Genomic DNA, 230,686 nt, shown 5'->3' with positions numbered 1-230,686 from the left:
ACAGATAAACTTGTGTCAATCTCAAATCTAAATCAAAACTCACCGGTGCGATTGCTCATAGCCGATGACCAACGCTTGCTACGGGAGGGTATTGCTTCTTTACTTAGTTTGCAAGCTGGAATTGAAGTGGTCGGAACGGCTGCTAACGGTCAGGAAGCGTTAGAAAAAACCCGATTACTTAATCCCGAAGTTATTTTGATGGATGTTCGGATGCCGATAATGGCTGGGGTAGAGGCTACCGCTCTAATAAAGCGTCAGTTTCCAACTTGCAAGATTTTGATGTTGACTACTTTTGATGATGAGGAATATGTAATCGAAGCTTTGAAGGCAGGAGCTAGCGGCTATTTACTCAAAACCATCCCAGAAGATGATCTTGCACAAGCGGTAATAGCCGCTCACAAAGGAATTTACCAGCTTGACCCGGCAGTTGCGCTAAAAGTTGTGGCTTCACTCGGGAATCCTTCAGCAAGCAGCCGTCTGCAATCACTTGCCTTACAAAGCTCTTCTCCGACTAATGCTGGATTGACCGAACGCGAACTGGAAGTGTTAAAGCTAACCTCTCAGGGACTTTCCAACAGCGAAATTGCTCGCTCTCTTTCCATCAGTGAAGGTACGGTCAAAAACCATATCTCAAGTATCTTATCCCGGTTGGGTTTACGTGACCGCATCCAAGCCATTATCTATGCCCGTGAAAACGGCTTGTTTTAATCTCTGCCATTCCAACTCTGAAGATTACGTTGAATATAATTTAGATACGATGTTGCCAAGTCCTATAGGGGGTTTCATACACATTGGACATTGTTGGCGAATTGAAACTCTAGCCATTTTTATAGTAAGTTTGATACTACAGGTAATACAATAGAAGAAACCTACGAATTGAAATAGCTTTAAGCTCTGAGTTGTAAAGTTAAACAATAGGTGATGTAAGCAGCAAAGTGGCAGGTTTCTGGTGGTCCAATTGCACTTGGATAAACTGGTTGGTGGTTTTAGACGACCAGAAAAAAGTGGTGGGAAAAGCAGATGAAACAAAGTGGGCAAAAGCCGCATGCGTGGTCACTGCTGTTTCTACATTGTCAAAGATAGTTCTGGTGGTTGATTGGTGTATGCTTTGAGGCAAAATTCCACTGATTGCAAGATTATTTAAAATGGGTTGAGCCTGTTCGTTATAGTGAGCAGGCTCAACCCAGATAAAAGAGTTTTTAGAATGAGCGAGGTCAGTCGCTCCAGCCATCCCTAAGAATGACGGCTTACTACTTGCGGTTGCGACACCGCTGCTGAATTTACCTGAACCCCACTGCTGCTACTCGAGGAGGTAGAGCCGTTTGAGTTGGTGACGTAACCGTTAGAGTTCGCGGTATTGTTTATTGAATTGATGACCTGCGTCCCCTCTTTGGCTATCATAAAACCCATAAACAGCACCAATGCACCCACTCCCACAGAACTGATTACCTTTGCAAAAGAATTGCGGCTTACCACATTATACTTTCGGGTTTTGCCTGAGGCTAATTCTACACTTGCTCTTCTCGCCCCTACTGCTTTAGAAGCGACTACCGCTTCTGTCGTAACTTTGCGTTGCTGTGCCCGTTGTCGGTACACCCAAGCGCCGATTGATTGTGCCAGTACCACTCCGGCAGTCAGCGCCATAACTCCAAAGATCAAAAGCGCATTCCGCCCGATATTTACCTGTTGGGTAAAGGTATGAGCTAAAGCCACCACAAACAGCAGATAATTTAAGCGTTGCATAGTTTTCCAATTCTTGCCCTTTAGCTTTTTCAGGAAGAGATTGTTGGAAATAACCAGCAAGAGAAGAATAACCAATGTGCCGATCAGTCCGAAAACACTGCTGATACCGAAAAGATTAAATTTGAAAGCGCCATCAGTGTTAAAGAAAAACCCTAAAAGGCTACTTCCCCAACTAAGCTGAAGGGCGGCAGCGAAAAAGACGTGCGCCAGTGAGGTAATTCCAGCCCAAATACCGACATCTCGACGCAAGTTAATATTCACCGGGTTTTTACGGACTTTAAGCATATTAATTGGGCCGATTAACAAGGTTGCCATAATTAACAACAGCCCGATGTAACCTGTGCCTACCGAGAGAGTTTCCAAGATACTCTGGGCGGGAGAGGCAAAGATGGCAGCGATGAGGCAACCAACGAAGGTAATCCCGGTCATAACCGCGTGGGTTTTGAGGCGGGGATTACTGTTTGCGCTAATATTTTGGATTTTAGATGAAGCTAACATTTAATAATCTCCTAAAAAAGCGACCGGACAAAGGCAAATTGCTAATTCTGATTGGTGAAATCCGGAATGACGGAAATGGATAAAGACATTTCAAAAGAATGATTTATATTGATAATAAGATTCTACAGTGTGGAGATTGGAGGGGGATTGAAACCAAATGAGACTTTTCTCATCTTGTAGGTGGTAAGGAAGGCAATTAAAACTGGTAGTGGCTTTGGGTGCGCCTGAAAAAGCTAGACTTACTTCCATATCTTCGCCTTATCTTCAGGTAATGCCACTGAGTCTTTTGTAACAAGCTGGTTAGCCGGAGTTTTGCATAATATCTTCCGGCAAACAGTGCAACAGGTCTGGAAGCCAGCCATTTTTAGCCAGATCGGCAAAAAAGCCTCATGCCACGAAGCCTGTTAAGGTGGCTCGCGCGAGAATTAGGCAAAATGGCTGCTCTCAGTGAAATAGGCGGGCTTAAAACGGCTTATAATGCGTGGCTATTTTTAAGGCTTCGCAATGGGCTAAATAGCTCTAGTATTTTACAACTGAAAGCAGTAATAGCGACTTATTCGTTCTTTGCTGGAAATATTAGTGGATTTAAGTTTAAGCTGCAGGGACAGGCTTAGAACAAGCTTACTGACCCGGTATCGCAGAAATGTTTTCTGTTATAAAACCTCCATAAATGCTGCGAAAATCCCAGAATATACCAGTTTCTCCCCCGTTTGTACAAGATTTACACTACGAAAGTACCCGGTTTTGCCCCCTCCATTTTAGGCGGTTTGAACTTACAAATGGTTAGCATGCGGTGAATTAACCGTTCATTGTGTACGAAATTACCGGTTCAAAATAATTGTCCTGCTTTGTCTGAGCGTCAAACTAAAAATCGCGCCCCATAGCGCTGGACAGACATTTGCCTAGGATAGCCTGCCCGACCTCCAGCACCAGCAACTGCTTTAGGCTCGCGCTTCTGACCAAAAAGCCACCAATCCCTTGTTTAGCCCACAGAAGCAAAGCGCTAACCTCTCCACTGATTCACATATCCCAGATCCTGCCACTTCAACTAGCGTAACCCTTCCTATTCCTTTGTTCTCCTCGCTGCTGCTAACACACTGTTAATCAGCACATTAGAGAGGGCACTTTGAAACAAGAGTTGAGTAGAGTGGCAAACACTCTCCTAAAGCCGCGCCCACCAGCGCAAGTCGCTGCTTTGCAAAAAGGGGAAGGGTGGGAAAGTGCGTGCGCCGTCAGTCACAGTACAAAAACTGCAAGCCACCGGTTGGGGCGTATTGCCGCAAAGAGTGTGTGAAAAAGTGTGGCGGCAGGGCGAAATAGGCACGTCCGCGCAATGTGCGGGGCAAAAAATTGGTGGAATCAATTTGGATATACTATATCGCTGCCTGCTACGTGTTCCATTAGCTGGCGCATCATTTCCCCAGCTTGGGGGTCGTGCAGAATCTTGAAAGCTACATCGCTGCTATATTGCACTTGGGCGCTAATGCCGATCAAGTGGCGCTCTGGCGAATTTAGATCGAGCAGCTTAGCTTTCTGTGCTAGCATATCCCGGATCACTTGCAGGAAAGCCACGTCCCCGACCTCATCGGAAACGGTTACCTTGAGCGTCCCGAACTGCTGCAGCCTACCGTTAGCCTCACTGCCCGCTTCGCCCGTAGACTCCAGCACTTGCCGGGTTTGGCTGGCGTGCTTCTGCTGCGACCGCTCCCAAGCTGCGTAAGCTTCAGCGATTACATTGTCGATTTCGAGCAGTTGCTTCCGCACCATGGCATCGAAATCCTCTAGATACTTCTGCTGCCACTCGGTGGAGATGCGCCTAATCTCGCGGGAAACGGTGGCTTGCGACACGCCCAGTTCAGCGGCAATGCGAGCTTGCGACCAACCCTTGATGTAAAGCTCACCAATCTTAATCCGATCATGCAAAATATGCCCTTTGGTGCGGTGTGTTTGCCCGTGCCGTGTCAAAACTAGCAACCCCTTTCATTAGAACAAAATATCTTCCGCCAAGTGTAATTATACCTTAATCAAGCAAGTGGTTGCAGGTATCAAGCGCAGGGCAGTTGAAATTCTCCTCACCGAGGAGGAATGCTAGCAGGGGATTAACTCGGAGATCGCTGCGAGGCGTTCAGTTAGTCATGAATTCGTGAATAAGCTGCGTTCTATCTTGCAACGGTTGCAACATAAACCCCGTATTGCCAGCCAACATCAGTAATCTAAATACGCTGGTTACAGCTAACCCACCGCAACGGAAAGAATTTCTCAGGCTAAGATCACATAGATAGCAAACCTGCCGAGAGTAGCAGATCGGTCAATTTCTGCAAATCCCTGACATTTTTCTGAAGAAAATCCCGACAGGTTCTTGGCTCCTTTCGTAAAAGTCGGCAAAATTAAAACAGGCTCTTTCCAAAGCCATTACCAATTCTTTATTGGTTTTGGGGCGTGGAGAGCCTAATTTTATTTTAACCTTTACACGAAAAGAGGGATTTTTATGGAACAAAATAACCCCGAGCCAGCGAACCTGGCACCAGGAGGTTGGCACTGCACCTATTGTGCTGATAACGGTATTATCAAGGCGCCTGTCGCTGTCTCGGTGGGCTGGGATACGTGGACACTGGAAGAGTTGTCCTGGCGGACGGCTCCTTGCCCGCAACAGGGCTGCTTAGCCGCCGTTTCAGAACTAGCGAACTGGCAAACGCAACACCAATGCATTTGTCAGTACGGTTGGCTAACCGTGCAGATCCATAACCGGACGCAGTATATGCCTTGTCCCGATTGCTCGGAAGGGATTATAATCTCTGGGGAGCTCGGCAGGGCGAAGCGGGAGCTCAAATCCCATCTGGCTAACCTAGTGGTGAAGTCCGGTGGGCTGGTAGGGGAACTGACCAAGTTGCGCTTTGAGAATTTCAAAGGCGACTCCTATGCAAGGTCAAATGCTCTGCATGAAGCGCAAAGCGCCTGTAAGAAAGGCGCCTCCTTACTAATCACCGGCGCGAAAGGCGGCGGCAAGACCCATTTAGCTGCGGCGTACTGTAACGGCGCATCTGAAAGCGGGAAAGTAGTGGTGTTCTTAACCATGCCAGCGCTACTTGATTTGCTGGATCGGGCACGAGAGGGGAAGAATCCCCACGAGCTGGTCGAGGAGCAGTTATTGGTTATTCTGTTGCATATCGATGTGCTGGCGTTGGAGGGTTTGGGCACCGAAACCATCAGCGCCTGGTCGCTCAGTCGGCTGTTTAGCCTCTTGAACGGGAGAATTAACCGAGGGATCACGACGCTAGTAACCACCAGTTTCACCATTCCAGAATTGGCACAGCGCGGGTACGATGAGAGAGTGATCGACCGTCTGAAGCGTTATACTCAGATTAATCTTTCCAAGGAGGATATTGCCTGATTTATCTGATTTAATGGCACATAGTTCCCCACCGCAGCGGTGGGGAGCCATAGTTGCTATCCCTGATTTGTAGCCTCTTCTGTCCCAACCCTAGTATAATTATTGTAGGAGGTTAGAATGAGCTACAAGTTGGTCGCAATTGATCTCGATGGCACTTTGCTGGACGAACAAAAAAAGATAAGACCCCGTGTAAAAGATGCAATACAAGCGGCAGTACGGGCAGGTGTGGTGGTAACACTGGCTACCGGAAGGCGGCATTTGGGAGCACGTGCAGTGGCTGATGAACTAGGGTTAGAAGTGCCACTGATTCTATATTGTGGTTCACTTGTTTATGATATTCACTCTAGCAGCGCGCTTTACCACAAACCGCTTCCACCCTCTTTTATAAAGGAAGCAATTGCTATAATTCGCCAATCCGGGTATCAACCTGCCATTTTGCAAAGCCCTTTAAGTGGAGAGCGCATATTCCTCAGCCAAAACTACGAGGATGACCAATTTATGCGGGAATATGCTGACAGCGGTCAACGCCAAGATTTAATAGAGCGGTGTAGCTATGATGAACTGGCCTTTGTAAAGGATGCGCTTACGGTGGTAGGGATTGGACCGAGAGCGGCGATGTCCCGCTTGCTTGGCTCACTGAATAATGGTTTCAAATGCAGCCTTTTCAGCTATCCCTTGCTGAGTAAGAACCTTGCGGATTTTCACGGTTTTGATTTCATCCAGCCGGGTGTGGGGAAAGGGATCGCGTTGGCAGCCTTGGCAGAGCATTATGGCATTGCGCTTTCGGAAACGCTTGCGATTGGAGATAGCCCTAACGATCTGGACATGCTAAAAGCAGCGGGACTTGGAGTAGCGATGGGTAATGCGGCAGCCGAAGTAAAAGCAGTGGCAGGCGCAATTGTCTCTACAAACGAAGAGGACGGCGTTGCGGAAGCACTGGATAGGTATATACTGAAGAAATGAGAGCGCTCCCAAAGCGTTTGGGGGTATCTGCTGCATTAGCTGTGGTTTTGGCGTGTTGCATATCTGAACAGTGATTCACGCCAGTTTAGTTTCGGCGATCTAAATGGAATCTGGTGCAGGCAGGATAATGGTCTCGGTATCTAGCTCATCAGGCTCTGGCATAATAGGGCGCTTTCGGTTGCTCAATCCAGCAAGTTAACTGTATCGCAATATCCTCTATCTAATAGGTAGAAGGTAGAGAGTCCACGCCTCCTTATAAGGCGATTCTCCCTCTGTGATGGAGTTAATTATAGCACATTCCCACGTTACTTTTGACAACCCATCTTGTCATAAGCTATAAATTCCGCTTTTTTACGACTAATTAAACCATCGCCGCAATGATGGGTTATTAAAAGTGATCCGACTACAACACCTGTTCATCCCAAGCCGGCGTAAGTCAAAATATCTTTTATGGCTGTTTGAAAATTACCTTTATCAATTTGGCTCATGTTCGGGTGGAGGGGTATCGCTCCCAGTCCTGGCTTTTTAGAGGAATGCCGGAAGGTTTCACCGGGATAAAGAATGTAGGCGCTGGTTACTATATCCACCACTTGTTTAGAGCCTAGTGGTAGATACCTAATACGCTGTTGATAATCAGCCATTTTGCCATAAGCATCATAAGGATATGTCTTTATGCCATCCTGCACTACAATCCGATACTTAGGATCAAATAATATTACCGCTTCAGCTTCATTTCCACGCCATACTTCTAGAGCAAAATCCGGTGTTAGAAAAGTTCCACTATCTATCCCTATGCCAGGCGTATTATGCAGTCTCAAATACTTTGGCTCATATTTCATTTCTACCTGCAAGCCCTCTTTGACTAGAATAATACTTGAAAAATTGCGAGTAACATCAACCTGAAAACGTCCATCTTCCAGTTCGATGAAAAAGTTATTGCGGGTGATTTGAAAGCCACTATTGACCAGAGAATCGATTAGTGCCTCAGTTATATAAAATATTGCCCACATCTCATATATATCGGCCATTTTACGCAGGGAAAGATCTGTCAGGAATTGCTGAGCATCCAGTCTGATTTTCAACTCAGCACGAAGCTGAAGGTAAAGCCGGAAGAAACGGCTATAGGCAAAGTTTTTTAGCAGTACCTGGGTAGCTTTAATTGCTTGGGTATTATGTTTTACACCATGTAAAAACGGCTCCCCAGACCAGCTAAGGCACCGCTGCTTGAACCCCTCACATTCAGGTAGTATTTCCTTGAGTTTTCGTATCTGCAACTCAAGTTCATCGGTCTTCCATTCCCGCCGTTTGAAAATATTATATTCGTTGGTTAGACGGACTAATTCTTTCTCTGCACTCTCGTGGATGGCATTGAAAAGAGGTACAAGGTGGTAGGACAGAAAACTTTTCAAAAGCTGGTTCTCATAGACATCGCAGGTCAACTCCCAATTCGGTACGTTCCAGATACGAGGGAGTTGTTCCTTGCGACATTTTACTGCCGCTTGTTGAGGTAGTTTTACATACTCTCCTCTGCGGGGCTGAACCTCACCTGAGAAAGATCCCACATGCTGTAGCAACTTTTCGCCATCTTTACGCCCTAATACTTTATATGGATTGCGACGGATTTGCGCCATTACTCCTTCCATCTCCACTACAATTTTCCGCAACAGTTCGTACTGGCGTAAGGCGGAACTCTGTCCTTCGGCTTTCTGCGCCACTGCTTTTTCGGAAGAAGGAGAGCCTACTCTGAACAACAGGTCATAGGATATTGCCGCAATATCTGCCAGCATCTTACGGTATTCATCATACGAGACTTTGCGAGGATAAATTCGTACTCTGGCGATTTGTTCCGGCACGCCGGGTGCTGTTACTTTCAATTCATATAGACCGGCAAATTTATCCGGCTTCCAATACCATAAATTATAATTGGGATTATCTAGCGGACTTTCCCCATCTACAATTGCTACTTCAAGCTCAGCTGGAGCAGAAGTGGTACTGCGGATAGCATGGCGCAGTTCCTCTACCAGGGTAAGCTCTTCATTCTCACTCCGGGGATCGAAAGATACACTCTTACCATTTATTGTAAGCCAGCTATTAGCGCCAGAAGCCGGTATAGCCATCTCGTTTCAACCTTCTTTGCATCTCTTCCAAGCGTTTTTGGGAGCGCGGAAGTTGCTGCTGTTTTGTGAAATTGATCAACTCTTCCAGTAATTTGCGGGTGGTTTCGGTATCGCTGCCTCGAACGCGGGGTAGGATGCGTTGCTTCATCTGCAAATCAAAAGCTACTTTAGCGCCCAGCAAGCCTTTGCTATTAGACAGATATAGCTCAATATCTTTTAACACCCGGTAGCCCAGACCTAAATCAGCTTTATTCAGAATTTTACCAATCTCAATTATCTGGTCGTGGTAAGTTTTGTCGAGTTGACGGGATTGGTAGCTAGACCAGCCTACCGAAGACAAGTCAACTAACTCAGGTAATGCCTTTGGCTCGGGTATTTTATCCAGATCCACCTCGAAGAACTCTATGGTGTTAGCGCGGTCTATCACTTTGTCACTAAGCATTTGGGTGGTCTCGTCCACGTTAATAGTCCCGATAAAGAGCAGGTTAGCCGGAATAGAGACTTGCTGTGACACAGCCAACTTGTCGTGACCATGTTGGGCTACCAACCTTTTCCATGCGCTTTTCCCGATCAAGGGGATAATGCGGTTTTCAGGCTTATCCTCTTCGAGGGCGCTCAGGAACTGTGAGAAATAATGCTCAACATGCGCTAGGTTCATTTCATCCAAGCACATAAAGTAAAGGTTGGTAGGGTCTGCTGCCGCCTGCAATAGAAAATCCACTGCCGGTTCAGTCTCATATTCTCCGGTAAGCGTATTTAGATAGCCTAGCAGATAGCGGTCATCATTCCAACCAGGACGAACTGCCAAACGCAGATAGCGTCCATTCTCCACCGTACTTCCCAGAGCTTGCGCGTAGAGTTGTGCCAGCTTTGATTTGCCTGTGCCGGATAAGCCTGCCAATATCACAAAGGGGCGGGTTTTCAGGCAGATATGATAATTGTAGATGGTTTCTTTATCAAAGTAGTAGCCGCTATTTGTAATATAGCGAACTACATAATCCAACAATAGTGGTTCTTCCATTCGCTTGTTCCCCATGCGCCTCGCTATTTCCTCGTATTTCGCTTGCGTCAAATCCAGCAATTGTTGTTCGAGCGGTTGCCCGATTATTTGCGCTACCTCTGCTTGAGATACTGCCCGGTTGAAATGTTTTTGGGCTTCCACCTCAAGTGACCCTGCATTTATAGCGGTAACTTTAGCTTGCAAGGGAAGAATAGAGCCGTCAGGGCTGGCTAATAGCAGGCTAACTCCCGGTGCAATTGTGAGGGCGGGGTCGGGTTGGTAACCCAGCTTGAAGTTACTGGTGGTAAGATAATATTCCTGTAATTTCGCGCCGTTTCCCAGTTTGTAGATGGCAAAGGCTACCTGTACGGGCGGTTTCGAGTCAATGCTCCGTGCCTCAAGAATTTTCCAATTATCGCTACCCAATTTTATGAAGCGGGTGTTGTCTCTTAAAAGTGCGCTGGCTAGTTCTGTAGCAGTCACTTGCTTGTCTAATAAACCGCGCTCTTTGGCTTTATCCAGAATATCCCGGAGGCTACTGGTTTTGCTCTCCATCTCGTTCAAAATTGTAAAAGCAGCATCATTCATAGCTATTTTTTCTCCTCGCGCTGCCTTGATGATGTTGCTGAAATCTTCATTACTTATTTTGCGGATGGAATGAAAATTGAAAGCTTGTACTAGAGTGCCACCAAGCCATTCAATCTGTTTGCGCAAAGGATTTGCAGCATCTTGCAGATTCAAAGCCTCTGGAAATTCAAATTGCTGGAGTGATAATTTATATTCGACCTCATCCGTTTGTTCAGTCAGTTCCTCGCTCACCTTATTTACCTTTGCCCAAGCAGTAAAGGCGTATTTAGGGCCAGGTCGATATATAATAAGGTAAACAGGCGTTTGCTCTATTTTCTTGATGGCTTCGATTAGTTCCTTCGAGTCCCCGGCAGCTTTTTTTGTAAAAGTGTAACTTTCTCCGTATTTTTGGGATTCAAAATCGGAACCATGAATCACCACAAAAGCAGCACCATCTAAAGGCTGTGGCGGCCATAACTCTAGTCGATTATTAGCCAGCAAACTGGTAATTTTCTGTAGTAGCTCATAATCTTTCGCATTATAGATGATAAACCGGTATATATCAGGATTATCTCCAAAGGTCATTAAGGTTTCCGGTTTGCTCAAGTCTTGTTTTAATAGATTTAGGATTTCTGAGCTTGGCTTGTGTATCTGCACATACAAGCCATTCTTTTTGTTAAATGCAAGGATAAACTGTATTCGTCCTGATATAAGTATGCTGAGTCTCTGACGTGGGCGAGGTTTAAGTGTGATGGTTTCCCCAAAGGTAGTGGTTAACCACTCCGGAAAACCTTTTACAAGCCTTTCTATAAAAGCCGGACCAGTTACTATGCTTTGTTGCCATTCTCGAAGAGATAAAACTGCGCCGTCATCATCTTCCTCCTCTAGCGCATCATCGGGGTTAACCTCTAGTAGCTGGCGCAACTCCTTCAGACTTTCAATCTCTCCATCCAGCTCATGGGTTAAACAGTACAAGAACCAATCCTGTTCCAGAAAATCCTCTGCCCCTAATAGCTGTTTTAGTTTGCGCGATTCTTCTTGAAAAATCGGCAGGGTATTGGTGCGGTATCCCAACAGGCGCATGGTTTCCTGAGAAATGGTGTTATAGATCGCAAATTCATCAGGGTAAAAAACCATCAACAAGCCTGTGGTTATATTCTGACCAAAACCCTTAATTTTCAGGATGCCTTCGGCTTTTTCCAGTGGTGTGAGCGCTCCGGTTGAGAGGAGTATTCGTAAGGCTTGCCCGATATTCTCAGCGCGAGAGTCAGTTCCATCTTCTTGCCTTACCATGGTTGAACCATAAACACGCGCCCCTGAACCCCAGATGTAATTGCCCCTTAGCGTCAATTTGTCGCTCTCAAGCGCTTCTTCAAGTTCGGCTATTCGGGCAGGCTCAAGCGCTTTATTCCCGAAAATTGTCCCCTTGATTGATACATCTCCCAGACGGGTATCATCCTCGAATACCCATACCTCGTGGTTAAAGAAATTAATAACATCCACTCTACCCGAAGTTGCCAAAGCTTGGCGCAGTTGAGCAGCCCGTTTGCGACGTACCTTGATGCGTAGGCTGGTTAAGGGGTCAGCGCGAAATTCTTCAAAGGTTGCTTTTAGTTGCTCTATCAAATCAGCTTCTCCAACGGGCTTTGCCTGTGACGCTTCCGGTTCGACTTTAGTCTCCTCAGTCGCTCTGGAGGCGTTCGCCAATCGCTCAATCAAGCTTTTCCCTGAAGTGTATTCCTCAGTTACAGGAGTTGACGAGACCAACGCTTTAAGCGCAGCCGCCTGCTTCGGTGTCAATTTGAAATTCGTGCCTTGTGGGAATTTTAGAAAGTAAAAACCCTTGAGAATTGGGTCAGCTTGTAGTGCGCTTTTTTTAATACGTTCCGGCAATATTTTCTCGATATGTAAGCGGACGCGCAGTTGTTTTCCCTCAAAACCTGAAATATCTTTGTAAAATGATTCTTCTAATTCATCTTGTTCCATTTCTTGGGGCGAGGAAATAACTGTAGCAATTGCCACTACCCCTGCGTTTGTGCCTGACTCCCATAAATATACCGTGTCCCCGCTATAGATACTACCGGCGTACTGGCGAACTACCCATGTCATTTCGGTTAGCTTTTTCAAAGCACCAACGAGGTCATAAATATCCGGGTTAGACTGGAATAGCCACGTACTATCCTGAGTTTTCTCACTTGCGTTCTGCAACACGGTAAACCCTTTACCATGAAGATACTCAATAGCCTCATCCTCGTCGATAAATGTATATATATCAACTCCCTTAGCCATATTAATTATAGGTCTTACAGGATATAGAAGAGCAACATGCTCAATAAACCACTTATTATTATTTTCAGCTCTTCTCCAATCTTTGTTGTTTCTCAGTTTCTCATCAAATCGGGACATTGCAGCTAATATTTCATTTCTTGATAAGGCAGGAATCATGCGTCAACCCCTCTAAAGTCAGAATAAGAATATATTTAATGATGTAAGATATTGTTAGGCTTTGCCCTGTTCTTCCCCGTCCCATTTCTCCAGCACGAGGCGGCGGGTGCGGTATTCGCCGTATAGCTTGATTTCCTTCTCCTTGAGGACGCGGAAAGTTTCACCGGGGAAGTCTGCCCCGTACACGTCCTGCGGGTCGAGAATGTAGCGCAACTCGTCGCGGGTGAGTCCGTACAGACGAGCGATACGTGCATCCAGTTCGGCACGAATATGGGCGCGACGTTCCTCATTCCAGAGGAAAGGAGGAAGGGGAAACGATGAATTATGAGGGATGAAGGATGAATTTGGGGTTTCCCGTTCATCATTCATAATTCCTCGCCCATCGTTTCCCCTTCCCCGTTCATCGTTCATAATTCTGCATTCATCATTTCTTCTCAACACCCGTTCCCGCCCGGCTGCGTCCAGTTCCTGCCAGACATCCTCGGCGAAAGGCTGCATGTCCCACGCGGTATAGACCAGTTCCAGCACCCGCTCGCTGATGAAAACTACATCCGCCGGGCTGAAGGCTGAAGGTGGAAGGACAGCGAGTTGGTTTAAGTAGCCATATGTTAAATGAATACCACCAACCTTTTGTCGGGTTATATAATCAAGAGAAATGCTATTTATAGTAGATAAGAAACAACAAATCTTAACAATTTCCGTTTTCTCACCAATAAATACTATTGGCATAGTGTGACCTACACCTACCTTAGGTAGAAAACTGAAAATTGCAGTGCGCTCTACAACGCTACTTGTAACATCTCTAAATCCCAATAACCATTCTTTTTTCCATTTATCTTTCAGGCGAGTTTCAACCTCTTTTTTAGCAACCCAATAACGAGGAGTTATTACACAATCCGGGTTTTGCAACTCCTCAGAAGAGAAGTTGCGTACTAAACCTTTGCGTAATTCCTCTTCGCTTATGCCATCATATGTTCCCCAACGATGGGTAAACTGGTGCAGTAACTTGGCTTCATATAATGGCAATAACCCCACCCCCGGCATACTGTGGAATAAATGGCTATCGTTGGACATATCCAACATTCGCAAAAATGAAACGCCCCATGCGTTTTCGCCAGTTCGTTCATTAATAAGCACCGGAACTCGTGAATAGATTTTTTTGGTTAGTTCAGCATCCACTTTTGTTCGGAATATCGGGCAGGTTTTAGTATTTGGATTTATCTTCTCTATTTCTTTTTTAGACAGGATAAAATGTCGGATTGGCTCTTCTATTTCTTCAAAATATCGAATTAAAAATGCAAAATCGGTTGATTCAATTTTTGAAGTAGAGCCGCTAATCGTAAAAGCACAAAACTTGAAAGCATGATGTACATCTGAAAAAATGAATGCCTCATTCTCAAAACCAATAATTCGGGCAAGGCTTTGTTTCTCAATTAAATCGCCAAAGAAAGCTTTGGTGGTATCATCGGTGGCGATTCCAGTTGGCACAATCACTCCGGCGCGTCCATATGGGTGCAACAAGTTACGTGCTTGTTCGGCAAACAGGGCGTAAGTGTTCACATCCCCCACCGCCGTTAGTGGGAAGCGGCATGATGCGCGAATAAAACGGCTCTCTGCTTCTGCTTGGTATTTAGCGGCATCGAATTTTGCCACACGCGCTATTTTTAACTTGTCAGGACTTTCGCGGTATTCCTTAATACGCTTCTCGCGCTCGGCTTTGTTGGCGGCTTTGCTGATATAGGGGTCATCTACCCAGTGTTCCTGCTCCTGTAGCTTGATGCGCTCCCATGGAGGGTTGCCCAGCACCACATCAAAACCGCTTCGGAAGGATGAATTCTGGTTTCCCCGTTCATCATTCATAATTCCTCGTTCATCGTTCCCCCTTCCCCTTCCTCGCTCATCGTTGACCCTTTGGGCAAAAATGTGAGGAAACTCCAGTTCCCAGTGGAAAAAGCGCAACTCCTGCGCCAGTCCGTATGCCCCCTGTATCGCCAGTCCGTGCCGCGTACTCGGCTGGAAAATATCGTTGGTAGTGGGAATACGCAGGTCATCGCTCTTTTCCAGCTTGGTAAAGAAAGCCGCCGTCCACAGGTTGTAGGTGGTCAACTTGTCCCACCACTGCGTACCTTTACCGTGTAGCCGCTCGTATTCCTCTTTCTTGGCGCGTACCTGTGCCACCGCTTCGTCCGGCATTTTCTCCAACCGCAAAGCAAAACCCGCCAGCGTGTCCAGCGTGCCAGTTTCTTTGCTGCGCTCGAACAGACTCGACTGCACCATCTCATGCTTCAGGTAAAGTTCGCGCTCCTGCTTGTTGCGCTTCTTGAACGCGCTTGCCACCGCCTTATTGTCGCCCGTCACCGCCGTATAGGCTTCGTCCGGGATGCCCTGCTTCACCAGCGCATCGCTCGCCCCCACCAGACTATTGCCGCAACGAATATGGCTATCCAAAAACGATAGCGGCATCCCGCTGTTATGCCCTTCCAGCCACAACGCCAGCTTGCACAAATCCACCGCCAGCGGGTTCAAGTCCACCCCATACACACAACGGGTGATGGTATCGCGCACCGCTCGCCGGAACTGCTCCGGGTTGGGCTGGTCTTCGCCGGAACGTACCTGCGCCAGTTCTCGCCCCAACCGCCGCGCCGCCGCCAGCAAAAAGTGACCAGACCCGCACGCCGGGTCGCACACCGTAATGTCCAGAATCGCCTGCTCACGCTTAGCTCGGTCTGCCCCCGCCGACTTCAACCGCTCTTCCAGCACCGGCTCTAACGCGCTCTTGATTAACTCGTGCACCAGTTCCGGACGAGTGTAATATGAGCCGGTGGTCTTGCGCTCAGTCCCCGTCACCAAATCAAACGAAAAACGCTGAATTATGAGCGATGAATTATGCTTTACGGAGGCTGATTTTTCATCGCTCCCCTTTCCCCGTTCATCATTCATAATTCCTAGTTCATAATTCCCAATGACCGGGCGGAAATCCAGCAGACTCTCATAAACGCTGCCCAATTCCTCCACATCCAACGCGCTATAATTCACCCGGCGCAAAGCCTTGGTCTGCGAATCGCGGTAGAGCGAAAGGGCGCGAACGGCTTTCACCAACTGCTCGTTCAGTAGTTGCGTATTCTCCAGATGGGGGGAGGCTTCCGCTCCAAACAAATCGCCGTCCAGCGCAGTAATTCCCAACGCCCCCGCGCCCTGCTCATCCTGCAACAGCCGGAAAGTAGTGAGCAAGCCTAGCCACAAATCGCCGTAACGCCCTCTGCCCACACTCGATTGCTCCACCAACTTCCGCAAACGTGCCACGCTGTAATGCGCCATGTAGAGTTTCAAGCTCTGCTCAGAGCCGCCGATGAGCTTTCTTTCCTCAGCCACCATCAGGAACAACAAGCGATAGACCAGCCGCAAAAGCTCACGATAATAATCAAGGGCAGACAATTTGCCGCTTGCCACCGCCTCGCGCAGGGCAGAATTAGCGGAGTGACGCAGGAAGCCATTCCCCAACTCCCGCAACGCCGTTTCTACGCCATCCCGCAAACCCTCGCGCACTCTACCGCCCGCCTCCAACGCTTGCTGATGATACTGTTCCAACAAGCATTTCGGGGCATCGTCCATCCCTTCGGGCAAGCGGGTGCGGTGCAACAGCCGATAAAACAAAGCAAACTCGCTGAACTTCTCCCCCTCCAGCATCGCCTGTAAATCAAACTCCACAAAGGTCAGACGAGTGGTACGGGAAGAATCGCGCAGCAGTCGCAGTTGTCGCCCGTTGGTAACAATCCCCCACAGATGCTCGGTATTGTTCAGGTATTCCTGCATCAGAGCGTGAGGCGACAGGCGCGGTCTGCCCGATTCAGGGCGTTGGTCTAACGAACGGCGGAAGCCTTCAATATGGATGGGCGGGAAATTCTCGTCCTTCCCGGCGCGGTGGGAAATAGCGTAAGTGTGGTTGTTTACCACGCTGGCAGTGGGCATAAACGTCACGGTATAGCCCAGCGACTCCAAAAGAGGCGTGACCCAATATTGGCGCGTATCGCTGGTGCCGGGGTCTTGCTCTTTCAAGCGCAGCAAGCGTCGCCGGAAAGCCTCCCAATAAGCGCGGGCATCCCCCCAAGCGGTGGCAATCTCATCGGTGAGGCGGCGGCTCTTATCCAGCCCAAAATCGGCGGGTAGCTGCGCCTTCGCCTCCCCCGTCGCAATCTGCTCCAGCAGATCGGCGGGTATCAAATTTCCTTCGGATGTGACACAACTGAAACTCATATATTCCAACCTGTTGTAATGATGAAAGATGAATTATGAATTATGAGTAAAGCAGGATTTCTCACTACTGTCATTTCCTGTGTTTATCCTTTACTGTTTTGACGCTGGCAACAAAGATTGAGATTAGCTGATTAGCTTCTGATAACAATTCGCTTAATCTATTTTCAGGGATAATTTCAGCTTCTACTAACAATTCAACCCAGTAAATTGTTTCTTCTAACTCCTGTAAGCCACCTTCGAGCTTACTAATGAATTCAGCATCTGAACGACTTCGATATGCTTCCGCATAGTGCGCTCCCACCGATGTGCCAGAACGAAGCAACTGTTTGCCAATAACCTGCGCTTCTACCGATTTAGGTAGCGTAGTATATAATTTGATGATTCTGAGCGCGAAAGCTTTAGTGCGCTTCCTCAAATCACTTGCTTCCAAATTCATAATTCATCGCTCATCCTTCATCCTTCATAACCCCCTTAGGAACAGGTAAGTAAACGTAAAGCCCCAGCACATCCAGCGGCAGTTGCGGACGCACCGTGACGCGCCCGGTTCGAGTAGCCTGCCTCACTCGCCGGTGCGACTCGTATAGCGCCCCTGCTTTTTTCTCCGCCTTTGCTTCCAACTCTGTCTTAAGCTCTCTTATCCAGCTTAAAGTCTCACTCAGCCGTTCGCTAATCTCAGAGGCTGCCAAATTTCCGGCAGGTATGGCTTCATCCAGCAACTTACGGGCGGTTTCTTCATTCAACCAACTCAGGTTGCCGGGGCGTCCCTCGAATCCCGCCACCACCAGTTCTTCCGCCAGCATCGGAGTCTTACCGGGAGACTCAATCAAAAGTCGCATCCTCAATAACAAAAGGTTGGTGCGCCGAGTGACATTAGCCGTCCGGATAACCCCACAGCGACTGGCAGGCAAGGGTGGAGTAGCGCCTTCAAGGGCGGTGTCCAGCAAATATTCAGCCAATGCCTCGGTGAGAGGATGCAAACGCCCAATCAAATGCACCCCTTCCGACACAGGTATATCAAAGGTAAGCAACACTTCCGCAGGAGTAGCTGCCCCACGTTTGGGGGCAAAGCTAGCGCCTATTTTCTCCCTCACCGGCAACGGTAGTTGCGAGAACGGCAGTCGCCAGAGGGTGTTTTTGAGGGTAGTACCCTGCTTAACCTGAACCAGTGGCGCATTCAACCGCTCACAGGCGCTCTGCACAAACGTGGCAACCGTCGCAGCATTTCCCAACACCAAATCGGTTTCATACAATTCCTGCGCCACTTCCTCCGGTTTGATAGAGTGTTGGGCGAAGCGGGTACGGCTCTCTTTCTCTCGCTCCACCGCCTTATCCCAACTCTGGTGCAGTTCATCTACGCTGAACCCTTCCGCATCCTCAAAGCTCAACTGACTATCGGTGTCAAACAGGGTAAGCTGCTTTGGACGCGAATCTTCTTTAAAGAGGGAGCGCACTACCGTCTCCACCACACTCTCGCTATCTACCGGCAGCGGTACGGTAATACCCAGACTCTTGTGAATAGTGACCGCCTTTCTGAGCAACACTTTCAGCACTGCCTGATCAATCGGGTTGTCGTCTCCAAACAGCAGCACAGTCCGCACTTCTAGGGAAGGCTGTCCATAGCGATCTACCCGTCCTTCGCGTTGCTCTAAACGGTTAGGATTCCAGGGGAGGTCGTAATGTACTACCGCGTTAAAGCTCTCCTGTAGGTTAATGCCTTCGCTCAAACAATCGGTTGCCACCAGCACCCGGCGCGGGCTTTCCGCCAGTTCGGCTACCCGCTGTTCTCTTTCCTCCTCAGAACTGGCGCCCGTTACCGCAATTACCTGCAAATCCGACCATTGCCTACCAAAGCGTCGCTTTAATTCCCCGGCAAGGTATTCAGCAGTGGCGATGTAACGACAATATACAATCGGTTGGTAGCCGCCCCGGATTAGAGCCGCCACTTCTTGGGCTGCCACTGCCGCTTTTGGGTCGCTATCTCCGTAAAGCCCTTTGGCACGTCGCACAAAAGCCTGCAATTTCTGTTTCTCGCTGCTCCCCATCAGCGGTGCGCCCTCTTCTACCACGGTGGTTGGTTCAAAATCCTGAGTCACTTCTTGTTCGCTCAGGTCTAGCACATACTGGGCAAAGAGCGTGTCTGTGTCTGCCGCTGTTTGTCCTTCTAGCCCCTGCTCCGGTAAACGTCCTAACCGGGCTTTTAGGGTAGCTTCCGCCGCTGCGGGACTGCTCATCACACAGCGTAACAGCGCCAATGCTGCCCAATAACGCACGCGTTGTTTCCAGCCCGACATCCCACCGCCGGTATCCTTCACCAGTTCACGGGCGAAATCGTAGATGTCTTCAAATAATTTGCGGTACTCAGGAGATTTAGCCAGAGAATATGTTACTTCACGCGATTTGCGCTGCGGGAAGGGAGTATCTTCCCCCAACCAGCGCTCCACATCCGCCCGCCGCCGTTGCACAAAATGGCGAGCTAGCGCTTTCCGCTCCGGTTCTGTCAGATGGGTTAAATCCATCTGCCCAAAAGTTTCGTCCAGTTGCTCCAACAGGGAGAGGAAAGCATCCTCCACCCCGCTATGAGGGGTAGCAGTAAGCAGCAGCAGGTGCCGTTCCGGGTTTTTCGCTAATTCACGCATCAGCTCGTGTCGTTGCTGAGTACCGCCGGTACCGCTAGAGCGAGTAGCAGTGTGGGCTTCATCTACAATTACCAGTTCAGGGCAGCTTCGAATGAAGCTATCTCGCTGCCTATCAGATTTCACAAAATCAATGCTGACCACCAGCACCGGGTAATGCTCATACACACTGATATCGCCGGGGGGCAAAGTGCGTTCAAGTTGTGCCAAAGTGCCGGAACGCACCACCACCGCCTCCAAGGCAAATTTCTCGGATAGCTCTCTTTGCCACTGCTCACACAGGTGGGGTGGACACAACACTGCCAATCTTTTGGCATCCCCCCGGTCTAGCAGTTCACGGGCAATTAGTCCCGCTTCGATGGTTTTGCCGATACCGACATCATCGGCAATTAGTAGCCGCACCGGGTCGAGGCGTAACGCCATAAGCAGGGGCACAAGCTGGAAGGGGCGGGGACGCACACTGATCCTGCCCAACGACCGGAAAGGACCAGCGCCACTGCGGAAGGTCAGGCGAGTAGCATCTCGCAAGAGGCGACCGGAAGTATGATCGCCGGTCAGGTTTATGTCCGGTTCGGGGAAGGTAGCCGGTTCAATTTTATCTATGCCCAACGCCTCGGTGATGGGCAAGTATATCCCTATCTGCTCTTTTTCTGACCCACCTAATGGCCGCAGCAGCAACAAGTTATCCGATTCGGAGGGCAGCACTACCCATTCCCGTTCTCGACAGCGTACCAGTGACCCTACTGAATATGCGCTCATGCTATCCCTTCTGTTCTGTGGTTGGCTGAGAGACCGGCTCAAGGATTAGGTAGCCATCTACAGCGTTTTCTGGAGCCGCAGCGGCTATTTGTTTCTCGAATTCCGTGGGTGTAACCTTTAGCGCTCCAAGTAAAGCGTATTGGGTCACATACCCTTCCAAAACTTTATCACGCGTGATTAGCTTATTTAATGAGGGTATTACAAATTTCTTCTCCGCCTCCAGCTTGTCCTGTTCAGGAAACTGCACGGGCAAATTCAGGGATAGCGTAATATTTTGCTTGTAGTACGGGGGCATTTTACTTCGTAAATACTCAAGCCACTCAAAACCTTTTTCTTCTTCTCTGGCAAAATTCAACCAATCAATTACAGTGGTGATCGGTATTTCATTTACAAAATCGCTATGCAAATATCTGGAAGGATCTTTTCCTAATAGATTGTCGGCAATTTTTCTTGCTTCTGTTCTCCAGGTTTTCAGTGTTTTTGCCATTTCCTTTTGGGCTAACTGAAACTCGCCAAGCTCGGCGTAGCAGCGAACATGGGAAAGACTTGCTATACAAAACAATTCCTCATATGCCATGTCACGATGTTCTTCTTCTTCCTGAGCAAGCAATTCCGCATATTGATGTGCCAACCGTGACAAGGTTACCCTGGCATTATTAATAAAGCCAAGGCGATCGGAACCACTAAAATCAGGCAACCTCTCAAGATCTGCCAATGCCGTGCGCAATTTTGCTAATTCCTGTCGTTCTAGAAGTTGTCGGACTGCCTTTACATCATTTTTGATTTCTTCTAGTTTTTTACTCAATTGATCCAATTTATAAGTAAGAACTGCGAAACCCACAGCAGTTACAGCCAGATTCAAGCTGGCCATTGTCATAAGCTGACTTCCGTAGCCCAGCAATAATTGGGTTGCCTGGTTAGCTGAATTGGTATTAGCTAGAAGAGTAGTAAACCCCTTGCTTCCAAGCGGAAGCATATGAGTAAAGCCTGAAGCATAGGTTGAAACATCGCCAGATATAGGAATAAGATGCCGCACGATCTGTCCTGCTCCCTCGAAACCGGGTGCTATCCGCACGGTGCCACCATATAGTTGGTACAAACCCGTTTTAAGACCTTCAATTAGCTCAGGACTTATTGTTCTTTCAAGCAGGTACCCGGCGAATGGTTGCATTTCTCTTGTCTCCCTTAATTTGATAAGAATAATAACGCCCAATTATCCAAGCCAGGTATCCAACTGGGTTAATTGTGACTCTAGGTTATCCGCCTGATTGATAATCAGCACCCTGTAACCTGAATCTTCCAATTCATTCTTTACCACTTTAAGATCAATAGGTGTGTAATCATCGATACAAAACAGGCAAATATAAGCCCCACTGTAATAAAAATCCGGCGTGATACCAACACCATCTAAAATTGGCTGGTACTTGTCAGGTAATTTTCTCCCAGAAGTTTTTAGATGAGCATAAACCTTTGCCGCAAAAGCCCCTAGTTGTTGCCCCTCAAAACTAGTTAAGCTCTGGCTATCAGAATCCTTGGTAGTACCATTTACCAGCTTTAGTAAAAAGTCCCTAACCAGATAGCGGTTGAGTAAGGGGTGATCCGGTTGGTTGGAATACGAGAGCAGACAACGGTAGCAGGCTCTCCCGCAATCCTTGACCTCTTCAGGTTTTTCCTGTCCGGTCAGCGGGTCGAAATGGCAGATTTCCAGCGCGGCTTTTGCCACTTCCGCCAGCGTTTTCTCGTCTTTGACAATCCGGTTTAGTACCCCAACGCCTCCTTCGGCTGCTTCCCAGAATAGGATTTGCCGATGAGTTCGTTCCCCGATGCGCTCGGAAGCTAATTCTTGCTCTTCCACCTGAAAAATAGCCTCAATGCCCCTTTGTAAGGCGTACTGCAAGCTCGCCAGAAAGCTATCTTCGCTGTTATCTTCTGGTTTAACCAACAGCAAATTGCGGGTATCCCTTACCAGCACCCGTACTCCACTTAGCACCTGTTGCTGATCGGTGCCCAGCGCTTCGTCGTCTTCGTCGCCCGGTCTTTTAGCCCAGATACCTCGTTTTAGATCAAGGGTAAAACCCGGTACCGTAGAACGGCGCCAGCGGTGATTGACTCGCCAAAGAGTGGCAGCCGGGGCGTAACACAGGTGGATTAACGCTTCTTCTCCTTCGTCTCGAGCCGTCGCATGTATACTGCGATTACCCGGCGGAAAGCGGTAATGAGTGGTGATGTGGTAGCCCTGCCTGGTTCGTTCTTCTTCTTCGCTGGTGATGCGCTCGATGCGTTGGGTTGCCATTGTGGTCATTTCAAACAGTTTGTCGGTGGTTAGACTATTGCTGCCATCCATTTGGGTGCCGCACTGCTCGCATAGTTCCACGGTAGTGGGGCTGTCATGAAAATAACCGCAACTATTACATAGCTTGGCTGTAATAAGCCGTTGCTGAGCGCTTCCAGCCGGCAGAATGGTGCGGGTTACCCGGTATTTTCGACCCTCATGATAAATTACATTGCGGGGGCCGAATTCGGTCAAAGCCAAAAAGCGCGGTCGAGATAGAAAAGTGCCGCTTTCTTTACCGGTGGAGAGGAAAGCCTGTACCGGCAGGCGCGGGAAGTTATAGCCGGGTAAAAAGCCTTCGCTGGCAAAATATCGGTAAGGGTAGAAATCGGTCTCACCATCTTGCCCGGTGTTGCAAAGCAAGTCTTTCTGTTTGAGGGCTTCACTTTCGCGCCGCTTTGCTTCCTCGATATCGCTATCGGCGGTACGCTGTTGGTAACGCCGATCAATATCTGCTCTGGCTTCCTGTAATTGTCGTTCTGCCGCCGTATAAAGTTCCCGCCAGCGTTCGCAAGCTAGATCAAAGGCTTGTGCCGCAGCGGTAATGACATTCTTTAGCCATTCTTCGGAATACCAGCCTGTTTGTGCCAGATCTTGCTCATCGGTTCTCAAGATGGATTGACAGGTTTTCAGGCATTTTTCCACTTGCTCTGCTTTTAATTCGATGGAAAGGGCTACCTCCGAGCGGAGTGGAAAGTTATTAGTTAGAGCAGCGGTATCCACCACTTCTATCATGGAACGCCCCAATTTTAAACCGGTTACGGCAAGCCAAATGGCGTGTACATGCGCGCTCACCAATTCTTCATTGCCGAGGTCGAGTCGCGGGGGCGCCACTACTCCCGCTACCATACGCTCCGGTCGGCGAAAATAATACTGGTCGTGCCCACTTCCTATAGAGCAGTAGGAGGCCACAAAAGCCGGTTGCCCACTCCGTCCGGCTCGACCGCTACGTTGGGCATAATTGGCCGGTGTTGGCGGTACGTTCCTGAGATGTACCGCATTGAGATTGGAGATGTCTATACCAAGTTCCATGGTGGGGGAACAAAACAAGGCGGCTAGATTACCTTCCCGAAATTTCTGTTCTCGCGCTTCTCTGAGCTTTTGGACAACCTGCCCGGTATGTTCTCGGCCTTCAATTCCCTGTAGCGAGGCGGCAGTTTCCTGATAGAATTTCGCGAAGAAGCGATTGGGATTGGAGTTCCGCTCGTAAGCTAAATTCATCCGTCTGGTGCGGACTGGATCTCGCATTAGTGCATTCCGATCGCCCACTTTCCAGATAAGCGAATCACTGCGCAATTGAACCGCCTTGCCTTCTGCCCCGGCTACTTCTACCAGAAACCCGGTCTTTCGCAGCACTTCTACAAGGCTTTTTGCCAGTATTAGATATTCGGCGGTGTCGAGATTCTTGGTCAGGGTTGGCCACGTGTTGCAAGAGCGCAGATAGCGCCCAAGTGAAGTGTTTGGACCAAAGCTCCGCTCTCCTTGGCCGGAAACTGGCACACCCGGCTGGACAAAGCGAGTGGAAGAGTAGAGGAATTCATTTTCGTCAAAAGTCCATGGTTCCTTTAATGCTATGCGCACCCGCTTTTTGAGCGCTTCCTGATTATCCGGTTCCAGACACTCGGCGCTGATTGCTAATTCCCGCCGCATATAATCTAGTATTGCCCTTACAACTCCCAGGCGTATTTCCGGTGTGGTTTCTGCCAGCACGGCATGCCCTTGCCATAATTTTTCACTCTGGCAGACCTCTTCAAGGCTATCGTAGTCCACCAACAGCAGTCCGCACTGTTCCAGATTGGGCTGGTTTACTCTCCAACCCCGTCTTAAATCCTCATATATGCGGTATTCTATTAGTTCTTGTAGCACTTTCTGGTTGCGGCGGGCCAGTGGACCAATCCCACCCGGACTGGCTTCCACCGCATAGGTTTCTTCGGTTAGTCCAAGTTCTGTGACGACTGCACCGGCTACCTGAGTGTGATCCAACCCTACGGTATTTTTGGTTAGCGCTTTGAAGATGGCCGATCTGAGCAGGGCAACCTCGATAAAGTCGTTAAAGTGTCCGGCCTGCAAGGAAGCGTCTTGGCGATTATCTGTAAAACTCAGCAGTTTTTGAGCGGTTTTGTCAAGGCTACCATCTTGCTGCATTTGCTTGACCGCCGATAAAACCAGCAAGGTCGTAGCGGTGCTGCGCCCTTCACTGCTCAAACGGGATAGCTTTCCGAAGTCGCTGACCTGTCTTTTAGTATAGACTTCTCCACACCGCAAGCACGTCAGGAAGGGGGTTGGCATGAACCAGGAGATTAGGTTTTGCTGATTTTCATTCGCCAGCAGAGTTCCAGCGGTACTCACTTTTAGGCGGCGCGGTTTATAGGCGGCATATTCTTTTTTTAGTTCACGCCCTCGTTTTAGTTCCTTGAACCAGGTTTCGGGTAGCAGGTCAGTATTTTCTTCAGACCATACGCCCGCAGCGTCTACCAGCAAATAGCCGTCTATTACCTCTGTGGTATTTTGTTCATCCCGGGGAAAGGGGGGACGCGGTATAACGGCGCCTTTATCGGTATGATAGGTGCAAAGGTAATATTCTTGCCCACATTCCCGACAGAATACGATCGGGTACAGTAGCTTTTCAGTGTCCTCTCCCGGCGCATAGTGCTGTCCTTCGAGGGTTAGATAGCGTTTGTCTGGCGCTTCGATGGTGGAGTAGATTGCCCCCCCTTGCGAAAAGAATTGGTGCAATTTGAAAGCAAAGCCGGGATTGTTCTCAGGGCTTTTTACCTGACTGCCATAGTTGAATAGCATTTGTAAGCGAGTAGCACAAGTACTTGCTGTTAATCCGGTCAACTCTGCCAACTGCTGGGCGCCTTGCCAGAGGGTAACCGGTTCTCTGCGCCGCAACTTGCCGTCGGCATCCTCTCGCAGACCAAAGGTTTTTTCGATCCAGGTGGCGAGGGGGTTTTGCTTGAGTTCCTCCCAGTTCAAAGAGGGGGACAAGGGGCTGTTGAGGGCTTTAGTTAGTTCTTGGGATGTTGGGTCGGTGGCTTGGGAAATTCCCCACCGCAGGGTTTCATCCACTACATGTTCCAGACTGACTGCAGCCCCGAATATCTTGGTGGCAACCTGGGCTACCGCTCGCGCTCTTTCTGTGCGAGTTTCCCCACTCGACATAGTGGCGCTGGTGCCAATGCATTGTAACTGCTGGTTTCCGCAGCGCTCTCGCAAGCGTCTGACCAAGAGCGCCACATCCGCCCCCTGCCTTCCTCGATAGGTATGCAGTTCATCCAGTACCAGAAATTGCAAAGCGCTACTGGCGCTATCCACAAAGGCGCGTTCTTCTGGTCTGGTAAGCATTAGTTCCAGCATTACATAGTTGGTGAGGAGTATATGTGGGGGGTTTTCTTGGATTGCCCGCTTTTCAGTGTCACTTTCCTGACCGGTGTAACGCTTGTACCTGATCGGGCAGTTATCTGAGCCTAAATTCTTTACAAAGTTATTTAGGGCTTGTTCCTGTGAATTAATAAGGGCGTTCATCGGGTATACGATAATAGCCCTGACTTTGCCCTTTTCCGGCTGGTGCTGGAGTATGTAATTAATTATGGGTATTAGATAGGTGAGACTTTTGCCGGAGCCGGTGCCGGTGGTAACTACGTAGTTATGACCTTGCTCGGCAATTTCTATGGCGGTGCGCTGGTGCTTATATAGACGCAAGGATTTGCCATCAGCCCTGAATAGTCTGCTACAAAGGGGGTGAAGTATATTTTGGCTTACCAACTCTTCGATGGTTCCGGCTGCCTCGTAGGCGGGACTTAGTTGCAGGAGGGGTTCGGGCCAGAGCACTCCTTCGGCCAATTTAGTATCTAAGAATAGTTTTATTCTGTCATCTAAGATATTAAGGAAACTGCTGATGTAATCCGAATAGTTTGCGACAACTTCACCCCGCAACTTGAACGCATCCACACAAGACCACCCTTCCTTGGTAAGTTAAATCTATTAGTGATTAGTATTGTAGTTTTGAGAGGGAAAAGGCTTTGCGAAGCCGGATGAAACGGTTGCTTTTCCGGCGTTGGTAATGTCCCACGCTGCTGTTACTAGAATTAGTCTGAAACGGCTGGGATTTAGCTTAAACATTTATTCCTTGCAGGCTGGAATTATTTTGAAACTAATCTCACTATATTTTACCGACTAGACACACTAAAGTTAAACTGTTTTGGCTACAATTATTATATACAATCCCACAACCACTTTTGGTAAAAAGCAAGTAAAAAACAATATAAGTACGGGGGCGATATTATTAGCCGGTTACCTGCGGAAGGTTAGAGCGCTTATTGCTGGATCAGCGGTTTCAGAAGGTACCGAAATACAAAGGGGAAGATGATCTGGCAAGTGGGCATTTGTCACTTTTTTGCTTGCCCGCTAGAGGTTCATGGTGACTAACATTCGTTAGCTTTAGGCGCTAGACAGAAAATATCTATGGGAAAGATAGGTAAGCTACTGCTTTATTTTGGTCTAAGCCCAAGTGGGATATGAATCTCTTGTGTGTTACAAGAAACTCGTTTGAGCCAGGAATGGCAGAGCGTGATGCTCTGGTAGCGAAGTAGTAGCAACTCCTGCCTTGCTACCAGTTGGAGGTGCAAAATTTGCATAGCTAGGGGTATTAGAAATATTTCCCCGAACCGGAGGGGCAGCTTTCGGCTACCAGAGCGCTGAAAATGTGTCACGCATCCCAACCTTTGCCTCGCAGCTAGAGCGTATGCGGCTCTCAGTAAGGTTCCCGCTTCTTTTTGGAGTGCATCCGGGTCATACTTCTCCCACGCTTTCTCGTCAGAGAATTTCATCTTTTGGTAAAGCTCTGCCGCTGTCAGCTCCGTCTCCACAACCTTTACTGTGGTGGTGCAGACACGATTTGTGATACCTGACAGACTTGTGACCACAGCCACAAGTGTCTGGTATTATTTTTCTCCCCTGCCTCATACGATTGGAAACAGCACTACCTCCCCTTCGGCAGGGGTGCTATTGAAATCGTCTGCCTCCTGTCCCTGTTGTTCGGGTAGTCGCTACTAATGCTTTAGTCATTTCAGTAATCCTTTTTCAATTTTTGGTTTTTCAAGTGCTACAACTAGGAAACTTTCCTGTAAGGGATAATGTTCCCTTACCCCTATTTTGCCGGGTTTGCCGCTGTTTTACAATAGGATATAGAATTCCTATGCAAGGGTTGGCGAACAAGGGGTGGGGTGGTACGAAAAACGTACTACAGGTGGTACAGAATCCGTACCACCTAGGTAAGGGGTGGTACAGAATCCGTACCACCTAGGTAGGGGGTGGTACAGAATCCGTACCACCTAGGTAGGGGGGTGGTACAGAATCCGTACCACCCCCTCGGCACAGGGCAGGTCAGCCCGAAACGCTCCAAAATCCGCAGGGCAGGGCAAAACGCTCCATTTTCATATATTTTTCCTCATTTTCATATAAAATCGACCCATTTTTGCCCTTCAACCTTCTCGCACGACCCGTTTTTGCGCTCTCAAGTCCAGATTCCACCCAGATTCTTGCCATTTCCTCGTTTCGTGCCGGTTCGGCAAGAACCTCCCCGCTGCCCGATCCTCGCCCCAAGCGCCAGATCGTACCATTTTCGCTAAAGTTGCGCAGATTCACACAATATTCACACCAAATTCACACGCCGTTAATGCAAAACCTCATTTTCACCCCATTTTTCTCCATTTTCATATCAAAAACCATCATTTTTCACTCCCTTTCGCTCTCTTGCTCGATTCGCCACTTTTGCGCCCCCACTCCGTTTGGATGAAAAGAGCCAGACCTACTCCAAGGAGCTGAGCTTGTTGTGTAGTCAACACTTTATATATATACATATATATAAAAGTGTCAGCTACCAATTGACAGCGGTCGCGAATTCCGCACTTTGGGCAAAATCTACAGTTATAATCGTAGCTTTATGAATTGCCAATTTCTCAATCGTTTGCAATCGTTCTTGGTTTATTCGGTAGTAGTTAGTCTGGTTACCTCTTGGTCCGAGGCGCGTTAAAGTGAAGTTCAATCCAACCTGTTGCAATACCCGAGAGAGCAATTCAATCGGTTTTTTTGCAAAATCTGCCTTCAGGATTATCTCCAAATTGTGCGTAATTTCGGCTTTGTGAGCAAAACACCAGTCCACAAACTTACCCTTTGCTAGTTCTTCAGTGGATAAAACGACGGCGATATCAAATTCGATCACATCTTGCGTCCATTTTGCTGAGTTGACTAGCCCAGCAGCGGCCAGCACATCGCCCCGCGTCTTATTTGCGGCAGTATAAGCTTTCCAATCAGTAATAAGCTTTTGAGGATCATCGAGCTCTGTTTGACCACGCTTTTGAGGATCATAACGCCTGGTCAGCATCATATAATTGACAAGCGCGGACATGAATTTTCCCTTATTGTCCAGTTCCACCAATTCGGCTGTAACTTCAGCTTTATAAAACTGCTGTATTCTGTAGCGATTAGCTTTAGCCCAGTCAGACATTGTTTTGTAGTTTTTGTTCTTCAGCTTACGAGCTTCTTCGTCCGTCATATCTTCTGCCTTAAGAATTGCGGTTAATTGCTCTACCTTAATTCCTTTCTTAACCTGTTGGCGCAATTTTTTTACGTCCTCCCTTTCAGGGTGCGGGAGGGCATCGCTGATTTTATGACCTTCTTTTTCAGCCTGATTATAAAAATTAGCCTCAAGGTTATTGTGGCTGGCATTTTCGGCTACCCAAATGTTCGTCAACAGCTTGATAAAAGCCAGCTCTTGCTCGCTATTTAATACGCCACTGGTAAACATCTGGAATATTTCGCTCTTTCCATAGGCTGCTAAAGCTTTGGTAACTAGTCCTTTCTCGATAACCTTACAGTCAGTTGGTGTGTAGCGCTTACCCGGTTGTATCCAGCATTTTATAACCTTAGCCTTGCGATTACGCGCGGCATGTTGCAACAAGTCTTTATGATTTGTGCTACCCCATGAACCGAGTACAAAGGTTTCTTCAAAGTGTTCAAAGTTAAAGTCTATGCCAGTGCCTAAGCTGGGCGAGGCTATTAGCACATTATACATGAGCAAGTTCTTAGCGGGGTCTTTTAGAATATTACGGGTGGATTCGTCACTACTTTCCAACGATGTAACTTTTAGAACTACAGGCTTCTTATCCAGTTTTTCAGATATCATCAGCACCATATAATCAGCTTCTGTTCTGCTGTTTGTGGCTACATAACAATATTTACCCAGCTTGATAGACTCCAACAGAGCAGCCTCTATACTTGGTCGATCAGGATAACGTACTATCGGCGCGGCATCAGTGTGTACGTATCTATTCTCGATAACTTCGATGTTTTCGACGCCAAACAACTGTGAAAAAAATTCAAAAGTAATCGGACTGAGGTCGGAATCAAGGCAGATTATGTGCTCAGCCTTTTTAAGAAGGGCACAAAACATTTCAAAAACCTGCTTACGATTATTCTTGATGGTATTCCCGGCAAAGTGTCTAAGAATCTGCTCAATTTCATCTAGTAGGATAAAATCACTTTCAGCAGCCTTTAGAAGGTGAATAAGCGAATCGACGCAGATAGCAAGCCGCCTTTGTTCACTCAAGCCGCGTTTATCCACATCGTATCTATCATCCTTATTACTCTTAAAATCCTGATAATTAACCAGTCCCCACCGTTTCGCTACCTGCTTTAGTAGTAATTGTCGGTGTCCAAGGGCAAGAAATGAAGTCTCAGCAGCAGCGCCTCGGATTAAGCGCCCGATCATCTCAGTTTTGCCGGTATTTTTAGGGCTTTTTATCAGGGTAACTTTCTTAGTGGGTGTAATATCAGGCAAATAGCGCTCATTGATGATTTTATCCCGGCGCAAGGCTGGCATATCCAATAATTCAGGCACATAATAGGGATGTGCCTCCCCATCATTCAGCGCGGTATCTATAGTGCGGTGAGTGTGATCTTCCCCCAACTTTCCTTCAGGCCAATTCGCTACTGCGTCGCGTAAGGCGGCGCGAGCCTCGTTGTAATTGATTTCACCCCCTCCAACTAATCGTCCAATCAGATAACACACCCCGTTAAGGGTGTGCCAATAGTCTTTTCGAACTTCTACCAATTGATTGAAAGTATGGCTTAGCACTTCAATTCCGTAATGAGTCGAGGGTGTATTATCAGAACGGGCGCTAGCTTGAGGGTAGTCTGCCGCGCTGGAAGCTCTGATGCGGGCTATTGCCGCTTCACCGGGTTTGGCTTTTTCCCATTGCCCTATCAGTTTGGTGAGTTCCTTGTCCTGCAAAATTACCGACTTAGTTTCGATAACTCCTCCTTTGCACCCGTAAAAAAGTCTTACGGCATCTTTGCATGCTTGGTCGGCAGCTTGCCCGAAAGCAAACATAAGCGCGGTAACAGCCTCACGCCAATAGTCTTTATTGGTAATAGGTGTTTCTAGCACAAATAGCGCCCGTAAGCGTGGGTTATCTGGCTTATAGGAGGGTGTCCGGTAAACGATTGCAGCATTTAACTTAATAAGTTGGTGATTTAGTATTTCAGCTTCATTTGCAGCGTGGTCGAAGTCGATTTGAATAATTTGACCGCAAACAAAGTTATTCTGAAGCCGATGCATTTTGCACTTGTGCGGGGAACCATCTTTATTTACTTTCTTACTGCACTGCTCGCCCCCGGTGTGTTGGGTTGACAGGGTGTAGCCGGCGTTGATGTAGTTCTCTACTTGCTTAAGGGTTAGTTCAACATTCTCAAAGTGGAAAGTGAGCTGATTACGGGTATCTTGTTGCTTCCTGGTTAGCTCATTCCATTTCTTTGAAGAATCACCAAAGTCAGGTTTATCACCCGGCGCGGCTATAATGGTTTTGCACACACTTAGCTTAATTGTGGTTGGAATTTTCATTTATGCCTCCCCACAAGCACGCCCAGCTTTTCAGTTTTCAGAAGTAAATGCCAAGGAGTTATCAGATTGGTTTCTTCCGGTTCTCTGGTCTGAGCGTTTCGTATAAATCGAAACAGTCCAACCATTTCCTGGTGCTGGATGTAAATTGCGCCCTTGCGCGCACAGTGTGCTAGGGGGTTATAGTTTTTTGGTATCATTTAGAATCTCTCTTAAAACTAATAGTTAATTAAACTCTACTGGTTTTAAGCGGTTCCTACAGTGGGAGAAGTATTTACTCAAGATTTGAGTAATGGTATAATTATTCTGTAAGTTCCGCATTCGTTATTCACCCGCGCGGTGATGTTTAGCAAAATCCCACAGCCGGGACCTTTTTGCTTAAAATAGGACAAATGGAACGGATTTACAGATAATAGGTTATCTAACATGTCTGTTAGACTCTTGTAGTATTGGGCTACAACATGGTACCCTATACAAAGGGAACAAGCACATCTTTTTTAAGTGCTGTGTAATCCTGAGTATAGCTCCCGCTTGCTCGGTATCCGTTCCATGAACCGGTATTACTCTGGTCAGTAATACCGGTCTCGATTCCAGAACAATTTTATGTTATTAAACTCCTACAAAATATAAAAACAAAAAAACCAGACTATCGCTTGTCTGGTTCCTACAATTATGCGTAAAACTCAGACACATCAAATCGTTTTTGATATGTCCAGACCCACATCAGTGCATTGACGGCAGTTTTACGAACTATTCTTTTATTTCTCGCCATACCCCGCTACGTGTCTAATAAATAGTACACGCTTATCTGGTTGCAGAGCTTCCAAACCATATACTTTACATCCTTTTATATGGTGCTAGGTGAGCTACTAATAGCAACTCAGCTAATCTTTGGAAATATTTTACAGAACATAAACCCGAAATGCAAGCATTTTCTGTGACTTATCAGGGCTTTTCAGAGAATAATATTTTTTACAATTGGTGAACTTCAGCCTCTTGCTAAACTGTAAAGTTTCAGAACTGGTAGCAAGCTCAAATTGTTAAACACTGAAAAGCCCTGGTGACTTATACACATATTTGGATATTAAGGCTATGATAGGCATATAGCAAACGTTAATTAGCCGCATTCCTTTCCCACAATAACATCACGGTACTTTTCTGATATCTTTATGACTTTTCCAAGAAAACGAAAAGTGAGGCGAACGGGCTGAGCTTGCTTTCATTAGTATCAGCTAATTGAGAAGTGCGAGTCTCTGGATTGTGAATAACTAAGTTCCGGTTTTTAGAGACTAGCGTACTATTAGCTTGTTACGGGATAGTGGGTTGGATTTGCTTTATTTTAACAGGTCAAAGGTGTGGTCAATTTCCGCCTTGGGGAAAAAGCAATGGGGATTTTTAGAAAATGATCAACGGTAATTACAACTGGGAATCTCAAAAAACCGCTCCCATAGAGTTGGTGGCGCTTTCGGGATGTTTAACCAAGGCGACCTGCGACCCCCCCAAGTGCTTTTTATGATGCGCCTGCGCAGACCCTACCCTCCCAGATTTGCGGGTAGCCTCCCTCAAAATTCGCGTGGGACATGACCGTCCAGCGCGCAGCAATTTTTTTGAGAGCGAGTTTTGTGGGTGTAGCACTCTGGCGTAATATAGCTGAGTTGGAAGCAATCCATGTTTAGTGGCAATCAAACTCTTGACAGGCGTATTCCTAAATGATAAATTAAAATAGCGCAGAATATAGAACAAATTAGCGCGTGGCGCGCAGATGTTTGCACCATCGGCACACCACTGATCCCGTCCTGATCAGACCAGGATAGGACTGTCGGAAATTTTACCACATGTTTCGTAAAGTGCGGAACATAATCCCCCTTCCTCGACAGCTATCCTAAAAATAGTACAAGTCTCTGAGTGAGCTCCTCAGCTTTTGTGGCTAAGGTGTATTTTCTCGTGACTTTCGCTATCCTGGGATCACAGCTACTTTTTCTGTTTCTGCCAGTTTTGTGAGCCGACCCTCTGCATGCTAGTTCCTGCCGGCGCTGCCATTCGGAGGGTGGGTTCCCTGCCTTCTTCTTAATATCAAACCCAGTTGTGATTTATTTCACTATCGTTTATCTTTACTAAGGAGTGAATCCTATGCCTGACAAAATCCCAGAACCGATCTCCATACCGGGTAATGTTTTTAGATCCGCAGCCGAGAGCCACGAAGAGAACCTGATTAGCGCCATCGAAGAGCTACAGTCGGATAGCGTTCACCAGCCTGCCGATGATTCGTTTGCGTGGTTACTTGAAGCAGCCTCCTCTAATAAGCTGTTTCGGCAATTGGCTGACGAGCTCAAGGTTATTTTCAACGGTGAACCTCGCTTTCAGGAACTATTTTACGGAACCGTAACAGGATTTCGGCAGGTTTTGGAGGGGGCAGCACAGCGCCGCCATGGCGAGGGGACGGGACTTGCTACGATTGATGAAGGGAGGGCGGCACAATGATAGCAAAGAATCATCCCTTCGCCGGTATCAGGCGGGTAAACCCCTGGGGGGGCGAGTTCTGGTACGCCAGGGAGGTAGCCCCGCTGCTGGATTACTCCAGCTTTGGTGACTTCTGGAGTGTGATCAAAAAAGCTGAGCGAGACTGCCGAAATTGTCTGGTCGAGCCAAGCTTCCATTTTTGGCATATCAAGGAACGGGTGGGCGCGCTGGGGCATAAAAGGCACTGGCAGCGGGATGTGCGGTTGTCCGCTTTGGGTTTGCGATCGGTGGTGATGGCGGCAGATTTATCTAAACCGGTGGTGTCGTTGTCGCAGGGTTACTATTGGGCTGCTCAGTTGCAAGAGAGTGCTGACCGGAACAAACAGGCTAGAGGTGAGGCTGTGGGGGAGAGTTTTGGGAGAGTGGATTTCAGGGGTGTGGTTGGATTCAACCCTCTCCGACGACTCCTGGAAGAACCGCCGGCAAGCCCAGAAGAGCTGGAAAGTTTTGGCAGTACTTATGTTATGTTAAGTAAGCTATACAATGGGATATTGTTCAACCGCCCTGAAGTCGGCAAAACCGAAATGCCAACGGATAGTGGGTTTCAAAAGGCTGAGATGGAGCGAAGGGCGCCGGTCTTTATTGACCCACTCCTCCTGTAATTGAAGTGGGGTGACGAGTTTATCGATTTAGCGCGATAGGAGCGGTTTACTCTCCATTTCGGGAGGAGCGTGAACCGCTCTTTTTATTAATCTTATTTTAAGTTTTGCCGGATAAGGAGCTGTTTCTTAACCTAATTTAACCAATTAATAGTACATTCGTACTATTTCCTGCACGATTGGGCTAAATGCTACATTTTTGTAGCTTTGGAATTTGAAGGTGCGGTACAAGTCGGTATGATGATGTCAGTAATAGCACATGTGTTCGTGTAGCTGTTGGGGCTAAAAGGGCAGCTACATCAGGTATGTGACGGTATGTAACGGTTAAGAGTTCTCTTACTAGGTGTCGTTATCCGCGCCCCTTCTCACCGCACCTTTACGATGGGCGTTTGTAGGGGTCAGGCTTTTATTTAAGGGAGGTGTATTGTATGCGCGGCACGGCTGCAGAGACTTTTGGCGCAAGGCGCTTGCCTGAATTTGCGGGTTTACCCTTGTTTCTCTCGGCAGTAGCGGCGGGGTTTCCCAGTCCAGCCGAAGATTATGTCGATACCCTGCTGGATTTGAACCGCCTCTTGATTAAAAATCCCGCCGCTACTTTTTTTATGCGGGTGAGCGGCGAGTCCATGCTGGGGGCGGGGATTCATCCCCACGATGTGCTGGTGGTGGATCGCTCACTCAAGCCCCGTGATGGCAGCGTGGTGGTAGCAGTGCTGGACGGCGAGTTTACGGTCAAGCGCTTGCGGAAACGGCAGGGGGGTTATGTGCTGGAGGCGGAGAATGCCCTATTCCCCCCGCTGGTGGTCACGGGCGAGATGACGCTGGAAATTTGGGGGGTGGTTACGGCGGTAGTGCACGATTTGTAGGGGGAGTGCTGCAAACCTTTCCGTTAAGCGTTAAGTTAAGAGGCTGGAAATGGGTTTTATACGGAGTTTACTTATCTTTACTTTGCGGTCTCTAAAAATGGAGGAAGTGAGATATGAATCCGGCGCTGGCGTTGGTGGATTGCAACAATTTCTATGTTTCGGCAGAGCGAGTATTTCAGCCCCGCCTGGAAGGTAAGCCGGTGGTGGTGTTGTCAAATAACGATGGCAATATCGTGGCACGCTCGAACGAAGCCAAGAAGTTGGGTTTGAAAATGGGCGAACCCTATTTCAAGCGCAAGGCGTTTTTGGAGGAGCAGGGGGTGGCAGTATTTTCCTCGAATTACACGTGCTACGCCGATATGTCGGCGCGGGTGATGGAGACGCTGCAAGGCTTTGGAACCGAGCTTGAGATTTATTCGATTGATGAGGCTTTTATGCGTTTGCCGGAGATGTCGGCAGCACAACGGCTGGACTTTTGCCGAGAGGTGCGGGCACAAGTGAAACGCTGTACCGGGATTCCGGTGAGTGTGGGGGTAGCTCGTACCAAAACGCTGGCGAAGCTTGCCAACGAACGCGCTAAGAAAGATCCTTGGTTCGAGGGCGTGCTGGATATTTCGGAGTGGGGCGAGGAGGAGTTGGATAAGTTGCTGGCAGCAACGGAGGTGGAGGATATTTGGGGTGTTGGCAGCCAGTGGGCAACCTTGTTGCGTCATTACGGCTATTGCAGCGCATTTGACCTGAAGTATGCGCCGGAACGCTGGGTGGGAAAGCAGCTTTCGGTGTTGGCAGCGCGCACCGTGTTGGAGTTGCGAGGGGTGGGGTGTATTCCGCTGGAATTGGCGGTGTCGCCCAAGAAAGCGCTGGTGTCGTCGCGCTCATTCGGGCAAGCGGTGGAGAGTGTGGGGGAATTAAAGGAGGCGGTTTCAAGCTACACGGCAAGGTTAGGGGAGAAGTTGCGGCGGCAGGGGTCGGCGGCAAGCGTGTTGCAGGTGTTTGTGCGCACCAGCCCTTTTCGAGTGGATGAGCCACAATACGCCGGGCATATTACGCTGCCGTTGCCACAACCCACCAATTATACGCCTGCGCTGACGCATTATGCTTGCATAGGGCTGGAAAAGATTTATAGGGCGGGGTATCGCTACCACAAAGCGGGGGTGCTGGTGACGGGTTTGTCGCAGCAGGGGGTGCAGTTGAGCTATTTCGGGGAAGGGGTGGGGCAAATCGAGCAGCAGGGACGGTTGATGGAGACGGTGGATAGCCTGAACCGGCGTTACGGGCGGAATACGCTACGGCTGGGGTCTGCCGGGATAGGGCAGGAATGGCAAATGAAGCGGGGGCGGGTTTCTCCGCCTTACACCACCAGTTGGGAGGATTTGCCCACAGCCTGGGCGCTTACTTGAGGTGCACGCTATGATTAAACCAGACTGCCAATACTGAAGACCCAATATTGGGGTAATAATTCAGGGTTTTGAATGCAACTGCTCGCTTTTTACCGCATAGCTTGTGGGATACCTACACCAAGGTCGAACTTGGATGACCGATGCTACCAACGGGTAGAGGAGAAGGACAGTTGGGTAAACTCGGCTGTTCCTTTTTAGTTTTGGATCAGGTGTTCTGAAAAGAAAATATATCGGAGAATTAGAAAAAGCCGGGGATTAGCCCGACTTTTTCCAAAACCGTACTAGGGATATAACCCTTTGTGAGGGAAGCGCCCATCCGGTAATCTTTTCAAAAGAGAAGCGTCCTATCTACTGATAGGTGAGCTTGGGCAATCTTCTGAAAAGCCATACCATGCCATACCATACCTTGCCCCGCCATGCCTTGCCATGTAGAACCATTGTACTGAAATGAGCTCTGTTTGTCAAGAGGTTTTCACCTTATTTTATTAGTTAATAAGATCACAAATCGTGTAAATAGTAGTCGGGTGAATTAATGTTTAGCGGTTAAGCCCAAATTCAAAGATTGGGGTGAGCTGCTCTGAGCGCTATACCAGCTTGTGCTGGATGGCGTAACGCGCTGCCTCGGTGCGGGAGGTCACTTCCAACTTCCCATAGATCGAGCTGACGTGCGAGTTCACCGTGTGGATGCTCAATACCAGCTTTTCCGCTATCTGCGCGTTGGTCATTCCCTCCACTACCAGTTTCAGCACTTCCAGTTCCCGTTCGCTCAACCCCGCCAAAGGCGCTTTCGCTGAATTTGACCCTATTTCTGAGGCTAGCGGACTTGCCGATATTTGTCCCTGCTCCAGCGCTACTGCCCTGAAATACTCGCTATAGAGTTGGCAGCGTGGTACTACCAGCCGTCCCTCCCGCTTCACCAAGCCCGCCCCTCTCAACCTGAAATATACCCGCTCGTCCGGGCACTGCTGCTTTTGCAACACCTGCCGCATTCCTTCCACCAGTTCCTCCCGCTCATACAAGCGGAAAAGGTGGTTTCGGAGATGGTCGCCAAAGGGTCCCTGTTCTTGGGTAGCCCGGCTGAATAACTCCTGCGCCGTAATCCTGCCGCTGGCTACCAGATACAACCCCCGCCTTACCAAGTAAGGATGCCCTCCCAGCAAAGTTATCAGTTTAGCCAGTTCTTCGGGGGAAAGGGGCGCTTGGTAGCGTCGGTTCAGTTCGGCAACTTGCTCCCCACTGAAATCCGCCAGTTCAATCACCTCCCCCACGTTAAAAGGCGATTGGTTTAGGTCTTCGATCAATTGGTACGGTTCGGTGGAGGTGACCAGCACCAGGTCGAGTTGCTGCCACAGCGATTGGCTCTGCCGACTGTTGTGCCAACTCCTGAGCATTCCAAAAAAGTCGGAGCGGAAGGGGGTGTCAAAGATGCGATCCACTTCGTCCATCGCCAGCACCAGCGGTCCCTCGATGGTTTTGAGCAGGTAACGCTGCATGTAGCGGGTGGTGCGCTGGCTGTTGCCCAAGGGAGTTTCCCAGTATTCGGTTACTTTGCTGGCAAGCTCCAGTTCATCGGTGAGCCAGTCGCAGAACTGGCGAAAGAAGAGGTCAGGGTTGGTGAGAGCCGGTTTGTCGATAAGTTGAAAATCCAGTAGTGCCACCTGTTTTTTCTGTTTAAGGGCTTCCTCCCTCACTCTGAGCAGCAGCGAGCTTTTACCCATTTGGCGAGGGGCTTTGATGGTGATGGTGACCCCCTGCTGCCGGATGGTCTCAAGCGCGATGGGGTCGGATTGGCGCTCAATATAGAAGTGGGATTGGGTACTCATAGTGCCTTCCGGCTTTTCTAAGGGCAAAAGTTGCGCCAACGGTACCGGCTCAGAGTAGGGTTCAGCGTGGAGGGGCGTATCGGCTTTCTTTGCTATTCCTGGCAAGGGGGTAGTTTCGGCAGTTTCTTCCTCGCTTTTGAGCCTGTCCAGTCCCTTTTGTAGTTCTGAAAGCACCTCTTCGGCTTGTTGGTAGCGTTTTTCAGGTTCATTATCCAGCAGTTTGGTGAGCAGGCTGTCCAGCCAAATAGGAATGGCAGGGGTTAGCTGGCTGGGGGGTAGCTTTTTGATTTTGCTGTACAATTTGCCCACCAGCATTTCATAGAGCAGCAAGCCGAGCGAGTAGAGGTCGGAGGCAGGGGTAAGGTAGCCACTGCTGCCTCGCTGTTCGGGGGACATGTAGGGTTGAGAACCGGGATGAGGCGCAACTATATCGGATTCTCGCTTGCTCTCATGTCCGATTTGAGCAACCCCGAAATCGGCAATAACCGCCTGCCCGTTGGCTCTGAGTAAAACATTGGCGGGTTTGAGGTCGCGATGGACTATGTCGGCAGGGTGGCGATGGATCTCGGCTAAAGCCCGGCAGAGGTCGAGGGTGATAGCACAGGCTCTTTCAATTGAAAGCTTGCCCTCTTTTTTGAGCAGGTCGGAGAGGGAGCCGCCTTCAAAGTATTCCATAAGCAGGTAATAGTGTTGGGCTTCGTCTTGCTCTAGCCCAAAGACGGTAATAATATTGGGGTTGGCGGTAAAGTAACTGCTGATAGCGGCTTCTCGCTCAAAGCGTGCCAAGTATTCCTCGAAAGTGCCAGGGAGTTGCTGGCTAAAGTTAGCGCGGTTATGGCGCAAGGTTTTGATGGCTACCGCTCTTTTGAGTTTGAGGTCGGTGGCGAGATAGACCGAGCCAAGCCCGCCACTGCCGATTTCACCCTCGATCCGATATTTTCCGGCGATTATAGCGCCGGTTTGAAATTGCTGGCTCATATTCTTCCCCTCAAGCTCTTTCTTGTTTTCTACTCCAGCGGGATACTGGGTTGAGCGGTAAAACAGCGGCAGTCGTTATCCCGAATTGGTTTTTTTCATCGGGGGTGAGGGAACGAGTGACGGTCTTTTTAGCCTGTTCCAGCACTTGGGTAAAAGGGCTGCAAATTTCGCAAGGTCGGATAATGACCGTAGAATCTTCGCTGGCAGTTAGGATGTTTTTCCCATCCGGGCTGAAGCTGGCATCTCTTATCGGTCCACTGTGTCCCAACAATACTGCCAACTCTTTTCCTGAAGTTGTATCCCAGATGCGGGCGGTGGCATCTATGCTGGCGGTGATTATAAACTTGCTGTCAGGGCTGAAACGGGCGGTGTATAACGGGGCGGTATGACCTTTCAGAATTTGAAGCTGCTTGCCACTGCTGGCATCCCAAATACGGGCGGTATTATCTGCGCTAGAGGTGACTACCAACTTCCCATTTGGGCTGAAGGCAGCGAGGGTGACGACATCAGCATGTCCCTGCAAGGTAACCAGTTGTTTGCCGCTAGCTACTTCCCAGATGATGGCGGTTTTATCATAACTTCCCGTTACAAGTCGCTGCCCATCGGGGCTAAAGCCGTCATTTCCGGACATACCCACTAGATTTGTATGCCCTTCTAGGGTACGCACCAACTTTCCGGTAGCGCTATCCCACAATCTCACTACCCCATCACTCCCTCCGGTGGCAATCAGTTTACTGTCCGGGCTGAAAATTGCGCCGATATAGGTTGGGACAAAGGGAACATAGCCATAACCATAGCCATAGTACAAATCGAAACTTCGCCATACCTCATCGCTTACCACCCAGACCGGGTCCTCAGCTTGATCAATGGGTGTGTTTAATTTCAGAATAGCCTTAAAAGCTGCACAGGTATAGAGACGCTTGATGGGTTTGGTAAAGCCGGTGGTTACTTTCATTTCCTTACCACTGGCGCTGTCCCACAATCGAAGGGTTTTGTCTAACCCTCCGGTATAAATCCTGCTCCCGTCCGGCTTGAAAAATACGGCGGTAACTGCTCCGCTATGCCCCCTCAGCGCCATTTGTTCTGTACCACTGGCGGCATCCCACACTCTGGCAGTGCCATCCTCGCTGGCAGTGGCAATCCGTTTGCCATCCTCGCTTACCGCAAGACTGGTTATCCCCCCGGTGTGACCACTGAGTACCAACAGTTCTTTGCCGCTTGCTACTTCCCAAATTCGCGCTGTTTTGTCGGCGCTTCCTGAAATAACGGTCTGACTGTCCGGGCTGAAGGCTACACTGCTGATCTCAGCCGTATGTCCCCGGATAACCCGCACTTCTTGCCAGTTTGTTGTATCCCACAGACGTAGGGTTTTATCCTCTCCGGCGGTGACCACATATTTTCCATCGGGACTGAACTCAATTCCCGTGACTGCCCCGCTATGCCCTTTCAAAACCGCCACCTCTTTGCCCGTAGCCACTTCCCAAATGCGTGCGGTTTGATCCTTGCTGGCTGAACCCAAAAGCTTATAATCGGGGCTGAAAGCCATTCCGGTTATTTCAGCCTGATGCCCTTTCAAGCCCCCCTGCAATATCGAATCTTTTTCCATATCCCGAATTTCAATTGTCAGGTCTTTCCTTACAGCCGCGTAAATAAGGCCATTCTTGGTAAGCGCATAATCGGTGTAAGCAGCGCCGTCCAGAAAACCCAGTTCTTTCCCGGTTGAAATATCCCAAATCCTTGTCGAATGGTCGTTAAAACCTTCTGAAGTAACAGCCAATTTGCCATCCGGACTGAGTGCAGAGGGGTAGAACTGGAGCGTTAGGAAACTATGGGTTAAAAATCCTTGAAGGGTTAGAAGTTGTTTGCCGGTGGCGCTATCGAACAAACGGGGTGGGTTATTATTTGCTACCGTAAATACGGTTTTACCATCCGGGCTATAACTGGCGCTTAATAAACGATCGGTATTGGGGTTTAAGATCAAGCGTTTCTGTGAAAGTGCCTGCCAGTCCCACAATCGGGCAGTGCCATCGCTGCTGGTGGAAGCCAGCCATTTCCCGTCTGGGCTAAAACTAAAACCCCCATGATTTGGCGCCCCCGCTACCGTTCCGGCGTGCCCTTTTAACACCGTCACCTCCTTACCGCTAACATAATCCCACACCCGGATGGTCGCATCATCCCCGGCGCTAACTGCCAGTTTTTCATCCGGACTTAGAATCACATCCTCAATTGCTGAGGTATGGTTCTGAAAGGTAAGCAGTTCTTTGCCGCTTTCGGTCTCCCACACTTTAACGGTTTTATCGCTGCTGGCGGTTAAAACCTGTTTTCCATCCGGGGTAAATACGGCATTATTCACAAAGCCATTATGTTTTAGGGTAGCGACATACTTTCCGGTGGTGGTATCTAGGATTTTAGCAGTAAAATCTGTGCTGGTTAGAATCAGCCAGCGGCTATCCGGGCTGAAAATTGTGCTTGTTATGGCTATGCTCTTAAACCCTGTTCTTATATGGTAAGGTTCTTTCGGGGGGATAGTGCCACTGGTAAGATCCCACAGATATAAAAGGCTTCCGCCTGCTACAGCCAACCATTTTCCGTTCGGGCTGAACACCGGGTTGTAGATACTAGCTTCATCAAACTGTTCCCATAACACTTTTCCGCCAATAGGGTCGAGTATTCGAACGGCGCGATTACCCGGTCCCTCCGCCAGCATTTTGCCATCGGGGCTAAAAGCCATCTGGCTGAAAGAGCATTGGCAAGTTATTACGTCGCCCAACTGCTTCCCGCTGCCCGCTTCATAAAAGATGGTATTGCCTTCGGCATCGGCGGTAGCGATCATACTACTATCAGGGCTAAATACGGCAATGTTTACCGCACCGAACTTCCCGCCTAAAGCCATAACTTCTTTGTTAGCGCCGACCTCGTACACTCTGGCATAGCCGTCATTTCCGACTACCACCAGGCGCTTTCCATCCGGGCTGAATGAGGCGCTGTTCGTTACGGTAGCGGGGCTGCGCAGGGCAATATTCGGGGTGTAATTTGCCAGAGCTTGCCGCAAAGCCGCTTCCACCTGTCCTCCACTATCTTCCAGTTTGCCATCTTGAATACGCTGGGCGGCTTCTATCGACAATAATAGCGCCAGTTCTGGGTCGGTCTGAGTTTGAGAGCGAAAAGCCAGCGCTTGCGCTTCTGACCCACGCAGTAAGCGATCCGACTGGTTTCGGGCTGTTTCAGCCTCAACCCTTCTGGTTTCAGCGGTATTGCGCTGGTTATTGGCTTCATCCGCCTGTTTACTCGCCTCTCCTTGCTGGATAAAGGCGTAGATTGCCAACCCTCCCAGCACCAACGCCAATGCCAACGAAGCGGCTATCAGCCGGAATGCCTGCCTCAACCGCTTCGCCCAATTGATCGGCAGATGTTCTTTTATCCAGCGCTCGTCGAACACTGTCCGATAAATACTATTCCGTACCTTTAACGCCCGCCCCTCCCGCTTTACCAGCCCAGATAATTTCAACTGGGTCTTTGATAGGGATTGCTCCTGATCTAGCACCACCTTGCGCTCTTGCCGAATTTCTCGGTAGGTCAGTAGCACCTCTTCGGCATTCTCCGAACGTCTGGTCAGCATATCTCGCACAAATTGCAGGTTGTTGTCCTGTTCGCTCTTCTCCCCGAAGAAGGTGTTCGTCACCAGTTCATCCAGCTTTGCCTCAGTCCAATTTATTTCCCACTGTTGTTCGGTAACAACCCGGCACAACCGCTGAGTCAGGTACGGGTGTCCTCCCGTCCATTTCAGGATCCAGCGCAATAGCTCCGGGGCAGAATCGGTCGGTACGTTCAAACCTTGCGCCAAGGGCAGCGCTTCTTCAAAGCTGAAGTCGGTCATATCCAACCGCTGCCCGATGTTAAAGGGGGTACGGGCGGGGTCACGGATTAGGTCACCGGGGGTAGCTACGCCCACCAGCACGAAGGTCAGACGCTGGAACTCTGGCAAGCGCACTCTGGCTTGATAGAAGTAGCGAAGGCTGGCGAAAAAGTCGTCGGTGAAGGTCAGGCTGAGGGTGGTATCAATCTCATCTACGAAGATTACTATTGGGGTAGCGACTTCCCGTAGCAGCACTTCTTCAAAGAAACGGGTGAGGCGTTGGGTGATACCCAAATCAGCATGCGCCTTCCACCACTGCACCGCCGAGGTGTCCAGCATTAGCTGATCTTCGATAATCGCCAACAGACCCAGATACCAAGCTTCGGCAGTCACCTGTGTACCCAGTTGGGTCAGGTCGATTATGACCGTTTTGACCCTTTCCTCAGAAAGCCGTTGGGAGGTGCGCATCATTAGGCTGGATTTACCGATCTGGCGGGGGGCGAGGATATACGCAAACTGACCTGCACGGCATAATTCCAGCAGTTCTTCATCCGCCTTGCGGGTTACATACAAGCGTTTATCCGCTTCGACGGTGCCACCGACGGTGTAAATATTTCTGGGGTGCATATTATTCTCCAAAGGGTATAGCAGCTACATTTGTTCAATTATATTGGGAAATTGGTTTAAAGTTCAATAGCTAAACTTAAAAAAGGAGTGAATAATATCCACTCCTTTTCACTATTTGTTAGGCAGCAAGGGCATTGCGGTGATTGGCTGACCTTGAAATGGATATTTCGGGCAGATAGTTCAGGGGGCGAAGGGTTAGTGCGAAATCAAAGGCGAAATTATTAGTTGCAAGCGGGTTTAAGGTTAGCTGCTTACCGTCAAATGTCCATTTAAACTTTCCGGTATTTCCGTTACTTTCAAAGGTTAGCTGATCGGCGGTAAGTGAATATTTCCCGCTGGCTTTTAACGAATTGGATTGGGTCAGGGTAAATTCTTCTGCGCGGTTTAGGTTTAAGACCCATTCTCCGGCATAGTTTTCGGAGTTGTAATCATTGTGGGCATCGTGTCGGGTAACTGTAACCGAATAGCTACCTGCCGGAAGAGCTGAGATTTGTTGTAAGCTAGCTATAGATTTGTTATCTGAGTGAACTCCGTTCAGTAAGCTCACCAGTAGAAAGAAAGAGGCGCTGAGAATTACTTTAAACATTTTGGGTTCATCCTTTCATCGATTAATTTAAGTGTTATAGTTTGTAAGGGGCTGCTTATTTAGGCTGTCGCGCCAACTTGTTACCTACTCCAAAGAACCAGCGCCTTTTCCTAAGCGGGCTTTCATTCGCGTTCTTTTCCTGCTTGGATTCTTGGACACATTCTCTGGCGATTCGATCCTGCGCTGCTTCCATCCGGTAGGAAGCCTGGTGCTGTTTTGCCATTTCAAGGGTATAAGGTGAATAAGGGTTCATTGTTTTTCTCCTTTTCTGTCTGATTACTAATTGCTGTATTTGTTTGTTTCGGGTGAATTACCACTGATAGTAGTTTAGAAAGAATCAGGGGGAGTTACATCGCTAATTCTAGTGATCGCGTTAGTGATTAGGAGTAGTTAGTTTTAGCTACCGGTCATTAGGTGCTGAGGATAAGAGGCGCGGGCACTTGCCCAGAAATAATTATGGAGCTGGGGTTTTAGTTAGTTTTTGAGGTTAGCGCTCTGTCACTAATAAGCCTTGCTTGCATTTGGTGTGTTTCCAAATAACGACAATCAGCGTAGCAGGAAGTTACCTCCCCGCTATTCCAACGCAGGTTTCATTTCTCGAAATTATAGGAATTGCTATGCGGTTTGTAGCAGAGAATGTATAGTGCCGAAATAAATATTGCTATGCACAGTTGGCGGTATCGTGCCGGGTATATACGCAAAACCACTTGGATTACGTGGTGGTAGCTGAAAACTTTGAAGCAGAGATGGCACAAAGCATAAAGGGTTTGCGAATTAACTATCAACCCCGGCTTTGCGTCACTTTATCGCCGAATTCGAATGACGGGACTGAATTTGACCGTTTGGTGGAAGAAAAGCAGGTCGCCAGTTTGTAAAAATCGGCTGTTTCCCAACAGTTTTACCGAGCCGTCCCACCTGCGGTTGGCAAATCGCTGCCACAAGGTGGAGACCGGCTTGTCGCAGCAGGGGAGCTGTTTCGGGGAGGACGTGGTGCAAATCGAACAGTAGACGCGGTTGATGGAAGCAGCTGCAGTCTAGAAAATGATAAAGCCATGAGTGTAATTCTGGGGTTTGGAATCCAACAACCCCAGAATACCACGTATTTGAAGTTGAGCCGTTTCGTAGAATATAGCCGGATACTTCCTCAACCTGCTCATCAGTTATCAGGATTCCCGCCGTGTTAGCCGGGCTATAAGTTGCAAGTCATACCACGTTTCCCTACATTACTAAAACCGCGAATTGACGTTCACTACTCCTTAAAGTATAGGTATAATCAAGGGCAGGGAGTGGAGAAAAAGGTAGCGGTTCATCTGCCCAGCTAAATCGCTTGTTTGGAAAGCCTGATTTCTTGAAAATCAAACCGCTAAATAACACTTGGGTGTAGTTCATATAATTTCTCTGGACAATATATAAATAAAGCAACGCCGGCTCTGATCGGCTCTTTATCCTACCCAAATTCTAAGGAGGTCTAATATGCAGAAACCGGGGATAAGTAGTAACTCTGGGGTATTTTCTGATAGTGCGGGGCTTTTACGAAATGACCGCATTCTTCCTGAAACACGGGTGCTGGCGGCTTTCATCGTGCCTTTTCTTTTGGTAGCTTTTGTGCTGCTATACCTTTTTCCTAATGATACCGATACCTTATTTGCTTGGACTATCAAACCAGCTATGACCCCGCTTATTATGGGGGCAGGTTATATATCTGGAAGCTATTTCTTTAGCCGGGTCTTTTTTGCAAAACGCTGGCATACCATCCATCTTGGTTTCCTGCCGATAACGGCTTTCACTATCTTTATGGCAATTGCTTCCTTCCTGCACCTCGACCGCTTCCATCAGGGTCACATCTCTTTCTTTGCCTGGCTGGGTTTGTATATAATCACCCCATTCCTCGTTCCGCTGGTCTGGTGGCGCAATAGCCGAACTGACCCCCGTCAGCGGGGATTGGGTGAATTGATGTTACCGCTGGTAATTCGCTATATTCTTGGATTGGCAGGGCTAATCCAGTTCAGTATTGCCCTGGTTCTCCTGATTTCACCGGACTTTATGATCAGCCTATGGCCCTGGAAGCTTACCCAGTTGACTGCCCAAGTTATCGGGGGCTGGTTTGCCTTACCGAGCGTGGTGGCTATGTTAATGGCGCTTGATGGGCGTTGGAGCGCTATCCGGATCACGCTTCACAGCCAACTTATTGGTCTCGGTCTGATGTTGGTAGGAGTAATGAGAAGTTGGGCAGACTTCGATCAGAGTAATGCCATGACATGGGTTTTTGTAGTGGGTATTTCTCTGATGTTTGTCGCCCTACTGAGCTTGGACTTTTTTATGGAGAGCGGAAAGTCTAGAGGAAAGGTCGCCTAGAAAAGTCTTAGGTTGGTGCTTTCATCGGCAGATGTAGAAAGGAAAGAAGCTATGACCAGCATTTTTGTAACCGGTGGTTCAGGTTTTATTGGCTCGGCTTTTGTCCCCAGAGCGGTTGCGGCGGGTTATACGGTCAGAGTTCTAACGCGCTCTGAAAAATCTAGGGCACGCATACAAGCGGTTGGGGCAGTCCCGGTCAGCGGAGATGTTCTTCAATCCGGGGATTGGCAAGGGGAGGCAGCCCAAGCAGATTTTGTAGTCCACCTAGCGCAACCTGAAGCTTTTGGGGCTAGGGTGACACTAAAGCGCGCTCAGAACTATCGGGAACAGCGATTGCGGATGGATGAGTTGCTGTTTTCCTCGCTGAATCCGGTAACTGTACGTCGGATTATTTATGTAGCGGGAACCAGCTATTATGGGGATCAGGGATCGGCACTGGTAAATGAAGCTACCAGACCAAACCCAAAAGGTTTCGGTCCTTTTATCGCGCCTGCTATCGAGCGCCTGTCTATTTATCTGGAACAAGGGCTACCTATCGTGGAAGCCTATCCCGGCTGGGTGTATGGAGCGGGGTCATGGTTTTTGGAATATAATCTGGCGCCTCTGAAAGCCAGAAAAAAGGTTCCTCGCCTGACCGGACCCATAAAAATGGCTTCCCCTGTTCATGTTGAGGATGTGGGACGCGCCCTGCTCCACTTACTTGAAAAAGGAACCGTCGCAAAACGTTATTTTATTGTGGATGACCAACCGGTTCGGGTAAATCGCTTGCCCGAATTAGCCGCCCAAGCTCTTGGAGTTCCATTGCGGTTTCGGACGGTGCCTGAGTTTATTTCCAAACTTATACTTGGACCGATTGTAACCGAATCTCTCACTACCGAATTCCGGCTTTCCAATGCACGCTTGAAGGAGACAGGTTTTGAATTTGAATTTCCAACGGTTGAAAAAGGTATCCCGGAGGTGGTAGCACACTGGCTAAAGAAAAGATGAGAGCTGTTTAAGCAGGGCGAATTTAGTTACACCGCTGGAACAGAGGACAAGTAATAGATCATATTTAATTATATTATGTAAAGTGACTTGGGTTATTGTCGGAATAACCAAGTATCTGTGGGTTTACAGCCTCAAATTCTGTTAGTCCGAATTAGCGAGGAGAGGCGCTTACCTAGTTTTGCCTCTCCCCAGCTTTTTAGAAATGGTCTCACAAATACTTCTTACAGCACCAGTTGAATAATTCTAGCCGTCCCTCCCTGCCCACTCAACCCTTCTAACTGCTGCCCTTTTCTGGCTCTGGGTAGGGTCGGTAGGGTGGAACTGGGTAGGGTCAGGCTCCCACTCTCGGTGACTACCAGCAGGGTCACTTCCCCTCTGGCAAGCCAAGTAGCGGCTATGCTGTCTCCCCCGACCAGTCCGGTGGTTACCACTCCTCCGGTTGCCCGCCCTTTTGCCGGGTATTCCGCTAAACCTGTTTTCTTGAGGATGTTCTGGGCGCTGAGTGTCACCAGAAAGGCGCGCCCCTCGTCTCCTCCCGACCAGTGGTGGGCGCTTACTATCCGCGCCTCTTTGTCCAGCGCCATGGCGACCTGCCCCAGCCCGATGCGACCTTGCGGGTTGAGCTTGTCGTCCCCAAAGCGCAGGGTCTGCCCGGTGTCGGTAGTTAGGAGGTATTCGCCCTGTCCGTTACTAAGCATGACGGAGATAATTTCGTCTCCCTCTGCCAGTTTCAAACTGCTCAATCCCGCCCCGTTCACACTGCGGTATTCGCTTATCGGGCTCTTTTTTACTTTGCCCAGTGCGGTAATCTCTACCAGATACAAGGCAGCAGCTCCCTCTCCAAAGGCTGATCCCGGCACTGCCAAGAGTTGCACCACCCGTTCTCCTGCCTCAAGTTTTAGGTGACGGGCGAGGCTCTCACTTTTCCCGCTGCGGGTGGTTAGCGTCAGTTTCTCCACCGGTAGGCTGAAGATCCGTCCTTTGTTGCTGCCTGCTAAGACGAATGCCTCCGGCGCTACGGCACACAAGCCGATTAAGCCTTCATCACTTTTGTGAGCTTTGCTTTTTGTTCCGAATTGGTCAGGGCTGGTGGCTTTGAGGGTGCCGTCTAGGTACAGGGCGAGGGTCAGCGGTTCCCGCACTTGCGCCTGCGCTACTTCCGCCACTACGTCAGGGTTGGCAAGTTTAGCCTCATCGATGACGGTGCGCCGCCCATCCCCGAACTTTTTCTCGGTTTCGCGTAGCTCTTGCTGAAGGAGGCTGATGCATTTGAGGCGGGAGGAGAGTAGTTCTTCGTGATGCTCTATTTTGCCGATCAATTCGGTTCTTTCCGCCTGATACCGTCCGGCATCAGGGCGAGTTACTTGTGACAGGCTCATATTGGCGATTACTTCCGCTTGTTCTTCGCTCAGTTTGTATTTGTGCTGGAGGGTGAGTTTAGCCTGGGCTTTGCCCTCGGCTTCTTGGAAGATTCTGACGAGTTGTTGGGCGTGGGTGGCGCCGATGATGAGGGCTTCCACGGTCGAGAGGCGCACCCGGTATTGGTTGAGTTCAAAGGTGAGTCTTCTTTCCAGCACTTCCAGTTGGTGGTGTAGCCAGTAGCTCAGGAGTTCTACCATGCCCACTTGCTTGGGGATGGTGGCAGGGGCTTGACGGTGGCTTTTGGGGGCGAACAGGAAGTAGAGTTGGGCGCTGACCGCTATCTGCAAGAGGGTGTGTCGATACAGGCTTTCCAAGACGATTGCCGGATTTGCCTCCCGCTTCAGTTCCAGCACGATTCTGGTACGTTCTTCATTGGTTTCGTCCAGTGGGGGTTCTGCCACCAGTCCCTCGGTGCCCGCTTTGCGGTCGTTGATAGAGTCTATGATGGAGGCGATGACTTTATCCCGCCCAATGGGAGGTAAGCCGGTGATGACCAAGGCTTTTTTGGTGGGGGTGAGTTGTTCTTGCACTACGCTGGCACGAATGATGAAGCGTCCTCGCCCTGTTTCGAGGTATTCGCGCACTCCTCCCCCTGAGAGCATTACTCTGCCCCCTTCGGGGAAGTCAGGTCCGGGCAGGTAGTTCATTAGCTGTTCGGTCGAAAAGCTGTGCCCTTCTAGCACTCCCGCCTCGAGCATGGCGATACACACCCGCAGGCTTTCCCCCAGGTTGTGAGGGGGGACGGTGGTGGAGATGCCCACTGCGATGCCGTCAATTGAGTTGACGCAGGGGGGGATGTGTCCGGGCAGGTACAAGGGTTCGACCACTTTGGGGTCTTCTTTGTAGGTGGTGAGGAGGGGGACGGTTTCTTTTTTGAGGTCTTCGGATAGGAGCGCCTCTGCCAGTGGGGTGAGGCGGGCTTCGGTGTAGCGATAGGCTGCTGCGGGGCTTCCGTCACTTGCTCCCCAGTTGCCCTGTCCGTCTATGAGGGGGTAACGCAGGCTGAAGGCTTGCGCCATGCGGCTCATGGCATCGTACACGGAGCTATCTCCATGCGGGTGGCGGTCTCCCAAGACTTTCCCCACGATTTCGGCGCTTTTGCGATGGGGTCCGGAGGATAGGTAGCGTCCTTCGAAGAGGGTGTAAAGGATGCGGCGTTGAACTGGTTTGAGTCCGTCACGGGCATCTGGTAACGCCCGGTCTTGCACGACGTATAAGCCGTACTGTCCGTAGTTTTGCCCGAATATTTCGTGAAATTCTATCGGTTTGACCGGTCCGGTCTGATTAAAGTCAAAGGCGGTTTGTTTTGCCACGGTTATGCTACCCCCTTCGCACTTTTGGCTTTGTCTGAGGCAGTTGCTAGGTTGGTGGGCTCAGGTGAGGTTTTAGCTTTGCTGGTAGTAGTAGGCTGTGTAGGCTGTACCAGCGTTGAGGGTTCTTTCTTTAGGTTTGTTGGTTCAGGCGAGTTTTTAGCTTTGCCGACAGTAGCCGCTTCAGCCGAGGGTTTGCCCGAAGTGGTAGGCACTTTAGCCGCGGTTGAAGGCTGTGTAGGCTGTGACAGCGTAGCCTGTACCAGCGTTGATGATTCTTTCTTTAGGTTTGTTGGTTCAGGTGAGTTTCTAGCCGCTTCAGCCGAGTTTTTAGCTTTGCCAATAGTAGCCGTTTCAGCCGAGCTTTTAGCTTTGCTGGCAGTGGTAGGCATTGTTGGCGCCAGCCAACCTCCTCCAAATTGTTCCAGAAACTCTCGCCGCACTCCCGCATCTTTGCTTTCCATCAATTGATGTACCAACTTGCTGGCTAAATCCGCCTCTTCGATGGTCACTCTGAGTAGGGTGCGCTTAGTCGGGTCAAGGGTGGTTTCCCTGAGTTCGCGTGGGTTCATTTCCCCCAGTCCTTTGAACCGTTTGAATGCCAGTCCAATGCCATCCCGGTGCTGTCTGAGCCACAGGTCTTTGGCGGCATCATCCAACAGCCAGATGTCCTGCTTTTTGTAGGTGACTTTGTAGAGGGGGGGTTGGGCGATGTAGATGTGCCCCTGCCGGATGAGTTCCGGTAACATTTCGTGAAAGAAGGTCAGGAGTAGGCATTGGATGTGCAGCCCGTCCACATCGGCATCGCTCATTATTATTATTTTGTGGAATGCCAACTTCGTGAGGTCGAAGCTGCTGCCAAAGCCGGTGCCCAGTACGTTTAGCAGGGTCAGGATTTCTTGGTTGCTCACGATTGTGCTGAGTTTTGCCCCCGCTACGTTCAAGGGTTTGCCCCGCAGTTTTAGGATGGCTTGGGTTTTGGCATCGCGCCCCTGTACCGCGCTGCCCCCCGCGCTGTCTCCCTCCACGATCAGGATTTCGCTCTCTGCTGGGCTTTTACTGGCACAGCGCACAAATTTGTCGGAGATGGCTTTGTCGATGAGTAGCCCACCCTTGTCTCTGGCAGCCGCCCGCGCCAGTTCCTCATAATGCAGCGCTTCTTCCCGGGCTTTCTGTGAAGCTTCGATGCGTTTGAGCCAGGCGTTGCCCTGTTTGGGATTGGCGCTAAACCAGTCCGCTAGTCCCTGCCCTATCACGCTGCGGGTTATGCCCTCCACTTCTGCCGAACTTAGCCGATCTTTGGTTTGGCTCTGGAACTGGGGTCGTGCCAGCTTTATGGCGATGGTTACGTACAAGCCCTGCTGAATTACTTCCGGTTTGAAGCTGATCGGTTGGCTTTTGGAGGGGGTTTTGCCGTTCTTGGCTTTGCTCTTGGTTGCCACTTTGCTTTTTGTAGCGGTGCCGGCGCTAGGGCTAATGCCGTTGGCAGACTGATCATTCACTACCCTGGTTAACGCTGCTTTGAAGCCGCTTTCGTGGGTGCCACCGTCTCTAGTTCGGATGGAGTTGGCATAGCTGTGGATGGTGGTCTGGTAGCTTTCGGCGCTTATGAGCAGGGCAGCGCTCACCTGTACTCCCTCCCGTTCCCCCTCGATGAGGATGGGTTGGGGGAATAGGGCGCGCGCTTCTGCCCCTTCCAGTTCTTTGAGCAGGTCAGTGACGTAACCGCCCAGCCCGTTCTGAGAATAGAATTCCTGCACTTTCGGGCTGTCTTCGCCCTCTTGGTGTAAGGACAGGATTATTTTCAGTCCGGGGTTGAGGTAGGCGGCGGGTTTGATCCGGCTCACCAAGAGTTCTAGGTCGTAGTGGGAACCAGTGTCAAAGAGTTTGAGGTCTGCTTTCCAGCGGAAACGGGTGCCGTGTTTGGCTTTATCGCATTTCTCTAGTTTGTGGGGCTGGGGTTCTCCGTGCTTGAAGGTCTGTCTAAAGTGCTGCCCGTTTCGCCAAGAGTCCAGTTCCAGCACTTCGGCAAAGGCGTTGATGGCGGTGGTACCTACTCCGTGCAAGCCGCCGCTACTGGCGTAGGCGCTGGTCTGTTTGGAATTGTCGAACTTGCCTCCGGCGTGAATAGTCGAGACGATGATGGTGGCAGCGGGTAGCATCTGTCCTTTGTGTTCTTTAAGCTCAAAGGGGATACCGCGCCCTTCGTCCTCGACTGTTACCCAGCCAGTGTGCAGGTCTAGGCTGAGGGTGATGCAAGTGCCGTAACCAGCGACGGCTTCATCCACCGAGTTGGCAAAGGCTTCGTATATGAGGTGGACTAGCCCGTGAGAGCCGGTACTGCCGATATACATTCCGGGATTGCGGCGGATTGCCTCTACCCCTTCAAGGACTTCTATGTTTTCGGCGCTATAGTTTTGCGACATTCCGGTTATTTTTCCTTATTTCCTCAAGCGAAATAGAATTAATGTTTGTAGTGCTACTGATAATATACCAGATTTCCCAGTTTTTAGCCTTCTCTGCTTCAATTTCTCATACCAGCGTGGTATTGGCAATGGATGGCAGTACGGTTGGTCAAGATTGTATGGCTTTAATGGTGAATGTAGTCTACCAGGAACGGGCTTTACGCCTCGGCTATCTGGTGGTAAGGGGCAAAAGGGTCATCTGACCGAACAATATCATATAGTTTGGTGTGGCTGGACGATGAACGTACTAGTTTTGGTGGTCTAGACCTGACCTTTATTGAGGACAGCCTGTTTCCAGGAGAGTCGTCCATAATTCTACCGAACAAAATATAGGGCTTTATGCTAAGATAGAATTCAAGCAAGAATAAAAGGATCTAAATATGCAGCAACCTGATCGACAATCTTATACTGTAGAAGAATACCTTTGGGAAGAGCAGCGTTCCAAGGTTAAGCGTGACTTCTTGAATGGGCAGGTTTATGCTTTGGCAGGCGGGAGTTTGGAGCATAGTTTGATCGCGGTCAATCTTGTCTCTGTGCTTCACACTCAACTCAGAGGAAGTGGCTGCCAGGTCTTTAACAGTGACTTGAAAATAGCCATCCCCGGAAATCCACGCTCTAAAGGACGCAAGCGTAGCGAAGGTGATGAGTTTGTTACCTACCCTGACGCGGGGATAATCTGTGGACAGCCAGAGTATTACAAAGGTGACCGTTTTACCATCGCCAATCCTGTGGCGTTGTTTGAAATTTTGAGTCCTTCCACCCGCATTTATGACCGGAACACCAAGGCAGAGGAGTATAAGAAGATTCCGGGTCTAAATTACTATGTAATAATAGATTCTGAAGAGGTCAGGGTGGAATGTAGGCAGCGGGTAGCGGGGAACGCCTGGATGGAGTTAACCCCATTAGAGTTATTAGAAGACAAGCTAAAGCTGGTTTTTGCCAAAGAAATTGAGATAAGTCTTGCCAGTCTGTACGAGGGTATTACCTTCGAAGAGGATGAAGTATAGCAGGGAAACAGTCAACACCGAGTTGATAACAACCACCTCCAGAAATTTATCCCGCACCTCAATAATGCTGAAAGTATTCCTACAAGATTAGTCAATGCTTATAGTAATCTAACCCGAAAGAGCGTGGCATACTGCACTTTAAACTTAGGCGTTGTTGTCGTTGCTCCTAACGACAAGTTGTGCCGAGTAGAATCATTCTTATGCATGGTTTTCTGAAAGAGAATGCAGATTTATGTCAACTAAAGCTTATATTCAAATTGCGGTACAATGAGGGTATATAGGTGTTTTTGGCAGTCACAGTTCCAGCAATTGTTTCACTTTTTGTTCTACCTAACCTAAATATCTTGTTCTAGGTCGCTCCAGTTCTGCCCCAAAGGTGATATGTTGGCGAACTAAAAGAAGAAGTCTTTGTTAGAATGACGGGAAGAAAAAGCAATACCCCGTAACAAAAAGGAGTAGCATATGTCCCTCCAGCCTCAAAAAATAGAAACAATTCCAGCCGAAACAATTAGAGTAGCTAAAGCGGCCTTTCCCAAGGGGAATTTCTGTCTGAAATTGCGGGATGAAATGGGTTCTCTCTACCAGGATGAGCAGTTTCTTAAGTTATTTTCAAATGAAGGACAACTAGCCTTAGCCCCCTGGCGCCTAGCCCTTATCACAGTATTGCAATTTGTGGAAGGCCTATCTGATCGACAGGAGGCTGAGATGGGACGCAGCCGGATAGATTGGAAATATTTATTTGCTTACAAAAAGGTATTAGTGTTCTAATATTTTGGATTCAAAGTAGAACAAAATAGAGGTATCGAATGAAGCAATCTCTTGTTTATGTAGCGTTAGTTATCCGAGACTATGATGAAGCAATTGATTTTTATACCAAAAAATTGCATTTTACCTTAGCTGAGGACACCTACTTACCGGAGGAAAATAAAAGATGGGTCCTGATTGCTCCGTCAGGGTCAACTGGGACTAAGATTCTTCTGGCGCGGGCATCCAAACCAGAACAAGTACCATTTATCGGTAATCAGACAGGTGGAAGGGTCTTCCTCTTTCTCAATACTGACGACTTTTGGAGGGATTACACCGAGATGGTTTCCCTGGGTATTAAATTTGTGAGGAGTCCCAAAGATGCCCCATATGGTACAGTTGCGGTATTTGAAGATTTATACGGTAATCTATGGGACTTAGTTCAATTGAAAAATTGAAAAGCGCTCATCTTACTCTGAGCGTTTCTTAAAACCCAATCAAGGGGAAGCTTTAGTCAGCCTTTTGAGTGCTAATTGGATCATCGCCATCTAAGTGTTCGCTTCGATATTTACTGATAACCGGTCGTATTCTTTGGCTAATGTTCGGTTTCGCCCAAGCCAGCTGTGTGTACCGGATAATAGCATGGATCAGAATAGCATTTACATGCTTCAAGCCAGAAACGCCCCGGATAATCTGTTTGTTATGCAGCGAGTTAATCAAGCTTCTACAAATTGACCGCTCGCATTGCCGTTTCGGGATAGCGCGTCCCTGCTCCTACTCCCGGCTTGAATACGTTTTCAAGAAGCGCTACTTCAGCTTCGGTTAACTTCACCTGTATTGCACCCATATTTTCTTCCAGATATTTTTGTCGCTTGGTTCCCGGAATCGGTATTATGTCAAGTCCCTTCGCCAGTAACCATGCCAGCGCTACTTGTGAAGCTTTTGCTCCTTTTTCTTCCGCCAGCTTTTCTACCGCCGCTACCAATTCCAGATTCTTTTGGAAATTTTCTCCCTGAAACCGCGGCTGGTGGCGGCGGTAATCTCCCTCTTCGAAATCTTCAGGACGTTTGTAATTTCCGGTCAATAAGCCACGTCCTAGCGGACTATAGGCTACAAAACCTATTCCAAGCTCCCTGCAGGTTGGTAGTATCTCTGCTTCTACATCTCTAGCCCATAAGGAATACTCGGTTTGCAAAGCGGTGAGGGGGTGAATGGCGTAAGCCCTACGAATGGTTGAGGCTGAAGCTTCCGAGAGTCCCAGATAACGCACTTTACCTTCTTTTACCAGTTCTGCCATCGCCCCAACTGTTTCTTCGATTGGAGTTTTGGGATCAACTCTGTGCTGGTAGTATAAATCTATATACTCTACCCCCAACCGTTGTAGGCTGGCTTCACAGGCACTGCGGACATATTCTGGTCGTCCGTTTACTCCTAAAAAGGCGCCATCGGCAGCACGCTGGTTCCCGAATTTGGTAGCGAGAAATACCTTGCTGCGCTGTCCCTTTATGGCTTTACCCACCAGTTCTTCATTTCGACCCACCCCGTACATATCGGCGGTATCAAAGAAGTTAAGACCCTGATCAAGGGCATATTGGAGGGTTGCCAGCGACTCTTGATCATCCCGGCTACCGTAGAAATCTGACATTCCCATACAGCCCAGACCAAGTGCAGAGACCAGTGGACCTGTTTTTCCCAATTGACGCATTTCCATAAGCTTTTATACCTTTAGTTTTTTATACAAGTTTGGAGAACTTGCCCTTTTTAAGAGAAGCCCGGTTTGGAGGCTTCTTAAAGCCAGAAATAACAATAACTCTTTGAAAGTTGGTTTGTCAAAGAGAAAAGGAAGCCAAAATAATGTTACTGCTTAACCCAGAATTGTGGCAAGTGGTGGTACTGGACGGTTTTAGATTGAACTTCTCTACCAGAGATGATTCGAAGGTGGACAGACTTGGCTCAAGATAGCTGTTCTTGACTTCAAATGAACTTGCCCCGGATAGAAAGCCTTCTTGAAGTGGATCGAATCTTACCCTATACTGGAAAATAGAACTCAGGCTATTATCAATCGAACCGTGGGGGGTTCGGTGATAGAAAAATAAACTCTGCATCCCGGCCAGATGTGAGGAAGAAGTTAATATGAAGCACAAATCGTTGCCGCAGCATAGCATCCTTTTCCCCCCGACTTTCCTTTGGATTTTTCTTCTATTATCAATCTTATTATTTATTGTTCTGTCCCTGGAATCGGCAAATAATCTAAAGGCGCAGGTGATAGAGCCTCGTTACTACGACATGGGTACACCGATTTTCAGGGATTTATGGGTAGACCCGGTCAACGGGAACGACTCAGCCCTAGGAGATTCGCGGGCACAACCTTTACGAACCTTGGCTGAGGCGTGGGCTCGTATACCATCCGGTACTCTTCTGAGTGGCTCAGGCTACCGAATAACCTTGGTGCCGGGTGATTATCCCGAGAGCGCACTCCCCTCTTCCGGCTGGATGGAATCGCGTTATGGCACCTACCAGTTCCCCATTTTGATCCAATCTGCCGATGGTCCCGGCACAACCCGATTGCATGGTTACCTGAATATCTTCGATACCCGCTACCTTTACCTGAGCGGTCTTGATTTTGTGACCGACCTGAACTACGGAGGCGGGAGCAATGTGGTTCATATCGAGCAGGGTGATCACATCCTGATTCGAAATTCAAAGCTAGACGGCTTTGATGGAAGCGTCTCCCAGCCCCAGGAAACCCTGAAAGTAAACCAGAGCCACTATATTTATGTCGAAGACAGCGACATCAGCGGAGCTTTCTGGTTTGCCCTAGATTTTGTGGGGGTTCAGAACGGTCATATCCAGGGCAATCGGCTGCACCGTACCGACAATGATTGCGTGGTACTAAAGGGGGGGAGCGCCTATCTCAGAATTGAAGGCAACCGGATTTATGATTGTGGGAATATCGGATTTTCTGCCGGACAGGGAACCGGTTTTGAGTTTATGGTATCGCCCTGGCTGCATTACGAAGCTTACGATATGAAGTTTATCAATAACCTGGTTTACGATGTCCAGAACGCGGGTATGGCTGTAAGGGGAGGCTACAACATCTTACTGGCAAACAACACCCTGTATACGGTGGGTATTGCCTCGGGAGGCGCAGCGTTGCTACTGGTTGCCCCAGGGAGCAGAAGCTGTGATGGGGATTCTGCCGCTTGCCAATCCCGAAATAGCGCGGGAGGATGGGGACCTGCCAGCCAGAGCGAGGGCGGAGAATGGATTCCCGACCGCAATGTGTTTGTTTACAATAATATATTCTACAATCCGACCCCTGTTCAGACTGTCTATACCCATTTATCTATTTTTGGAGCGGTGGTTCCACCTGTAGGCACCAATATACCCAACCCGGCGCAATCCGATACTAACCTGAAAATCCAGGGTAACCTAATATGGAATGGACCGACAGACCATCCTCTGGGAGTGGAAGAATCGGATCAGGGCTGCCAGCCGACCAACCCTACATGCAACCAAACTCAATTGCTGCGCGATAATGCTGTCAACACGATCGAGCCTCAACTGGTTGCCCCCTCCAGCAATGATTTCCATCCGGTAGTGGGAGGCAATATTTTCGGAGCCAGTTCTTTCAGTATTTCTGATTTTCTAGGGGGTGATCGACCTACAACCCCACTTGCCCCGGTGGGAAACCTCACCAACAGCGTAATCTGGGATTTCGATGGACAGACCAGAACGGCACTCGGTCTTATCGGGGCTTATGCCTACTCCACGTCAAACTCGCCCCATGAGGAGGCTGCGCTAACGGTTTGGTCTATCTCCAGCAGTCAGATTGAGCTTTCGTGGCACGCCTTTGGAAGCCAGGTTTCCGGCTATATAATAGAACGTAGCCTAAATGGTACTTCGGGGTGGACTCAAACCGGCTCAGAAGTAGACCCCGGAATTGGAAGATTAGTCGACTCTGGTTTAGATTCTGTTACCGAATATTTTTATCGGGTAAAAGCGTTACCGATTGGAGGTCTTTCCAGCTATTCCAACCTAGCAGCTGCCACCACCACTCTCATCAAGGTTTCGCAGAGCAGTGACAATGGTCAAGGTAACGTTACGGAAAGCCTCTCCTGGGCATTCGGTCAGAGCGCGCCGGGTCGAACCATCTATTTTGCGTTGAATCCAGCTAATACAATCGAGGTAACAGGCGCTTTGCCGATGCTACCCGCCGGTAACAACCAGGCGGGTGTAACCAGAATGATAACTCTTCTGGGGGCATGTGGCAGCAGTAGTGTCGTACTGAAAGGAAAAGACTTGCCTGGTAATACTTCAGGGCTACTGCTGGGCGGTTTCGACAACCTGATCGGTCTGACTGTAGGAAATTTCCCAGGAGTGCAGGTGCAATCAATTCTCGGCAAAACCAATAATCATTTTCAATGTGTGATAATCAAAAAAACTATGTAGCAACGCAGGCAGGGTCAAATATTTGGAATAAGAGCAGATTTGGCTGGGTGGCTAAACTTTAGGAATGGCAGCCAAAAAAAAGGACCTTCTATTAGCGCGACTTATATTTGAACAAAAAAGAGCTTAGACTATTGCTAAGTTCACAAAAGCTAATAGGCTGATGGTAACGGGAGAACCCAGGTCTCGACTTACGGCTTCTTAACTGGATAACCAGGTAGAAGGACGCCTTGCAAAGACTGCTCCCCGACCATCAGTGCTAGCAGTTTGTCGGGGAAAGCCTTATTTTGGTGTAGACACTACCACTAATAGTAAAATCCCATCGGCTTTTGTCTATATGTGGTAGGCATTTCGATTAACTGCTAGTAGGGGTACTTACAATGTTTAACACGAAAGCGACGCTAAGGAAATAAATCACAAAGTTTTTAACAAAAAGAGACGTTAAGCCTTTCGGGGCTAAAGAACCTCACCTCCTGTGCTCGTGCTGCCCGGTTGATGTCGCTCAAACTCCTCTACAAAAGCCCTGTCCAACGCTGTATTAGCGATTTGTCTAACTACTTCGCGCAGTTCATCATCTCCTGCTGCAGGTCTCCCAAACTTGAGGAAAAACCATTCTTCTAAAAAACTCCGTCGCCACTTGGACAAAAATAACTCTAACCGCAAATCCTCTCCTAGTTTGGTGGTTCCGGCGAATTTCAGACACCTACCAGAAATAGCGGCAGAGGAAGAGCAAATCCTCCAAATTTAGTTTATTACTTTGCTCTTCTTGATTGCTTGTCCTCTTCCTCTATGTTAAACTTCTCCGAACAATTGGTTTATAATTTCCGTACAATCTGATGTGGAGAAGACCCAGTTTTTATGCAATGCCCTCATTGTTATTCGCATGCCATTTCTAATCGCTCCAGGTTAACCAAACACGGTTACCCTACCTTTTTTGTAATTTTTGCCGTCGAACTTTCACCGAAAGAACCAATTCACCCTTCAACAGAACTCAAGCCAAAAACGAGACAATCCTCGAAGTAGTACTCTACCGATTGCGGTTCAAGCTCAGTTTCCAGGATCTGACCGAAATATTTCTGCTTAAAGGCTTTCGCTTCTCAAAAGAGACTTTCCGGCATTGGCAGGAGAAATATGCTCCTCTAATTACCAGCGAGCTAAAGCAATCTCGAAAAGGTAAAGCCACCCTTCGCTGGAAAGCCGATGAAACACTTATAAAAGTAGGTTCAAAATATTATTATTTGTACCGAGCCATCGACAGTAACGGAAAGTTGGTGGAGGTAAAACTTTCAGAGGTTAGGAATATCGAGGCAACTACTTCTTTTTTCGAGCAGGCGGTGGCTACAGTGGGCTTCAAGCCTACTCAAGTCACCAGCGACAAAGAAGTGACCTACCCCAAAGCGATCGAAAAAGCACTGGGTAGTGGAGTGTGTAGAATACGGGAAGGAAAGGGGTGATTATATACAAACCCAGCCAGGCAAAGAAAGAGATGTGACCCTGATGGAAGCGGTCGAGGTGCAGGAAGGAAGCAATTGCCATAAAGATAGTGAAAGCCGTTATCGGCAGGAAACCCAGATGGGTGGTATGCCAGCGTTTTGCAAAAAAGACCCGGCTAAAGAAATAGCTTCCAGATATATAACCTGCCCCCATGATATATAATGGCGTAGCAAATCCGGACAATCGGTGAGGATTAAGGAAGGTGTATACTAAAAACTATGACTACACCCAGAAAGAAATACTCGCCGACTTTTAAGGCTCAAATTGTCCAGGAACTCCTCAAAGAGGAGCAAACTCTAACCCAGATTGCTTCGAAACATGGGGTTCATCCCACCCAGTTGAGACGCTGGCGCGAAGCAGCATTAACGGCGATGCCTGCTAATTTTGCAGATGAAGCCCAGTTTCAGAAGCATCTGGCAGCCATCAATGAGCAACACGACAAAGAAAAAGAAAAACTTTACGCTGAAATCGGTAAGCTAACTATCCAGCTTAACTGGCTGAAAAAAAAAGTTGAAAGTGTCGGTATCTCGACCGAACCGTCTGAGCCTGGTCGAACGGGAAGAAAGTGAATTGGCCCTTTCCACTCAGGCCCACTTGCTACAAGTGGCACGGTCGAGCCTTTATTACCAGAAAACTGAACCTGGCGATTTTGAAATCGAGCTCAAGCGACGTATTGACCTGATCTATACCGACTATCCTTTTTACGGTTCACGGCGCATTACCTGTCAGCTCGGCCAGACTGGCTTTGCGGTTAATCGCCGGACAGTCCAGCGTTATATGCGAGAAATGGGCCTGGAAGCCATTGCTCCCGGACCAAATTTATCGAAGCGTAATCACGAGCATAAGGTTTATCCGTACCTGTTACGCAACATTGAAGCCAGCTATGCCAATCACGTTTGGGGCATTGACATAACCTATTTGCCGTTGCGTAAGAGTTGGGCCTACCTGGTTGCGATCATTGATTGGTACAGCCGCTATGTTGTAAGTTGGGAAGTAAGCGAAACTTTAGAACAACCTTTTGTGACACGGGCGGTTGAGCGAGCTTTGAATAGAGCTCAACCTGTGATTTTTAATAGCGATCAGGGCAGTCACTTTACCAGCCCGCACTACACCCGGTTGGTAGAAGCAGCCGGCAGCAAGGTCAGCATGGACGGTAAAGGTCGGGCCTTAGATAATATTTTCACCGAAAGGCTTTGGCGTTCAGCAAAGTGGGAAAATGTTTATTTAGCCGATTACGCAAATACCGCTGAAGCTACTGTTGGGTTAGGCGAATATTTCGATTTCTATAATAATCGCCGACCGCATCAGTCGCTGGATTACCAGACTCCAAGTAGGGTTTACTTCGGTTAAAAACACTGACAAAGGGAATGACGACTTCGACCTTATTCAATTAGTAAGGAGCTAACGACCTTAAACTATCTTAACCGATTGTCTTGACAAGGTAACCCACCATAATAAGCGGGGTCATAGTTGGTTTGATAGTCCAAGCAAATAAGGTATCGGTATCATTGGGGAAAAGGTATAGCAGCACAAAAGCTACCAAAAGAAAAGGCACGATGAAAGCCGCCAGCACCCGTGTTTCAGGAAGAATGCGGTCATCTCTTAAAGGTTCCGCACTACCAGAAAATACCCCAGAGTTACTACTTATCCCGGTTTCTGCATATTAGACCTCCTTAGAATTTGGGTAGGATAAAGAACCGGTCAGAACCGGCGTTGCTTTATTTATATTCTGTCCAGAGAAATTATATGAACTACACCCAAGTGTTATTTAGCGGTTTGATCTTCAAGAAATCAGAATTTCCAAACAAGCGATTTAGCTGGGCAGATGAACCGCTAACTTTTTCTCCACTCCCTGCCCTTGATTATACCTATACTTTAAGAAGTAGTGAACGTCAATTCGCGGTTTTAGTAATGTAAGGAAACGTGGCATGACTTGCAACTTATAGCCCGGCTAACACGGGGGGAATCCTGATAACTGATGAGCAGGTTGAGGAAATATCCGGCTATATTCTACCAAACCGGTTCAACTTCAAACACGTGGTATTCTGGGGTTGTTGGATTCCAAACCCCAGAATTACACTCAGGGCTTTATCATTTTCTAGGCTGCCACTGCCTCTATCTCAGCTTCTTCATTAGCTTCTATGGTAATTTCAGGTAGCCAGTTCAGAAATCCTGGCAACCACCAGTTCCAATCTCCCAACAATTTCATCAGCGCCGGAAGGAGTAAACAGCGCACCAGCGTTGCATCTACAAACACTGCCACAGCCAAACCTAAACCCAACTGTCGAATAGCTGGATCACTGATTCCTAAGTAGAAATCCCCGAACACGACTAACATTATCAAGGCTGCCCCTGTGATTGTTCCGCTGGTCGTGCTAATCGCGTTTGCTACTGCTTCCACCGTAGCTTGCCCTTTATCCCGCAATTCCTTTACTCTGGTCAAAATGAACAAATGGTAGTCCATACTAAGACCGAAGATAATGGTGAAAATGAATACCGGCAGCCAGAACATCAGCACTCCGGTGGTTTTTGCACCCAGATTTCCATCCTGAAAGACCCACACCACCGCTCCGTAAGCTGCTCCGGTTGAGAGCAGGTTCAGGATGATGGCTTTAGTGGCAATAACCAACGAGCGAAACACCAGCAGTAGTACCAGAAAGCTCAACCCCAATACAAAGAACCATACTACCGGGTTAGTAAAATAGCTCGATAGATCCATACCATACGGGGTACTGCCGGTTACATACGCATTGACCCCTTGTAAATCCTTGAAGTAGAGCGGCACGATTTCCTTACGCAATTTGTTCACCAAATCGAAGTTAGCCTGATCATTCAGCCCACCCGCTTGATAGAAAGAAAGCATTAGCACGTTTCCGTCTGTTGAGGGAATTCTCTGGACAGGTCCACTCAAGCCCGGCAACCGCAAGGCTGCCGCTTCAAACTGTTGGATGGCTGCAAGGGTTTCAGGCTGTTTTGCCTTTGTGACCACTACCTGCAACTTTAATTCGGTGCCTTGTGGCCACTTCTCGTTCATCAAATTTGTAGCTTGCACCCCTTCGAGGGTTTCTTCGCTGGATTTAACTTCACCAATTCGCAAGTGCAACAGGGGTGTAGCTAGGATTAACAGCAGCGCGGCTGCAACCAGCGTGGTAAGAATCGGTAATTGCATCACCGCGCGTACCACTTTGCTCCAGAGGCTTTTACCTTCCACTCTATCTCGCCCGAAGTAGGGAAGGCGCCCCCAATTGATACCGTTGCCTAAAATGGAGAGAATAGCAGGCAAGAAGGTGAAGCTACCCAGCACCGACACCAGCACCACGGCGATCATACCGATTGCCATCGAAGTAAGTTGCCCGCCTAAGATGAACAAGCCAGAAATCGAGACTGCCACCAATAGTCCGCTAAAGAAAACCGCCCGCCCGGCAGTAGCGCAGGCTGCTTCGATAGCGGTCAGTTTATCTGAACCCTTTCGGCGTTCAGTGCGATAGCGGCTAATCACAAAGAGGGAGTAATCCACTGCTACTGCCAAACCCATAATTACCACTAAGATAATGGCAGTGGTAATTTGGGTCTCACCGCTGACCTTCCCATAGAAAGTAACAACTCCCACCGCTCCGATGATAGAGGTAATAGCCAGAACCAGTGGTACTATAGCAATCACTACTGCCCCAAAGACCACCAGCAAAATCAAGAAAGTCGGAATCAAGGTAATGAACATGGAACGGTTCATACTCTCATTGGCGGCGCTTGAATTAGAAAGCGCGTTCAAAGTGTTATTCGAGAGCAGGATTTTATAGCCGGGATAATCCTTTTTCAGGTCTTCCAGTTTTGGGTGGAAAATTTTCATACGATCCCAGAAAACTTGGGTGGTATTGTCGCCCGGAATGCGGGCGTAGATACGAACAGTAGTATTGTCGGTAGAAATCAGCCCGCTTTCCGGAGGAGCTTTGTAAGGATTGGCCACCCTAGAAAAGAAAGGTCTGGTAGCCCCGCTGTCCGTATAAGAATAGCCGGTAAGCGTGTCGGCCATTTTAGTAACGACTTCTTGAAAAGCCGGGTCAGTGGCTTTAAGGGTTGTACTGTTTACAATGAGAAAGAAGTCTTCGCCCAGATCGGTCTGACCACCGTCAGCCTTTAGCGCGTTATAGGCTTTGACAAATTCTAGGTCACTACCGGCATTATCTTGTTTGGCAACATTAGAGGCGGGAACAACATATGCGCCTCCAAACAGGCTCACTATCAGGACGAACCAAAGACCGAAGACCAACCAGCGATGCCGGGCACTCCAACCAGCAATCCTGACAGTAATCGGTTTGTTCTTAAACTGTTTTTGCATTTTCTCCGGTACTGAATGCAAGGGCATTTCTTCTGACTCCTTTCTACATAAATTCTCAGAAACCTTTTTTATTTTTACTCTTCAGCTTTATTCTGTTCCAACCTTATAACAGAAAGGATCGTCAGGTTAAGATCGTGAATTTTTACGAAAATACTATGTAGCGCCGCCTGATCTTTTACCTGACCTCTTAATACCGTAATATTGTTTTCCTCATTGGTAAGGTACATTTTATCGAACCACTCTGACCAATTCGGATCTAGATTGCCTACTAATTTAATTTCGTAGAACTCCGCCGCTCCCACGTTTATCACCTTTTCCCTCTAAACTGCCCTTGGTGCGCTGCATTTCCATGGATAATTAGCAAAAAGCGCAAAAACCTTTGCCTTATAAATTATTTAGATTGCAGCTTTATGGTAATCACAGTCGTGGGGTAGTTGCACTACTCAAATTGAGGTATCACATGGGGTATTTTTAAGAAGATGATAAGAGAGGTGTTAAAGAAGATGAAGTTCGCGCGCGAGTGCAACTGCCTGAATGCGGCTATGCACATCCAACTTCTCATAAATATTCTTTAAATGTTTTCTTACGGTCGCAACCGATATTACAAGTTTTCTGGCAATATCGTCGGTACTGACTCCTGCCGCAACTAACCGCAATACTTCCAGTTCCCTTGTGCTTAGCGCTTCAGCTTTAATGGGCGCAAATGTGGTAGAAGGTTGAAAGCGTAATTGTTCGGGGAGAGGCTCTACCGAATTAATTCCTAACGCTAAATCGAGCAGATTTATATAATCAGCTCTCACCATAAAAAACTGCCTCTTTCGTAGTTCTAGCAGAAGGGGTCGAACTGCTATACCTTCATCGACAAAGCTGCGTACATAAGGACTTGACTCACCCAGAATCAGCGCCTGCTCTAAAATATCACAGGCTTGGGGAGTCTTACCTTGAGCTTGGAGGTTGCGAGCTTGTAGTGTCAATATTTCTAGCATACTGCCCATTCTATGCTGCAACCGAGCTTCGGGAAGCAAACGCTCTAGCAGGAGCGCGGCGTTTTCATTGTCCCCACGTGCTATGTAGAGTCGGGCAAGCAGGCAAAATTGTGGTTCCTCTTGAAATTCTTTCAAGGAAGCGCTATTTACTTTGCTTTCAAGTTCTTCTGTTTTTGCCCAATTTTCTGCTTCCTCGAGTCTTCCTTCCATAATCCACAGTTTTACTCTGGTTGCTACCACTTCTGGAAAGTATAAGCGTGCAATTGGATAGGTTTTGGTAAGCTTTTCAGCCTCATCCAAAGTGGCATAAGCCGCTTGTCGTCGTTCAAGCGCCCAATTTATGCGAGCTAGAATTATTAACGCTCGTGCCAAAGGGTCGGCTGCCTTGCTTTGTTTCTCCAGTCTGGTAGCCCTTTCAGCATAGTTGAGCGCCTCCTCCAGCCTATTTCTCTCATAAGCGAGACTAGCCAATCTGGTATAAGTTACAGTATTGACCCGTAGCAGTTCATTATGCTTCCGAACTTGTTGGAGAGACTCCCGTAAAAGTTCCTCTGTTTTCTGGAACTGCCCTTCCATAAAGAACAATTCCCCCAGAAAACTGGTACTTGCCACCAGAATGTAATAGTTACTAATCTCTTGACTAAGCTTTTTTACCTCGGTTATTTTCTCTCTGGCTAACGGGAGTTCACCCCTGTAATAGTGGCAAATACCCAGATTTAACAGAAGCGCCGACTTTAAGAAAGTTTCCTCCTCCCGCTCTATTAGTTGGTTAGAAAGCGCAATAGCTTCAGCATAATCTCCCTTTAGCCTAATCAGATGAGTTTCCAGCACCGCTGCGTGTTTTTGCAAAAGCGGTTTCCACTGCTGGCTATCATTTTCTCTTTCTAACAGCGCTATAGCTTGTTCCAGCCTTTTTTTACTTATATCGCCAAACCCTTCTGTCAGTAGTACCCAAGCTTCGGAAATTATTTGGCGTGGATTGGCGAAATGCAGTTCTTGGGGTAGAGAATTTATCCAGCTTCTTAAGGTTACCAGTTCGCCCCGTTCGATCATTTGGGTGGAAACCTCTTCCACTAATCTGGCAGCAGAAGCATATTGTTTTGCCGCCAGCGCGTAATTTACCGCCTCCCCTATCATTCCGGTTTGCTCGCACCATTCCGCCGCCAGTTTAGCCAGTTCTTCGCGCCGACCGGGCTTTAAGCGCCGGAGCCGGCTAAGTAACAAATCCGCAAAAAGTTGATGGTAGCGAAACCAGTGACCCTCAGAGTCTAACGGTACGATGAAGGGGTTGAGTTGCTCTAACTTCTCAAGTAGCGTTTCGCTATCTTCTCGCCCAGTGACAGCCTTAACCAGTGGGGAGCAAAACCGCTCTAGGATAGCTGTTTCCAGCAGGAAATTTTGCAGTTCCGGTTCTTGGCGGGCTAGTACCTCTTCCAAAAGATAATCCAGCAAATAGCGTTGACTTGAGGTAAAGGATTGGAGAAAATCTGGAATATCCGCACGCCCTTTGAGTGATAACGCCACCAGTTGTAGACCCGCCACCCAGCCTTCCACTCTGGTTTCGACCGCTTTTAGCTGCTCAGGGGTTAGTGTGATACCGAGGTTTTGTTCGAAAAAGGTGTTGACCTCTGCCGGTAAAAATCTCAGTTCCTCTGCCCTAAGTTCAAGGATTTGCACTTGTGACCTAAAACGTGAAAGCAGAAGGGGAGGATCTAAGCGAGTAATAATGACAAGATGTAGCTGCTGCGGCACAAATTCCAACAAGAAATTTACGCCGCGCTGAATTTCCGGGTTAGTTATTAGATGGTAATCATCCAGAACCAAAATGAAATCATTTTCTAGAGTTGCGAGGCTGTTAATGAGTTCGGTTAGAACTTCAATTAGTGGCGGTGGTTGGGAAGAAAGCAGTAGAGTAAGCGCTTGTTTTCCTACCTCTGCCTTCCACCCTTGCAGGGCGGTAATAAAATAGCGCCAGAACCTCACCAGATCGTTATCATTCTCATCCAGAGAAAGCCAAGCCAACGGCAGGTTGGTTTTGGTACGCCATTCATTAATGAGGGTAGTTTTGCCGAATCCGGCGGGGGCACAGATTAAAGTCAAACGGTAGTGGGAAATCTGGGCTAATTGTTTGGTGAGACGAGGGCGCAAAACCAACCCCGCTCTCAGGGTTGGTGCGTAGAACTTAGTGCTTAGAAGATTGGAAAGGGATTCATTCACGACAAACCGCTTCTGAAAAGAATTTCAATATAATAAGGGTTGCGATAAATTTGCAAGTGATTACTCCCCATACCTTGAGTACATGTGGCGGGGCATCTAGGGGCAAACCCACAGCTTGTAATCCCAAGCTTTTGATGTTTAAGGCAGCATTTTGCTACCTCACATAAAATAGGTTCAGGGAAAAGAGGTGATTGGCAATGCGGTAAACTTTCAATCTAAAAGCAGAAAGGTTTACTAATACCCATACAGGGCACAGGTGAGTGACAATCACCAGCGTTATAGTGCCATAAAAGCTGGATTGCTGCAATTCTTTGAGAAAGCCCACAGCGACAAGGTGAGCTTTTTGATGGTGGTGTCGTCCCCTACTGCGCCACTCTGAACTATAAAACCTCTGTGTCACCCGGTAGGCTCAGCAAGTCAGACAAAACCCGCTGCTATTCTCCCATCTTTGCTATCGGTTCAGGCTGCGCTAAACGCAATCTCACCGGTTTCTTTGACGGTAGCGAACCAACCGCCCAAGACGTTGTTGTGATGATTGATTATCTGGGCAGCAGTGAGGTAAAAGGTATCAAAGGTGCTATGTGCGTCTTTGACCAGAGTTATCTTGTAGCCCCGGCTAAAAGCCTGCCGAGTAGTGGTATCTACACAGAATTCTGTTTGCATCCCTGCTATCACCAAGTGCTTGATGCCCAAGCCTTCTAACTCTAGTTGCAGGGTGGTTTCGTAAAAAGAGTCGGGGGTCTTTTTGTGGACAACGGCTTCACCGGGGCGAGGGGCAATCGCCGGGTGAATTTGCCAGCCCTCATTTTCATGCCACAGTGGTTCTTCGGGGCTACTGTCGCTGTGCTGAATAAAGATTACCGGAACTCCGGCAGACCGGGCTTTCTCAATCAGGATGGATAGGTTAGCAAGTAAGGCCTCCCCTTGGTAGGGTGGATAAGCCGGGTCAGAGAACATTCCTACTTGGACATCAATTACCAGCAAGGCGGTGTCTGTTTTCATGAAGTTATCTCCTTTTCGCTTGATACTAGACTAATCAAATATTTGTTCTAGTGTATAATATCCTTTCACAATTATACTCACGAATTTGATAACTGGCTGTCCACGACACCGTGGGCGAAATTGGTCACTGGCTTAGCCATCCCTTCTGACGTAGCAGTCCATTTCCAAACAAGGTGTGCCACTGTTTTCAGGATGCCACTCGAAGCGGGCACGCTCGAAATATTGCACTACGTAGTTATTGCCGTCATCCGGGTTGACCTCGTAAAATTCCTCGCTGATGGGATAGCCGTATATCGAAAGCCCTCCGTTTGCTTCCCAGTATGCCTTGAAGCTGTTGCGCAGATTGTGCCCAGTTTCGGGGAAATATACCGCGCCGGGGTAGTATAGATTATCAAAGTGATTGAACGCGCCATGTCCAGCAGTTCGCTTAGCCTCGCTCATTTGCACGCCCACCAAAAGAGCGAGAACAGCATCACTGCCAGCATCCCCACATAAATAGCCCTGCCCTTTGCCATAGCTTTAACCTGCCTTTTGCATCGGAACATCAATATTAATCTGTTATACAAAACGAGCAGATACGTGGCGAGTTTCGTAATAGTTCGTTGATTTGAATGATGTGCTATAGACTTAACAACACCGTATCTGATCTTGATTACGCACATTATCTCGGAGACTGCTGCCACCATAGTGAGTCTGGGAGTAAGCGCGGCTATCCCGCTCCTCCGCCAGTAACCAGTTGCGGAAATCGCCCACCGTCAAATGACTAACGGTGGCGAAGGCGATTTTATCATGATTAATGGTTATGTAAAGTTGCTGTGGCAGTTAGGCGCTTGTTTGAGAATTTAGGCTGTTTTCAGAGATGCGGGTAAATCAAGATGGGTTTTAGCGACCAAAGATTTAGATAGCTGTCCGATTTATCAATTCTTTTGAACTTAATTGACTTGCCTTGTCAGTTTCTCCTTTTGCTAATCCCTTCATTAATCCCCTCACAGAACCTTTTGATGAGGGGATTAGCAAGCGTAATTAATAAAAGGGCTGTCAAATAGACAACCTTTTCTTTTTCCAACGATTAGCCCAGAATTGTGGCAAGATCGGCTTGCGGGGTACTGGTCGGTTTTAGATCGAACTTCTCTACCAGTACGTTTAGTACGTTTGCTGATACAAATGCGGGCAGACTTGGTCCCAGATAGATATTCTTGATTCTAAGCGCCAGAAGGGTCAGCAAAATGCTTACGGCTTTTTGCTCGAACCAGGAGAGTACCAACGTCAACGGTAAGTCGTTTACCCCACACTCAAAAGCGGTTGCCAGCGCAAGGGCTACCTGTATCGCCGAGTATGCGTCATTGCACTGCCCCATATCTAGGATTCTGGGTAGCCCACCGATTTCCCCGATATTCAATTCATTGAACCTGAATTTACCACAAACAAGCGTCAAGATTATGCTGTCTTGCGGCGCTTTCTTAACAAAGTTGGTATAGTAGTTCCTGCCCGGCTTTGCCCCATCACATCTACCCACCAAGAAAAAATGTTTGATTCCCCCACTCTTTACCGCCTCTATCTGTGGGTATAGATATTGATACCTTTTCCTTCGGTATCCTCAAGTAGTTGCTTTAGGTCGTGCAGGTCGTGCCCGGTTACAAATCGAAAAGTGGATTACTTTGTGGTAAAAAGTATCAAAGGGAAAATTAGTAAATATCTGCTTGAGTTACAGCGGAGAAGCGGCATTTGCACTTTTATGCTGCCTCTGAAACGAGGAGAACTGGCTGATTTTTTGAATGTTTCACGTCCAACGCTATCACGAGAATTCTGCAAGTTGCGTGATGAGGGCATTATCGATTCCATAAAGATTCGGTGCGTATAAATGATATTGAAGCTTTGAAAAGAATGCTGGAATAACAAGGGTTTTCACTGAATATTGGTCGAGAAGGGACAACGGTATCACAAATGGCTCTATCCATAGCATCATTGTCCATCGTCCCAAATCGTAACCATTCACGAAGGTTGTCATGCTGACCGTAAGCGAAGTAGACCGAAATGTCAATCCTTCATATCTTTTTCCAGTGCCGCCAGATGCTCCCTTAGTAGCTGAATTTCCTGCCGCAACTTCTTTTTTTCCTCGATAGGAGCAACGCTATACCCTTTTCCGAGAGCCTCCAAAGTTTGATGGAATTTCTGCCAATCACGAGGACGGTATTTCCAGATAGTTTTCTCTGTTATGTTAGTTTGTGCTTTCTGTAACAAATGCGTATTTTTTACGCGCTTTTCCAGCATGCGCATACGCTGATCAACATAGCTGGGACTTTTATTAACAAGCTTAGCAATATCCCGGTTTGAAAGGTTATATTCTACTCCTAAAAACCTGAAATAGCGGGCTTCATCCAGTGGATCAAGATCCTGTCGTTGCAAATTCTCGATAGCTGCAACAGTACGAGCCTCTTTTTCAGTATAATCTCTGACTATTGCCGGAATGTGAGACAACCCGGCTTGCCCGGCAGCGCCAACCCGCCGATTACCCGCTACCAACAAATATTTACCGGGTTGCTCTGGTGAAGGTCTTACTATTATGGGTTGCAGAATTCCACGTTCCTTTACATCAGCCACCAGTTGTTCATCTTCGACAGGCGCAGGAATCTTACGAGGTTGATCGGGGTTTGGTAAGATTAATTCCAAACGAAGTATTTCAAGTTCTTCAGTTTCCTTCAATTCAGAGTTATCCGTGAGTTTTTGGATATCTCCAGCACGTGCCCTGAGATTGGCAAAAAAATCCGTGCCGGTAGTATTCTTCTTTGACACTTCAATGACTCTCCTGCTCTAAACGATTTATAAGCTCTTCGGCAAATGCATTATATTGCTGGCTAGCTGGGTGTTTCGGTTCCCAAACCTGAATTGGACCACGCCGCGGTATATTGGAAAGGGCTGTGAAATTTCCTATACGGGTATCAAATACCAGATCTCCTAATATTTCACGTACATTATTTTCCACTTCACGTGAAACACCGGTGCGAGGATCATACATAGTTAGCAAAACTCCGCTAATACGCAAAGTGCGGTTAATTTTCTGTACCAATTCTACAACATCTATAAAAGCTTGGAGACCCATAATAGAGAGTAACTGGCACTGAACCGGCATTACAACCCTGTCAGAGGCAGCCAGCACATTTACAGTAAGCAAACCCAATGAAGGGGGGCTATCGGTAAGAACGTAATCATAGCCAAGTCCTTCCAGTTCCTGAAATTTTTCTGCCAACACTTGTTCCCTCTGAAAAGCAGACACCAGTTCAACCTCAGCAGAAGCCAACACTATACTGGAAGGAATTAAGTCAAAATCCCATTGGGTTTTGACGATGGCATTTGATGCTTTCAATGAACCTTTTTTAAACAGATCATAAATATTAAGGTTGAAAGATCTTGGGTCAAGCAAACATGAAGAGGTTAGATTAGCTTGTGGGTCGGAATCAACCAGAAGCACCCGCTTGCCAAGTTTCGCCAATGCATAGCCAGTAGAAATGGTGCTGGTGGTTTTACCAACCCCTCCTTTCTGTAATCCAAACGCTATCTTGATCATAAAACTCCTTTTATATATGGAAACTATTTTTCTACCTATGCCCAGCATTCAGGCTATAGCCGACTAAGAATCCGTGTCATACCAACCAAATTACGTCTGCTCTTACTACTCAAAACATGTAGCGTCTAGACCTTTTTTGACCGGTAGTCCTGAGAGTACCTTGTGCTACCAATGCTTCCAGATCCCGATAGGCTGTTCTATCCGAAGCTCCCACAAGTTCCCGATACTGACCGTTGGTTATATAACCGTTTTTATGGATATATTGCAACGCCAATTCTTGTCGCTGTTTTTGAAGACCACTGGTTACAGAATCACTTTCAGCAGCCTTTTCTTTTTGGGTCAAGGGAGTTCTCATTTCCTCAGCTTGTGTATTGGCTTCCTTATAGAAAGTCACAATAAACTCTCCCTGTTCTCGAAATTCTGGTGGACGGCGTCCTAACTGTCGCATTTCATCCAGCATAAATGGGATACCACTGCCCATCCGATCCATATAACTACCCGGTAAATTCCTGAGTATTCCGGTTATAACAGGGTTTCGGAGTTTAGAACCTGCCCGACCCTCTCTCAAATCCTCAATGTTAAGACCCGGCATAAGCAATCCAGGATTGCGAAACTCAATCCGGTCAGAATAGAAAAATATGCGGACATTCTCACCTTTGAGGCTGTAATCCCGGTGTACCAATGCATTTACTGTTGCCTCTCGCAGAACTTCTAGAGGATATTCCGGCTCATCTATACGACTAAAACCTTTCACGCGAGCCGGTACAGCAATATTACGTTCAAACCAAGTACCAACCTGGTCAATCAGATCGCTGATAGGACCCTGAAAAACACGTCGATCAGAAAAGCGTTTGAGACCAGAATTATCTCTAAAAAGAGCGCACACTACCTCTGATTGTAACAGGAATTCCTGCGGGTTATCAGCAAAGAGCAACAGCCCAGCGTTAGTGGGGCGTAGCACTTCTTTTCCCTTCGCATCACTAGTTACCGTAAGACATTCAAGATTAACCAAGATATCTTCCATCGAAGAAGGGCGAAAGACTCCCCTGTTCCTGCTAGGACGGTGGTTCAGATATAGATCGATAATATCTCTATTCAGGTGAGAAAGAGTTGCTCGGTGCACAGGTTGAGTTTCCCAGTCAAGAACTCCTCTATGGTAAAGATAGCGCTGAATCTCTGATACTACCATAGGGGTGGTATGAGTGCCTTTTCTAATCCAACAAACACCTCCAGATTGATACAACGTGCCATCATTAGGCGGTATATGGGCTACCACTAATTGTCGATCATTTATGAGTACAGTCTGGGGTAGCGGTGGATTCAGATGTACTTGAGGGTGGCATAGACGGGCAGCGTACAGGATTTGGTCAATTGTATCGGAGACGTTCTTGACTCCGACTACCCCCCAGTTCTTATCCTGTACTCCTATAATCAGATAACCTCCTGAAATCGAATTGGCAAAGCCGCAAATACGTTCAGCCATTTCATTCGCACGAGGAGGAGCTATCTTAAACTCAACCCTGTCACTTTCGCCTTCCTTCAGAATAGATTCTATATCCAACATATTTGAAGTCCGTCTTTCCACCATTATCCGCCACGATATCCGCCATAATGGCGGAATAATCCTATATTTGACTTATTTTACTCTATAATTACCCTTTGTGCATAATGAAATGTGATGTCTTTTTATAATTTAAATCTTCCTTTAAGAAGCCAAAATAGCGATTTTTTATCCAAAATCAGCTTTTTCAGACTGATTCTAATAAACATAAAAAGCTTTCTTCAACTATACCCCCTAAATGTCGGCATTACACAGAGATATAGTATTTGGTGTTGTATTATATCCAGAACCTGTTAGTAACAAATTTTCCAGAGCTTTACCGAGAACTTGACCCTGCGCGCTATTTAAATCTTCCCGACCCACAAAGACTGGTAGGTATCTTCCAGTTTCGGAACAATATCTTAACCTTCCACTATCCAAAATGGAAAGCGGGAATTCGCCACTAAGGGCAAGAGTGCGGCGAAGATTCTGCCAGAGGATTTGCGCTTCCTCTTCGTTCGTATTAGGGATAGTTTCCTCACCTGAAGTTGTTCCAGTCAGGTAAGCATATTTTCCAGTCAGATATTTAGAGAAATCGAGAGGAGTTTGTGACGCTGAAGGTGGACTTTTGCGCTGTTTCGGGCGTGTACTGACCGGCTTGTTGACCGGTTCCGCATTTCTCAAAATCATGAAGCGGATAAACCCAATCGGATTGTGGATATATTTTTCTTGGCTGGTTTCTATTAACAATTTGACATAACTTATGTCGCGATTGTTCTGACGAATTACCCGGGCTAGTTCCTGTGCCATTACAAGACTGATGCCAGCAGAAATCAGAAGAGTTGATATTTGTTTGTCATTTTGAGTATTTTCAGCTAGTGTGACTTTAGAAGCTATCCCTGTATCGGTATCTGGAATTGTTTCAGATACTGAGTTTTTTTCACACACATGATTTAAATCATGTTCATGTAAATTGTCGGAACTATTCTTCCTCTCTCTCCGGAAGTTCTCTTCCACTTCTCTACCTGCTTTCCAAAGAGGTATATACAAATTGGAAGTTCCTGCGCGATGAATTATTTCTACCAGATTAGCTTCCAGGAGCTCGACTAAAAGGGTTCTCACTCGTCGCTCAGTAAGCTTCATATCGATAGCAAGCCGGGATTGGGAAGGGTAGGCACAGTTATCCACTCCAGAGTAGGAGAGGAGTATCATATACAGTTTCAGAGCAGCTGGGCTGATTTCGGATTCCCTAATCAGTTCGAGTGGTATCTGTACAAACTGTCCTGTTCTTTTTGGAACAGTCAAATTCGGGCTATAATTGTATGCAAGCGTATTTTTGGGCATAAAAAATCCTCCTTAGCTCTTGACATGGAGAATCTCTTATGCTATCCTTTAAATGTAAAAGGAAAATAAAAGTCCTCCCTGTGAGGGCTATGCATTTGTTTGAAGATCCCCACGGCTTTGGACGGCGAGAGGGGATTTTCTTGTTTTATATGATTGTTTTGTTTCGGTATCTAGCCGCTACTGATTCTCTCTTTTTTCACATCTTGTTATTGTTTAGCTTCTTTTCTTAAAGAAGTTGTGTTATTTTGATGAATATTCAGTCTTTGAATACGGTCAAAGACATGTGCAAAAGTACAAGAACACAAATACAAGATAGTTGTTGCGAACAACTGTACTCTGCATGAGTCTAATTGTAAGGTGAATCTTGAGTTTGTCAAGACATGCGAGAAAATTCCTACATATCCCAAAAGTACAACATATCCCCTTCAGGTTAACTTTTTCGCTTTAGCCCCTTACATCAAACTGATACTTCCCTCCTGACGAAAAACCCTCCTACTGTGGCGGATAAAAGCCAGCATGGCGGATTTCTCTCTAAATAATCCGCTACGTTCCAGATTGGAGATAGAACGGCTTCGACTGAAATATCATAAAACAGCGTGAAAAATTCAAGAGTCTGGAAAAAAGAAAACTGGCGCAACTAAATAACTACGGAAGTAGCTCTGTTACCTTGAATAACAAGGACACCAATTTATTTTGGTTCATCCGAATCTGTTACTCAAATGCGCCGAAAGCAGCGTATATCCAATTTGGTAAGTAGCAGAAACTAGCAAAGTCGCAATTACCACCAACCAGCCATACTCAATAAATCCTCAATTAAAGGTTCCAAATTGGTTTAACAAGTGTAATTTTTTCTATTCTTTGATTTTTATTTATCTTAATTTCAACTTTAATGTGGTATTAATTCTTTTTAGTAAAACCTGATTATAACAGTATGTTATTCTTCCGATTTCCAGTTTCCAGCGAATCCTTTGACGTTTAGATAAACCAAAGGGCAAGCAGTGTTGGCACAACTTGCCCAGACGAGTAATGTTCTAATTGAGAAAGGACACTACTCGTATGAACCTTAACACACTTAAAGAATTTCGGCACGAAATCTATGACTGCTTTGAATACGCCAGTGACGCATTGTTTAATCTGGCGGATGCCCTTATGACAGAAAGCCAGGCTCAATCGGTACTGGAACTGACCCTTTCGCCCAATTTTGAGCGAAAATGGCCCAGTTTGTATGAGGCTTTGCAAATGGGTCAAGTTAACCAAACTCGCTTCGAGCAAACCATGGTGCGCTACGCCCCTCATCCCTTCGATGGTGAAAGATTGGTACTGGCAGTGGATGCTACCAATATCGAGCGACCCTTTAGCACTACATCTGCAGATCGTGGCTGGCTTTACAAACACAATCTGCCCAATTGTGATAAGCCCGTGACCGTGGGTTGGCAATTCTCGACCGTGGTGGTGGTGCCGGCTCAAACCAGTAGCCATACATACATTGTCTCCAACCGCAGGATCAAAACCAGTCAAACACCAGCAGAGGTAGCCAGCCAGCAACTGAGCGAATTGCGCCCATATTTTGCTGAAAGACCGCTCAATCTGGGAGACCGGTACTACCCCACCAAAGCATTTATTCAAAATAGCAGTAAGGACTATGACTTGCTGCTGCGGCTCAAGTCTAACCGAGTATTCTATCGAAAAGTGGTGAGAGATGAGCAGAAACGAGGTCGCGGCGCTCCCGCTAAACACGGTGCTCGTTTCCAATGTAATGATCCCAATACGCACGGTTTGCCGCAGCGAGTGTGGGTTGGGACGGACGAAAATGGACACAAACTGGTAGTAAGCGCATGGACTGAGCTGCATTTGAGGGAAGCACCTGAACTGGCACTGAGCATAATCCGAATACAGCGTGAGGCAGCCAGTGGTAAAACCCATGACCCTCTGGAAAGTTGGTATGTGTGGTCGGGTCAAACTGAGCTTGACCTGACGCAAGTCTGGTCGTATTACAAGAGGCGTTACTCGATAGAACACGGCTATCGTTTTGACAAACAAGATTTGTTGTGGGAAAAACCACGCTTGCGCTATCCGAGCCAGTTTGAGTTGTGGACGGCGATAGTCAGTTTGGTACACGACGAATTGCAAATCGCTCAAGGCTTGGGCTTGGAAGTGTTGCGACCTTGGGAAAATAGTCAACGACAGCCAAGCCCTCAGCAAATTCGACGAGGCTTGTCCGGAATAATTGTGCAGTTGGGCAGTCCGGCCAAAGCCAGCAAAGTGCGAGGAAATGGGAAGGGTCGAGCGGTTGGCACCAAAGTAAGACCGGCTACCCGCTATAAGGTGGTCAAAAAGGGGTTTTCTACCTCTAATTTGACGAATATTCGCTGTTAAATTTGCTGGTAACTGGCTACAAACTGTCATTCTTTTGTAAGTTCCGATACGGGTTTCTATTTCCTATAGCCCCGTTTATCTAAACGTCAAGAATCCTATTAACAATATGTTTAAAGATATTGACTGATCTTAATTATCGTTAAGTCACGCCTCTTTCCAAATATTTAGCTCAAGTTGCCAATATCTTAAAGCTGTATCCTTGAACAAGGGGGTTTAAAAATGCGGCTGAAAAATATCGGGTTCTTGATAACCCTTTCCCTTTTACTTCAATTAGCTACCCACAACTTGGCTAATGCCGCTCCGGATTTTGGGAACTCAAAGTTCAAACAATTCTGGGAATATAGTGACAAATTGGTAGATGAGGTTCCTGATGCGGGCCGCGGTTATACGTGGGGACCAAACAATTTTAGTATTCGCCAGGAGATTTACCTAGAAATCGCAGGAGGCAAACGACAGGTACAATATTTTGACAAGAGCCGGATGGAATTGTCGGCCGATGGCACCTATGTAACCAATGGTCTTCTGACCAAAGAGCTAGTTACCGGGCTTCGGCAGGATGGTAACACCCTATTTGTCCAATTGAGTCCAAGCCAAACACAGGTTGCAGGCGATGATAATGGCGATGGCAGTAATGGCAGCGCACCAGTTTATGCCAGTTTTAAAGAGATTGTAACCACCCGTCCGGGGCAAAATACTGCTCTCAACCTAATCGGTCAAGTAGCTAATCTGTCGATAAATAAAGCCGGACAGGTTACCACTTTGTCCAATCCTCCCGCACAACTCAGTATAGGTCAGTACGATACCATTCTGGGTCATAATATCCCCCAAGTTTTTTTGGATTACCAAAACATTCAAGGTTTAACTTGGAATGGTTCCAACTTTGTTAAAGACAAAGTGTATACAGATAACCCCGTGGCAAATGTTTTTGGCTACCCTATCTCCGAAGCCTACTGGACTAAAGCAATAGTAGCTGGGCAGGAAAAAGATGTATTAGTCCAGATGTTCGAACGCCGTGTACTAACTTATACTCCTTCGAATCCTGACCCTTTCAAAGTTGAGATGGGCAATATTGGACAGCATTATTTCAAGTGGCGCTATAGTTTGAGTTCAGAGAATTTGACTTCCACTGCTTGGAACGCTTTCAAAATTAATAATTACCGGGATGCCTATCAAATAGCTTTGGAATGTGTCAACAGGTTTGAGGAAGAGGCGCTTCGATTACAAGATGGCTATGTAAAAAGTGGCAAATCGCTTCCCCCCACCGGCGTTGTAGATGAAGCCACCAAGAAGTCTATCTTTGAGCAAGGACCTGTAAACGATGTAGGTACAGCTTACTTCATTATGGGTCAATCGGCGGAAAAGCTGAACGATTCTGAAAAAGCCGCAGCTGCATACAAAGGTGCGCAAAAGTTCACTTATGCACGCACATATGATACTAGAGGTTGGTTCTGGTCACCTGCAATCGCCGCTACATATGGCACTAGCACATCCGAACAATTGACGGTGGCAGCTTGGAAAGCGCTAGCGGATAAAAACTATTATGAAGCTTATCAAAAAGCGCAGGTATGTGTAATCAAGTTTGAGAGTGAAGCTATTCGAATACAGGAGGGCTATAGCAATAGTGGGAAACCGCTTCCACCGGTGGGAGCAGTGGATGAAACTACCAAGAAAGCCATTTTTGCACAAGGCGTTTTAAATGATGTGGGCGCTTCCTATTTCATTATGGGTCAAGCTTCCGAGAGTTTGGGCGATAAAACCAAAGCTATAGAAGCCTACAAAGGAGCTCAGAAATTCCCCTATGCACGGGTATGGGATACGCAGGGTTGGTTCTGGTCTCCCTCACAGGCAGCTACCGAGCGGCTTTCCAAAATTGCCTAGAGAGAGTTGCTGGTAATTCCAACCAGCTTTAGCAGTAAGGAGATGACCTTTGAAAAGTCTATCAATATAAATTTTCTTTATCAGGTAAGCTACCCATAAATTAACTGACTAAAACCTTTTTAACTCAGTAAGAAAGAACCAAATATGCCAAATGAATCTAACTCGCAGCCCGATTCTACGGAAAATGGATCTAAACAGCAACCCCCCAGAAGCTTTTTTGAGTGGCTTTCCAAATTAGGCCCGTTAATGACCTTTTCTTTACTGTTATTAATTGTGGTTGCAATGTTAGCTATAGTAATTATAACTAACACTATGGGTGGGTCTTTTAAACTATGGCTTGTGGAGATCAATGGACCAAAAGTCACCTCTGCACCAAATACCTCTTTATCTATTCCAACCACTACTTCCTTAAAATCGAACTGCGATTACGAGGGCAGCAATGACGTTGAGACAATCTCAAAGGTTATTAATGCCGAGAGTGAAGCCGCAATGACCGATAATAAGGATACAGCCGAACCTATTTTGAATAAGATTTTTAAAGCCAGTTCGACTAACCCGGTAATTCTTGACGGGGGAAAATCAGATACTGATAAATGGAGCATTCCGAAAGATCGGTATATCGGGCTTTTCGAAGCCTTTCATAATATCACAACTTTTCATTATCAAATTGAACCTGCCCCTAGCACAAAATTAAAAGGTCAGATGGTAGTAGGAGATATAGCACAGTTTACTAGTGGCAGCATTTTTTGTTACACCACTGCAAGTAACCCAAATGAAACCTGTGAGAATAATCACTCCAGAAAAAATGGACAAATCGGCTCAACTGGCTCAGAACACTGGACCCTAGAAAGAAATGCAACAGGCTGCTGGTTTATAACCAGTTTTGTTTATAACGCCAGCAAAATACCTTTCCAATAGGCGCATTTTTTTATGATGGGATAGCTTGCTTTCAGAAAGAAATTAATAATGGGAGACCTAGTAAAAGCATGGGTGGTCCAAAAATCCTTTTGGCTGATCAGTTCGAGTATTTTAGCGCTGCTTGGTCTAACCTTTTTCCTTAACACTGACGCAGCCTCTTCTCAATTAGGTCAACTTGTGTCGGTGCTACCGGATAAGCTGACTTTTAGCGGGCATGTGATCAACCGTGCAAACGCAGGGGGAGCCTGTGCGGCTTCTTGGCTTGCTAGTATGCCAGAAGGAAGTATTATTCTAGGCGCTAATCCCAATTCCTGTAATCCGTCAGACTGGAATGGTGGTACTGCCAGTGGTGAAATTATCTTGCCAGATGTTTACGCACCCACTGTCTATGTAATGACTCTCTCCTGGCCCGATAAAGAGAGCAAAGGGCTTCACTCTCCTTATAAAAACCGAGAAGCCGATATATATTTTGATGGGCAACTCCTGTGGAGTAAACGTACCGTTGAACCGATTATAGCCAACGAGTATTATGCTGCAGCACATGAACCGATAAAAACCACCGTAGTGGTTAAGCAATCCGGCAAGCATAGCCTTCGTATTACTGTTCCGGCAAATACCGCCTGGGATTTAGCTAGTATTACTTTTACTGCATATGCTTATCCTAAATCTGTTCGGGGAATTGGTTATAGTCCCTTCCGGGATTGCCAATACCCCGGTGGAATGGAATTACCAACCTCTAAAAATATTGAAGAAGACCTGTACCGCCTTATAAATACCAGCAATGCTATTCGCACTTATGCCTCGACCGGAATCAATCAAAAAGTTCCAGCAATTGCTAACTCATTAGGTCTTCCGGTTTATGCGGGCGCTTGGATAGATCAAAAACCTAACGATGATACTGAAGTTCAAGCACTGATAAATTTAGCTAAAACCAATAAACTTGCCGGAGTTATTGTCGGGAATGAATTTTATCTAAGAAATAACGCTAAGGGTGAAAAGAAAGATGAAATAAATTATTTGCTGCAATATATTAATCAGGTCAAGCAGGCTCTAAAAGGTCTTGGTATTCCGCTTATGACCGCAGAAATCGAAAGTATCCAATTTGATTTCAAAGACATCAACGATTTTAACCCGCAAATTAATTCACTCTACCGTCCCATCTTAGATCAGGTGGATATGGTAATGGTACACATCTACCCCTTCTGGACCAGTTTGCCAATTGACGGCGCTGCCGAATTTACAGTGAAACGCTACAAAGCCATCCAGCAGTTGATTGAACACGAGTATCCCGGACAGAATAAACGAGTGGTCATCGGTGAAACGGGATGGCCTTCCAGTGGAGAACCACAAGATAAAGCGGTACCGAGTCCGGAAAATCAGCGCAGGTTTATGCTGGAATTTATGACTCTAGCGGAACAAGCCGGAGTGGATTACATGTATTTTGACACTTTCGACGAACTCTGGAAGGTAGAGGAACCGGGCAGGGTCGGTCAAAACTGGGGTTACAGCTATACAGATCGCTCTGCAAAACATCCTTTTTGGGGTATTCTGCTTCCTGCTGGCGAACTTGGTTATTCAGCTATAACTGCACCGCCACCTGTCAGTTTTCTGAACAAAAACACAAACCTAGCTATATCAAATCAGCTAGCGACTGCCAAGAACAAACCTCTTAATATTTATACTGAATGGCTGGCAGAAACTGCCACCTTCATACCTTCCGGTTATATGGGTGATATTGATAGTATCAATATGTATAGTTGTGACCGCAGCGACCCGCACAGTGGCGAAATGGCAGTTCGGGCAAGCTTTAACCCTGATGGTATGCTGGGTTGGGCTGGAGTCTACTGGCAAAATCCGGAAAATAACTGGGGCACTCTGAAAGGTGGGGTTGACCTCAGTTGGGCTAACAAGGTTACTTTCTGGGCTAAAGGAGCTATAGGAGGTGAGAAAGTTCAGTTTTTTGCCGGAGGGATTGGGAGCGATGCAGACCCTTATAATGATTCTCTACGGCAGCCTCGTACCACCGGTTTCATTGAACTTACAAATACTTGGCAGCAATATACCATTGAGTTGCAGAATGCCGATTTAAGCCGAGTGGTTGGCGGTTTTGGCTGGACTACCAATAAATGTGCCAGTCCACAGGGCGCTACTTTTTTCCTTGACGATATTAAATATGAGTATGACCCGGCTGTTTCAATGATTTTACCACCACCGAACGTTTTCTCAATTTATACCGATAGCAATGCTCGTGAAAACCACTTCTATGCGTCCGGTTGGATGGGCGATGGCGCTACACCCGGACAGCTTTCATTTAGTGAATGCTCAACTAATAATTCGTATCGAGGACTTACTTCGATTAAAGTAAGCTATACCCCCGGAAAGTTGGGCTGGAGTGGTATTTACTGGCAGGAACCGGCTGATAATTGGGGAGACACAAACGGTGGGTATGATTTGTCTAAAGCCACACGTCTGTCATTTTGGGCTAGAAGCGATACTCCGGGCGCTAAAATTACGGTGCTGGTGGGAGGAATTGGCTACCAGACCACTGACATGGGTGAAACCGATTGCAGTAAACCGATAAAACCACACCCAGATTCACTTTGCCCACCAATAAAGCAGGAAGTGTCATTATCCTCCAATTGGCAAAAATATACTGTCGATGTTGAGTTTTCCAATCGAGATATGTATAAGCTCATCGGCGGTTTTGGCTGGACTGCGAATCAACCCATAACTTTTTATCTGGATGATATTATTTATGAGTTAAAAACTTCAAACCAGCTGATACTGCCGGAAAATGTAAATTGTTTTAGTGAAACAGCCTATTGTACGAGTGGTGGCATCCGCAGTTACTGGGAGCAAAATGGGGGGTTGCCCGTGTTCGGTTTCCCGGTAACTACCACCCATTTTGAAACTAATTCAGATACCAAGCTGAGCTATGTAACCCAATGGTTTGAACGCAATAGATTTGAATATCACCCTGAAAACCAATCCCCCTACGATATATTGCTGGGTCGTTTGGGGGATGAACAGTTAAAAATAAAAAGGATTGACTGGCAGAAAGAGCCCAAAGATAGTGGACCTCAAAATAATTGCATCTGGTTCGTAGAAACCCACCTAAATGTCTGTGATCAGGTAGCAGGTATGGGCTTCAAATCATATTGGCAATCACATGGGTTGGAATTTGACGGGAAACCCGGCGCAAGTTATCAAGAAAGTCTGGCACTTTTCGGATATCCGCTAACACAACCCAAGGTTGAAATAAACTCTAGTGGAGATAAAGTATTGACCCAGTGGTTTGAACGTGCCCGCTTTGAATGGCATCCTGACAAACCTGCTCAGTTCAAAGTACTGTTGGGTCTGTTGGGCAATGAGTCTACTAGGCAAGCAAAAAATTAACTGTTAAGTCAGGAAGCCTTGATAGAGAGCCATACTACAATCACAATTTAGGTAGACTTTATTCCACTACCCATGCTCTTTACAAGTGGCAAAAAACACCCTCAAAAATAGCAAAGGTCAGAAGAGTAATCATTGCCCTAACCAATCTTTGCTTCTCAGCAAGCTATTACCCAGCAATCCTAAAAGGACTTCGTAACCAGTATTTTTCAATTCCGGGTGATATTCAAAGCGTGCCCGCTCGAAATACTGAACGGTATAGAAGTTACCGTCATCCGGGTTCTTTTCGCTAAATTCTTCTGAAATTGGGTAACCGTATAGCCCTAGCCCGCCGTTTTGCTCCCAATAGCGCTTGAAACCAAAAGCCAGATAATGTCCGGTCTGCGGGAAATAGGTTATTTCCGAACTGTCTGGTGACCCAACCTTTCGCTCAAACGGCACTTCGTTTCGCTGGACAGTTAACTGTTTACCCAGCAAACCCAGCAACACTTCGTAATTTGAACCGGCAAATTCAGGGTGGTATTCAAAACGAGCACGTTCAAAATATTGCACTGTGAAAATTTTACCATCCTCCGGATTGAACTCGCGCATAGCTTCAGTACGTGGGAATCCAAATTGGGCTAACCCGCCGTTACTTACCCAATACCGCCAAAACAGTGGTGATATATTGTGACCCGTTTCGGGGTAATAATTCGGGGCTGCTCCATTGTTATCCACTCTAGCAGTCAGGGTCTGCTCCACCTGTGGTAATTCCATTTTGTATATCTGGCGGTCTTTAATAGCCAACAGCGTAGTAGGCGCATATGGGCTGATAACTGCTCCATCAAGTCCAAAATAGGGTAGATCAATCGAAGGTAATTCCTGCCAGGTACTGCCACCGTCCGGGGAATAATGGATATAAACCGTTCCCTTTACCCCGTTACTCTCGTAAGTGCTAATAACTCGCTGCATAACAAACAAATTATCCGGGGCGTTTCTGGCTTGCAGCATGTAAATGCTATTCTGATCCATGCTATTATCCGGCACAAACGCTGGCAATTTAACAGGGTTCCAACTATTTCCGCCATCGCGTGATAGGCTCATCTGCCTCGAAGAAAGCCTAACCACCGCGGTATTGGTGCGGGCAAACCAAAGTTCGTCGTAATGACCTCGTGCGCCAAGTTCCTTAAAAGTGTGCCCTCCATCAATTGAAAGCTGGTAAACAGTGCGGGTTCCGGTTGGAGTTGAGCCTGAACGTACCGCCATTATCAGCCAACTGGAAGGGGTAGCCTGTCCCGGCAGCATTTGGAGCATAGGAATATAGTTGGTGTAACCGCTGATGGAACTGCTATAGGTTTTTTCCCAAGTTATCCCGGTATCCTTCGAAGCATAAAGACTATAATTGAAAGGTTCAGGATAAGCCACATCCTGAGCCGGGTCGCCGTTTTCCTTGACCATAATATATACAACTTTGCCATCCTGAACGGTAGTTGCCACCGATTTTACCCGACCGGCAAACTGAGCGCCTCTTTCCAGTGCATTTTTACCACCATTCGGACTGTAAAATAGCCGACGATCTTTTAAGCCATAAACCTGCTGAGTGCCATCACCGGGAATTGCGGAAGGCACGAAGGTGAGAGGAAATTCATCATTAAGCGAATTGATACTCCAGGCGGTTTGTTGCTGGTTATCGATGTTGAATTGCAAACCGCTATCTTCGTTGCACAGGGTAAGATTGCGTTCGCTGAAGCGGATTAATTTCCCGGTGCGGTAGTTGAGGGAAGAGGTGCCGGTGGGGTTGCCACCGGTTAGCAAGACAGTGTTGGGCTGGTTGCCCTGAAAACAAAGCAGACTAGTCTGCCCCTCTGGTAAATAAACCCCAGTGGCTTGCCAATCTGGCCCGCTTACTTGCAAAATAGCAGCGGCGGACAGCGGAGTGGCTAGAAGCGGGAATATAGCTATAATTATCATCAGCGCAATTACTTTTTGATACTTTTTAACACCCATTGTCAGGTCTCCTTTACCTTTGGGGCAGAACTGGAGCGACCTAGAACAAGAAATTTAGGTTGGGTAGAACAAAAAGTGAAACAATTGCTGGAACTGTGACTGCCAAAAACACCTATATACCCTCATTGTACCGCAATTTGAATATAAGCTTTAGTTGACATAAATCTGCATTCTCTTTCAGAAAACCATGCATAAGAATGATTCTACTCGGCACAACTTGTCGTTAGGAGCAACGACAACAACGCCTAAGTTTAAAGTGCAGCATGCCACGCTCTTTCGGGTTAGATTACTATAAGCATTGACTAATCTTGTAGGAATACTTTCAGCATTATTGAGGTGCGGGATAAATTTCTGGAGGTGGTTGTTATCAACTCGGTGTTGACTGTTTCCCTGCTATACTTCATCCTCTTCGAAGGTAATACCCTCGTACAGACTGGCAAGACTTATCTCAATTTCTTTGGCAAAAACCAGCTTTAGCTTGTCTTCTAATAACTCTAATGGGGTTAACTCCATCCAGGCGTTCCCCGCTACCCGCTGCCTACATTCCACCCTGACCTCTTCAGAATCTATTATTACATAGTAATTTAGACCCGGAATCTTCTTATACTCCTCTGCCTTGGTGTTCCGGTCATAAATGCGGGTGGAAGGACTCAGAATTTCAAACAACGCCACAGGATTGGCGATGGTAAAACGGTCACCTTTGTAATACTCTGGCTGTCCACAGATTATCCCCGCGTCAGGGTAGGTAACAAACTCATCACCTTCGCTACGCTTGCGTCCTTTAGAGCGTGGATTTCCGGGGATGGCTATTTTCAAGTCACTGTTAAAGACCTGGCAGCCACTTCCTCTGAGTTGAGTGTGAAGCACAGAGACAAGATTGACCGCGATCAAACTATGCTCCAAATGAAATGACCCAGTTTGTCAAGACAAAAATAAAAGCTTGGTTAAGGAGTGATACAGTCCTTTCTATAGAACTAATAATGTTAAATAGCTAGTAACTCTTTTTAGCTCTTTAACATAATTACTGGTGTCACGGTATTGAAATAAACCTGAGCCGGTGTCTGATATTTCAAAGCCTGATGAGGTCGAGTATTATTGTAGAAATCGAAATACTCACCAATCCCTAGCTTTGCTTCTTTGGGGTTCTCAAATTGTGCTAAATAAACACACTCATATTTTAAGGAACGCCAGAGCCTTTCGGTGAAAACATTATCTAGTGCTCGCCCACGTCCATCCATACTTAACTTTACACCTGCGCCCAATATCAAAGCAGTGTATTTAGGACTGGTAAAATGACTACCTTGGTCACTGTTAAAGATCTCCGGTTTTATCTTCGCCAACGCTCGCTCGGTAGTTCTAAGCACAAAATCGATTTCCAAAGTATCAGATAATTCCCAACTTACCACATATCTGCTGTACCAGTCGATGACAGCCACCAGATAAAGCCAACCGTGTTTGAGCTTGATATATGTGATGTCGGTACCGAATACCTGAGCGGGTCTGGTTATAGCCAGGTTCCTTAAGAGATAGGGATATACCCGCTGCTTTTGATCTCGTTTCGAAAGATTAGGACCAGGATAGATTGCTTCTAGCCCCATCTCCCGCATATAGTTTTGCACCGTTTTGCGGTTGAGGTGCTTGCCTTCCCGCAGTAATTGTTGATGAATTCGCCGATATCCATAAAAAGGGTAAACGGTGTAAATCTCATCAATTCGGTGTTTGAGCTCAATTTCTCGTTCGGTTGGTGCTACTGAGCGGTAGTACAAACTGGAACGGCTAATTCCTAGCAACTCACTTTGTTTTGAGAGTGAAAGTTCAGCTTTTTGGGTTTCGATTAGGCTTAATCTGACCGACCTGGGCAAAGCCTGCTTCACTTTTTTTCCTAACCACCTGAGCGGTGTAGTCAGGCGACCTATTTCGGCGTAAAGTTGTTCTTTTTCTTGTTCGTACTGTGCGGTCAGCAGCGCGATTTGCTTCTGAGTACGCTCATCAAAGGATTGTGGCAGACCTTTTAGAGCCAGTTGTTTCCATTTAGTGAGCATATTCGGATGAATACCATATTCAGAAGCTATCTGGGTAACGGTTTTATTACCTTCCAGCACTTCTTGCACTCTTTGAGACTTAAATGTGGGTGAATACTTTTTTCTAGGTGTTGTCATGTTTTTAAGTATACACCTTACCAAACCCTTTTTAGTTGTTCAGTTCTTCTGGTTCATTATAATGCTCGCCCAGTTTTGCATCGGGGCCGTCCAGTCCGCCGTGATGTTGCGGTAAGCCAGGTAAAGCAGCTTTTTGGCTGCTTCTTTAGTTAGAAAAGCTCCCTTCGTCTTGATCACCTTGCGCAACTGGCGGTGGTACCCCTCGACGCTGTTCGTTGTGTAGATTAAGCGCCGGATTTCAGGCGTATAGTCGAAATAAGTCGACAATTCGCTCCAACCGCTGACCCAACTGCGCACTGCCACCGCATACTTCTTGTCCCATTTCTCGCTGAGAGCCAAAAGATTAGCCTCAGCTTCTTCTCGGGTGGCTGCTTTGTAGACAAGTTTGAGGTCGGCCATAAACGGTTTTTGGTCCTTGCTGACCACATACCGCAAGCTGGCCCGGATCTGGTGAATGATGCAGCGCTGAACCTCGGTGTAGGGAAAGACAGCAGCAATCGCCTCGCTAAATCCGTCCACGCAGGCAATGAAAATCTCTCTTACTCCTCGGACCTTGACTTCTCCTAACACACTCAGCCAGAATTTGGCTCCTTCGCCGGTGCCTTCCCCAATCCAGTGACCTAAAATGTCGCGCCGTCCTTCCAGGTCTACTCCCAGGGCATTGTACACAGCCACATTTTCGACCTTACCTTCTCGCCGCAGCTTGATGAAAATGGCATCCAGGTAGATGATGGTATGGTAGCTGCCAAAGGCCGGTTCTGCCATTCTTCCACCAGAGGTCACACCTTGTCGGTGATGGTGCTAATGGTCGCTGCACTGACATCCATGCCCTACATCTCGACCAGGCTCTCCTGGATGTCACGAGTGGAAAGACCCCTGGCATAGCAGCCCAAAATCTTCTCTTCGAGCTCGTTGGTATTGTGAGCGTACTTTTTAAGAAGCTTCGGTTCGATCTCCCCGTTACGGTCTCTGGGCACGGCTATTTCGGTTTCACCGGCGCTGGAGCGGTTGATTTTGCCGTTGCGCGAGTTGCCACTGTTTCGACCTGCCGCTTCGTATTTGTCGTAGCCGAGGTGGTCGGTGAGTTCAGCTTCCAACAATTTTTCGAGGGTATGGCCGAAAACCCGGCAAAGGATGCCTTCTTTGCCGAAGAAATCGTCCATACTTTTGGCACTGCCCAACTGTTGTTGGATTAACTCCATGGGTGGTAAGGATGCCTGAATAATCTCCTGTACACACACTAATGTACACCTTCTAGCCGGTAAGCCCCTTGACCAAGTTTTAGCCCAAATCGCTTCATGACTTTGTGAATATTTTATGCATTTCTTGAGTTTATTCTTTACTGTGCCTCTGAATTCATACAAATTTTTGGGTGTTTGCCGCAGGCTATCAAAGCTGGTAAAATCAAGGTTACTTTGCTCAAGAAACCGGGTTGTTCTACAAGCGTTATTATCTAATGTAAGCAATCTGTCGGTAATTGTATAAGGAGTACCTGTTTTTGTTAAACCGCTTCAGTAAGGCAACCAATCCCTCCATTCTCAAAGCAATGGCTGAGCCGGATACTAATATTCCATCAAGTTACCCGCCGCGTTATAACCCGCGCCCCGGCAATATATTCAATAAAGCTCAACGTACTATAATCAATCGGTACTCTTTAATCCTACTTTTCCTTTCAATATTTGCCTTTAGTATTGCATACCAAGTACGCCCCACTATTTTTGTCAACTTGGGAGGAGGTTATGATCTCCCCTATCTTGATAATTTTGCCGGAGAAGTTCGCCCTAATAAAATCACAAATCAGACTGAGGATACCACCGATACTCCACGTGGGGAGATTCCGGTTACAACAAATGACCCCGGAATTGTTTTCAGTGCCGCAGGTAAACCACTTCCTGAACCTATCAAAGATGATTATCGCTGGACAAAGCCTCGCAGCATAGTATTACTGCCGGGCGTAGGGGCGTATCCCGGCAACCTTACATTATATGCGGCTGCTTCACCACTTTACCCGCACGGACAGAAGGTAGCGGTGTTACTCAACGGGCAGGATTTTACCACCTTTGAGGTAAAGCCCGGCGTACCACAACGATTCGAGTATAAATACGAAGCAACCCGGTTTCAAGGCGGTAATATGGCAGTCGAATTGCGTGTTACCCCCATCGGGACAACCGACCCAAACATTTACTCCGATTCTAAAAGCTATTACCGGGATGGTATGAAGCTTTACGGCTTATGGCTAGAGCCGGAGGGGGGCAACATCGCCTTGCCCGACCCTAAAACCACTGTGCTTTTGACCGTTGCAAGTATGTTCTTTTTCTGGTTGCTGGCATATAGCGGTGTAAAACACTCCATTGCGTTTGGAATTTCAACAGTTTTCGTGTTGACATTAGCAATTGTCCTTGCGATATGGCGGCTGGAATTGGCGATTTTCACAACCCGCCTGACGTTGGTGTTGGTAGCTACCGGGTTGGCGTTGCTGGTCTTTGATTTGTTATTACCACGCCTTTTTCAACGCTGGAATTTGCCTTTACCCGGCTATGTCTGGACAACATTGCTGATAATTTTTGTGGCTGGCATGGTGCTACGGGGAGGGGGAACACTCTACCCCCAAACTCTGATAATTGACCAACGCTGGCATCTAAACGTAATTAACCGGATTCTGGATGAGCCGGGTGGTATCGCCTACGAGTATTCCAATAAATCTGATAGTTTGGTTCCGGGGCAATGGAATTCAAGCGCTATTATCCCCTACTCGCCGTTTACCCATTTTTATCTTGCGCCTTTCGCGGCATTACCAATCGAGCGAGAAGTTACCGTTAACCTAATAAGCATTTTCCTCGACTCATCGCGTGTATTCATTATATATGCGCTTGGCGTGGCATTGGGCGCTACCATCAACGGTGCGCTGGCGGGAGCAGCCTTATACCTGATATTACCTAGTACCTACCTACTGAATAGCTGGGGGAACTGGCCTACCACTATCAGTTTATGGCTGGCAGTGCTTTATTTGACAGTTGCGTTGGTAAATTATGAAAGGTTGAAGCGTCCAAGAATATGGATTGGGCTAACGCTTTTACTGATAATTACCAACCTAGCCTACAGCGTTACGATGATATTTATGGGTATGGTGCTTTATGGTTGGGCGACGGGCTTATTCTTCTTTTCCGGGCGCAAAGATAAGCAAGCTCGCGAAAACGGCAAGCTGCTTTTTCTATCTGCGACGGTTGCCGCCATTGGGGCAGTTGCCATCTATTATTGGCAATTTATAGGCGATATTATTCCCACTTTGAACAGCTTTGGACAGGATTTTAATCAAGGCAAAGGGCTAGGCTTGGGCGAGCGGAGCTTTTTTGAATATCTATCGGTTTATCTAGGCAATCTCTCTACCACCTACGGGGTAATCGCTGTGCTAGTTTTGGGGTTAATAGGGGCAATTTCCCTATCAAAAATGGGGAAGGGTATGACCTCAAAGGCAGCGCGATACTGGTTTGTGTGGGTGATGGTAGCAAACTATCTGTTGTGGAGCATTGCTCAGTGGAAAATTGATATGGTGGACAAGCAAGTCTGGTTTATTGCACCTTTAGCTTTAGCTTTATCCGGGCAAGTTATTGTCAGTATTTGGTCGAATCTTGAAACAATTGTCAGAATTGGCAACCAAACAGTTTGGAAGTTGGTAGGCAAAATAACGGTTAGTGCTTTAATAATATGGATGAGTTATTCCGCATTTTCTTTGTGGATATACCGGATTTTCTTTGCAAGACATTAATCACGAAAGAATAATAGCTTGAACCTTTTTTTCGCCCCAGATAAAGTTGTATGTCCTGAGTTTACCCTTCGCTCTTATGACGCAGGGGATGGTACTTTGTTAAAAAATGCCCAAGACTCCTCCTACGAACATTTGAAAAAATATATGCCGTGGGCGCAACCTGAAATAAGTGCAAATGAAGCTGAAAATAATGTTAGGAAGTTTCGCGCCCGTTATTTGCTAAATGAAGATTTCTACATCGGCATTTTTAGCCCGGATGGGAAGAAATTACTAGGCGGCACTGGATTTCACCTCCGAAATCGTCCAATAACCGAGAATGTTGCTGAAATAGGGATGTGGATTAGCGAAGATTGTGCCGGACAGGGTTTGGGCACAAAAGTTTTGATTGAAATGCTGAGATGGGGCTTTAGTGAGTGGCAGTGGGTGAGGCTATTCTGGCGGTGCAGCAGCGAAAATATTGCCAGCGCTACTGTTGCGCGTAAAGGTGGAATGATACAGGAAGCGCAATTGAGAAATGACCATATTTCTCATCTGGATGGATCGAGAACTGATATGCTCTACTTCAGCGCACTGAAAGGGGAATGGCAAGCTTAATGCAGGTAGTTAATCGCCTTAAAAGTACCCTAGATAACCCTTTCATCTTCAACGCCCTGCAATTTGCAATCGCGGGAACACAAAATAAAACTCGGCGGCTGATTCGCGAAGGCTTGCAACTCAAAGCAGGGGAACGTTTGCTAGATGTTTGCTGTGGCACAGGCGAATTCGCCGATGTGGCACTCAACGAATATATCGGAATCGATATTAATCCAAAATATATTGAGTATGCCGAACAGCGTTTCGGTAAAGGGAACGGACATCCTGAACGCGCTTTTGTTGCACAGGATATTACCGGGTATGAATTCAGCCGCACCTATGGGACTTTCCCTAAAGCCATGCTGATAAATAGTATGCATCACCTAAGCGATGCTGAAAATCTGGCTGTACTGGAAGGTATCGCGCGGGTTACTACCGAGCGTTTCGTAATAGTGGATATGGATCCCACCCCCTCAAACCCCCTCAGCCGTTTTCTGGCAAAACAAGATCGAGGGCAATTTATCCGACCTCTTGCCGAGCAAATAGCACTTGCCGAGAAATTTTTCGAGGTGGAAAGGGGCGGGGAATATTACTCAGGCTTGTGTGGGCAAACGATAATTGTGTGTAAAGTTAGGAGTTAGAAGTGCAGCAAGAGGAACTGGATTTAAGCATTATCATAGCCTGTTATAACGAGCATGTAGTGCTACGAGATAGCGTTACAGAACTGGTGGACGTACTAAATGGTACACGTTATCATAATTCTTATGAACTCATTTTCGTTGATGACGTAAGCAAAGATGATACTGTAGAAATTATCCTCGAATTAATAGCAAAGTACCCAACAACGCGAATGGTGCTGATCCAACATCAGAAAAATACAGGGCGCGGACGCACCGTTACCGATGGTATTCAAGCGGCAAGAGGGCGTATGGTGGGTTTTCTGGATATTGACCTAGAAACTCCTGCGCATTACATCCCGGCAGCTTTGCTTGAAATTGAGCGTGGTGCAGATGTGTGTACAGCAGAACGGGTTTATAAATTTATGTGGCGCACTTTTTACCGACAGGTTTTGAGTGTTGGCTACCATTTACTTGAATCTAAGTTGCTCAAATTGCATCTGAAAGATACCGAAGTTGGTTTCAAATTTTTCAAGCGCGAAAGTATATTGCCGGTGCTTAACCGCTGTCATGATCCGGGTTGGTTCTGGGATACCGAAATAATGTACCGCAGTTTCTTTGCCGGACTACACATTACTGAAATTCCAACCCTTTTTATCAAACGTTATGATAAAAAAAGCACCGTTCGAATATTTCATGACTCAATAGAATATTTCGGTAAACTTATGCACTTCCAACACGAAATTAAAAAGATGCGGGCTGAATATGAGATCAAAAAGCTAGAACGACAGGTCGAACGACAAGTCGAACGGCAGACCGAAGAAGTAACCAACTAACCAACCCAAAAAAATAACTCAAGTGCTTTTAACCACCCTGCCAATATTTGTAAGGGCGGTTTTCATAAACTCTATTGTTCCTCTAACATAATACAACTGCCTTAATCTTATCCCTTTACGTATAATAGAAAGCGAGAAGCAAGGTTTTGTTCAAAAACCGTTTAAAATAGAAAATATAAAGGAGCAATAATATATGATGCCCGGAGGAGTAAATCCTTTTGATAAATTCACCGAGAAGGCGCAAGAAGTGCTAATGACTAGTTATCAGCTTTTGGCTGAGCAGCACCATAGCCAACTTGATGTAGAGCATATCCTTTTGGCGATGCTACAACAAAAAGATGGCATTACGCCCCAAATTCTAGAAAAACTCGGCGCGGATATAAATTTAATTAAACGCTCAGTTCAGGATGAACTAGATGTTACTCCTAAAATTCAAGGGCAAACTGGCTTTCAGGGAATTCAGGTAAGCATGTATATTACCCCGCGACTGCAACGCCTTTTTGTTAATGCCGAGCAGGAACGCGAACGAATGAAAGATGATTTTATCAGCACCGAACATATTCTATTGGCAGTCGTTTCCGACCCAACTGATAAAGCCGCCAAAATCCTGAAACGTTTTATGGTAGATCGAGAGAGTATTTATCAAGCTCTACAAGAGGTGCGCGGAAATCAGCGCGTCACAGACCCGCAAGCGGAAAGCAAATATCAGATTCTGGCAAAATACAGCGTGGATTTGTCACGGTTAGCCCGCGAAAACAAGCTCGACCCTGTTATTGGGCGTGAAGAAGAAATACGCCGGGTGATGCAAGTTTTAAGCCGCCGAACTAAGAATAACCCGGTGCTAATCGGCGAACCGGGCGTAGGTAAAACCGCCATTGCCGAAGGATTGGCGCAAAAAATCGTTAGTGGTGATGTACCCGATAACCTGAAGGATAAGCGGGTGGTAGCCCTTGATATGCCGGGTCTGGTGGCTGGCTCAAAATTCAGAGGTGAGTTTGAAGAGCGTCTCAAGGCAGTAATTGAAGAGGTGAGACGGGCGCAGGGTGAGGTAATCGTTTTCATTGACGAACTACACACTGTTGTTGGTGCAGGCGGCGCAGAAGGGGCAATAGATGCCAGCAATATGCTAAAGCCGCCTTTGGCGCGTGGTGAATTGCAGGTGGTGGGTGCTACTACTTTGGACGAGTACCGCAAGCACATTGAGAAAGATGCCGCTTTAGAGCGCCGTTTCGCGCCGGTGTTAATCGGTGAACCGAGTGTCGAGGATACTATTGAAATGCTGCGCGGTTTGCGCCCTAAATACGAATTGCATCATAATCTGAAAATAACCGATGAGGCATTGGTTGCCGCCGCCGAACTAAGCGAACGTTACGTTACCGATCGTTTCTTGCCTGACAAAGCGATTGATTTGGTGGACGAAGCCGCTTCAAAAGTGCGAATCGATATGTTTAGCCAACCGCCCGAATTGAAACAAATGGATGCGCGCCTCAAACAATTAAACGATGATATGGAATTGGCAGTTCAGAAACAGGATTATGAACGAGCCGCCCGTATGAAATACGAGATTAGCGCTTTAAAACAAGAATTTGAGGGGAAACGCAACACATGGTTCGCCGAGAAAAAAATTGACGATGTGGTAGATGAGGAAGATATAGCAGAAGTCGTCAGTAAATCTACCGGCATTCCGGTTAGCCGGATGCTTGAAGGCGAAATGAAAAAACTGTTATTGATGGAAGAACGCTTACATGAGCGTGTAATCGGTCAGGATGAGGCAATCGTAGCGGTTAGCGATGCAATCCGCCGCGCCCGTAGCGGGTTAAGAGACCCAAACCGACCGATTGGCTCGTTTATTTTTCTCGGACCTACCGGGGTAGGTAAAACCGAATTGGTAAAGGCGCTGGCTGAGTTCATGTTCGATAGCGAAGATGCAATGGTTCGCATTGACATGAGCGAATATGGCGAAAAGCACACAGTAAGCCGCTTAATCGGTTCACCTCCCGGCTATGTTGGGTACGATGAAGGCGGACAACTGACCGAAGCGGTACGCCGCCGTCCATACCAGATTGTTCTTTTCGATGAAATCGAGAAAGCGCATCATGAAGTATTCAATACTTTGCTCCAATTGCTGGATGATGGGCGTTTAACCGATGGGCATGGTCGCACAGTGGACTTCAAGCACACGATTGTGATTTTGACCTCAAATGTTGGCACAGACCATATCAAGCAACGAGCGCTAGGTTTTACTGTGGGGGCAAATCGTCAAGAATCCGAGGATGCCGCCGCAGATCAAAAGATGCGCGAGCAAGTGATGTCAGACCTGCGCGAACAATTCAGACCGGAGTTTCTGAACCGGATTGATGAAATCATCATCTTCAGCCACTTGAACCAAGAGCAAATCAAGAAAATCGTGCGGTTGATGATGAAAGATGTAGTCAAGCGGCTAGAATCGCAAGGGATGAAGTTGGTGCTTACCGAAGCTGCCCTCGATTTCTTCGCTAAAGAAGGCTATGACCGGGTTTACGGAGCGCGCCCATTGCGCCGAGTCATTCAGCGCAAGCTTGAAAATGTACTTAGTAGAATGTTACTTGATGGCAAATTCAAGCAGGGCGATACAATTCAGGTGGAGCTTAACCCTGAAGCGCTGACTGAGTTGAGATTTACAATAGTAGAACAAGCTCAATCGGTAGAATCCCCACAGGTGGAAGGTGAAATAATCGAGCAAACCGCCGGGGCGTTGCCCGGTGCTTCTAACTAAGGGTTTTGTATTTGATCAAGAGGTTCGGCACTAGCCGAACTTCTTTTAATTTTATACATTGCGAATAGCCAGCAAAGACTAATACTGGACTTAACCGATAGCGTCCGCTAAAATGACAAGGTAATTCAGACTCGATGAGGAAGGGGTAAATCATGACCACAGTTAAAGCTGCTTTTAATCGGTTAAGCAGCATATTACTTTTATTAATTATTTTATCTATCAGTCTAGTAGCTTGTGGAGAGAGTGCTTCACCCACCGCAGACCAAATCTCAACTACAAACACAGTCAGTGGAATAACATCTACACCCGTATCAGTAGCAAATACAACCACAGCCTTTACCACGAATACTACTACTGCCACAGGTAGTATTATACCTACCACCACCAAAGCCCCCATAGTTTACATAACTATTCCGGTTTCTAACGATGCAAGGCAAAGTCTTGAAAAGGTGGCGGATGATGCCGTTAAAGTGCGGGGCTTGAACTTTACCGCCAAAATAACCACCAATTTCATGACTCCGGATGCTATCGGCAAATATGCAGAAGATTCCTTAAAACGGGAGCTAACTCTTCAAGAAATTAGCGATTATGAAAAGTCTTTGCTAGTCTTTGGTTTTACCAAACCCGGTTTTGATTATGTTAAAAGCTATACCGCGCTGCTTGAAGGTAATGTTGCAGGATTTTATGACTATGAGATAAAGAAATTATTTGTAAATGTAGCTGACCCCAATAAGGGTGCAAGCCCGCTCACTCGTTGGATAGCAGAGCATGAGTTAACCCATGCGCTTCAAGATCAGAATTTTGGAATTGAAAAGGTACGACCGCAACGAATACCCACCGATAAAAACTGGAGTGACGATAAGGATTTAGCCGTGTTATCTCTTATTGAAGGAGATGCTGTTCAATCACAATTTCTCTGGACATTGGGTAAGTATCTGAGCCAGCAGGAAATAACGCAATTGGTCAAAGATTCACAGGATGCAGCTAATAAAGCCTCGCAAGTTGTGAACCAAATGCCTCCAATACTATTGGTATCGCAAACTTTCCCATATGAGGAGGGCTGGACTTTTGTACAAAATCTCTACAAGCAGGGTGGTTGGGATGCGGTAAACAAGGCATGGACAGAGTATCCGCCAGTTTCTTCCAGTCAAATCCTAAATTTCGATAAATATAAGAATCGAGTTGAGCCGATAAAGGTAGATTTGAGCGACCTTACTCCCGTTCTCGGCGCTGGTTGGCGTTCAGTAGATTTGAACACTATGGGCGAATATACTACCCGTGTATGGCTCAAGGGGCAAGTGTCGAATGACGAAGCCACTAAAGCTGCAAGCGGGTGGGCAGGAGACCGCTATCAGGTGCTTGAAAAAGACGGTAACCTAGGTTACGTTTGGCGTAGTAAGTGGGATAATGATGCGGAAGCCAAACAATTTTTCGACTCAGCGCTCCGTTATATTACTCCCACCTATAATTTGCAGGGGGCAGGGGGCAACGGCACCAAGCGGGTCTGGCAAAACGCAGAGCAAGATGTTCAGCTTATTCAGAAAGGCACTGAAGTGCTGGTGCTAGTAATGCCAAAAGGCGATGCGGCTGCAAAAATTATTTCAACACTGGGTTTCTAATTTTCAGCCAACATAAGGCAAAATATCTTATTGAATATAACCAATAAAACACTACCGCTTGGTAATACAGGCGGTTTTTTTCCTAGGAATTAGAAGTTTATGGAATCTGAAGTAACTATGCGAAATATTGTGAAACAATAATACTATTGGAAATGTCTTTAATTAAATAGCTACTTTTGTGTGTTCTACCCGGAAAGAGTAACCTAATGCCTTCAAATACAAATGAAAAGCGCATATACAAAAAAGCAGCGACAGTAAGGATTGCGATGTGGAGTGCGCGACATCGCTGGCTTACCGTTACGCTTTGGATGATATTTACAATTGGGCTGTTCATAATCAGTCTTGTGAGTGGCGGCACAAAAACATCGGATGGGAGCAATCCTACCAGCGGAAGTTATAGCAAAACCGAATCGTATCAGGCAGGACAGGTTTATAATGCTGGAGTTGCAAACAACGCCCCACCCTCATCCGACTCCTATATTGTCATTACCCATCCAAGCTTGAAAACTACTGACCCACAGTTTAAAGAAATGGTAAGCAAAGTGGTTCAGGGCTTACAGGCAATTACTTACTCAGAAAATGGTGCAAACAAACCGTCTTTTGCAAATGTAATCAACCCCTACGAGGTTCCAGCAACTGCCGGATTAATTGCGCCGGATGGTAGCGCCTTGCGGATTGTAGCAACAACGCTAGGCACCAGCAAGGAACGCTCGATAAAATTAGAGCCGCTAAAAAGTGCGTTAGTGAGTTTGAAAGCTCAAAGCGGAGATTTCAAAATAAGCGTGCTTAATTACAATTGGCTGAATGATGACATAAACCGGATAGTTAGCGAGGATTTGGACGGTTCGCTGAAAATCACAATGCCGTTGACATTCGGCATTTTATTGCTTGCATTTGGGGCGTTAGCGGCTGCTTTTGTGCCTCTAATTCTAGCGATAACTGCTTTGCTGGCAGCATTCGGTTTTCTTGGGCTTTACAGCCAATTTGTAACTCCGGTTAGCCAATATGCCACCCAATTAATTGTGCTAATCGGGCTGGCAGTAGCGGTAGATTACTCGCTCTTTATGCTTACACGCTTCCGAGCAGAACGCCGCAACGGGCGCGACAAAATGACTGCAATTGAGATTACGAGTAGTACCGCCGGACGAGCCGTTTTCTTCAGCGGCATAACGGTGGCAATTTCCATTGCCGGATTATACTTGTTAGATGATGACCTATTCCGCTCGATGGCAACCGGAACCATTGCAGTGGTATTGCTCTCTATCATCGGTAGCCTCACTTTCCTTCCTGCCACGCTCTCGATAATGGGTAACGGTATCAATTGGGGGCGCATCCCCTATTTCGGGCGAGAAAGAGAAGAAGGCAGCGGTTTCTGGAGTCCGCTTGTTGGCGGAGTAATGCGCCGACCTTTTATAGCTGCTTTTGTCACAACCTTATTATTGCTGTTTATTGCTTTCCCGGTATTGAACTTGCGAATGGGTTTGGTGGGGGTGGAGAGCTTCCCAAACAGCATTGAGGGGGTTGCAACCATCAACCTGATGAATCAGAAATGGCCACAAGGGACTACCCTTAAAATGAATGTGGTAGTTACGGGGGCAAACAACCCAGATGTTAAAGTGGCTATGGATAAATTCCGCGAAGCCGGGTTGAAAACGGCAGGGTTGAGCGAACCGTCCGCTATTACTATCTCTCAAAACGGTACTGCCGGGCGCATCACGTTTACTATGGGTGGAGGCGAAAATGATCAGGCAAATATCGATCTGGTCAAAAAAGTGCGGAAAGAACTCGTCCCGGCTTATTTTTCAAATCTAGGGATACAAGCCTTTGTCTCAGGCGATACAGCACAGGTAGTGGATATAGTTAAAATCTATACCGATGCAATGCCACTGGTTTTTGCGTTTGTATTGGGCTTGAGCTTCCTGCTGCTCTTAATAGCCTTCCATTCATTGGTAATCCCCGTCACAGCCATTATTCTAAACCTTCTATCTACCAGCGCTGCTTACGGTGCGATGGTATTGGTATTTCAGGAGGGCTGGTTTGATCAACAAATCGGGATTAAAACAACCGGTGTAATCGAAAGTTGGGTTCCGGTATTTATCTTCACAATCCTGTTCGGCTTGAGCATGGATTACCACCTCTTTATTCTTACGCGCATAAAAGAAACGAAGGATAAAGGGGCAAATTCAAACGAGGCAGTTGCAAAGGGTATAAGCGCCACCAGTGGGGTAATCACCAGCGCTGCCGCAATAATGGTGATGGTTTTCGCGGTGTTTGTAACATTGCAATTGGTAATCATCAAACAGGTTGGGCTTGGTTTGGCGGTTGCAGTCTTTGTAGATGCAACTCTAATCAGAAGTTTGCTATTGCCCGCTACGATGCGTCTTCTCGGTAAGTGGAATTGGTACATTCCAAAGTTTTTGGATTGGATTCCACAAGTTACCATTGAAGGCGAGCCGGAAGATGCTTCTGACAAAGAAAAAAAGCACAAAGTAGCCGTTTGATTGAGCAATAATAAGAACCGCGGGCAGGAACACGAGTCGGACAAAATGAGTCGGTAAACCTTGCCTTAACTCATTTTTTGACGTTTAGATAAACCAAAGGGCAAGCAGTGTTGGCACAACTTGCCCAGACGAGTAATGTTCTAATTGAGAAAGGACACTACTCGTATGAACCTTAACACACTTAAAGAATTTCGGCACGAAATCTATGACTGCTTTGAATACGCCAGTGACGCATTGTTTAATCTGGCGGATGCCCTTATGACAGAAAGCCAGGCTCAATCGGTACTGGAACTGACCCTTTCGCCCAATTTTGAGCGAAAATGGCCCAGTTTGTATGAGGCTTTGCAAATGGGTCAAGTTAACCAAACTCGCTTCGAGCAAACCATGGTGCGCTACGCCCCTCATCCCTTCGATGGTGAAAGATTGGTACTGGCAGTGGATGCTACCAATATCGAGCGACCCTTTAGCACTACATCTGCAGATCGTGGCTGGCTTTACAAACACAATCTGCCCAATTGTGATAAGCCCGTGACCGTGGGTTGGCAATTCTCGACCGTGGTGGTGGTGCCGGCTCAAACCAGTAGCCATACATACATTGTCTCCAACCGCAGGATCAAAACCAGTCAAACACCAGCAGAGGTAGCCAGCCAGCAACTGAGCGAATTGCGCCCATATTTTGCTGAAAGACCGCTCAATCTGGGAGACCGGTACTACCCCACCAAAGCATTTATTCAAAATAGCAGTAAGGACTATGACTTGCTGCTGCGGCTCAAGTCTAACCGAGTATTCTATCGAAAAGTGGTGAGAGATGAGCAGAAACGAGGTCGCGGCGCTCCCGCTAAACACGGTGCTCGTTTCCAATGTAATGATCCCAATACGCACGGTTTGCCGCAGCGAGTGTGGGTTGGGACGGACGAAAATGGACACAAACTGGTAGTAAGCGCATGGACTGAGCTGCATTTGAGGGAAGCACCTGAACTGGCACTGAGCATAATCCGAATACAGCGTGAGGCAGCCAGTGGTAAAACCCATGACCCTCTGGAAAGTTGGTATGTGTGGTCGGGTCAAACTGAGCTTGACCTGACGCAAGTCTGGTCGTATTACAAGAGGCGTTACTCGATAGAACACGGCTATCGTTTTGACAAACAAGATTTGTTGTGGGAAAAACCACGCTTGCGCTATCCGAGCCAGTTTGAGTTGTGGACGGCGATAGTCAGTTTGGTACACGACGAATTGCAAATCGCTCAAGGCTTGGGCTTGGAAGTGTTGCGACCTTGGGAAAATAGTCAACGACAGCCAAGCCCTCAGCAAATTCGACGAGGCTTGTCCGGAATAATTGTGCAGTTGGGCAGTCCGGCCAAAGCCAGCAAAGTGCGAGGAAATGGGAAGGGTCGAGCGGTTGGCACCAAAGTAAGACCGGCTACCCGCTATAAGGTGGTCAAAAAGGGGTTTTCTACCTCTAATTTGACGAATATTCGCTGTTAAATTTGCTGGTAACTGGCTACAAACTGTCATTCTTTTGTAAGTTCCGATACGGGTTTCTATTTCCTATAGCCCCGTTTATCTAAACGTCAACATTTTTGAATTCAAATCGTCTTTTTAGACTCAGTAAGTTCTTAGAGATAGGTCAGAAAAGCGATAATGAATAGAGTATATGATTTTATAATTTCAACACTGGGAGGGTTCGAAGTAATTCGTGACCGTTTAGTTCACCCGAATAAGCCACAAGCTTAAAATACCTGCATCATTTTAGGGCACGCTAAAACTGGACTGTACCCAAGCCCAAGGTAGTCAAGCTAAGTTATAGCAAGGCTTGAAATTATCTAGCTTGGCGCACTTCTGAGCGAGCTTCTTCCTTGATAAGCTGCAAATACTCTGCCTGCCCCAGTGCCTGCCCAATTAATCCCTTTATGCCTAACCGCTTTATCACTTTATCCTTTTGCCATACCACAAACTCCCGCTCTTCAGCCGCTACCTCCAGATTTACATACTTCCCTACCCACTCCTGCCCCAAATAGTAACTGCGTTTATCTACCTGGACTGCCCCGTTACTCTGCACCTTGCGCACAAAACGGCGTTTGTCTACCGCCAGGAGCCAGCGCAGCAGCGGCAAGGTTGGTAGTGCCGATAGAGTGGGAAAGGCTACTCTGGGCGGCTTGTTTTTACAACTCAATCCCTGATGCGGTCTTTCCCAGTTGTAATGCTCTTTGAAAGCTTTGGTAACCTCGTTCACTTCCGCCAAGTTCTGAGGCTGATACACTTTAAGACACTCCTCCCCATAAGCACGGTGGTAGTGTTCAACCAACAGTTGATAACAATTGTGTACAAGAGTAAGCGAAAATACCAGGATTGTGAAGTGGTAGTTACGAATTACTCCGAACAATCTCTGGTGTTGAAATTATAAAATCATACACACTTGGATTACGGTTTTCTCCCCGCTCAGTACCGCCTGAACTATTTTTAGCTTAAACTCGGAATTAAAGCTTTTTCCCTGCATTTTTCCAGTCCTTTCTCAAACTAAGCTGCTTCTATTCTACCCATTTCTTCTTAGTTTGTGGTCTGGTATTCCGGGGTTCACTCCAGTTTTGACCGCTTATGAGCTTGCCCCAAAATAGCGGGTTTGCGCGAATTTCCAGAAGCGGTGGGAGATAAAAAGTAGCCCTCCCGCCAGTACCAACGCCCATAACGCCGATTCCCACCCAAGCCTGTTCAGCAACAAATCCGCCGGAGTTGCCGCTACTACTCCAAAGGGTATTACAAAAGTGAGAATAGTTTTCGCAAAGCCCCCAAACATATCGGGATGGTATCGCCCCAAGTCAAACAGGTTGAAGAAGAACTCGGCGAAATCCATCTTGACCCACCAAATACAGGGTATTGTCATGATAAACCAAGTGGAATAGGCAATTATTACCCCGCATAGCACGAAAACCGGATATAAGAGCCAGCGCCACCAATCGACACTCAAATTGCCGCCGCTGATTCCCACAAATATCAGCACTATACCGGGGATGCCCTGCATCATTTCACCGAATGACACCATACGGGTGCTAACGAAAAATTGATTGTTTATCGGTTTCAGCAGGATAAAATCAAGTTGCCCCTTGCGGATATACTCCGGTAGTTCAAACACATTCTTGAAGAATAGAGTGAACACCAGCGATGATACCACCATATATGAGCCTACCAACACCAGATATTGGTTAACCGACCAGCCGTTTAGGTTTTTGGTTTGGCTGAATATAGCCCCTACGAAGATCAGCGAGAACATGGGGAAACACAGTATAACGAGACAACTTGCCACGAAGTTGCCCCGCGCTTCCATTTCTCGCATCAGGTTAATGCGCACAAAAGAACTATACAACTTTACATAACGCTTAATAACACGCATTTATTTTATCCCTCGTAAACTTCAAAGCCTTGGATAGCTTTCCGCCACATCCATTTGAAAAATAGGGCTGCTATGACAAGCCACACCACCTGTACGGCAAGCCCTTGCACGAGTTGTTCCGCCGAAATGCCTAGAAAGATTCGGGCAGGCAAGCTGTAGATGTAGGCGAAGGGTAGCCATTGTAAAATATCGCCAATACCACCGGGCATTAGCGCGAGTGGAACCATAGTGCCACCCAACGCCCCTGAACCAAAGCCGTATAGCGCGAAAAAGCCTTCCGGTTGGTTCTGCCAAACTGTCAGTAATCCCAACGAGGCGGTAATGAAGAAGTTCAACACGTATGCCAGCATAAAAGAAAGCAGCACTAGCGCCCATGTCCAACCATTTTCAGGCAATTTGAAATTTTCGCCTAGAAAAACAGCGGCAAGGACAAATACCGGAATCGTGATTATGGTACTCCATGTGCGTCCGCCTACCTCGAACCAGAAGGTTTTAGCCGGGTAGGACATTGGGCGCAACAACCCGGTAGCCATTCGTCCTTCGCGGATTTCAAACATGATAGTCCACTGATATTGCGCGATGCGCCAGCCCAGAAAGCCTGCCACCAAATAATAGGTAGTGATATACTTTACTGCTTGTGGGTCATTACGACTGTTGAAAATCGTTGTCCACAAGTAGATACCCACCATCACTGGAAGCAAAGCCAGCATAGAATAGAATAGGACGTTCCAGCGATATTCCATGCGTTCCTGAAACGCCACTTTGCAGAGAGTCCAGTAGCGCCGGAATACAAAACGCCAACGCCCCGGTGTTAATGGTTCTATTTTTTTATTAACCAGCACGCTTGTCTTCCTTTCAGGCTATTGCTGCCAGTTGGTCTCTTGGTTGGGCGGTTTCCATAATCTTTTCGCTTTCGTTATGACTGGTATCGGTGAAAAGATCATGGATAATATCGTCAAGCTGTGGCTCTTCTATGGATAAATCCGCTACCGGGAAACGGTTGAATAGGGCGCTGGCACGCTCTGCCACTGAATTTCGAGGTACTTGTATCCGAATGACCCCACTTTCATTTGAGATAACCTGCCCGATTGGGGCTAGTTCGGCAGATTCAACCACTTTCATGAAAGATACCACTAGCAACTTGTTAGGGGCATACTTTTCGGTAAGGGCATCGAGGCTACCTTCATAAACGGGTCTTCCGAAGTTGATGACCAACGCACGTTTAGCCAACGCCGCTACATCTTCCATATAGTGGCTGGTTAGCAAAATCGTTGCGCCATGCTCACGGTTATAATCCTTGATAAAGTTGCGAATCTTTTTCTGCATCACCACATCCAGCCCGATAGTTGGCTCGTCCAGCAGCAATACTTTAGGGCGATGCAACAAAGCCGCCACCATTTCGCATTTCATTCTCTCGCCCAAACTGAGCTTGCGCACTGCGGTATTTAGTATTTTGCTGAGGTCAAGCAATTCGACCAACTCATCCAGCCGTTTGCGGTACGCCTCGTTCGGCACTTCGTAAATATCGCGTTGTAGGTTAAAGCTTTCGATTGCCGGTAAGTCCCACCAAAGCTGGTTGCGTTGTCCCATTACCAGCGAAACCTGTTTCAGGAAGGCATACTCGCGTTTCCATGGGCGATAACCCAAAACCTGTGCCTCGCCGCTGGTGGGGTGCAATAAGCCGCTCAACATTTTTAGCGTGGTAGTCTTGCCCGCGCCGTTTGGTCCGAGGAACGCTACAATTTCGCCTTCTTCAATTTTAAAATTAAGGTCGTAAGCGGCTTTCTTCTCGGTATATTCTCGCTTGAACAGACCGATTACCGAACCTTTCAAACCCTCTCGCTTTTTATAAGTTCGGAAAATGCGAGTTAAATCCTGTGTCTCTATAATTGTTTTCATTTACTGAAAATCCTCCTTATATTTACAAAAGTATAGCGGGGATATATTTAGCCTTCCTGTATCTGCAAAATTTGAAATATGTGCTTGATAGACAGGCGCAAAGAATCCATCGCAGCGATTGATTAAATTTCGCTGTTTGAAGGGTGAAGCTCTTCTCTGCCTGATTTTGGTATAAATTAGTGGCTTGAAAGAAAAGTGCGTCAGCTTGATGGGGTTTCCACTGTTAAGCGTGCAAACTAAAATACAATATAAAATTCGGTTTGCCTGATAACCTAGAAACCGGCTTATGCCTTCGAGCAGCGATAACTAATCGCGATACTCTGGAAAAAGTGGCAAAGCTCTCATCAACTGCACTCCTTTATCATGAGGTGATTGTCCAAGTAAAACCGCGCAAATACTTGCTTAGATGGATTTACTATATGAGTATAGCAAAGCCCCCAAACTCTGTCAACTGTCCAAAAGACCTAAATTATTTAATGCTGAGAGAAGGGCGAGATAACCGCAATGCTGCCCCTTGTGTCACAATCGCCGCCAGCGTTGCGACTAAAAAGGCGGCGAGTATGCCCCAATTTTGGATAGCCAGTATCACTACCAAGAAAAATACGGCGCATGCGAAAGAGCTTACCAACACGCCGCGCAATACCAGCAAGGTAGCTTCCTGACTCTGAAAACGTTGGGTAAAGATGGCGAAGATGGTAGCATATACGGGCAAGGGCGATAACAACCCGCTAAGTTGCGAGCCTAAAGCGGGAGCGGCAGTGGTAAGGGTCAGCACCAACCCGGTGGCTATTAGCATACGGGCGGCTATTTCCCATGCGGGCGCTTTTGCTTCTACTACTGCGCCTTTTGGCTTTGGTAAGATAAGCAGTCCTATTATTATGGCAGTGTTGACGCTTACAAAGGCGAGGGGATAGGGTACATTAATCTGTTCAAAACATAAAGTGGCGATAAAAAATAAGCCCCAACCACTCAGCCAGCAGGCAAGCCAACTCCATCGGAAAGATAGCCAACTATAAGCCACGCAAAATAGCGTTTGTGAAATTAGTCCAAACAAAATACCTTGCGCTACTTTAGCGGCAAAGGTTGTGCCTTGCTCATATGCCAGAAACAAGGTAACAGGGGCGGAAGTGAGCGGTAATCCTATCAGCCAGCCACTCACCCTTGAACCCCACTTCCGTCCTGCCAAGCTGATAAAGCCTACCAGTAGCGGGGTTAGAACCAATTTAAGCGCAATCAATTGCCTATCATCCCCGCTAACCTTTAATTTGCAGGCTTGCCGTAAACCGTGACGTTAATTCCGGTGAAATCCCCCTTCCATAGCTCGTTTCCGGCGCATTGTAGCAGCAATCTTTTCCATAGTACTGCCTGATTGAATACCTCAAGGTCGGAGGAGAGGAATTTAAAGACGGCGCTGGAAGCTACCACCACCAGCTTTTTGCGGGGGCGGGATAACGCCACGTTTAGTCGGTTGGGATTGAGTAGGAAATCGGCTTCGGCGCGCACATAATCCGGGTCGGAAGCGGTGGCAGAAACGATAATGACTTCGCGCTCGCCTCCTTGAAAACGTTCCACCGTATCAATGGCATTACAGGCTGCCAAATCTGGGAAATGGTCGCGCAATAAAGATTTCTGAGCGCGGTGCGGCACTACTACCCCGATTCCATCAGCGCCGTCCAGTTCGAGATTGCTCAGGCAATAATCCACTATTGGGGCGATAAGCTCAACCTCAAGCGGGTTTGCTTGCTGTGAGACTTTCTCATCATGGACTATCACTATAACCGGATAAGCCGGATTCATAACCGCTCTAAGATAAGGTTCTAGCTTTACGTCCTCCGCATAATCCGGTAACAACTGTTCACGCCGCGAATGGAACAGGATGCCATCCTGCCGATAGATATGCTCGTGCAGAAATTCGGCATGGACGCGATGCAGCCGGAAACTTTCCTCCAACGCCACACGCGGGAATTTCTGGTCTATTAGGTATTGGAAAACCGAACGGTAGGGCTGATTGGCGATTGCGCTAATACGCTCTTCATCTTCCCAGCTATGCAGCAGAATTGGCGACATTTGGCGATGGTCGCCCACCACTATCGCTTGCCCTTGCGGATGTAGCCATGCCGTTGCCAGTAAGGCTTGGGGTAGGTTCATCTGGCTGGCTTCGTCCAGTATAACCAAGTCAAAGGGTTTGTCCGTCCACATTGCCTCGCCGTTTTTACCGCCAGTCTTTTGCTTGAGCAATTTGTAAAGACCGCCAGGAGTGCCGCCTACCACCAACGTAGGCGCATTGAAAATCCTGAAAAGCTCTTTGCGGTTCTCCCACGGATCAAGGGCGTGCACCCCTGTTAACGACATACTTTCTTCAGGGTCGCCCGTTTTGTAGAGCTTCAGGTTTTCAGTCCATTCCCAACCGTATTTACGGCGCAACTTCTCGAGCTTATCGGCGATACTTCCTAGCACGATATTAACGGCATTATGCGTTTGGCAGGAAACGGCTATCCGCATAGTACCGCCCGTTGCCAGCGCGGCATAGATACGCGCCAAGGCTGCCCAACCTAGCGTATGGCTCTTGCCTGTTCCGGGCGGTCCTTGCACCAGAAAGAGCTTATCTTGCAGGTGTCCGGCTATAACTTCGCGTTGGTTGTCGGTGGGGGCGTGCTTGCCTTCTACTTCAGCTACATATCCCGCAAATGCTTCCGCTTTCTCTTGCGCCATACTTGCGCGTAAATTGCGTTCGGGGGTACAGGTTTGCGCGATTAGGTGATAAAAGGGGTTTTGCTCGGCATTGCGACAGGCTTCCAGCAATTTGTCACCGTTCAAATCATCCACCATTTCATCAACCGTGTAATATTCGCCCGGTTCAGGCATCAGTTTGGTAGCATGTGAGTAGCGAAAAGGTGGGTCTTGCTTGCCATTATTTGAGAATGACATATCCAGCAATTTCAAAAACAGATTATCGCTCTCTAAGCTGTTTACAATACACAATCTGCCGCGCACCAACTCCCACGGTTGTGCGTCTTTCTCCAGCGTATTTAGTGCCACAAAACCGCCCTGTTTTATTTTGTTGAATTGCATTAGCAAAACAGGGTCGAGCGGTAAGCCGCTAAAGTCCACCTTGAACTGTACGATTACCGAGGGTTTGCCGTGATACTCTTCGTCATAAATGTTTACGCAACGGGCGAGAAGGGCGCGTCCTTGCTGCGCTCTTTTCAAAATCGGTTGGCTGAATAACTCCAAAGATTCTTGTAGTCCGGCGTAATGCTCGATAAACAAAAATTCTTCCAACACCCTGCGGAAAGGGGGCGGCGAGGCGATATATGCGCCCAATTGCAGCAGATTAAGCGGTTCTTTTTTTATGTAAGCGTTTTTGAATTTGAAATTGTTTTCGATATACGCCAACGCTTCCAGCCGTTTTGCCTGAAAAGCGCGTATAACTTCCGGGCTAGCGTGGGAAAAGCGCGAAATACGCCCACGTTGCTGCGAAGTTTTGAAATTCTCCGCTTTTAAAATGCCCCAAGCGCTATAAGCGTATTCCAGCGGAATAGAAGAATAGAAACGCGCCGAAGATTCAATGGTGCGCTTGTTTTCGCGCCGCCATAGGTAATCGAACATCCCTTGCTCGAAAAGGCGATAGTATTGCGCCTTCTCGCCATCATCCCACTTAAAACCAAGCTGTGAAGCCACCGCTTGCATGGTATGCCCGGTTGAGGGTAAATTCTGCCGCTCTTTAACCTCATCATACACAAAAGAAACCGCCGATTGTTTGAGGGCAGGAGAATCGGTTAGTAGGTTATAGAGGGTGGGTATCGAAGCGAACACCTCCAGATGGCGGCGCAAGGCTTCCAGCAGCGCTTTCTGGTCGTGGCGATTGTACAGGTACAGATGTATAGGCGCGTTGGTAGCGTCATCAGCCAGCGAAACCGCCGCTTTGAAGATACCGCCAATCCAATTTACCAGCAATTCCCGCTCGCTTTGTTCGTCCGGCACGCCCGGAGTCATCTGCACAATCGTTTCTTGCCCCTTTGATCCTTTTACCAATGCCCCTGCCAGATAAATCCGGTCTTCCAGATAATCGGTTTGTGCGTCCAGAAAGACTTTTATCAAATCGGGGAACTGCTTTTCATCGGGCAGGATGCTGCGCCCTGAGTCAAGAAAATAGGAGAGGGAACGTGGCGCATGTTCAGGGTCGAGACGGCGTAGCACCCGCGCCGAACGCTGTACCATCCGGTCGAGTTTTGCGCCAATCATCCAAGAATCGGACAGCTTTTTGACCAACGCTTCTTTACCCGGTGTGGTAGCAAGTTTGCGTTCGGGCGGCGGGGCGTTTTCATCGCGTTTCAGGTCGGGGATTTGCTTGAGCTCCGCAAGGTCATTCACGCTGCGGATTCCGTTTTCCACCAACACTCGTTTTTCCGCGCTCTCTAGGAACGGCACCAACGCCACATCTTTGCGTTCATCGCTATCCACGAAGCAGATGGGGTTAAACAAGCAGCCATCGCATTTTTGGTCAAGATAATAATGCAATTGGTCGAGCGGATTCTGGTCAACTCGCGCCAATGCCGACTCTTCGCCCTCGGTAAGTTGGTCAATTGCGCCGAAATAGGGCGCTAAATCAAAGCGTGGGGCGGTTTCGGGGTCGTTCAACGCGCCGTCCGGGTTGCGCCGCACCACTGTTCCGGCATAATCAACCACCGACAATCCGGCTTGTTCTGCCATCTGCTTGAGCAGCATCACATAAACCGCCACTTGCAAGCGGTGATTAACCTTATCCTTGCGGGTGGATTTCACATCGCCCACCAGCAAATCTAGCGCGCCATTCGCCTCGCGTTTCACCCGAATGAGGTCGGCATTGCCTTCAAAGCGCCAGCCGTTCAAGGTTTCGGACAGGTGCGCTTGATAAAGATAGGTAATCCCTACTGGGACATTCTGGATAGCTTCTACCGTGGCGCGGCGTTCCTGATTCGTCAAATCCAAAACTCTATAGCCGAGCGTCTTGAGGCTGTCGATTACTTGCGATTCAATCCGGTCGCCCAATTCAGACATGAGGGGACTGATTGGCTGCAAAGCCAGCCTCAAACCGCTTTGGGAAAGGCGTTTGGCAAGGGCTTCGGTTTCGCCTTTGTACAGGTAAAAGCGCAGATAGCGATCGCAGCTATCCAAGCTCAGGTATTGTGCCAGTCCGGTGGGGGCAAGGGTCAGGCGGCGACCTTTAGAGTCTAGGTCGGATTTGCGCTCTGAAGACAAAATTGCATACCTCGATAGTGTTTACGAAGCGGTGTGTTAAAAAATGCCCGGTGGTAAACCGAGCATTACTGATGCTATTCTAGCAGAAAATCTTACTCTTGAGACGGGTTGCTTTCTTCTTCATCCTGAAGATGGATTCTGGAATATCCATAATTGTTACCCTTGTACTCAAGCGTATTGCCATAATCAAAGGCTGTAATAGTTTCGGTATTATTATAATCAATAACACCGCGTAAGGTTTGGTCTGTTGTAGAAAACCTAAACGGGCCCGTGAATTTAAATGGCTGATTATTATTAAAGGACACTTTCAAATACATCGGCAATCACCTCCACAAAATACCTTCTCACTATTTATATACCCTAGTTTTTAAAATATGTCCAGCCCTGCGAAGTTTGTACCAGATTTATTCTGATATTGAGGTCAGGCATACGGGTTGCTAAAATTTTACCCTTGACCCGGTTCTCGCTGCGACAACGGATACTTTCCATTGTGGATAGCAAAAGCTCGTAATCCACCGGCAACACATCCTGAACAGTGATTGTTTGCAAGATGTGTTGTAACGCGGCATTAGCAAGGCTTGGCGGCAGATTTAGCGGCACAAACACCTGTGGGGTGGGCGCTAGTAGGATTTCAGCGGAACGGCTGTTTAAAACGATTTCTAGTGGGTTAAAGGCTGTATCGCATAACATTTCTGCTTGAAAATTTTCCCAGATTTCCCACATCAAATGGTCAATCTCATCAGACGGTTTCTTAACCGGAAGCCCTACCTTTTCAGCATCGGTGCGTCCGAGCGGGTAGCCGTGATGATGATACGACAGGCTGAGCGTTTCGGTGATGGCTTTGGCTTTGCTGTTATCTTTCATGTGCAAGCTGAGCAACTTTTCGCCCAATGCCAGCGATAGTTGGGTGCTGCGCTTGGCTATGCCGATGGGTATTGGACCGGTTTCGGCGCAGAGCATCTCAAAAGCTCTGGTCATCTGCTCTTGATCACTTATCCCCACATCTTGGCGCACAAAGTTGAAATAATTGCGCAAATCCTCTGCACCGTAATTGATGCTGTCAATATTGCCATCGCCGCTTTTGCGGATAACGGTCAGTTGGGGGTCAACCGGACCAAGATTGGAGTAAGGATGCATTATAATTTCATCCGCTCCCATCGCCAACAAGGTTGCCGCACTGTAAGCGACATAGGGTATTAGCACCGCTATTTTTTCAAAGCGTTCTCGCAATAGGCTGATTATACGGGCAGCCGCAATAGCGTCACCACCATTGCTGATGACTAAAAAATCAACGGCGGTTTCCTTCAGTGGAATAAGATTGATTTGTTTTATAAGCTCAGAGATAGCATCTCCGGCGATGTAGGCGTTTACATTGGGTCGGATGCTGGTAACGTAGGTAATGAGTGGGCGCGAACGGGCTTGCTCAATTTTGTGGTAAATCTCCAGGCGCTCAGTGTACCCCATTGGACACCTCCTGACTTTAAGAAACAATAATATATAGCCCTATATTAATTATAACTCTAAAACAGGGTTACGCTTGTTAAAGTTTATATCTGCCGGCTACTTTTGGAAGGCTGCTAGATTCTGGTTTATCTGCTTAAGATGGACTACGTCATGCCCTGCCCACTTTTCCAGCCATTTCTCCGCGCTGAATTGCCCGTATTCAGGCTGAATGCCTTCCCGAATCCAATCAGACTCTCGCATCATCTGGATTATGCCGAGACTCGCCCTTCTTTGTATTGAGAAATCTTCCAGCAATTCTTCCAACTTATCGCGGCTGGTATTGCGATGGAGATACCATTTCTTTTCATCGTGTGGTACGAGATTGGGTAAATCTTCTCTTACAATTCGCACAAGGCGTAAGCGCATTACATACATTTCATCATCTACCAGATGCGCCAGAATTTCGCGAATACTCCAACTATCCGTTTCGGGCTTGAAATCGAGCGCGTTATCCTCTAAACCGCTTACCAGCTTAACAAGTGCGGAGGTGGTTTGCTCAAGCTGCGTGATTAGCTTTTCCCTTGCTATAGCCATTTAATTCTCCTTAAATTTTTCAACTTCCGGTAGCTATAAATCCAAGCGCATTTTATCCCTGACCCTTGACGCTGGCAAATCTCGCAGGAATTTGCAAGCCGCGCAGCTTTGCACTAATCTTTCTTTACCAAAGTTACGAAAGGAGAGAAATTGTGGAATATTTACGAACCCCTGATGAAAGATTTGAAAATCTGCCCGGCTACCCCTTCGCCCCCCATTATGTAGAGGTGGGAGGCTTGCGGATGCACTATGTGGCGGAGGGCGCACCTGAAGCCGAAACCGTTTTACTGCTGCACGGTGAGCCATCGTGGAGTTATCTTTATCGAAAGATGATACCGCTTTTTGTTGAGGCGGGCTATCGCGTGATTGCGCCGGATTTAATCGGCTTTGGGCGTTCCGACAAACCAACAGAACGCGCCGATTATACTTACCAACGCCATGTGGATTGGGTTAAAAGCCTGATCGAGCAACTTGATTTGAAAAATATTACGCTGGTGGGGCAGGATTGGGGCGGGCTAATCGGGTTGCGCGTGGCAGCAGAAGAAGAAAAACGCTTTGCCCGGATTGTAACCGCTAATACTTTTCTCCCTACCGGAGATGAACCGCCTAACGAAGCTTTTTTGCGCTGGCGGCGTTTTTCTCAGGAAGCGCCGACTTTTGATGCGGGAAGAGTAGTCAAAGGGGCATGCGCTACCGCTTTGACCACTGAGGTAATTCAAGCCTACAATGCGCCGTTTCCCGATGAGCGTTATCAAGCCGGGGCGCGCCAATTCCCGGCGTTAGTTCCGATTACGCCCGATGACCCTGCCAGCATGCCGAATCGTAAAGCTTGGGAAGTGCTAGAAAAGTGGGACAAGCCTTTTTTGACTGCCTTCGGGGACTCTGACCCGATTACGCGCGGAGGTGACCGCTATTTTCAGAAGAAAGTGCCGGGCGCACAAAATCAACCGCACATTACCCTAAGCGAGGCTGCTCATTTCCTGCAAGAAGATAAGGGCGAGGAATTGGCGCAGGTGATAATTGCTTTCATGCGGGGGAGTCAGGCGAATTAACTAAACTTCCGGTATGTGGTACTATTTATCCATGCCGATAAATGTATCAGTTTTAATCCTCAACTGGAACGGGCGCGACTACCTTGAGCCGTGTCTTAATGCGCTGCGTGGGCAAACTTACCGAGCTTTTGAAGTCATTCTAGTCGAAAATGGTTCGGTGGACGGCTCGGCGGCGTTGGTGCGTGAGAAATTCGGGGAGTGGCTGGCAGAAGGCACGTTAAAGCTGGTGGAATTGGCGCAAAACACAGGTTTTTCGGGTGGCAATCTGGAAGGCTTGAAGCATGTCGACCCCGAAGCGCGTTATATTGCCACTCTGAATAATGATACCGAAGCCGACCAATGCTGGCTGGAAACGCTGGTTAACAGCCTTGAAAACCGCTCGGACGAATGGGCGGCGGTTTGTGGCGCGATGCTGTTCGCCTCTGATAGCGCCCGAATCGCCAGCGCGGGAATCGAAGTGAGAAAAAACGGCTTAGCGTTGGATGGGCGCGGTGGGGAATTGTGGAAGCCCGGCGCAGAAGAAGAAATTTTTGGAGTGTGCGCGGGGGCGGCGTTATATCGTCGGAAAGCTATCGAGGAAACAGGCTTTTTTGACCCGGCTTTCTTTGCCTATCTAGAAGATGCCGATTTAGCGTGGCGTTTGCGTTTGCGGGGCTATCGCAGCCTGTATGTGCCGGATGCGAAGGTGATACATCTGTATAGCGGGACAGGCGGGCAGGGTTCGCCCTTCAAGAGCTTTCAGCTTGGGCGCAACCGCTTGTGGGTTATTCTTAAGGATATGCCCGGCGCGTTGCTGTTGCGTTACTTGCCGCTCATCCTCTTTTACGATTTGGCGGCTGTGCTATATACGCTGCTATTTCGGCGCGATATTCACGCTCTGCGGGGAAGATTGGCGGCATTACATCCGCACCACTTGAAACGCCTCCGGCAACAACGGCGCGAAATTCAGCAGAATCGGCGCGTTAGTATTGCTGAGCTACGACGTTGGCTGGCTTCTTCCGGCTTTGGCAACAATCTTGCTTTGCAGCGAACAATGGACGAATTGGCAATAGCTATCCCCGGTAAACCAAAATGAGCAAGCTACAGCCGAGAACATACCTAATTGCTTTCGGGGGTGCGCTTACAGTGGCGCTGCTATTTCTCCTGTGGGCGTATCTTGCCACTCCTTTCGGTTTCCCGCTCGATGATGCTTGGATTCATCAGGTGTTTGCGCGCAACCTGTTTTTGCATGGCGAGTTCAGCTATAACCCCGGCGAACTTGCCTCCGGTTCTACTGCGCCGCTTTGGACGCTGCTATTGGTTCCGAGCTACCTGTTTAACGACACCTACATGATTTGGGCGTATTTACTTGGCATAGCTTGTCTGGCGTTGACTGCGTTGGAGGTGTACCGGGTATATGGCTTGCTGTTCGGAAAGGGACAGGATTTTGCCGCGCTGGTCGCCCTGATTTTTACCGTGTTTGAATGGCGATTGGGTTGGGCGAGCGTAAGCGGCATGGAAACGCTATTATTTGCGTGGCTCTCGATGTTGGTGTTGCGCCTCTCACTCTCGAACGCTCCTGTTTTTTGGACGGGTCTGGCGGGGGGCTTGCTAACCCTTACGCGCCCGGAAGGAATCGTGTTGGCGGGTTTGGTTGGACTCGAAGCGGGACGCAGAATCTTCGCAAACCGTTCAGTGCAAGGCAAGCCCTTAATCGTTTTATCCAAAACATGGGGTTTGATGGGTTTGGGCTTATTATTGCCGTTGCTGCCCTACGCCCTGTTTAATTACAGCGTGAGCGGTTCGGTGCTGCCCAATACCTTTTCTGCCAAAACCGCTTTTTACACTTCCGACCATAATTTGCTGAATGCGCTGGCATATCTGCTAAACGCTGTTGTGGAAATTTGTCTCAGGGGGGGCGCAATCGCGCTATTTCCCGGCTTTGTCTGGCTGATAGCGCGTAGGTCAGTACGTTTTAATTGGCTACCGCTGGTGTGGGCGAGCGCATTATTGCTGCTTTATGCTTGGCGGTTGCCGGTAGTTTACCATCACGCCCGTTACCTGATGCCTTTGATTCCGATCTTTATCCTATACGGGGTGAAGGGCAGCGGACAATTGTTACAAGCGTTGCGCGACTCGCGCTTTTTCAGGCTGGCGCGTTTGTTGCCGGGATTGGCGGCGTTGCTGGTATTTATAAGCCTTTTGACCGGGGCAGAAACCTACCGCTTTGACGTAAAATATATCAACGATGAGCAAGTGCGGGTGGGCAAATGGCTGCACGATAACACTCCCACCGGGGCGATAGTGGCAACCCATGATATTGGGGCAATCGGTTACTTTAGCGGACGGCGCATTGTGGATACAGCCGGGTTGGTTACGCCCGCCTACATCCCGATTGTGCTAAACCAGTCTGAAATCTTGAAGCGAGTGCGCGCCGATGGGGTAAATTATTTTGCCATGCTGCCCACATGGTATCCTAGCCTGAACGACCTTCTGGAACTGGAAGGGCGCAAAGTATTCCAGCCGCAGGAAACTTACCTTGAGAAGTTCGACCAGAAAAATATGGCTGTATTCAAACTGAAGGATTGAAAACGTGAACTACCAGCAAGCTCTGGATTATCTTTATAGCTTCATCAACTACGAGAAAAGCGGAATGCCTGCCGCTAATCCTGCCGCTTACAACCTTGAACGGATTGCCTATTTGTTGGAATTGCTTGGTAATCCCCAAGCCAATTATCCTTCTATTATGATTGCCGGAACCAAAGGGAAGGGTTCAACGGCGGTATTGTGCGCTTCGGCTTTGCAAGAGGCAGGCTACCGGGTGGGGCTGTATAGCCAACCGCACTTGCACACTTACCGCGAGCGAATCCGGGTGGATGGCGCGTTAATCAGTCGCGAGGAAGTGGTGACGCTGGTAGAACGTCTCAAGCCTTACGTGGAGCAAACGCTGGAGGCAGAAGCGAGCATCGGGCGGATTACTACCTACGAGCTTGGCACTGCGCTTGCCTTGCAGCATTTCGCGGATGGGGGAGTAGATATTGCGGTTCTGGAAGTGGGCTTGGGGGGTAGGCTGGATGCGGTAAATGTGGTTACGCCGCTGCTTTCGGTGATTAGCTCAATTTCCTACGACCATGTTGAAGTGTTGGGCGACACCCTTGCTAAAATCGCGGCTGAGAAAGCGGGTATCATCAAGCCGGGGGGATTAGTAATCAGCGCAGCGCAACCGCCCGAAGCAATGGCAGTAATCGAGAGTATCAGCCGGGAACAAGGCGCAAAGCTGTATCGGGTAGGCGAAGATTTTACGTTCAATGCTACTGATTCAGTTGACATAACTAGTGAGCGAATAAAGCCTGTAGAGCCTATTATTCTGTCAGCGCCCGCTAATAATGCTCAAATAGAGGTGCGTTTGTTACTGCGGGGGGCGCATCAATACGCCAACGCTGCGCTGGCATTTGGCGCATTATTGTTGCAAGCGCAAAGCCCAAAGGGGTTGCGGATTACTACAGGCGCGATAAAAGCCGGATTTGAGAAAACCCACTGGGAAGCGCGTCTTGAAGTTCTACAAGATATGTCCAATAAGCCGCTGGTCATAGCAGATGGGGCGCATAACGCCGAAAGCGCAGCGCGTTTGCGGGAGGCGTTGGCAAGTACTTTCAACTTTGAAAAGCTGGTATTTGTGGTCGGCAGTTCATCCGACAAGGATATAGAAGGAGTTTTTCGGGAATTGCGCCGTTTTACTGCTCCGGTGAGCTTTATCCTGACCCGCTCACGGCATCCGCGTGCGGCTGTGCCTACTATGCTAAGAGACAGGGGTTTTAGTGATAATCCTCAAGCACCGGAATTGGTACAAAACATAGCAATGGCGCTTGAGGAGGCGCATAAACTCGCCGGAAAGAACGACCTGATTTGCGTTACCGGGTCGCTTTTTGTGGCAGCAGAAGCGCGGGAATATTACGGATTGGCGTTGGAAAGTGACGGTTCGCCCGATTAAGGGTCAACTCTTTCCCGAAACCACATCTTCGATTATTATCTCTTCCACCTGTGTTAGGTGGTGATGGCTTTCACTTTTAAGCGGGTTTGGCGCGGAGGCTTCGACTTTTAAATCTGCTCTTAGCGCCTTAATTTCTGCCAGCAAATCTTCCTCTCGCTCGCGTTGCTTTATCATGTCCAGTTCAATGCGCTTGACACGAAAGAGCGAATCTTCTATCAAGCGGCGATTGCGACTGATGAGGTCTGCCAGCAAGCCGATCATTATCAGCACTACCCCTAGCATTACACTCACTCCGCCAAGTATGACCGACTGGATAAAACGCGCCCCAATGTTGCGTTCAATTATTGTCAGTAGCAGGAAGCGAAATATATAAAAACCGCCGACCAGAAAGAAAGGGATGCTGATATAGAAAAAAGCTTTGAGCGGTTCGTGCATAGCATAAATCCGCACTATAGTTGCGCCCATGCGCTTTACATAGCCCCAAACGCTCTTAACCAGCCTTGAATCTCTGGTTTTAGGGTTGGTAAAAATGGGGATGCTACCGATAGCCAGATTGCGCTTGCTGGCTTGGAAAATAGTCTCAACGGTATAGGTGTAATTGGTGATAACATTTAAAGTTAGGGCAGTTTCACGGCTCATAGCGCGAAAGCCACTAACTGCATCGGTAACTTTTGAGCCACTGAAAATGCTGACGGTATAGCTGCCTACTTTTTGCAGGAATTTCTTGATGGGCGAAAAATGCTCAATGTTCTGAGTTTGGCGATCGGCTATAACCAAATCCAATTGCTTGAGTAGAATAGGGCGAATCAGGTCTGGAATAGATTCGGAGGGATACTGGTTATCGGCATCAGTATTAACAATAATATCCGCACCCATCGCCAGCGCAGTATTCAAGCCCGTCTGAAAGGCGACGGCAAGCCCCCGATTGCGGGTATGGTGGGCGATTTGCAAGGGGAAATTATTATCAATAGCCCATTGGCGCGCTACCGCGGCGGTGCGATCGGTAGAGCCATCATCAATAATGAGCAACTCAATAGAATCAATTCCCTCGATCTGCTTTGGTATGGTAGAAAGGGTGACAGGGAGTTGCTCTTCTTCGTTAAAGCAAGGAATCTGTATTACAAGTTTCATTTAAATCCGTTTGCAGGATAAATCAAATTTCATTTGATATAATTAACGAGTAACCATCCGGTCTGGTTGCAAAGACAACCAGGCTATAGCGCATTCTAAACCTGAAACAATCAACGGTCAAGTTTGTTGACAAGCTTAGATCAGGCTGATATAATAACCCCTGCAATTGAGCAATGCCCGGTGCAAAAGCGAGCGATCCAACCGCAAAGCAATCGTGGCTCCGCGATGCGGCGAGGTAGCTCAGTGGTAGAGCAGGGGACTCATAAGCCCTTGGTCGAGAGTTCAAATCTCTCCCTCGCCATAAACAAAAAATAGGCAATCGGCAACAATACCGACGCGGGGTGGAGCAGTGGCAGCTCGTTGGGCTCATAACCCAAAGGTCGTAGGTTCGAATCCTGCCCCCGCAACCATAAAGAATGTTGTCGATTTATGTCTTACACGGGCGATTAGCTCAGTTGGTTAGAGCGCAGCGTTGACATCGCTGAGGTCACTGGTTCGAGACCAGTATCGCCCACTTTGTGCGACTCGTTGGTTTGAACGTAGGGGTGTAGCTCAGCTGGTAGAGCAGCCGTCTCCAAAACGGCCGGTCGGGGGTTCGAATCCTCTCGCCCCTGCCTAACACGAAACCCTCAGTCTAAAGAGTACAGGGGTGACGTAGCCAAGTGGTAAGGCAGAGGTCTGCAAAACCTTTATCCGGCGGTTCGAATCCGCCCGTCACCTTCACAATTAAATACAGGGCTTATTTATTTGGGCGCATAGCTCAGTTGGTTAGAGCACATTCCTGATAAGAATGAGGTCACTGGTTCGAGACCAGTTGCGCCCACCATATTAAAAAAGCCCAACTGCGGAAGTGGTGGAATTGGCAGACACACAGTCTTGAGGGGGCTGCGCCGTAAGGCGTGAGGGTTCAAATCCCTCCTTCCGCATCATAATTTCCCTGCGCAAGTGGCGGAACGGCAGACGCGCTACATTCAGGGTGTAGTGCCCGTACGGGCGTGAGGGTTCAAATCCCTCCTTGCGCATCCTTCAATCTGGCGCATTCGTCTAGCGGCCTAGGACGCATCCCTCTCAAGGATGAGACCACGGGTTCGAATCCCGTATGCGCTATCTAAAGTTAGAACCTCCCCCACTGGGAGGTTTTTATTTTCCTCGTTCCCTTAAAAATTACAACTTCAACCTACCACTACCTTATATACACCTTTATTGACCGATATTTTCACTAAACATTGTTAAACTTGTAACAGAGTAGTACATGACAATGACGTCTGTTAGTAAGGTACATAAGGAGGTTTCTCATGTTTACTAAAATTCTGGTGCCACTGGATGGTTCACCGCTGGCAGAAAAAGCCTTACCCTGTGCTATTAAATTAGCCAACATTTATAAAGCGCAACTAATATTGTTACGTGTCGCCGAACTTCCAGCTTTTACCACCGATACCTCTGAACATGAGCTTTACGCTGTAAAAACCGCCGAAGAATACCTTGAAAATATTAAACAGAATATTTGTGACTCCGCGCTGGATTTGTGCGCTAACTCAGGGCGAGTTACAGCGCTGGCAGTTTACGGAGAGCATGATAAAGACCTTATTGATTTGATTGCGCGTGAGAAAGCCGATTTGGTGGTTATGACTACCCACGGTCGAACCGGACTGGCGCGAGTGGTAGTTGGTAGTATGGCAAACCGCGTACTGAGAAATTGCAATGTTCCGATGGTGTTAATTCGTCCTGATTCGGTGGATACTTCCGAGCTTATTAGCGAATTGATGTTAGAACCTTCCAGTATTCAAGATGGCATTAAGCATTTGGTTGTGACATTGGATGGCACGCATGAATCCGAATCGGTATTGCCCGCTGCTATTCATTTTGCGGAAGAAACGGGCGCTGAAATCCAGCTTGTGCAAGTGATTAATCCAATTATACCCGTGGAATATGGCGCGCCTATTTCGTCATATAGCTTCGATTTGGATAAAGACCTAGAAGAACGCCGCGATGCCGGGCTTGATTATCTCAACAAATTGCAACTGAAAATTGAAGGGCAGGGCGTGAAATGTCGCTCGGTTGTCTTTGTCGGTAATCCCGCTTTTGAGATCATTAACTATTCCAATCATTGCCATGCTTCGATCATAATGATGGCAACGCATGCGCGCGGCAGATGGGGTCAGTTCATGATGGGTAGCGTGGCGGATGAAGTTGTTCGGAAAACGCACCTGCCGGTTATGCTGGTGCATACCTATCCTCACGTTAAATCCAATAAGGAAGAAGAAGCCGGTAAATTGGTCGGTACTATTTAAGTTGCTCGCTTTTATTGCGCTATAAAAAGACGAGTGGTCTGGTAATAACTTGCCAGACCACTTATTAATTATTGAGGATGCTACTTTATAAAGTATATCCGGCGAGTTGCATACCCCACCGTATCAATAATTTCCCCAGTTTTTTTCGCATAGGATTAATTTCAGCATCAGTATTAGCGCTGCTGTTTTTAGCCAGTTGGTACAGACGCATATTATGTGCTTCGTTGTGATAAGCGTTACATCTATAATCTATTTCAGCTTTTACAATGTCGGGATTTATCGAAAACATTTCAGACCTCCCATTTTATTACTTCAGATGAACCTTCTTGCTCAATGCAAGCACACTTTGAAACTAGAAGGTATGGGGCCATGCAAATATAACGAGTAGCATTAGCATAATTATGATAAAGGTAGAAGCCCATACACACATTCCAAATATTTTTAGCCTATCCATGCTATTACCTTTGGATAAAATCAAATTATTCCTGTTTGGTTTCTTCAGAACTTACCGGATAAAAAGCCAATGTCAAAGTAAATTGTTGTTTGTTACTGTCCTGTTCTTTAGTTTCTTTATCAGTAATATTCCAGTCTGCCAAAAGCTCATTCAATTTGCCGATAAATTCCTTCGCCTCAGTGTCCGACATTGCACGGTTTATGCGTCTCAAAGTCAATTTGTGGGCATCGGCATTATCGGCATCGGCTGTTATTAGCCCTTTTTCAACACTTTCTTTAATTTCCTCGCGGGTAATATCGAATACGGTTGATAATGCCAAATCTATACCCTCTTTTGAGCCGCCTTTAGAGAAATCGAAAAGCGAACGGTCGAGGCGAAAAAAATATGCGCTGGCTTGATATTGCTTTTCAACGATGCCCGATACCAAGCGAGTACCTACCACTTTTACCAGCCCATGTTCTTCCATCATATTGAGATGGTAATAAAGCTTGGTCACGGGGATTTTTAGATTTGCCGAAATTTGCTTGGCAGTAATCGGCACATCGCATACCTTTTCCAATATGCGCTGTCGCATTGGATCTGCCAGAACTTTCAAGGTCTCGATATCGGAAATGACGAGTTCTGCTTCTGGAGTGTATTTTGTTTGATTATTTTCTGACATTTAATAATTCTTTATCATTCAAATAAATTAGAGCATCTAAAATAATTTTAGCAGGCATCCGGGCAATTGTCAATATATTGCAAGAAACGTTTTTAGGGCAACTCCGGGAGGCTTCCACCTGTATCTCCTGTCAAACGCTCTATCATTAGAGAAATTTAATTCGATTAATTGGTCAGTATGCGCTAAAATATAAATTCAACATTTATCACAAATTAATCTATTAATATTAGGTAAAAAATTTAAGAGTATTTATTATTGATATAATTGATGTGAATGGGTAATATGTGGAAAAAAATAGCAGGTGGAGCCGTAGCAGGGGTCGCCCTATTCGGAGCAAGTTCACTGGGCGCTGCTAATTATCTCGTTTCAAAGATAGTAGCGCCAACCGCGCTAAACCAAGCCGAGAAATATAACTTTACCCCTTACGAGCTAGATTCCGAATACGAAGAAGTGCTATTTCCTACTGCGAATGGCAGACTTTTGTCGGGCTGGTATTTGCCTCACTTTGGAGAAAGCCGCGTAATCATTACGGTGCATGGGCACAGAGGCAGAAAAGAGGACATGCTTGGTATAAGCACTTTTCTTTGGAAAGCCGGGTTTAACGTGCTGATGTTTGATTGTCGCGGTCATGGTCTAGAACGCCGAAGCGATGAAATTATAACTCTAGGGCATGGCGAATTGGAAGATTTTCTGGCGGCAGTAGCCTTTGTTCGAACCCGTTTTGCCGAAGAAGGTTCGAGAAAGCCAATAATTGGGGCATTAGGCGGCTCGTTAGGGGCAGCAGTGGTGTTGGTTGGTGCGTCAAAAGACCCTGATATACAGGCAGTTTGGGCAGATAGCAGCTTTGCCAGCCGTCAAGAGGTTATAGCGCATAACTGGACGGCTACTTCTCACTTGCCGGAACGCCCGGTTATGGATTTAGCTAACCTCATGTTTAAATTTCGCACCGGGAAAGCTCTAGTTGATTTTTCACCGCTGGCGGAAATCAGCAAAATGGTGCCGCGCCCTATATTTTTTATGCATGCTCTAGATGATGCTACAACCCCTGTCAGCCATGTTCATCGCCTTTATGCGGCTGCTCTGGGTCCTAAGGAATTATGGCTTGAAGATGGCATAGGGCATTGTGGAATCTATTTCAAATACCGTAAAGAATACAGGCAACGTGCTATTGAATTCTTTAAAACGTGGTTGTTATAATATTAACGAATAACTTTATAATATGTATCTTGCATTAAACGGACTAAAATTCCGAGGGTATCTTGATGACAATCGGCAAGGGGGCGGAGCCAGTTACTACTTACTCAACCAATTCTGATAACTTTGAAGAACTATACTGTCAATTACTTGACATAAATCAGCAACAAAGCATGTTGCTCGATATGAGCCGGGAATTGAGCGCCAACCTTTCCCTTGAGGAGGTTATTAGCCAGCTTCTTAAGTACGCCCAACGTTTTTTTAACACCGATGGTATCCGAATCGGAGTCGCTCCTGAGCTAAATATAGATTATGCGAGTTTGGAACAGAATCAACTTTTGTTTGAACTAGCTCCAGAATCCCGCTTTATCAATGATGGAGTGGGCTTGATAGCGCAGGCTTACCATAGCGGCGAAATTTGTTATACCAAAGATTATATTAATGAGCCGGATATTTCGCATCATATAAAGCTGGATGTCCTCGCAAAAAAATTGAACGTGGTCGCTTCTCTGGTTGCTCCTATCAAGCTGAATGACAAAGTTGTTTCTGTGCTATGGCTCAGTAAAAATTCCGTTTACGAGTGGAAGCCGGAAGAAATTGAGCGAGTCGCCCGTTTTTCCGCTACTGCCAGCGCTGTACTTGGTAATGCAAAGCTATATCACGATTTATACAATTCCAGATTACAACTTCAGCGCCGTAATCGCGAACTTGAAGAGCGTAATTTGGATTTCGAAACTCTTCAGGATTTCAACAAACGTTTGCGAGGACCACTTGAGTTAAAACCTACGGCGGAACGGGCTTTGAACCTTGTTTTGGAAATGATTAAAGCTAATGCTGGGGCTGTCTATCTGGTTCGCGACAACGACCCTCAGCAATTGGAATTGCTGGTATCGACTCATCGCTATGATAGCAACATCAAGTTAAGCAAGATAGAGTGGGAAAAAGCGATTCTGCCCGCTGATATACTCTTTTCCAAAGTTTCAACTAGCAGAAAAAGCAAATTGGTAAATGACCTGAGCAAAATTTGGAGAAAATATGCTACCGGGGAACCGCGCCCAAGTTGGCGCTCTGCTATTGTCATACCATTATTTGATGGCAAAGCCCCGATTGGGGTAATGGGGCTGATTGGAGTTAATCCTAATCAGTTCAATGAAGACCAACTCAACTTTTGCGAGATGGCGGGAAATCAGATAGCCGCCGCAATAGTGCGGGTCTCTCACATTGAAATCCAGAAGGAACAGGAGAAATTGGCATCGGTGCTGGCGTTGGCGCGAACCGCCGCCCATGAGATAAACCAACCCCTTACGATTTTGCAAGGTGAACTTGAGCTTATTGGTATAACCAGAAAACACCCCTCAGAAGAAACAATGCAGTGCATGCTAAAAGCCATTCGCGAGATAAGCCAGCGAATCAGAGCATATCAGCAGATAATGGAAATTAATATGGTGGAATCCGCGCCCGGTATCAATACGCTGGAGACGAGTCGCTAACGAAGAATAAAAGGCTGCGGTGGCAAGGACGACTCACCAAAAACTGTTTACCCCCTAGAATTTTAAGGAGAATGTCATACAGAAACTACTCATTAAAAAGTCAAGCTTGCAGTTGACTGTGTCCGCTATTCAACAAGCGGAAAAGGAATTGGGGGTTCAATTTCCTGATTCTTATTGCGCTTTCTTATTGGAGCATAATGGTGGGCATCCCCTGCAAAGTAGTTTTCCGCTTACAGAGGAGCTATTAACTCCACGAGGTTCTATTCATTGGTTCTTTTGTATTGACAAGAGTAGCGTATATGATATTAGAAAAAAAATGAGAACTTATGAGGATAGAGTCCCCTCAAATTTTCTAACAATAGCAGCTGATCCGGGAGGAAATTTGATATGTATTTCCTTTAAGGGAGTCGATGCCGGAAAAGTATATTATTGGGATCATGAAGGGGAACTGGATAAGAGCAGCGTGGATAGTTACGAAAATGTCTATCTTATCGCTAATACTTTTGAAGAATTTATCAATTCATTAACAGAAGAAGACTTACTGGAGACGAGTCGCTAACGAAGAATAAAAGAAATGGCGGCAAGGGGTTTTAAACCCCTTGTCTGAAGCGAAAAACCAGCTAATTCTTTAGATCAAGCCGCTCGAAGGCTACATCAATATATTTCAAGTGATAGGCATAATCGAAAACGCCCTGTATCTCCTCATCTGAAAGTCGGGTAGTGATTTCAGGGTCACTTCTTAGATTCTCGATAAAGCTGCCGCGTTCCCTCCAAGCTTTCATAGCATGCTTTTGCACCAGTTTGTAAGCTTCTTGTCTGCCAAGCCCTTTCTCTACCAGTTTAAGCAATACCTGTTGCGAAAAGGTTAACCCGCCGCTACTCTCAAGGTTGTAGAGCATTTGCTGAGGGAATACTACCAGTTTGCCGATAATCTCGGTCATTTCTGCCAGCGCGTAATCCAGCAAAATGCAGGCATCGGGGAAGATAACCCGCTCGGTAGAACTGTGACTGATGTCGCGTTCGTGCCAGAGCGCCACATTTTCCAAAGCAGTGATGGCGTGCCCTCGCAACATACGGGCAAATCCGGCAATTCGCTCAGAGCGGTGCGGGTTGCGTTTGTGGGGCATAGCCGAACTACCTTGCTGTTTTTCGTGGAAGGGTTCTTCCACTTCGCGCACTTCGGTACGTTGCAGGTGGCGAATTTCGGTTGAGAATTTCTCAAGCGATGCCCCGATTAACGCCAGAGTAGTAATAAAATCGGCATGTCGGTCACGTTGCAAGGTTTGGGTGGAAACCGCCGCGGTGGACAGCCCTAGCAATTTGCATACATCCGCTTCAATATCCGGTGGTATATTGGCGTGCGTACCAACTGCGCCCGAAAGTTTGCCTACCGCCATAGTATCGCAAGCCGCATCAAGGCGTTCGAGGTGGCGGCGCATCTCATCTACCCATATCGCCAGTTTATAGCCAAAGGTGGTCGGTTCGGCGTGCATGCCGTGAGTGCGCCCAATCATTATGGTATTGCGATGCTCAAGGGCGCGTCGGGTGATTGCTTCGGTAAGCTCAACTACATCCTGCCGTAATAATGCGCCAGCCTCTTTTACTTGTAATGATAGGGCTGTATCCACTACATCGGTGCTGGTCAGTCCAAGATGTATAAAGCGGGCAGCTTCCCCGACTGTTTCGCCAGTAGCGCGCAAGAAAGCTATGACATCATGATCGGTTTCTTTTTCAATTTCCAGCATACGCTCCAAGCTAACGGTTGCTTTGCGAATAGCAGTTATATCTTCTTCGGGAATCACTCCCCGCACTGCCCATGCTTCACACACAGCAATTTCAACTTCAAGCCACTTATTAATTCGGTTTTGCTCAGACCAGATACGTCCCATTTCGGGGCGTGTATAACGTTCAATCATCTCTCATCCCCTTTATTAGCTTCCCAGCGGTGAGGAGGCTGGAACACACCTTTGCCGGGTGTATGCCCGATTACGTGAAATGCGCTAATCCGGCTTGTGTACACATAAGAGCGGTTCCAGTTCTGCTCAAAAATACCCACATCCAAATAATAATGACCTTCTAAGAGTGGTAATTCACTAAAAGTCAGTGTAATACTACCATCAGTTGCTATATCCCCTACAGAAACATTGTCCGCTTCTGTAGAAGTTTCATATAGTTTGATTCCATCTTCTCGATAAAGCCCTACCAAAAAGTTAGGTTCTGCAATCAGTCCGTTTGGGCTGTATTCAATATGCACATTCAGCGGGTCGCTAGGCGAAATAGCATCTATCGGTTGGCGCTGCTCATTCGAAAGCCATACCCGCTTAAGCTCTATTTCCGATACACCCTCCCGAAATTGTGCTACAGGACCAGAACCTACTACGGCTACCTTTTCCGGTGCCACGGTGGCAGTGAAAGCCCGATTCTTATAACTTTCTACTACTTCGGCAGACCTGCCATGCTCACGAATACGCCCGTTTTCAAGCCAAAGTACCTGATCGCACAGCGTTTCAATCTGATCCATTGAGTGCGATACCAGTATAATTGTTTTTCCGGTTTCTTTCATTTTGAGCATGCGTTCAAGGCACTTCTTTTTGAAACGCAAATCGCCCACCGCCAGCACTTCATCCACCACAATCAAATCTGGATCAATACAAATGGCAGCAGAAAAAGCCAATCTCAGCCACATACCGCTGGAATAGGTGCGAACAGGCACATCAATAAAATCCGAAATCTCGCTGAATTCCACTATTTCAGGTAAGCGTTTCAGGGCATCCTTCCGGGTTAGCCCTGAAAGCATCAAGATAGTCATAACATTTTCGCGCCCGGTAAACTCAGGGCTAAAACCTGACCCCAGTTCTAGTAGGCTGGCAAGGTTTCCACGCCGTTTTACCGAACCTTTGGTGGGTCGCCCCAGTCCGCAAATCATTCTCAGGAGGGTGCTTTTGCCCGCGCCGTTATTGCCGATAATACCAAGCGTAGCGCCTCTTTTTACGGTCAGGTCGATTCCCTGCAAAGCCCAGTATTCTTCAGTCTTGGTTCTACCTCGCAGGCGCACCAGCAAGTCTTTCAACCCGCTGTTTCCTTCTTTGCGGGTGTAGCACTTTTTAAGACCCACTATTTCGATGACATTTTGCGGATCCATATTTAAAGTTCATCCACAAAGTTATGCTTCAATCGACTAAAAATCAGGTATCCGATCAATAACATCAAAATGGATACCACACTGACAATACCTAAATTCATAACATCGGGTATCTCGGCATTTACGAATATATTGCGATACATATCAAGAATCAGCGCCATAGGGTTAATATTGAAGACCCATTCATACCCGCGTTTTGTATCGCCAACCCGATAAAACACGGGCGTTACATAAAACCAGATAACTATTACCGCTGAAACGAGATGACCAATATCACGATAATAGACGTTAAGCGCGGAGATGATAAGGGAGAGTCCAAACGTGAACATGAATTGAATCAGCAGGATAAGGGGCAAAAAGAGGTAATTCCAGCCCGGATATAGCCCATCTAAGAGTAATAGACCTAACAGTATTGGGAGCGCCAGCAGATAGCTAACCATGTTACTGGCGACATTCACGGCAACCAGTATTTCCGTGTTAAATTCGGGGCGGCGTACTAATTCACGGTTAAATGTTATGGTATAAGCTGCCATATTGATGCTGCTGCTAAACCAGTTCCAGGCGAGTAAACCACAAAAAACATAAGCGGAGTAATGTTTGATATTTAGCGGTACGACCTGTTGAAAGACAAAGCTAAAAACTACCAGCGTAAGCAGCGGGTTAAGTAACGACCATAAAATACCGAGTATGCTGCGGCGATAATGAATTTTTACCTGTCGCAGGGTAAGGTCGGTAAGAAGATCCCGGTAGTGAATTATACGGTACATAGCGTTAGAAACAAAAAAGCAGGGACGCACTTATATCGTCCCCGCGTAGCATTTTCTTATCTGGCAGCCGCGCTTGTAGTTCTTATATTCTTACGACCCAAGAACCGCCCTATGTCGTTTTTCTCCCACGAAACTAGGAACATACTGGCGTTAAAAATCGAAGAGTAAGTGACACTGATCATACCAATCATCAAAGCCAGCACAAACGTCCGAATACTGGGACCACCAAAAAGGTAAAGAGCAATGAGCGGGAAAATGATGGTCAGGTTTGTGTTAATCGAACGTGCAAGAGTTTGCCACAAACTGTAATTAACCACACTGTCCATCGATTCACCGGGATTGCGCAATTCGTTTTCCCGAATCCGGTCAAACACCACGATTGTGTCATGGTTTGAGAAACCTACCACCGTCAGTAAGGCAGTGATAAAGAGCGAGTCAATTTCTACCCGGAAAAATGCGCCGAGCACTGCAAAGATTCCGATTACCAGCAAAACGTTGTACACCATTGCACCCACTGTTGAGGCGGCATACCGCAATGGTTTTTTTACATTTCGGAAGCTCCACGCCAGATAAGCCAAGGTTGCCAGTGAAATCAAGGCGATTGCTAAGAAGGTGCGCACCCCGATTTCGCTTGCTACCACCGAGCCTACCGTTAGAATACTGGTACGACCGGGTATGTAATTATTAGGATAAGCGGTTTTAAGGGCATTATCTAACAGGTTGCGTTCATCGGTATTACCGGAAATTTCACTGGTACGTAGGATTATCAAGCCGGTATCGCTTGGGGTAGCAATGGCTGTAAAAGCCTGACCGTCTCGTTGCGTCAGCAATTTATTTTCTGCCTCGCTACGCGGTTGCTTGTTGCGAAGTTGGCTTAAATAATCGTTTTCGGCGGTTACAATAACTTTTTCAACTTCGGCGCTGGTAGGGGTATTAGTAAAATAGAGATCCCATGTAGAACCCCCTGTGAAGTCTATCCCGAAGCGCAAACCGCCTAACAGGATGGCTATAAGCCCCGGTAGCACCAACGCGAGAGATAAGAGGTAAAACCAACCACGCTTATTTACAAGATTAGGCATTTCTTCTTTCCGTGAGAGTTTATTTTGTCAGACTATCAGCCATTAAACGGGATAAATTATACCACGCTTCAACACCTGCGCCAAACTTTAAGGACTTTTCCACACATTTAATTTGGTGACACTAGTCGGGGAATGATTCTAGGAGGTTTGCCGTGCACAATTACAGTCATTCCGTATTCTGAGAAGTCATATACTGCGCGCCAATCCTCTACTCTTACACAGCCATGCGAAACAGGTCCGAGCCTACTATCTACCACATTACCATTATTATTATAGAGGAAGGAGTGAAAGCCGTTAGCGCGTTCAGGATCGAACCCAATAAAACCATAAATCCACAGCATAGAGTAGTTATAATCGTACCAGAATGTGTCAGAGCGGCTATAAATGGTGTAAGTACCCGGCACAGTGGCGTAAAAGTCGGTAGCTGTGCCCGGTTCACCTTCACCCCATGCACTTGGCAAAGCCTTGACCAATTCCCGACCGTTCAATAAACGAGTTGTGCCGTCTGTCAGGTTTAGGTCTATCCATTTACCCTCAACGGGTGGCGTAGCTACCAATCCCTGCGTTACAATATCTTCAACAGGAGTCGGTTCGGTAGTAGTTAAAGGGGTAGGCGCAGAATTTAGCTCAGGCGTTGGCGTGGTTTCAGGTGTCGCGAGCGCAATTGTGGTTGGTGTGGCTTCAGGAGTCGGTGGTTGAGTTTCAGGGCTATCAGTAGTTGTGGAAACAACAAGCGTAGGTTTCAGCAATACGGGTGTAGTAGCTGAAACCTGCGTACTAGGTGCAAGTGCGCGACTTTCATTAACTTGTATCCAACCCAGAAAAATCACACCGCCCAGAACCAGAAGTCCTGTAAACAGAGAGAAAACTAATTTCTTCATCAACTCTATCTGGCTTCTATGGTTCCACCGCTAGGTAATTCCAACTGACCAAAGTTTTCAGGTCTGAGATCGTGCCCAACTTTACAATTACGTCCGATTTTAACGCCTTCCGGCAGATGCGCCCGACTTCCGATTACAGTGATGCCGGTATGTAGGTTGCGAGGTTCCAGCTTATTTTGCGTATTATCTTCGCCGTAGCCTATCAAACTGTTTGCGCCTATAACCGCTTCGCTGTCCACAATTACGTGATCAAGCACCGAGTTTTTACCGATAACGGCATCACCCATGATAACCGAATCGCGTACTACTGCCCCTTCTTCTACGATTACGCCGGGAGAAAGCACGCTATGAATTACTGTGCCGCGTACCTGACAACCATGTGAAATCAGGCTGCGTTCTAAATGCGCTTTGGAGCTAACGATAGCGGGGGGGCGTTCTTGACTGCGCGTGTAAATAACCCAATCCCGCTCATATAGATCTAAGCGTGGTGGCGACTCTAGCAATTCCATATGCGCTTCCCAGTAAGATTGGACTGTCCCAACATCGCGCCAGTAATCCTTAAAGGCATAAGCCATAACCCGATTGCCATTATCGAGCATTAACGGAATAATGTTGCGACCAAAATCGTGCTGGCTGTTCGGGTCACCCGCATCACGGTTAAGCACCGAAATCAACACTTCTTTGTTGAAGATATAAATACCCATTGACGCGAGGTTACTGCGTGGGCGGCGCGGCTTTTCTTCGAAATCTTCAACCTCGCCCTTTTTGTTTACGGAGATGATGCCGTAACGGCTTGCGCTTTCTGCTGGCACTTCAATAACGGCGATGGTAGCATCTGCTTTGTTTTCCAGATGAAAATTGAGCATCTTGCTATAATCCATTTTGTAAATATGGTCGCCTGCCAGTATCAATACATTATCGCTATTTTCTTCCAGTAATTCTTCAATGTTCTGGTAAACCGCATCGGCAGTTCCTTTGTCCCAACCGCCCTCTTTCCTTCCGAGATAGGGTGATACAATTCGCACGCCACCGTGTTGGCGGTCAAGGTCCCAAGGTTTACCATTGCCGATATGTTCATTAAGGGAAAGAGGGCGGTATTGAGTCAGAAGCATAATATCGTCAAGCCCAGAATTAACGCAATTACTTAAAGTAAAATCAATTATCCTGAATTTCCCGGCGAACGGCAACGACGGTAAGGCACTCTTTTCAGTAAATACGCTCAGGCGTTCACTTTTGCCACCCGCAAGTATTATCGCCATTACCTCACTATTTGGCTTACTCATCCCAACTTGCCCTCCAAAATATTTATAAATGAACGGAAATTATTATTGATACAGGCAAACCACGTATTTGAACGCAGTTAAACTCACAATTACCTTATTATAAAGGGTAATCGGATAAATGTAAAAGAGTTTCAACCTCAATTCTTTGAGGAAGGGCTGAAAGGTAGGAAGGCTATTTTTATTCCTTTTAACTTTGGGTTTGTGAGGGCCATAGCTGACTATAGCGTTCGTGTAATACCTTCCAGAAATCTGTGGCTTCATCGTTGGTAAATAGCTCAAGTTCAACCGAAAAACCAAGCGCATCGAATGCGCCTTTAACCATAACCGTTTGGATTTCTCTGATCGAATTGTACTGGTATTCGGTGGGGAGATTCATGTTAATGGACATAAGCTCGGAATAGGTTATTTCTGCCGCGCGTCTTAATTTTTCCTCGATCAATTCTTGGGCTTTTTGTTTAAGATTATTGTTTATCATATGGGGTATTTTAGCCTATAGTCTTGTCGGTTGGCAACTCTATAAAAAAGGCGAGAGCGTGGGTATAACGCTCTCGCTAGAGTGACATAGGGTAAAACTAGTTGTGGAAAAGGTAAAGCGGAACCATGGCGGCTCCGTTTTTTCAGATATTTCTAAATTAGGCGACTGAACCTTGTAACTTTGCTAACTCATGACTATAGGTTTTGTCTTCCAAGTAAACCTTTGTCGGATTAGCAGCTTTTCTGCTAACTAAATCGAGCAATATAGCAAAGAACTCTGGAACACTATTGGCGTTGACTGAAAGAATTAATTCTTTATCTTCATCAGACAAATAGATAGGTTGCTCTCCGTAACGAAGTGCATAATTTCTATTGTACATATCGAGTGCACTAAGACGATTCTGGAGGAAATCTCTTTCCAACTTCCGATCAAGTATTATTGCCCCGGCTAGCTTATCAAGTTGCTGAATTGAAAACACTGACGACACCTCTTTCACTATAAAGAGAGCTATACCGAGTGTCCCAGAACCGCTACATTACGGCAGAAAGGTCTTTTGTGGTAAGAAGTTTATACGCCCCATGGATTTGTACCACCGCACGGATTGATAATATGTGCGAAACCCGTGAATGATGCTATAAAAGTTAAAATCTTAAGAGTAGAAAGACCTTTTTCTGAAGACACAAAATTAATTAGCTTGCGCATAACCCAGACTCCCTTTCAACTAAATTTCCCATTTACATCAAGAAGTCACTTTTAGTATCTATATGATATAAACGGACTCTTAGCAAAAACTTAGCATCGAATCAGGATATTGCTATAGGAAATTGCTAATAGCTATTAGGTAGTTGCGCTATGAGGAGCTTAGGGCTTACTAAGATTTAAGTCAGGCTAATTTAGGCAACAATGCCCTGACCTCAGGGGAAGGCTCAATGTCGATTTCTTTCATAATGCGGCGGCACTCTTCATAATAATGCTGGGCTTCTTTCTTATGTCCCAATGCCAAATGGCAATTGATTAAGCCCACATATGTCTCTTCGCGGTATTCATCTCTTAGCAGATAACGTCTCCAGATTAAAATCGCTTGGCTGAATTGACGTTGTTTCTCGTAAGTTTTGGCAAGAAGAGCCGATCCTTCCAGATATGTTCTTAAAAGCTCCTGACGACGCGGTACAGTCCAATCACTGTATATCTGATCCAAGTAATCCCGCTTGTATAGATCGAGTGCGGTTGCCAGTTGTTCGAGTGCTAGTTCTTGCGGTTTGGCTAAAGCCGCCTTGACAGCCTTTTCCATTTCCAGCGCGTCACACCAGATTTCACCGCTCAAGGTATAACTTTGGCTGGAGAATTTAATATCTACGGGTTTAATTAAGCGGCGTAGGTTGCTCAAGGTGAAATGGAAATTATTAGCCGCCGCATTGTGCTCAACATCGGGCCATATCTTCTCGAAAATTTCTTCTCTGGTTGATTTGCCCTGTTCCAGCAAGAAGAAGAATAGTTCTTTGGCTTTGCTAATGCGCCAATGTTCAATTTCGGCTTCCGCCGTCCAAACCCTACCTCCATCCAACGCTCTTACTTCCAGTTGGAAGCGACTCCCGGCTATACGGCTACTGTAACGATTTTGGCTGGAATCCTGATTAGGGCGCAACAGGGTAAGCTTGGGAGTGCCTTGATACTCAAGCGGCGGTGCAGAAGGTGGGGGCGTAAATTCATTTTCAAATTGGGCTATTACTGTGCCATCAAAAGCAGCGGTATCAACGCCAGCGTTTTCATTAAGAATCGCGTTTTGACGATAGCCCTTGCGCAGCAGAAATTCATGCAGGTTGTTGCTGGCTCTTTTTTTTGCCGCATATTCCAATAAGGCAGAGGCTCGTATTAGGTCAAAGGGTTGGTATGGTTCGAAACCGATATTTGGTACCAGTTCAAGGCTTTCTTCTAGAAGCCCTACCGCTCGTTTGAATTCGGACATTGAAAAGTAAACAATCGCTTGGTATAGGCGGCAGCGGCATATCCAATCCAGCCACTTGTATTCCTTGAAAACTTTCGCCGCCTGCTCCAAAGCCGTCAAAGCCTTTTTATAGTTGCGGTTTTCCAAATCTAGCAAACTGCTAACAGTCTCCAGCATTGCGCCGAAATTATTCAGGGCATATTCTTGGTTAAGCTCTTTACCCTGTATTAAAAGTTCTCGTGCCTCAACTCGATTTCCTTGCAGCATACTGTTAAACGCCATCATAGCGAGGGTTTCAAGCTCAAGATTGTGAAGACCAATTTGCTGACTTAGCTTAAGTGCCGAGTTATATTGTTCCCGCGCATTTATATGCTTCCCGATAAAATTACTTATATTACCTTGCTGATAAATTACAAAAGTTTTTAGATAATGACTGCCCAGTTGTTCAGTTAGTTCATAGGTCAGTTTTAGCTGTTCGGTAGCCTCCCGATAGTTTCCTCGCAATATCTGACAATTTGCCAGACCAAATCGACAATAGGCTTCTTGGTTCTGGTTGCCCACTTCTGCAAAATATTTCAAAGCTCTTTCAAAGTAAATCCCTGCTCGTATCAAGCGTCCCATTTCCTTATACACGGTTGCTAGGTAAATATCACTTTGCATAACCCGGTATTTTAGTTCTAATTGTTCGAATAGTTCCTGACCTTTCTTAAAAGAATTTTCAGCTTGTTCAGCCTGACCGGAATCGGTTTTAACTATCCCTGCGGTGGTGTATATTAGCGCTTGCGCATAGATTTTTTCCCGACTCAAGCCCCTACCAGCAACAAATGCCGAGGCTCTTTCAATCAGGCGTGCCCCCTCCTCAACCATTCCCATACGTGAATAACCGAGAGCGCGTAGCGCCAAGCACATTGCTGCCCCTTCGACAGATCCATTTTCAAGGTGTTGCTTTTCTATTTTCTCGGTTAATCTTATAGCAGCCTCGCTCTGCCCTTTTTCAAACAAAATTCTGGCATATGTAAAGGCAAGTTCCGGTATAGACTCCACCGCTTCTTGCGGGATTAGCCCGATTAGTTCGGTCAAGCGGTTGATAAGCCCTGACTCATAGAGCGGAGTAGCCAGTCCGGCTACTATTTCCGCTGCCTTTCGCCCTTCATTTATAGTAAGGTAATTTTGCACACCTTCTATATAATATTCTGAACGCAAAGCCAGTTCAGCCGCTTTTAGGTTACATGCTCGCCATACTTCTTTCTTATTAGCAAGACGCGACTGTAGAAAACGCTTAAAGAGCGAGTGATACTTATAATAAAAAGTATCGGGTTTGCTGAAGTCACTAGAAGGAACTTCGGCTACCACTTCCACGAAGAGCTTGCGCTTGTCCAGTTTTTCTAATATTCGCTCACTATCCTGTAAACCGGTAAGCTCGTTGCATAGTTCAGGACTTAAAAGGTGTAGGCAAGAAGTCTGAAGAAGAAAATCCTCTATATCAGGGGGCTGGTCAGCTAGAACCACATCTCCCAAATATTCAAACAGAGCCGAACTGTCCAGATAGCCCTGACCATAGGGACCACTTAGTCTATCGAGACGACTTAATGATGATTTCCGACCTGCTAAAGCGAGGATAACGGCGGTGACCCAACCTTCGGAATATTCCACCAACTTGTCCACCATCTCGGAGTCTTTAATCTTGTACACATCAACCAGCAAATCAGCAATTTCCTGACGTGTAAAGCTTAACTCGGCTGCTCCTATACCTTTTATCAGGCGTTTGGCGTATAAATAAGCCAGCGGTAAATGGTCTGGTACACTTCTGGTGGAAACAATCAGTTTGAGATGTTCAGGTAACTTGAGCGCCAGAAATCGCATAAAGGTTCCAACCAACTCACTTTCAGCGTACTGATAATCATCAAGTACCATCACAGAAATCTTGTTATCAACCGAAATTTGGGTTGCCAATTCTTCTGCAAACTGATTTGCCAGTCGTTGGAGATTATTTTCCTGCTCTAGGCTTCGCCCAGATTCGATTTGTGCTAAAAGCGCATCAAACTGAATACCAAATTCAGGAAAGGCTACTTTAACTGCTTGCACTAGATAGCGGAAAAATCTTAGGGGGTCTCTATCGCCTTCATCGAGGGAATACCAAATTAACCGCGCTGTGGTTTGTGCGACAAAATCGGCAAGGAGGGCTGTTTTACCATAACCTGATCCAGCCGAGATTAAGAGCAAACGATAAGAATCAAAGTCGTTGATTTCATCAATCAAACGCTGGCGGCTGACTAACCCTCGTGCTTTAGGTGCTGTAATCTTTGCAATAAAAATTGCTTTATCCACTCCAGCTAAAAATAATTATTCATCTAACTATTAATCAATTATAATTCTAAAATTTTAGGGTTACAACATGGTAGAGTATTATTATTATGCTATTTTACAACACTATTGTTACAAAACATACAAATTCATCTATATAAACTGAACCAAAATCTAAAATTCTTACTAGAAAATGGTTGAATAAAGATTATTGTTTTTAGGCTTTAAGTTGTTTACCAATTCAAAATAAAGCTAGGTGTCCTAATATTTCTAAAGTTATAATACAAAAAATGGAGGCTTTGCGACACTTAAATCTCAATAAATAATGCAAGAATTTCAATTTTTGAGGAAATGAATGAAATTATCACCTTGCTAATTTCTACTGTCCTAGAAACCGCAACGCTTCCAGCACTTGCTCTTCAAGCGATAATTCTTGCCCTGCTGGTAATGCGTTCAATGCGGTTTGTATCTCTGCGGGGGTGTAACCTAAACCGCCTAACGCTTCTACCAGTTGTCGTCGTTCCAATACGGTGGGATTTGCTTCCACCTTCCGGCTTGTTTTTGCCGTTTGCACATCTACCAACTTCCCTTTTAACTCAAGAATGATTCGGGCAGCGGTTTTGGGTCCGATACCGGATACTTTCTTTAAAAAATCTACGTTACTCTGCGCAATAGCCAGATGGGTTGCACCCACATCCGCTGTTCCTATCAAGTTAAGCGCGGCGCGTGGTCCTACGCCTGACACGCTCAATAACATTTCAAATAATTCCTGCTGCTCAGTGGTTTTGAAACCGTAAAGAGCAAGCTGATCTTCGCGCACGTAAAAATGGGTAAACAGCTTTACCTCTCGCCCAATTTCGCCTAGTTCGTCTAGCACTGAGGTAGGTACAAACACTCTCAGGCTAACTCCGCCTACATTGATAAGCACCGAGTCGGTTCCCATTTGCTCTAACTGACCACGTACTGCTGCAATCATTCTCCTTTTTCCTCCAGACCCAGCAAACGTGCTGCATTCCCACCCAATATCTGCTCTAATTCAATTTCGTTTAACATTGCTTCCCCTCGCACTCTTTCCAGCAAACGTGCCTGTCCAAGTAGGGGATAATCGCTTGCCCATAGGATTTTATGTGCCCCTGCCAGATCGCACACTGCTCTGAAAATGCCAAAGCGGTATAAATAAGTGGTAGCGGCTGTATCATAGTACAGGTTGGAAAGGGCTTTGGCTATTTCGGGCATTAATTCGTAAAAGGGTAGCCCACCTCCCCAATGCGCTGCAATGATATTACATTCCGGGTGATGTTGTGCTAAAGCCAGAATTTTATCCGGGGTGGTTTTGCCCTTGCCGGGGTAAAGATGCCCCAATGGCTCACTGGCATGTAGCATTATGACTCCCTTATATTTGGCGGTTAATGCTGCCAAATCGCGGAATAAAGCAGGTTCGGTAAGGTCAAAGCCTTGCCCGTCGGCGGTTAGTTCACCCAAACCACGTAACCCGGCTAAATAGCAGCGTTCCGCTTCGTAAAGCGCCTTATCCCCCTCTAGCGGTTGTATCGCTGCCAACCCTACCAGTTTATCCGGGAAAGCCTTTATTGCTTCAATAATATGATCATTTGAGGCGGCGCAAAGTGTGCCATCAGCGAAGGCATAGCCGGTAACCACCGCTCTAGCTATTCCGGCACGCTCCATTTCCTGTACCAGTTCAGCCGCGGTTACCATTTTGGCTTTTGGCGAAGCGTAACATTCCCGAAAACGCTCATCACGTTCGGTTAGCTCGTTTCGGCGGTCTATCAAATCTTTTGAAAAAATGTGGGTATGGGAGTCAATAATCATGGGAAGGATTATTTGGGCGGTAAATCCTCGATAATATCAAGGCGATTTACTTTATTGGGGTTTTTACGATTGCCCTCATTTGGGCTACTAGCTTGATGAGTACGGCGGCGTTGTTCAATGAGTCGCTCAATAAAACGTAGCATATCTTCTTCACGCCCTTCCGCAATATCCACCCAAAATTTGAAGGTGCGCTCTACTTCCTGTTCAAGAAACTGCCCAAATGTAAGGGTAAAAGGACGGGTTAGAGTTGTGCCGAGTTTGCGGCTGGTTTCACCACCGAACCGTAAAAGTTGGCTGAGCATACCGCTAGGTAAAAATCGCTGCTCTCTTTCGCGCTCAAGTAGAAGCTGGCTAAAGATTACGGTGGTAATATCCTCATCCGTATCGTTATCCACTACCTGAACTTCTTCGCCCGATACCACCAGTTTGGCTACTCCATCCAGAGTAATATAGGTTCGAGTCTCGGTATCGTAAAGTTTTCGGTTGTTATAGCGTTTGATTACTCGCATAAAATTAATGTCTACGTCGTTCAACCAAGTTATCGTTTTCGTCATAGCGTTCTTCAAAGATTTCACCGCCCGGTTGGTCATTTTCCATATACAACCGGAAAGTATCATTCGAGTTTGCGTAGTCCATATTATCGCGTAGTACCTGCAAGATAATCTTTAGGTCATCTTTTGAACCTTCTATATTTACAATGACTTTCATTTTTCAATCCTATTTATTAAAAAATACACCGTAAACGTTATCTTTAATAGCTTGTAGGCACTCTTCCAAATGTCCAGTTACTTCGAGATCTTGCCACTTTTTGTTATCTCGATAATAAGCTAGGATATAAAGGCTATGCCCATCATCTAGGGGGCTGATACGCGCCCATGGCGCATAATAGCCCTGCCATTGCTTTGATCCATGCGGAACTACGTATTCGTACATTGTCAGCACTCCACGGCGATCTTCTGCCAGAATGCTTTCCCATTTTGGGGCTGAACCTATGAATTCCTGCGCACGTTTAAGTAATTCACTAATTCCTACTATCCGCATAAGTAAGCATAGCACGAAGCTAGGCTTATATCAACCGGAAGGAGAGTTGGTTTGACCTACGCGCCTACTGTGACTTCCACGAGAAACGTAGAATTTTGTGTTTTTCCACGAGAAGCGTAGAAAAAGGACGAATTTAACTTTAAATCTAGAAAAACCAGTTAAATTTTACAACCGCAATAGTTTAATCAACTCTTTTCTATAATACACAATAAATGTACCGATTACTTCGTCTTTCTATCCCTACCTCGGAAAACACAAATGCCTCTTTTGAAGTCTTTTCAATCTGGTGGATTTAAATCAATTCGTTTAGCTTGATGTTAGGTATTTCATCTCTTTTTTCTTACCAAAAATAACGTCTCTTTCTTTACAATACCACTCTTCAACTCCTTTTCATAGTAGGGCATCCGCCGATTGTAATTGGGTTCATCAGCAGCTGGAGCAATAAACACAATCTTCTAATAGTTAGCCGCAATGCGAAGGGCAACCGCTAGCCTGATTAAAAAGCTTATATTGCTTTAAACAGAGGGGTCAAAAGCAGAGATGAGCGGATTAGTTACCGTCCAATAATTTTTTAGCAGCCAAAAATGTCTCGGCTTTACTGATTCAGTCTTTTGACGAGGCACTTAAGAATCCCAAGACACGCTAAATAGCCGTAAGCCTCTGAGGAGACGACTATACTGGTAATATCTCAAATAAAGGTCTTTGGATTTACTTGCAAACTAACTATGAGTAAATCCAAGCAAGAACGGCTATGGCAATAATTCTTGCCCGAGAAACCCTGACTCAGGTGAGTTGGTGACCTAATCGCTGATAACTTTTCGGCAAATAAACATTTGTAGGCAAGCACCTATGGCTGGTGATCTAATTGATAACAATTCCACCATCCTTTCGACTCTCGGTTGATATTATGCCTCGCTTCGTGCTATGCTTTGAGCTAATCGATGCCAGTTCCTTCGTTTTTCAAAGCTAACGGAATTACAAAGGACATTTTGCAGGTATCCTCGAGAGATACCACTAAAACTGTCATTTATAACCCAATTCAAAGATATTTCTCTGAATTTGAAACACAATCGGCTATTGTTTACATTTCTGTAGCTACAGCCTCTTGCGTCGTCCCTGATAGAAGTGAAAGAGATAGAACCATCTCAATCTTCTGCGAAATAACTTCAATTGAAGCTATTTGCTACACAGTTCGCTCCGAACTGATTTCAACTAAAGTGCGGGCAGTTCTCAGCTTTCGATAAAGGTGTACCACACCTTCTCTGCTATAACAAAGGTAGTAGCTTTTCTCAATCGCATTTGCTGCTAACTTAACAGGGGGTTTTATCTTGATACACTTTTTGCCAGCTTCTTCCGCTTTGCAAACAGAATATTTGATGAATCTACCCCGTCAACCCGCCGCTTGTATCGCCTTAGGTAACTTCTTTCTTTAAGTATTGTGATTGTGCAAATGGAGTGAACCCTGGAATACCAGACCACAAACTAAGAAGAAATGGGTAGAATAGAAGGAGCTTAGTTTGAGAAAGGACTGGAAAAATGCAGGGAAGAAGCTTTAATCCCGAGTTTAAGCTAAAAATAGTGAGAGCAGTACTGAGCGGGGAGAAAACCGTAATCCAAGTGTGCCGAGAGCATAATCTGAGTGAGAGCCTGATCCATAACTGGAAGAAATTATACCGGGAAAAGGGAGAAGTCGCCTTCACAACTGCTACCCAATCCCGTACTACCCCTGCTACCACTGAGCAGCAGGAGATAACCGCTCTCAGGCAGCGGGTAGCAGAACTGGAACGGCTGGCTGGTCAGCAGGCTCTTGAAATTTCTATCTTAAAAAAAGTCTCGGAGATGCTGAATACCTCAGCGTCGCCCAACGGTGTGAAATGATCGGTGGGTTATACCGGCTCAGCCAAAAGCAAGGACTGGGCTATTCTCTGAGGAAATTATGTCACCTGTTTAGGGTCAATCGGGCTTGGTATTACCAACGCCAAAATAAGGTGGAAAAAGCCAACCCGGAGGAGGAAAGCCTGAAGCAACGGGTGGAGCAAATACTAGGTACTTACAGCGGCTATGGCTATCGGCGCGTAACCAAAGCCTTACAGAAGGGTGGGGAAAAGATCAACCACAAGCGAGTGAGGCGCTTGCTGAAGAAATGGGGTTTAAGCTGGAAACGGTGGAAAAGGAGAAAACCACTGACCAGTGTCAATGATCCTAAAGCTGCCAGAGAGGCAAATCGGTTGGTGACGGCTAAACAAGCTGGGGAGATCAACGCCCCGAATCGGGCTTGGGTAGGGGATGTGTTGTTCGTAGCCACCAAAAAAGAGGAAGGTTACCTAGCAACTTTATTGGATGGGTTCAGCCGGAAAGTGGTGGGTTGGGCAGTGAGCCGTCACAACGATACTCAGTTGACCCTGCGAGCCTTGCAGATGGCGATAGCGCGGAGGCAACCAGAAGCAGGTTTGATCCATCACACCGACAAGGGTTCGAACTACACCAGCCGAGAATATGGTGAGCAGTTAACCGCAATCGGGGCGGTAGTAAGCCATAGCCAACCGGGGCGACCACAGCAGAACGGGATGGCGGAGAGCTTTAACAAGACTGTTAGTTACGAGAAACTCTATTTAGAGGAATTTCAGAATTTGGCAGAGGTAGCAGTGGGGTTGGAAGATTGGCTAGAACGGATTTATAATGAAGGTCGCTTACATTCGTCTTTGGGTTACTTAGCCCCAGTAGAATTTGAACATAATTGGTTGGCTCAAAAGCGGCTAGAAAGTGGTCTGGTCATATAGGGGGCATTCCATCCCTCCGATAAAGTTGAGCAAGCCGGACAAGCTGGTTGCGCTTGGATACTAGCGGCACTCAAAACAGGTGGCCGGTCACATAATTAAAGCTTGAAATGGTAAAACAAGTCTGACCCTTTTTCTAAGAATCTAATCTAGGGCAAATTTCCTTATTGAGTGAATATGGGGTTCAAAGAGGGCGTATATCTCACTTCAGCTATTGTCATTACTCAGAAAAGTTGTTTCAGATAAAATGCAGTTCTCTTTAGAGTCTAATACCAGGGTCAAGAACAGGGTATATTAAATCAATTAGCAGGTTGCACATTACGATACCTATTGCTGACACAAGCACTGTACCCATAATAAGAGGAATATCCAGATTGCCTGTAGCTAAAACTCGTATTAGTCATTTTGCTAGATTGGCGGCTTAGTTTTGGTTTGCCAACAGTCACTATGTAACTTTTCATGTGACACCTTTAAGCATGAAAATGGATTTTAGGGGTTCTAATTAATAGATAGTGTAGCGGCTCTATGTTATTCTAAAAAGGTAGAGTTGGGCGAGAGGTCGTTAATGGATAATGGTGCTGCTAGCCTGGACAACAGTCGGACCGGAATGCCTTTGAGCACCTTTAATTGTTGCCAATGCTTTGGTTAAACAGAAGCAGTTGAGCACGCATAGCAGAGTTCTTTTTACTGGGCATTCAACCAACCCTACTTAACGAGTAACTATATCTAACTTAGTAAGTGAGGTAAATATGCTGGTGCTTCATCCCTCTTGTGCTGGTCTGGATGTTCATAAAAAGAGCGTAGTAGCCTGTTGCCTTAAGCTGGAAGCAGATGGTACCCAGCTTCAAAAAACTCGAACCTTCGGCACTACTACGATTGAGCTTCTGGAACTGTTGGATTGGTTCTCACAAGAGGAAGTTACGATTGTAGCGATGGAAAGTACCGGAGAATATTGGAAACCAGTGCATAATATTTTGGAGGGTCAACTTGAGATATTACTGGTTAATGCTCAGCACGTTAAACACGTCCCTGGTCGCAAAACCGACGTTCTAGACGCGCAATGGTTGGCAGAATTACTTCAGCACGGTCTCTTACGAGCTAGTTTTATTCCACCACGTGCTCAACGTGATCTGAGGGATTTGACCCGGCAGCGCAGCAATCTGGTCAGGGAACGTGCCAGTGTGATCAATCGTCTACAAAAGGTTCTGGAAGCGGCCAACCTAAAACTGGCTAGTGTAGTTTCAGATATTAGGGGAGTATCCGCCAGGCAAATGCTAGAAGCTATCATCGCTGGTGAAACCGACCCACAAAAACTGGCGGAACTGGCACGTGGTAGAATGCGTGCCAAACGAGCTGAATTAGCTAAAGCTCTGAAAGGCCAGGTTCGAGATCAACACTGTTTCCTACTCACCCAGCATTTAGCCCATCTTGATTTCCTGGATGAGCAAGTTGAGATTTTCAGTTCTGAGATTGAACGACAATTGAAAGAGGGTCCGTCGGTTAATTTGGTCAGTCCTGACCCTGCTACTAAAATAGGTCAAGCTCTTGAAAGTAGTCAGAATAATTTCACTCCAGACCCCAGCACCCCAGCTACCGCTGTAGCTACGTTGAATTGGGAAGAAGCAGTGGCTTTATTAGATACTATTCCTGGAATTGACCGTAAAGTAGCCCAACTGCTTATCGCTGAAATAGGTATTGATATGAGCCGTTTTCCCTCAGCCGCACATCTGGCTAGTTGGGCTGGAGTGGCACCGGGCAATAATCGGAGTGCCGGAAAACAATTGCCGGGACGTATATCTTCTGGAGATCGACCAGTACGAAAGGGTTTAATTCAAGCTTCTCACGCTGCTGCAAAAAGTAAGAAAAGTTATCTGGGAGCACTCTACACCAAGCTAGCGGGCAGACGGGGTAAACGCCGAGCAATTATTGCAGTAGCGCATTCCATTCTGGTAAGTGTGTATTATATGTTTATTCGAAAAGAAGAGTACAAAGAGCTTGGCTATGATTACTTGGACGAACGCAAACGTGGCACTATTACTAATCGGTTAATTCGGCGGTTAGAGCGGTTGGGTTATCAGGTTAATCTTAAAAACCCTGAACCCAAATTAGCTTGATCATTTTTCTGACCGCTTTCTCTATTTGGTTAGGGGGAAACCGGATTTTCATAGCAGCATCATATTGTGTGGTAGCTTTTCAGAACCGAGCTTCTCTTGAGGCTACAGATTTGATTAAAAGCATTAGTCCGCCACTATTACCACATAAAGTGCGATGAACCTAGGAAACGTATCAGTACAAAAAGTGGGGGCTAGGCAAAGATGAAAAAATTGATATAATCAAGCGGTGCTTGAAGAATATTACCCGACTAAAATTCAAGATGAATATGCCCGTGTTAGCATCGTCTGGAAATGAGACCTTGGCTACACTAGTTTAACAGTATTATTTTTTTGCCACTTTACCCCCCACTTTTTGAACTGATACAATTCTTCGTATCCGCTCAGTTTTTCGTGGTAAAAGTGGTTTAGACCCTTGTAATTGATCTTATTTCCATTTAAAAACCTCGAATTGCCCCAGATTTTTGAAACGATACAAGTTAATTACTATCTGAGACCGAATTCTGAGATAAGGAGACCAGTAAATGACACAGGCGGCACAACTGGAACGTCTATATATCAACGGCAAGTGGCAGAATACCGGCAAAACATTTGCCATCTATAATCCTGCCACCGGAGAGTTATTAGCTGAAGTAGCGGACGGTGGCAAAGAAGAAGCTCAGGCTGCTATCGAAGCAGCAGAGGCAGCGTTTGGAAGTTGGCGTAAGGTTAAAGCCGAAGAACGCGCCGAATTGCTGGAAAAAGCGGCTGCCTTGATGAGAGAGCGGGTAGATCAGTTAGCGCGTGTGTTGACGCTAGAAAATGGCAAACCACTGGCAGAGTCTAGAGGAGAGGTCACGATAGCAGCACGCTTTCTAAAGTGGAACGCGGAAGAAGCACGGAGAGTGTATGGTCGCATCGTTCCAAGCGATCCACACAGGCGTGTGTTGGTAATCAAGCAACCTGTCGGGGTAGTAGCTGCGATAACTCCTTGGAACTTCCCCTCCAGCATGATTACCCGCAAACTTGGTCCGGCATTGGCGGCAGGTTGTACTGTTGTATTGCGCCCCGCCGAACAAACCCCTTTAAGCGCCATTGAGATATTCAAAATATTTGATGAGGTGGGCTTTCCTAAAGGGGTGGTTAACCTTGTGACAGGCTTGCGTGCCGCTGAAGTAGCTAAGGTTTGGATGGATAGTCCTCTGGTACGCAAGATTACTTTTACAGGCTCAACCGAAGTGGGCAAACTTTTAATCAGCCAGTCCGCCAAAACTGTTAAGCGGGTTTCAATGGAATTGGGCGGGCATGCCCCATTTATAGTATTTGAAGATGCTGACCTAGATAAAGCTGCCGAAGGGGTGGTACTGTCCAAGTTCCGCAACGCCGGACAGACCTGCATTTGCACCAACCGTTTATATGTCCAGCGCAACATAGCCGAGAAATTCGAACAAAAAGTGGTGGAACTCACCCTCCGTTTGCGAATCGGTAACGGGCTTGAACAAGGCGTTCAGGTTGGACCGTTGATTGATTCGAGGTCACTTTCAAAAGTCGAAGAACAGATAGCTGACGCGCTTTTAAAAGGTGGTGTGCTTCTGGCAGGCGGCAAACGCGCCGTTGGTGAAGAATTTTCGCATGGCACTTTCTATGAGCCGACTGTAATCAGCAACGCTTCTCGCGAAATGCAAATTACCCATGAAGAAACATTTGGTCCGGTTTTGCCGATATATCGCTTCGATACCGAAGAGGAAGCCACCGCGGCTGCCAACGATGTGGAATACGGTCTGGCAGCCTATGTATTCACCCGTGATATGGGGCGAATCTTCCGGGTAGCAGAGGGTTTAGATTACGGCATTGTAGGCGTAAATGATCCGATGCCTGTCTCTCCTGAAATCCCCTTCGGGGGCTTCAAGGAAAGCGGACTTTCCAGCGAAAACGGTCTGGAAGGGATACAGGCTTATCTCGAAACCAAAGCAGTTTCGATTGGAATCTAGGTGAAAAGAAGGAACTCTAATTTTCAGATTTATAGGGGACAATTCCTTTCTTACAACCGCCTGAGCACACCATAAATTTCTTGACAACATATATAAAGTAAGTTAGGATACCTTAGAAGGGGTACTACAATAGTAGTACCTGTTTTTATTTTTGCATGCAGTTATCTGACCTGTGTTGGAAAAAGAATCGGAATAGTAAATCAGCATATAAATCGCAAATAGTTCTAGCTGGAGGAAATTTAATGTCGTTTCAAGAAACGCCCGCCCCTTCGTTAAATAAAATGGAACGAATTAAAAAGGAGAAAAATCCTTTTGAGGTATGGGCTGATATAGAGCGTTACGCCGAAACCGGCTTTGAATCCATTCAGCCCGATGATTTTGATCGGTTCAAATGGTACGGTCTTTATACACAACGCCCTCAAGTAGATGGTTATTTTATGTTGCGGGTTAAAATCCCGAACGGAGACCTTACGAGCCAACAACTAAAAGTTATTGCTGCTTTATCCGAGAAGTATGGTCGCGGGCTTGCCGATATTACTGATCGACAGAATGTGCAGTATCACTGGTTACGCATTGAAGCAATTTCCCCCATTGATAAAGCTCTGGCTGAAGTGGGACTCTCTCTCAAAGGTTCATGCGGTGATACGGTTCGTAATATTATTGGCTCCCCTTTGGCAGATTGTGAACAAGGCGAACTAATCGATTCGTGGGCAATCGTACAGGAAGTGAACGCCGCTCTGTGTGGCAAAGATGAATTCAGTGACTTACCGCGAAAGTTTAAAATTTCCATTAGCGGAAGTGCCGACCACTGGGTGCAGCATGAGATAAACGACATAGGATTAGTCGGTATTAAGCATCCGGTTACGGGAGAAGTTGGCTTCGATGTATGGGTTGGCGGCGGACTTGGGGCGCAACCACATTTGGGGAAGCGCATAAAAGCTTTTATACGCCCGGAACAGGTGGTGGAGGTTTGCTATCAAATTGCCACTATATTTCGAGACTTCGGGTATAGACGCAACCGCAAGCATGCTCGCCTGAAATATCTGGTGGCGGATTGGGGCGCAGAAAAATTCCGGCAGGTTTTGGAAGAGCGATTGGGTTATGCCCTCATTGACAATCCCGATTATGAAGCTGTTACCGATAAATATCGCGATTATGTGGGGGTTACACCTCAGAAACAGCCCGGCTTGTTTGCAGTTGGGTTGGCGACTTTGCGCGGTCGCGTGAATGCAGCGCAGTTGCAGAGGGTAGCCGAGTTAGCCGAACAATATGCGGATGGACATATCAGAACTACCAGTTTGCAAAATCTGGTAATACTGAATGTGCCGGAAGCGAATGTTGCAGCACTCAGAGAGGAAGTTCGGAATATTGACCTTCCCAGCGAAGAGAAAAACTATTTTAGACGAGGCGCGATGGCTTGCACTGGCATTCAATTTTGTAAGGAAGCAGTTGCCGAAACCAAAGACATCACCGCTGAAATAGTTAGCTACTTGCAAGAGCAATTTCCGGATTGGAATGAACCGCTAAGTATCAACACCAGCGGTTGCCCCAATTCATGCACTCGCTACCAGATAGCCGATATTGGGTTACTCGGTTCAAAAGTACGGCAAGACGGCAGCGATAAAGGCGAGAAAGAGGAAGTTTACCAGATATATCTGGGTGGGCAATTGGGCGCAGGGATGCGGCTAGGGCATCACCTGAAAAGGCGTGTGCCGGTAGCAGAGCTAAAAACTTATCTTGAAGGGCTGTTGCGCCGTTACCTTGAAACCCGTCTGGAAGACGAAAATTTCAGTGGATTCATTCATCGCCACAACCTAGAGGAGTTAGAAAGCTGGTAGATTCCACCAATAGCGACTTTCACGAAGTGAGAACTCCTTACCCGATACTTCTCACTTCTACTTTTTTTAACAATCGTAGCGTGCTGGTGGTGGGCGGAGGTCAGGTAGCTGAACGTCGGATAAAAAGCCTTTTGGATTCTGGAGCCTCTATCCAACTGATAGCGCCTGAAATTACAAAGGATTTGGAACAACTGGTCAACCGGAGTTCCCTGAAATGGCATAAACAAAGCTGGCAAAGTGGAACTTTACATAAATACCCTGATGCTTTGGTGGTACTGGCTGCCACGAATCGGACGGACGTTAACCGAGAAATAGCGCAGGAAGCAAAAGCAGCAGGGCGACTTGTAAATCTGGCAGATGACCCCGCCGGTTCCGACTTTATTCTCCCGGCAGTTCTCCATTCCGGTGAAATCACCATAACCATATCCACTTTTTCTGAGTCTGCCACTCCGGTTCTAAGTGCGCACCTCAGAGAAAAGCTGGCGCAAATAATTGGTCCTGAATATGGGCGTTTATCCGCTTTGTTAAAGGAATTACGCCCCTATGTGAAAGCGACAGTCGAACCTACGTTGCGCCCGTTGCTGTGGCGACAGATGGTTGGATCCTCCGCGCTCGACTTGCTAAAAGAAAACAAAGAAGCGGAAGCACGCAGCTTATTAGAAGCTATTTTTCTAGAGTTTACCGGAAGGACTTCAAATGGCGCTTGATTTTTATTCTAATTTCTCTATCAAGCCTGAATCGACTGATACCGGGTGGGTTTACCTAATCGGGGCAGGTCCTGGAGACCCCGGCTTGATTACAGTGAAAGGACTGGAAATCTTACGGAGGGCTGATGCCATTGTATATGATTATCTGGTTAACCCTGTACTTCTGGAAGAGGTAAAGCCCGGTGCACAATTATTTTATATGGGTAAAAAAGCCGGACAACCTAGCGCCAGCCAGAGCAAGATAAACCACCTTTTGGTCCAACTCGCTCAGGAGGGTAAAATAGTTGCTCGCTTAAAAGGTGGCGACCCGTTTGTATTTGGGCGCGGGGGTGAAGAAGCCGAAGCTTTGGCGGCTGCCGAGATAAAGTATGAGGTTGTACCGGGTATCTCTAGCGCTATTGCTGTACCGGCTTATGCCGGTATCCCGATTACTCACCGCACATATTCCAGCACTTTCACCGTGATAACCGGACATGAGGAAGCAAATCGCCCTATGGACGATAGCCATATTAATTGGCGTGCCCTTGCGCAAATCGGCGGAACGCTGGTTTTTCTCATGGGATTAGGACGGTTGTCCGACATTGCAACGCGGTTGGTAGAGGCGGGACTATCTGCTCAAACTCCGGCAGCAGCAATAGAGTGGGGTACAACCGAACGCCAACGCAACGTTACCGGAACTCTACAAGATTTGCCGGAACTGGTGAAGAACGCTGAAATTAAATCTCCTGCTGTTATCGTGATAGGGCAAGTGGTAAGTCTGAGTGAACGGTTGCAGTGGTTTGACCATGCATTACTGGTGGCTGGACAATTGCAGTAAACTTTATATGGAAGATAATTTTAAGATTGCAGTTTTAATTGTTGGACATGGTAGCAAGCAGGCAGGCGCGAATAGCGCCATGTATAATGTGGCTGAATCATTAAAAGCTGGCGGCGGATATATTATTGTGGAATGTGCCTTTCTGGAGATAAACGAACCAAGCATTCCGGTAGGATTGGATATTTGTCGAGAGGCTGGCGCTGGTAGAATAGTAGTTATCCCCTATTTTCTGCTCCCCGGCAGGCACGTTCTTAAAGATATTCCGTTGCTCATAGCAGATTGGAGTAAGGCGAATCCTTCTATACAGATTATTATCGGCGACTATCTTGGTTTTAGCCCCGCTCTGGTGGAAATAGTAAAACAAAATGTCAAGGGTGCCGCGTTTCGTTTTGAGTAAAAATTTACAATCCGCCGCATTTACATTTTCTATTGGGTTTTGTAATCCCCGTGGGGGTTGAACAGGTATATGGCTGACTATTCTAATATTCCAAAAGATCAGCGCAAGCTCAAATCTTCGCTAAACGAGGAACTACCCAAAACCTCTGAATGCGACATTGTCGAAAACCTTATAATCGGGCAATCAGGCGGGCCAAGCGCTGTCATTAACGCCTCTCTGGCGGGAGTTATCCTTGAGTTGCGAGAGCGCAAGTTCGCTGGTAAGGTTCTCGGTATGCAAGGTGGAATCGAGCAATATTTGGCGGGGCAACCACCGCTTGATTTGTCACAATATAACGATGAGCAGTTACACCGTCTGGCACATACTGCCGCTGCTGCATTAGGCTCATGCCGAGTAAGGTTGGTCGAAAAGGATTATGATCGCCTTTTCAGCCTTTTTGAGCAGCATCAGATTAGATACTTCATCTATATCGGTGGCAACGGCTCAATGAATACCTCACTCCGTCTTGAGCAAGAAGCCAAAAAGCGTGGGTATAATCTAAAGTGTATTGGTATTCCAAAAACCATAGATAATGATTTATACGGTACCGATCACGCTCCCGGTTTCCCTAGCGCCGCCCGTTGGCTTGTTATCCATACTATTGATAGTGGTCTGGATTTGTTGTCTATGCGCGGCTTTGACCATGTAAAAATAATCGAAGTGATGGGAAGGCATGCCGGGTGGTTGGCTGCTGCTACCCTTCTGGCACGCTCAGAAATCAGCGACCCGCCCCATATAGTGCTTGTTCCTGAATTGCCTTTTGATGAGAAAGTGTTTCTTCAGAAAGTAGCCGAAGTTTACGAACAGGTTGGTTGCGTGTTGGTGGTGGCTTCGGAAGGCTTAAGGAATAAAGAGGGGAAATTTCTAGCAGAGCTACAAGCAGGCATTGCGATAGGGCGGGATGTAAACGGGCAGGCTTTATTAAGCATCGGGGAAGGGGTTAGTGGTTATTTGACCAATCTGGTAATCAAGGAATTGGGCTTGAAGGCACGCTACGATAAACCCGGCACTTTGCAACGGAGCGCAGCGTGCCGTTCATCTATCGACCTTGAGGAAGCTCTATCGCTAGGGCGTGCCTCCGCCAAATACCTACTTGAAGGGATGAGCGGAGTTATGCCCGCTTTGAAAAGAATTTCAAATGACCCTTATAAATATGCGATTGAGCCGATAAGCCTGTCTGAAATTACAGGTAGGGAACGAGTAATTACATCTGAATTTTTCAAGAATCAGGAACTTGATGAAGCAAAGATTAAAGAGTATCTGGCGCCGCTAATAGTGCCTAAGCCAGAAATACCGTTTAGATTTCACTAAGCAATCTCAAGGAGACAATGCATGAAAATTGGGCTGGCAGGGCTTGGACGTATCCAATTTGATATTGAAGAAGCAAGCCGACTGTATAAACAGATAGCCAATTTTTTGAATGAAACTTTTCCGCAAGCAGAAATAGTTACAGGCGCGGAGCTTGCCACTACGCCTGAACAAGCCATAAATATAGCCCATCAATTGAAAAGCGCCGGAGTTGACGCGCTGGTATTGCACTTGGCAACTTTCACCGACTCCTCCTTGATTACGGCTTTATTTACCGAACTGGATGTACCCACTATCTTGTGGGCTATGCCAGAACCGAGCATAGGGGATGCTACGCGACTCCGCTTGAACTCATTGTGCGGGGTAAATCTGGCAGCCTATACCCTAACCTCATCAGGGCGCAAATATCGCTATGTGTACGGTCTGCCGGGCGAGGTTGAAGTTAAAACTGAACTATCTCGCAATATTGGGGCGCTTTCCCTTGATCGTACTTTACGGAGCTTAAAGCTTGGAGTAATAGGTAGCCGCCCACCCGGTTTCTTTCCAAGCGGTTATGATGAACTGAAATTGTGGAAAGAAATCGGACCCCACATTCAGCTATACAACCTGAATCAGATATTTGGCGCAGCGGGTGAAATCCCCCCCGATACCACCGAAGAAGTACGGAGTATGTTGCAGAGTTGCCTTAACGGTTTGCATGAGTTACCCGATCAGGTGGTTTGCACCGCTGCCAATACCTATCAAGCATTGACCGAGTTAGCCACTAAAGAGGGGCTAGGGGCGCTGGCGGTTAAGTGCTGGCCCGAATTTTTTGTAGAACATCAGGCGGCGGCATGCGGGGTGCTGGCAGCTTTAAGTGAAAACGGTATAACGGCAGCATGCGAGGCGGATGTGCATGGCGCGGTAACAATGAAAGCCCTGAGCTTGCTCTCAGGTGCGCCAACTTTCTTGGCTGACCTCGTTTCAATGGATCGCCAGAAGGATAGCATTGTTTTGTGGCATTGTGGTAATGCGGCTTTCTCGCTGTCTGCCAACCCCAAAGAACGTAAAGCCGGGGTTCACAGCAATCGCAAGGTAGGCGTAACCGCGATGTTCCCGCTTAAACCAGGCAGAGTTACACTGGCTCGGCTAAGTTATAGTCAGGGAAAATATCGCCTACTGGTGCTGGAAGGAGAAGCGCTGGATTCACCACTTCTATTTATGGGCAATACTGCGGAAGTAAGACCTGATGTAGGCGGGAAAAAGCTGTTAGACACCATCGTTTACGGTGGATACGAACATCATATGGTTATGGCATACGGACATTATGCCGATAGTTTGTCAGCTTGGGGCGAATTACTCGGAATTGAAGTGGTCAGGTTATAAAATTGACAATATTCCTAAGCAGAAATCACAAGTAAGAATTATACATGACTAACTTGACAAATATAATCAAGTTATGCTAATTTAGCGTTAATATAAACTTTAACGGCTGTAGTATGTGCGCTATCCACGCTTTGCAATCCTACTGTACCGTTTCGCGATGTAATTATTCACCCCTAAAAGGGGGGAAAGAGGAATTTATAGGGACATCCCTAACCCCAAGCGGGGAGTTCTTTCTGTACCCATTTTTGTTAATTTTGTGTCCGGGCTGAGTAGTTGCGAAATTTTATTAGACAAGCTGTGAGAATTTGCAGGGTAAAGGAAACAGAATGCAGTTAGAATTGAAACCAAACCGCAAACCATTCCGCAAGTATGCCGGTATTACCGGCTTTTATTTAGGTGTGGCATTTATTGTGGTCGCGGCAACCGTTCCATTTCTGTGGCTGATTATTACCTCTTTCAAAACCTCAGACCGGGTATTTAAGAAGCCACCCGATTTGTTACCGTCTCCTCCAACCTTCGATAGCTATATAAATGTTTTTCAAGGTCGCAATTTTGGACAAAATATCTGGAATAGCTTCGTGGCGGCGTCATTAACAACACTCGGTTGCCTATTAATCGGCACATTCGCGGGCTACGTCATGGGACGGATAAATTTTCCGGGCAGGCGCTTCTTACTTGGTGTGGTGCTGGCGGTTTCGATGTTTCCGGGTATCGCTATAATCGGTCCCTTGTATCTGCTTTTCAGCGATTTGAAACTGATTAACCAGATACCGGCGTTGGTGTTGCCTTATGTTACCTTTAATCTTCCGCTTACGGTCTGGTTGCTGGCGGCATTTTTCCGCGATTTACCCGGTGAGCTTGAAGAAGCGGCAGAGGTGGATGGTGCGCATCCTTTTACCGCTTTCTACCGGGTGATGTTACCTCTCGCAGTGCCGGGAATTGTAACGGCGGCAATCCTGATTTTTATCAACGCTTGGAATGACTTCTTATTTGCCAATACCTTTATGAATAAGGATAGCACTTTTACCGCTCCTGTGGCAATTTCGCAATTTACCGGTGTTACCGAATCGAGCGAACCGTGGGATCAAATCAGCGCGGGGGCGGTTATTGTCACAATTCCTTTGGTACTTTTAGTGCTGCTATTCCAACGGCGAATTATATCCGGTTTGACCAGCGGTGCAGTAAAAGGCTAACGCAAACATACAACTATTTGACCTACTCTGGATTGGGTAATTATATGACAAGCTCAAGCGAATCTTTGAGAGTGTGTGTACTAGGTGCTGGCGATATGGGTGTCCGGCATCTAAGGGGCTGGCAAAACTCAGGTTGCGAAGTGGTAGCGGTTGTGGATGGAATCCCTGAGCGTTTGCAGGAGGCGGGCGAAAAATATGGAGTTAAAGGGCTTTATAGTGATTATGAGAACGCTATCCGTGAAACCAAGCCTGCGGTGGTTTCGGTGTGCTTGCCGACTTCCTTTCACACCCATGCCGCCATCTTTGCGCTGGAACATGGGGCGCACGTACTTTGCGAAAAACCCGTTGCGCTTACTGTTGAAGAAGCAGAATTGATGAAAGCCACCGCCCAAAGAAAAGGGTTGGTATTGGCAATCGGCTTTATGCTGCGCTATTCCCCCGCTATTGACCGTCTCAAACACTGGATTAGTGAAGGCTACATCGGCAGACCCATAATGGTTACTTCCGAAAACATCATGGAAGTTCGACCAAAATTGGTGATGCACGCTAAAAATATCAACGGGGGTCCTGTTATTGATTTCTGGTGCCACCACTTCGATTTATGGAGCTATTTATTTGAAAGTGAGCCGGAAAGTCTGGGTGGATACGGCGCTATCTTCGGGGCAGACAAACTTGCTGGCGAGAATCTGGGTGAATTGGCAATAGACACAGCAGCGGTAAATATCAAATATCGCTCCGGTGATATAGCGCAATTTTCTACCAGTTGGGGCTTGCCTATAGTTTTCAAAACTCATCATCTGGATCGAGATTGTTTTATCGGACCAAAAGGCTACATCATCGGAGATATTCGTGGAACGCTTACGCTGATTACCGAAGATGGGAAAACCGATACCGTTTCAAACACGGGGTTGGACTGGTGGGGACATGAAGTAAACGTTCTTGCCGATATTTTACGAGGTAGTGAACAGCCCTATATCGGAATTGATGAGGGTATCGCTGCTTTGAAGGTTTCGTTGGCAGCCTTGGAAGCAATTGAAAAAAGTCAGACCATCCGGTTATAAAGGATTAATTCAGTGAAAATCGGGTTTATCAACGCCTGTTTATCCGAGCTAACTTTCGAGGAGCAACTCAAATGGGCACATGCCAACGGCTTTGGCTATATTGAAATCCATACTGCCCCACGCACCCTGAAAGTTAACTTAAAGAAGATTGCTGCCGATAAGGGCGAGGCGCACCGTTTTAAAGAACTTTTAGCAGAATATGAGCTGACCGTTTCTAGCTTTCTGCTAGGCGGGCATCATTTACACCCTGATAAAGAGCGGCGTATCGCCAGTCAACAACATCTCAAGGATATGATTCTGGCGGCTGAAGCGCTTGATGTACCCTATGTGACTACCTTCATTGGGCGCGACCATCGCCTGACGGTAAAAGATAATTATGAACTGGTTAAGCAAAACTGGCTCGAACTGATGCGCTTTGCCGAGGCGCACGGTCGCAAAATTGCAATTGAAAACTGCCCGATGCTGGAAGAATGGCCCGGCGGTTACAATATTGCCTTTTCGCCTGAAAACTGGGAGGAGATATTTAACCTAATTCCCTCCGATTCGCTTGGACTGAACTTCGACCCCTCTCATCTGGCATGGCTAGGAATAGATTATATTGCCGCTCTTAAAAATTTCGCCTCAAAAGTGTTTCTTACTCAGGCGAAAGATACCGAGGTTATGCAGGATAAGCTCAATCAGAAAGGTATTCTAGGTGAAGGGTGGTGGCGCTACCGCTTACCCGGTTTAGGACAAGTGGATTGGGGAAAATTCATTAATACCCTGTATGAACTTGGTTACGATGGTCCGGTCACAATTGAACATGAAGACCCGGTTTGGGAAGGCTCTTTGGATAAGATACAGCGTGGTTTGGCGTTTAGCCATAAATATCTGAGCCAGTTTCTGGTTTAAATGACCCTTCGCATAGGCGCTAAAACTTGAAGGAAAAAATCAATGGCAGTTACAGGTAAACAGATAAAAACAGACTATATTATCAATTCGCGCCCATGGTGGAAGTTCAGCCAGCGCCAGAGCATGGCTTATCTGATGGTTTTACCGAGCATACTGGTTATAGTGCTGGTGGTATTCCTCCCGATTAGTCAGACAATCTGGTTAAGCCTGAATGATTATGATAAACGCATCCAACAACAGCCTGATTTTATCGGTTTGCAAAACTATATAGACTCTTTTACCAAAGAGAGTTTGCGTACCCGCTTGCTGGATGCTTTTGGTTTTACCACTGGCTTTGCGCTTATCTCGGTCGGTTTGGAATTTGTATTCGGGATGGGCGTAGCGTTGGTGCTTAATCAGCAATTTCGGGGACGCGCACTGGTGCGGGCAGTGGTGCTTATTCCATGGAGTCTAACTACTGTCGTAGTGGCGCGTATGTGGGGCTTAATCTACAACAGCGAATATGGCGTACTCAATTCTATTTTGAAAAGTCTGGGATTAATTGACAAGGATATACTGTGGACTGCCAACAAAGGAATTACCTTTTGGGCTGTTACATTCGCGGATGTCTGGAAGTCAACTCCCTTCGTAGCCTTGATTTTACTTTCCGGTTTACAACTTATCTCAGGTGACCTTTACGAAGCAGCAAGAGTAGATGGCGCAACTTGGTTGCAAAGCTTCTGGCACATCACCTTGCCGGGATTGCGCCCTACTATTTTGGTTGCGCTTCTCTTCCGCACCATTGATGCTTCTCGCATTTTCGATATGGTCTTTGTTTTGACGGAAGGTGGTTTCGGTACTGAGTCGCTTAATTACTACACCTATCAGGAACTCTTTCGCAAACAAAATTTTGGTTTTGGTTCTAGTCTCGCAGTAATTACCTTTTGCTACATTATGATCATCGCGATTATCTACATAAAAGTATTGGGTAATCGAGAGGATCAGCAACGCTAACTTATTCGGTTTCATGTAAAGCGCAGTATTGCGTTCAAAAAATGAGGAGAGATTTTTATGGAAGATATTAACAAAAATGGACACATTATTAGCCGCCGCAAGATGGTGCGCTTGCTAGGATTGAGCGCTGCCAGCGCTGCTATTCTGGCAGCTTGCGGTGACAGTACCGCCACACCTGCTCCGGCTAATACTACTGCTGCCGCTACCACCGCAGCAGGTGGGCAAGCGACTACAGCCGCCACTACAAAAGTAGCAACTACTGCCGCTGCTACTACACAGTCAGCAACTACCGCAGCTGCGCAGAATGTTACGGGAAAAGTGACGCTGGCTACGCTCAAGGGTAGTACCGGAACACCTAAAAAGATTGCTGATACATTTAACGCCAAGAATACCGGGGTAAGCATAGAGTATCAGGAATTCCCTAATGATAGCGCCGCTATGCACGACAAGTTTGTAACGGTTTTGGGCGCAAAAGATGGCACATACGATGTAATTGCTACCGATATGCCTTGGGCACCTGAGTTTGCGGCTGCCGGTTATATTGCCCCGCTCGACAGTTTTGTAACTCCCGATTTCCGCAAGAACTTTTTTGAAGGTTCGCTTTCCGGCGCAACCTTTAAAGAGAAACTTTACGGTATTCCGTGGTATCAAAATATCGGGGTTCTATTCTACCGCAAGGATATTCTGGACAAAGCAGGTTTGCAACCCCCTAACACCTTTGTTGAATTGGTAGATACCGCAACAAAATTGCAAACCGCCGATATATATGGCTATGTGTGCGCCGGCTTCAAAAACGAAGGCTTGAGCGCAATGTGGCTGGAAGTGTTGTGGGGCTTCGGTGGAGAATATTGGGATCCGGCGACTAACAAAGTGCTGGTAGATAGTCCTGAAGCGGAAGCCAGCTTGCAATGGCTTGTAGATGCAATTTTCACCAACAAAATCATCCCTGAAAAGATGATTACGTTCAAGGGACCCGATATCCAGAACGTCTTTATTCAAGGTAACGCCGTGTTTGCCCGTGGTTTTGCCGATTTGTCCGGTGCTGCAATCGGTGCAGACTCCAAGGTAAAAGGTTTGTGGGGCGCTAAGCCGGTACTGGCAGCACAGGGTAAACAGGCTTCCGGTTGTATCGGAAACTGGAACTTGGCAGTGAGTGCCAGCAGCAAAAACCCGGCAGCAGCTTGGAAAGCGGTCGAGTATTTGTCCAGCTTAGAAGCGCAGAAAGCCCATGTGTTGGGCGCGGGGGCTTTCCCTGCCCTTAAAGCTGCCTTCGATGATAAGGAAATTCAGGCGCTCAACCCGGCAATAGCGATTCTACCAGCCGCTTTTGCAAATGGCAAGCCTCGCCCGGTGACTCCGGCTTACCCTCAGATTTCCGCCGAAGTAATACAGGATCAGGTCAGCAAGGTGCTGAGCAAGCAGACCACTCCCAAAGAAGCAGTTAAAGCTATGAAATCCAAGACTGAGGATATTCTGGCAAAGTTCAAATAGGTCAACCTGTTACTTCTCCCCCTGCGAATGGGGGAGAAGCTTAAAGGAGCTTGAATGTATCGCGTCAAATTACTCTCTTGGAACGCACCTTCTTCCCTACCGTCACTAAGTTGGTTGCGAGAAAAGGGGGTTGAAGTTGTGGTGGATCCGGGTTATCCCGGCATCTCCGAAGAAGACTTGATTCGTAAAGTAGAAGGGTTCGACGGTGTTATGTGTGGGGTCGAACCTTTCACCCGCAAAGTTATATTCAGCTTGCCGCAATTAAAATCTATTGCTCGCACCGGAGTCGGCTTTGATGCAATTGACCTCGAAGCTGCCGAGGAAAAGAACGTAATTGTTACCACTACTCCCGGCGCAAACAAACATGCCGTTGCCGATCACACTATTGCTTTTATGATTATGCTGGCACATCGCTTCCCCGAAAACACAAAAGTTGTTTCAGAAGGTAAATGGGTTCGCATGGTAGGTAAGGACGTTTATGCCAAAACACTTGGTATAATTGGGGTAGGAAACATCGGTAAGGAAGTAGCGAAACGCGCTGTCGGTTTCGGTATGAAGTTATTGGGTTTTGATATAGTTTTTGATAACGATTTTGCTAATAGAGTTGGTCTTACTTATGTAAAGTTAGATGAGTTGTTAAGCCATAGCGATTTCATTACTCTGCATGTTCCACATTACGATTTGACACATCATATAGTTGGCGAAAATGAATTGGCGCTTGCCAAACCAGAAGCATATTTGATTAATACCGCACGCGGCGGAGTAGTGGATGAAATCGCCTTACACCGGGCGTTGATTGAAAAGCGGCTTACCGGGGCAGCCTTGGATGTAATGGAAAATGAGCCTGATTTCAATAGCCCGTTGATGGCGTTGGAAAATGTCATTTGGACACCACATGTTGCCGGAATCACTACCGAATCGCGCCTTGCCTGCCTTGAGGTGGCTTGCCACAACAGTTGGGCAGTTTTAAGCGGACAGGGTGAGTATTATCAGGTTAAACCCGGCTCTATTGGCTGAAAACTAAACAGAATGGCAGGGTAATTAACCTTGCCGGAGGAAATATAAATGAGCGAAACCGAAGAGAAAACTCCAACAAATAGCGCAGTACAAAATCTGGAGTGTACCTATTGTGGGAAAACCTATAACGGGGCTGAATTGCACAATACCTGCCCTGCCTGTGGCAAGGTGCTGTATTACCGCTATGACGTGCAAGCAGTAAAAGAAAGGCTGAAACGTGAGCTATTGCCCGGTCGAGTTGCCAGTATGTGGCGCTACAAAGAAGCTCTTCCGGTGCTATGGGAAGAAAATATCATTACCTTTGGGGAGGGTTGGACACCACTTCTGGAAGCGCCGCGACTCGGCAAAAAGCTTGGCATGAAAAATTTATTAATCAAGGATGAAGGGCAGAACCCGACAGGTAGTTTCAAAGCACGTGGTCTGGGTATGGCAGTTTCTAAAGCCAGAGAATTGGGCGCAAAGGCAGTCAGTATTCCCAGTGCTGGCAATGCGGGTGGGGCGGTTGCCGCTTACGCTGCACGCGCGGGAATAGCAGCGGCAGTGATGATGCCGGTAGATGCGCCGATTATCAATAAAAATGAAACAGCCGTAACTGGCGCACAAACTTGGTTAGTGCAGGGTCTTATAAACGATGCAGGACGAATCTTGAAAGCCAACGGCGAACGTAAAGGTTGGTTTGATTTATCCACTTTGAAAGAGCCTTATCGGGTCGAGGGTAAAAAGACGCTTGGTTACGAGATTGCCGAACAGCTTGACTGGGAACTTCCCGATGTTATTATCTACCCTACCGGGGGCGGAACTGGTCTTGTGGGCATGTGGAAAGCCTTTGATGAAATGGAGCAGTTGGGCTGGATTGGTTCAAAACGCCCACGCATGGTGGTGGCGCAAGCTACCGGATGCGCTCCTATTGTACGCGCTTTTGAAGAAGGGGCTGAGTTTGCACGTCCTTGGGAAAACGCCCAGACTAATAGCAGCGGTATTCGTGTGCCTGTCGCTATTGCCGATTACCTGATGCTGAGGGCGGTGCGAGGAAGTAACGGAACTGCCCTTGCAGTTACAGATGAAGAGATGATGGATGCTACGAAGGAAATCGCTTCACTCGAAGGCTTGTTCCCCGCTCCAGAAGGTGCGGCTACGCTGGCAGTATTACGTCATTTGCTGGCGCAAGGCTGGGTATCGCCCGAAGAGCGCGTAGTGTTATTCAATACTGGCATGGGTCAGAAATACCCTGAATTCATGAGTTTTGATATTCCGGTAGTACCTGCTGATACCCAATTTCTGGATTAGTGGCAAACAGGAAGTTATGCCAGTTTAGTTTCGGCGATCTTAAGTGAAACGAACATTAGAAGAATAGGCACAAAGTAAGGGGCATTGGTTCTGGCGAATTTCAGACAAGAGAACAAATATTCCTTCAGGCGTTATACGAAACAATAAATCAGGGTTCGCCGAAAGTAACGCTTTCTGCTGAGTTTCGCTGTAGAGTAGCTTTTCTTCAATTCTTTTGTGTTCGGTAATGTCGTGCCCGACACTTTGACATTCGATAAAGCGACCACTTTTATCAAATATAGCCCGGTTTGTCCATTCAATCCAGCGTGGCTTTTGACCAGGTAGGCTATCTTGATATACTAATTTTGCAAGGGGACTATTAACCGTTAAGGCTTTGACATGGGCGATTGCCCGCTCTCGATACTCTGCCGGAATTTTATCCAGAATATTACTACCCAATAGAGCTTCAATAGGCTGCTTGTACCATTCGCTGTAGGGACGGTTGACAAAGGTCAGTCGAAAATCGGCATCATAACGACAGATAAGCTCTGTCTGATAGGCGACAATGCTCGATTCGAGTACGCTTTCCGATTCTTTTGTTAAGTGCCACTTTTCAAGCGCTTGTCTGACAAATTCTATAAGACGAGGGTATTCCGCCTTTTCAACGAACCCGCTTGCCCCCAGACGCATCATATCTACTGCGTCCTGCATCGTTGCCCCTTCTGAAACAAGGATAATTGGGGTGGTGGGTTGAGAGTGTTTGACTAGCTTAATCACATCGACCGAGCTTAGCGTAGCTAACACAAAATTGCACAAAACTAAGTCCCACTCGCGCTCTTTGAGAGCTATTTCAAGCTCAAGGGCAGTTAGGATAAGGCAATACTCGAAATTGATTTTCGCAGAATCTCTGAGTAATTCAACCAAGTAGTCAACATCGGACGGGGAATCAGTGATAAGGAGAATATTGTTTTTTTCGGGTTCTACAACCTTTGAATGGCGCATGGTCATACCTTTTGAAAACCTAGCAAATTTGTATTACGACTAAACAGATATTTGTATGTCCTACTTACAATTATAATTCCTAGGGGAATACTTCCGGCTGGAAAAAGTATAAGGCTAGGAGAAGCTGCAAATGGTACCGAAAAATGTGGAGATACGGCTGCCAACAGAATGGGAATGGGCGGCGCAAGGGGGGGAGCGGAGGCGCGGGAGTATCCATGCGGTACGTGTCAGGCTGGCTATGCCAATACTAAAGAAGCTGGCTTTGAGCCGGGCGGTTGGGGTAGGGCTGTAACCACATGGGGCGGCGAAATGCGGGGCAATGGACATGAGAGGGAATGGTGCTTGAGCAAGCGCGATATTCGAATGGTTAAAGTGCAACAAAAGGTTTCAGGTTGTTTTCGCAGTCAGGCGGGTGCCAGTTACTTTTGTCGGATTAGAGGCTATCTTTCCACCATGAAAAAGCAGGGCCAAAACTTGTTGGTTGCGCTCCTTAACTCTTTTTGTGGACAACCGCTTCTTCCCAAATTTCTGGTCTGAACTGTTACAATGAAAAAACGCTAATTACTTCGTACCCAGTCATTGTCAGTTGTTTCACTTCAGATCGTTGGTACGATCACTTTCTGTTTATCAAGCTGAGAATAACTTGAAGATAGGTTTAGGAAGTTGCCAATGGTGTAGCAACTTTAACAGGCAGGGCTACTAGCACTGTGGTTCCCTGCTCTAGAACGCTAGTCAACGTAATAGTACCACTGTGCTGCTGCACAACCCAACGAGCGATGGGTAGCCCAAGTCCAGTGCCGCCAGGGTCTCGACCTCTGGCAGGGTCGGCTCGATAAAAGCGCTCAAAAACATGAGCGAGTTCTTGTTCGGCAATACCCACCCCGTTATCTCTAACTGTCAAGTTTGCTTGCCCCTCTAAGTTTTCTAAACTTAGGATAACCGCGCCACTTTCAGGAGTATATTTAAGGGCGTTGTCCAAGAGTATTAGAACAAGCTGTTTTAAGCGGTCACGGTCTCCTTCAAGCTGAACTGGTTCCAATTCTTCAAGCGTAAGGCTGTGCCCATACGCCAACTTCCGGGCTTCCTTAAATGCTTCCAATACTACTTCATCCAAATCAACCGTACCATGGCGCACCTGGGAGCCGGAATCAGCCCTAGCCAACACCAATAAGTCCGCTACCAGTCGAGTCAGTCTTTCTGTTTCGCGCTCCGCTTCTGAGAAGGCTTCTTCCCTTTCCTCTTCCGACATATACCGCTGTCGTCGGAGTAACTCAAGGTTTCCTTGTATAGCAGTAAGCGGCGCACGCAATTCATGAGAAGCATCTGAGACAAAGCGCTGCTGTGCCTGATAAGCCCCTTCCAGGTTTTGGAGCATTTCATTAAAAGTATCAGCCAACCTACCAAGTTCATCGGTGGTCAGTGGCACTTCCAGCCGATGCGAAAAATCTCGGGAATGAGAGATGGTCTGGGCAGCCTGAATCATTTTCGAGACCGGCTGGAGTGCTCTACCGGCGAGTAGCCTTGCCCCAATGAGAGCAGCGCTAACACCCAGTAAGCCTACAAACAGCAAAATCAACCGAAAGGTTTGCATAGAAGCGTCTAGTTTACCCAAAGAAGTGACTGTCTCGATATAACTGGTAGAGTCTTCCAGTGGTAACACATATACCCTCCAGCGTTGGTTGGGTGTGGAAATAAGACCAAAACCGCCATGTTGGGAAAGGGAACCCGATAACGATGGGGCTAGCCCGGCTACTGGATCGAAAGCAGCACCCGCAGGGGAGGCTAAAACCTTGATTGGGCTAAGGGTGGGGAATAGTTCAGCGTCGGGTGAACTTAACTCCACTTTGCCTTCAAGATTATATAATAGCAGTCCTACCCCTGTGCCATCTGCACCGCCCAGAGGATGATCGAAATTCATCGAGTCAGCAGCGGCATGCTCGGCATTGGCTACGAGCAGTCGGTCAAGCTCATCGTAATGACCGCGTGCATGCAGAGAGTAAGCCACCAGCCCGACCAATATCACTACAACCGCGCATATCCCGGCACAGTAGAGCGCCAACCTCAACCGTATTGACAAGGCTTACTCCTCCTTCAAGATGTAACCAGCGCCGCGAACGGTGTGGATCAAGCGCGGTTCCGATTTTTCTTCTAGCTTTTGGCGAAGTTGCATCACATATACTTCGACTACATTGGCGTTACCTCCGAAGTCATAGCCCCAGACCTTATCCAATAAAACATCTTTGGAAAGTACCTGGCGGGGATGTTCCAGAAATAATTGCAACAATTTGAACTCCAGTCCGGTAAGGGCTATCTGGCGTTTACTACGGTGAACTTGATGCTCGTTCGCATCCAGCACCAGATCGGCGAACTTCAATAGCACGGATTTTTCTGGATGATGGCGACGTAGCAACACCCTTACTCTAGCCAGCAAAATCTCAAAGGTGAAGGGTTTTACTACATAATCGTCCGCGCCAGACTCAAAACCTTGTACCTGATCTACAGTTGCATCTTTAGCGGTCAAGAGAATTACGGGGAGTTTTGGGTAGCTGGCTTTTAACCGCTTTAAGACTTCCAGCCCACCAATACCGGGCATCATCATATCGAGTATTACCAAGTCGGGGGTTTCTTCCTTGGCGCTTGTTAACCCCGCTTCTCCTCTTGCCGCCGTAGCCACAGAAAAACCTTCGTAGGAAAAACCTCGTCTGAGTAGGCTGGTAACGGCGGGATCATCATCTATTACAAGCAAATGTTCCATACTAATTAAAACTCGATTACCTAGATTGTCTATCAATAGGTCAAAGATGATTATAAGAACAGCATCTTCGCTATAATCTAAAAGTTCCCGGTGAACAAGTCAGTTAAAGCTGGTAAATATCTAGTCAACGAAATTAGAGCTACCATGAAAATAGACTTAAGTATGTATGCGAGGAATGCAATAACCGGATTCCACTTTTTCCTTTACAAATCCTCAGCTAATCATCAGGTTTTATGCGCTGAAAGGCTTTATGCTAATTTTGAAATATTTGAAATTTATTCCCGATTAGAGCAACTTCCCGAAATTCCCGGAAGGAACATAAGCGTAAAAATTATGAGCAAGCGTAGAAAAAACTCCCAGAAAACTGTTTCAGCCTTAAAAGCAAACCACGTTACTGCTACTGGCGTGGGCGTGGTAAAGCAGGCTCGAATTTCAACTCCTCAACCAGTTGTGCAAGATCAGCCTAAGCCGATTCCCTATGGGCTGCTGGGTTTTCTGGCAACCTTATGTGTCGGTCTTTTACTGATTCCTTCGGCGCTAAACATCGGGAATGTCACCGATTTTACCGGAGCAGGCAGCCTGTTGATTGTGTTCCTCACAGGACTGACCACCGGAGGGCTTAGTTGCATGGCAGTACAGGGTGGATTATTAGCCACGCTAATCGCCCGACGCGAAGAGTCTCGCCAGAGCCTTGCTACTGGGCAAGGGAATCAGGCGCTGCCAATCATAGTGTTTCTTGGAGCCAAACTGTTGGTCTATACCCTGCTGGGATTACTGCTGGGCTGGTCGGGTTCATTGTTTACCATTACCACCACCGATCAGGGCGTGATCAATTTATTCGTGGGGCTTTTTATGCTGGCAACCGCCCTGAACCTATTACAGGTTCACCCCATCTTTCGTTATTTCGCCATCCAACCGCCCCGGCGCGCGCTAAAGTATCTCAGGCGGTATAGCAAAAGTGAGGATTATTTTGCCCCCGCCTTTCTTGGTTTCCTGACTATCCTGATTCCTTGTGGCACTACTATTGCAATGGAAGCGTTAGCCATCGGCACAGGCAATCCACTCTCCGGCGCACTTATAATGGGCGGCTTTGTGCTGGGTACCTCCCCGCTCTTTTTTACATTGGGCTATTTTGCCACCCGGCTAGGCGCACTAATGCATGCTCGTTTCATGAAAATTGCCGCTTTCTCCTTGATTTTACTCTCAATAATTTCCCTCAACACCTCCCTCAATCTGTTGGACTTTCCGGTAAGCCTAAATACGATAGCCAACGCTTTCTCAGATACTTCAGAGGGAGGTGTTGCTACTGCTGTTTTACCCGCGACCTCTCCCGGCACAGGAAGTATTGATGCACAGGAAGTTACCATAAAAGTCACCAGCAGCGCCTACCTTCCCGGTAATGTCCAGGTTAAAAGCGGTCAACCCATCCGGCTTAACCTGATCACCCAGAATACGCAAGGCTGTGTTCGCTCCTTTACCCTGAACAAATTTGGCATTCGGAAGGTGTTGCCTACCACCGGACAAACGGTAGTTGAGATACCGGCGCAACAGCCCGGCACCATTCGATACACCTGTAGTATGGGAATGTACTCCGGCACTATCACGGTAGTTTAAGATTAAGAAAGTTGTGTATATGGCTAAGAAGCTATTTCAAATCGAAGGGATGCACTGTGCCAGTTGCGCCCTACTCATTGACGAGGAGTTGGAGGAACTATCTGGCATTCGCCGTGCCAGAACCAGCTATGCTCGCCAGCAGGCGGAGGTGGAATACGATGAACAGCAAGTGAATGAGCAGAAAATAATAGCCACCATCTCCGGGGTGGGTTATAAAGTCAGCGCGGTAAAGACTGCCTGATAAAGCAAGGGAACGGCGCTGAAAAGATCAGCGAAGTGCTTAATGTACTAAAACATTACACCAAATCCTGAAGCAGATTTGGGTAATCCCAACAACGAAAGGAATCATGAGATGGCTCAAGCAATTGACCCGGTATGCAAAATGAGCGTGGATACCGAAACTGCGAAGTTTAAATCCGAATACAATGATACCCCTTACTACTTCTGCGCCCCCGGTTGCAAAAAGTCTTTCGATAAAGAGCCAGAAAAATATCTGAGCGAAACTCAGCCTGAGCAGACCGGACACTAAGGTTTCAGCACTGATTTTCAATAAATAGTAGAGCGGGCAACCGGAATAGCAGCTATGTTTGCTATGTCCTAAATTAGAGTCACCTTGCTTTCCGGTTAGTCATGCCATTTTAGGAAGTGGAAAATAATGTCTCAAACAATTGATCAAAATACAATAAATGAGATTAATGCTAATACGCCGACGGCAACCATAACCCTTGAGCTAGAGGGTATGACCTGTGCCAGTTGTGTTATGCGAATTGAGAAAAAACTTAAAAAAGTTGTAGGTGTGCTGGAAGCCAACGTCAACCTTGCCACCGAAAAGGGTACTGTCTCTTTTGATCCGGCACTTGCCAACGTGGAAGGATTGGTTAAGGCAGTTGAAGCCGCCGGGTATAAAGCTACCCCTCTGGAAGTCGAGGAACCGAGAATAGTAGCAGCACCGCTTGTAACCACCCTTTCAACTCAACTTGAGAAGGAATCGGGCGTACTCACCGCCGAGCTTGAAATTGAGGGCATGACATGTGCCAGTTGTGTTACCCGTATCGAACGGAAAGTAAAAAAGGTGGAGGGGGTATCTGCCGCTAATGTTAACCTTGCCACCGAACGCGGCACTTTTACTTTTGAACCTGACAAGACTAATCTGGCTGAAATCATCGGGGCAATTGAAGCGGCAGGGTATAAGGCACAACCTTATGGGCTTGAAGCCGACTCGCCTGAAAAAAGGGTTATGGCTCAAACGACCACCGTGACCGAGCCTGTGGCAACCCCTGAAGCTGAGCCAGACCGTACCACCGTTAGGCGGCAGAAAGAAATAATCCGTCGTCGCAACCTGCTGATTCTGGGTTTCGCGCTCACCATCCCGGTTTTTGTAATCAATATGCTCGGGATGAGCTGGTTTAGCGATCTGAGAATAAGAGATTGGCTGCTATTTGCACTGACTACGCCAGTCTGGGCTATTGTCGGCTGGGAATTTCACCGGGGTGCATTGAAAACCGCCCGCCACTTCTTGGCTAATATGGACACTTTGATTTCGATGGGTTCCACCGCTGCCTATCTCTACAGTGTTTGGTTGCTTGTTTTGGGGAATAGTTATGCCCCCGCTGGTGAGATGTCCACCGGTCCCACCGAAGGAGATGCGATTACCTACTTTGAGACTTCTGCCCTGATTATTACCCTGATCTACCTGGGCAAATTTCTGGAAGTGGTCGCCAAAGGGCGTACCAGCGAAGCGATTAAGAAATTGATGGGTTTACAGCCCAGAACTGCCCGCGTTCTCAGAAATGGAGTGGAGCAGGACATTCCCATCTCTCAGGTAGTGCCCCAAGATTTACTGATTGTGCGCCCCGGTGAGAAAATCCCGACCGACGGCGTGGTGGAGTCTGGACAAAGCGCGGTGGACGAAAGTATGGTCACGGGCGAGAGCCTGCCGGTTGAAAAAGAAACGGGTAATCCGGTGATCGGTGCAACCGTAAATCAGAACGGTTTGCTAAGAGTTAGAGCCACTCGCGTGGGCAAAGAAACCGTCCTGTCGCAGATAATCCGGTTGGTAGAGCAGGCGCAAGGCTCAAAAGCCCCCGTGCAGCGGTTAGCCGATACCATTAGCGGTATCTTTGTGCCGGTAATCATCGGGATTGCCTTGCTGAGTTTTGTGGGCTGGCTCTTAACCGGTCATTCCTTTCAGGAAGCGCTTTTACCGGCAGTTGCGGTACTGGTGGTAGCCTGCCCTTGCGCTTTGGGGTTAGCCACTCCCACCGCCATTATAGTAGGCACTGGAGTCGGCGCGGAACAAGGCATTCTTATTAAAGGGGGCGAAAGCCTGGAGCGTGCCAGAAGTATCAAAGCCATCCTTCTGGATAAAACCGGAACCCTTACGAGGGGCAAACCCGAAATCACTGAGGTGGGCAGCCTGAGTGGGCTGGATGAAACCGCCGTTTTGAAGTTTGCCGTGCTGGTAGAAAAAGCCAGCGAACACCCGTTGGGAGAAGCAATAGTAAAAGGAGCCAGAAACCGGGGCTTATATCTGGACGACCCGCAGGAGCAACCTCAGAAATTCCAGAGCTATACCGGTGCAGGCATCAGCGGGGAAGTAGTGGGACGTAAGGTGCTGGTCGGTACTCGCCGTTTGATGTCACAAAACCAAATTACAATCTCTGCTAAAGCCGAAGAACAAATGGTTCGGCTGGAAGGAGAGGGCAAAACCGTAATGCTGGTGGCGGTGGAAGAGGAACTGGTCGGGTTAGTGGCAGTAGCCGATACCAATAAAACCGGGCAGCGCCGCCGCGATCGCCGAACTTATAGCGCTGGGTATCGAGCCGGTGATGATGACCGGGGATAACCGCCGCACCGCCGAAGCGATAGCCCGTCAAGCCGGAATCAGTCGAGTGCTGGCAGAGGTTCGCCCTGAAGAAAAAGCTGCTATGGTTAAAAAGCTTCAGGCAGAGGGCAAAACTGTAGCGATGGTGGGGGACGGTATTAACGATGCCCCCGCACTGGCGCAAGCGGATGTGGGGATGGCGATTGGTATCGGCACCGATATTGCTATGGAAGCGGCAGATATAACTCTGATGCATGGCGATGTGCGAGCGGCGGCTACTGCCATCAGGCTCTCCAAAGCTACAATGCACAAGATCAAGCAGAACCTTTTCTGGGCATTCTTTTATAACGTGCTGCTGGTGCCGCTGGCAATCCTGGGGATAATTAACCCAATTTTAGCTGCTGGAGCAATGGCTATCAGCAGCGTATCGGTGGTTTCGAATTCGTTACTATTAAATCGTTTCAAGGGTAAGCAAGTCTGACCTGTCCCGCCTTGTAATTTATGCCGGGTAATTACCTAGTTGCCCGGTAAACATTTTGGTAATAAACGACGTAACAGTTCAGGCGAGTAGGTAGGGAAGGGAAGGATGACCAGCAAAAGAGTTAAGGAGCGCAACCAACAAGTTTTGACCATGCTTTTTCATGGTGGGGGTTTTGCATAACCCCCCGATATGGTGCACTTCTGCCACAAACCAGTTAATGTTGTGTTTCAAAATACCTTAGAAGTTGTGATACTAGCATTATGAGACAACATTTGAGACGGGTCACTCAGAAAGCACACTTTTTGAGATCTAAATGCTAGGGCGAGAAGCCTGTATAACCACTCCATGAACCACTACATCACGCAGACGATTATCTATTTATTCTAGACGATGCGGTAAAGCGCAGTACTCTAGTCCCGACCTTACTTTATTTTAGACGAGCACCCAACGAAATCTTAGTGTATCATCTTTACCCTACCAATTTTGGATGCAAGGCGCTGTCTGATGAAGCTGACTGCAACCGTTTCGGGGGGTTATGCAAAACCCCCCTAATTCTGGTGGTTTTATAATAATTGTTTAGCCTTTTCGAGGATATCTTTTCGGATGATTGTGTCAAGATTTATATCGCCGGCATAGCTTAGAACTCCGCGTTCCCGGTAATAAGCCTCTTGTGCGCGCACCGAGCTTATATCAAAAGAACCATCATAGCTAGGCGATGGTTGGGGAATTTTGCCCAATATTTCACCCGGAATTTTGGTGTATTTTTCCACTATTTTTTGAATCTGGGGATTTTGAAAACCACCCGCATTCAATTCATTAGAGGCTTTGATATAGGCAGCTACAAACTTGACTACTGCATCAGGGTTCTTATTTAAAAAGTCGGTGTTAAAAGCTAAAGAGCTTATCTCCGTTCCGGCAGCATGTCCGTCACTCAAGGTCACAGCGATTCCATCTGCCTCCAACTGAGTGGAAGTCGGTTCCCCAGCATAAGCCGCCACTACACTACCGCTTTTCAGGGCTGCTGCAACCTGGGGAAATGGGATATTGACTAGGTTAACATCTTTTATGCTTAATCCGGCGTTTTTTAGAGCAAGGTAAACTGAATATTCAGCGAAGGCGCTAGGACCGGGGATAGCTACATTTTTGCCTTTCAAATCCGCTACGGTTTTTACCTGACCGGAGTCATAGGCACTCTTGGCAACCAAGAGACGTGCGTTAGTTTTTCCTGTCTTAGGCACCTTTTGATAGGGGGCAGCGATGGTTATATTTGACCCCTTTTGAGCAGCATTGAAAAACGAAGCCGCCCAACTAGTACCACCCCCACTGGCTTGACCTGTCGCAAGGAGTGAAATTATCTCGGAAGAGTTATTGACGTTTACAATTTCTACACTAAGGTTGTAAGCATCAAAATAACCCTTATCTATAGCCACATATAAAGGACTATCGCCAGTAAGGGAAGCGAATAAAATCTTTGTTTTGTCGCCGGAAGCGGCTTTTGTAGCCGCCGCAGTAGTAGCAACTGCCGCAGTTGTGGCAGCGGATGTAGTGGTGCCGGAAGCTACACTAGTTTTTGCAGCAGTAGAAGCTGCGGCAGTGGTGGATACGGTAGTGGCGGTTGAATCACCGCAGGCTACCAGTAGCAATCCTGTCAAAATCAGGACTACGAGTAATAAAGGGTTTGCACGGAAACTTTTCCCCGACCTGCTGAACTTTTCCAAAACCTGAACCTTTCTCTTATGTCTCAATATTCCAGTGTAAAGGTGGACACACAAAGCCACCTTGGCAAATCTTAGAGCTACCGCTCTTTGTTACTCCTCTTACAATGACTGTAAAGCTTTTTGAATAATATCCTTCCGAATGAGCGATTCAAGATCTAAATCTCCGGTATAGCTTAGAACGCCACGTTCTCGGAAATAAGCTTCTTGCGCTCGCACCGTATTAATATTTATCACATCATTGTTACTGTGTACCGAAAGCGCTATTTTGCTCAGCAAAGCACCGGGTGCCTTGGTGTATTTCTCCACTATTTTCTGTACTTCTGGGTCTTTCCAGCCACCTGCATCCAGTTCTCTTAAGGTCTTGATGTACACAGACAGGAACCGGGTCACTGCCTCGGTGTTTTTGTTTAAGAAGTCGGTATTAAATACCATAAAAGTTAATTCGGTTCCCCCGGCATGCCCATCAACTAAGGTTACAGCAGTGCCATCGGCTTCTAACTGGGTTGAAACAGGTTCTGAAGCAAAGGAGGCTACTACACTTCCTGTTTTAAAGGCAGCAGCCTGTTGGGGAAAGGGAATATTGACCAGTTCCACATCTTTAATACTAAGTCCGCCTGTTTTAAGCGCTAGGTTAACTGAATATTCAGCAAAGGCACCGGGACCGGGAATCGCTACTTTTTTGCCCTTGAGGTCAGCCACAGTTTTAACCTGACCGGAATCATAGGCAGCTTTGGAGACAATAATACGGGCAGGGGTTCGTCCCGAATCTGGTATCCTTCCTAAAGAACCAAGTATCGAAACAGTTGACTTGTTTTTTGCAGCGTTGAAAAATGCCGCAGCCCATGTTGCAACTCCTCCGCTGGCTTGCCCAGTTGCTACGAGTGGAATAAGATCGGAGGTGCCATTAGTCAAAGCTATCTCAACCTCTAAATTATTAGCAGCAAAATAACCCTTCTCTATGCCTAAGTATATCGGTGCAGTTTCAGCGGTAGCTTGGCAAGCATAGATTATCTTGGTTTTTGCACCACTGCTGGTGGCTGCCACAGTGGTAGTGCTAGAGGCAGCGGCTGTGGTGGTGGTGCCAGACGCTACAGTAGTTTTTGCGGCAGTAGAAGCGGCTGTGGTAGTGGATACAGTAGTAGCGGTTGAATCACCGCAGGCTACCAGTAGCAATCCTGTCAAAATCAGGACTACGAGTAGTAAAGATCTTAAAGCATAATTTCTTTCCTGTGTGTGGCTTTCTTTCATAAACTTAATCTCCCGTAATAATGCTGAGTAACTTGATTTAAAATATCCACATTGAAGTTGGTGGATTATAAGTGTAATTTTTACAAATTGTCAAGAGCCTATTTTTAGATATTTGATATACTCGGCTGGTAATTCTCTTAAAGTAATATCAATCAGGGCGTTTTTAGTTCTAGCAAGGTCACAAATCTTGATTCGATTGCATTCTGGTCAGAAGTAAATAACCGTGTCCACACATAAAGCTTTTCGCATTAGAAGTCAATTTTAGAAACTGGCGAAATTGATACTTGACAATGTCGCTTATGTATATTATCATTTGGCTATCCTCACCAATGATGGTCAGGGAAAACTTAATTGAACATTGACATACCCTGACAATATTCACAGCTCTACCTTTTTTAGTTTCAACACTAAGGTTTAATCTACATAAATTCCAAGTAAATAAATGACAAATTACCCTAATTTGTAGGGACTGACTGGTCAACCAGAGGTTCGTTTTCATGATTCACTTATGAATCAAAAGAAACGAGCCTTTTTGATTTTTACGGCTTATATCAATTAGTCTTGTGTCGTTTTATTTAAGTATGCACAAGAACAACCAGATATAGGTTTACTTTATTGTGCTTAAAAACAAGAAGGGTTGAGAAATGAGCAGAATTGAACAAGTTTTCGACTCGATACCGGCTGAAAAATCAACAACGATAAAATTGCCAGACTGGAAAATTAAAGTCGAAAACCTGAGTAAATCCTTTTTTTCTCGCAATGTACATGTAAGCGCTATCGAGAATGCTAACCTCGAAATTGGTGATGGTGAATTTTATTGTCTGGTAGGGCCGTCTGGATGTGGGAAAACTACCTTGCTACGCATTATTAGCGGGCTAGAAAAGAAAACAGAAGGACAGTTACACATCCGTACTCAAACTGCCAATCAGAACGGAGAAGAAAGAGTTAAAAACCGACCTTTGAACTCAATGGTTTTCCAAGAACAATCAGTTTTTCCTTGGATGAATGTTCGAGATAACATTTCGTTTGGTCTCAAAGCGCAAGGTTACCCACGCGCTATCCGGTACAAAATTGCAGAAAAGTATATTGAAAAACTCGGTTTGCGCGGTTTTGGAAAAGCCTTACCGTATCAACTTTCCGGTGGAATGAAGCAAAGGGTTTCGGTTGCCCGTGCTTTTGCTACCGACCCCGATATTTTGCTGATGGACGAACCATTCGGCGCTTTGGACGAACAAACCAAAATGTTATTACAGGAGGAGTTGCTAAAAATTTGGGAAGAAACCCGCAAGACCGTTATCTTTGTAACCCATAGTATAGATGAAGCCATCATACTGGCAGATAAAATTGTAGTAATGAGCGCAAGACCTGGAAGAATCTTGAAAATTATTCCTGTTAATTTCCCACGACCTCGTCAGATTGAAGCCATGCGAGCTGATCCTCACTTTGGGGAGATATTCAGCGAAGTTTGGGGGCTATTGCGTAGCGAGGTTATAAAGGCTCAAAAGAGATAGGGGAAAAGCTTATGGAACATGAGTTGTTAAATATAGCTGCAAAAAACTTTACAGTAGCCCAGCCAATATCGGCTAGCAGCATCATTCTTAATTATGAATCTGAAAAGAAGAAAAGCTTTCAATTCCGACAGTTTTTCATCAAGGTTGTTTCGGTTGCTACACCTTTGTTATTGCTAGGTGTCTGGGAAATATTGAGTAATCTGAAAATTATTGACGTGCGTTTCTTTCCGGCTCCTTCCGCCATATTCAGTAAGCTTTGGGATCTGTTCCAATCTGGCGAAATATGGGATCATCTGTGGGCTAGTATCGGAAGAACGGTTTACGGTTATATCTGGGGTGTAGTGCCGGGTGTAATAATCGGTATTGTGATGGGTATCTCACCTATAGTCCGAGCAGCAATACAGCCCTTAGTGGATGCTACCTTTCCAATTCCCAAGATTGCAATCTTCCCACTTTTCTTAATCATATTTGGCATAGGCGATGGTTCAAAAATAGCGATTATCGCCGTAGCAGTTTTCTATATAGTTTTGATTAACACTGTTTCAGGGGTAGCCAATATTCCGTCAATCTATATTGATGTGGGGCAGAACTACCGGGCAAGTCGCTGGCTATTTTTCAGAGACATCGCCCTTCCCGGAGCATTACCGTTTATTTTCGCCGGCTTAAAGCTGGCTATGGGTATCGCCTTAATAGTTCTGGTATCTGCTGAGTTTGTAGGGGCTAGGTCGGGTTTAGGCTACCTAGTTTGGAGTTCATGGTCAGTTCTGCTTGTAGAAGATATGTATGCAGGTCTGCTGATCATAGCCGTTCTTGGACTCTTATCCACTTATGCCTTGAATTATATCGAACGGGTGGTTATACCGTGGAAACGCTAGAAAGACAGATTGAAGGAGTAGTTATGACCGATTTAGCCCAAGTTATTTTTTCTGGGAAATTTGATCAACAAGCCAACCTTGTAGCAAAAGTGGCTACGCACCCATGCTATAGCGGGGAGGCTCATAATAAATTCGGCAGAATTCATGTGCCGGTAGCTAAAAAATGCAATATCCAGTGTGGTTATTGCGTTCGCAAGTTTGATTGCCCAAATGAAAACCGACCCGGCGTTACTACCAAAGTGATTTCGCCAGATGTGGCAATGTCCACCATAGGAGAAGCCTTAGCGCTTGAACCGAGGCTTAAAGTTTTAGGTATTGCCGGTCCCGGTGACCCGTTGGCTAACGCTGCAACCATTGAGACTCTAGTGAAAACAAAGGAACTCTTTCCTGATCTAATCCTTTGTACCTCAACCAATGGGCTGATGTTGCCCGAAAAAATTGAAGAATTAGATAGAGCGGGTGTAATTGCTTTAACCATCACGATTAATGCGGTAGATCCCGAAATAGGCGGAAAAATTTACACCCACGTTCGGTACAAGGGTAAAACCTATAAAGACCGGGAAGCCTTCGAAATCTTGAGCAGAAATCAGCTCGAAGGTCTGCGGGAAGCAGTTAAAAGAGGCATGGTAGTTAAAGTCAATTCGGTTTTAATTCCGGGAGTAAACGATCGACATCTGCCTAGGGTTGCCCGCGTTGTAAAAGAATTGGGAGCGCATGTGATGAATATCATGCCTCTTATTCCACAAGGTAAATTCAAAGATACCCTCCCCCCGACTCCTGAAGAATTAAACAGAGTAAGGGATCAATGTGATCGCATTCTCAAGCAATTCCGAAATTGTAACCAGTGCCGAGCGGATGCCATAGGCGTACCGGGCGAAGAAGGTTGTGGTTCAGTTACTACCACGAAAAAGTGCGAGGCAAAGTTCTTGAAACAACAGCCTGCCCCTACTTTAGAAATAAGAAGGGAAGGAAACAATTTCCTAGGGGAATAAATTCCCCTGAATAAAGCGCCTGTATTTAGATGCATATAATGGAAGCAAGTCGGGTTACAGCCTCAGAGAAATAAGCACAAAACCAGCTTCTCACCTTTTAGTAAGGCAAATCCTTATAGCAATTAAGCTATAGGGTGAGGTTGTTATAAGTTTTGTTATGGAATTTATTCACCATAAATGTGTATAACCCGGTTAGGGTTTTTAGTAGCATTAGACCAAGGAGTAATATGGCTAAGAAAATTAAGCAGATTGCTATTTATGGCAAAGGTGGGATTGGTAAGTCAACCACCACCTCAAACATCAGTGCGGCGCTTTCAACGTTCGGTTATAAAGTGATGCAGTTTGGTTGCGACCCAAAGGCAGATTCTACGAACACCTTGAGGGGCGGAAACTATATACCCACTATCCTAGATACGCTTCGGGAGAAGCTCAAGGTAAAAACAAACGAAGTAGTTTATGAGGGTTTCAACGGGGTATATTGCGTAGAAGCTGGTGGTCCTGCGCCGGGTGTCGGATGTGCCGGTCGCGGTATCATAACCGCTGTGGAACTAATGAAGCAATTAAACGTTTTCAAGGAACTCGATATAGACATCGTTATTTATGATGTCTTGGGTGACGTGGTTTGCGGCGGTTTTGCAGTTCCTATTCGCGAAGGAATCGCTGAACATGTCTTTACGGTTTCCTCAGCAGATTTTATGGCAGTATATGCCGCTAACAACCTGTTTAAGGGTATCCAAAAATACTCCAATTCTGGCGGGGGGCTGTTGGGAGGTGTCATAGCTAATTCCATTAATGTGGGCTATTCGAAAGAGATTATAGACGATTTTGTAAGCAGAACCAGCACCCAAGTTGTCGAATATGTCCCACGTTCCGTGACGGTAACCCAAAGCGAATTGCAGGGTAAAACTACAATAGAAGCCGCCCCTAAATCTGCTCAGGCGGATGTTTATCGCAGTTTGGCTTCTAAAATATATAACCATACTGAATCGAAAGTGCCTACTCCTTTGGATACTAAGGAACTACGCGAGTGGGCTTCAAAATGGGGGGATCAGTTGTTAGCAATTGAAGCCGGCGAGGTTCGCAGCGTGGCTGCTAGTATCTAATTGCTTTTAATAAGAAAGCCTTATCAATTATTTAAGCAGGAAGGCAGGTATTTTAATGTCACACTTTCAAGAAGAAAAGCTGGACCTGAACGCCAAGACCAGCCCCAAAAGAGAAGATCGTTTGGGTACAATTAAGAACTATGCAGGTACCCTCAGCAGCCTAGTTGATGACTATAAATCCGGTAAAGCGCTTGAGTGGCGCAATCGTACTTTCGAGCAATCGGGCGGATGCCTCTTAACTCAGACAGTAATGCGGCTTGTCACTATCCGAGATAGCGTTCTTATCGTCCATGGTCCTGTGGGCTGTTCTCAGGGGACAAACGGCTATCGGGAAATGTTCCGATCCGTTCCTTTGTCATTAGGCAGACCGCAGGATTTCGAACTTGCGGTGTTAAGCAGCAACTTGTCAGAGAGTGACATTGTTTTTGGCGGTGAGAAAAAGCTCAGGCAAGCTATTCTTGAAGCAAACGAGCGGTATAACCCGAAATCTATCATAATTGCCACTTCTTGCGCTTCCGGCGTGATGGGTGATGATATTGAAGGAGTGGTGGATTCCGTTCAACCAGAAATTGCGGCTCGTCTGGTACCCGTACATTGCGAAGGCTTCCGGTCTAAGATCAATCAGACTGCCTTTGATGCTTCCTCGCATGCCATCGTTAAATATCTGGTTAAACCTCCTCGAAGGAAACAAGAGGATTTGGTCAATATAATTGCTCCTTTCAGTGTTACTTGGGCAGACAGGGTAGAAATCAATCGGCTATTTGCTAAAGTCGGGCTGCGAGCCAATTATGTACCGGATTTCGCGACCACCGAAGAGCTTGAAACTATGTCTGAAGCGGCAGTAACCGCTCCAACCTGCGCCTCTTATGGTGAATACCTACAGAAAGCTTTGTTCGAAAAATTTGGAGTGCCCTATTTCCGCGAGCCGGGTCCTCTAGGTTTACAAAATTCGGCGGATTGGTTCAGGGAAATTGCAAAACATACAGGCAAGGAAAAAGAAATTGAAGCGCTAATTGAGGAGGAAATTTCCATAGTTACTCCCCAATTGGAAGATCTGAAGAAGAGCCTGAAGAAGAGCTTGAACGGTAAAGATGCTAGTATTTTTGTGGCAGCAGGACAGTTAAGGATTGCATTCATACCGCGCCTAGCCGCAGAATTGGGCATTAAGGTTGCCGCAATAAGCTCTCGCGAGATTGACCCGTATATCATTGAGGATTTGGAAAAGGTTCATAATGAATTGGGCGATTTTGAAGTCCATTCTTCGGATGAACAACCCTTTGAACACAGTCATATGCTGAACCGTTTAAAACCGGATCTTTATACGGGCTGCCCATTTATGGGGGTTTACAAAAGAGAAGGCAGCCAAGTAAGGAACCATTCCTTCCGCTCTGATTTCTCCATCCCTGCCAACCAGTTTGTGTTCCGGGGTATTTTGAACTATGGCTATATCGTACAGCGCGCCCTTCAAAACCAATCCCTGACTAGGACACTCCATGCCAAGACTCCAAGTCCCTACAAGAGTTGGTGGTATGAGCAACCCGATGCCTTGGCATATTCAAAAGCATTAGAGGTATAAGGAGAGTTGTAAATAATGGCTAATCTTTCATTGGTTAGAGAAGAAGAACCAGCCGACCAGGCCACCGATCAGAGATGTCTGGAATCTCCCAAATATACCTGTTCTTTGGGTGGCGCTCTGGCAGTCATTACCAATATAAATCGAATAATACCTATCATTCATGCCGGGGCAGGTTGCGGGCAAAACCAACTCCTCTCTTTCAGAATGGCTGCCGCGCTGCAAGGCATCGGTTATATCAGCGGGGTTAACGCCCCCTCCACCAACATGTCTGAAAATGAAGTGGTTTTTGGTGGTGAAAGCAGACTGAGAGATCAGCTGAGAGGCACACTAGACCTTATTGACGGAGATGCCTATTTTGTAGTAGCCGGGTGTATTGCCAGCATGATCGGTGATGATATTGATTCGGTTGCTAGAGAATTCGCAGAGGAAGCCACTCCGGTGTTAGCCGTTAATGCCAGCGGTTTCTCAGGAAATTCCAATACCGGGTATGAACTGGTCTTTGAGACCTTTATTCGGAAATTGGTCAAACCCAAGCCAAAGGTAAAAGGCTTGGTTAATATTTTTGGAATCGTCCCCTATCAGGATATATTTTGGCGCGGCAACCTGCGGGCTATCAAAGAAACTCTGAACAAACTCGGTCTAAAGGTGAATCAGTTTATTGGGGATGCCAGCGGGTTAGATGGTATAAAAAACATTTCAGCCGCAGAACTGAGCATCGTAATCTCGCCATGGGTTGGTGTAAAGACCGCCCAACTCATCGAGGAAAAATTTGATATACCCTATATCACTTTTCCTTTTCTGCCTTCAGGTCCAATTGATACGAGTGATTTTGTAAGAAAGGTTGCTCAAAAGCTAAAGATTCCGAAGGCGAAATATGAGAAGCTGATTGCTGCTGAGGAAGCCGAAGCTTACAACGACCTAAATATAGCCGGGGATAGCTGCGCCCAGTTTGGACCTGCTTTACCCTTTAACATAGTAGCAGGCGCATCAACTGCGGTAGGTATAACCCGCTATCTAACAAGGTTAGCGGGCTTTACTGCAACTCAGGTCATAATAAATGATGATCCACCTGAAGAAGTCCGGGATGAGATAATTAAAAACCTTGAAAACCTCGGTGGTCTACAACCGAAGGTGGTTTTTGAGGTAGATTCTTGGAAAATACGGCAATATCTGAAAAAATCAAATTACAGACTGTTGCTGGCAACTTCTCAGGAGCGTTATTTGGCAGAAGCTGAAGGGAAAATCTTCCTAAACGTCAGTTTCCCGGCAAATAGTCGCTTGGTGGTGCGGGAAACCTATGCCGGTTATGGTGGCGGTGTAGCGGTGATTGAACATGTGTTGAGCAAGTTTATCGTGCCCTAAATATCGGGTTTTAATCGGTAGCGCGCATAAAAAAGGGGGATTTTCTAGGGTTATTGTCCCGATGGGCAGTCCCTTAGAAAATCCCACTCCCTTTCTAAATCGGAACCAATCAAGCTAACGGTTAGCTACTTCCAGAGAGTTAAATATTTTCTTAACATCAATTTGCTACCGTACACAATTAGAAATCCTCTAAAAGAAAAGGGATAAAGGCGACTGGTAAGGGTAAATGTTCATTCAAAAAATGCTCAAGCAGGTTCAAACCTAAATTGAACAGGCTCAAATCCAGTCGTTCGGTGCGATGAATGACCCGGTTCCAGCCTTCAGCTAAAGCTATCGTACCCAGATGTACAATCCAAAGATAAGCCAGACAAGCCGCTAACAATAACCTTTCTAGCCGTTTAGGGTCATCCAAATGGCTCTTGTCCAGCCGAAACCCTCGGCTCTTGCTATCGGAAAAGAAGGTTTCAATCCTAAACCTCTTTTTGTAGTACCGGATTGCTTCCTGGGCTAGAGCCAAATTACTCACCAGATAAAGTGGCTCACGGTAAGGCTTTTGCCAGACCGCTATGACCAGTACTGGTCCGTACTCGTGTTTGCTGAATGCTACGCCGCTCTGACTCACTACCTGACCAGGCTGAACCCCTAACTTACTGATGGCATAATGAGCTTGTTCATCCAACCAGACCTGGCTATTTTTAGCAGTACGACAGACATACTGCCAACCGTAATAATCTAACCGTCTTAACAAACGACAGCCATCGAATTCACCATCACCCAAAAAGACTACTTGGCTACCAGACGGAACCAACGAGTGAACTTGCTTTAACAATCTGATGTGCAAAGCTTGAGCTAAATGTCCCTTTTTAGCCTTAACCACCAACCAACCCAAAGGTAAAGCCCGCCCCTGATATACTACACTGATTACTAAGCCCATTCCACCAGCACCAACCTGACTGCCATCTATCACCAGTACCAGTGGACAATGACACAGGCTACTCAGCAATTGTTTGGCGAAAGGAGCATACACCACTTTTTGGTTAAAGTTATCATTTTTGAGCAATCGGCGCATTCGGATGATGCGGCTTTCCCGTTTAGTTTTATCTGGCACTTTGGCGGCGATATTAGGCAACGCACTATGCCGACTACCTACAATCCCACTGATCACCATCGCTAGAATTGTTAAATATTGTAATTCGCGCCCCTGCGCTTGTGGGTGGAGTTGCAACAATTGCTGTTTTATGGCACGATGTCGGCGAAGGTTGTCACTCATTTTGGTATCCTTTTGCTTTCTACTTTGGTCGGTAAGAAAACTACAGTTTACCACTCTGCCTCAACCTTCTCCTCCTTTTCCTCTCCTTTATATCTGTACGGTAGCAAAAACATCAATAGAATAATTTTAAGTGAGGTTGCTTTGTCAAAAGTTGCAGTAGGCAGTAAGGATGGCGTTAATATCACCGAGCATTTTGGTAAAGCTCAAGAGTTCCTGATTTACGAGGTAAATCAAACAGGTGATTACCAGCTTCTGGAAACAAGAAGAAACGATTTCCATAGCTTAGATAAACATACTAACAGAGTAAATATTCTTGCGGAACTGTTGTCCGATGTAGATGTTGTTCTGGTAAGCCAAATAGGACCGGAAGCTGTAAGCATTTTACAGGAAAAGGGCATAAAAGCGATACCCTTATCCGTATCCATTGATAAAGCTTTAAAAGGTTACGCTAAAAGAGGGAAGCTGCTTGAAAATCCGTTTCCTTTTTCAATAACCCAATCTCAACACGGGCATGGGCATCACCGAAATAAACCTGATGGTGGTTGTTCTTAAAATATTATGCCAAGTAAAGCCCGATATTTTCGGGCTCATCGCCAACAAACCGAAATATCTATTAGCCTGCTAATGCCTGATCCAGATCGGCAATAATATCATCCACCGTTTCCAGTCCAACTGACAGGCGGATAAAATCAGGCGTAACGCCGGTTGCTCTTTGCTCTTCCTCACTCAATTGTTGGTGGGTAGTAGAAGCGGGATGGATAACTAGTGACTTGGCATCACCCACATTAGCCAACAAACTGAACAATTTGAGCTTATCAATAAAAGCTCGTCCGGTTGCCTGGCCCCCCTTTATGCCAAACCCTATTATCGCCCCGAAAAGATTGCGGGTGTGATACTTCCAAGCAACCTTGTACGAAGGATGGCTTTCCAGTCCGGGGTAATTTACCCAGCTAACTTGAGGATGGGTTTCGAGGAATTGGGCTACCTTTAGAGCGTTGACGCTATGCCGTTCCATTCTAAGCGGCAGTGTTTCCAACCCTTGCAAAAACAGGAAGCTATTAAAAGGGCTTAAAGAAGGACCAAGATCACGCAAAAGCTGGATGCGGGCTTTCAATATGTAATGTGGTCCATCTAAATCTACAATTCGGATGCCATGGTAGCTATTATCCGGCTCGGTAAAACCCGGAAATTTGCCGTTAGCCCAATCAAATTTCCCGCTATCAATTATCAACCCACCAATGCTAGTACCATGCCCCCCGATAAACTTGGTGGCAGAATGCACCACAATGTCTGCGCCCCATTCAATTGGGTTAATCAAGAATGGGCTAGGCAGGGTGTTATCAATTACCAACGGGATACCGTTAGCATGGGCTATCTTGGCAACCACCTCAATATCCAAAGTATCCAACCGGGGATTGCCCAGTGTCTCGGCATAAATCGCCTTGGTGTTGGGTTTTATAGCTGCCTGAAAATTTTCTGGATTAGTTGGGTCTACAAAAGTGGTGGTTATACCAAGTTTGGGCAGGGTGTGATGAAATAAATTATAAGTCCCGCCATAAAGGCTGGTAGCGGAAACAATATGGTCACCGGCATTAGCGATATTAATCAACGCCAGAAATTCTGCCGCTTGTCCGCTCGCTACCGCCAAAGCGCCTGCGCCGCCTTCCAGCAAAGCTACTCTTTCTTCCAGCACGGTGGTGGTGGGGTTTATTATCCGGGTATAGGTGTTGCCGACCTCCTTGAGCGCGAAAAGGTTGGCGGCATGGGTGGTATCGTTGAAAACAAAGGAGGTTGATTGGTAGATTGGGACGGCACGCGCCCCGGTAGCAGAGTCGGCTTTCTGACCTCCATGTAAAGCTTGGGTTTCAAACCCTAATTGATGCTCGGTTTCATTGCTCATAGTGATAAAATCCCTTCTAAATTTATAGCCGGACGAACGCCAAGCATCGCTCTGGCGAGCCAGCACAGGTTTAAGCTTTTCTAAGACCTTCGCCGATAAAATTAAAACCAAGCACCGTTATCATAATCATGAACCCCGGCGCTAGAGCGTACCAAGGTGCATTAAAGAGATAGGACTGGGCTTCAAACAGCATCCGACCCCAACTGGGAGTGGGTGGTTGGATGCCCAGCCCTAGGTAACTCAAACTGGATTCTGCCAGAATCGCATTGGATAGCCCGATAATCACCCCTGTAAGTAACTGAGGGTAAATATTCGGGAGGAGATGTATGAACATAATCCGAAAAGGGGAAGCCCCGATGCCCAGCGCGCTCAACACAAACTCACGGTTCTTAAATTGCAAAGCGCCACTTCTGACAATCCGGGTATAACTGGGTATAAACAAAATGCCCAGCGCTACTATGATGGTGTAATCACCGCGATCTAGCACCGTTACCATCACTAACGCCAGCAGAATGCCGGGAAACGAGGTCATCGCGTCAATCAGTCGCATTATTACCTCATCAATCGCCCCGCCAATATAACCGGCTACTAGACCAAGCACTATCCCAGAAAAAGCGCCGATGGTAACGGTGCTAATTGCCACCAGCAGAGTGAACCGTGTACCAATCATTACTCGGCTGAAGTTATCCCGCCCAAAGTTATCAGTGCCAAAAAAATGGCTAAAGGATGGTGGAGAAAATCGTTGCAAGGTATTCATGATATAAGGGTCATAGGGAGTATAAAACTGACCGACCAGCACCAGTAAAACTATAAACCCGGTCAGCGCAAATCCTATTTTAAAATCAAAATCCAGCTTGCCAAGCATCTATCTCACCCTTATTCGGGGGTCTATTGCTTGTAGTAGAACATCCACTAGGAAATTTACAAAAACCACAATAAAAGCAATATAGACCACTAGGGTTTGGATTAGAGGAAAATCACGGAACGAAATAGATGAAATTAAAAGCCGTCCGATGCCGGGTAAGCTGAACACCTGCTCAATTATTATGCTGCCGGAAAAAATCTCGGCGATAATCATTCCCAACAGGGTGATTACCGGCGGCAGGGCGTTCTTGAGCACATGGTGGGAAATCACTTTATTATCAGAAACCCCCTTGCTATAGGCGGTTCTGACATAGTCGGCCGTTAACTGATTAATCACCGCAGTTCTTAAAAATTTCACCAGAATGGCAATATTCGGCAAGGCTATCACCAGTGCTGGAAATAGCAAATAGCCGATAAAACCGACAAAATTCTCGTTATAATCCACATAATTGCCAGGAGTAAAGAATTTAAGCTGTAAGCCGAAAACCCAGATAAAAAGCACCCCTAAAAAGAAATTTGGCACTGCCAGATTTAGCATTGAAACTGAGTTCAATACCTTATCAATAGCCATATTGCGTTTTCTGGCGCAATAAATTCCCACCGGAATTGCGATAATAACTATCAGGAAGATTGCCAGCAATGCTAACGAGATGGTGGTGGGCAATCGCCCTTCGATTAAACTCTTTACGGGGAGTGAATATTTGATAGAATTTCCAAAATTCCCCTGCACCAAACCCATTAGCCATTCCACATATCTGACGGGCATTGGACGGTCAAGACCAAGTTGGCTTCTGAGCATATCCGCTCGTTGCGGAGTTGTTTCGGTACCAAGAATCAAAATTACCGGGTCGCCCGGTATGAGGTTAAAGGCTGTAAAAGTTAAAATTGAAACCAGAAACAGTGTTAAAAAAAGCGTTACTATCCTTCGACTGAGATATTTAATCATAATTCAGTTAGCCAGTGTTCTTTTGTATAAACCACCGGATCGCCTGTTACACGACCCGGTAGGCTCTTAAAATAGAATTAACCTTTGTAGTAAATCGTGGAAGCATCGAACACATATAACGGGTAGGGCGTAAAACCGCTAAGCCCATTTTTCAGTGCAGTAAAGGTGGCAATGTCCTGAATGAAAACATTGGGGGCATCTTTCGACACCAGTTGCTGAAGTTGCTTGAACAGTTCGATGCGATTGGACTGGGCAGATTCTGCCACTGCCTTAGCATAAAGGGTGTCATAGTCGGCGCTCTTATAGTTAAAGAAGTTGCCAGAAGCGGTGGATACATAACGAGCCAAGAAACTTTGAGGGGAGAGATTAGCGCCGTCTACCGAAATGATAGTAGCCTCATACTGTCGATCGGTATAAACTTTGCTAATCCATGTCGGGAAATCCACCTGTTTAATCTGGGCAGTAACCCCTACGGTTTTCAGTTGGTTGACAATCACCTGAGCGGTATCAACATGCACTTGATAGTTTGATGGCACTGTGATGGTAAAACTGAACCCGTTGGTATAACCGGCTTCGCTTAAAAGCTGTTTGGCTTTATCAATGTTCTTCTTGTAGGCATCGGTCAGACTAGCATCAAAGTATGCCTTGAGACCGGGTATTACGGGCGTACCCACGCGAGTGCCTTTACCAAAGTTTACAGTGCTGATAATCTCGTCCGGGTCAACCACGTAGCTTAGTGCGAGGCGGACTTTTTGATTATCGAACGGCTTCACTGCATTGTTAAAGTTAAGCTGCTGAACGGCATTGGAATTAGCCTGATTGATGGAGAAATTGCTGCCAAGTTGCTTGGAAGTGTTACTGTCCACAATCGCCCCATCCACGCTGCCGGACTGCAAATCGAGCAACAGCGCGTTGGTATCAGATTTCAGCTTAAAGGTAACTTTATCCAAGTAGGGTAAATCTTTTTGCCAGTAGCTGGTATTCTTTTTCAAGACCAACGCCTGCTGGGGAGTGAAGGAGTCAAACGCAAAGGGACCTGTGCCAATTGGGTGGGTATTTTGATCCTTGTAATCTTTGGGTACAATCGCCACCGTCAGGTAAGGTAGGAAATCGGTATCAGCTTTTTTCAGGCTGATTTTTACGGTAGTGGGGTCAACTACTTCCACCGTCTGGATATTATCCAGCCCGGCAATTTTAAGACCTGCGGCAGTATCCAACGAATATTTTACATCGTCGGCGGTTACGGCATTACCGTTGTGAAACTTGATACCGCTTCTAACTTTGAAGGTATAGGTCAGTGCGTCCGTTGAAATTGTGGGCAAACTTCCCGCCACCGCCGGTTGCAGATTACCGTCTCCGTCAGGTTTTACCAACCCCTCAAAAAGGTTAAACAGCACTTCGCGGGTATCGGCGCTGGTGGCTTGATATGGGTCAAGATGGTCGGGTTCAGTGGTCAGACCAAAGATAAACGAACCGCCCGGTTTAATGCCAGTTTTGGCAGCAGCGGTAGTAGTAGCCACAGCCGTGGTGGTTGCTGCCGCAGTAGTAGCGCTTGCCACGGTAGTGGCTGCCGTAGTGGTAGCAGCGGCAGTAGTGGCAGCGGCGGTTGTAGTGCTGGCAACAGTCGTGGTAGCGACGGTGGTTGCCGGGCTGGTGGTAGCGGTAGAATCACCGCAGGCTGCTAACGGCAAGGCAGCCAGTAGAAGGATCAATAAATAGACCAGCAACAACCTTTTGTTCTTTTTTACCATAAAATAAGCTCCTCCAACATTTAACAATTTGAAATTCGCGGTTAGTTCCGGATATTTCCCATAAATTATCGACACAATATTTCCGTTTTAAGGGGCAGCGTTGTATAAAAAAAGTTCGCCCATTGCGACTATAAATGTCGTAGTGAGCGAACCTCCGGTTGACCAGTCAGTTCCAAAGCAAAACCAGCAAATTGCTGATAAGCACATAACAATAAAAGAATATATGTTGCCCAAAATTAACAGCGTTATTTCCGGCAGTTTTGTTAAGCTAGGCTAATGTTAAAATACTTTATTAAGATTGTCAAGTATATGATTTGTAAAAATTACCACATAGCTGATTTGTACTCAAAAGACGGGAAATTATTGGCTGTTAATGAGAATTTGGAGGTTTTGTGGCGTGATTTTAACCAAATTTTAACTTGACAATCTTTACAGATTAGCTTAACTTTATCTTATCAGATTCGACATAATCGAACTTCCCGATGGAAATTCAAGAGAAGTATGAATCGGTAAAATCTCATAAAATCCCTAAATGAACTGACCGATCAACCGAAGGTTCGCTCACTACGATTGGTAAAGTCGCGGGCGATTTTTTATTCATATCAGATCAGAACTCCTTCGAAAAGTGAGCCGTCTGAATATCCGGAATGGGCTAATGACCGACACACCAACAACTTTATTTGCTGAAAACAACAGCAAGATAGCGCAACATCCCTGTTATAGCAGTGAAGCCCATTTTAAGTTTGGGCGCATTCATGTTCCGGTAGCAAAAAAATGCAATATTCAGTGTGGCTACTGCGTCCGAAAATACGACTGCCCCAATGAAAATCGTCCGGGGGTCACTACCCGCGTGGTCAGTCCGCATGAAGCAATTGCCACCATCCGGGCGGCGGTAGAAGCAGAACCGCGTTTAAAAGTTTTGGGTATTGCAGGACCGGGCGAACCCCTTGCCAACGCTGCAACCCTTGAAACCCTTAATTTGGTTAAAAACCAATTCCCGGATTTGGTCAAATGCGCCTCAACTAACGGACTGGCGCTACCCGAAACCATCGAGGAACTGGATAAAGCGGGGGTCATTGCCCTGACCATTACCATCAACGCAGTTGACCCGGATATAGGAGGGCAGATTTACCCCTTTGTTCGCTTTAAGGGTGTTACTTACCGGGATCGAGAGGCTTTCGAGGTTTTGAGCAGAAACCAATTGGAAGGGCTGCGTGCTGCGGCTGACCGGGGGATGGTGGTTAAGGTTAACTCGGTGCTAATACCGGGGATTAACGACAAGCATCTGGTAAAAGTGGCGCGAGTGGTTAAGGATTTGGGGGCGCATGTGATGAATATCATGCCATTGATTTCTCAAGGTAAGTTTAAAGATATTCTACCACCCTCTCCGGAAGAGCTTAACCGAGTGCGAGACGAATGCGATGGCATATTACGGCAGTTCCGCAACTGTAACCAGTGTCGGGCTGATGCGATTGGGGTACCCGGTGAAGAAGGCTGTTCTGCCGCACCGGTCGCCAATAACTGCTCTGCCAAATTTTTAAAAGAGCCTTCGCTTATCAACGTGGAGTTGCTCAGAAAAAAACCAGCGCCAGCTTCGGGTAATTAATTTCGGGTAATCAGTATGGGAGATTGAATTTATGGGCTTAAAAATAGCAGTTGCCAGTTGGGACGGAGAGCATATCACCCAGCATTTCGGGCGTGCCGAGCAATTTTTAATTTATGAGATTGAGAACGGTGACTATAAGTGTGTAGAAACGCGCCTGAACCAACCGGGATGCAACGGGCGAAAACACGAGGTAAGTCTGCTGGAACAATCGGCTGAATTGCTGTCGGATTGTGCGGTGGTGTTGGTGAGTCGAATTGGACCCGGAGCAAAGGCGATGCTGGATGCCTATGGGATTTTAGCGATGGAGTCTCCGGTTTTTGTTGATGAGGCGCTTAGCCGCCTGATCAGCTCCAAATATTTTAATAATTTAATCAGTGGAGAAACCCTGAATGTCAAAGAAGATTAAACAGATTGCAATTTACGGTAAAGGCGGTATCGGAAAATCCACCACTACCTCAAATATCAGCGCAGCTCTTTCTACTATGGGCTACAAGGTGATGCAGTTTGGCTGTGACCCCAAGAGCGATTCTACCAATACCCTGCGCGGCGGGCAATACATTCCAACTGTGCTAGATACATTGCGAGAACGTAACAAAGTAAAAGCAAGTGAAGTGGTATTTGAGGGCTTCAACGGGATTTATTGCGTGGAAGCGGGTGGACCAGCGCCGGGGGTAGGTTGCGCCGGGCGTGGAATTATCACCGCCGTCGAACTGATGAAACAGCAAAAGGTTTTTGAGGAACTCGATCTGGATATTATAATCTACGATGTGCTGGGCGACGTGGTGTGCGGGGGGTTCGCCGTACCTATTCGGGAAGGCATTGCTCAACATGTCTTTACCGTATCTTCTGCGGATTTTATGGCAGTTTACGCCGCCAATAATCTGTTCAAGGGCATCAAAAAATATTCAAACGCGGGTGGCGCGCTGCTAGGCGGCGTTATCGCCAATTCCATCAATGCCCTTTATTCAAAGGAAATAATTGACGATTTTGTGAAACTGACCAATACACAGGTGGTCGAATATGTTCCCCGTTCGGTAACGGTGACGCAGAGCGAGTTGCAAGGAAAAACCACCATCGAAGCCGCCCCTAAATCGGCTCAGGCTGAGGTCTATCGTAGCTTGGCTAACAAAATCTACAATCATACCGAGTCAAAAGTGCCGACTCCGCTGGAAACGCAAGAGTTGCGAGAGTGGGCTTCAAAATGGGCTGATCATTTGTTGGCGCTTGAAAGCGGTGAGGTTCGTGGCGTGGCTGCCGGAGTCTGAGGAAGCCCCGATTGGAATGAGGATAAAGGCTAAAAATGAGTGCAATCAATTTAAATGCTTCCGAAGTACAAATCCGGGAAACCCGCCTAGGCTCAATAACCGGGTATCAGGGTTCTGCGGCGGAACTGGTGCGGTGTTCCCGCGAGGGTACGCTTCAAGACAGTTCCAGAAGTTTCAGTCAGTGCATGGGCTGTAGCTCCTCTACCGCTTTCTGCCAGCTTTCGATGATTCAAGATGCGGCGATGATTAACCATGCCCCGGTGGGCTGCGCCGGAGATTTCCCGAATTTCAGCTTTGTAAATCGGGTGGGTCAGGCTGAAAGGAAACTACCTCAAACGCTAGGTCGGTATTACAGCACTAACCTTGAGGAGAGAGATACTGTTTTTGGCGGTGTCCAGAAATTGGAAGAAACCATCCGGGAAGTTTTCAGCAGAACGCACCCTAAAGCTATTTTTGTCACTACCTCTTGCGCCTCCGGCATCATCGGAGATGATGTTGATGGTACCGCCAATGATTTATCGGAAGAACTGGGCATTCCGGTAGTAGCTTGCCATTGCGAAGGTTTTAAAACCAAAGTCTGGTCAACCGGCTTTGATGCAGCTTTCCATGCTATCGTCCGAAAAGTTGTAAAGCCGCCTCGCCAAAAAACCAATAAAGTTAACATCATCAACTTCTTTGGCAGCCATGTGTTTGACAAACTCTTGCACCAATTGGGTTATGAGGCTCAATATATTGTGCCCTACACCACTGTGAGCCAACTTGAGTATCTGTCAGAGGCGGCTGCTACCATCCAAATTTGCCCCACTTTGGGAACTTATATGGGCGCTGCCCTTGAGCAAGTCTATGGTGTGCCGGAAGTAAAAGCCCCTCCTGCTTTTGGTATTGCCGGAACCGACCTCTGGATGAGAGAGTTGGGTCGGGTGCTGGACCGTCAAGCAGAGATTGAAGAAATAATTAAGAGCGAACATGAGCGAGTATTGCCGGAACTGGCGGCATATCGGGAAAAGTTGGCTGGAAAGACCGCCTATTTGACGGCGGGGGCGGCGCATGGTCACGCCATTATTGCGCTGCTAAGGGAGTTGGGGCTTACCGTAAAAGGCGCTGCTATTTTCCACCATGACCCTATCTACGATAATGGCGAAGCCCTTTCCGATACTCTCGGACTGGCAGTAGAAAACTATGGAGATATTCCAGCCTATAACGTCTGTAACAAACAGACCTATGAATTGGTGAATATCTTGAATCGGTTAAAGCCAGATTTGCTGGTGGCTCGGCATGGCGGGATGGTCATCTGGGGAGCGAAGTTAGGGATACCAACCTTTTTAATGGAAGACGAGCAGTTCGGTTTTGGTTATCAGGGGGTCTTGAACTATGCCGAAAAAATTCTGGACATCTTAGATAATCAAGAGTTCACCACCAATCTCGCCAAACATAGCACCATTCCTTACACCCGCTGGTGGTTGGAACAAGACCCATTTACTTTTCTCGGAGAAAACTTAAGTGTCAACTCTTATTGAGCAGCCAAGATATTCCTGCGCGTTGGGCGCAACCCAATCAGTAATCGCCATTAAAAGAGCCATGCCCATCCTGCATTCCGGTCCGGGCTGCGGAACCAAAATAAACTCCATCATTGGTCAGGTAAAGGGCTATGGTGGAGCCAACTCAATGCCCTGTACCAATACCAGTGAAGCGGAGGTGGTTTTTGGTGGGGAAGAAAAATTAAAAGGTGTCATAGAAGGAGCATTCAAGGTAATTGATGCCGATCTTTTCGTGGTGCTAACCGGCTGCACCTCGGATATTGTAGGAGATGACATTGGAAGTGTGACCGGGGTTTTTCAGGCACAAGACGAACCGGTGGTATTCGCTGAAACTGGCGGCTTTAAAAGCAACAACTATGTCAGCCATGATAAAGTGGTCATCGCTATTATTGATCAGTATGTAGATAAATTTGCCAATGACAAAACTACCCTAAAAGGGCTGGTCAATGTTTTTGTAACTCCGCCCTATCAAGACCCTTACTGGGACGGTAATCTCGAAGAAATAAAAAGATTGCTTGAAGGTATCGGACTAACGGCAAATGTGCTTTTTGGCTCTGCTTCTTCCGGTTTGGAGGAATGGAAAACTATCCCCCGCGCTGAGTTTAATATTGTAGTGAGTGCGTGGTCTGGGTTGGCTGTTGCCGAACATCTGGAAAGAAAATACGGAACGCCCTTTTTCCATTTCCCTTACTTGCCGATTGGCGGGGCGGAAACCACTAAATTTCTCAATGGAGTGAGCGAGTTTGCCAACCTTGAACCCGCGAGAACCGCTGCCTTTATCCAAAAAGAGGAAAAAAGATTCTACGCCCATTTTGAACGCTTGGCAGAATTTTTGCTGGAATTTAAATACGGTATTCCGCGCCGATTCTATACCCTGTTGGACGCTTCCTACGCCCTAGGGATTGCGCGTTACCTGCTCAATGAGTTGGGGATAATACCGGCTAAGCAATATATTGTGGATAACACCCCGGAGGAATATCAGGAAGCGATAAAAGCGCAGTTTGCCCGAATATCCGATTTCAGATCCGCCGAGGTAGCTTTTTCGGTGGACGGTGGCGCTATTCAGGAGGAAATACGGCGAGACGATCATAAAAACAGGGCGCTCATCCTCGGTAGCTCATGGGAAAGCAAGTTGGCGCAGGATATTGGAGCCGATTTGCTGGTTTTAAGTGTGCCGATTACCTACCGACTGGTTTTAACTTGTGGATATGCTGGCTACAACGGCGGGCTGAGGCTGGCTGAAGATATTTACGACCGGGTGTTGGAAACCTATCGCTAAGTGAAAAATGTACCATAGTCACTCCGGGTAACCGGGGGTGAATTTTTTTGACCGATTTATTAGTATTGCGGTTCAACCGCTAGATGACTTGAGGAGTAAAAATGGGAAATTCAAAATGGACAGCTTTGCCGATTCTAGATATATCGCGACTGGAGGCAGGCGCTGCCGAAAAAGAAGCTTTTCTGGCGGAACTTCGCCACACCGCCCACGATCTCGGGTTTTTCTACCTGACCGGACATGGCGTTGACCCAGAGTTAATTCGCCGGGTACTTACCTTATCCCGCCAGTTTTTTAATCTGCCGGAAGAAGAAAAGTTGGCGATTGAGATGGCTAACTCGCCTCATTTCCGGGGCTATACCCGCTTGGGCTGGGAGCGCACTCGCGGTCAACGCGATTGGCGGGAACAGATTGACATTGGGGATGAGCGACCTGCGTTACCAAGGGATACTGGATTACCAGCTTGGTATCGGTTGCAAGGACCTAACCAATGGCCTCAATCGCTGCCTGAACTTCGGGAAGTTATCCTCGAATATAAATCTGCTGTCGCGGGTGTAGCTCTCCGGGTTATCCGAGCTTTTTCGGCTGCGTTAGGGCAATCCGAAACGGTATTTGACTCGATTTTTACGCCTGATGGGGTACAACTTCTCAAACTTATCCGTTATCCGGGACGTGAAGCAACCGATAGTGATCAGGGAGTAGGCGCACACAAAGACGGTGGTTTTGTCACGGTTCTGCTACAGGATGTCGAAGAAGGGCTTCAGGTTGAATATGAAGGTAACTGGATTGATGCCCCACCGATACCCGGAACTTTTGTGATCAATATCGGGGAGGTGCTGGAACTGGCTACCAATGGCTATTTACGGGCTAATGTCCACCGGGTTAATACGCCACGGCAGGGTATTGACCGTCTTTCGGTAGCTTTCTTTTTTGGAGCGAAGCTGGATGCCACCGTTCCACTACTTAAACTACCGCCCGAATTAGCGGAAGGCGTACGCGGCTTGACGGTTGACCCGCTCAATCCCCTTTTCTACGAAGTAGGTAAAAACAATCTTAAGGGTCGACTCCGCTCACACCCCGATGTAGCCCGCCGCCACTACGCCGACCTGTTAGAGCAGGAGGCTAGCGAGAACCTCGCAAGCAGTTATTGATAATAATGAATGACGCTGCCGATCAGGTTGAATCTGCCTCGGCAGTAGTCAGTTTATAAGCCCTACCGGAGATAAATCAACATGACGGTTGAGTTTTTTCATGAAGCCAACGATGGGCAGTCGCTTTTTGTAAAAAGCTGGAATCTGGAGAAACACACGATCAAAGGCATCATTCAAATTGCTCACGGCTTGGGAGAAACTGCCGATTATTATACTGAGTTCGCGGAAAAGGCGAACGCGGAAGGCTTTGCCGTTTATGTTGCCGAAGCTCGTGGGCATGGTAGAACCGCCGGAGATGTTAAGTTGCCCGACTATAAAGGCGGTGACATTGGAGAGGGAGGCTTTGGGCAACTTCGCGATGACCTCTATGCTGTTACCAAGTTTATAAGGGCAGAATACCCGGAGGCTCCGCTTTTTTTGTTGGGGCATAGCATGGGTTCGGTAGTGGCACGCCTGTATTCATTTGCATATGGTAAGGAAATACGGGGCTTAATCCTTACTGGTGCTTATTCAGCCTCGAAAAATATTGATGAATTGGTAACTCTGGTGGAAAAAGAAATCAAAAAGAACGGCTTGAAAACCCCCTGCAAAGAAACTTTTGAAGCCCTATTTTATGGGCTTAATCAGCAGTTTGAGCCTGCTACAACTGCGCTTGATTGGATTACCAGTGATAAGGAGATGGTCGAATATTCGTTAAAACTGCCCTATACTTATATCCTGTTTAACAACCAGTTTTACCTGTACTACCTGTTGGCAGTTAAAGAGGTGGAAGCGGTGGGTAATATACGCAAAATCCCGCCAACCCTGCCTATCTTTTTGTTGAGTGGCGATAAGGATAGTGCTACCGATAACGGCAAGCGAACCATCGACCAGTTTGAGAAATATAAAGCTGTTGGTCTCGAAGATATTCAGCTAAAGTTATATGACAATAAAAGGCACAGTCTTCTAAGAGAAGTGAATCGGGGCGAAGTGACTGCCGATATCTTGGATTGGATTACAACCCGCTTATAACAACAATCATTTAAACCAAACAACAGCTTTCATCTATCCAATTTAGTTGTCGTGAGTAGTGGTGTGATTCGAGCAAATTTCATTGCCTATTAAGTTGTTCTCGATGGCTGGCAGAATATTTTTCTTAGAAAGCTCTTTAGGTGGTTCTTTAGCAGGGCGTGGGTATTCAATTTCATAATCGGCAAATTGAGTATAAGCAACGTCCTCGAACATATCGTGCATAATTATCTTGCGTCTTCCTCGCATAATTTATATCCTTCTGGTGTATGGCTTTATCAATAGAGAGAGTGTATATAGTTGTGGGTTGTCACTTACCAATTATTCTCATCCAACAACTCTAGGTTCGGAATACTCCAGCCTTCAGACCTAAGTTGGGGTACTTACAATGTTTAACACGAAAGCGACGCTAGTGAAAAGCATCACAGAGCTAGAGATTTTGAGTTCAAATTGCTCTAATCACCAGATCTGGTACGTAAAGGACGGAGATTATCCAGGCTAAATCCCTGTTTCAACTTCCAAATGTAATCCCCAGTCAGATTTATGTGATGCCAGCCGAGGGGTGAAAGATGTTTTAACTTTTCAGCACTGAGGTCTTCCCCCCGTTGCCTTAAAGCTTCAACCGCTTTTTCGAGATAAAGAGTATTCCAGGTCACAATAGCGGCACTTAAAAGAGTGAGACCACTTGCCCGATTAAGCTGATCCTGGTAGTTACGTTCGCGGACTTCCCCTAACCGATGGTAAAAGAGGGTTCTGGCTAAACTGTTTCGCGATTCTCCTTTGTTCAAAGTACCTTGAGTGCCATGTTGCAGCGCTTCATCTTTAATCCACTCAATCGTAAAAAGCGTTTTTTCCAGTCTCCCTAACTCACGCAGAGCCTGAGCCAACCGATGTTGCCGGGGATAAGCGGCCAATTTTCCCAGGATAAGGGAGGCGGTAACTGTACCCTTCTTGATTGAAGTGAACAACCTGAGGAGTTCTTCCCAGTTTTCGCCAATGAGTTTTGAGCTAATCTTGTCACCGATTAGATCTGAAATAGCCGGATAACTACTGGCAGTCCCGATACAGTACAAACGTTTATCGCCAATATCTTGGATGCGCGGTTGAAACTTAAAGCCCAGTAACGAAGCCGCCCCAAAGATCTGGTCGGTATAGCCGTGAGTATCGGTATGATGGGTCTCAATTTCAAGCTCGCTCTCGTGATATAGCAAACCGTTAATCATAAAGGGGGCTTGTCTGGCAGTGGTACTAATAACCTGGATGTAATAAGGAGCATATTGATCACTGCTATGGGTGTAAAACATAATTCCCGGCTCAAAACCATATTTCAGATTTATTTTATTTCCGGCTTCCTTAACCCCACCAACCGGGAACCGCTGCCCATCCGAGGAACTGCTTTTTCCCTGACCAAAGTTGGCGGCAAAGGGGAGTTTGTGTTGAAAGTTCACCAGTTCAGCTAGGGCTTTACGATAAGTTTCACCCCGAATATGCCAATCTGCGACCCAGGCTAACTGTCGATAACTCAGTCCGGCACTGGCATCCGCCATCTTATCTAGGTCCAAATTAAGACCATCAGCCAGAATAGCCGCCAGTAAAGCAAGCTTATCGGGAGCGGTTTGACCGGTTTGCTGGTGGGTAAAGTGACGGCTAAAACCCGTCAATTCATCCATTTCTACCAAAAGATCGGTTATTCGCACTCGCGGCAGTAACCCATAAACTAATTTTTTCAGCTTTTCCAGAGCTTCTGGCTCTTCTTCCTTAATCATTTTCCCCAAATGGAACTCACCATTTTCCAGCGTAACTTTGGGTAGCTGTCCATTCTTGATCAAGCTATGTAATTTCCATAGCTTATCGTGCAGTAGGACGGTGCGCTCACTCATATAAGCTACAAAATCGGTTTCGATCGGTAATGGTACCTTTTTAGCCTCACGCAGCTTTAGCCATTCTGGTAGTGGTAACAGGTAATCGCTAAAGTTTCGAAACTGTAGGCTACTTTCTATCCAGATATCGCCATTTTTGAGGGCATCTCTCAAGCTGGCCAGGGCGCAAAACTCATAATAATGCCGATCAATACTACCGTCTGACTTAAAAACATACTCTTGCCAGCGGGGTTTAACAAATGCGGTAGGCGCATCGGCTGGGATCTTTCCACCCTTTTGTTCGTTCAATTCTTTGAGTAATTTCAAAGCCTCTGAAAGAGATTTACCGGCATTATTGGAAGCCGCTTTGAACTCAAAAGTCTCCAGCAACTTTTTGGAATATTGTCTTACCCAACTATAGTGATTATTCATCAGGTCCAAGTAATCAAAATCTTCGGGGCGGGCCAGTTCTTCGGCTTCCACCACACTAAGAATAAAAGTCGTCCAATCGATTATTTTCTCCACAGCTTCATAAGGGTCAGCCTCATCCTGCCGGGCGATAATCAAGGCTTTGCCTACTTTGGCATAAAGCGTAACCTTTTCGTTCAGGACTTTACCATTATTCTGCCAAGTCAGTTCGTGTTTGTGTTTACTTTTAGTAACAAATCAGCCAGGGTCAGTTGACGAGGCTGGTAGACTAAAATAATGACACCTGCGCAAGAACTAGAACAACTTAGAATAGAAAATACCCAATTGCGAGAACAACTGACTTCACGGGATGCCTTGGTTACCCAACTGATAGAGCGAATTCAAACCCTTGAAGCCCGGCTCTCTCAAGATAGCCATAATTCATCAAAACCACCCTCTTCCGACGGGTTTAAGCGCTCGCCCAAAAAACGCAGCTTGCGTAAATCCACCGGTAAGAAACCGGGTGGTCAACCTGGTCACGAGGGTCAGGCTCTTAAACAAAGCGAAAACCCAGATGCAGTGATTGCGCATCTGCCCACCACCTGTGAAAAGTGCCAGACTGACTTAACCAAAGAAGCAGCGCTACCTCACTTCGAGCCTCGTCAGGTTTTTGAGCTGCCTACTCAACTCAAACTGCACGTCACCGAACACCGCACTTACAGCAAAAAGTGTCCTACTTGTCAGACTGTTACCAAAGCCAAATTCCCGCAGTCCGTCAAGAATTGGGTGCAATACGGACCTGGGTTTCGGGCTCTGGCAGTTTACCTGATCACTTATCAACTGCTGCCTTATGCCCGGGTGTGCGAGCTACTTAATGAAATCTACAGCGAAAGTCTTTCACCCGGCAGTTTGGTCAATATGATAGCGGAGTGCTACGAGCAATTGGCTGAGCCAGAAAAAACCATCAAGACAGCGCTTACCCAGGCCAAAGTGTTACATTGCGATGAAACCGGGTTGTATGTAGAAGGCAAGCGCCACTGGCTGCACGTAGCCAGCACCCTTTACTTAACCCACTATGCTCACCATTTACGGCGTGGTAGTAAAGCCACGGACGAGATTGGGATTTTACCGACTTTCCAGGGAGTAGCGATCCACGATGGTTGGTCTAACTATCTGCGCTATGCCTGTACCCACGGTCTGTGTAACGCCCATCATCTCAGGGAACTTGCTTTTGTCCACGAACAACTCAAGCAGGCGTGGGCGGCTGAGTTCACCACCCTTCTTGTGGACTTGAAAGAAGAAGTGGAAGTCGCCAGGGCTAGGTCTGAAACCAGTTTAAGCAGTGCACGGTTAGCGTATTTCGAAGAGCGCTACCAGCAATTGATCGCACAGGGTCTGGCAGCTAATTCTCCCCCAGAGGGTGGTTGGCCTTGTGGAAAACGGGGCAAGCCCCGGCAGAGCAAGCCTAAGAACTTACTGGATCGGCTGGATAAACAGCGTCATCAAGTGCTGCTATTTGCCTACCGTTTTGACGTTGTAGAATACGGGAAGGAAAGGAAAAGGATTCCGGGATAAAAATGCCGTTTTGGGTTTCTCTTAGAAGACCAATTTTGTAGAATAGTTGTTCTAGCAACACTATTGGCAAGAAGGGTGAGAAGAGAGGAGCTACGAGAAGGAGATGTTAGAAGTTATGGCCAGAAGCGCAATAAAGTACCACCGGAAACGAGGGGACAACTACAACGTAATTGCGGGCAAAGTGCAACATGATGCCCGTACCGTAAAAAGAGTGCTAAATGAACCTAGCGACAAGGTACAAACCCGCCCCAATCGTGAAAGTAGTGTGGCAGTCTTCAAAGAACAGATTGAAGGCTGGCTAGAACAAAAACTACAAGTGAAAAGAATGCTGGAACTAGCGTGGGAAGATCCCAAACAGCCCTACTGTGGCAGACCCACCGCCTTCTATGACTATGTGCGCAAGCTCAAAAAAGCCAGAGAGAACCAGGCTCATCAGGTACAGATACGTTTTGAGGGCTTACCTGGAGAGTTTTTGCAAATAGACTGGGGTGAAATTCGGGGAGTGCTGTTCAGTAAACAAGATAGTGTACCCCAAACCTTCTACTTTTTCTGTGCCCGGCTGAAATACTCGCGTTTTATGTATGTGAGCTTTCAGAAAGATATGGCCGAAGAAACGCTGGTGCGCTGCCTGGTGGAAGCCCTCAACCGGATGGGGGGAGTACCGTGGGTAATTACCACGGATAATATGAAGACGGTGGTACTGAGGCGAGATGAAAAGAACCAACCAGTGTGGCATCCGGTGTGGCAGAAACTGGCACTAGAATTCGAGTTTCACCCGGAAGCCTGTGCCCCGGCCAGCGGAAACCAGAAAGGTGCCGTAGAAAATTTGGTAAAGTATACCAAAAACAATTTTCTAGCTGGTCGTACATTCTACGATGCGGCGGATCTGGTAAGGCAGTTGGAAGAATGGTTAGGGGTAGTGAATTACGAGCGTACATGCGCAGCGACCGGGGAAATTCCGGGTAGCTTACTGGAAATAGAGCGTAAACACTTCAGCCCATTGCCTGCTAGTGCCCGGGATTACGGTTTATTTACCAGCCTGGTGGTAAACCGGGAAGGGGTAGTCATTTTTGAGACCAACAAATATAGCGTACCGGCGGAACTAATGGGACAAACCCTGACAGCCCGGATACATCGGGAATGGCTGAAGTTATGGCGGGGTACGGAACTGGTGGCACAGCACCCCCGTTGTTATTCCCGAAACCGCCGCTTAGTAATACCGGAACATTACACCCAAGCTTTTGAGATCAAACCCAGAGCCAGAACCATGGTGTGGCGGGATTGGTTGTTAAATTTAGGACCGCAAGTGTACCAGTATGTGGCGGTAATCTGTCGACGGCAAAGAGCCACCATGAGTGAACAAATCCACCAACTATACGCGCTGGCCCAGCAGGTAGGGCTGGAAGAATTCCAGGCGGCGGTGGAATTGGCAACGGAACAACAGCTTTACGGGGCGGAATATCTCAAGGGTTTATTACTCAAGCCAGCGGGTTCAGGCAGTAATGCCGCTACCCTCAAGCCCACTCAACCAGCGGTGGAACGGCTACTCAGTGAATACGAACCACTGGTGGCCAACCGTTTTTCGGCCATACCTGAGGAAAATGAAATAGAAAGGGCGGTGGGATGAATAGTCTGGAACATAAACTCACCAGCCTAAAACTGGGCAGGGTAAAACAGGTATACAGCGATTGGATTGAACGGGCACGCGAAACCGGAATGGATTACGGGGAGTTTTTAGAAGAATTGTTAAGCGAAGAGTTGCTATCTCGTCAGGAGAACCAACTCAAAAAGCGTTTGCACTCAGCCAGTTTCCCTTTTGAAGCCAGCCTGGAACAATTCGATTTCAGTCGCCACCCGGAACTGAAGCGCAGCGTGATTTTACGCTATTTCGACAGCAGTTTTGTAGAAAAAGCTGGGAATTTACTCCTAATCGGGGCAAGTGGGCTTGGGAAAACCCATCTTTCGATTGCAGCCGGAATTAAGATGGTGCAGTTGGGTTACACCGTAAAGTTCATTACGGCTCAACAACTGGCGAACCAAGTGATTGCGGCTAGCACTCGCCAGGAAATAGCCAGGATTTTAGAGCCGCTTTTGAAATGTCAGGTGTTGGTATTAGACGAACTGGGCTATTTACCGATGGACGCACGTGTAGGTCCGGCCTTATATGAGCTGATCAGCGGACGTTACCTCAGAGGTGCTACGATCATTACCAGTAACAAAAGCCTTTCTAACTGGGGCGAACTGATCGAGGGTGGTGATACTGCCTTGATGGTGGCGATTATTGACCGTTTATTGCATCACGGAGAAGTTTTTTATTTAAGAGGTAGCAGTTACCGCACTTTAGGAAAGGAGAGTTACGGCTTAGAGCGTCGGCAACTTCCACCAGAAGAAAAGAAACCGGAAGCGGGAACTGGTTCTTAAAGATTTCAAGAGGCTAAGATTATTTCAGCCTAATAAGAGCTGGTTGAGCGCAAAAGCTTGGCTTTTGTGCGAACGCCAGCGTGCGACAGGCCACTGCCTGGAGCTTTTTCTTAAAAAAGTGGGTTAAATTCAGATGCATTTTTAGCCCGGAATATTAGGTCTTGACAACCGCAATCTACAGACGTGCCTTTTGATAACAATTTAGCCGAGCGTGATATTCGGATGGTTAAAGTGCAACAAAAGGTTTCAGGTTGTTTTCGCAGCCAGGAAGGTGCCAGCTTCTTTTGTAGAATAAGAGGCTACCTTTCCACCATGAAAAAGCAAGGTGAAAACTTGTTGGTTGCGCTCCTTGACACTTTTTGTGGGCAACCTCCCCTTCCCAAGCTTTTGGTCTGAACTGTTACGAACTAATAATGTTAAATAGCTAGTAACTCTTTTTAGCTCTTTAACATAATTACTGGTGTCACGGTATTGAAATAAACCTGAGCCGGTGTCTGATATTTCAAAGCCTGATGAGGTCGAGTATTATTGTAGAAATCGAAATACTCACCAATCCCTAGCTTTGCTTCTTTGGGGTTCTCAAATTGTGCTAAATAAACACACTCATATTTTAAGGAACGCCAGAGCCTTTCGGTGAAAACATTATCTAGTGCTCGCCCACGTCCATCCATACTTAACTTTACACCTGCGCCCAATATCAAAGCAGTGTATTTAGGACTGGTAAAATGACTACCTTGGTCACTGTTAAAGATCTCCGGTTTTATCTTCGCCAACGCTCGCTCGGTAGTTCTAAGCACAAAATCGATTTCCAAAGTATCAGATAATTCCCAACTTACCACATATCTGCTGTACCAGTCGATGACAGCCACCAGATAAAGCCAACCGTGTTTGAGCTTGATATATGTGATGTCGGTACCGAATACCTGAGCGGGTCTGGTTATAGCCAGGTTCCTTAAGAGATAGGGATATACCCGCTGCTTTTGATCTCGTTTCGAAAGATTAGGACCAGGATAGATTGCTTCTAGCCCCATCTCCCGCATATAGTTTTGCACCGTTTTGCGGTTGAGGTGCTTGCCTTCCCGCAGTAATTGTTGATGAATTCGCCGATATCCATAAAAAGGGTAAACGGTGTAAATCTCATCAATTCGGTGTTTGAGCTCAATTTCTCGTTCGGTTGGTGCTACTGAGCGGTAGTACAAACTGGAACGGCTAATTCCTAGCAACTCACTTTGTTTTGAGAGTGAAAGTTCAGCTTTTTGGGTTTCGATTAGGCTTAATCTGACCGACCTGGGCAAAGCCTGCTTCACTTTTTTTTCCTAACCACCTGAGCGGTGTAGTCAGGCGACCTATTTCGGCGTAAAGTTGTTCTTTTTCTTGTTCGTACTGTGCGGTCAGCAGCGCGATTTGCTTCTGAGTACGCTCATCAAAGGATTGTGGCAGACCTTTTAGAGCCAGTTGTTTCCATTTAGTGAGCATATTCGGATGAATACCATATTCAGAAGCTATCTGGGTAACGGTTTTATTACCTTCCAGCACTTCTTGCACTCTTTGAGACTTAAATGTGGGTGAATACTTTTTTCTAGGTGTTGTCATGTTTTTAAGTATACACCTTACCAAACCCTTTTTAGTTGTTCAGTTCTTCTGGTTCATTATAGTTAGCTAGCCCTATATGAGTGCTATCTATCAGGTACACTCCTCTAAAAGGTTCAAACAGTTCCAACCACAAACCTTCTCGCTGCTGCCACACTTGTAGCGCTTCTTCGAATAGCAAGCGTAAAAACTCCACTGTCACTGAGGTTAAGCGTTGGCTCAACCCCGAGCGGGTGACATTTACACCGAATTGTTGGGCTATTTGGCTCAATTGGTTAAGGCTGGCGCCGGGCTGGCTCATAAAGCCTGTTACCAACACCAGTGCCAAAATTGTCCCTGTGATTTTCGAGCTGCGTTTGTTCACTCCTTGCTCGTTCGCTAGTGCTTTGGCTCGTTCCCCAAATATTTTTTGCAAAGCTCCAACTATTTCGTCTATACTAGGCATGTGAGTTTCCTTTGGTTTTGTAGTAAGAGTTGAAGAGTCTTACATCTTACCAGAGGAACTCACCTCTTTCTATTTGTGATTCTCTTAACTATACGCTTATGGGGCATTCCACTTAAGGAACCTGGCTATAACCAGACCCGCTCAGGTATTCGGTACCGACATCACATATATCAAGCTCAAACACGGTTGGCTTTATCTGGTGGCTGTCATCGACTGGTACAGCAGATATGTGGTAAGTTGGGAATTATCTGATACTCTGGAAATCGATTTTGTGCTTAGAACTACCGAGCGAGCGTTGGCGAAGATAAAACCGGAGATCTTTAACAGTGACCAAGGTAGTCATTTTACCAGTCCTAAATACACTGCTTTGATATTGGGCGCAGGTGTAAAGTTAAGTATGGATGGACGTGGGCGAGCACTAGATAATGTTTTCACCGAAAGGCTCTGGCGTTCCTTAAAATATGAGTGTGTTTATTTAGCACAATTTGAGAACCCCAAAGAAGCAAAGCTAGGGATTGGTGAGTATTTCGATTTCTACAATAATACTCGACCTCATCAGGCTTTGAAATATCAGACACCGGCTCAGGTTTATTTCAATACCGTGACACCAGTAATTATGTTAAAGAGCTAAAAAGAGTTACTAGCTATTTAACATTATTAGTTCTATAGAAAGGACTGTATCACTCCTTAACCAAGCTTTTATTTTTGTCTTGACAAACTGGGTCATTTCACTTCGAGCCAACTGAAGCGCGGCGCATCCTGGACAAAGTGCGGTTTACTTATACACCTAAACATGGCAGTTGGCTGAATATGGCCGAGATTGAGATTAGCGTATTTGAGCGAACCTGTTTGTCGCGCCGGTTGTCTAGCCGTGCCGAACTGGAGCAAGAAGTCGCAGCACTCGAAGCTGAACGCAACGCTGCCCACGCCACTATTAGTTGGCAATTCAGTTGTGAAGATGCTCGCGCCAAATTGCATCGGCTCTATCCTAAACTTGCTCAAGTTAATGAACCATTATTACTGTAAAGACTTATTGCACAGTCTACTGAGTAATTACATTATTTTATTAAAATTAGCCACCCTCCAATATTATTCCTGACATATACCCGTAATGTCAGATATATAAACCTATAAATACTTGACAATGTAAGGAAATTATACGCCCGCACTGACGCATTATGCTTGCATGGGGCTGGAAAAGATTTATAGGGCGGGGGGTATCGCTATCATAAGGCGGGAGTGCTGGTGACGGGCTTGTCGCAGCAGGGGGTGCAACTGAGCTATTTCGGGGAAGGAGTAGCGCAAATCGAGCAGCAGGGGCGGTTGATGGTGACGGTGGATAGCCTGAACCGGCGTTACGGACGGAATACGCTACGGCTGGCGTCTGCCGGGATAGGGCAGGAATGGCAGATGAAACGGGGGCGGGTTTCTCCGCCTTACACCACCAGTTGGGAGGATTTGCCGGTAGCCTGGGCGCTTACTTGAGGTGCGCGCTATGATTAAACCAGACTGCCACCCGCTCAAATACTGAAGACCCAATATTAGGGTAATAATTCAGGGTTTTGAATGCAAATGCTCGCTTTTTACCGCATAGCTTGGGGGATACCAGTATTACACCACAAGGTCGAACTTGGATGACCGATGCTACTAACGGGTAGAGGAAGAGGACAGTTGGGTAAACTCGGCTGTTCCTTTTTAGTTTTGGTCAGGTGTTCTGAAGGGAAAATATATCGGAGAATTAGAAAAAGCCGGGGATTAGCCCGACTTTTTCCAAAACCGTACTAGGGATATAACCCTTTGTGAGGGAAGCGCCCATCCGGTAATCTTTTCAAAAGAGAAGCGTCCTATCTACTGATAGGTGAACTTGGGCAATCTTCTGAAAAACCATACCTTGCCCTGTCATGCCTTGCCATGTAGAACCATTGTACTGAAATGAGCTCTGGTTGTCAAGAGGTTTTCACCTTATTTTAATAGTTAATAAGATCACAAATCGTGTAAAATAGAGAGCGGGTGAATTATTGTTTAGCGATTGGATGTGGTACAGCCTTTCTCAAGGCGTTGGGAAAGAATAGGTCAGGGTATATTCAGGCTATTTGCAAGAGGTTGGCATATTTCAATATAACAACAATTTGCGTAACAGGAAGTTACCTCCATCGCTATTCCAACGCAGTTTTCATTTCTCGAAATTGTAGGAATTGCTATGCGTTTTGTGGCAGAGAATGTATAGTGCCGAAATAAAGATTGCTATGCACAGTTGGCGGTATCGCGCCGGGTATATACGCAAAACCACTTGGATTATGTGGTGGTAGCTGAAAACTTTGAAGCAGAGATGGCACAAAGCATAAAGGGTTTGCGGATTATCTAACAACCCCTGGCTTTGCCTCACCTTACCACCGAATTCGAGTGACGGGACTGAATTTGACCGTTTGGTGGGAGAAAAGCAGATCGCCGGCTTGTAAAAATCGGCTGTTTCCCACATTTTTACCTATATCCTCATCAGCATTTACCGAAAATAGCACATTAGAGGCTGACAAAATTGGTTTAAGTACAGTTTTTCGGCAATTGGTAGTGAAGACATAGGTAAAATATGGTGTCAACGCATTTGAGATCCCTACTCAGCGGTTGGCAAATGGACGTACATTGTCTGAATGCCTACACGTCCCGGTCCCACAAAGCGGTTCATAAACAGGTTAAACCCGCCTAGAAACCCGGTCGATAATCGTTGCGAAACGGTGGTCATCTGCACGCTGGCATCCTTGTACAAAAACCCGCCCGGTTCAACATCAATCGCTTCGCCGGGGCGCAACATTACTTCGTACACATTCCCGTAGCCATGCAACAACAGTAACCCCGGTTGTTGAGGTGCAACGAAACGGTCTATCCAGAAGCCTGTGCCACCAAATAGGATATTAGCTACACCTTTAACCCGGAAAAAGCTGTAATCAATGGAACTGGTCGCTGCCAGAAACTGATGCTCCCGTACATGCAGTTCTTCGCCGGGACGGATATGGATCGGGATAATTTCGCCCGCATCATCTCGGCTGAAGGCAATCGAACCCGGTCCGGTGGCTTGAGTTACAAAGATTTGCATCCCTGCCATCATCCGTTTAAGGGCACCTTTTAAGGGCTTGATGTCGATATTTACCTGTGGGTGTTTCCAAAGCAGGATATGATGCTCAAAATAAACCGCATCGCCCGGAGAAAGAGCCACCTCTACTTGCGGCACAATGTTACCGGCTATTCGCACGAGGGTATTGCCCACCCTTGTTTCGCGCATATCCACGCCGTTGGACTGAGTGCCGTTTGTCCATCCCGCATCCTGATGACGGTACATTTGATAACCGAAAGGGTCGGGCGCGCCTCCCTGTGGTGGGTAACCACCCGGTGAATCTAGATAATCTCCGCCACAGCGGCAAAAGCTCGTATCTAGTGGTTGTAAACGCCCACAAGCCGGGCAATTCTTCAGGTCTGCGGTTGTAAAAAGCATTTTTATTCCTTTCCGGCAAATCATTAAAATTAGATTAATAAGAGAGCTTATTATAAATCGCAGGGTTGAAACCTACAATCCGCAATGGCTATAGCCCCTTGCTTTAGTTGATAGCTAAAATTGTTTTCGCGAAAACAATTTCATGATCTTGATGTCAGGTATTGACAATTTGAGCGATTTTATGGTAAAACTAATAGAAATCACTCAAATTCTATATATCGCACAGGAGAATATGTTTTGAATAGCGGGAAATTGCTTAAGACCGCCGAAGTAGCCGAAAGGTTAGGGGTGGATACCGGAACAGTAGCGCGCTACATCCGCGAGGGGATTCTGCCTGCCACCGCTACAGCTGGTGGTCATTACAGGGTCAGCGATGCCGATTTGACGGCGTTTATCGCCAGCGCGGGGCGTGCCAAAACCGAGGGGGCAATTATAATCGCCCTTGCCAATCAAAAGGGTGGAGTGGGCAAGACCACTGCCACCGCCAATCTGGGCGTGCTTTTATGGCAGATGAACTTGAAGGTTTTGCTGGTCGATCTCGATCCACAAGGGCATCTCACCTTCACGCTGGGACATGACCCCGATACGCTCCCGCTCACCATTTACGATGCGATGGCGGGCGAACGCGAATTCGATATAACAAAGGTTATTCTAAAAACCTCTTTCGGGCCCGACCTCGCCCCCAACAATATTGTCGCCTCAAACTCAGACCGCGAGTTATCCAGCAAGCCTACATGGGGTACACGCCTTTCGAATGTGCTGAAAAAGGTTCGTCAGAATTACGACTATATTTTGCTGGACAGCGGACCGAGCTTGAACAGCCTGACAGTGAATGCGCTGTATGCAGCCGACTATGTGGTGATTCCAACCCAACTGGAAATGCTCTCGGTAAAAGGCTTGCAACTTCTATTAGAAAGGATTGACGAGGCACGCGCCGAAGCCAATCCGCGTTTGCAAATCGCCGGAGCGGTGGCAATGATGGTGCAGCAGAATAACGCGGCGCGCACCATGGGCGAGGCTTTGCGGCAAGCATTGGGACAACGCGGTATCCGCTCTTTCAATACGGTGGTCAAACGCAGCGTGCAGTTTGCGGAAGCAGCGAACCAACGCACAGTGGTGGCTGCCATCTCGCCCCGCAGTGAGCAGACCGAAACTTTCCGGCAATTGCTGAACGAAATTTTACAGGTAGTGGGCGGCAACGGGCTGGACAAAATTGAGATGCTCGATTCAGGGCGCAAGGAACGTGGAGAGGAAGCATAATTCATGGCGCGTAAGCAAAAAGCAATCTCGCTGGATTTTCTCAGCCGGGGCAGCGAAATCAAATCCGGTATGTTTGAGGCGGCTTCCAACGAAATTGAGCAGGCGCAAGCGGTTGAAATCGAGCGTTTGCTGGATAATCCCTATCAGCCCCGCCTGACTGTCAACCCCGATGCGCTGGAAGAACTGGTGAGCGTTATACAGTCGCAGGGGTTTTTAGGTGCGTTGGTGGCGCGTCCGCATCCCGAACGGGCAGGCTATTTCCAGCTTGCGGCAGGACATCGGCGGCGCGAAGCCTCCCGAAAAGCAAACCTGAAAAGAATCCCGGTGGTGATAAAAGAGTTGCTGGATGAGGAGATGGTCGCGATCGCCATAACTGAGAACATTCAGCGCGAAGACCTGACCCCTCTAGAAGAAGGGCGCATCTTTGCAGTGATGAGCGAAAAGCTCGGCTTTACCCACGAGCAGATAGCCCGCGCCATCGGCAAAGCCAGAGGCTACGTGGAAAACAGGTTGCGCCTGATCCGCGCCCCCGAGGATGTGCAAGCGTTGGCGCAGGCAAAGCCTGATTCGCTCAGGGCGGTATCAACGCTGGTGAAAATCGAGGATGAGGGGCAACGCTCCGACCTAATCGAGGGCTTGCTACAGGGCAAACTCACCGCCGACGATATTACCGCCATCCGGCGCGAAAGTTCGCCTCCTCGCCGCTTGCGCGAGAAAAGAGAGCCGCTTCAACCGAATATTAAAGGACTTCAAACGGCGGTGCGCGGTCTGCACCAGTACACCGAGAAGCTGGCGCAACGTGAAACAATCGGGGCAGAGGAGCGCGAGGCTTTGCAAGAGCTTTTCAAGCTGGTAGAATCGCTGCGAGCACACTTCGAAAACGGCAAGTAATTGTTTTCGCGAAAACAATTTCAATGAACCGTAATCATTTTGATTACGGTTGGAGGCATAGATTATGGGTAAGGACATAGAAAACTTTGGGGTGGTTATCAGGCGCATTTGGCATCGCAACGAGTGGTTTTATAGCGTGGTGGATGTGGTGGGCGTGTTGGCAGACTCCGGTAACCCGCGCCAATACTGGTCTAATCTCAAAAAGCGCATAAAAGACGAGGGTTTTAACGAAGCGATGACGCAACTGGAGCCACTACGCCTTAAATCTACTGATGGCAAGTTGCGTGAAACCGATTGCGCCAGTCGCGAAACCGTTTTGCGCCTTATCCAGTCCATACCCTCGCCCAAAGCCGAACCTTTCAAGCTATGGCTGGCAAAAGTTGGTAACGAGCGTTATTCAGAGCTGGAATATCCGGAACTGGCACTCAAACGCGTGCGCGATAACTACCGTCGCAAAGGCTACAGCGATGAGTGGATTGAGCAACGCGTGCGGGCAGATATGGTACGCAACGAGTTGACTGACGAATGGAAGTTTCGAGGCGCGCAAGGCACTCAATTCGCTATTCTGACAGACCTGATAAATGACGGCACTTTTGAAATGACGGTACAGGTGCATAAAAATTACAAGGCGCTACCCGAACGCGCCAACCTGCGCGACCACATGAGTCCTATCGAACTGGCTTTGATTTCACTGGGGGAAGCCACCGCAGTTACCCTGCACCGGGATCGTGATAGCATGGGCTTTAACGCTTTGAAGCAGGATACCGAAGAAGCGGGGCAAGCGGCAGGCGAAGCGCGCAAAACCATCGAGAAAAAGCTGGGTCGCCCGGCTGTCAGTCGCGAAAACTATCTGCGCCAGCCCGAAAACCCTGAACGCCGCCAACTCTCTTTCTTTGATGAGGATGAGGGGAAATAGCTGTAATTGTTTTCGCGAAAACAATTACAATAAACCGTAATCAATAGTTTGTCAAGACATGAGATTCGTGTCCAGTCCACTTATCCCGCCGGACCCAACTTATCCCAAATACCTAAAAGCTACACCACTTGCTTAATTAACACTAACTTGACATAACATATGATAAGGCACTACATTGCAGCCTATATTGTTACACTAATCAGCCTTTTGGGTTTAATGGTAACTTGGTGGAGGTAAAACTTTCAGAGGTCAAGAACAACTGAGGTTATTTCGGCTTCCTTCAAGCCTACGCTTGGCATAAGGACCACCTTAGCAAGGTTTACCAATGGTTGCCAAAGTTTCCCAGAAAGATGCTAATAGGAGAGTAATTTCCAACGCAGGTTTTAGTAATTAAGAAGCGGGGGTAGAACTATTTGTTCGTCTGTTTGAAAATCATCGAAACCTTCTCTTCATAAGCCCATTGCCCTTTGCTATCTCGTATCCAGCCTATGGTCGATCCTGTTTTCCTAAATAAATCCCTACCGATTCAGTCTGTATAGCTTGCTACTCCGGGAGGGTAAAGCCCTCCCGGTCTATTAGATATTACCAGTCGAAATAAATCACAGGACGACGATTTCGACGGCGACGACGCAATGGCCACAGCAGTAGTCCCAGAATTCTTTTTATCAGGCTGAGCACTGCCAACACTACCGTAATAACCACTAACAGCAGTAACCAACCAATAGGACTATCGAATAATGGTTTTAAGGCTTCCACGATACGGGGCATGTTCTCAATAATCCGGGAGATGATTTCCATATCAAGCCTCTTTCTATGTTATAAGGGTTAGAGAGGCGGCTCAGTGCTCGCCCCGGCAATGCTTATTCCCACTGGTTGGATGACTTTGGTTACGCTCCTATCTTAGGGTAGTTGCACAAAAAATAGGTCGATTGGAGATAAAAATATCCACCGCTTTTATCGGCGACGGAAAGTGTCGGTAAAAGTTTGAATATTGAAGAACAAAACGCTTTCAGTTTGCTACAGCGCTGGAGAAACGGCGGCACCGCCTCTTTCAGCCAAAGCGCTGCCGTCGCCTTCTTCCACCTAGGCTATGCTGAAGAGGTAGCCTAAAACCTCTTCGGGAATATCTCAGGCTGAAAAGTCACGGTTAATTTCCTCCAAAGCTCTGGCGAAATTCTTAAAATCGTTTTCAATTTGTAACAATTCAGCCAGGGTCAGTTGACGAGGCTGGTAGACTAATAAAATGACATTAGAAGAGCAATTAGCCCAACTTCAAAACGATTACGCCCAACTTGAAGCTAAAGCCGCTTCACAGGCAGCTTTGATTGCCCAACTGATAGAACGTATTCAAACCCTTGAAGCCCGGCTCTCTCAAGATAGCCATAATTCTTCCAAACCGCCTTCTTCCGACGGGTTTAAGCGCTCGCCCAAAAAACGCAGCTTGCGCAAATCCAGCGGTAAGAAACCGGGTGGTCAACCTGGTCACGAGGGTCAGGCTCTTAAACAAAGCGAAAACCCGGATACAGTGATTGCGCATCTGCCCACCACCTGTGAAAAGTGCCAGACTGACTTAACCAAAGAAGCAGCGCTACCTCACTTCGAGCCTCGTCAGGTTTTTGAGCTGCCTACTCAACTCAAACTGCACGTCACCGAACACCGCACTTACAGCAAAAAGTGTCCTACTTGTCAGACTGTTACCAAAGCCAAATTCCCGCAGTCCGTCAAGAATTGGGTGCAATACGGACCTGGGTTTCGGGCTCTGGCAGTTTACCTGATCACTTATCAACTGCTGCCTTATGCCCGGGTGTGCGAGCTACTTAATGAAATCTACAGCGAAAGTCTTTCACCCGGCAGTTTGGTCAATATGATAGCGGAGTGCTACGAGCAATTGGCTGAGCCAGAAAAAACCATCAAGACAGCGCTTACCCAGGTCAAAGTGTTACATTGCGATGAAACCGGGTTGTACGTAGAAGGCAAGCGCCACTGGTTGCACGTAGCCAGCACACCACATTTAACCCACTATGCTCACCATTTACGGCGAGGTAGTAAAGCCACAGACGAGATTGGGATTTTACCGGCTTTCCAGGGCGCAGCGATCCACGATGGTTGGTCTAACTATCTGCGCTATGCCTGTACCCACGGTCTGTGTAACGCCCATCATCTCAGGGAACTTGCTTTTGTCTACGAACAACTCAAGCAGGCGTGGGCGGCTGAGTTCACCACCCTTCTTGTGGACTTGAAAGAAGAAGTGGAAGTCGCCAGGGCTAGGTCTGAAACCAGTTTAAGCAGTGCACGGTTAGCGCATTTCGAAGAGCGCTACCAGCAATTGATCGCACAGGGTCTGGCAGCTAATCCTCCTCCCCAGGGTGGTTGGCCTTGTGGAAAACGGGGCAAGCCCCGGCAGAGCAAGCCTAAGAACTTACTGGATCGGCTGGATAAACAGCGTCATCAAGTGCTGCTGTTTGCCTACCGTTTTGATGTGCCTTTTGATAACAATCTGGCCGAGCGTGATATTCGGATGGTTAAAGTGCAACAAAAGGTTTCAGGTTGTTTTCGCAGCCAGGAAGGTGCCAGCTTCTTTTGTCGGATAAGAGGCTACCTTTCCACCATGAAAAAGCAAGGTGAAAACTTGTTGGTTGCGCTCCTTGACACTTTTTGTGGGCAACCTCCCCTTCCCAAGCTTTTGGTCTGAACTGTTACTTCAATTTTACTGAAATCGAGATAATTACTTCCTGCCGAGAAAATGAAGCTATCAATCCGCCGGTTCCAATCATGAACAGTTGCTATCAACAGTAAAAGCTTCTGGTTTTCGAGCTCAAGCTGATTCTTAAGGTTGAGTTGAGCGTGCTGACGACCTTCCAAGTCTTTAAGTCGGTGCGCCAGACCTAAAACCAAAGTAGTAGCATCGGCAGCGCAGCGGGTTAAATGTGTGGTTATAGAACTGGCGGTGCCATACTGACCTGCCAGTTTTGACCCCTTTTTAATATCCTCCAGTTCCCTAGCCATAATAGCCAGCGACCCTTTGATAAGCCAGCGGTCAGAAAGACTTGCTACCAATTCCCTTGCATTACCGGTAGGTTCAACCACTTGGCATTTTTGGGATTTCAGAAACCCGGTTAGGTAAAGGTAGGACAGGGTTCCGGGTATAAGGAAGCCGATCAGAAAGAAATTAGCCAATACCCATTCCATAAAATTGCCTCTCAGCCTGTAAGTGATATTGAAAAACCGCCATGTAGATCCGACCGTGTTAAATTTGGTTACGGTATTATCTTAGGGTAGTCTTACAAAAATCAGTTTATTTACAGCTAAAAAAAATCCGTTGCGGTATATTGCAACGGAAAGTGTCGGTAAAAATTTGAATTTAGAAGGGCACAACTATTTCATATTGAGTCAGATAGGAGAGGCAGGGCAACTTGCCACATTCGGCAAGCTGTGTCCGTTCCGTACAGTGCAGGGAAATTAGCCGGTCGGTTCAGCACCTTTGCTACCTTGCGTCAGCCCGCTATTCTCTAGCCCATTTGCTCGTATTGTCCATGATCTTTATTAGGAAAGTGTGTCAGCGAATCAGAGATCAAAGGGCGCGAAAGGTGATGACAACACCAACCGAAAACCAAAATTGTTGTTACCGACGTTCGGAATGAAGCGGTAGCGGTATGCACAGGATGCAAGATCAGGATCGTAGTTGTAAGACCCGCCCCGCAACACTCGCCTCTTTCCGCTTTCGTCCACTGCCGTTTGCTTCGGATTATCGTACTTGTTCTGGCACCATTCCCACAGGTTGCCGCTCAAGTCCAGCGCCCCGCTTTCCGCCGCCCCCTGCGGGTACATTCCCACTGCTGTTACTCGGTTCAAACCCGCTTCATCTGTATTGGCGTAGCCCACTTGCCACTCACCCCACGGGTATAGCCGTTTCTGACTGCCCCCTTGCGCCGCCCACTGCCATTCCCACTCCGTTGGCAACCGTACCTGCGCGTTATTGCCCACTATTAACTGCTTACCTCCACCGTCCGAATTCGGAAATTGCCAGCCCTGCATTTGCCGATTCAACCACCGCCCGAAGGCTACCGCCTGATACCACGATATTCTGTCTCGCGGCATGCTCACCCCCTTTTGATTTTGCTCGTTCAGCTTTTGCGGTTGGTATTCTTTCGGAAAGCCCTGCCACCACTCCCAGTTGAAGTAGCCGTCTGCCGCTTGCACAAACGCTTCATACTGAGCATAGGTTACCTGATACTGCGCGATGTAGAAGGGTTGCACCTCGAAGGTCTGTTTCTCAATTCCCACCCTGCCGCCCGGCGCAACTGCCAACCATGCAATGTCGGGGAGTCCATTCTCGCGCAAGCCTACCCCGCGCCGGGTATCGCCGATTTCGCTCAAGCGGTCCCCGATTTGCATACGGCGGGCGGTGTTTGTACTGGGCGATGCGATTTCCCGCAGCATCATTTCCCGCTCTATTTCAGGTTCGGGTGTGGCAGTTTTTGGCTCAACCACTTTTATTGCGGGCGCCGGTGGCGCTTCAACCCGCACCTTTTGTACCGGTTCAACCTTTTTAGCCATAACCTTAGGTGGCGGTGTAATAAGCTCGGTTTGTAGAATTTTCGGTGCTGATCCTAGTCCTACTCTCAAGTCTTTAATTACCTCCTCCGCTTGGCTGTAGCGCAACTCCGGATCCTTTTCCAAAAGCTTGCCCACCGCCTTATCCAGCCAAACGGATATTGCCGGGTTCTCCAGACTGGGCGGCAATCGCCTGAATTTGGCGAACAACCTGCCGGTTAACATCTCGTACAGCACTGCCCCCAACGAATACAGATCAGAGGCGGGGGTGAGATAATCCCTGCTCTCTTTCTGTTCCGGCGACATGTAGGGCGGAGTGCCGGGGTGACGATGTCGCTCTCCCACGATAGTCAGCTTGCTCTCGTGCCCCAGTTGGGCTATCCCGAAATCAGCCAGCACCGCCTGCCCCTTCACCCGTAGCAAGATATTGTTAGGTTTAATATCCCGGTGGACAATATCCGCCGGGTGGTTATGCACATCTGCCAGCGCATTACACAATTCGAGGGTAATAGCGCAAGCCCTTTCCACCGATAACCTTCCCTCCCGCTGGAGCAAATCATCTAGTGAACCGCCCTCAATATATTCCAATGCCAGAAAGTAATCCCCGGCTTCATCTTTTTCCAAGCTGTAAACCGTAATAAGATTGGGATTGGCGGTGAAAAACCCGCTGACCTTAGCCTCTCGTTTGAAGCGTTCCAAATAGTGGTCAAAAGCGCCGGAACCGTACTGATTATCCATACTGGTCTCGCCAAACAGCAGGGTTTTGAGCGCCACCGGACGACCTAGAGCAAGGTCGGTGGCTTTCCAAACCAAACCGAAACCGCCCCTGCCGATTTCTTGCTCAACCCGGTACTTATTGAGAATAACCGTCCCCGGAGAAATGAGACCTCCCATCAAAAGACCCCCTCAGTCGCAAAAATAAGCTGCCACGCTTTATCTCAAAATCTACCGGTGTACGTTGTTGTTAATATTACCGGATGGCTTAATAACCTTCAAGCCAACTCAATTTACCTACCCTTTAACCTTAACTTGCCAAATAATTCAATTCCCCTTGCGGCACAACCGCAACTGCCCATTGCGCTTCTCCAATCGCCCAATACCCCGCCGTTCCATCTCGTTTAGCAAGTGGTGCGCCCGTCCCGCACCCACCTTCAAACCCTCTCCAAGCTCAGCGGCGCTAAAACTGCGCTCCCCCTTTAGCCAATTCAACCACTCCCCGTTATCTTGCTCCAACCAGCGAATAGCGCGCTGCACCAATTCCTCAGCCACCTCCGGTCTGAACAAATCCAGTAGCGACTGGTAAAGAGGATCGCCCGCATACAAGCACTCTGGATCACTCTCCTCGCTCACCTTGACCAAACATAAAGTCTGGTGAGGGCTGGTATAACGCAGCCACTCCTGCGCTTCTGCCTCCCACTCTCCCCCTGCCAGCGCCACCACCGTAAAAATATGCGCCAAATGCTGCCCCGCCAAACGCTTGCCCTCATTCAGCGCTTCCTCAATCCCGGTGGCGCTACCCTCAAACAGCAACGACACCAGCAGTCCCAACCCCTCCCCACTGTGCTTACCCGGTGACACCAACTCCAACTTTGAGCCGAAGCGACGACGAGAAAAAGCCCCTACTTTAAGACGGGCATTCTCCCGCAAAGGATGTTGCAGCGTCCCCGCTTCTGCCAACTTCTTATCCAACCGCGCGAAGAAAAGCGTAGCGGCTCGTTCCTGCTCAGTGGATAGCGTACCATCCAGACGGGTGGGCAACCCTGACGCTACTACTACCGGATTGGCGGGGGCATGCTCCTGACACCACAAACGTCCCTCCTCCCGGTACTTCTCCCGACAATTAGTGCAGATTTGTTTTGGGCAGAACTCCTCGGACTGGCAACTACCCGCCAGCAACTTAACCGAAAAGCGACGGTGACACCTACCGCAAGTGAAATAGCTTAGTGGCTGGGAAACAGGTTGGTGCAGCAGACAATAACGCTGTCCGGAGCGCCAACACAACAGACAAAGCGCCGCTCCGCATATCCCACAACGCCCTTCCGCCGCTACCTTCTCCAAATTAGCGTTACAACGTCCGCAACTATCTGCACTTTCAGCCATCGCTTTTCCCCCTCCCCCTGCTAATTATCCTTCTTTGGCAGCCCGGTTATCTGCTCGGTATCCGAATTTGAGGTCAAAGGCTCTACCTTTCCGAGTTTAACCACCCTCACTACCAGCGCCGTAATATTGTCGTGCCCTCCCGCCTTATTGGCGGCATCCACCAACATGCCACTGGCGCTCTGGGCATCCGGACTGCTCGTAACCAACTGCACTATCTCCTCATCACTCAATTCCCGGTAAACCCCATCGGTGCATAACACCAGCCAATCGCCCTCTTCCAAATCTTCTTCAAAGAAATCCGGCTTAATTGTCTCAGCCTTGCCCACCGCTCTGGTAATAACATGACTGTAAGGGGAGAAAGGCGCTTCTGAGATAGAAATCAGTCCTTGCTCCAGTCGCTCGTTCACCAGAGAATGATCCTTGGTCAAGCGATTAAGTCCCCCCTTCCGCAACAGCAGCAGGCGACTATCCCCGACTGAACCAATATACACTCGATTGTGGGCACAATAGGCGGCAACCAGCGTAGTAGCCATCCCCCTAACCTCAAGCTCAGCCTCGCCCCGTACCCTAAGCGCCTGATGTGCCGCCTCGAAAGAAAGTTGCAGACAGGCAGCCGGTTTGATTTCAGCCATCAGCTCGGAGAAGCGTTCAAAGAAAGACTCCACTGCCAAATGGCTGGCAACCGCGCCCCCTCTATTACCGCCCACCCCATCGGCTACCACAAAGAGATAGCCCGGTTCCCACAGCCACCTCCCTTCGCCTGCCTTGAAATAGTCCTGGTTCTCCTCGCGTAACTGCCCTTTATCTGTACAACCGGCATACTCAAGTAGCAACCGGTTATTCTCCTTAGTTTGATCATTCGACATAACGAATGCCGATCCTTTCATTGTGAAAAAACATAACAGAGCCACTGCCCTGCCTCATCATTTTAGCTTGAAAAGGGGAAAGTAAGGGAAAGTGTCACTAAAAATCTTTTCTACAGGGGCTGACTAAGGCACCGCCTTTGAAAAAAAGCGACACTTTTGGCGAAGCAAAACGACAGAAAAACGTCTTAACCCAAAAGCCCTCGGAAAGGCAAGAATGTTGCAAAATGAAGACGTAAGCAAGCAATCAGACAATCAAAGTCAGCAAGGAGCAAAGTAATGCAAAGGCTAATCGAACTAATGGGAAAAATCCCCGAAATATATGGGGCGATGTTGTCCCAACCGATGGGTTGGTTCGTACTGCTGGTGGCAATCACCTTCGGGTTGGCGGTGATGAGCTTGTTGGAGCGCATCTGGGGCGGGCTTAAAAAGCTGTATCTCAGCTACAAGCAGCGCAAGCAGTCAGCACCCGTCAAAGCTTACGATTGGCCCTATCCGGGCAGTGAAATACCCTCTGACGCTAAAGAGTGATAAGCAAGAGTAGTACGAGGGGGCAGCAACCACAAGCTTGCTGTTCCTTGCAGTACCCGTAGCGCTGGGGTGATTGCTGCCTCAATCATTATCAATCCCCGAGAGATCTATATAACGCCTATTGAGTTTTTTCATTACGATAACTGTAACCATCTGACGGTTTTCATCTAAATCCACCCTTCTTATCTTCAAATCCGGCTAGGTTTTTTTCAGAGTGTATAATTATCAATACTCCAACGCAGCAACAGATCGATTCCACATGTCAGCCAAAGGTTTATATATTCGATACTTCAGTAGCTTTAAGTAAATCTGAGCTATAAACTTTATGAAATAGGACCTCTATATGACCCCTCATAAGGAGCTTGGTATTCTGCAAGGCTCTCGAAAACTCCCCAATCTTGCATATAGCAAACAGGTTTTACCGGGTATTGGTTCCAGTGACGACCTGTAGTACCATTACCATCAAAACTGGTTAAAACTAGTACATTAGCAGGAATTGTATTCCCTTTAAGAAATCCTTTCCTTGTCCCATTGATATAGTTATCTACTTTATCGATACAGGTTTGTACTTCTAGTCTTGTTGTGCGAGGGTTTTGGCTAGGGAGGAGTGTAGTGTCTATCCAACTCCGTGGCACAGTAGATGGCGGTATCGCAGTGGGAGTAGGTGGAATTGGAGTTTCCACAGCAGAAGAAGACTTGCTACCTTTGATTTGCTTACCCAACAAGCCCAGCAGGATGTCAAAGGGTTTCTGGTTTTCAGGGTGATATTCAAAACGGGCACGCTCAAACCACTGCATCATGAAAGTTTTGCCGGATTCTGGGTCTAACTCTTTGCGTTCTTCACTTATTGGATACCCAAAGCGTTCCAACCCCCCGTTATCTTGCCAGTATTTGAGGAACCCAAACCGCAGATTATGACCAGTCTCGGTGAAATACCACTGTTGGTCTTTGGAAAAGGTGGGGTCATACAGTTGGGTAGCTTTCTGGAAATCAGGTTCAGTAGTCAACTTGGTGCGATTAATTTCTTTGCCCAACAGACCGGTGAGCACCTCAAATTTAGTGCCAGCATTCTCAGGATGCAGTTCAAGGCGATGCCGCTCAAACCACTGGGTAAGGAAGGTCTTGCCAGTTTCAGGGTCGGTCTCCATTTGAGCGTCGGTGATGGGGTAGCCGTAAGTGGGGAGACCTCCGTTACTGTTCCAGTAATCCAAGAACTTGCCGCTGACGGTATGCTTGGTTTCAGGGAAGAACCGACTGCCTTCGGCTGCCAGTATTGAATTAGATGCGATTAGGAGCAGAAACAGCAAAAACGTCAAGCTACTGCCCCACCGAATATAGTACGTATTGTGCTTCATTGTTTCTTCCCTCCTAAATCAAAGCCACACCTGTATCAGTGCAGTGTGTTAATTTATCAATATTACAATGTGAGTTCAAATTTCTTTCTTACATACCACCTAAATTGATTTTACCCAAAAAGGTAAAGCTGAGATTATCCTTTACCCATATAGAACTCATATTAATAGTTACCTTCCTCATCCCGGTGTGGGTGTCGGCGGGGCTCCTCCGTATCCCGGTGTGGGTGTCGGTGGCGTTCCTCCGTATCCCGGTGTGGGTGTCGGTAACCCCACTGGTATTGAAGCGGTAGTTGCCTTTGAAGTTGGTGCTATTGTTAATACAATAATAGGGACGGGTGTCGGTAACTTAGGTGGAATAGCGGTAGATGTTGGCTCTGGTGCTATTGTTGGAGCCGCTACTGTAGTAATTGGTAATGTGGTGATAGCACTTGTAACGGACAGCATGGCAGTTGCCTTGGTAAGCAAAGTAGGCGTAGCACTATCAATCAGAGTTTGAGTTACGGGAAAAGTGGTTGCTTTAGAAGTTGGCGTAGGGGTAGCGTTTCCCGCGTTTGAGTTCAGCGCCTGCATAGTCATTATCCCAGCTACTATAAGCAGGCTCACTACTGTTACCCCCAACCATCCCGAGAGTATTCGCCTGCGAGTGGGAAGTACCACCTGATATTGCTCGCTAGGAGTAATAGGTTCAGTCCGATCTGGCAGAGGGGGAAATTTATCAGGCACAAGTGCTTTCCTGAAAGCGGTTGCAAAAGCTCCTGCTGTTTGGTAGCGGTTACGCGGTTCTTTCGCCAAAACCTTATCAATAACTGTTTGTAATCCAGATGGTAGCCCGAGTTTGTAAAGTTTAAGCTGGGGAATTGTTGCTTTCGTACGTGCATTTTCCAACTCTCCGTAACTGCGCCCTTCATTTCTGCTACCAAAGGGCAACTTCCCGGTTAGCAACTGAAAGGCAATTACTCCCAAACTGTATATGTCCGTTGCTTTCCCCACTCGCTTGGCATCAAAAAATTGCTCAGGTGCCATATACTCTGGTGTACCTAATTTGATATTGGAGGGTGTCAACTCGTAATTCTCATCATGAGCAATCCCGAAGTCAGCTATTTTGATAGTGTATTGACTATCTAATAGCAGATTGCTCGGTTTTAAATCTCGATGAATATAGCCTTCTTTATGGGCATAATCCAAACCAGCGGCAATTTGCTCTAAATATCCAGCTATTTCATAAGTAGATAAATTCTTGCTTATTCTGCTTGAAAGATCACCATTTTCTGCATATTCCATTACTAGAAAAGGTAATTTTTGCCACTTCCGCTCGTCTATTACTTTCTTGGTGACACTATTTTTCTCCTGAATAGTTGCGCTGAATTCTCCACAATCACTAGCTTTAATAATATGAGGATTGCGGGCAAGATGTGCCAGGATTTTCATTTCCTGTTCAAAGCGATTTTGTTCTCTTGGACCGGGATTAATAAGGAACTTGATAGCATATTTTATTGTTGCCAAGTTTTTGTTTTGATGATGTGCCAACCACACTTCACCCCCTCCACCTCTGCCCAACCGTTCTTCAAGGATGTATTTATCAATTTGATAGCCCGTTTGCAGTTCTTTTACAACGGTGTATGTGTTACTCATGCTTTTTATTCAACTCCAAATCCTGCTTGACAAAAGCAAAGGTTCTCCCATTCGGGGATAAATAGCAAAACATCTTAGCAATTTCCTCTGTAGCAATAGCTATCATAGTGGTACCAAATATCTGGACCAAATATAATTTGAAAGCCCCTCTTATCAGCATTAACCTGACAAAGTTTATCGCCAATGTGAATTGTCGAATCATATACATAACCATGTTTACCGACTGGTCTTTGTAATGTACCAACTTCTTTATCGTTAATAGTCAAACTGGTGCCACTTGATGAGGAAAACCACACTTTATCTGCATTAAACATTGCTACCCCACACCCGTTCGGGTTTTCTTCTACACGAATTCGTTGGATTTTAAAATAATATGTATCAAGCTGAACTTGAGTGTAAGTAGCCATTCCATCGGAAGAAACTCCTCGAGCAAATATGCCAGAGCCAGCGGAAATAATCTCTTGTGGACGTAAGGGTCCCACGATAAATGTGGGAAGCGGCGTTACAGTCGGAGGTACTGCTGATGGATTAGGAGTTGGAGTTTCCACAGCAATAGAATTGCTACCTTTGATTTGCTTACCCAACAAGCCCAGCAGGATGTCATAGGGTTTCTGGTTTTCAGGGTGATATTCAAAACGGGCGCGCTCAAACCACTGCATCATGAAAGGTTTACCGGTCTCCGGGTCTAACTCTCTGCGATATTCACTTATTGGGTAGCCAAAGCGTTCCAACCCCCCGTTATCTTGCCAGTATTTGAGAAAACCAAATCCCAGATTATGTCCAGTCTCGGTGAAATACCACTGCTGGTCTTTGGAAAAAGCGGGGTCATACAGTTGGGTAGCTTTCTGGAAACCCGGTTCAGTAGCTAACTTGGTGCGATTAATTTCTTTGCCCAACAGACCGGTGAGCACTTCGAATTTGGTGCCGGCATTCTCAGGATGTAGCTCAAGCCTGTGTCGTTCAAACCATTGGGTTAGGAAAGTCTTGCCGGTTTCAGGATCAGTCTCCATCTGAGCGTCAGTGATAGGGTAGCCGAAAGTGGGTAGCCCACCGTTATTGTTCCAATACTCGAGGAACTTACCGCTGACGGTATGCTTGGTTTCAGGGAAGAACTGACTGCCCTCGGCTGCCAGCGTTGAATTAGAAATGACCATACTCAGGCTCAGTGTTAGCAAAAGCATCAAGCTACTACCCCACCGAATATAGTACGTATTGTGCTTCATCGTTTCTTCTCACTTTTTCCTATGCACGCTACCGTAGTAAATATAAAAAGTTTGGTCTGGAAACTTACGGAATACTTGAAACCAACTCTACATTTTTGATTCGAATTGAACGCAATTTACTACAAAACTGTAAAGCTAAACTACTGTGAATTCCCTCTAGTTTGCACCCAAAAATTAAGGATTTTGGCAAGTTTTATATAACCATAAAGTAGCATTATTTCCACCAAGTACCGAATCATTAGGACCATATTTAAGGCCATCTTTGTCAACACTTATTACAGGGTATTGAACAATATAATTTGCCGGAAGTTTTTTTACTATAGCTGAAGTTGCATAGTCAGGAAGACAATACCAATTACCCGTACCAAAAATTGTATTAAGCTGGGATTGGATAGGAGTTTGTGCAACGGAGGCTGGCACAGGTGGCGGCAGGTAGGGGCACTCACTTTTTGGTAATATTCGTTGTAGAAAAGCGGTTGCTCCTGCAGTTGTAACAGTTGTGTCTCCTTCTTTATAACTTCCAGTCCACATATCTATGTAACTTAAAGGGGCGCGAACTTTAAAACCAGCTTCAAGTCTTCGCACCCCTACTCCATTTAATCTATCGGGAAAACAAAACCAGTTACCTGCTCCAAATAAAGTGTCCAAGTCGGATTTGTTTAGATTAGGTTGCGGTGTAACAGTTCCCACAGCAGAAGAAGACTTACTACTTTTGATTTGTTTGCCTAACAAGCCCAGCAGGATGTCAAAGGGTTTCTGGTTTTCAGGGTGATATTCAAAACGGGCGCGCTCAAACCACTGCATCATGAAAGTTTTACCGGTCTCCGGATCTACCTCTCTATGCTCCTCAGAAATGGGATACCCAAAGCGTTCCAACCCCCCGTTATCTTGCCAGTATTTGAGGAACCCAAACCGCAGATTATGACTAGTCTCGGTGAAAAACCACTGCTGATCTTTGGAAAAGGTGGGGTCATACAGTTGGGTAGCTTTCTGGAAATCTGGGTCAGTAGCCAACTTGGTGCGATTAATTTCTTTGCCCAACAGACCGGTGAGCACTTCGAATTTAGTGCCGGCATTCTCAGGATGTAGCTCAAGCCTGTGTCGTTCAAACCATTGGGTTAGGAAAGTCTTGCCGGTTTCAGGATCAGTCTCCATCTGAGCGTCAGTGATGGGGTAACCGTAGGTGGCTAGCCCCCCGTTACTGTTCCAGTAATCCAAGAACTTGCCGCTGACGGTATGCCCGGTCTGGGGGAAATACTGGCTTTCCTCTGCTGCTAACGTTGAATTAGCTGTGATTGCGATTAGGAGCAGAAACAGCAAAAGCGTCAAGCTACTGCTCCACCGAATATAGTTTGTATTGTGCTTCATCGTTTCTTCTCACTTTTTCCTATGCACGCTACCGTAGTAAATATAAAAAGTTTGGTCTGGAACTTGCGGAATACTTGAACCCAATTCTATATTCTTGAGTCGAGTTGAATGTAATTTACCTGCAAACTCCAAAACCCCAATACCGTTTTTGAAAAACGAATTAATTGTTAAAGTTGAGAGTATTGCAATCAAAGAACTATGCCAACTCGTTTTGTTAGGATAAGTATTTTGCTGTTATTGCTAACAAATGAATACAAGGGTTTATCGATCCTGCTTCAGTGAAAGATTCATCTAGAACTTGGATCGTTGTTATCGTAGCGCTATTGTATTCGGCAGGGATTTCTATTGTAAGAATGTCCATTCCACCGACATTTCCTACTGAGTCAACTCCTCTCCAACCCTCACGTACTGTGGGGGATGAAATTGTATTTACAGCTTCTGGGTTATTTCGTGACCAATCCCTTATGTTCATCCCTAATACTAATGGTACTAAAACATTCTTGCCACTAGAGAAATTAAGAGAAATTGATCCTATTTTTTTACCCTCATATATTTTCAAAGCCCATCCTGCCTGTAAAAGAACAAAAATGCTTTGTGCGCGTGTAATATTTGCTTCAACTGTAATCAAAGTTGGATAATTAGGGTGATCTGAATTTTGAGTAGCTACTGACCAACCTGTTTCAAAGGGAATATTTAACATTGAATGCACGCCAGGCGGAAGCCCGAGATTTGTCTCAGGCGAGGAGAACTGCGAATTAGATTGGAGAGAAATAATTTTCGTAGAATTGCTACCTTTGATTTGCTTCCCCAGCAAGCCCAGCAGGATGTCATAAGGTTTCTGGTTTTCAGGGTGATATTCAAAACGGGCGCGCTCAAACCACTGCATCATAAAAGTTTTACCGGTCTCCGGGTCTAACTCTCTGCGATATTCACTTATTGGATAGCCAAAACGCTCCAACCCCCCGTTATCTTGCCAGTATTTGAGAAAACCAAATCCCAGATTATGTCCAGTCTCGGTGAAATACCACTGCTGGTCTTTGGAAAAAGCGGGGTCATACAGTTGGGTAGCTTTCTGGAAACCCGGTTCAGTAGTCAACTTGGTGCGATTAATTTCTTTGCCCAGCAGCCCTGCCAGCACCTCGTATTTTGTGCCCGCGTTTTCAGGGTGCAACTCAAGCCTGTGCCGTTCAAACCACTGGGTGAGGAAGGTTTTGCCTGTCTCAGGGTCGGTCTCCATCTGCGCATCCGTGATGGGGTAGCCATAGGTGGCTAGCCCACCGTTATTGTTCCAATAATCCAGAAATTTCCCGCTTACAGTATGCCCGGTCTCAGGGAAGAACCGGCTGCTCTCGGCTGCCAGCGTTGAAGTTAAGGGGCTATACGCAATACTCAGAACCAATACTAAAACCGTCAATATGCCAAATCCCCTCAACCTTCTTCGCATATTCATAACTCTCCTCCTGCTTTGTAGCAACCGAAATTTCACCATGTTTCATAACCAACGAACAAATCCCAAAAAGCCATTTATATGGCAATAACTTCAGAAATGGTTAGCGATCAATATCGGATTTCCAGACCACCCCTTCTATTGAAGCCAGTTTGTCTACTTGGATTAAAACGTAGCGCCGGGGCGAATTGCCTCTGCGCTCGTCCTCAAATATGATATCAGTTTGCTGCATCCCTCAACATTATGCTTTTATCTCCATCCCCGGAGGCAAGGAATTTGCCGTCTGGACTGAAGGCTACTGAATTTACTCCATTAGAATGACCCTTAAAGGTGTTGATTAGGTTGCCGCTAGTCACATCCCACAACTTGATTGAGTTATCTTCACTACCGGAAACCAGAGTTTTACTGTCAGGGCTAAAGGCTACCGAAGTGACACTGCCCGTATGACTCTTAAGGGTGTTAATTAGGTTGCCCGAAGTGGCATTCCACAACTTGATGGAGTTATCCCCACTCCCAGAGGCAAGAGTTTTGCCGTCGGGGCTGAAGGCTACCGAACTGACATAGAAAGAATGCCCGGAGAGTGTGTTGAGTTCCTGCCCTGTATTCACATCCCAGAGCTTGATGGAGTTATCCCCACTCCCGGAGGCGAGAGATTTGCCGTCGGGGCTGAAGGCTACCGATAGGACAAGGGAAGAATGCCCTGTAAGAGTGGAAAGTTGCTTGCCGGAAGCGACATTCCATAGTTTGATGCTGGCATCCCCACTCCCGGAGGCGAGAGATTTGCCGTCGGGGCTGAAGGCTATCGAATAGACAGAGCCAGAATGTCCGGAGAGAGTGCGGAGTTCCTTACCGGAAGTGGTATCCCACAGCTTGATGGAGTTTTCTGGATACCCACTTCCGGAGGCGAGAGTTTTGCCGTCGGGGCTGAAGGCTACCGAATTGACAGAGGAAGAATGCCCGCTGAGGGTGCGCAGTTCCTTACCCGTGGCGGCATCCCACAGCTTGATGGTGGCATCTTTACTTCCAGATGCAAGCATCTTACTATCAGGGCTGAAGGCTACTGAATTGACACCATCCGTATGCCCCGTCAACGTATTAAGTATCTTAAAAGAAGCGCTTGGAGCAATTGGCGCGGTTGTTGGGGCAGCCGTTTTGATGGTAGGGCTGGGAGCAACAGTGGTAGGGGTGGGACTAGGAAGCGAAGTAGCCGTGGAGTTTGGAATTGGGGTAGGAGTAGCAACAGCGGTGGTAGCAATAATTGTAGCTGCCGCCGTTGTAGTGGTAGGAACAATTGTGGTAGCAAAAGTAGCGGGTAGTGTAGCAGTTACCCCAGAAATTGGCGTAGGAGTAACCTTTTCACCGCCTATGTTCAGCGCTATCAAGGCTGCAATCACTATTACCACAAACAAACCACCTGCCACCAACCAGCCTAGTGTCTTTCTGAAAACATTCCTGTCTTCTTTTGGGGAAGGAGAACTCGTTCTTGAATTGGAAGGATAAGCAGGGGTGTTGCTGATACTGGGAGTTAAGAGTTGGGTGGGTTCAACCTGACGTAAAATCTCTTCCGGAGTGATTCTTCCCTGCCGCGCCCGCTCCAAATGCTGGAGCATCAACCCCGCGTCGTTGTAGCGAGCTTGTGGATTCTCCTGCAATGCCTTTATTATAATTGCATCTAGCGCAGGGGTAATGGATGGGTTAAGTTTGCTTGGCGGCAATATCTGCCTTTTTTTGAAAATCTGCCCGGTTGCCATCTCATATATAATCAAACCGAGCGCGTACAAATCTGAGGCAGGGGTCAGGTAATCGGTTGTTTTGGCTTGCTCCGGCGACATGTAAACAGGAGTTCCGGGGTGTGGATTGCCAGATTTAGTACGTAATGACTCGTGACCTATCTGGGCAATACCAAAATCGGTGATCTTAGCTTGCCCTTGCTTGGTCAGTAAAATATTCTCCGGTTTCAAATCCCGGTGTACTACATCAAGATGATGATTATGAATTGCCTGCAATCCATTGCAAATCTGACTAGCGACCCGATATATCAGCTCAAGCGGTAAAAGCTTTCCTTGCTGGGCTTCCAGCAAACCACGCAGAGAACCGTTATCTACATACTGTAATACGAGATAATCCGAACTACCCTCTGTACCCAATTCGTAAACAATCACAACATTAGGATTATTTTCAAAAGCGCGGGTGATACGTGCTTCCTTTTCAAAACGCTCACGAAAAATGGGATAATCTGCCGGGTTTTTCAAGTTTTTTGGTGCCAGTTCCTTTATTGCCACTGCTCCCAAGGCAGAGTCAGCCAAATAAACCGCGCCATAACCGCCCTGCCCTATTTTCCTAATTATCTTGTACTTACCTAGAATCAGTTCACCCGGTTGTCGTTCCGCCATAATTGCTTCGCAAGCCTCCTTATATTTAGCCCTCAACCCGACTGCGCCAGTGTCCCAACTTGTCCAGATAAGCGGGGCTGGCTCCCGGTTTTACCTTCGCCACAATCTCCTCGAAATCCTCCGAAGTAGCCGGTCTCACCTTCAGGGTGTACTGCTCCACCGCCGCTTTGCCCTTGTCCACCGCACTCGACAGCCCCGGGTTCATCTCCCGAATAATCTGACCGGTCACCCTCCCGCAGAACTGTTCAATCTCCCTGCCGCTAAACCCCTCCAACTTCCCCCCAATCTCCCGATAACTCACTCCCCCTGCCAGCGGGAAACCCGCCAAATGAATCCTCAGAATCTCCTCCCGTGCTGCCAAGTCGGGCAAGGGCACATAAATCTTGCGCTCGAAGCGGCTCAGGATCGCCTCGTCCATCAGCCAAGGCACATTTGTAGCGCCAATTGTCACCACGAAAGGCGCTCCCTCCCCCTGTTGCGAAAGCCCCTGTAACTCCACCAACAGCGTGGAGAGAATGCGCCGCTCTGCCCCGCTTTCATCCCCACCCCGACTAGGGGTGAGCGATTCCAACTCATCGATGAATACCACTGCCGGAGCCATCTCCCGCGCCACCGTGTACAACTCGGTAATCAGCTTGGAAGATTCCCCAAAGAACTTGGACAGCAGCGCGCTAACCCTCACATTGAAGAAAGTAGCTTCTAGGCTGGAAGAGGTAGCGGCTGCCAAGCGGGATTTGCCGGTGCCGGGAGGACCGTAGAACAGAAAGTTGCGCCAACCCCTCAGCTTTACCCCCACCGGGCGTTTAGCCAGCGCCAGACCATACGCCAACTTAATCTCCTGCTTGGTCTCTTCCAAACCCCCAATATCATCCCAACCGATCTGACTGCGCTCAATCAGGCTCAGAATAGTGGTGCGAAGCTCGTTACTGCCCTCTGCTCCCCCCTTATTCTCTTCTTCGGGTAGGGCAGCCACCCCGGGCTTGCGTTTAGCCAGCGTTTCGGCATAGCTTTGGTACTGCTGGGCAGTCTTCAGCCGCTCCGCCTTGACTGCCTCAGTGCCAAACTTCGCATAGTTAAGATAGTGGGAATGGCACTCCCGGTACGCTACTGCCGCTCTGGGGAAATCCCCGGCTGCTTCCAGCTTCTTAGCCCGCTCCAAAGCCTTCTGGAACAAACCAAAATGCTGCCCGCTCAGATCTACCGGCATACTCTTTCTCCTTGTTCAGTTTCTGGAATGTACCGACTACTCGGTTTCCCGCTGCGACTGGGTGCGCGGCTTTTCTCGCAGCGTCTCAACTTGTTGCTGCCTTCTCGCATTCTCCTGCCGCTCCTGATCGAACTGCTTGAGCAGATCCAGATCATCTCCGCTCAGCTCATCCAACGGATTGGAGGGGGCATTTTGCATTGCCTCATTCAGTTGCAGCCGCTTCTGCCGCTCCAACTCGGATAGCGCCTGTCGGTCATCGAGCGCCTGTCGCATCTGCTCCTGATCGAAGGGAGACTTGATCGCCTCAGTTTGTTTCTGGAGTAGCACCATCTCCATCTGCGAAATATAGGAGCGCACCGTGTTGAGGGCATTGTGCAGGGTGGCGATCTGGCTATCCAACGCCTTGAAATCCTGCACCACCTGCACCCGTTGCCGGTCGGTCAGATTGCGGGCAGGATCGGTCATCAGACTGTGAAAATAGCTCTTCTTACGCTCCAGCGCCGCAATCTGGTCGTTGAGGCGGATCACCTCCAGCGAATTCTTCTCTTTCTCTTTGGTGAGCTGCTTGAGGCTCAGCTTTTGCAGCGCGTCGCGGTTGAGAAATTTATCCAGCAGACCCATCGGTAATCTCCTCTCCGCCCTAATAATCCTTATCCTGATCCTTGCGTTTGAGAATCTGGTTGGCTTCCTGATAATAATCTTCCAGCCCGGAAGCATCCCCCGCCTCCTTGACGGCACGGGCAGCGTCCATCTGGCGCACTATCTCCAGCACATCCTCTTCCTCGTTACTGTAACTGTCGAGGCTGAGACCGGTATTCTCCATCCGCTTGATCACCCCATCGAGCTTATCGAAATTGAACTCACCCTCGGCGGTAATCTGGGCGATCTGGTTGTAGAGTTCGGTTTCCCCCAACTTCTTGAGAATGTCTGAGACCACCGAGCGGCTCATTCCCGCCTGACGCTCCTTGAACTGGATCAGCCCGTTGATGAAGCGGATCTGGTGGGAGGTGAACTTGAGCATGCCATCCTGATTATTGATATCCGCATCGAGTTGCTTCATCTTGCGGGCAGCGATGACCTTGAGTTGCTGGCTGGAGGCATCGGCGCCTTCCTTGAAAGCCTGCTGTTTTTGCTTGTCGAGGTCTTTGATCTTGGTCACGGTGCGCTTTTCGTCCTGTTCGAGCTTAATTTTGGCGAGGCGGAGGTCATCGAGGGCGACCTTGTCGAGGGACTTGCCTTTGAGCAGGGACTTGAAGTTATCGGCGATATTCAT

179 protein-coding genes, 9 tRNA genes and 9 pseudogenes are annotated in these 230,686 nt (G+C 47.1%); 99 read left to right on the top strand and 98 right to left on the bottom strand.

Translation table 11 applies throughout. The features are described from left to right. The first annotated feature begins 12 nt into the window (after positions 1–12). On the top strand, positions 13–708 hold the full coding sequence (locus tag OZ401_RS24065) for a response regulator (RefSeq protein WP_341471881.1): 696 nt from the start codon (positions 13–15) through the stop codon (positions 706–708). Positions 709–907: 199 nt separating this feature from the next. Here the strand turns inward: OZ401_RS24065 and OZ401_RS24060 are convergent, their stop codons facing one another. The 5 genes from OZ401_RS24060 to OZ401_RS24040 form a co-directional block, all read right to left on the bottom strand. Next, positions 908–1,231 carry a hypothetical protein gene (locus OZ401_RS24060; protein ID WP_341471880.1) on the bottom strand — a complete coding sequence of 108 codons (324 nt, stop codon included), beginning with the start codon at positions 1,229–1,231 and terminating at the stop codon, positions 908–910. Positions 1,232–1,233: 2 nt separating this feature from the next. Then, complete coding sequence (locus tag OZ401_RS24055; RefSeq protein ID WP_341471879.1) at positions 1,234–2,241, bottom strand: ferric reductase-like transmembrane domain-containing protein; 1,008 nt, start codon at positions 2,239–2,241, stop codon at positions 1,234–1,236. Between the two features lie 864 nt (positions 2,242–3,105). Then, positions 3,106–3,240 (bottom strand): hypothetical protein, encoded by a 135-nt coding sequence (locus OZ401_RS24050; RefSeq protein ID WP_341471878.1) that lies wholly within the window; start codon positions 3,238–3,240, stop codon positions 3,106–3,108. Between the two features lie 163 nt (positions 3,241–3,403). After that, positions 3,404–3,604, bottom strand: coding sequence for a hypothetical protein (locus OZ401_RS24045; protein ID WP_341471877.1), 201 nt, complete (start codon positions 3,602–3,604; stop codon positions 3,404–3,406). After that, on the bottom strand, positions 3,601–4,206 hold the full coding sequence (locus OZ401_RS24040) for a helix-turn-helix domain-containing protein (RefSeq protein ID WP_341471876.1): 606 nt from the start codon (positions 4,204–4,206) through the stop codon (positions 3,601–3,603). The genes OZ401_RS24045 and OZ401_RS24040 overlap by 4 nt, the downstream gene beginning before the upstream one ends. A gap of 883 nt (positions 4,207–5,089) precedes the next feature. On the opposite strand from OZ401_RS24040, the gene OZ401_RS24035 reads away from it, so the two are divergent. Further along, entirely contained in the window at positions 5,090–5,632 is a 543-nt protein-coding gene (locus tag OZ401_RS24035; protein WP_341471875.1) for an ATP-binding protein, read from the top strand. 117 nt (positions 5,633–5,749) lie between these two features. After that, entirely contained in the window at positions 5,750–6,595 is an 846-nt protein-coding gene (locus tag OZ401_RS24030) for a Cof-type HAD-IIB family hydrolase (RefSeq protein ID WP_341471874.1), read from the top strand. A 416-nt stretch (positions 6,596–7,011) separates the two neighbouring features. On the opposite strand, the gene OZ401_RS24025 is transcribed toward OZ401_RS24030, so the two are convergent. The 12 genes from OZ401_RS24025 to OZ401_RS23970 form a co-directional block, all read right to left on the bottom strand. Next, entirely contained in the window at positions 7,012–8,712 is a 1,701-nt protein-coding gene (locus OZ401_RS24025; RefSeq protein WP_341471873.1) for a DUF2357 domain-containing protein, read from the bottom strand. After that, the gene (locus tag OZ401_RS24020) at positions 8,687–12,568 is read right to left on the bottom strand and encodes an EVE domain-containing protein (RefSeq protein ID WP_341471872.1); all 3,882 of its coding nucleotides are present in this window, start codon (positions 12,566–12,568) and stop codon (positions 8,687–8,689) included. The genes OZ401_RS24025 and OZ401_RS24020 overlap by 26 nt, the downstream gene beginning before the upstream one ends. A gap of 210 nt (positions 12,569–12,778) precedes the next feature. Beyond that, on the bottom strand, positions 12,779–16,978 hold the full coding sequence (locus OZ401_RS24015; RefSeq protein WP_341471871.1) for an Eco57I restriction-modification methylase domain-containing protein: 4,200 nt from the start codon (positions 16,976–16,978) through the stop codon (positions 12,779–12,781). A 70-nt stretch (positions 16,979–17,048) separates the two neighbouring features. Then, positions 17,049–17,414 (bottom strand): four helix bundle protein, encoded by a 366-nt coding sequence (locus tag OZ401_RS24010; RefSeq protein ID WP_341471870.1) that lies wholly within the window; start codon positions 17,412–17,414, stop codon positions 17,049–17,051. Positions 17,415–17,424: 10 nt separating this feature from the next. Continuing rightward, positions 17,425–20,370 carry a helicase-related protein gene (locus tag OZ401_RS24005; RefSeq protein ID WP_341471869.1) on the bottom strand — a complete coding sequence of 982 codons (2,946 nt, stop codon included), beginning with the start codon at positions 20,368–20,370 and terminating at the stop codon, positions 17,425–17,427. A 1-nt stretch (position 20,371) separates the two neighbouring features. After that, the gene (locus OZ401_RS24000) at positions 20,372–21,541 is read right to left on the bottom strand and encodes a hypothetical protein (RefSeq protein ID WP_341471868.1); all 1,170 of its coding nucleotides are present in this window, start codon (positions 21,539–21,541) and stop codon (positions 20,372–20,374) included. A gap of 42 nt (positions 21,542–21,583) precedes the next feature. Beyond that, complete coding sequence (locus OZ401_RS23995; protein ID WP_341471867.1) at positions 21,584–26,656, bottom strand: DEAD/DEAH box helicase; 5,073 nt, start codon at positions 26,654–26,656, stop codon at positions 21,584–21,586. A gap of 33 nt (positions 26,657–26,689) precedes the next feature. Continuing rightward, positions 26,690–26,827: a hypothetical protein gene (locus OZ401_RS23990; protein ID WP_341471866.1), complete on the bottom strand. Its 138-nt coding sequence runs from the start codon at positions 26,825–26,827 to the stop codon at positions 26,690–26,692. 368 nt (positions 26,828–27,195) lie between these two features. Continuing rightward, positions 27,196–27,636, bottom strand: a complete 441-nt coding sequence (locus OZ401_RS23985; protein ID WP_341471865.1) for a hypothetical protein — start codon at positions 27,634–27,636, stop codon at positions 27,196–27,198. A 454-nt stretch (positions 27,637–28,090) separates the two neighbouring features. Beyond that, positions 28,091–28,351, bottom strand: a complete 261-nt coding sequence (locus tag OZ401_RS23980) for a hypothetical protein (RefSeq protein ID WP_341471864.1) — start codon at positions 28,349–28,351, stop codon at positions 28,091–28,093. 232 nt (positions 28,352–28,583) lie between these two features. Continuing rightward, positions 28,584–31,607, bottom strand: coding sequence for a plasmid replication protein, CyRepA1 family (locus tag OZ401_RS23975; RefSeq protein WP_341471863.1), 3,024 nt, complete (start codon positions 31,605–31,607; stop codon positions 28,584–28,586). After that, on the bottom strand, positions 31,604–31,804 hold the full coding sequence (locus tag OZ401_RS23970) for a hypothetical protein (RefSeq protein ID WP_341471862.1): 201 nt from the start codon (positions 31,802–31,804) through the stop codon (positions 31,604–31,606). The genes OZ401_RS23975 and OZ401_RS23970 overlap by 4 nt, the downstream gene beginning before the upstream one ends. A gap of 1,930 nt (positions 31,805–33,734) precedes the next feature. Here OZ401_RS23970 and OZ401_RS23965 point away from each other — a divergent pair. The 4 genes from OZ401_RS23965 (at position 33,735) to OZ401_RS23950 (ending at position 36,986) form a co-directional block, all read left to right on the top strand. Continuing rightward, entirely contained in the window at positions 33,735–34,085 is a 351-nt protein-coding gene (locus OZ401_RS23965; RefSeq protein WP_341471861.1) for a hypothetical protein, read from the top strand. Continuing rightward, positions 34,082–34,726, top strand: coding sequence for a hypothetical protein (locus tag OZ401_RS23960; protein ID WP_341471860.1), 645 nt, complete (start codon positions 34,082–34,084; stop codon positions 34,724–34,726). The genes OZ401_RS23965 and OZ401_RS23960 overlap by 4 nt, the downstream gene beginning before the upstream one ends. 425 nt (positions 34,727–35,151) lie before the next feature. Further along, complete coding sequence (locus OZ401_RS23955; RefSeq protein WP_341471859.1) at positions 35,152–35,586, top strand: LexA family protein; 435 nt, start codon at positions 35,152–35,154, stop codon at positions 35,584–35,586. A 113-nt stretch (positions 35,587–35,699) separates the two neighbouring features. Further along, positions 35,700–36,986: a Y-family DNA polymerase gene (locus OZ401_RS23950; RefSeq protein ID WP_341471858.1), complete on the top strand. Its 1,287-nt coding sequence runs from the start codon at positions 35,700–35,702 to the stop codon at positions 36,984–36,986. 584 nt (positions 36,987–37,570) lie between these two features. On the opposite strand, the gene OZ401_RS23945 is transcribed toward OZ401_RS23950, so the two are convergent. From OZ401_RS23945 to OZ401_RS23930, 4 genes are all read right to left on the bottom strand, one after another. Further along, positions 37,571–39,787 (bottom strand): AAA-like domain-containing protein, encoded by a 2,217-nt coding sequence (locus OZ401_RS23945; protein WP_341471857.1) that lies wholly within the window; start codon positions 39,785–39,787, stop codon positions 37,571–37,573. A 10-nt stretch (positions 39,788–39,797) separates the two neighbouring features. Further along, the gene (locus OZ401_RS23940) at positions 39,798–44,270 is read right to left on the bottom strand and encodes an AAA-like domain-containing protein (protein ID WP_341472129.1); all 4,473 of its coding nucleotides are present in this window, start codon (positions 44,268–44,270) and stop codon (positions 39,798–39,800) included. A gap of 118 nt (positions 44,271–44,388) precedes the next feature. Further along, positions 44,389–44,856, bottom strand: coding sequence for a hypothetical protein (locus OZ401_RS23935; protein WP_341472128.1), 468 nt, complete (start codon positions 44,854–44,856; stop codon positions 44,389–44,391). Between the two features lie 55 nt (positions 44,857–44,911). Beyond that, complete coding sequence (locus OZ401_RS23930) at positions 44,912–45,109, bottom strand: hypothetical protein (protein ID WP_341472127.1); 198 nt, start codon at positions 45,107–45,109, stop codon at positions 44,912–44,914. Positions 45,110–45,575: 466 nt separating this feature from the next. Between OZ401_RS23930 and OZ401_RS23925 the strand changes: the two genes are divergently transcribed. Beyond that, complete coding sequence (locus OZ401_RS23925; protein WP_341472126.1) at positions 45,576–45,731, top strand: hypothetical protein; 156 nt, start codon at positions 45,576–45,578, stop codon at positions 45,729–45,731. Between the two features lie 159 nt (positions 45,732–45,890). On the opposite strand, the gene OZ401_RS23920 is transcribed toward OZ401_RS23925, so the two are convergent. Both OZ401_RS23920 and OZ401_RS23915 read right to left on the bottom strand, forming a co-directional pair. After that, positions 45,891–46,013, bottom strand: a complete 123-nt coding sequence (locus OZ401_RS23920) for a hypothetical protein (protein WP_341472125.1) — start codon at positions 46,011–46,013, stop codon at positions 45,891–45,893. Between the two features lie 61 nt (positions 46,014–46,074). Continuing rightward, entirely contained in the window at positions 46,075–46,245 is a 171-nt protein-coding gene (locus tag OZ401_RS23915) for a hypothetical protein (protein ID WP_341472124.1), read from the bottom strand. 84 nt (positions 46,246–46,329) lie between these two features. Here OZ401_RS23915 and OZ401_RS23910 point away from each other — a divergent pair, with 84 nt between their 5' ends. Further along, entirely contained in the window at positions 46,330–47,211 is an 882-nt protein-coding gene (locus OZ401_RS23910; protein ID WP_341472123.1) for a hypothetical protein, read from the top strand. A 51-nt stretch (positions 47,212–47,262) separates the two neighbouring features. Next, entirely contained in the window at positions 47,263–48,198 is a 936-nt protein-coding gene (locus tag OZ401_RS23905) for an NAD-dependent epimerase/dehydratase family protein (RefSeq protein ID WP_341472122.1), read from the top strand. 221 nt (positions 48,199–48,419) lie between these two features. Here OZ401_RS23905 and OZ401_RS23900 read toward each other — a convergent pair whose 3' ends face one another. Beyond that, complete coding sequence (locus OZ401_RS23900) at positions 48,420–50,933, bottom strand: DNA gyrase subunit A (protein ID WP_341472121.1); 2,514 nt, start codon at positions 50,931–50,933, stop codon at positions 48,420–48,422. A 2-nt stretch (positions 50,934–50,935) separates the two neighbouring features. Further along, positions 50,936–53,356 (bottom strand): DNA gyrase/topoisomerase IV subunit B, encoded by a 2,421-nt coding sequence (locus OZ401_RS23895; protein WP_341472120.1) that lies wholly within the window; start codon positions 53,354–53,356, stop codon positions 50,936–50,938. 41 nt (positions 53,357–53,397) lie between these two features. Here OZ401_RS23895 and OZ401_RS23890 point away from each other — a divergent pair, with 41 nt between their 5' ends. From OZ401_RS23890 to OZ401_RS23875, 4 genes and pseudogenes are all read left to right on the top strand, one after another. After that, positions 53,398–53,598 (top strand): hypothetical protein, encoded by a 201-nt coding sequence (locus OZ401_RS23890; protein WP_341472119.1) that lies wholly within the window; start codon positions 53,398–53,400, stop codon positions 53,596–53,598. A 177-nt stretch (positions 53,599–53,775) separates the two neighbouring features. Next, a complete protein-coding gene (locus tag OZ401_RS23885; protein ID WP_341472118.1) occupies positions 53,776–54,402 on the top strand; it encodes a Uma2 family endonuclease in 627 nt (208 codons plus the stop codon). Between the two features lie 462 nt (positions 54,403–54,864). Continuing rightward, a pseudogene (locus OZ401_RS23880) lies at positions 54,865–55,137 on the top strand (transposase); the annotation flags it as partial. 71 nt (positions 55,138–55,208) lie between these two features. Beyond that, a complete protein-coding gene (locus OZ401_RS23875; RefSeq protein WP_341472116.1) occupies positions 55,209–55,604 on the top strand; it encodes a VOC family protein in 396 nt (131 codons plus the stop codon). A gap of 266 nt (positions 55,605–55,870) precedes the next feature. Here OZ401_RS23875 and OZ401_RS23870 read toward each other — a convergent pair whose 3' ends face one another. Then, positions 55,871–56,857, bottom strand: a complete 987-nt coding sequence (locus OZ401_RS23870) for an aldo/keto reductase (RefSeq protein WP_341472115.1) — start codon at positions 56,855–56,857, stop codon at positions 55,871–55,873. A gap of 422 nt (positions 56,858–57,279) precedes the next feature. On the opposite strand from OZ401_RS23870, the gene OZ401_RS23865 reads away from it, so the two are divergent. The 4 genes from OZ401_RS23865 (at position 57,280) to OZ401_RS23850 (ending at position 62,439) form a co-directional block, all read left to right on the top strand. After that, complete coding sequence (locus OZ401_RS23865) at positions 57,280–59,598, top strand: right-handed parallel beta-helix repeat-containing protein (protein WP_341472114.1); 2,319 nt, start codon at positions 57,280–57,282, stop codon at positions 59,596–59,598. A gap of 1,031 nt (positions 59,599–60,629) precedes the next feature. After that, positions 60,630–61,049, top strand: a complete 420-nt coding sequence (locus tag OZ401_RS23860) for a DDE-type integrase/transposase/recombinase (protein WP_341472113.1) — start codon at positions 60,630–60,632, stop codon at positions 61,047–61,049. A gap of 43 nt (positions 61,050–61,092) precedes the next feature. Further along, positions 61,093–61,251 (top strand): hypothetical protein, encoded by a 159-nt coding sequence (locus OZ401_RS23855; RefSeq protein ID WP_341472112.1) that lies wholly within the window; start codon positions 61,093–61,095, stop codon positions 61,249–61,251. Positions 61,252–61,307: 56 nt separating this feature from the next. Beyond that, positions 61,308–62,439, top strand: a protein-coding gene (locus tag OZ401_RS23850; protein ID WP_425607600.1) for an IS3 family transposase whose coding sequence is annotated in 2 segments (ribosomal slippage) — positions 61,308–61,600 and positions 61,599–62,439 — 1,134 coding nt in all. Because the reading frame shifts where the segments join, the coding sequence is not laid out codon by codon here. A 70-nt stretch (positions 62,440–62,509) separates the two neighbouring features. On the opposite strand, the gene OZ401_RS23845 is transcribed toward OZ401_RS23850, so the two are convergent. Beyond that, positions 62,510–62,644, bottom strand: a complete 135-nt coding sequence (locus OZ401_RS23845) for a hypothetical protein (protein ID WP_341472111.1) — start codon at positions 62,642–62,644, stop codon at positions 62,510–62,512. A 191-nt stretch (positions 62,645–62,835) separates the two neighbouring features. Between OZ401_RS23845 and OZ401_RS23840 the strand changes: the two genes are divergently transcribed. Next, positions 62,836–63,006, top strand: coding sequence for a hypothetical protein (locus OZ401_RS23840; protein WP_341472110.1), 171 nt, complete (start codon positions 62,836–62,838; stop codon positions 63,004–63,006). 181 nt (positions 63,007–63,187) lie between these two features. On the opposite strand, the gene OZ401_RS23835 is transcribed toward OZ401_RS23840, so the two are convergent. From OZ401_RS23835 to OZ401_RS23825, 3 genes are all read right to left on the bottom strand, one after another. Then, on the bottom strand, positions 63,188–65,452 hold the full coding sequence (locus OZ401_RS23835; protein WP_341472109.1) for an MMPL family transporter: 2,265 nt from the start codon (positions 65,450–65,452) through the stop codon (positions 63,188–63,190). A 47-nt stretch (positions 65,453–65,499) separates the two neighbouring features. Further along, positions 65,500–65,736, bottom strand: a complete 237-nt coding sequence (locus tag OZ401_RS23830) for a hypothetical protein (RefSeq protein ID WP_341472108.1) — start codon at positions 65,734–65,736, stop codon at positions 65,500–65,502. 183 nt (positions 65,737–65,919) lie between these two features. After that, positions 65,920–68,628 carry a winged helix-turn-helix domain-containing protein gene (locus OZ401_RS23825; RefSeq protein ID WP_341472107.1) on the bottom strand — a complete coding sequence of 903 codons (2,709 nt, stop codon included), beginning with the start codon at positions 68,626–68,628 and terminating at the stop codon, positions 65,920–65,922. Positions 68,629–68,884: 256 nt separating this feature from the next. On the opposite strand from OZ401_RS23825, the gene OZ401_RS23820 reads away from it, so the two are divergent. Continuing rightward, positions 68,885–69,007 (top strand): hypothetical protein, encoded by a 123-nt coding sequence (locus OZ401_RS23820; protein WP_341472106.1) that lies wholly within the window; start codon positions 68,885–68,887, stop codon positions 69,005–69,007. 80 nt (positions 69,008–69,087) lie between these two features. Here OZ401_RS23820 and OZ401_RS23815 read toward each other — a convergent pair whose 3' ends face one another. From OZ401_RS23815 to OZ401_RS23805, 4 genes and pseudogenes are all read right to left on the bottom strand, one after another. Then, positions 69,088–69,630: a cysteine hydrolase family protein gene (locus OZ401_RS23815; RefSeq protein WP_341472105.1), complete on the bottom strand. Its 543-nt coding sequence runs from the start codon at positions 69,628–69,630 to the stop codon at positions 69,088–69,090. A gap of 132 nt (positions 69,631–69,762) precedes the next feature. Beyond that, on the bottom strand, positions 69,763–70,071 hold the full coding sequence (locus OZ401_RS23810; RefSeq protein WP_341472104.1) for an LGFP repeat-containing protein: 309 nt from the start codon (positions 70,069–70,071) through the stop codon (positions 69,763–69,765). Between the two features lie 266 nt (positions 70,072–70,337). Further along, a pseudogene (locus OZ401_RS26025) lies at positions 70,338–70,425 on the bottom strand (hypothetical protein); the annotation flags it as partial. A 274-nt stretch (positions 70,426–70,699) separates the two neighbouring features. After that, positions 70,700–71,194 (bottom strand): annotated as a pseudogene (locus OZ401_RS23805) (hydroxylamine reductase); the annotation flags it as partial. 171 nt (positions 71,195–71,365) lie between these two features. Between OZ401_RS23805 and OZ401_RS25975 the strand changes: the two are divergent. Further along, positions 71,366–71,491 (top strand): helix-turn-helix domain-containing protein, encoded by a 126-nt coding sequence (locus OZ401_RS25975; protein ID WP_425607648.1) that lies wholly within the window; start codon positions 71,366–71,368, stop codon positions 71,489–71,491. Between the two features lie 176 nt (positions 71,492–71,667). Here OZ401_RS25975 and OZ401_RS23800 read toward each other — a convergent pair whose 3' ends face one another. The 4 genes from OZ401_RS23800 to OZ401_RS23785 form a co-directional block, all read right to left on the bottom strand. Then, on the bottom strand, positions 71,668–72,423 hold the full coding sequence (locus tag OZ401_RS23800; RefSeq protein ID WP_341472103.1) for a ParB/RepB/Spo0J family partition protein: 756 nt from the start codon (positions 72,421–72,423) through the stop codon (positions 71,668–71,670). Position 72,424: 1 nt separating this feature from the next. Next, positions 72,425–73,195, bottom strand: a complete 771-nt coding sequence (locus OZ401_RS23795) for a ParA family protein (protein WP_341472102.1) — start codon at positions 73,193–73,195, stop codon at positions 72,425–72,427. Between the two features lie 109 nt (positions 73,196–73,304). Then, positions 73,305–74,759 carry an ATP-binding protein gene (locus tag OZ401_RS23790; RefSeq protein ID WP_341472101.1) on the bottom strand — a complete coding sequence of 485 codons (1,455 nt, stop codon included), beginning with the start codon at positions 74,757–74,759 and terminating at the stop codon, positions 73,305–73,307. Positions 74,760–74,990: 231 nt separating this feature from the next. Beyond that, positions 74,991–76,079: a helix-turn-helix domain-containing protein gene (locus OZ401_RS23785; protein WP_341472100.1), complete on the bottom strand. Its 1,089-nt coding sequence runs from the start codon at positions 76,077–76,079 to the stop codon at positions 74,991–74,993. Positions 76,080–77,135: 1,056 nt separating this feature from the next. On the opposite strand from OZ401_RS23785, the gene OZ401_RS23780 reads away from it, so the two are divergent. The 4 genes from OZ401_RS23780 (at position 77,136) to OZ401_RS23765 (ending at position 84,647) form a co-directional block, all read left to right on the top strand. Next, positions 77,136–78,455 (top strand): transposase, encoded by a 1,320-nt coding sequence (locus tag OZ401_RS23780; protein WP_341467900.1) that lies wholly within the window; start codon positions 77,136–77,138, stop codon positions 78,453–78,455. 219 nt (positions 78,456–78,674) lie between these two features. Then, positions 78,675–80,333, top strand: a complete 1,659-nt coding sequence (locus OZ401_RS23775; RefSeq protein WP_341472099.1) for a hypothetical protein — start codon at positions 78,675–78,677, stop codon at positions 80,331–80,333. Between the two features lie 144 nt (positions 80,334–80,477). Continuing rightward, positions 80,478–81,251 (top strand): hypothetical protein, encoded by a 774-nt coding sequence (locus OZ401_RS23770; protein ID WP_341472098.1) that lies wholly within the window; start codon positions 80,478–80,480, stop codon positions 81,249–81,251. 48 nt (positions 81,252–81,299) lie between these two features. Continuing rightward, entirely contained in the window at positions 81,300–84,647 is a 3,348-nt protein-coding gene (locus tag OZ401_RS23765; RefSeq protein ID WP_341472097.1) for a glycosyl hydrolase family 17 protein, read from the top strand. Between the two features lie 129 nt (positions 84,648–84,776). Here the strand turns inward: OZ401_RS23765 and OZ401_RS23760 are convergent, their stop codons facing one another. The 4 genes and pseudogenes from OZ401_RS23760 to OZ401_RS23745 form a co-directional block, all read right to left on the bottom strand. Beyond that, on the bottom strand, positions 84,777–86,630 hold the full coding sequence (locus tag OZ401_RS23760) for a sialidase family protein (RefSeq protein WP_341472096.1): 1,854 nt from the start codon (positions 86,628–86,630) through the stop codon (positions 84,777–84,779). 393 nt (positions 86,631–87,023) lie between these two features. Continuing rightward, positions 87,024–87,521 (bottom strand): Uma2 family endonuclease, encoded by a 498-nt coding sequence (locus tag OZ401_RS23755; protein WP_341472095.1) that lies wholly within the window; start codon positions 87,519–87,521, stop codon positions 87,024–87,026. Positions 87,522–87,634: 113 nt separating this feature from the next. Continuing rightward, positions 87,635–88,789: an IS3 family transposase gene (locus OZ401_RS23750; RefSeq protein WP_341467773.1), complete on the bottom strand. Its 1,155-nt coding sequence runs from the start codon at positions 88,787–88,789 to the stop codon at positions 87,635–87,637. Positions 88,790–88,828: 39 nt separating this feature from the next. Then, positions 88,829–89,991, bottom strand: a pseudogene (locus OZ401_RS23745) (IS256 family transposase). A 296-nt stretch (positions 89,992–90,287) separates the two neighbouring features. On the opposite strand from OZ401_RS23745, the gene OZ401_RS23740 reads away from it, so the two are divergent. The 8 genes from OZ401_RS23740 to OZ401_RS23705 all read left to right on the top strand — a co-directional run bounded on the left by OZ401_RS23740 (position 90,288) and on the right by OZ401_RS23705 (position 102,941). After that, complete coding sequence (locus OZ401_RS23740; protein ID WP_341472094.1) at positions 90,288–92,555, top strand: hypothetical protein; 2,268 nt, start codon at positions 90,288–90,290, stop codon at positions 92,553–92,555. Positions 92,556–92,573: 18 nt separating this feature from the next. Further along, the gene (locus OZ401_RS23735) at positions 92,574–93,149 is read left to right on the top strand and encodes a GNAT family N-acetyltransferase (RefSeq protein WP_341472093.1); all 576 of its coding nucleotides are present in this window, start codon (positions 92,574–92,576) and stop codon (positions 93,147–93,149) included. After that, a complete protein-coding gene (locus OZ401_RS23730; RefSeq protein ID WP_341472092.1) occupies positions 93,149–93,769 on the top strand; it encodes a class I SAM-dependent methyltransferase in 621 nt (206 codons plus the stop codon). The genes OZ401_RS23735 and OZ401_RS23730 overlap by 1 nt, the downstream gene beginning before the upstream one ends. 2 nt (positions 93,770–93,771) lie before the next feature. Then, entirely contained in the window at positions 93,772–94,581 is an 810-nt protein-coding gene (locus tag OZ401_RS23725) for a glycosyltransferase (protein WP_341472091.1), read from the top strand. Positions 94,582–94,774: 193 nt separating this feature from the next. Then, the gene (locus tag OZ401_RS23720) at positions 94,775–97,336 is read left to right on the top strand and encodes an ATP-dependent Clp protease ATP-binding subunit (RefSeq protein WP_341472090.1); all 2,562 of its coding nucleotides are present in this window, start codon (positions 94,775–94,777) and stop codon (positions 97,334–97,336) included. 152 nt (positions 97,337–97,488) lie between these two features. Then, the gene (locus tag OZ401_RS23715; RefSeq protein WP_341472089.1) at positions 97,489–98,955 is read left to right on the top strand and encodes a hypothetical protein; all 1,467 of its coding nucleotides are present in this window, start codon (positions 97,489–97,491) and stop codon (positions 98,953–98,955) included. A 206-nt stretch (positions 98,956–99,161) separates the two neighbouring features. Beyond that, entirely contained in the window at positions 99,162–101,456 is a 2,295-nt protein-coding gene (locus tag OZ401_RS23710) for an MMPL family transporter (protein WP_341472088.1), read from the top strand. A gap of 165 nt (positions 101,457–101,621) precedes the next feature. Continuing rightward, on the top strand, positions 101,622–102,941 hold the full coding sequence (locus OZ401_RS23705; protein ID WP_341467900.1) for a transposase: 1,320 nt from the start codon (positions 101,622–101,624) through the stop codon (positions 102,939–102,941). 334 nt (positions 102,942–103,275) lie between these two features. Here OZ401_RS23705 and OZ401_RS23700 read toward each other — a convergent pair whose 3' ends face one another. The 9 genes from OZ401_RS23700 to OZ401_RS23660 form a co-directional block, all read right to left on the bottom strand. After that, the gene (locus tag OZ401_RS23700) at positions 103,276–103,761 is read right to left on the bottom strand and encodes an integrase core domain-containing protein (RefSeq protein ID WP_341472087.1); all 486 of its coding nucleotides are present in this window, start codon (positions 103,759–103,761) and stop codon (positions 103,276–103,278) included. A 288-nt stretch (positions 103,762–104,049) separates the two neighbouring features. Beyond that, positions 104,050–104,844, bottom strand: coding sequence for an ABC transporter permease (locus OZ401_RS23695; protein ID WP_341472086.1), 795 nt, complete (start codon positions 104,842–104,844; stop codon positions 104,050–104,052). Between the two features lie 5 nt (positions 104,845–104,849). After that, the gene (locus OZ401_RS23690) at positions 104,850–105,686 is read right to left on the bottom strand and encodes an ABC transporter permease (RefSeq protein WP_341472085.1); all 837 of its coding nucleotides are present in this window, start codon (positions 105,684–105,686) and stop codon (positions 104,850–104,852) included. 13 nt (positions 105,687–105,699) lie between these two features. Further along, positions 105,700–106,743, bottom strand: a complete 1,044-nt coding sequence (locus OZ401_RS23685) for an ABC transporter ATP-binding protein (protein WP_341472084.1) — start codon at positions 106,741–106,743, stop codon at positions 105,700–105,702. A gap of 469 nt (positions 106,744–107,212) precedes the next feature. Beyond that, the gene (locus OZ401_RS23680; RefSeq protein ID WP_341472083.1) at positions 107,213–107,980 is read right to left on the bottom strand and encodes a hypothetical protein; all 768 of its coding nucleotides are present in this window, start codon (positions 107,978–107,980) and stop codon (positions 107,213–107,215) included. A 23-nt stretch (positions 107,981–108,003) separates the two neighbouring features. Next, positions 108,004–111,984 (bottom strand): AAA domain-containing protein, encoded by a 3,981-nt coding sequence (locus tag OZ401_RS23675; protein WP_341472082.1) that lies wholly within the window; start codon positions 111,982–111,984, stop codon positions 108,004–108,006. Positions 111,985–112,076: 92 nt separating this feature from the next. Further along, complete coding sequence (locus OZ401_RS23670; RefSeq protein WP_341472081.1) at positions 112,077–112,301, bottom strand: hypothetical protein; 225 nt, start codon at positions 112,299–112,301, stop codon at positions 112,077–112,079. A gap of 43 nt (positions 112,302–112,344) precedes the next feature. Then, positions 112,345–113,448, bottom strand: a complete 1,104-nt coding sequence (locus tag OZ401_RS23665; RefSeq protein WP_341472080.1) for an SDH family Clp fold serine proteinase — start codon at positions 113,446–113,448, stop codon at positions 112,345–112,347. Positions 113,449–113,544: 96 nt separating this feature from the next. After that, positions 113,545–114,021 (bottom strand): DinB family protein, encoded by a 477-nt coding sequence (locus OZ401_RS23660; protein WP_341472079.1) that lies wholly within the window; start codon positions 114,019–114,021, stop codon positions 113,545–113,547. 152 nt (positions 114,022–114,173) lie between these two features. On the opposite strand from OZ401_RS23660, the gene OZ401_RS23655 reads away from it, so the two are divergent. From OZ401_RS23655 to OZ401_RS23640, 4 genes are read left to right on the top strand one after another with little or no spacing between them, the layout of a single operon-like run. After that, positions 114,174–115,073, top strand: coding sequence for a haloalkane dehalogenase (locus tag OZ401_RS23655; RefSeq protein WP_341472078.1), 900 nt, complete (start codon positions 114,174–114,176; stop codon positions 115,071–115,073). 31 nt (positions 115,074–115,104) lie between these two features. Continuing rightward, positions 115,105–116,148, top strand: coding sequence for a glycosyltransferase family 2 protein (locus OZ401_RS23650; protein WP_341472077.1), 1,044 nt, complete (start codon positions 115,105–115,107; stop codon positions 116,146–116,148). Further along, complete coding sequence (locus OZ401_RS23645; protein WP_341472076.1) at positions 116,145–117,641, top strand: hypothetical protein; 1,497 nt, start codon at positions 116,145–116,147, stop codon at positions 117,639–117,641. Before OZ401_RS23650 ends, OZ401_RS23645 begins: the two co-directional genes overlap by 4 nt. A 4-nt stretch (positions 117,642–117,645) precedes the next feature. Beyond that, positions 117,646–119,043 (top strand): bifunctional folylpolyglutamate synthase/dihydrofolate synthase, encoded by a 1,398-nt coding sequence (locus tag OZ401_RS23640; RefSeq protein ID WP_341472075.1) that lies wholly within the window; start codon positions 117,646–117,648, stop codon positions 119,041–119,043. 3 nt (positions 119,044–119,046) lie between these two features. Here OZ401_RS23640 and OZ401_RS23635 read toward each other — a convergent pair whose 3' ends face one another. Continuing rightward, positions 119,047–120,174, bottom strand: coding sequence for a glycosyltransferase (locus OZ401_RS23635; RefSeq protein ID WP_341472074.1), 1,128 nt, complete (start codon positions 120,172–120,174; stop codon positions 119,047–119,049). A gap of 229 nt (positions 120,175–120,403) precedes the next feature. Between OZ401_RS23635 and OZ401_RS23630 the strand changes: the two genes are divergently transcribed. The 10 genes from OZ401_RS23630 (at position 120,404) to OZ401_RS23585 (ending at position 122,465) form a co-directional block, all read left to right on the top strand. Continuing rightward, a tRNA-Met gene (locus tag OZ401_RS23630) sits at positions 120,404–120,475 on the top strand. Between the two features lie 34 nt (positions 120,476–120,509). Beyond that, positions 120,510–120,584 (top strand) — tRNA-Met (locus tag OZ401_RS23625). A gap of 30 nt (positions 120,585–120,614) precedes the next feature. Next, positions 120,615–120,688 (top strand) — tRNA-Val (locus OZ401_RS23620). Between the two features lie 27 nt (positions 120,689–120,715). Next, positions 120,716–120,788 (top strand) — tRNA-Trp (locus OZ401_RS23615). Positions 120,789–120,822: 34 nt separating this feature from the next. Then, positions 120,823–120,894, top strand: a tRNA-Cys gene (locus tag OZ401_RS23610). A 29-nt stretch (positions 120,895–120,923) separates the two neighbouring features. After that, positions 120,924–121,000: transfer RNA gene (locus tag OZ401_RS23605), tRNA-Ile, on the top strand. A gap of 18 nt (positions 121,001–121,018) precedes the next feature. Then, a tRNA-Leu gene (locus OZ401_RS23600) sits at positions 121,019–121,100 on the top strand. A 13-nt stretch (positions 121,101–121,113) separates the two neighbouring features. Continuing rightward, positions 121,114–121,196 (top strand) — tRNA-Leu (locus tag OZ401_RS23595). An 11-nt stretch (positions 121,197–121,207) separates the two neighbouring features. Beyond that, positions 121,208–121,281, top strand: a tRNA-Glu gene (locus tag OZ401_RS23590). A gap of 188 nt (positions 121,282–121,469) precedes the next feature. Continuing rightward, positions 121,470–122,465 carry a universal stress protein gene (locus tag OZ401_RS23585; RefSeq protein WP_341472073.1) on the top strand — a complete coding sequence of 332 codons (996 nt, stop codon included), beginning with the start codon at positions 121,470–121,472 and terminating at the stop codon, positions 122,463–122,465. Between the two features lie 85 nt (positions 122,466–122,550). Here OZ401_RS23585 and OZ401_RS23580 read toward each other — a convergent pair whose 3' ends face one another. Beyond that, positions 122,551–122,754, bottom strand: coding sequence for a hypothetical protein (locus tag OZ401_RS23580; protein WP_341472072.1), 204 nt, complete (start codon positions 122,752–122,754; stop codon positions 122,551–122,553). 190 nt (positions 122,755–122,944) lie between these two features. Continuing rightward, on the bottom strand, positions 122,945–123,580 hold the full coding sequence (locus OZ401_RS23575) for a winged helix-turn-helix domain-containing protein (protein ID WP_341472071.1): 636 nt from the start codon (positions 123,578–123,580) through the stop codon (positions 122,945–122,947). 282 nt (positions 123,581–123,862) lie between these two features. Between OZ401_RS23575 and OZ401_RS23570 the strand changes: the two genes are divergently transcribed. From OZ401_RS23570 to OZ401_RS23560, 3 genes are all read left to right on the top strand, one after another. Next, positions 123,863–124,777: an alpha/beta hydrolase gene (locus OZ401_RS23570; RefSeq protein WP_341472070.1), complete on the top strand. Its 915-nt coding sequence runs from the start codon at positions 123,863–123,865 to the stop codon at positions 124,775–124,777. 65 nt (positions 124,778–124,842) lie between these two features. Then, positions 124,843–126,264: a GAF domain-containing protein gene (locus tag OZ401_RS23565; RefSeq protein WP_341472069.1), complete on the top strand. Its 1,422-nt coding sequence runs from the start codon at positions 124,843–124,845 to the stop codon at positions 126,262–126,264. A gap of 118 nt (positions 126,265–126,382) precedes the next feature. Beyond that, positions 126,383–126,823, top strand: coding sequence for an SMI1/KNR4 family protein (locus OZ401_RS23560; RefSeq protein WP_341472068.1), 441 nt, complete (start codon positions 126,383–126,385; stop codon positions 126,821–126,823). 61 nt (positions 126,824–126,884) lie between these two features. Here OZ401_RS23560 and purB read toward each other — a convergent pair whose 3' ends face one another. The 14 genes from purB to OZ401_RS23490 form a co-directional block, all read right to left on the bottom strand. Then, positions 126,885–128,180: an adenylosuccinate lyase gene (gene purB / locus OZ401_RS23555; RefSeq protein ID WP_341472067.1), complete on the bottom strand. Its 1,296-nt coding sequence runs from the start codon at positions 128,178–128,180 to the stop codon at positions 126,885–126,887. Further along, the gene (locus OZ401_RS23550; protein WP_341472066.1) at positions 128,177–129,406 is read right to left on the bottom strand and encodes an ABC transporter ATP-binding protein; all 1,230 of its coding nucleotides are present in this window, start codon (positions 129,404–129,406) and stop codon (positions 128,177–128,179) included. Before OZ401_RS23550 ends, purB begins: the two co-directional genes overlap by 4 nt. A gap of 2 nt (positions 129,407–129,408) precedes the next feature. Further along, positions 129,409–130,203: an ABC transporter permease gene (locus OZ401_RS23545; protein WP_341472065.1), complete on the bottom strand. Its 795-nt coding sequence runs from the start codon at positions 130,201–130,203 to the stop codon at positions 129,409–129,411. Positions 130,204–130,229: 26 nt separating this feature from the next. Continuing rightward, positions 130,230–131,252: a protein translocase subunit SecF gene (gene secF, locus OZ401_RS23540; RefSeq protein WP_341472064.1), complete on the bottom strand. Its 1,023-nt coding sequence runs from the start codon at positions 131,250–131,252 to the stop codon at positions 130,230–130,232. A 107-nt stretch (positions 131,253–131,359) separates the two neighbouring features. Further along, positions 131,360–132,133, bottom strand: coding sequence for a L,D-transpeptidase (locus tag OZ401_RS23535; protein WP_341472063.1), 774 nt, complete (start codon positions 132,131–132,133; stop codon positions 131,360–131,362). A 5-nt stretch (positions 132,134–132,138) separates the two neighbouring features. Continuing rightward, positions 132,139–133,416, bottom strand: a complete 1,278-nt coding sequence (locus tag OZ401_RS23530; RefSeq protein WP_341472062.1) for a glucose-1-phosphate adenylyltransferase — start codon at positions 133,414–133,416, stop codon at positions 132,139–132,141. A gap of 187 nt (positions 133,417–133,603) precedes the next feature. Beyond that, the gene (locus tag OZ401_RS23525) at positions 133,604–133,891 is read right to left on the bottom strand and encodes a hypothetical protein (RefSeq protein ID WP_341472061.1); all 288 of its coding nucleotides are present in this window, start codon (positions 133,889–133,891) and stop codon (positions 133,604–133,606) included. 157 nt (positions 133,892–134,048) lie between these two features. Continuing rightward, a complete protein-coding gene (locus OZ401_RS23520) occupies positions 134,049–134,369 on the bottom strand; it encodes a hypothetical protein (RefSeq protein ID WP_341472060.1) in 321 nt (106 codons plus the stop codon). A 405-nt stretch (positions 134,370–134,774) separates the two neighbouring features. Then, on the bottom strand, positions 134,775–138,164 hold the full coding sequence (locus OZ401_RS23515) for an AfsR/SARP family transcriptional regulator (protein ID WP_341472059.1): 3,390 nt from the start codon (positions 138,162–138,164) through the stop codon (positions 134,775–134,777). 355 nt (positions 138,165–138,519) lie between these two features. After that, positions 138,520–139,116 carry a Holliday junction branch migration protein RuvA gene (gene ruvA / locus OZ401_RS23510; protein WP_341472058.1) on the bottom strand — a complete coding sequence of 199 codons (597 nt, stop codon included), beginning with the start codon at positions 139,114–139,116 and terminating at the stop codon, positions 138,520–138,522. Next, on the bottom strand, positions 139,113–139,970 hold the full coding sequence (locus tag OZ401_RS23505) for an amidohydrolase family protein (RefSeq protein ID WP_341472057.1): 858 nt from the start codon (positions 139,968–139,970) through the stop codon (positions 139,113–139,115). The genes ruvA and OZ401_RS23505 overlap by 4 nt, the downstream gene beginning before the upstream one ends. An 8-nt stretch (positions 139,971–139,978) precedes the next feature. Further along, positions 139,979–140,524 (bottom strand): polyhydroxyalkanoate synthesis regulator DNA-binding domain-containing protein, encoded by a 546-nt coding sequence (locus OZ401_RS23500; protein WP_341472056.1) that lies wholly within the window; start codon positions 140,522–140,524, stop codon positions 139,979–139,981. Next, positions 140,484–140,678, bottom strand: coding sequence for a hypothetical protein (locus OZ401_RS23495; RefSeq protein ID WP_341472055.1), 195 nt, complete (start codon positions 140,676–140,678; stop codon positions 140,484–140,486). The genes OZ401_RS23500 and OZ401_RS23495 overlap by 41 nt, the downstream gene beginning before the upstream one ends. A 9-nt stretch (positions 140,679–140,687) precedes the next feature. Beyond that, entirely contained in the window at positions 140,688–141,011 is a 324-nt protein-coding gene (locus OZ401_RS23490) for a hypothetical protein (protein WP_341472054.1), read from the bottom strand. Positions 141,012–142,547: 1,536 nt separating this feature from the next. Between OZ401_RS23490 and OZ401_RS23485 the strand changes: the two genes are divergently transcribed. The 17 genes from OZ401_RS23485 (at position 142,548) to OZ401_RS23405 (ending at position 162,273) form a co-directional block, all read left to right on the top strand. After that, the gene (locus tag OZ401_RS23485; protein ID WP_341469227.1) at positions 142,548–142,889 is read left to right on the top strand and encodes a transposase; all 342 of its coding nucleotides are present in this window, start codon (positions 142,548–142,550) and stop codon (positions 142,887–142,889) included. Further along, the gene (locus OZ401_RS23480) at positions 142,886–143,791 is read left to right on the top strand and encodes an IS3 family transposase (protein WP_341472053.1); all 906 of its coding nucleotides are present in this window, start codon (positions 142,886–142,888) and stop codon (positions 143,789–143,791) included. The genes OZ401_RS23485 and OZ401_RS23480 overlap by 4 nt, the downstream gene beginning before the upstream one ends. Before the next feature lie 746 nt (positions 143,792–144,537). Further along, positions 144,538–145,902 (top strand): IS110 family RNA-guided transposase, encoded by a 1,365-nt coding sequence (locus tag OZ401_RS23475; RefSeq protein WP_341470939.1) that lies wholly within the window; start codon positions 144,538–144,540, stop codon positions 145,900–145,902. A gap of 521 nt (positions 145,903–146,423) precedes the next feature. Beyond that, positions 146,424–147,869: an NAD-dependent succinate-semialdehyde dehydrogenase gene (locus OZ401_RS23470; protein WP_341472052.1), complete on the top strand. Its 1,446-nt coding sequence runs from the start codon at positions 146,424–146,426 to the stop codon at positions 147,867–147,869. A 242-nt stretch (positions 147,870–148,111) separates the two neighbouring features. Beyond that, positions 148,112–149,707 carry a nitrite/sulfite reductase gene (locus OZ401_RS23465; protein WP_341472051.1) on the top strand — a complete coding sequence of 532 codons (1,596 nt, stop codon included), beginning with the start codon at positions 148,112–148,114 and terminating at the stop codon, positions 149,705–149,707. Positions 149,708–149,733: 26 nt separating this feature from the next. After that, positions 149,734–150,414, top strand: coding sequence for a precorrin-2 dehydrogenase/sirohydrochlorin ferrochelatase family protein (locus tag OZ401_RS23460; protein WP_341472050.1), 681 nt, complete (start codon positions 149,734–149,736; stop codon positions 150,412–150,414). After that, entirely contained in the window at positions 150,404–151,231 is an 828-nt protein-coding gene (gene cobA, locus OZ401_RS23455; protein WP_341472049.1) for a uroporphyrinogen-III C-methyltransferase, read from the top strand. Before OZ401_RS23460 ends, cobA begins: the two co-directional genes overlap by 11 nt. A 7-nt stretch (positions 151,232–151,238) precedes the next feature. After that, the gene (locus tag OZ401_RS23450) at positions 151,239–151,628 is read left to right on the top strand and encodes a sirohydrochlorin chelatase (protein ID WP_341472048.1); all 390 of its coding nucleotides are present in this window, start codon (positions 151,239–151,241) and stop codon (positions 151,626–151,628) included. Positions 151,629–151,697: 69 nt separating this feature from the next. Continuing rightward, the gene (locus tag OZ401_RS23445; RefSeq protein WP_341472047.1) at positions 151,698–152,978 is read left to right on the top strand and encodes a diphosphate--fructose-6-phosphate 1-phosphotransferase; all 1,281 of its coding nucleotides are present in this window, start codon (positions 151,698–151,700) and stop codon (positions 152,976–152,978) included. A 21-nt stretch (positions 152,979–152,999) separates the two neighbouring features. Further along, positions 153,000–154,340: an L-fucose/L-arabinose isomerase family protein gene (locus tag OZ401_RS23440; RefSeq protein WP_341472046.1), complete on the top strand. Its 1,341-nt coding sequence runs from the start codon at positions 153,000–153,002 to the stop codon at positions 154,338–154,340. A 326-nt stretch (positions 154,341–154,666) separates the two neighbouring features. Then, a complete protein-coding gene (locus tag OZ401_RS23435) occupies positions 154,667–155,533 on the top strand; it encodes a carbohydrate ABC transporter permease (RefSeq protein ID WP_341472045.1) in 867 nt (288 codons plus the stop codon). 44 nt (positions 155,534–155,577) lie between these two features. Next, positions 155,578–156,594: a Gfo/Idh/MocA family protein gene (locus tag OZ401_RS23430; RefSeq protein ID WP_341472044.1), complete on the top strand. Its 1,017-nt coding sequence runs from the start codon at positions 155,578–155,580 to the stop codon at positions 156,592–156,594. A 12-nt stretch (positions 156,595–156,606) separates the two neighbouring features. Further along, a complete protein-coding gene (locus tag OZ401_RS23425) occupies positions 156,607–157,485 on the top strand; it encodes a sugar phosphate isomerase/epimerase family protein (RefSeq protein ID WP_341472043.1) in 879 nt (292 codons plus the stop codon). 42 nt (positions 157,486–157,527) lie between these two features. Further along, positions 157,528–158,478: a carbohydrate ABC transporter permease gene (locus OZ401_RS23420; RefSeq protein ID WP_341472042.1), complete on the top strand. Its 951-nt coding sequence runs from the start codon at positions 157,528–157,530 to the stop codon at positions 158,476–158,478. Positions 158,479–158,535: 57 nt separating this feature from the next. Beyond that, positions 158,536–159,969, top strand: coding sequence for an ABC transporter substrate-binding protein (locus OZ401_RS23415; protein WP_341472041.1), 1,434 nt, complete (start codon positions 158,536–158,538; stop codon positions 159,967–159,969). A gap of 54 nt (positions 159,970–160,023) precedes the next feature. Continuing rightward, complete coding sequence (locus tag OZ401_RS23410) at positions 160,024–160,986, top strand: phosphoglycerate dehydrogenase (RefSeq protein ID WP_341472040.1); 963 nt, start codon at positions 160,024–160,026, stop codon at positions 160,984–160,986. A 48-nt stretch (positions 160,987–161,034) separates the two neighbouring features. After that, positions 161,035–162,273 carry a threonine synthase gene (locus OZ401_RS23405; RefSeq protein WP_341472039.1) on the top strand — a complete coding sequence of 413 codons (1,239 nt, stop codon included), beginning with the start codon at positions 161,035–161,037 and terminating at the stop codon, positions 162,271–162,273. 39 nt (positions 162,274–162,312) lie between these two features. Here the strand turns inward: OZ401_RS23405 and OZ401_RS23400 are convergent, their stop codons facing one another. Next, positions 162,313–163,254, bottom strand: coding sequence for a PAS domain-containing response regulator (locus OZ401_RS23400; protein WP_341472038.1), 942 nt, complete (start codon positions 163,252–163,254; stop codon positions 162,313–162,315). Between the two features lie 342 nt (positions 163,255–163,596). Here OZ401_RS23400 and OZ401_RS23395 point away from each other — a divergent pair. Continuing rightward, positions 163,597–163,791, top strand: a pseudogene (locus OZ401_RS23395) (IS66 family transposase); the annotation flags it as partial. Between the two features lie 118 nt (positions 163,792–163,909). Here OZ401_RS23395 and OZ401_RS23390 read toward each other — a convergent pair. Then, positions 163,910–165,331 (bottom strand): sensor histidine kinase, encoded by a 1,422-nt coding sequence (locus OZ401_RS23390; RefSeq protein WP_341472037.1) that lies wholly within the window; start codon positions 165,329–165,331, stop codon positions 163,910–163,912. A gap of 3 nt (positions 165,332–165,334) precedes the next feature. Beyond that, on the bottom strand, positions 165,335–166,009 hold the full coding sequence (locus tag OZ401_RS23385; protein ID WP_341472036.1) for a response regulator transcription factor: 675 nt from the start codon (positions 166,007–166,009) through the stop codon (positions 165,335–165,337). Between the two features lie 333 nt (positions 166,010–166,342). On the opposite strand from OZ401_RS23385, the gene OZ401_RS23380 reads away from it, so the two are divergent. From OZ401_RS23380 to OZ401_RS23365, 4 genes and pseudogenes are all read left to right on the top strand, one after another. Further along, the gene (locus OZ401_RS23380) at positions 166,343–167,623 is read left to right on the top strand and encodes a sulfite exporter TauE/SafE family protein (protein WP_341472035.1); all 1,281 of its coding nucleotides are present in this window, start codon (positions 166,343–166,345) and stop codon (positions 167,621–167,623) included. Positions 167,624–167,642: 19 nt separating this feature from the next. Next, positions 167,643–167,864, top strand: coding sequence for a heavy-metal-associated domain-containing protein (locus OZ401_RS23375; protein ID WP_341472034.1), 222 nt, complete (start codon positions 167,643–167,645; stop codon positions 167,862–167,864). Positions 167,865–167,975: 111 nt separating this feature from the next. After that, positions 167,976–168,152, top strand: coding sequence for a YHS domain-containing protein (locus OZ401_RS23370; protein ID WP_341472033.1), 177 nt, complete (start codon positions 167,976–167,978; stop codon positions 168,150–168,152). Positions 168,153–168,278: 126 nt separating this feature from the next. Next, positions 168,279–170,792, top strand: a pseudogene (locus OZ401_RS23365) (HAD-IC family P-type ATPase); the annotation flags it as partial. A gap of 699 nt (positions 170,793–171,491) precedes the next feature. Here the strand turns inward: OZ401_RS23365 and OZ401_RS23360 are convergent. Continuing rightward, positions 171,492–172,580 (bottom strand): ABC transporter substrate-binding protein, encoded by a 1,089-nt coding sequence (locus OZ401_RS23360; RefSeq protein WP_341472032.1) that lies wholly within the window; start codon positions 172,578–172,580, stop codon positions 171,492–171,494. 165 nt (positions 172,581–172,745) lie between these two features. Further along, positions 172,746–173,894, bottom strand: coding sequence for an ABC transporter substrate-binding protein (locus OZ401_RS23355; RefSeq protein ID WP_341472031.1), 1,149 nt, complete (start codon positions 173,892–173,894; stop codon positions 172,746–172,748). 644 nt (positions 173,895–174,538) lie between these two features. Here OZ401_RS23355 and OZ401_RS23350 point away from each other — a divergent pair. The 6 genes from OZ401_RS23350 to OZ401_RS23325 all read left to right on the top strand — a co-directional run bounded on the left by OZ401_RS23350 (position 174,539) and on the right by OZ401_RS23325 (position 181,313). Further along, a complete protein-coding gene (locus OZ401_RS23350) occupies positions 174,539–175,405 on the top strand; it encodes an ABC transporter ATP-binding protein (protein ID WP_341472030.1) in 867 nt (288 codons plus the stop codon). 11 nt (positions 175,406–175,416) lie between these two features. Then, positions 175,417–176,280, top strand: a complete 864-nt coding sequence (locus OZ401_RS23345; RefSeq protein ID WP_341472029.1) for an ABC transporter permease — start codon at positions 175,417–175,419, stop codon at positions 176,278–176,280. 23 nt (positions 176,281–176,303) lie between these two features. Beyond that, positions 176,304–177,272 (top strand): radical SAM protein, encoded by a 969-nt coding sequence (locus tag OZ401_RS23340; RefSeq protein WP_341472028.1) that lies wholly within the window; start codon positions 176,304–176,306, stop codon positions 177,270–177,272. Between the two features lie 227 nt (positions 177,273–177,499). Beyond that, positions 177,500–178,375: a nitrogenase iron protein gene (gene nifH, locus OZ401_RS23335; protein WP_341472027.1), complete on the top strand. Its 876-nt coding sequence runs from the start codon at positions 177,500–177,502 to the stop codon at positions 178,373–178,375. Positions 178,376–178,430: 55 nt separating this feature from the next. Beyond that, positions 178,431–179,951, top strand: coding sequence for a nitrogenase component 1 (locus OZ401_RS23330; protein ID WP_341472026.1), 1,521 nt, complete (start codon positions 178,431–178,433; stop codon positions 179,949–179,951). 15 nt (positions 179,952–179,966) lie between these two features. After that, complete coding sequence (locus tag OZ401_RS23325) at positions 179,967–181,313, top strand: nitrogenase component 1 (protein ID WP_341472025.1); 1,347 nt, start codon at positions 179,967–179,969, stop codon at positions 181,311–181,313. Between the two features lie 178 nt (positions 181,314–181,491). On the opposite strand, the gene OZ401_RS23320 is transcribed toward OZ401_RS23325, so the two are convergent. Further along, a complete protein-coding gene (locus OZ401_RS23320) occupies positions 181,492–182,583 on the bottom strand; it encodes an IS4 family transposase (RefSeq protein WP_341467879.1) in 1,092 nt (363 codons plus the stop codon). Positions 182,584–182,724: 141 nt separating this feature from the next. Between OZ401_RS23320 and OZ401_RS23315 the strand changes: the two genes are divergently transcribed. After that, a complete protein-coding gene (locus tag OZ401_RS23315) occupies positions 182,725–183,135 on the top strand; it encodes a NifB/NifX family molybdenum-iron cluster-binding protein (RefSeq protein WP_341472024.1) in 411 nt (136 codons plus the stop codon). A 61-nt stretch (positions 183,136–183,196) separates the two neighbouring features. Here OZ401_RS23315 and OZ401_RS23310 read toward each other — a convergent pair whose 3' ends face one another. The 4 genes from OZ401_RS23310 to OZ401_RS23295 all read right to left on the bottom strand — a co-directional run bounded on the left by OZ401_RS23310 (position 183,197) and on the right by OZ401_RS23295 (position 188,044). After that, the gene (locus OZ401_RS23310; protein WP_341472023.1) at positions 183,197–184,483 is read right to left on the bottom strand and encodes an O-acetylhomoserine aminocarboxypropyltransferase/cysteine synthase family protein; all 1,287 of its coding nucleotides are present in this window, start codon (positions 184,481–184,483) and stop codon (positions 183,197–183,199) included. A gap of 70 nt (positions 184,484–184,553) precedes the next feature. Further along, positions 184,554–185,348 (bottom strand): ABC transporter permease, encoded by a 795-nt coding sequence (locus tag OZ401_RS23305; protein ID WP_341472022.1) that lies wholly within the window; start codon positions 185,346–185,348, stop codon positions 184,554–184,556. Continuing rightward, positions 185,349–186,293 carry an ABC transporter permease gene (locus OZ401_RS23300; protein WP_341472021.1) on the bottom strand — a complete coding sequence of 315 codons (945 nt, stop codon included), beginning with the start codon at positions 186,291–186,293 and terminating at the stop codon, positions 185,349–185,351. Positions 186,294–186,370: 77 nt separating this feature from the next. Continuing rightward, the gene (locus tag OZ401_RS23295) at positions 186,371–188,044 is read right to left on the bottom strand and encodes an ABC transporter substrate-binding protein (RefSeq protein WP_341472020.1); all 1,674 of its coding nucleotides are present in this window, start codon (positions 188,042–188,044) and stop codon (positions 186,371–186,373) included. Between the two features lie 655 nt (positions 188,045–188,699). Here OZ401_RS23295 and nifB point away from each other — a divergent pair. The 7 genes from nifB to OZ401_RS23260 all read left to right on the top strand — a co-directional run bounded on the left by nifB (position 188,700) and on the right by OZ401_RS23260 (position 195,891). Next, the gene (gene nifB / locus OZ401_RS23290; protein ID WP_341472019.1) at positions 188,700–189,650 is read left to right on the top strand and encodes a nitrogenase cofactor biosynthesis protein NifB; all 951 of its coding nucleotides are present in this window, start codon (positions 188,700–188,702) and stop codon (positions 189,648–189,650) included. A gap of 31 nt (positions 189,651–189,681) precedes the next feature. Beyond that, complete coding sequence (locus OZ401_RS23285) at positions 189,682–190,056, top strand: NifB/NifX family molybdenum-iron cluster-binding protein (RefSeq protein WP_341472018.1); 375 nt, start codon at positions 189,682–189,684, stop codon at positions 190,054–190,056. Further along, entirely contained in the window at positions 190,040–190,915 is an 876-nt protein-coding gene (nifH, locus tag OZ401_RS23280; protein ID WP_341472017.1) for a nitrogenase iron protein, read from the top strand. Before OZ401_RS23285 ends, nifH (OZ401_RS23280) begins: the two co-directional genes overlap by 17 nt. A 35-nt stretch (positions 190,916–190,950) precedes the next feature. Continuing rightward, on the top strand, positions 190,951–192,432 hold the full coding sequence (locus OZ401_RS23275) for a nitrogenase component 1 (protein WP_341472016.1): 1,482 nt from the start codon (positions 190,951–190,953) through the stop codon (positions 192,430–192,432). After that, complete coding sequence (locus tag OZ401_RS23270) at positions 192,416–193,732, top strand: nitrogenase component 1 (protein ID WP_341472015.1); 1,317 nt, start codon at positions 192,416–192,418, stop codon at positions 193,730–193,732. The genes OZ401_RS23275 and OZ401_RS23270 overlap by 17 nt, the downstream gene beginning before the upstream one ends. 101 nt (positions 193,733–193,833) lie before the next feature. Beyond that, positions 193,834–194,880, top strand: coding sequence for an isopenicillin N synthase family dioxygenase (locus OZ401_RS23265; RefSeq protein ID WP_341472014.1), 1,047 nt, complete (start codon positions 193,834–193,836; stop codon positions 194,878–194,880). A gap of 81 nt (positions 194,881–194,961) precedes the next feature. Next, entirely contained in the window at positions 194,962–195,891 is a 930-nt protein-coding gene (locus OZ401_RS23260) for an alpha/beta fold hydrolase (protein ID WP_341472013.1), read from the top strand. A gap of 42 nt (positions 195,892–195,933) precedes the next feature. On the opposite strand, the gene OZ401_RS23255 is transcribed toward OZ401_RS23260, so the two are convergent. Both OZ401_RS23255 and OZ401_RS23250 read right to left on the bottom strand, forming a co-directional pair. Continuing rightward, positions 195,934–196,137 carry a hypothetical protein gene (locus OZ401_RS23255; protein ID WP_341472011.1) on the bottom strand — a complete coding sequence of 68 codons (204 nt, stop codon included), beginning with the start codon at positions 196,135–196,137 and terminating at the stop codon, positions 195,934–195,936. 206 nt (positions 196,138–196,343) lie between these two features. Then, positions 196,344–198,395: pseudogene (locus tag OZ401_RS23250) on the bottom strand (Tn3 family transposase); the annotation flags it as partial. 57 nt (positions 198,396–198,452) lie between these two features. Between OZ401_RS23250 and tnpC (OZ401_RS23245) the strand changes: the two are divergent. From tnpC (OZ401_RS23245) to OZ401_RS23230, 4 genes and pseudogenes are all read left to right on the top strand, one after another. Then, positions 198,453–199,730, top strand: a complete 1,278-nt coding sequence (gene tnpC / locus OZ401_RS23245; protein WP_341472010.1) for an IS66 family transposase — start codon at positions 198,453–198,455, stop codon at positions 199,728–199,730. Positions 199,731–199,833: 103 nt separating this feature from the next. Further along, entirely contained in the window at positions 199,834–201,357 is a 1,524-nt protein-coding gene (gene istA / locus OZ401_RS23240; RefSeq protein ID WP_341467827.1) for an IS21 family transposase, read from the top strand. Continuing rightward, positions 201,354–202,151 carry an IS21-like element helper ATPase IstB gene (gene istB / locus OZ401_RS23235; protein ID WP_341467826.1) on the top strand — a complete coding sequence of 266 codons (798 nt, stop codon included), beginning with the start codon at positions 201,354–201,356 and terminating at the stop codon, positions 202,149–202,151. The genes istA and istB overlap by 4 nt, the downstream gene beginning before the upstream one ends. Before the next feature lie 180 nt (positions 202,152–202,331). Beyond that, a pseudogene (locus tag OZ401_RS23230) lies at positions 202,332–202,547 on the top strand (IS66 family transposase); the annotation flags it as partial. A 41-nt stretch (positions 202,548–202,588) separates the two neighbouring features. On the opposite strand, the gene OZ401_RS23225 reads toward OZ401_RS23230, so the two are convergent. Then, positions 202,589–203,744 (bottom strand): IS3 family transposase gene (locus OZ401_RS23225; protein WP_341470952.1). Its coding sequence is split into 2 segments (ribosomal slippage): positions 202,589–203,467 and positions 203,469–203,744, totalling 1,155 coding nucleotides; the frame shifts between segments, so codons are not numbered across the junction. A 31-nt stretch (positions 203,745–203,775) separates the two neighbouring features. Next, positions 203,776–204,186: a hypothetical protein gene (locus OZ401_RS23220; RefSeq protein ID WP_341469223.1), complete on the bottom strand. Its 411-nt coding sequence runs from the start codon at positions 204,184–204,186 to the stop codon at positions 203,776–203,778. A gap of 112 nt (positions 204,187–204,298) precedes the next feature. On the opposite strand from OZ401_RS23220, the pseudogene OZ401_RS23215 reads away from it, so the two are divergent. The 3 genes and pseudogenes from OZ401_RS23215 to OZ401_RS23205 form a co-directional block, all read left to right on the top strand. Then, positions 204,299–204,817 (top strand): annotated as a pseudogene (locus tag OZ401_RS23215) (IS3 family transposase); the annotation flags it as partial. Positions 204,818–204,996: 179 nt separating this feature from the next. Further along, positions 204,997–205,212: a hypothetical protein gene (locus OZ401_RS23210; protein ID WP_341472009.1), complete on the top strand. Its 216-nt coding sequence runs from the start codon at positions 204,997–204,999 to the stop codon at positions 205,210–205,212. A gap of 219 nt (positions 205,213–205,431) precedes the next feature. After that, complete coding sequence (locus OZ401_RS23205; protein ID WP_341472008.1) at positions 205,432–205,671, top strand: DUF4113 domain-containing protein; 240 nt, start codon at positions 205,432–205,434, stop codon at positions 205,669–205,671. A 1,126-nt stretch (positions 205,672–206,797) separates the two neighbouring features. On the opposite strand, the gene OZ401_RS23200 is transcribed toward OZ401_RS23205, so the two are convergent. Further along, a complete protein-coding gene (locus OZ401_RS23200) occupies positions 206,798–207,673 on the bottom strand; it encodes an AIM24 family protein (protein WP_341472007.1) in 876 nt (291 codons plus the stop codon). A gap of 237 nt (positions 207,674–207,910) precedes the next feature. Between OZ401_RS23200 and OZ401_RS23195 the strand changes: the two genes are divergently transcribed. From OZ401_RS23195 to OZ401_RS23185, 3 genes are all read left to right on the top strand, one after another. Continuing rightward, positions 207,911–208,933, top strand: coding sequence for an AAA family ATPase (locus tag OZ401_RS23195; protein WP_341472006.1), 1,023 nt, complete (start codon positions 207,911–207,913; stop codon positions 208,931–208,933). Between the two features lie 3 nt (positions 208,934–208,936). After that, positions 208,937–209,824, top strand: coding sequence for a ParB/RepB/Spo0J family partition protein (locus tag OZ401_RS23190; RefSeq protein ID WP_341472005.1), 888 nt, complete (start codon positions 208,937–208,939; stop codon positions 209,822–209,824). Between the two features lie 64 nt (positions 209,825–209,888). Beyond that, entirely contained in the window at positions 209,889–210,740 is an 852-nt protein-coding gene (locus tag OZ401_RS23185) for a BRO-N domain-containing protein (RefSeq protein WP_341472004.1), read from the top strand. Positions 210,741–211,322: 582 nt separating this feature from the next. Here OZ401_RS23185 and OZ401_RS23180 read toward each other — a convergent pair. After that, positions 211,323–211,538: a hypothetical protein gene (locus OZ401_RS23180; protein ID WP_341472003.1), complete on the bottom strand. Its 216-nt coding sequence runs from the start codon at positions 211,536–211,538 to the stop codon at positions 211,323–211,325. Between the two features lie 186 nt (positions 211,539–211,724). On the opposite strand from OZ401_RS23180, the gene OZ401_RS23175 reads away from it, so the two are divergent. Then, entirely contained in the window at positions 211,725–211,850 is a 126-nt protein-coding gene (locus tag OZ401_RS23175; RefSeq protein ID WP_341472002.1) for a hypothetical protein, read from the top strand. A 133-nt stretch (positions 211,851–211,983) separates the two neighbouring features. Beyond that, positions 211,984–213,432, top strand: a complete 1,449-nt coding sequence (gene tnpC / locus OZ401_RS23170; RefSeq protein ID WP_341472001.1) for an IS66 family transposase — start codon at positions 211,984–211,986, stop codon at positions 213,430–213,432. On the opposite strand, the gene OZ401_RS23165 is transcribed toward tnpC (OZ401_RS23170), so the two are convergent. From OZ401_RS23165 to OZ401_RS23150, 4 genes are all read right to left on the bottom strand, one after another. Beyond that, positions 213,336–213,929, bottom strand: a complete 594-nt coding sequence (locus tag OZ401_RS23165) for a hypothetical protein (RefSeq protein ID WP_341472000.1) — start codon at positions 213,927–213,929, stop codon at positions 213,336–213,338. The genes tnpC (OZ401_RS23170) and OZ401_RS23165 overlap by 97 nt on opposite strands. A 375-nt stretch (positions 213,930–214,304) precedes the next feature. After that, positions 214,305–216,188 carry a bifunctional serine/threonine-protein kinase/formylglycine-generating enzyme family protein gene (locus OZ401_RS23160; protein WP_341471999.1) on the bottom strand — a complete coding sequence of 628 codons (1,884 nt, stop codon included), beginning with the start codon at positions 216,186–216,188 and terminating at the stop codon, positions 214,305–214,307. Positions 216,189–216,335: 147 nt separating this feature from the next. Beyond that, positions 216,336–217,394, bottom strand: coding sequence for a hypothetical protein (locus OZ401_RS23155; RefSeq protein WP_341471998.1), 1,059 nt, complete (start codon positions 217,392–217,394; stop codon positions 216,336–216,338). Between the two features lie 20 nt (positions 217,395–217,414). Then, positions 217,415–218,260: a PP2C family protein-serine/threonine phosphatase gene (locus OZ401_RS23150; RefSeq protein ID WP_341471997.1), complete on the bottom strand. Its 846-nt coding sequence runs from the start codon at positions 218,258–218,260 to the stop codon at positions 217,415–217,417. Positions 218,261–218,536: 276 nt separating this feature from the next. Here OZ401_RS23150 and OZ401_RS23145 point away from each other — a divergent pair, with 276 nt between their 5' ends. Further along, entirely contained in the window at positions 218,537–218,788 is a 252-nt protein-coding gene (locus tag OZ401_RS23145; RefSeq protein WP_341471996.1) for a hypothetical protein, read from the top strand. Between the two features lie 323 nt (positions 218,789–219,111). On the opposite strand, the gene OZ401_RS23140 is transcribed toward OZ401_RS23145, so the two are convergent. The 10 genes from OZ401_RS23140 to OZ401_RS23095 all read right to left on the bottom strand — a co-directional run bounded on the left by OZ401_RS23140 (position 219,112) and on the right by OZ401_RS23095 (position 230,686). Next, positions 219,112–220,143: a hypothetical protein gene (locus tag OZ401_RS23140; RefSeq protein WP_341471995.1), complete on the bottom strand. Its 1,032-nt coding sequence runs from the start codon at positions 220,141–220,143 to the stop codon at positions 219,112–219,114. 177 nt (positions 220,144–220,320) lie between these two features. After that, positions 220,321–221,775, bottom strand: coding sequence for a serine/threonine-protein kinase (locus OZ401_RS23135; RefSeq protein WP_341471994.1), 1,455 nt, complete (start codon positions 221,773–221,775; stop codon positions 220,321–220,323). Between the two features lie 74 nt (positions 221,776–221,849). Continuing rightward, positions 221,850–222,998, bottom strand: a complete 1,149-nt coding sequence (locus tag OZ401_RS23130; protein WP_341471993.1) for a hypothetical protein — start codon at positions 222,996–222,998, stop codon at positions 221,850–221,852. Positions 222,999–223,172: 174 nt separating this feature from the next. Further along, a complete protein-coding gene (locus tag OZ401_RS23125) occupies positions 223,173–224,366 on the bottom strand; it encodes a hypothetical protein (RefSeq protein WP_341471992.1) in 1,194 nt (397 codons plus the stop codon). A 214-nt stretch (positions 224,367–224,580) separates the two neighbouring features. Beyond that, entirely contained in the window at positions 224,581–225,816 is a 1,236-nt protein-coding gene (locus OZ401_RS23120; RefSeq protein WP_341471991.1) for a hypothetical protein, read from the bottom strand. 100 nt (positions 225,817–225,916) lie between these two features. Then, positions 225,917–226,045, bottom strand: a complete 129-nt coding sequence (locus tag OZ401_RS23115) for a hypothetical protein (protein WP_341471990.1) — start codon at positions 226,043–226,045, stop codon at positions 225,917–225,919. Beyond that, positions 226,032–228,206, bottom strand: a complete 2,175-nt coding sequence (locus tag OZ401_RS23110) for a serine/threonine-protein kinase (protein WP_341471989.1) — start codon at positions 228,204–228,206, stop codon at positions 226,032–226,034. The genes OZ401_RS23115 and OZ401_RS23110 overlap by 14 nt, the downstream gene beginning before the upstream one ends. Positions 228,207–228,231: 25 nt before the next feature. Beyond that, the gene (locus OZ401_RS23105) at positions 228,232–229,413 is read right to left on the bottom strand and encodes an ATP-binding protein (protein WP_341471988.1); all 1,182 of its coding nucleotides are present in this window, start codon (positions 229,411–229,413) and stop codon (positions 228,232–228,234) included. A 36-nt stretch (positions 229,414–229,449) separates the two neighbouring features. Further along, on the bottom strand, positions 229,450–230,034 hold the full coding sequence (locus tag OZ401_RS23100; RefSeq protein WP_341471987.1) for a hypothetical protein: 585 nt from the start codon (positions 230,032–230,034) through the stop codon (positions 229,450–229,452). Positions 230,035–230,053: 19 nt separating this feature from the next. After that, complete coding sequence (locus OZ401_RS23095; protein WP_341471986.1) at positions 230,054–230,686, bottom strand: hypothetical protein; 633 nt, start codon at positions 230,684–230,686, stop codon at positions 230,054–230,056.

The sequence above is a fragment of the Candidatus Chlorohelix allophototropha genome, from assembly GCF_030389965.1.
Taxonomy (GTDB): domain Bacteria; phylum Chloroflexota; class Chloroflexia; order Chloroheliales; family Chloroheliaceae; genus Chlorohelix; species Chlorohelix allophototropha.
Note: the sequence above shows the minus strand (reverse complement) of the source record. Positions and strands in the feature narration are given on the sequence as shown.

Coding starts and splice junctions, on each gene's coding strand:
- OZ401_RS23835 (WP_341472109.1), bottom strand. CDS start 65,452: ATGCCCTTGCATTCAGTACCGGAGAAAATGCAAAAACAGTTTAAGAAC.
- OZ401_RS23915 (WP_341472124.1), bottom strand. CDS start 46,245: ATGAACTACACCCAAGTGTTATTTAGCGGTTTGATTTTCAAGAAATCA.
- OZ401_RS23505 (WP_341472057.1), bottom strand. CDS start 139,970: ATGATTATTGACTCCCATACCCACATTTTTTCAAAAGATTTGATAGAC.
- OZ401_RS23525 (WP_341472061.1), bottom strand. CDS start 133,891: ATGATAAACAATAATCTTAAACAAAAAGCCCAAGAATTGATCGAGGAA.
- OZ401_RS23575 (WP_341472071.1), bottom strand. CDS start 123,580: ATGTCAGAAAATAATCAAACAAAATACACTCCAGAAGCAGAACTCGTC.
- nifB (WP_341472019.1), top strand. CDS start 188,700: ATGACCGACACACCAACAACTTTATTTGCTGAAAACAACAGCAAGATA.
- OZ401_RS23650 (WP_341472077.1), top strand. CDS start 115,105: ATGCCGATAAATGTATCAGTTTTAATCCTCAACTGGAACGGGCGCGAC.
- purB (WP_341472067.1), bottom strand. CDS start 128,180: ATGATTGAACGTTATACACGCCCCGAAATGGGACGTATCTGGTCTGAG.
- tnpC (WP_341472001.1), top strand. CDS start 211,984: ATGACATTAGAAGAGCAATTAGCCCAACTTCAAAACGATTACGCCCAA.
- OZ401_RS23445 (WP_341472047.1), top strand. CDS start 151,698: ATGGCTGACTATTCTAATATTCCAAAAGATCAGCGCAAGCTCAAATCT.
- tnpC (WP_341472010.1), top strand. CDS start 198,453: ATGACACCTGCGCAAGAACTAGAACAACTTAGAATAGAAAATACCCAA.
- OZ401_RS23840 (WP_341472110.1), top strand. CDS start 62,836: ATGAACTACACCCAAGTGTTATTTAGCGGTTTGATCTTCAAGAAATCA.
- OZ401_RS23485 (WP_341469227.1), top strand. CDS start 142,548: ATGCAGGGAAGAAGCTTTAATCCCGAGTTTAAGCTAAAAATAGTGAGA.
- OZ401_RS23475 (WP_341470939.1), top strand. CDS start 144,538: ATGCTGGTGCTTCATCCCTCTTGTGCTGGTCTGGATGTTCATAAAAAG.
- OZ401_RS23430 (WP_341472044.1), top strand. CDS start 155,578: ATGACAAGCTCAAGCGAATCTTTGAGAGTGTGTGTACTAGGTGCTGGC.
- OZ401_RS23950 (WP_341471858.1), top strand. CDS start 35,700: ATGAATCCGGCGCTGGCGTTGGTGGATTGCAACAATTTCTATGTTTCG.
- OZ401_RS23380 (WP_341472035.1), top strand. CDS start 166,343: ATGAGCAAGCGTAGAAAAAACTCCCAGAAAACTGTTTCAGCCTTAAAA.
- OZ401_RS24060 (WP_341471880.1), bottom strand. CDS start 1,231: ATGGCTGGAGCGACTGACCTCGCTCATTCTAAAAACTCTTTTATCTGG.
- OZ401_RS23350 (WP_341472030.1), top strand. CDS start 174,539: ATGAGCAGAATTGAACAAGTTTTCGACTCGATACCGGCTGAAAAATCA.
- OZ401_RS23480 (WP_341472053.1), top strand. CDS start 142,886: ATGATCGGTGGGTTATACCGGCTCAGCCAAAAGCAAGGACTGGGCTAT.
- OZ401_RS23875 (WP_341472116.1), top strand. CDS start 55,209: ATGAAGCAATCTCTTGTTTATGTAGCGTTAGTTATCCGAGACTATGAT.
- OZ401_RS24010 (WP_341471870.1), bottom strand. CDS start 17,414: ATGAATTTGGAAGCAAGTGATTTGAGGAAGCGCACTAAAGCTTTCGCG.
- OZ401_RS23155 (WP_341471998.1), bottom strand. CDS start 217,394: ATGGCTGAAAGTGCAGATAGTTGCGGACGTTGTAACGCTAATTTGGAG.
- OZ401_RS23815 (WP_341472105.1), bottom strand. CDS start 69,630: ATGAAAACAGACACCGCCTTGCTGGTAATTGATGTCCAAGTAGGAATG.
- OZ401_RS23165 (WP_341472000.1), bottom strand. CDS start 213,929: ATGGAATGGGTATTGGCTAATTTCTTTCTGATCGGCTTCCTTATACCC.
- OZ401_RS23180 (WP_341472003.1), bottom strand. CDS start 211,538: ATGGAAATCATCTCCCGGATTATTGAGAACATGCCCCGTATCGTGGAA.
- OZ401_RS23115 (WP_341471990.1), bottom strand. CDS start 226,045: ATGCAGCAAACTGATATCATATTTGAGGACGAGCGCAGAGGCAATTCG.
- OZ401_RS23435 (WP_341472045.1), top strand. CDS start 154,667: ATGCAGTTAGAATTGAAACCAAACCGCAAACCATTCCGCAAGTATGCC.
- OZ401_RS23420 (WP_341472042.1), top strand. CDS start 157,528: ATGGCAGTTACAGGTAAACAGATAAAAACAGACTATATTATCAATTCG.
- OZ401_RS23400 (WP_341472038.1), bottom strand. CDS start 163,254: ATGCGCCATTCAAAGGTTGTAGAACCCGAAAAAAACAATATTCTCCTT.
- OZ401_RS23970 (WP_341471862.1), bottom strand. CDS start 31,804: ATGATACCAAAAAACTATAACCCCCTAGCACACTGTGCGCGCAAGGGC.
- OZ401_RS23415 (WP_341472041.1), top strand. CDS start 158,536: ATGGAAGATATTAACAAAAATGGACACATTATTAGCCGCCGCAAGATG.
- OZ401_RS23190 (WP_341472005.1), top strand. CDS start 208,937: ATGGCGCGTAAGCAAAAAGCAATCTCGCTGGATTTTCTCAGCCGGGGC.
- OZ401_RS23660 (WP_341472079.1), bottom strand. CDS start 114,021: ATGGCTATAGCAAGGGAAAAGCTAATCACGCAGCTTGAGCAAACCACC.
- OZ401_RS23885 (WP_341472118.1), top strand. CDS start 53,776: ATGCAGCAACCTGATCGACAATCTTATACTGTAGAAGAATACCTTTGG.
- OZ401_RS23135 (WP_341471994.1), bottom strand. CDS start 221,775: ATGAGTAACACATACACCGTTGTAAAAGAACTGCAAACGGGCTATCAA.
- OZ401_RS23450 (WP_341472048.1), top strand. CDS start 151,239: ATGGAAGATAATTTTAAGATTGCAGTTTTAATTGTTGGACATGGTAGC.
- OZ401_RS23890 (WP_341472119.1), top strand. CDS start 53,398: ATGTTTGTAGTGCTACTGATAATATACCAGATTTCCCAGTTTTTAGCC.
- OZ401_RS23275 (WP_341472016.1), top strand. CDS start 190,951: ATGAGTGCAATCAATTTAAATGCTTCCGAAGTACAAATCCGGGAAACC.
- OZ401_RS23130 (WP_341471993.1), bottom strand. CDS start 222,998: ATGAAGCACAATACGTACTATATTCGGTGGGGTAGTAGCTTGATGCTT.
- OZ401_RS23265 (WP_341472014.1), top strand. CDS start 193,834: ATGGGAAATTCAAAATGGACAGCTTTGCCGATTCTAGATATATCGCGA.
- OZ401_RS23730 (WP_341472092.1), top strand. CDS start 93,149: ATGCAGGTAGTTAATCGCCTTAAAAGTACCCTAGATAACCCTTTCATC.
- OZ401_RS23750 (WP_341467773.1), bottom strand. CDS start 88,789: ATGACAACACCTAGAAAAAAGTATTCACCCACATTTAAGTCTCAAAGA.
- OZ401_RS23125 (WP_341471992.1), bottom strand. CDS start 224,366: ATGAAGCACAATACAAACTATATTCGGTGGAGCAGTAGCTTGACGCTT.
- OZ401_RS23340 (WP_341472028.1), top strand. CDS start 176,304: ATGACCGATTTAGCCCAAGTTATTTTTTCTGGGAAATTTGATCAACAA.
- OZ401_RS23535 (WP_341472063.1), bottom strand. CDS start 132,133: ATGAAGAAATTAGTTTTCTCTCTGTTTACAGGACTTCTGGTTCTGGGC.
- secF (WP_341472064.1), bottom strand. CDS start 131,252: ATGCCTAATCTTGTAAATAAGCGTGGTTGGTTTTACCTCTTATCTCTC.
- OZ401_RS23670 (WP_341472081.1), bottom strand. CDS start 112,301: ATGTATTTGAAAGTGTCCTTTAATAATAATCAGCCATTTAAATTCACG.
- OZ401_RS23895 (WP_341472120.1), bottom strand. CDS start 53,356: ATGTCGCAAAACTATAGCGCCGAAAACATAGAAGTCCTTGAAGGGGTA.
- OZ401_RS24055 (WP_341471879.1), bottom strand. CDS start 2,241: ATGTTAGCTTCATCTAAAATCCAAAATATTAGCGCAAACAGTAATCCC.
- OZ401_RS25975 (WP_425607648.1), top strand. CDS start 71,366: ATGCTGCCTCTGAAACGAGGAGAACTGGCTGATTTTTTGAATGTTTCA.
- OZ401_RS23330 (WP_341472026.1), top strand. CDS start 178,431: ATGTCACACTTTCAAGAAGAAAAGCTGGACCTGAACGCCAAGACCAGC.
- OZ401_RS23530 (WP_341472062.1), bottom strand. CDS start 133,416: ATGAGTAAGCCAAATAGTGAGGTAATGGCGATAATACTTGCGGGTGGC.
- OZ401_RS23295 (WP_341472020.1), bottom strand. CDS start 188,044: ATGGTAAAAAAGAACAAAAGGTTGTTGCTGGTCTATTTATTGATCCTT.
- OZ401_RS23310 (WP_341472023.1), bottom strand. CDS start 184,483: ATGAGCAATGAAACCGAGCATCAATTAGGGTTTGAAACCCAAGCTTTA.
- OZ401_RS23255 (WP_341472011.1), bottom strand. CDS start 196,137: ATGCGAGGAAGACGCAAGATAATTATGCACGATATGTTCGAGGACGTT.
- OZ401_RS23550 (WP_341472066.1), bottom strand. CDS start 129,406: ATGGATCCGCAAAATGTCATCGAAATAGTGGGTCTTAAAAAGTGCTAC.
- OZ401_RS23945 (WP_341471857.1), bottom strand. CDS start 39,787: ATGAGCCAGCAATTTCAAACCGGCGCTATAATCGCCGGAAAATATCGG.
- OZ401_RS23470 (WP_341472052.1), top strand. CDS start 146,424: ATGACACAGGCGGCACAACTGGAACGTCTATATATCAACGGCAAGTGG.
- OZ401_RS23565 (WP_341472069.1), top strand. CDS start 124,843: ATGACAATCGGCAAGGGGGCGGAGCCAGTTACTACTTACTCAACCAAT.
- OZ401_RS23405 (WP_341472039.1), top strand. CDS start 161,035: ATGAGCGAAACCGAAGAGAAAACTCCAACAAATAGCGCAGTACAAAAT.
- OZ401_RS23150 (WP_341471997.1), bottom strand. CDS start 218,260: ATGTCGAATGATCAAACTAAGGAGAATAACCGGTTGCTACTTGAGTAT.
- OZ401_RS23910 (WP_341472123.1), top strand. CDS start 46,330: ATGCAGAAACCGGGGATAAGTAGTAACTCTGGGGTATTTTCTGATAGT.
- OZ401_RS24020 (WP_341471872.1), bottom strand. CDS start 12,568: ATGGCTAAGGGAGTTGATATATATACATTTATCGACGAGGATGAGGCT.
- OZ401_RS23490 (WP_341472054.1), bottom strand. CDS start 141,011: ATGCGGATAGTAGGAATTAGTGAATTACTTAAACGTGCGCAGGAATTC.
- OZ401_RS23465 (WP_341472051.1), top strand. CDS start 148,112: ATGTCGTTTCAAGAAACGCCCGCCCCTTCGTTAAATAAAATGGAACGA.
- OZ401_RS23385 (WP_341472036.1), bottom strand. CDS start 166,009: ATGGAACATTTGCTTGTAATAGATGATGATCCCGCCGTTACCAGCCTA.
- OZ401_RS23345 (WP_341472029.1), top strand. CDS start 175,417: ATGGAACATGAGTTGTTAAATATAGCTGCAAAAAACTTTACAGTAGCC.
- OZ401_RS23785 (WP_341472100.1), bottom strand. CDS start 76,079: ATGCCCAAAAATACGCTTGCATACAATTATAGCCCGAATTTGACTGTT.
- OZ401_RS23160 (WP_341471999.1), bottom strand. CDS start 216,188: ATGGGAGGTCTCATTTCTCCGGGGACGGTTATTCTCAATAAGTACCGG.
- OZ401_RS23770 (WP_341472098.1), top strand. CDS start 80,478: ATGCCAAATGAATCTAACTCGCAGCCCGATTCTACGGAAAATGGATCT.
- OZ401_RS23185 (WP_341472004.1), top strand. CDS start 209,889: ATGGGTAAGGACATAGAAAACTTTGGGGTGGTTATCAGGCGCATTTGG.
- OZ401_RS23715 (WP_341472089.1), top strand. CDS start 97,489: ATGACCACAGTTAAAGCTGCTTTTAATCGGTTAAGCAGCATATTACTT.
- OZ401_RS23955 (WP_341471859.1), top strand. CDS start 35,152: ATGCGCGGCACGGCTGCAGAGACTTTTGGCGCAAGGCGCTTGCCTGAA.
- OZ401_RS23200 (WP_341472007.1), bottom strand. CDS start 207,673: ATGCTTTTTACAACCGCAGACCTGAAGAATTGCCCGGCTTGTGGGCGT.
- OZ401_RS24000 (WP_341471868.1), bottom strand. CDS start 21,541: ATGCAACCATTCGCCGGGTACCTGCTTGAAAGAACAATAAGTCCTGAG.
- istB (WP_341467826.1), top strand. CDS start 201,354: ATGAATAGTCTGGAACATAAACTCACCAGCCTAAAACTGGGCAGGGTA.
- OZ401_RS23495 (WP_341472055.1), bottom strand. CDS start 140,678: ATGAAAGTCATTGTAAATATAGAAGGTTCAAAAGATGACCTAAAGATT.
- OZ401_RS23685 (WP_341472084.1), bottom strand. CDS start 106,743: ATGAAAACAATTATAGAGACACAGGATTTAACTCGCATTTTCCGAACT.
- OZ401_RS23370 (WP_341472033.1), top strand. CDS start 167,976: ATGGCTCAAGCAATTGACCCGGTATGCAAAATGAGCGTGGATACCGAA.
- OZ401_RS23355 (WP_341472031.1), bottom strand. CDS start 173,894: ATGAAAGAAAGCCACACACAGGAAAGAAATTATGCTTTAAGATCTTTA.
- OZ401_RS23440 (WP_341472046.1), top strand. CDS start 153,000: ATGAAAATTGGGCTGGCAGGGCTTGGACGTATCCAATTTGATATTGAA.
- OZ401_RS23720 (WP_341472090.1), top strand. CDS start 94,775: ATGATGCCCGGAGGAGTAAATCCTTTTGATAAATTCACCGAGAAGGCG.
- OZ401_RS23320 (WP_341467879.1), bottom strand. CDS start 182,583: ATGAGTGACAACCTTCGCCGACATCGTGCCATAAAACAGCAATTGTTG.
- OZ401_RS23220 (WP_341469223.1), bottom strand. CDS start 204,186: ATGCCTAGTATAGACGAAATAGTTGGAGCTTTGCAAAAAATATTTGGG.
- nifH (WP_341472027.1), top strand. CDS start 177,500: ATGGCTAAGAAAATTAAGCAGATTGCTATTTATGGCAAAGGTGGGATT.
- OZ401_RS23500 (WP_341472056.1), bottom strand. CDS start 140,524: ATGACGAAAACGATAACTTGGTTGAACGACGTAGACATTAATTTTATG.
- OZ401_RS23580 (WP_341472072.1), bottom strand. CDS start 122,754: ATGTTTTCGATAAATCCCGACATTGTAAAAGCTGAAATAGATTATAGA.
- OZ401_RS23375 (WP_341472034.1), top strand. CDS start 167,643: ATGGCTAAGAAGCTATTTCAAATCGAAGGGATGCACTGTGCCAGTTGC.
- istA (WP_341467827.1), top strand. CDS start 199,834: ATGTTAGAAGTTATGGCCAGAAGCGCAATAAAGTACCACCGGAAACGA.
- OZ401_RS23920 (WP_341472125.1), bottom strand. CDS start 46,013: ATGAGCAGGTTGAGGAAGTATCCGGCTATATTCTACGAAACGGCTCAA.
- nifH (WP_341472017.1), top strand. CDS start 190,040: ATGTCAAAGAAGATTAAACAGATTGCAATTTACGGTAAAGGCGGTATC.
- OZ401_RS23905 (WP_341472122.1), top strand. CDS start 47,263: ATGACCAGCATTTTTGTAACCGGTGGTTCAGGTTTTATTGGCTCGGCT.
- OZ401_RS23300 (WP_341472021.1), bottom strand. CDS start 186,293: ATGATTAAATATCTCAGTCGAAGGATAGTAACGCTTTTTTTAACACTG.
- OZ401_RS23810 (WP_341472104.1), bottom strand. CDS start 70,071: ATGAGCGAGGCTAAGCGAACTGCTGGACATGGCGCGTTCAATCACTTT.
- OZ401_RS23870 (WP_341472115.1), bottom strand. CDS start 56,857: ATGGAAATGCGTCAATTGGGAAAAACAGGTCCACTGGTCTCTGCACTT.
- OZ401_RS23210 (WP_341472009.1), top strand. CDS start 204,997: ATGGCCGAGATTGAGATTAGCGTATTTGAGCGAACCTGTTTGTCGCGC.
- OZ401_RS23930 (WP_341472127.1), bottom strand. CDS start 45,109: ATGAACCCTTATTCACCTTATACCCTTGAAATGGCAAAACAGCACCAG.
- OZ401_RS24025 (WP_341471873.1), bottom strand. CDS start 8,712: ATGGCTATACCGGCTTCTGGCGCTAATAGCTGGCTTACAATAAATGGT.
- OZ401_RS24015 (WP_341471871.1), bottom strand. CDS start 16,978: ATGAGTTTCAGTTGTGTCACATCCGAAGGAAATTTGATACCCGCCGAT.
- OZ401_RS23325 (WP_341472025.1), top strand. CDS start 179,967: ATGGCTAATCTTTCATTGGTTAGAGAAGAAGAACCAGCCGACCAGGCC.
- OZ401_RS23795 (WP_341472102.1), bottom strand. CDS start 73,195: ATGATCAAGATAGCGTTTGGATTACAGAAAGGAGGGGTTGGTAAAACC.
- OZ401_RS23110 (WP_341471989.1), bottom strand. CDS start 228,206: ATGGCGGAACGACAACCGGGTGAACTGATTCTAGGTAAGTACAAGATA.
- OZ401_RS23145 (WP_341471996.1), top strand. CDS start 218,537: ATGCAAAGGCTAATCGAACTAATGGGAAAAATCCCCGAAATATATGGG.
- OZ401_RS23975 (WP_341471863.1), bottom strand. CDS start 31,607: ATGAAAATTCCAACCACAATTAAGCTAAGTGTGTGCAAAACCATTATA.
- OZ401_RS23695 (WP_341472086.1), bottom strand. CDS start 104,844: ATGCGTGTTATTAAGCGTTATGTAAAGTTGTATAGTTCTTTTGTGCGC.
- OZ401_RS23790 (WP_341472101.1), bottom strand. CDS start 74,759: ATGTTGGATATAGAATCTATTCTGAAGGAAGGCGAAAGTGACAGGGTT.
- OZ401_RS23140 (WP_341471995.1), bottom strand. CDS start 220,143: ATGAAGCACAATACGTACTATATTCGGTGGGGCAGTAGCTTGACGTTT.
- OZ401_RS23645 (WP_341472076.1), top strand. CDS start 116,145: ATGAGCAAGCTACAGCCGAGAACATACCTAATTGCTTTCGGGGGTGCG.
- OZ401_RS23285 (WP_341472018.1), top strand. CDS start 189,682: ATGGGCTTAAAAATAGCAGTTGCCAGTTGGGACGGAGAGCATATCACC.
- OZ401_RS23710 (WP_341472088.1), top strand. CDS start 99,162: ATGCCTTCAAATACAAATGAAAAGCGCATATACAAAAAAGCAGCGACA.
- OZ401_RS23935 (WP_341472128.1), bottom strand. CDS start 44,856: ATGTTTAAAGTAATTCTCAGCGCCTCTTTCTTTCTACTGGTGAGCTTA.
- OZ401_RS23260 (WP_341472013.1), top strand. CDS start 194,962: ATGACGGTTGAGTTTTTTCATGAAGCCAACGATGGGCAGTCGCTTTTT.
- OZ401_RS23305 (WP_341472022.1), bottom strand. CDS start 185,348: ATGCTTGGCAAGCTGGATTTTGATTTTAAAATAGGATTTGCGCTGACC.
- OZ401_RS23960 (WP_341471860.1), top strand. CDS start 34,082: ATGATAGCAAAGAATCATCCCTTCGCCGGTATCAGGCGGGTAAACCCC.
- OZ401_RS23410 (WP_341472040.1), top strand. CDS start 160,024: ATGTATCGCGTCAAATTACTCTCTTGGAACGCACCTTCTTCCCTACCG.
- OZ401_RS24030 (WP_341471874.1), top strand. CDS start 5,750: ATGAGCTACAAGTTGGTCGCAATTGATCTCGATGGCACTTTGCTGGAC.
- OZ401_RS23760 (WP_341472096.1), bottom strand. CDS start 86,630: ATGGGTGTTAAAAAGTATCAAAAAGTAATTGCGCTGATGATAATTATA.
- OZ401_RS23705 (WP_341467900.1), top strand. CDS start 101,622: ATGAACCTTAACACACTTAAAGAATTTCGGCACGAAATCTATGACTGC.
- OZ401_RS23990 (WP_341471866.1), bottom strand. CDS start 26,827: ATGTTTAAGCTAAATCCCAGCCGTTTCAGACTAATTCTAGTAACAGCA.
- OZ401_RS23585 (WP_341472073.1), top strand. CDS start 121,470: ATGTTTACTAAAATTCTGGTGCCACTGGATGGTTCACCGCTGGCAGAA.
- OZ401_RS23780 (WP_341467900.1), top strand. CDS start 77,136: ATGAACCTTAACACACTTAAAGAATTTCGGCACGAAATCTATGACTGC.
- OZ401_RS23965 (WP_341471861.1), top strand. CDS start 33,735: ATGCCTGACAAAATCCCAGAACCGATCTCCATACCGGGTAATGTTTTT.
- OZ401_RS23775 (WP_341472099.1), top strand. CDS start 78,675: ATGCGGCTGAAAAATATCGGGTTCTTGATAACCCTTTCCCTTTTACTT.
- OZ401_RS23865 (WP_341472114.1), top strand. CDS start 57,280: ATGAAGCACAAATCGTTGCCGCAGCATAGCATCCTTTTCCCCCCGACT.
- OZ401_RS24005 (WP_341471869.1), bottom strand. CDS start 20,370: ATGAGCGCATATTCAGTAGGGTCACTGGTACGCTGTCGAGAACGGGAA.
- OZ401_RS23940 (WP_341472129.1), bottom strand. CDS start 44,270: ATGCACCCCAGAAATATTTACACCGTCGGTGGCACCGTCGAAGCGGAT.
- OZ401_RS23100 (WP_341471987.1), bottom strand. CDS start 230,034: ATGGGTCTGCTGGATAAATTTCTCAACCGCGACGCGCTGCAAAAGCTG.
- OZ401_RS23095 (WP_341471986.1), bottom strand. CDS start 230,686: ATGAATATCGCCGATAACTTCAAGTCCCTGCTCAAAGGCAAGTCCCTC.
- cobA (WP_341472049.1), top strand. CDS start 150,404: ATGGCGCTTGATTTTTATTCTAATTTCTCTATCAAGCCTGAATCGACT.
- ruvA (WP_341472058.1), bottom strand. CDS start 139,116: ATGATTGCAGCAGTACGTGGTCAGTTAGAGCAAATGGGAACCGACTCG.
- OZ401_RS23570 (WP_341472070.1), top strand. CDS start 123,863: ATGTGGAAAAAAATAGCAGGTGGAGCCGTAGCAGGGGTCGCCCTATTC.
- OZ401_RS23120 (WP_341471991.1), bottom strand. CDS start 225,816: ATGAATATGCGAAGAAGGTTGAGGGGATTTGGCATATTGACGGTTTTA.
- OZ401_RS23665 (WP_341472080.1), bottom strand. CDS start 113,448: ATGGGGTACACTGAGCGCCTGGAGATTTACCACAAAATTGAGCAAGCC.
- OZ401_RS23635 (WP_341472074.1), bottom strand. CDS start 120,174: ATGAAACTTGTAATACAGATTCCTTGCTTTAACGAAGAAGAGCAACTC.
- OZ401_RS23855 (WP_341472112.1), top strand. CDS start 61,093: ATGGAAGCGGTCGAGGTGCAGGAAGGAAGCAATTGCCATAAAGATAGT.
- OZ401_RS23105 (WP_341471988.1), bottom strand. CDS start 229,413: ATGCCGGTAGATCTGAGCGGGCAGCATTTTGGTTTGTTCCAGAAGGCT.
- OZ401_RS23765 (WP_341472097.1), top strand. CDS start 81,300: ATGGGAGACCTAGTAAAAGCATGGGTGGTCCAAAAATCCTTTTGGCTG.